We start from the raw sequence: 230,686 nt of genomic DNA, 5'->3' as shown, positions 1-230,686 counted from the left end.
AAGATCAAGGGAATGTCGTTGCAGAAGATATCCCGCAGGATGCCGCCAAACACCCCGGTGATCACGCCACTGACCACAGCCACCAGCATGCCGTGGCCCATTTCCAGGGCGGTCATGCAGCCGATCAAGGTAAACGCCACCAGCCCCACGGCGTCCAGCGCCAGGAACAGCGAGCGCAGATGGCGCATCAGCGGTGCGATAAAGATCGTCACCAGTGCGGCAACCGACGTCAGCACCAGGTATTCCGGGTGCTTGACCCACGTCAGCGGGTAATGCCCCAGCAACACATCGCGCACCGAACCACCGCCCAGGGCGGTGACGCAGGCGATCAGCACCACGCCAAACCAGTCCATGCCACGGCGCCCGGCGGACAGCGCGCCGGTCATGGCTTCGGCCGTGATGGCGATGAGGTAAAGCATAAGCAGCATGAAGCAGTCCTTATCATCAAGCCTTGATGAAATGCTTGCGGTAGTGCTGCAACTCGGCAATCGACTCGCGAATATCATCCAGTGCCAAGTGCGTGCTGCCTTTGTGGAAGCTGTCTTTGACTTCCGGCGCCCAGCGTGCGGCCAGCTCTTTCAAGGTGGACACATCCAGGTTGCGGTAATGGAAGTAGCTTTCCAGCGCCTTCATGTGGGTATAAAGGAAGCGGCGGTCCTGGCAGATACTGTTGCCGCAGATCGGTGACTTGCCCTTGGGCACCCACTTCTCCAGGAAGGCGATGGTCTGGGCCTCGGCTTCGGCCATACTGATACGGCTGTCGCGCACCCGCTGGGTCAGGCCGGAGTTACCGTGGGTGCGGGTATTCCACTCGTCCATGGTGGCCAACACTGCATCACTGTGATGGATGGCAATCACCGGACCTTCGGCCAGGGTGTTGAGGTTGCTGTCGGTGACAATGGTCGCCATCTCGATGATGACGTCGGTGTCGGGGTTCAGACCGGTCATTTCCAGATCGATCCAAATCAGGTTCTGTGGGTTTTGCATGGCTTGATTCTCTTGGCACCTTGGCGTGGCTGCGCAGTTTAGCAGGCGGGGGCATGCTAGACTCGCGACCGTTTCACCTATCCTTTGCATTATCGACACGGAACACCAATGGCCAAACGCCAGCTCAATCGCCGCCAAAACTGGCGCATCGAAAAGATTCAGGGTGAACGCGCCGCTCGCGCCGCCAAACGTGAATCCTCCGCCGTGGAAGCGCTCGAAGGCGGCGACCTGGGCCCCGAACAAACGGGCCTGGTGATCGCGCACTTCGGTGTGCAGGTCGAGGTCGAGGCGCTGGAAGGCGAACTCGCCGGCCAGGTTTTCCGCTGCCACTTGCGCGCCAACCTGCCTGCGCTGGTCACCGGCGACCAGGTTGTGTGGCGTGCCGCCAACCAGGGCATCGGCGTAATCGTCGCCCAGTTGCCACGCACCACCGAACTGCGCCGCCCGGACAGCCGTGGCCAGCTCAAGCCGGTAGCCGCCAACGTCGACATGATCGTGATTGTGTTCGCGCCGCTGCCCGAGCCCCATGCCAACCTGATCGACCGCTATCTGGTGGCCGCCGAACATGCCGGCATTCGCCCGCTGTTGCTGCTGAACAAATTCGACCTGATCGACGAGCAAAACGCGCCGGCGCTCAACGCATTGCTGGCGGTCTACCGCACCTTGGGTTACCCGGTGCTGGAAGTCTCGGCGCATCACGGCAATGGCATGGAACAGTTGCAACAGCAGCTGGACGGGCGCATCAGCGTGTTCGTCGGCCAGTCGGGCGTAGGCAAGTCATCACTGGTCAACAGCCTGCTGCCTGAAGTCGAGACCCGCGTGGGGCCGCTGTCGGAGCTGTCCGGCCAGGGCACCCACACCACCACCACCGCGCGACTGTTCCACTTCCCCGGTGGCGGTGAGCTGATCGACTCCCCGGGCATCCGGGAATTCGGCCTCGGCCATGTCAGCCGCAGCGATGTGGAAGCAGGCTTCATCGAATTCAACGACCTGATCGGCACCTGCCGCTTCCGCGACTGCAAACACGACCGTGAGCCGGGCTGTGCGTTGCTCAAGGCCCTGGAAGATGGTCGTGTGCAGCAGCAACGGATGAACAGCTATCGGTCGATCATTGCGAGTTTGCCGGAGAACAGTTACTAACCTGCACCAACGAAAAGGCCGCGATCATCGCGGCCTTTTTGCATGGTGATTACGACTTGGGTGCAGGCACCGTAGGATCCTTCACTCCACCATCATCAAACAGGTTCAGCTTCTGCCGTAGCTCATGGGCCGGCAATGGCTCCTGCCCGGGAGGAATGGCGTTCGGGTCAGCCGGGACTTCCCCTGGCGCGCCTTCGCCAGGTTTCGGTACCGCAGGCGCCGCACTGTGATCACCCTCGATCGCGCGCTGGGCCTTTTTGGTCAGCACCACGATATCGATCCGGCGGTTGACCGGGTTGAACGGGTCTGCGGGATCAAACAATTGCGACGAAGCAAAACCCACCACTCGCGCGACTTGCGGGTCCGGATAGCTGCCCGCCACCAGCGCACGACGAGCAGCGTTGGCGCGGTTGGCCGAGAGTTCCCAGTTGCCGAAGTCGCCCTGGCCTGCATAGGGCTTGGCGTCGGTGTGGCCGCTGATGCTGATCTTGTTCGGCACCGCCTTGATGGTGTCGGCCATGGCCAGCAGGATATCTTCGAAGTACGGCTTCAAGCGGGCACTGCCGGAGTCGAACATCGGCCGGTTAGCGGCGTCGGTGATCTGGATACGCAGGCCCTCGGGCGTGATCTCGAAGGAGATCTGATCCTTGAACTTCAACAGTTGCGGGTTTTCTTCGACCTTGGTCTGCAACTCCTTGAGCAACAGTTCCAGGCGCTCCTGCTCGACTTGCTCAGCCATGGCCTCGACCGTGTCGCGCTCGACGGGGATTTTTTCCTGGGGGGCCTCGGTCTTGACCTCGGGGTTGATCGTGCGCTCAGGCGCCAACTGCGGCGAACCGCCGAGGTCGATCACAAAAGGCGTACCGCTTTCCGAGAAGCCAATGGGGTCTTTGAAGTAACCGGCAATGGCGATCTTCTGTTCCGGCGTGGCGGTAGACATCAGCCACAGAACCAGGAAGAACGCCATCATCGCCGTCGCAAAGTCGGCGAAGGCGATTTTCCAGGCGCCGCCGTGGTGCCCCGCAGCGAAGCGCTTGACGCGCTTGATGATTATCGGCTGGTTGTTTTCCATGGCTTAGCGACCGCGAACCGCTTGTTCCAGCTCGGCGAAGCTTGGGCGATGTTTCGGGTACAGCACCTTGCGACCGAACTCCACCGCCAACGATGGCGGCATGCCGGAGGCCGAAGCGACCAGGCACGCCTTGATCGCTTCATAGAGGTTGATCTCTTCCTTGGCATCATGCGCCAGGGAAGTCGCCAGCGGGCCAAAGAAACCGTAGGCCGCGAGAATACCGAAGAATGTCCCCACCAACGCCGCACCCACGTGCATGCCGATGGCCTTCTGGTCGCCATCGCCCAGGGACGCCATGGTCACCACGATACCGAGTACCGCCGCAACAATACCGAAGCCCGGCATGCCGTCGGCAATGCCGGTGACAGCGTGGGAGGGGTGTTCCAGTTCTTCCTTGAGGCTGAACAGCTCCATGTCGAACAGGCCTTCCAACTCGTGGGGGGCCATGTTGCCGGAAGACATGATGCGCAGGTAATCGCAGATATAGGCGGTCATACGCTCGTCTTTGAGCACGGCCGGGTACTTGGCGAAAATCGGGCTGGCCGCCGCATCTTCGATGTCGGCCTCGATGGCCATCATCCCCTCGCGGCGACTCTTGTTGAGGATCTCGTAGACCAGGCCCAGCACTTCCAGATAGAAGGTGTGGGAAAAGCGTGAACCGAACATGCTCAGGGATTTTTTGACCACATGCATGGTCATGTACCCAGGGTTGGCTTGCAGGAATGCACCGAATGCCGCCCCGCCGATGATCATCACTTCGAAAGGCTGGATCAACGCGGCAATTTTACCGTGGGAAAGGACGTAACCGCCGAGCACGCTCGCGAGGACGACGATGATGCCGATAATTTTAGCCATAGGAGATGGGTACTTGCGCCGTCGGGTTCATGGACATAGTGGGTGTAGCAGAAAAACTCTTGTTCTACTTATCGGCAAAACTGCGCCAGACTATAGCCCGTTAAGGCGAAAAGCCAATTCGGCCCATTCCGGGCGTGTTGAATGCATGTGATGACCGCGCCCCAACCATGGCTAATGAAACGACAGTCCCAACTGCAAAACCGACCACCCTCGCCGCTTGGATCAAGCGCCTGGATGATGTGCTGCTGCCCATTCCCCAAGCCAGCCACGAGCGCGTGTGCAAAGCCATTCGCGATAGCCGCAGTTCATTGCGAGATATTGCCGAGCTGATGCAAGACAGCCCGGCGTTGGTACTCAGCGTGATGCGCGAGGCCAACAGCCACACCCACGGCAGCCTCGCGGCCCCTGCGGAAAACCTCGAAGTGGCGCTCAACCGCCTCGGCCTCAAGCGTGCCGAAGAATTACTGGCGCGCCTACCCTCGGTGCCGGCCAATGAAATCCCCGTGGCCTTGCGCCAACTGCTGCTGGTGAGCCTGCACGCATCGCAGCAAGCCAACGGTTTATTCGGCAGTCGCCTGGCGCGCTTGTGGCAAGACATTCACTGGGGCAGCCTGCTGTTTTTATCGCCGCTTTGGCCGATGGCCGTCACCTACCCCAAGCTCCTGGAAGAATGGGAATTGCGGGTGATCCACAAGGGCCAGCCGGCACGCCAGGTCGAGCAGGAATTGTTCGGCGTGCGGCTGCTGGATTTGTGCCTTGGCTTGACCGAAGCGTGGCACTTGCCGATCTGGGTGTCCCAGGGCTACAACCTGCTGCTGAGCGAACAACGCTTGCTGGTCAAGGCGCTGCATATCGCCCGCGAGGAAGATGAACTGCGCCACCAGCAGTTGCTCGACGCCGAACCCAACCTGCGCCGTTGGTTGAACCAGCCGGCCAATACGGTGCTGCTGGCTAACGGCCTGGCAATGTCGGCCCAGGAGTCCTGGACCTGCCCGCATACCGAACGCTGGCAATATCTGACTGCGCTCTACCTGCAAGCCCCCCTGGGCGACGTGCAGCAGCAAGCCCACCAGCAAGCGGTGACCAGCGCCCGCCATACCCTGATGCCCGACCTCTGGCACCCGGCCTTGTCGCTGATCTGGCCGTGGCATGTACAGAAGGTCCATCGCGGCTTGCTGCCCGCACCACCGCCCACCGCCGAAGCCTTGGCCGTATGGCGCAAGCGCTGTACCGAGTTGCTGGTTGAACCGAGCCGGTTTGCCAACGCCATGCACCTGACCACTTGCGCCAAAGAAGCATTGGTGGCAAGCGGCATGCAACGGGTGCTGCTGTTCATGGCCGACCGCGCCTTGAGTACCTTGCGCGTGCATCAAGCCGAAGGTTTGCCCAAAGACGCCGCGAACCTGAGCCTGGACGTGGTCAACAGCACGCTGCTGCAACGGCTTTTGGAAAAGTCCGCGCAGGTGCGTCTCACACCCGACAACCACGCACAGTTCTCTGCGCTGCTGCCGCCAGTGCTGCGTCGCCTGTTTACCGGCGAACACCTGTTGTTGCGCTCCCTGAGCTGCAACGGCCGAGTGGTCATGCTGATGGTCGCCGACCAGGGCGGCGGACCGTTCTCGGAAACCACGGTGCAGGCCTTCGGCAAAACAGCGCAATGCGTCGAGAAAGCACTGCACAGCTTTACCAACCGCAGCACTTGATGCTTGCGCTACAATCGCCGTCCTTTATCGCCAACATTTGTGCCCAGGAGACCTCACATGCCTGACTTCTCTGGCTTGCCGCTGGTGATCGAACCCGGCGACCTGCTCGGTCGACTGGATGCCGAACACCTGATTCTGGTGGACCTCACCAGCGCCGCCCGCTACGCCGAGGGTCATATCCCAGGCGCGCATTTCGTTGACCCCAAGCGCACCCAGTTGGGCCAGCCACCGGCTCCCGGCTTGCTGCCGAGCAAAGCCGACCTGCAAAAGCTGTTCGGCGAACTGGGCCACACCCCGAACGCAACCTACGTGGTCTACGACGACGAAGGCGGTGGCTGGGCCGGACGTTTTATCTGGATGCTCGACGTGATCGGCCACCAGAAATACCACTACCTGGACGGTGGCCTGCTCGCATGGCTGGAAGGCCAGCACCCGCTTTCCACCGAGGTACCCGCCCCCGTCGGTGGCCCGGTCAGCCTGACCTTGCACGACGGCCCTACCGCCACCCGCGAATACCTGCAAAGCCGTCTCGGCGCGGCTGACCTGGGCATCTGGGACGCACGCGGACCGCTGGAATATTCCGGCGAGAAAGTCCTCGCCGCCAAGGGCGGTCACATTCCCGGCGCGGTGAACTTCGAATGGACTGCCGGCATGGACAAGGCACGCAACCTGCGCATCCGTCGTGACATGCCGCAGATCCTCGAAGACCTCGGGCTGACCCGCGACAAAGAAATCATCACCCACTGCCAGACTCACCATCGCTCTGGCTTCACCTACCTGGTGGCCAAGGCGCTCGGTTATCCGCGAGTCAAAGGTTATGCCGGTTCCTGGGGCGAATGGGGCAACCACCCCGACACCCCCGTTGAGATTTAAGGTTTAAGGACAGTCAATGAAAAAGCAGTTATTCATCCTCAGCCAGTACCTGTTGCCGCACCACTTGCTGTCGCGCCTGGCCGGGTGCATTGCCGAGTGTCGCGTGCGCTGGTTCAAGAATGCCTTCACCCGCTGGTTTGCCAAGCGCTATCAAGTGGACATGTCCCAGGCCCTGGTTGAAGACCTGACCGCCTACGAGCACTTCAATGCCTTCTTCACCCGCGCGCTGAAAGACGGTGCTCGCCCGCTGGATCAAACCCCAGGCGCAGTGCTCAGCCCTGCCGATGGCGCGGTCAGCCAGCTTGGCCCTATCGAACACGGCCGCGTGTTCCAGGCCAAGGGCCACAGCTTCAGCGTGGTGGAACTGTTGGGTGGTGATACAGCGGTTGCTGCGCCGTTCATGGGCGGCGATTTCGCCACGATCTACCTGTCGCCCAAAGACTACCACCGCGTGCACATGCCCCTGGCCGGTACGTTGCGTGAGATGGTGTATGTGCCCGGGCGGATTTTCTCGGTGAACCAGACCACGGCTGAAAACGTGCCGGAGCTGTTTGCGCGTAACGAGCGTGTTGTCTGCCTGTTCGACACCGAACGCGGCCCGATGGCGGTAGTGCTGGTGGGTGCAATGATCGTGGCGTCGATTGAAACCGTGTGGGCAGGCCTGGTGACACCACCGAAACGCGAGCTGAAAACCTTCCGCTACGACGAAGCCGCGCGTGCGCCGATTCACTTGGAGAAAGGTGCGGAGCTGGGCCGCTTCAAGCTGGGTTCGACCGCCATCGTGCTGTTCGGGCCGGATCAGGTGAAGTGGGCTGAAGAACTGGTGGCAGGTTCGCCGGTGCAGATGGGCCAGGGTATTGGTTCACCTAAAGCCTGACCTGAAGCCGACGAAAATCAAATGTGAGAGGGGGCTTGCTCCCGATAGCATCAGTCAGTACATCTGTTGACTGAATCACCGCTATCGGGAGCAAGCCCCCTCCCACATTTTTGCTTGTATTCCTACAGTGAGAGCCGCTTAGAGCTGACCATCGCGGTCGCGAAAGCCCAGTAGATACAACACGCCATCCAACCCCAGGGTCGAAATCGCCTGCTTGGCCGATTGCTTGACCAGCGGCTTGGCGCGGAACGCCACACCCAACCCGGCAATCGCCAGCATCGGCAAGTCATTGGCGCCGTCGCCGACCGCAATGGTCTGCTCCAGGCGCAAACCTTCCTTATGGGCCAATTCCTTCAGCAGGTCGGCCTTGCGCTGCGCATCGACAATCGGCTCTACCGCCACGCCGGTCACCTTGCCATCCACCACTTCCAATTCGTTGGCGAACACATAGTCGATACCCAGCTTGGCCTGCAGTTGCTTGGCAAAGTAGGTGAAGCCGCCGGACAGGATCGCGGTTTTGTAACCCAGGCGCTTGAGTTCAGCGAACAGGGTTTCAGCGCCTTCGGTCAATCGCAGCGAAGCACCGATCGAATCCAGCACGCTCACGTCCAGCCCCTTGAGCAGCGCCAGACGCTCCTTGAAACTGGCACGGAAATCCAGCTCGCCGGCCATGGCGCGCTCGGTAATCTCGGAGACCTGCTCGCCCACACCGGCGGCCTTGGCCAACTCGTCAATCACTTCGGCCTCGATCAGCGTGGAGTCCATGTCGAACACCGCCAGGCGACGATTGCGGCGGAACAGCGAATCTTCCTGGAAGGCGATGTCGACATTCAGCGCCTGGGCCACGCTCAGGAATTCGGCGCGTAATGCCTGCGGGTCAGCCGGCTCGCCGCGCACAGAGAACTCGATGCAGCCCTTGCCTTTGTCGGCTGGCGTGTCCAGGGGCATACGACCCGACAGACGGTCGATGTGGTCGATATTCAAACCATACTGGGCAGTGATCGAACTGACGCGCTGCAATTGTTCAGCCGTCACCTTGCGGGTCAACAGGGTCACGATGTGGCGTTTTTTGCCCTGACCGTCGACCCAATGCTGGTAGTCCTCTTCGGACACGGGGGTGAATCGCACCTGTTGATCGAGCTTGTATGCCGTAAACAGGATGTCCTTGAGTACCGAGGACGCCTGCTCGGTGCTCGGGATTTCGACAAGGATGCCGAAGGACAAGGTGTCGTGGATCACCGCCTGACCGATGTCGAGAATGTTCACACCACCCTGGGCCAGCACGCCGGTAATGGCTGCGGTGAGACCCGGGCGGTCTTCACCGGTGATGTTTATCAGGACAATTTCGCGCAAAGCGCACCCCCAGGCTGGAAAAAAACCGCATTCTACCCACTTTCAGTGACCATCGGGCACAGCCAGCGCTTTGCCGGCCCTAGGGCTATCGCTATACTGCGCGTCAACTTCACGGACCAAGAGCCGAGCGCAAGTGAACCGGCCCACGCCAGTAAAAACCGATAACTTCTTCCTGCTGATCTTCCGGGCACTGCGCCACCGCCGTGTGCCGATCGCATTACGCATCGCCAGCCATAACGTGATCCTGGTCGCCCTGGCCTTGGTGATCTACGCCTGTGTGATGGGTTTGCAGTTCAAGCAGGCCATGCACGAACAAGCTGACGCGCTGGGCGCGAGCCTGACAACCCAGACCGCCACGTCGGCGACTGAGTTGCTGGTGTCCAACGACATCCTCAGCCTGAACGTGCTGCTCAATAACCTGACCAAGAACCCGCTGGTGGCTCACGCCGCTATCTACAGCGTGGATAACCGGATCATGGCCGAAGCCGGGCAGCGCCCGAAAAACGGCCTGCTGGGTGAGGCCGAGGGTCTGTACCAGAGCAACATCACGTTCCAGGACGTGAAGGCCGGCCAGTTGCGTATCAGCCTGGATATGCAGCAATTCCAGCAGCCGATGACCATCAGCCTGCAAAGCATGGGCATTCTCAGCGCGATCCTGTTGGCACTGGCCCTGGCCTTGAGCTTGCGCCTGGGTCGGCATATCTCCACGCCGCTGATGCAGTTGCGCATCTGGCTGCGGGATATCGACGAACATACCCCGGCCACCGACCGCCAGGACGAAATCGGCGATCTCGCCCGCCAGCTTCACGCCAGCTTCGCCCCGGAGCCGGTGGTGCGCGAACCTGAGCCGGAACCCGAGCCCGAATACAACGAGGCCGATGAGCCCGAGTTTGAAGTACGCGACCTGCGCGACCCAGGCTTTGATGACAGCGCCCCGGTAGCCGGGCTGAAGGCAACGGCGCGCCACGTGGTCAAGGCTGAAGAAGACGAACTGGACGACGAAGACCCGTTCGCCGACTTGCGCGACACGTCGGCCGCTGCGCCAGTCATGGCCCCCAAGCCGGTCCCCGTGAAGAACGCCGAGCCCCAGCACAGCGCGGTATTGGCGGTACAACTGGGTGCCCAGGACCAACTGCGTCGCCTGCCCCGCGCCCGCCTGACGGAATTGCTCGAACGCTACCGTGACTGCCTCGACCAGGCCGCCTCGCTGTATCAAAGCGAGTTGCACACCCTGAACGATGGCAGCACCTTGATGCTGTTCCACAGCGAAGACAGTGGCGAAGACTATCTGACCAACGCCATCTGCTGCGGTGAGCTGCTGCGCGCCCTGGGCCATGCCCTGCAAATCGAAGTGGCGGACAGCGGCATTACCTTGCAACTGCAACTGGGCCTGACCGTCGGCGACGACCTGTTCGGCATGAGCCAGATCGACTTGCTGTTGACCGAGATCGCCCAGGATGCGCTGGCCTTGTCCCAACACAGCCGCAATTTGCTGCTGGTGGAGCGCAAGATCAGCGAAGACGCCTTGATTCGCCAGCGCGCACGTATCCGTCCAATCGCCAGCCCCGAAGGTGCAAGCTGCGTGGAACGCCTGATGGAGCCATACCCGTCGATGCTCGAACGGCAGTTGGCGCGGATGCATGAGACCCGCACCAAGCCTTGAAACACGGCGGTGCGGGCTTGTGTGGGAGGGGGCTTGCTCCCGATAGCGGTGGGTCAGCAGCCAATTTGTAGCTGAACCACCGCTATCGGGAGCAAGCCCCCTCCCACAGTTGATCTTCAGCGCCACTCAAATCCGGCGCACACAAAAAGGCCCGCTGAATCAGCGGGCCTTTTTTGTATCTGCGGTTCGGCTTAGAACCTGAACACTTCCATGTCCGTACGAATCGGCGTGGCCATCGGCATCTTCGGCTTTTCCGGGGCCGCCGGCTTGGCATGTACCGGCGCTGGTTTGCGCGGCGCTTCGGCGACCGCCGGCTGATTGGCCAATGGCTTGATCGCTACCGACAACTGCTGCGCCAAATGCTGCAACAACACGCCTTGGGCCTGGACCTGGGACGCGGTGGTGCCGGCGTGTTCTTCCTGCAGGTGCACGATGCGGTTATCACGCACCTGGCCACGGCGATCGATCAAGCGCCACTGGGCATCCAGGATTGCCGGCTGCGAAGCCCCGGAATCGAGCCGGGTGATGGTCAGCAACACCTGCACATCCGGCGTAAACCCGGTTGGCGCAGGTGCCAGCACTACACGCTGGCTATCCAATTGACCGGCTACCTGACGCAGCATCAACTGATTGATATCGGACGACAAACTGCCCGCCCAACGCCCATCGGTGGAACCTTGCAGGCTGCCGTCGTTCTGACGTTGTAGCAGGGTCTCGCGTTGCAGGTAATCGGCAACGACCACCGGGCCCAGCAATACGGCCATGCCGGCCGCTTGGGCAGGCTGAGCCGGACTTCCGCTGTCCAGCTGGTACAGCGACACCGGTTGGTGCGTGCTGCAACCCGCCAACCCCAGGAGGCCAGCGAGCATTAAAAATAGAGGAAGGCGTGGAGCAGTCATCATCCCATCCAGGTGGCTGCCACAAGGCGAACCACAACGTAATACAAAAAATACCTAAACACGCTCGGCCACGCCGGCGCTGGAAAGGCCATATCATCCGTGAATATGCGCCATGACTCCAGCGCCAAAGCGTCGATCTACGGGTTAAATCGTAGATCGAGCGTCTTAGTACGCCTTAAAGCGGCGCTTCCACCAACAAAGCATCCACTCGCTGGAAGCCTCGCGGCAGTTTGTTGCCTCGTCGACCGCGCTCACCCTTATAGTGTTCAAGGTCGTCAGGGCGCAGCGACAATGTGCGCTTACCGGCCTGAAGCACCAGGGTCGCGCCTTCCGGGATCACGGCGATGTCGGTCACGTACTCCTCACGACTGGCCACCCGCTCCCCGGGAATCCCGATAATCTTGTTGCCCTTGCCTTTGCCCAACTGCGGCAGGTCGCTGATCTTGAACACCAGCAAACGGCCTTCAGTGGTCACCGAGGCCAGCCAGTTGCTCTCACGATCATCCACCGGGCGCGGCAATATCACTTTGGCATTATTCGGCAGGCTCAACAGAGCCTTGCCCGCCTTGTTCTTGGCCTGCAGGTCTTCACCCTTGACCACGAAGCCGTAACCAGCGTCGGAGGCGATCACGTACAGCGCATCATCATCCGGCAGCAGCACACACTCGAAATTCGCACCCGGCGGCGGCGTAAGGCGGCCTGTCAGCGGCTCGCCCTGGCCCCGCGCCGAAGGCAAGGTGTGGGCCGGCACCGAATAGCTACGCCCGGTGGAGTCAATGAACACCGCAAACTGGTTGGAACGGCCGGCCGCAGCGGTCTTGAAGCCATCACCGGCTTTGTAGGAGAGCCCGGTAGCGTCAATATCATGCCCCTTGGCGGAACGAACCCAACCCTTTTCCGACAGAACGACGGTAATTTTCTCGTTCGGCAGCAGTTCGGTTTCCGTCAGCGCCTTGGCTTCCGCACGCTCGACGATTGGCGAACGACGTTCATCACCGTAGGTTTCCGCGTCTTTGATCAGCTCGCTGCGCACCAGCTTCTTGAGCTTGGCCTCACTGCCCAGCAGCGCTTGCAGCTTGGCTTGCTCCTTGAGCAGTGCGTCCTGCTCATCACGCAGCTTCATTTCTTCCAGCCGCGCCAGCTGACGCAAGCGGGTATCGAGGATGTAGTCCGCCTGGATCTCACTCAGCTCGAAACGCGCGATCAGTTCGGCTTTCGGGTGCTCAGCGGTGCGGATGATGTGGATCACTTCATCCAGGTTGAGGTAGGCAATCAGCAAACCGTCCAACAGGTGCAGGCGGCGCTCGACCTTGTCGAGGCGAAACTGCAGGCGGCGGCGCACGGTCTGCACGCGGAACTCCAGCCACTCCACCAGCAGGTTGCGCAGGTTCTTCAACTGCGGCTTGCCGTCCAGGCCGATAATGTTGACGTTGACGCGGTAGCTGGACTCCAGATCGGTGCTGGCGAACAGATGCTGCATCAGTACCTCGTGATCGACCCGGCTGTTGGTCGGGATGATCACGATGCGGCAGGGGTTCTCGTGGTCGGACTCGTCACGCAGGTCGGCGACTTGCGGCAATTTCGACGGTTTGGCCTGCATCAGCGCAGCGATCTGCTCCAACACCTTGGCGCCGGACACCTGATGCGGCAGCGCGGTGACGATAATGTCGCCATCTTCGATGTGGTACACGGCGCGCATGCGCACCGAGCCCTTGCCGGTTTCATACATCTTCAGCAGGTCGGCGCGCGGCGTGATGATTTCCGCTTCGGTCGGATAGTCCGGGCCCTGGATATGCTCGCAGAGCTGCTCGACCGTCGCTTTGGGCTCATCCAGCAAACGTACGCACGCCGTGGCGACTTCGCGCAAGTTGTGGGGTGGCACGTCGGTGGCCATGCCGACCGCGATGCCGGTGGTGCCATTGAGCAAAATATTCGGCAAACGTGCAGGCAACACCAAGGGTTCGTCGAGGGTGCCGTCAAAGTTCGGCCCCCAGTCCGCCGTGCCCTGGCCCAGCTCGCTGAGCAGGACTTCCGAGTAACGCGACAGACGCGCCTCGGTATAACGCATGGCGGCAAAGGACTTCGGATCATCCGGCGCACCCCAGTTACCCTGCCCGTCCACCAAGGTGTAGCGGTAGCTGAACGGCTGCGCCATCAGCACCATGGCTTCGTAGCAGGCCGAGTCGCCGTGGGGGTGGAACTTACCGAGCACGTCACCGACGGTACGCGCCGATTTCTTGTGCTTGGAGTCGGCGTCCAGGCCCAGCTCACTCATGGCGTAGACGATACGCCGCTGCACGGGTTTCAGGCCGTCGCCGATATGCGGCAAAGCACGGTCCATGATCACGTACATGGAGTAGTTGAGGTAGGCCTTTTCGGTGAAGTCAGCCAGCGACCGGCGTTCTACGCCATCTAAGCTGTCTGCGAGGATGTCACTCATGCGGGCCTCATCAATATCAGGTAAGGCGCAGCGGAATTGCCGCCGCGCTGAGTCAATTCAAAAAAACAGTGGTTCATGGCTGGGCGCTCCAGCCACCGGCCGGGGCGGCGAAACGATAGACCATTGGGCGTTTCTCACCATCGGCCCGTGGGCCGAAATTATTGTCGATGCCCACCCAGGCACCGTCTGCATCCACTATCAGGGCTTCAGCCAGGCCGTAGGGCTGGGCATAACGTCGGTTGGGCGTCAGCGCCTCGTCGGCAAATGACCAGCACAGCTCGACCTTGGCGGTGAGGGTATCGCGCCGGCAAATCTGGAACGCATTGCGCTCCAGGGTAAACAGCTTGCCGTTGTACAGCGCCAGATCGGCGAAGTCCTTGGACACCGCCTTGGCATTTTCAAACTGCGCCGGCTGCACTTCCTGGCCCGCTTCGCTGAGCAATACGCAGGGGCCGTCGCAGTCCCATACGCTTTGCCCGCGCTTGATGGCGATCAGGCCACGTCGCTCGCGTTCGGCCGCCAGCCAGATCTGATTGCCCTCGGCATTCACCGCCAGGCCCTCAAACAAGGCATTGAAGTGCAGCAACATGCCACTGGCCCGGGCTTCACGCACCATGCCAGGGGCGATTTTCAACCACTCGGCCGTCCCCGTTGCCGGCACCTGCAGCACCGCCGCATGGGCTTCGCTGACAATGTAACGATTGCCTGCGGCATCGCAGGTGATGCCTTCAAAATCCAGGTCGCCCCCGCGAATGAAGGACGCGGCCTTGGTCCGCGAACGCAAGCCCCACGGCAACCCGGAGTCAGGCACCGGTGGCACGTCGATCTTTACCGTTTCGGCCTTCCAGGTCGGCGCACTGATATCCAGGCGATAGATCTGGTCGTCGTCACGGTCCGACACCGTCCACAGCTCCTTGCCGCACAAGGCCAGGCCCGACAGGTTACCGCCGCGCATACCGTCCACCGGGTGTTCGCCTACCAGCTTGAGCTCAGCCACGGGCGCGGCGACCCCTTCGGTGGCCGCCAACCCGCTCAACATCAGGATCGCCAAGGCGAAACCTGTGCGCATCAGCCCAAAACCTCGGCCAGGTTGCCGTTGGATTCCAGCCAGGATTTACGGTCGCCGGCGCGTTTCTTGGCCAGCAGCATGTCCATCATTTCGGCGGTGGCGACGAAATCGTCCAGGGTCAGTTGCACCAGACGCCGAGTGTTCGGGTCCATGGTGGTTTCGCGCAGCTGCGGCGGGTTCATCTCACCCAACCCCTTGAATCGCGTGACCTGCGGCTTGCCACGCTTCTTCTCGGCCACCAGGCGATCGAGAATGCCATCGCGCTCGGCTTCGTCCAGGGCGTAGAAGATATCCTTGCCCAGATCGATACGGTACAGCGGCGGCATGGCGACATAAACGTGGCCGGCCTCCACCAACGGGCGGAAGTGCTGGACGAACAGCGCGCAGAGCAAGGTGGCGATGTGCAGGCCGTCGGAGTCGGCGTCGGCGAGGATGCAGATTTTGCCGTAGCGCAGCTGGCTCATGTCCTCTGCGCCCGGGTCCACGCCAATAGCTACGGCAATGTTGTGCACTTCCTGGCTGGCGAGGACCTCGCTGCCGTCGACTTCCCAGGTGTTGAGGATCTTGCCGCGTAACGGCAGGATCGCCTGGAATTCCTTGTCCCGCGCCTGCTTGGCGGAACCACCGGCGGAGTCACCCTCCACCAGGAACAGTTCGGAACGCATCGGGTCCTGCCCCGCGCAATCGGCCAGTTTGCCTGGCAGTGCCGGGCCTTGGGTGATGCGCTTGCGCTCGACTTTCTTGCTCGCCTTCAGGCGTCGGCCGGCGTTGCTGATCGCCAGTTCCGCCAGGGCCAGGCCCAGCTCAGGGTGCTCGTTGAGCCACAGGCTGAAGGCATCCTTGACCACTCCGGAAACAAACGCCGCCGCTTCACGGGACGACAGGCGCTCCTTGGTCTGGCCGGAAAATTGCGGTTCCTGCATCTTCATCGACAGCACGAACGCGATGCGCTCCCACACGTCTTCCGGCGCCAGCTTCACGCCGCGCGGCAACAGACTGCGGTATTCGCAGAACTCGCGCATGGCGTCCAGCAAACCCTGGCGCAAACCGTTGACGTGAGTGCCGCCCTGAGCGGTGGGGATCAGGTTGACGTAGCTTTCCTGCACGCTGTCGCCACCTTCGGGCAACCACAGCAGAGCCCAGTCGACGGCCTCTTTATTACCCGCCAGGCTGCCGCAGAACGGCTCGTTGGGCAGGCGTTCGAAATCGCTGACCGAGTCTTCCAGATAGGAGCGCAGGCCGTCTTCGTAGTGCCACTCGACCTTCTCGCCGGTGCCTTTGTCTTCAAAGGTGACGAGCAGGCCCGGACACAACACGGCCTTGGCCTTGAGCACATGCTTGAGGCGGCTGATGGAGAATTTCGGTGAATCGAAGTATTTCGGGTCCGGCGCAAAGTACACGCTGGTGCCGGTGTTGCGCTTGCCAACGGTGCCGATCACTTCCAGGTCGGTGGCCTTGTAGCCATCGGCGAACGTCATCTGGTACTCGTTGCCGTCACGCTTGACCTTGACCCGCACCAGCGTGGACAGGGCGTTGACCACGGAAATGCCTACACCGTGCAGGCCGCCGGAGAACTGGTAGTTCTTGTTGGAAAACTTGCCACCGGCATGCAGCTTGGTGAGGATCAGCTCGACGCCCGGCACACCCTCTTCCGGGTGGATGTCCACCGGCATGCCGCGACCATCGTCGGACACTTCAAGGGAGTGGTCGGCGTGAAGAATGACATGCACCGACTTGGCATGCCCGGCCAAGGCTTCGTCGACGCTGTTGTCGATGACTTCCTGGGCAAGGTGGTTCGGCCGACTGGTGTCGGTGTACATGCCGGGGCGTTTGCGCACCGGGTCGAGGCCCGAGAGGACTTCGATGGCGTCGGCGTTATAAGAGCTAGCGCTGGGAGTGGCCATGGGGTCTCGTCGTGAGTCGTTCGATTAAAAAATGACCTGCGACTTTACAGTGCCGCAAAGTCGAAGGATTGATACTGATCTGCGCCGATGCCGGCAAAACTCAACATCGCCGGCAATTGCTGGGCGAACCCTTGGTAACCATGGTCGCCACCGGCCTGGATACGCAAGGCACAGGCCCGGTAATACTGTTGGGCGAGGCGATAATCCAGGGTTTCATCCCCGGTCTGCAACCACACCTGGTAACGCCCGGCGTCCAGCGGCGCCGGCACTTCCAGCTCGGCCAGGGCCGCGACGTGATCGTGGGTCAATTCCCAGGCCTCACCGGTGTAAAGATTGGTCTGAGTGCCCAGGTAACCATCGAACATCCGATGGGGGCTGACCGCCGGGTTGACCAGCAGCGCCTTGAGGCCATGGCGCTCGGCAAGATGGGTTGCATAGTAGCCGCCGAGTGAGCTGCCGACCAGCAGCGGCCGCCCCAACTGCGCAATGGCCTCCTCCAATTGAGGAATCGCCTGACGCGGGTGGTGATGCAGCGCCGGCACGCGCAACTGGTCGGCCAAGCCGAGGCTATCCATCACAGCAGTCAACTGGCTGGCCTTGTTGGACGCAGGCGCGCTGTTGAAACCGTGGATATACAAGATCGAAGCGGACATGCCGGGCTCTCCGTGCTGCAGCCAAAGAGGCGCAGTTTACAGGCATCAAGGTGGTTGTAGTGAGCGGGCTTGCCCCGCGCCGGGTGGCGCAGCCACCCTGATAAGATCGCCGCGGTGTTCCAGTGAGGCCGAGGGGCCTGGGTTTGGGGCGGCTGCACCACCCGGCGCGGGGCAAGCCCGCTCACTACTAGTAGCCGTTACTGCCGTAATCTATGGTGAACACAAAATTTTTTACCCGCTCAACACCGGTTTCCAACCGTCCGTCGGCATGCAGGCGCAGCCAGCGGTAGCCCGGCGCCTGCTCGCTGACCTGGAAGTCTTCACTGCCCGGGGCGAACTGGATGCACGTGGACGGCGAGGCCAGCAGGCGCACGCCGTTGCGTTCGCCATCAATCTCTTGATGCACATGCCCCCAGAGCACAGCCCTGACCTGCGGGAAACGGTCGAGCACGGCAAACAAGGCTTCCGGGTTGCGCAGGCCGATCGGCTCCATCCACGCACACCCGATGGGCACCGGGTGATGGTGAAAGCACACCAGGTGGTGCCGGTTCGGCGCTTCGCTCAGGGCCTGGGCGAGCAATTGCAATTGCTGGTCTTGCAGGTAGCCAGGCACCGAGCCGGGCACGGCGGAATCCAGCAAGGTGACCCGCCAGTGGCCAATGTCGAGCACCGGCTCCAGCAAATCGCTGTGCACAGCAGCGTGGGCCATGATGTGCGGTTCGTCATGGTTGCCGGGGATCCAGCGCGCCGGCGCGTCGATCTGACGGGTCATGTCACGAAACTGCTGATACGACTCAAGCGTACCGTCCTGGGACAAATCGCCCGTCGCCAGCACCAGATCGATCTGCGGCTGCTGCGCGCGCACCAACTCGATCACCCGCTGAAGGCTTTCGCGGGTGTTCATGCCCAGCAACGTGCCGCTTGCCTCGGCAAACAGGTGGCTGTCAGACAGTTGCACCAGCAATGCGGGTGCGTCAGGGTTCACGGTGGATACGCTCGGCAAGGCGATCTCCCAAGACAATCACAGGAAAATGGACGACTGGCGCGATTATGCTGGGCAGGACACAAAGAGGAAACCTGGGGAAGCAGACGCAGTTCACATCTACCGCACGACTTCGAACTCGTGGCCCAGGGCCAGGCAGTGGCTCAACCACTCACCGAGGAACACATTGAGCTGTGCTTTCTCATCGGGCTGGTGCATGAACACATTCGGGTACGGATAGATGCTGCGAAAACGCCGCGCATGTTCGGCGCTGATCACTTCGGCCATCCGTGCATCGTGGTACACCTGCACTTCCAGCTGCGGCACCGGCAACCATGGCAGGCTGTGTTCCTGACGCACGCGCAGGGTGGTGGTGTAGGGGCAGTTGATGATGACTTCAAGCGTCAACACGCCGAGCATCTGGTCGCCATGGGTCACGGCAATGCGCCGTGCCTCGGGCGCATGGCGCATGTCGGGAAGCAGGCGCATCAGCCGCGCATAGTTGGCCTCGCAGGCGGCTTGAAGCCCGATCAGGTCAACTCGATATCGTTCCCGTGCCTTTACTGCCATAACCCCCTCACTTCCGCGCGATTAAGCGCAAGCCATTGCAGGGCAATGATGCTGGCTGCATTGGAAATCTTACCGTCACGCACCGCCTGCAGAGCATCTTCGAACGCCCAGCGGGTGACGCGGATATCTTCGGCCTCTTCTTCCAGTCCATGGACGCCGCCGGCGCCTGTGCTGTCGCAACGGCCCAGGTACAGGTGGACGAATTCGGTACTGCCGCCGGGCGAAGGGAAATACTTCGTGATCGGCCATAAAGCGGAGAAGGTCAGCCCAGCTTCCTCCTCGGCTTCGCGGTGTGCAACCTCCTCCGGTTGCTCGTCCTTGTCAATCAGCCCCGCAACCATTTCCACCAGCCAGGGGTTGTCGGTACGGCCCATGGCGCCTACGCGAAACTGCTCGATCAACACCACTTCATCACGCTGCGGGTCGTAAGGCAGCACGCAGACTGCGTCATGCCGAACGAAGACTTCGCGGTTGATCACCCGGCTCATGCCGCCATCGAACTTTTCATGGCGCAACTGCACGCGATCAAGCTTGTAGAAGCCCTGGTAGGCATTGTCGTGCTGAACGATTTCGATCTTGCTCGGCGTCGACTTCGCAATGTCCGTCATATCCATTCCCGTTGTACCCATACAATTGGCGCCATCCTAACGCGCTCACGCCCCCGGATGCAGCCCCTTTCCAGTTGCCGGGATAGACGGCGGGCGTCAAACTCACTCTCATCAGTCTAGTGGCGAACTGACTGCCTTGTGGGCAGTCCAAGCGCTACTCTTTTCGCTTTCCATCGATTTACGAAGGACGCACATGTCGCTTTTAAAAATCGCCTCCGTGGCTTGCATTGCCTTGACTCTGGGTGCCTGCCAGAGTCTGTTCCAACCCAGCTATCTCAAACCGCTGGACACCCAGCCGGACGCCTCAGAACAGATCAAGCCCGGCTGCAACAGCCCGGATTGCCCGCTGGTCAACATCGATACCGTGCATTTCCCCACCGAGCCGCAACTCGACACCCTGGTGGAACAGCGCCTGCTGCAGATGACCCGGACCACGCCGGGGGCAAGCGTGCCGCCGACCTTGAACGCTTACCGGGACAAGTTCCTGCGCGAGTCCGCCGACCGCAACAGCATGTATCTGCAAGCCAAGGTACGCGAGCAGCATGACGGACTGGTGATCATCGAAGTGTCCAGCTACCTGGATACCGGCGCAGCCCACGGTGAGCCGGGCCGTGGTTTCATCAACTATTCGCGCCTGCTGCACAAGGAGCTGAGCCTCGCCGACATGTTGCTGCCAGGCCAGGAACAGGCGTTCTGGAACACTGCGAAAGTCGCTCACAACAGTTGGCTGATCAACTCGCAGATGGACCGTGACCCGGAGTTCGTGAAGAACTGGCCATTCCAGAAGACCCCGAACGTGGCCTTGACCAGCAACGGCGTGGTGCTCAAGTACAACGTGGCCACCATCGGCCCGTACGCATTGGGGCTGATCGAAATGACCATCCCCTACGCACGTCTCACCGGCGTACTCAAGCCTGAGCTGATGCCTGCACGCCACTGAAGGCCCGGCCCAGGATGAACTGCAGCAGCCCTGCCAGCACCAGCGCCGGCAGGGTCGCGCCGATATTCGGATACAGGTTGGCCAGCAGGTGATAGGCAGCGATGCCGCCCATCCAGGCCACCAGCGCCGGCCAGTGCAGATGAGTGACGGCGCCGCGGCCACGGCGGCGCAGGATGAAGTGGTCCACCAGCACCACGCCGAACAACGGCGCAAACACTGAGCCGATCAGCAGCAGGAAGTTCTGGTATTGCGCCAGCGGCGCAAGGCAGGCGATCAAGGTGCAGACCACCCCGATGACCAAGGCCAGGTGCTCGACCTTCCAGCGCAGTAGCATCCCGCTGGACACCGCCGCCGAGTGAATATCGGCAAAGGCGTTTTCCGTTTCATCCAGCAGGATCAGCAACAGCGGAATCCCCAGGCCCGCACCGGCCAGCGCGAGCAATAGCGCATTCACTTCGCCGCTGGGCGCAAACGCCAGGGTGTAGGCCACACCCAGGCTCATCAGCCAGAAATTACCGATAAAGAAGCCCAGCGCGGTACCGCCGAACACGCTTTTTGCGCGTTTGCCGAAACGCGAGTAGTCGGCAATCAGCGGCAGCCACGACAGCGGCATGGCGATCGCGATATCAAAACCCACCGCGAACGGCATCGTACCGTCACCGGCCTGGGACCACAGCGCAGCGAGGTCGGCCTTGGCGAACAGGTTCCAGGTCAGCCACAGGCAAGCGGCGAGCAGCAGCCAGATGCCCCATTTGCGCAGGATCTGGCGTACAAAAGTCAACGGACCGCTGACCGCCAGCAGGGTCGCCAAACCACCGAACACCAACGTCCACAACAGAGGGCTCGCCAACAGGCTGCCTTCGCTGAACGCCCGCGTGCCCAACAAGCTGGCGGCGTCGCGCATGACGATAATTTCGAACGAGCCCCAGCCGACCAACTGCAGCAGGTTCAGCAACGCCGGCAGGCTCGCGCCCCGGGTGCCGAGGCTGAGTTTGAGGGCCGCCATGGCGGACAGGCCGGTATCGCTGCCGATTACGCCGACGGCGGCCAGCAACAGCACCCCTGCCAGGGTGCCGAGGAAGATCGCCAGCAAAGAGCCGGACAAGCCCAGCCCCGGCGCGAGCAAGGCACCGGTCTGCAGGACCATCAGGCCGATGCCGAGGGAGAACCACAGGGAAAACAGATCGCGGGCGCCGAATACGCGCTTGTCACTTGGCACTGCTATCTCAGGAGAGTAGGTACTCGGTTGAATGCTCAAGGTGGGTATCTCTGAGGGGCATTGGTTGTTTGTTGGAGTGCTATCGGGGGCAAGCCCCTCCCACTGTTTGAACTGCGAACACATTCAAACGTGTGGGAGGGGGCTTGCCCCCGATGACGCCCGTACAGGCGCCCAGCATCTGCGATCAGACTTTTTTGTAGAGCTGGCTGCCTTCCTGCTTGAACCGCTGCGCCTGCTCGGCCAAGCCCTTGGCCACGTCCACATCCACCGCATCGATCCGCTGGTTGGCCGCGTAGTCACGCACTTCCTGGGTGATCTTCATCGAGCAGAATTTCGGCCCGCACATCGAACAGAAATGCGCGACTTTGGCCGAGTCTTTCGGCAGGGTTTCGTCGTGATAGGAACGCGCGGTGTCCGGATCCAGGCCCAGGTTGAACTGGTCTTCCCAACGGAACTCGAAGCGCGCCTTACTCAAGGCGTTATCGCGGATCTGCGCGCCCGGATGCCCTTTGGCCAAGTCGGCGGCGTGGGCTGCGATCTTGTAGGTAATGATCCCGGTCTTCACATCATCCTTGTTCGGCAAACCCAGGTGTTCCTTGGGCGTGACGTAGCAGAGCATGGCGCAACCGAACCAGCCGATCATCGCGGCACCGATACCGGAGGTGATGTGGTCGTAGCCCGGTGCAATGTCGGTGGTCAGCGGGCCGAGGGTATAGAACGGCGCCTCGTCGCAGCACTCCAACTGCTTGTCCATGTTCTCCTTGATCAACTGCATCGGCACGTGGCCGGGGCCTTCGATCATGGTTTGCACGTCGTGCTTCCAGGCCGTCTTGGTCAGTTCACCGAGGGTTTCCAGCTCACCGAATTGCGCGGCGTCGTTGGCGTCGGCAATCGAGCCCGGGCGCAGGCCGTCGCCGAGGGAGAAACTGACGTCATAGGCCTTCATGATTTCGCAGATTTCGTCGAAATGCGTGTAGGTGAAGTTCTCTTTGTGGTGCGCCAGGCACCACTTGGCCATGATCGAACCGCCACGGGACACGATGCCAGTGACGCGTTTGGCGGTCAGCGGCACGTAGCGCAGCAGGACGCCGGCGTGGATGGTGAAGTAGTCGACGCCCTGCTCGGCCTGTTCGATCAGGGTGTCACGGAACAATTCCCAGGTCAGGTCTTCGGCGACGCCACCCACTTTTTCCAGTGCCTGGTAGATCGGCACGGTGCCGATCGGCACCGGCGAGTTGCGGATGATCCACTCGCGGGTTTCATGGATGTGCTTGCCGGTGGACAGGTCCATCACCGTGTCCGAACCCCAGCGAATGCCCCATGTCAGTTTCGCCACTTCTTCTTCAATGGACGAACCCAGGGCGCTGTTGCCGATGTTGCCGTTGATCTTCACCAGGAAGTTACGGCCGATGATCATCGGTTCCAGCTCGGTGTGGTTGATGTTCGCCGGGATGATCGCGCGGCCGCGTGCGATTTCCTCGCGCACAAATTCCGGGGTGATGATTTTCGGCACGCTGGCGCCGAAGCTGTGGCCGGCGTGTTGCTGGTCGAGCAGGCCACTGGCGCGGGCCTCTTCGAGCTTCATGTTTTCGCGGATGGCGACGTATTCCATCTCGGCGGTGATGATGCCTTTGCGGGCGTAGTGCATCTGCGTGACGTTGGCACCGGCCTTGGCGCGGCGTGGGTTCTTTACATGGGCGAAACGCAGCGCAGTCAGTTCGGCGTCGTTGAGGCGCTGCTGGCCGAAGTGCGAGCTCAGGCCGGGCAGGCGCTCGGTGTCGCCGCGCGATTCGATCCATGGCGAACGCACATCGCCCAGGCCTTTGCGCACGTCGATGATCACATTCGGGTCGGTGTAGGGGCCGGACGTGTCGTAAACGGTGACCGGCGCGTTGATTTCGCCGCCGAAGTCGGTGGGGGTGACGTCCAGGCTGATTTCGCGCATCGGCACGCGGATATCCGGGCGAGTGCCCTGCACGTAGATTTTTTGCGAGCGGGTAAAGGGTTGCACGGAGCCGGTGTCGACCTTGGCCGATTCACTCAGGTGCACGGTATTTTTCAGTTTTGTACTTTTTATTTCTGTGCTCATCACGGGCTCTCCAACTATCCAGGCGGTGGATTTTTGTCGGAGCGAACCTGAGACGGATGGACGCACTGAAAACAGTGCTGTGCTTGGCGCACGGAGTGTTCGATTGTCGAACATTCATCCCGGACGAAGCACAAGAGGACTCGCCGGGTGACGAGAAATCTTGTTCCCTACGCAGGCGCTAACCTGATCAGGTTCAACGGGATCCGGTATTTACCGATCTCAGCCTTCCAACAAGGCACCCCGACAAGAACGCAGGCAGTCTAGACCATGGCATGGGCAAATTGCCAATAGCGCTGCATTCAGCGTGATGAATGGCATGATTGCGGGATTGTTGCGCCGGGTCAGCGCCACTACACTCGGTTGCCGCCACAATGCTTGACGCCAGGAACGGCCAGCCTTAGCCTTGGGCGCCAAATTATCACCGTAATATTCAATCTAGGGATCGCCTCATGCTGCGCAAACTTTCACTGGCGCTTGCCGTGTCTTGTGCAACCAACGGAATGGTCTGGGCAGCTGAAGCGCCCCTGACGACCAAAACCGACCTGGTCAGCGTTTACCAGGAAGCGGTGGACAACAACGCCGACCTGGCAGCCGCACGCGCCCAATATGGCGCACAAAAGGAAGTGGTGCCCCAGGCCCGCGCCGGCTTGTTGCCCAACCTGTCGGGCGGTGCCGATATCAACACCGTGCGCACCCAGATCGACACGCCGGCCGCCACCGCCAACCGCGACGCTCACTCCTGGCGCGCGACCTTGAGCCAGCCGCTGTTCCGCGCCGATCGCTGGTTCCAGCTACAGGCTGCCGAGGCCACCAACGAGCAGGCCGCGCTGCAACTGTCGGCCACCGAGCAGAACCTGATCCTGCAAAGCGCCGAAAGCTACTTTGCCGTGCTGCGCGCCCAGGACAACCTGGCCTCGACCAAGGCCGAAGAAAACGCCTTCAAGCGCCAACTGGACCAGTCCAGCGAGCGCTTCGACGTGGGCCTGTCGGACAAGACCGACGTACTGCAATCCCAGGCCAGCTACGACACCGCGCGCGCCAACCGGATCCTTGCCCAGCGTCAGGTGGAAGACGCCTTTGAAGCGTTGATCACCCTGACCAATCGTCAATACAACTCGATCCAGGGCATCGTCCACACACTGCCGGTGTTGCCACCGCTGCCGAACGACGCCAAGGCCTGGGTTGAAACCGCCGGCCGCCAGAACCTGAACCTGCTCGCCAGCAACTACGCCGTCACCGCCGCCGAGGAAACCCTCAAGCAACGCAAGGCCGGGCATGCCCCGACACTCGATGCGGTGGCGCAATATGAGAAAGGCGACAACGACGCCCTCGGGTTCAGCAACCCGAATGCCTTTGGCACGCCCTATCGCGGCGATGTGGAACAACGCACCATTGGCCTGCGCCTGAACATTCCGATCTACAGCGGCGGGCTGACCAGTTCCCAAGTGCGTGAATCCTACTCGCGCCTGGGCCAGACCGAGCAGCAACGCGAAGGCCTGCGGCGCCAGGTGGTGGAAAATACGCGCAACCTGCACCGCGCAGTGAACACCGACGTGGAACAGGTACAGGCACGCCGCCAGTCGATCATTTCCAACCAGAGCGCGGTGGAAGCCACGGAGATCGGCTACCAGGTGGGTACGCGCAACATCGTCGACGTGCTCGATTCACAGCGCCAGCTCTATGCGTCAGTGCGCAACTACAACAACAGCCGCTACGACTACATCCTCGACAACCTGCGCTTGAAGCAGGCGGCGGGCACCTTGAACCCGGGGGACTTGCAGGACCTGGCGCGCTACCTCAAGGCTGACTACAACCCGGACAAGGACTTCCTGCCGCCGGACCTGGCCAAGGCCGCCGCCGAACAGCTCAAGGCCCGCCCGGGTAATTAAGCACAGCGCCTACAATCGAATCAGTGCTGATCCAATAGCCTGTCCAGGCCATCCAGCAAGCGCTTGAGCGCGCCCTGGTTGGCCTGCATCACCTTGAGCCCAGCCTGCGCCATCTTGCGCGCATCCTGTGGCAGCTCGAACAGCTGGCGCACAGCTTCGGCCAGACCTTGGGCATCGTCGACTTCGCGCAACGCCCCCGCCTCATGCATCATCGCGCTGATTTCGAGGAAGTTGAACCGGTGCGGCCCCATGATCACAGGCAGGGCCAGCGCCGCCGGCTCCAACGGGTTGTGGCCGCCGGTCGGCACCAGGCTGCCGCCGACGAAAGCACTGTCGGCCAGGGCATACAGAAACAGCAACTCGCCCATGGTGTCGCCCAGCAACACGGAGGTCTGCGCGGTCACGGAGTCACCGCTGGAGCGACGCACCGTGGCGAATCCTCGTTGCCGGCACAACTCAAACATCGGACCGAAACGCTCCTGATGGCGCGGCACCAGAATCAGCAACGCATTGGGATAGCTCTCGAGCAACTGGCGGTGGGCCGCCAGCACCACTTCATCTTCGCCTTCATGGGTACTGGCGGCGATCCACACCGGGCGCTCGCGCGCGCCCCATTGCTCCCGCAGGGCGGCGGCGCGCAGCGGCAGCTCGGGGTCGACAGTCAGGTCGAACTTGATCGAACCCGTGACTTCAACGGTTTCCGGGCGCGCACCCAGGCTCAGGAAACGCTCAGCCTCGGTACGCGTCTGCACGGCGAACAGGCTCATCTCAGCCAGCATCGGCGCGGTCAGTTTGGCGAAACGCCCATAACCCTTGGCCGAGCGCGCCGACAGTCGCGCATTGGCCAGTGCCACCGGAATGCCACGCTGGTAGCAGGCATGGATGTGATTGGGCCACAGCTCCGTCTCCATGATCACCGCGAGTTTCGGCTGCACCTGATCCAGAAAACGCTTGGCGGCGCACGGCACGTCATAGGGCAGGTAACAATGCTGAATGCGCGGCTCATTGGCGAACAACGCCTGGATACGCTCGGAACCGGTGGGCGTCATGCAGGTGACGGTGATCGGCAGCGTCGGGTGGCGCGCCATCAGCCCGCGTATCATCGGCGCGGCAGCGATGCTTTCGCCGACCGACACCGCATGCACCCAGATCCCGCCCGGCCGCATCATCGGCAGGCCATAGGAAAACCGCTCGCCCACGCGCTTGGCATACGCCGGCGCCTTGCGCGCGCGCAGCCACAGACGTAAAGCCACCAACGGCAGCGCCAGGTAAAACAGACAGCTGTAGAGAGTTCTATTCATGGCGGCGGAGTTTATCGGCTTTTTCAGTCGATCGCCTGCAAGCACTCGGCAAATCGTTCAGCCAGGAAGCGTGCGGCAGGCCCGAGGTGTTCATCCCGACGCCAGACCAGTTCCACCACCAGGGCCGGTGGCGTCCATTCGCTGTCCAACTCGACCATTTGTTGCTGATAGGTGGGGTACTGCACGATATGCCGCGGCAGCCAGGCCCAGCCCAAGCCACTCATCAACCATTCGGCCAGCACATAGAAACTGTCGGCGCGCCACACCAGAGGGCTGGCAGCCTCACTGCCGGGGTACACACTGGTCTGGGTCGACATCAACAGTTGGCGAAACTGTGCCAGGCGCTGGCAATCCACATATCGCTCCTTGGCGAGCGGGTGGTTCACGCCGCACACCGTGACCATTTCCACACTGCCCACCACCCGCCGCTCAAGCGCCTCGGGGATTTGGTCGTGATAGAACAGCAGGCCCAGGTCGGCTTTGCGCTCCACCAACTTACGCGCTACGTCGCCTTGGGCAGCGCTGGACAATTGCACTTCCAGCAACGGGTATTGCGCGGCCAGCGCTTCAAGGCTGTCGAGTACCGGCTGGAACAACATGGCTTCGTCCTGGGCCAGGCGCAGACAGGCTTCTTCACCCCGGGTCAAGGACAGCGCCCGACCATTGAGCCGCTCACACTGGCGCAACACCTCACGCGCCTCCTCCAGCAACACACTGCCCGCCTCGGTCAGGCGTGGCTGGCGGCCACTGCTACGATCAAACAGGCTCAGCCCCAGGTCCGCCTCAAGCAAGGCAATCCCATTGCTCACCGCCGATTGAGCCTTGCGCTGGTCACGGGCCACCGCGGAAAACGAACGCTGCTCGGCGACACTGACAAACAGGCGCATCTGCTCAAGGTTCCACTGCACGCTCATGGCCTAACCCATCTTTAATTCGGATAGGTAATGACTTTACCGCATCTTGGCAGTCGCTAGAATGCCGACCTTATCTAGCACGCAACACACCGAGGATTACCCCATGAATGTCGCCTACCTCTACCTGGCCATTGCCATTTGCTCGGAAGTGATCGCGACCGTTTCCATGAAAGCGGTCAAGGGCCTGAGCACACCCATCCCGCTGATGCTGATGATTGTGGGTTATGGCGTAGCGTTCTGGATGCTCACCCTGGTGGTGCGCAGCGTACCGGTGGGCGTGGCCTATGCGGTATGGGCAGGGCTGGGGATCGTGATGGTCAGTGTCGCGGCATTGTTCATCTACGGGCAGAAGCTGGATGTCCCGGCGATGCTGGGGATGGGCCTGATCGTACTGGGCGTGGTAGTGATTCAGTTGTTCTCGAAAACCGCCGGGCACTGACCGCTACTCAACAGGCTGTATACTGCGTCCCTTGTCTTGAACACTGAGGTCGCCGATGCCATCCGTTATTTCCACCGACGTACTGATTGTCGGCGCCGGGGTTGCCGGCCTCTGGCTGAATGCGCGCCTGCGCCGCCAGGGGTTTTCCACGGTACTGGTGGAAAGCGCCACCCTGGGCGGCGGGCAAAGCGTGAAGTCGCAGGGAATCATTCACGGTGGGGCGAAATATGCCCTGCACGGCGCGCTCACCGGCGCGTCCGAAGCCATTGCCGACATGCCGCGCCGCTGGCGTGAAGCCCTGGCAGGAACGGGCGAGCTGGATTTGTCCGGCGTACGCTTGCTGTCCGAAGCCCACTATCTATGGTCCCCCGGCACGCTCGCCGGCAACCTCACCAGCTTCTTTGCCAGCAAGGCCGTGCGCGGGCGTGTGGACCAGGTCAAAGGCGACGAATTGCCCCCCGCCCTGCAGGATCGCCGCTTCAAGGGCAAGGTCTATCGCTTGGCCGAACTCGTGGTGGACGTGCCGAGTGTGATTCAACGCCTGGCGCAACTGGGCGGTGATAGCCTGCTCGCCGCAAAGCAGATCGAACCGCTGCGCGAAGACGACCACTTGGTGGGCTTGAAGGTCGATGGCCGCGAGATCCGCGCGCAACGCATCGTGTTGAGTGCCGGCGCCGGCACGGCTGACTTGCTCGGCGCCCTGGGCCTCAGCCAACCGGCCATGCAGAAACGCCCCCTGCATATGATCATCGCCAAGGGCCCAGGCCTGAAGCCGCTGTATGCCCATTGCCTGGGTGGCGGCACCAAGCCGCGCCTCACCGTTACCACCCACCCGGCAGCGGATGGCAATTGGGTGTGGTACATCGGCGGAGATATCGCCGAAGCCGACGGTGTGGCACGTACCCCTGAAGAACAGATCGCCACGGCACAAAAAGAACTGGCGCAACTGCTGCCGTGGATCGACATGAGCCAGACCCAGTGGGCCACCTTGCGGGTCGACCGCGCCGAGCCGCTGCAATCGGGTCTGAGCCGCCCCGACAATGCATTCCTCGCCGAACAGGGCCGCCTACTGGTGGGCTGGCCGACCAAGCTGGCCCTGGCGCCGGACTTCGCCGATCGCGTGCTCGACAGCCTGGAACGCGACGGTATCCGACCCGGCGCCGGCGAGCCTCTGCCCGACCTGCCGAAACCCGCGATCGGCGTGCCTGCCTGGGAGCAACTGTTGCCATGAGCCTGCCTACCTTGCACGACCTGCATCGCCCCCTGGGCAGCACGGGCCTGATCGTCTCGCCACTGGGCCTGGGCACCGTCAAACTGGGCCGCGACCAGGGCGTGAAATACCCCAGCGGCTTTCAGATCCCCGACGATGACGAAGCGCGAATGTTGTTGCGCCAGGCCCGACAGCTGGGCATCAACCTGATCGACACCGCCCCCGCCTACGGTCGCAGCGAAGAACGCCTGGGGCCGCTGCTACGTGGCCAGCGCAAGGATTGGGTGATTGTCAGCAAGGTTGGCGAAGAGTTTGCCGACGGCGTATCCCGTCATGACTTCAGTGAGGCCCACACCCGCCTGTCGATCGAGCGCAGCTTGAAAAGACTTGAAACGGATTTTATCGATCTGGTGCTGGTGCACTCCGACGGCAATGATCTGCACATCCTCAACGATTGTGAGGTTTACCAAACCCTGGCGGCACTGAAAAAAGAGGGCAAGATTCGCGGCTTCGGCTTCTCCGGCAAAACCGTTGAAGGCGGTATGAAGGCTCTGGAACAAGGCGATTGCGCGATGGTCACCTACAATCTGAACGAGCAGGCCGAGAAGGCCGTGATTGATTACGCCGCGACCCATGGCAAAGGCATCCTGGTGAAAAAAGCCTTGGCCAGCGGCCACGTTTGCCTTGAGCCCGGAATGGATCCAATTCATGCCAGTTTCATGTTGTTGTTTGCGCAAACGGGCGTCGCCAGTGCTATTGTCGGGACCATCAACCCGCTGCACCTGGCCCATAACGTGGCGACCGCTGCCCAGGTCATTCGTCAACTCTGATGCCGCCGACGCGGCCGACCCCGTCGCAAGAAGGAGCCGACATGCCGCGAACGCTCATAAGAAAAAACCCCAGCAACTTCAAAACACTGCCGCTACACGTCGAAGCCACCCCCGAGGGCCTGAGCTACCAGAGCGTCGGCATGCCGCTCAACTTCGCCCAGACCCTGCAACGGCGCAAACCGGTAGACGTACCGAACGCCGAGCGCTTTGCCCTGGAACTGGCCAACCTTGGCGTGTCGGTGCGACTGACGCTGCATTGGCAAAACAAGGACTACTGGGTGCTCGTGCGCCAACGCCGCCAGGACCGTGGCGATGTGGTGCTCAAGCTGATCTCCGGCTACGTCCCGGCCCATGAATTGAACCTGCCGCTGCACACCGCCATCCAGGAAATTGCCGAAGAGTGCCTGCTCGAAACCCCCGAAGGCTGGCTCGGCGGGCGCTTCAACGACACCTGGCTACCGGCGCCCTACTCCGCAGCCCTGCACTACCGTGAAGCCTTGCCCTTTCGCCTCAGCCCACTGTCTGGCGCGGCGCGACCGGTGCGTTGCGCAACCACTCAATTGATCGAGCGCCCACGGGCTTATGTGCACCTGCCCACCGCATCGCTGCAGCTGATTTATGACTTGAGGCTGGAAGTACCGAAGGAAGCCAAGTCCCTGAGCCTGTTCCATGTCGATGAGCGCCTGGAAGGTGACCAGTTGGTCGCCCGCCTGGACCGCCAGCGCCCCGACCTGTACCTGATGCCTCTGAAAGACGGCCAGCCACTGGCCGAGCTTTACACCGTCAAGAAAGACCAACTGTACCCGGCGAGCACACGGGGTTTGTACCTGGCGGAAAGCTTCGCCCAACAGGAAGGCTGGTTGGTGCGTGATGAGCGGATTCGCTGGAAAGACTGGCTCAGGCAGCAAGGCCTGGCAGAGCCGGAGAAAGAGTCGAGATTGAAGCATCTGGCACAGCGGATGCTGCGCAAAATCGTGCCAAAGAAAAAAGCCAGCCGATAAAGGCTGGCCTCTTTACCGTCAGCCTCTGAGCAAACGCTCCAGGCCCACCTTCAACGGCGTGGGCTCGGGCAGCGTAAAACTCGCCAGCAGCCGTTGGTTATTCGCCCGCGAATGTCGGATATCCCCAGAGCGTGCAGGCCCGTAAGTCACAGCCGGCAACTTGCCGACGATGTCTTGCAAGGCTTGCAGTACGTCCTTGAGCGTAGTGGTGCGGTTCCAACCGACATTGATTGCACCCAGCGGTGCAGCGGGCGCTTCAATGGCCTGTACCAGCACGTCCACCAGATCTTCCACGTACATGAAGTCACGGGTTTGCTCGCCATCGCCAAACACGGCGATCGGCACGCCTTGCTGCGCGCGCTCGCTGAAGATACTGATCACACCGGAATACGGCGATGACGGATCCTGGCGCGGCCCGAAGATATTGAAGAAACGGAAGATCACCGGCTCCAGGCCATGCTGGCGGCGGTAGAAATCGAAGTAATGCTCACTGGCCAATTTATCGGACGCGTAAGGCGTCAATGGCGCCTTGGTGGTTTCTTCGGCAATCGAAGCCCCCTCGCCATTGTTGCCATAGACCGCGGCGCTGGAGGCATACACCACACGCCTGACGCCAGCCTTGCGCATGGCCTCACAGACATTCAAGGTACCCACAAAATTGCTCTGGTGCGTGCTGACCGGGTCATCCACCGAGGCCTGCACCGAGGCCACTGCAGCCAAGTGCACCACGGCAGCCGCGCCGACGGCGGCCTTCGCCACCAGGTCCGCATCGGCGACATTACCTTCAATCAGCTCCAAACGCGGGTTATCCATCGGCAAGTTGCTGCGTTTGCCGGTGGACAGGTTATCCAGCACCCGCACGCCATAGCCTTTGGCAAGCAACGCGTCCACCAGGTGCGAGCCAATGAAGCCCGCACCGCCGGTAATCAGGACCCACTTATCAGAGTTACTCATTGTTGCGGATCTTCTCGACAATCGCGGTGGTCGAGCTGTTCTCAACCAAGCCCAGCACTTTGACCTTGCCGCCGTAGGCGCTGACGATGTCGGCACCGACCACCTGGTCGACGGAGTAGTCACCGCCCTTGACCAGCACGTCCGGCTTGACCTGGGCCAGCAAGTTTTCCGGGGTGCCTTCGGGGAAGCTGATCACCCAATCCACCGCGCCCAACCCCGCCAGCACCGCCATGCGACGGTCAACGCTGTTGATCGGACGGCCCGGACCTTTCAAGCGACTGACCGAAGCATCGTCATTGACCGCAACGATCAGGCGATCGCCTTGGGCACGCGCCTGCTCCAGGTAAGTCACATGGCCGGCATGCAGGATGTCGAAGCAGCCATTGGTGAACACAATGCTTTCGTTGTGGGCACGCGCATCGTCAATCGCCAGCAGCAACTGCTCGATACTCAGTACGCCACGCTCGGAACCTTCGGAACGCTGGATCGCCCGGCGCAGCTCAGGAGCGCTGATGGCCGCCGTACCCAGTTTGCCAACCACAATGCCTGCCGCCAAATTGGCCAGGGCCACGGCGTGAGGCAATTCTTCACCTGCCGCGATAGACGCGGCCAAGGTAGAAATGACGGTGTCACCGGCACCAGTGACATCGAACACTTCACGGGCACGCGCCGGCAGGTGCATCGCCGGGTGGCCTGGGCGCAACAGGGTCATGCCGTGCTCGCCACGGGTCACCAGCAAGGCGCCCAGGTCGAGGTCGGCCATCAGCGCCGCACCCTTGCTCACCAATTCATGCTCATCGGCGCAACCACCGACGATGGCTTCGAACTCACTGAGGTTCGGCGTGATCAGGCTGGCGCCCCGATAAATCGAGAAGTCCTTGCCCTTGGGATCGGCCAGCACCGGAATGCCCTTGGCCTTGGCGGCCTGAATCAGCACCTGATGGTTCCTCAAGGCACCTTTCCCGTAGTCGGACAACACCAGTACCTTGATGCCTTCGAGCAACTCGTCAACCTGGCTGCCGAGAGCCAAGGCGTCGGTAGCGAAGGGTTCTTCGAAATCGATACGCAGCAACTGTTGGTGCCGGCTCATGACCCGCAGCTTGACGATGGTCGGCTGATGGGCGATACGCTGGAACACCGCGCGCACGCCGGCCCCGCGCAGGCTGTTGGCCAGGCTGTCGGCGGCTTCGTCGTCGCCGGTCACCCCCACCAGGGAGGCTGGAGCGCCGAGCGCGGCAATATTGAGGGCAACGTTGGCAGCACCACCTGGACGGTCTTCGATTTGCTCGACCTTGACTACCGGTACCGGTGCCTCAGGGGAAATCCGTGAGGTACCACCATGCCAGTAACGGTCGAGCATGACATCGCCGACCACCAAGACAGGGGCTTGATCGAATCGCGGCATGGACAACTTCATGGTGCAACCCACATACAAAATGAACAGGGGCGCGATATTAGCACAGGGTTTGCGATGGCTTGTGACTAGCGCGACGCCGAATCCACTACGGGGCGAATGCTGGAGGGGGCGTGCCCGCCGATAGGGAAATATCAGCCGGCATTTCTGCAAGCTGACACTTCGCTATCGGGGGCAAGCCCCCTCCCACATTGCCCTGTGTACCTGTCGAATCAGGTGATATCGGCCGATACCGGCGTATCCAGGCCCATGGAGTGCAGGCGAGCATAGTAGCCATTTTGCGCGAGCAACTCGCCGTGGGTACCGCGCTCCACGATACGGCCATCGTCCATCACCAAGATCAGGTCAGCCTTCTCGATAGTCGACAGGCGGTGCGCGATCACCAGGGTCGTGCGACCTTGCATGACGTTGTCCAACGCCGCCTGAATGTGGCGCTCGGACTCGGTGTCGAGCGCCGAGGTGGCCTCGTCGAGAATCAGCAGCGGTGCATTCTTGAGCAGTGCACGGGCAATCGCCAGGCGCTGGCGCTGGCCACCGGACAACAACACGCCGTTTTCACCGACCTGGGTATCGAAGCCCTTGGGCAACTGGTCGATGAAGTCCTTGGCATTGGCATCCGCCGCCGCGGCTTCAACCGCCTCCCGTGGTGCTCCGGCCAGGTCGCCGTAGGCGATGTTGTTGGTCACGGTGTCACTGAACAGGGTGACATGCTGGGTTACCTGGGCGATATGCTTGCGCAGGTTGAGCAGCTTGTAGTCTTCGATTTCGACGCCATCGAGCAGAATCTCCCCACTCTCGTGGTGGTAAAAACGCGGGATGAGGCTGGCCAGGGTCGACTTGCCGCTGCCTGAACGCCCAACCAGCGCAATCATCTGCCCCGGCTCGGCGATGAAACTGATGTCCTTGAGCACATGACGCTCAGTGCCGGGGTAAGTGAAGTTCAACTGGCGTACTTCCAGGCGCCCGCTGACCTTGTCGCGCTCGATAGTGCCGTGGTCGACTTCAACCGCCTCGTCCAACTGCTCGAAAATGCTTTCAGCACCGGCGACACCTTTCTGGATGGTCGAGCTGACTTCCGACAGTTGGCGGATCGGCTTGGGCAACAAACCGGCCAACGTGATGTAGGCGACCATGTCACCGGCGGACGCATCGCCACGAAGATACAGAACCAGGAACATCAATACCGCCATGGCGGTGTAGATCACCAGTTGCAACGCCGGCGTGTAGATCGCGCCCGTACGGGTCATGCGCAGTTGCTTGTCAGTATTGCTCTGGCTGGCCTTGAGGAAACGCTTCTCCTCGTAGACTTCACCGCCGAAGCTGCGCACCACGCGATAGCCCTGGATGGTTTCCGAAGCCACGTGGGTCACGTCCCCCATCGCCACCTGGATCTTTTTGCTCTGCTTGCGAAATTTCTTGCTGGCCGTGCTGACCATCACCGCAATCAACGGCAGGATGGCGATCATGACCAGCGTCAGGCGCCAGTTCATGAACAGCAGGGAGGCGAACAGGAAGATCACCGTCATGCCTTCACGGATGACCACCTTGATCGCATCGGTTGCCGCACCTGTGACCATGGTCACGTTGAAGGTGATGCGGGAAATCAGGTGTCCCGAGTTGTGGTTGTCGAAGTACCGGTTAGGCAGCGTCAGCAGGTTGTTGAACAACTGCACCCGCAAATCGTGGACCAGGCCCAGGGAGACCTTGGCCAGCAGGTAGTTGCCCAGGAAAGACCCCAGGCCCTGCCAGGCGGCGATCAAGATGATCAGCAGCGGCACGGCCTGCAGCAGTTGCAGGTCCCGCAGGAACGGCACGGTGGGGAACAACACGGCTTGCGGGTTGGACAGGCCATCGACAAAGTACTTGAGGATGTAACCCAGCATCGGCTGGGTTGACGCGAAAATCAGAAATCCGACGATACTCAACGCGAACAAGCCCATGTAAGGCTTAACGTAGCTGAGCAGGCGGAAGTATATTTTCAAGCTCGAAGGGCTTGCGCTCGGACTGGAGTCGGTCATATCACGCGGCGTTTTGAAAAAGGAGGCTGACTTTAGCACAGCTTCTCTGTTGTACTTGCACCCGGCTTGCCCCTCGGCCCGGCTGGATCCGACCGAAGACATTATATAGCCACTATCTTAAGATGGTCGGTTTTCTCTCTCTGGAATGGCTTTACTGTATGCACTCCAAGCGCCTTACTTACGGCTCAAATCGCGTTTTCGACTTCCTGGTCCTTTGGATTTTGCCCATTGGTTTGTTGCTGCTCCTGAGTTCGCTGTTCTTCGTGTCCAACCGCAATGTATTGCACCGAATCGTCTACGTCCTGTTTACCGTACCGACCTTGTTGATGTTTTTGCAGCGCCCCCGAGAGCTCAGGGAACTGCTGCGTGAACCCTTGGCAATCGCGTTCCTGGCCTTCGCAGGTTGGGCTATGACCAGCCTGCTGTGGAGCGTTGAACCTACCCTCGACAGCGACCTGCTCAAGCGCCCATTGAACACCTTCCTCCTGTTTGGCGGCTGCGCGCTGCTGCTGCATTACCGCGCCGAACTGTTCAAACCGATTTTCTTCGGCGCTGCGGTGATCGCCCTGGTGGTGTGCCTATGTAATCTCGTGGCGTTCGTCAAAGGGTTCCAACCGGGCATGCGTATGATCGGGGGACGTGGTGCCCTCGATAACCCGCTGCTCAGCTCGCATTTGTTCGGTTTCTTCTGCGTTTACTGGCTGTATATCTGCATGACCACCAAGCGCTTCCAGGTGCTGTGGCTCAGCGTGCCGGCCATGATGATCATGGCAGCAGCCTTGCTGGCTACCGGCTCACGGACACCTTTGGTAGCCATGGCTCTCGCCGTCCTGTGGCTGAGCTTCCTCAGCCGTAACCGCCGCGCCGCGCTGCTGATTACCAGCTTGGTAATAGCTCTGGTCGGGTTACTGATCCTATATCCAGAAGCCATTACTGAACGCGGCAGTTCGTTCCGCTTTGAGATATGGAGCCTTGCGCTGCAACGCATTGCCGAGCATCCATGGATCGGCCACAGCTATAACTCCGAGCTGTACCTCACCCTCTCGGATGGCTATCAACTGTACGAACCTCACAGTTTTGCCTTGGGCGTTCTCTACTATGTCGGCATCATCGGCTTCATCCCGTGGGCATTCATGCTCGGATGGGGGCTGTATAAGGGACTTAAACAACGTGCCCAGCCGTTGTTTATCCTGGCATCGACGCTGTTGGCGTACGGCATCGGCGCGGGCCTCACCGAAGGTGGCGGCATCCTTTCGCGGCCCAAGGAGCACTGGTTCCTGTTGTGGATTCCGCTGGCACTGCTGGCCGGGCTGAGCATCGCCCAGCGTCGTCGCAGCCTGCTGGACACACCGGTCAAAACCCTCACACCGCAGGCATTTGACCAGCTATGCTGCAACGCCCACGTAATCGAGGCCGACGGCCTGGGCCCGAAGGTCCTGCGCCTGGAGGACGGCAGCTTCCTCAAACTCTTCAGAGCCCGCCGCTGGTATACCTCCGGCTGGTTCAACCCTTATTCGGAACGCTTTGCCAGCAACGCTGCGCAGCTTCGTGCACTCGGCATCGTCGCGCCGACCATCCTCGACCTCTACAGCCTGCGCGACGGCAGCACCGCCGTGCGTTACCAGCCGCTGCCGGGGCTGACCGTGCGCCAGACCCTGCAAAGCCTGGACAGCAGCCTGCGCGGCGCTCTTGTGGAGCGTCTAGGTCGGTACATAGCCCTGCTTCACGAACGAGGCGTGTACTTCCGCTCTCTGCACCTGGGCAATGTACTGTTCATGGAAGACGGCGAGTTCGGGCTGATTGACGTGGCGGATATGCGCCTGTATCCGTCGGCACTGCGCAACGCCCTGCGTCAACGCAACCTCAAGCACATGCAGCGCTATTCGCAAGACCGCAACTGGTTGTTCGAGAGCCATTTTGAACAACTGATGCAAGGCTATGCCGCCGTCGCGTCGGCACAAGCCACGCTGAAGATCCGCGAAAAGGCACAGACGCTGCGTCCGACAGAACAGGATACAAGCCCCGCCAGCAGGTGACAGGGCCCGTAGGGGGGTCAGTCTTTTTCCAGCGGGGAAAAATACAGGCGGGCCAGTCCTCGCCAGGTCTTCTTGTTCCAGGCGCGAAACGGAATCTGCGCCAACAACTCCCGGGCCAGCTCGCGGTTGCGATTGGACGTCTTGAGGAACATGGAACTGAGGAATTTGTAACGCACCTCGTCGTACAGCGGGTGATCGCTGAACAGGGCGTAGGTGCGCAGGATGCTGTCGATCATGAAGCGGTGGTTTTTGTAGGAGTTGGTAGCGTGCTTGCGATAGCGCGCCATCACCACGTTCAAACCGTCGATGAAGTAACCCGCGTGAGTGATCTTCAATTCGATGAACAAGTCTTCCAGACGAATCTGCGGGTCGAACCCCCCGACCGCCTCCAGCGCCTCGCGCCGAATCATCAGCGTCGGTGCTGGCGGATAAGGCTTGCGCTCCAGGAACATGTCATCGAAATCGAGGCGCCGAAAGGGTACATCGCGGCGCTGGCGGCTTTCCGGATACAGCGCCCCCTCGGAGTCAATCAGTTCGATATTACCTGCGCAAATCCCCACCTCAGGCTTGCCGTCCATATAGGCAACCTGGGTCGCAATACGCTCGGGCAACATAATGTCATCGGAACCGAACGGCACAATCAACGAGCCCCTGGCGCGTGCGATGGCGTCATTGAGAGTGTTGGTCAGCCCCTGGTTCTGCTGTACGCGAAAATCAAAGGCGTGATGTTCCAGCAAGCCGCGAATGCGCTCGACGCTGTCATCGGTGGAGCCGTCATCGATCACCAGCAGCTCGATGTTGGCATACGTCTGGTTCAGCACGCTCAGGATGCTCTCTTCTATATAGGGAGCGTGGTTGTACGACGCGATGATCACAGTGACCAACGGTTGATTCTGGTTCATACATTCTCTCTGCGTGCTTGAGCCAGTCCCGACTCGATGAGCTCGAGATATTCGCGACGGAACACCTCGATGTCATGATTGGCCTGGAGGTACTGATAAGCCTGTTCACCCTTGCGCGCCAAGGCGTCATCGGGCAGAGCCAAGTAGCTGTCCAGCGCCTGCGCCAGCGCCGCAACGTTGGCCGGTTCGACCGCCAGGCCACCCGCCCCCTCGATCAATGGCAGCATGGCCGGCACGCTCGACGCGATGATCGGCAGGCGCCCACTCATGCCTTCCAGCAGCGCCAGGCCCAAGCCCTCGGCCAGGGACGGCATCGCCCAGATGTCAAAAGCGCGTACATAACGCAAAGCGTTCTCGCGAAAACCGAGCAAGTGGACACGCCCGCTCAAGCCCAGGCGCTCGATTTCAGCCGACAGGTTGGCCTCCTCCCGTCCGGCGCCGATGATAGCCATCTGCGCCGAGGGATAGCGCTCCTTGAGCTGCGCAAAAGCCTGCAGTAAATAAGTATGCCCCTTGACCGGCACCAGCCGGCCCAACGCTCCGACCAAGCGCACCGAAGGGTCGAGCCCCAGCAGCTCACGCGCCTGCTCCCGGGAATACTGCAATGCATCGGTCTGTTCGATATCGATGGCATTGGTAATCGCGTAGGTGTTGCTGTCGGTGAATCCGCACTGACAGTCCAGCAGGTACTGCTTGACCGCCGGTGACACGCCGACAAACCGCCAATGGCCGTCAATCAGTCGCTGGGCCTGTTTGCGGCGGTATAAGCGGTCGTACTCGCCAAACCCGTGGGAGATCCCGATACACAGGGGGATCTTCAACCAGCGGTTGAGCTGCAGCAGCATGTTGACGGGCTTGAAGCGGTTGCACACCACTACGTCGAAGCGTTCCTTGCGGCAGAACTGATACAGGCGCCACATGGCAAGCAGGCGCATACCTTTGAGGGCCTTGTCGGAAAACTCGAAATACACCGATGCGTGCGCACGGCTTACCGGCTCGCCCGGCCCCGGTCGACCGCGCAGGAAAGCTGCGGTGACCTCATAGCGATCCGTCGGCAGTGCCTTGACGATCTGCTCGGCCAAGTCAGCGAAATCATGGGATTTGACATTGTAGTCAGGCTGCAACTGCAAGACTTTGAACCGCCGGCTCATAACGCTCCTCGATGGAAACCCGTAGCATCAATAATCCAGGACGGTGCAGCCGCCAGCGCCTGGATCTGATCAGGACACGGTGTTTCCACCAATGGCCACTGATTACGCTTCCAACAGACAAAATGAAAATAGGGAAATTCCCGCTCGCCGTCCCGGTCATTGGTCAGGTGTCCCTTGTTCCAATACCACTGGTGCGGGAAGCGGTCCGTGCCGTCGTGCCATTTGATTACGCCGCCGGGCGTGCTGAATGCCTCGACGAACTCACTCTGCCGGCGCCACGGGTTGAGCTTACCGACCAGCTCGAACAATGGCTTAGGAAAGTTCTTGCGCCACAGGAAGATCCTGCTGAAGGCGCCCTCGTCCAGTGCATGGTGTTCCTGATCAGTGAAACGTTGCTGCCAATTCTTCATCTGCATGAACACTTCACGCTTGCTGGCGGTGTTGCGCATCAGGCACAAGTGGCCCGCCACGCGGCGCTCATGGGTGGAGAACAAGTTGTAGCCGCCAAGACGCTCTGCGGTGAAATAGTTGCGCAGGTTGCCGTAGATCAGGTCCAGATCGCCAAAGGCCCAGAAATCATACCCTTCAAGCCGGTCGGCGTGGATATACCCAAGCGCTGGCTTGATGTCGCACAGTTTGTAAGCAGCCTGAGGGGCAAACGGGATATTCAGGCGCTGTGATACCAGGGTGCAGTAATCGGCAAACGTGATGTGCTCGATGCGCACATTGGTCGGGACGTTGGCCGGCATTGGACAATCACTGAACAACAGCCAGTCGATATCCGGATTGTGACGGCAGCTTTCCAGGAAAAACGGCATCCAGAACGGCCAGCAGCCGAAGTAGGGGATGATAAAAATAATACGAGGGCATGGGTTGATCAAAACGGGGACTCACTGCCATTTACAGAGAGCACTCAGTGCTCTCTCACATTGCCGAACGCTTGGGGACACCGGATCACCCAGTACAGCTCATGACGACGAACGGCCTTGCGGAAAAACTCGTTTTCTCCCCAAGGTGAAATCGTCCGGCGCGCCAGAACCCGCTGGATAACCCGCCGCAGTCGCCGCTTGAACGGCATCCGCGGTTGCAAGTCATGCATCATTCCAAGCGACATTGCCTTGTCACACTGCTGCTCATCAGTCAGCGATATGCAATAAGGGTGCAAAGTGTACGTTGAATCAAAGAAAGGTGGCAAAGCGACACCACTGCCGGCATCCCCCATCGGCCAGCGATCATTGTCGTGCAAGTGATTGGCGTATCCGAGCAACATGGACGGTTGCCATTCCAACCCCTGCAGCGCTTCCAGCACCGCTTGCTGCGCGCAGATATGGTCAGGATGCGGGTCGATGACCGGATGCGGTAACACGATGACTTCGGGGCGCGCCGTCAGTAACAAGTGACGCAGGTCAGCCAGCAGGTTGTTCCAGGTCGGCAAACCGTCACCATCGGTCGGCAGCGGGAATGGGTTGAATTGGCGAAACAGACGGGTATCCGCAAGGTCCGCTTCCCGCGAGGTAACCGGCACGTCCGGCGCGGCCTGCATGGCTTGCAGTTGCAGGCAAAAATAGCCCAGCTGCACGCAATGGGATTCGGGCACACCGGCCCAGCGCGGTACGGCGATACTGTCCCAGGCACGCAGCCGACCCTTGACGCGCGACGCCTCGACAGCCCCCAGGCCCATCTGCCGGTAATGTTCAGCTTCGATTTCACCGGCGGTCAGGGTCACGATCCACGGTTCTTCGGCCTGGCTGTAAAGGCCGAACGCCGCCAACTCAGCGTCATCGGCATGGGGCGCGACCACCATCACTCGCCGCGTACTCAGGTCAGGGTTGCTCCAGGCCCACAGCTTGGGCGCGCCTTTGAACCGGCAATGACGCGCACGTACCCGCAACTCCCCGGCGAGCAGGGCCGGCGCCAGCCCCGTCAGATTGATATAGCGCGTACCGTTTACACCGCGCTCGAATGCTTGACGGTCGACCTGCCCGCCGCCTGTCAGCTCGACGGCAGGGTCAAGAAAACGCCCCAGCCAACGGCTCTCCAACCCAATGGCCAGTATCAACGTGGCGTCCGCCTTCAATTCGTCAGGCCGATCAAGTAGCAGCCGATCGCCCTCCAGCCGCACTCCGGCCAATTGAGCGTCTTCTGCAAACGGGTATTGATAGTCTTGCGACGGCGAGTAGAACAAATGGTCGGCAAACCAGGCTTCGTGGGCGACCCATGCCAACACGGCCAGCACTATCGGTAGCCACCAGGCCACCAGCACGCCAATGACCACCAACAGCAACAAACCGATCAACAGACCGATGCGCTTGTTACGCCGGTGACGCTTGAGCAACTGCTGCTTGCGACTCATACGCTGAATACCTGCACCGGGTTGCACCAGCGGTCCTTATACTCGCGATCGGCCCGACCGAAAGAAAACCGCAGCGGTTTGCCGACCTCTCGCGCCTGCTCCCAGGCGGCTTGGGTATTGAGAAAGCTCAGGACGCTGCCTGGACTGAATGAGCGAGTCTCAGGGTCGACACCACCATTGACATATTCCACGCTGATCCAGTCGGACGACTCGACCCGGTACACCAACTGCACAGCAATCGGCGCATCGTTAAGAAAAATCACCGAGCCGATCAGCCATTCACGCAGCAACTCGATCACCTCGGCCATCCGCTCGGCACCCGTGGCGACAAAACCCCAGCGACGCAGGAACAAATCGCAGTAGATCGCAGCCAGTTCCTGGCTGGAAAATTCGCTCACCGACCGCACGACACCACCAGCCTCCTCCAACAAGCGCAATTCACGGCGCTGGTTGTAGCGAAACTTCTTCGACAACTCTTCCGGCGTACGCGCCATGGCTAACTGCTCGGGCTGAGGCTTTAGCCCGCTGAAACGCCCCTCATTGAGGGTCGACAAGTAACGGGCCCGGTGACGCAGCGGTGCTTGGGCGTCGACGGCGGCCGGCAGGATCAATTCGGCATTGCCCAGGTCGAAGAGGCCCTTCTTGCCTTGACGCTTGAGCACATCCTTGGACAACGCCAGGTCGCGCCCCCACGTGGCAATGCACGCCTTGAGTTCGTCGCCTTGCTCCCACGCCAGATAGCGCACGGGAATACCCGCCAGTGCGGCCAGGCGTTCGATGATCTGCGGATGGGTGGCGACACTGCCGCCGAAACGCTTCCACGCGGCGCTGTAGGCAGTCGCGTCGACAACGGACCAGCCACGCTCACGCCAGCCTTGAAATCGATTGAGCATCAAGCCCCCGCGGTCAGTTCAATTACGTGGGGCAACTGCCAGAAAGCCGTGTGTACTGCCTGATCCGAGAACTGTGCATGCAGACGCTCCAGCATCATTTCGGCGCACTGGCGCTTCTGCTGCGGGCCCATTGCAGCCAGATGGACCAGGCCCTGTGCCAGGTGCTCGGCATCACCGAAGGGAAATAATATGCCAACGCCTTCGACCACTTCCCGCGCACCGCCGCAAGCCGTGGCCAGCAACGGTACACCGGCAGCCATGGCTTCAAGCAGCACCATGCCGAAGGGCTCATGGTCGGAACTCAGGGCAAAGGCATCGAACGCACGGAAATACAGGCGCGCATTCGGCACCTGGCCGAGGAACAACACCCGATCGGCAATCCCCAATTCGCGAGCCTGGCTCTTGAGGTCTTGCTCCAGGCGCCCGCTGCCGAGGATCGCCAACTTGCTTTCAGCCGGCAACTGCGCCAATGCCAGGGCAAAGCCCTTGAGCAGCGTGGCCTGGTCTTTGTCCGGGTGCAGGCGACCGACGTTGCCAACCACCCACTCGTCGGGTGACAACCCCAGGGCGTCGCGCGCCTCATCCTTCGACACCTGCTGCGCCTGCAGGGCCTCGACATCGATGCGGTTATACAAAGTCTGAATACGTGCCGCCGGCCATTTCGGCAAACAACGACGGATGTCATCACGCACCGCGTCTGAAACTGCCAGCAGGCTCAGGCGTTTCTGGAAGATCGAGGCAAACAGGCGACGACCTCGACGCTGATAGTCACCAAAGGCGTGATGCACGCCGATGACCTGCAACCCCGTGCCCAGCAGGGCGATGTAAATGGGTTTGGCGCGGTGGGCAATGCAGAAGCTGAAGTTGCGTGACGCGGCAATCTTGCGCATCTGGGCGATGGCCGACAGCTTCAGGCCACGGATGGCCTTGGAGCTGTATTCCATGAACAACACTTCATCACTGGCACAGGCTGCCGCCACGCCAGGGTCGGCGACCCCGGTGAGGAACACCGTGGTCACCTTGTATCCCGAGCCCGCGAACAGGCTGGCGTATTGCCGCGCGCAGTCCAGGAACGGCCCGTCGTAGCCGTGGCAAAACTGCAGGACCCGCCGATCAGCCGAGCGCGTCATAAGGGTCCACGCCGTCTTTGACGACCAGGATGTCTTCCATGATCAGGTACTGCAGGTCGGAGCCGAAGAACATGTTCAACGCATCGGTCGGCGAGCAGATCATCGCTTCGCCACGACGGTTGAGCGAGGTGTTCAGGGACACGCCGTTGCCGGTCAGTACTTCCAGCTCTTTCATCATGTCGTAGTAGCGCGGGTTGTATTCGCGCTTGAGCACCTGGGCACGGGAGGTGCCATCTTCATGGACCACTTCCGGCACGCGGGTTTTCCACTCTTCCGCCACTTCAAAGGTGAAGGTCATGAACGGCGCCGGGTGGTCGACCTTGATCATCTGCGGGGCCACAGTGTCGAGCATCGACGGGCAGAAAGGCCTCCAGCGCTCGCGGAACTTGATCTGGTGGTTGATGCGGTCAGCCACGCCGGTGGCGCTTGGGCAACCGATGATCGAACGGCCGCCCAACGCACGCGGACCGAATTCCATGCGGCCCTGGAACCAGGCTACCGGGTTGCCGTCGACCATGATCTTGGCGATGCGCTGAGGCATGTTCTCGATCTTGCGCCAGTTCGGCTTGCTCTCGTGCCTGGCGCACGCGGCGATCACGTCTTCGTTGCTGTAGGACGGGCCGAGGTAGACGTGTTCCATCTTCTCTACCGGTACACCACGAGCGTGCGACACATAGGCCGCCGCGCCAACCGCAGTGCCGGCATCGCCGGACGCCGGTTGCACGAATAGCTCTTTCACGTCGTCACGCGCGATGATCTTCTGGTTCAGCTTGACGTTCAGCGCACAGCCGCCGGCAAAGGCCAGTTTGCCGGTGTCCTTGAGGATGTCGCCCAGGTAATGGTCGATCATCTGCAGGGCCAGCTTCTCGAACAGCGCCTGCATGCTGGCGGCATAGTGGATGTACGGCTCGTCGGCGATGTCACCCTCGCGTTTCGGGCCCAGCCACTCGATCAGTTTCGGCGAGAAGTAGAAGCCCTTGCCCTTCTCTTTGTAACGGCGCAGGCCGATGACGTTGGCATAGTCAGTGTTGATCACCAACTCGCCATTCTCAAACGAGGCCAGGCGGGAGAAGTCGTACTTGCTGGCATCGCCATACGGCGCCATGCCCATGACCTTGAACTCACCGTCGAGCATCTCGAAACCGAGGAACTCGGTGATTGCACCGTACAGGCCGCCCAGGGAGTCCGGATCGTAGAATTCCTTGATCTTGTGGATCTTGCCGTTTTCGCCGTAGCCGAAAAACGTGGTGGCGTATTCGCCCTTGCCGTCGATGCCCAGGATCGCGGTTTTTTCCTGGAAGCCCGAGCAGTGGTAGGCGCTGGAAGCGTGAGCCAGGTGGTGTTCAACCGGTTCGATCTTGATCTTCTTCGGATCGAAGCCCAGTTGCTCCAGGCACCAGACGATCTTGTTGCGATAGCGCTTGTAGCGACGGTTGCCCATCAGGATCGCGTCAAGGGCGCGGTCCGGGGCGTACCAGTAACGCTTGGCGTAGTGCCAGCGCGCCTCACCGAACAGGCTGATCGGGGCGAACGGGATCGCCACTACGTCAACGTCAGAAGGCTTGATGCCGGCCTGTTCCAGGCAGAACTTCGCCGACTCGTAAGGCATGCGGTTCTTTGCATGTTTGTCGCGTACGAAGCGCTCTTCTTCGGCGGCCGCGATCAGCTTGCCGTCGATATACAAGGCTGCGGAAGGATCATGGCTAAGGGCGCCGGACAGGCCAAGAATCGTCAATGCCACAGGGGTCTAGCCTCTTTTAGTCTGCATGCAGGCGGGTTGCGCCTGAAAAAAGTGTGCCTCCCACCTCGGCGGGAAACAGCTAAAGGGCGGGATTATAGCTTAAAAGCAGCACAAGACTGTTAGCGGCAAGAGGATCGGCGCGGCTTAACGGTAGACATAGAGGTAGCCGTACTCGACTTGCCGATACAGGGTGTAGGGCAGAACGACCGTGTCCAATGCACCCGACAAGGCGATATCAGCCAACACAAACGGTACGAGCACGCCCGTCGGGTCTGGCGCAGCGTGCAGCAGGCAGAAATCAAACGCCACGCCGCTGTAGATACGAGGAATGGCCGCACAATAGGTTTTTTGCTTGCGCAGTTCCCGGGTCGCTGCGACATCTTCACGCAGCACCGTATTGAGTGTGCCGCAGCCACTGATCGTCATTGAAACCAAACCGACTGCCAGCGCAGTTTTTACGTTCATGGCGAGCCCTCAGAGATGGTTCGCCACGCTAGCACCTGACTTGAGCGGGGTTCAGCCCAGCCCCACCGCTACAACGCGTAGGATGCTTCCGAAATGCGCAAAACCTGCCAAACCACTAAACTCGCGCCCTTTTGCGCGTTTACACACAAAGCGCCTCGCATTTCGGCTGACTCATGAAAACCCTCGCCCGCATCACCTTGCTATTACCTGGCCTGTTCGCCCTATGCGATACCGCCACGGCCGACGACGCCCTGATCCTCGACCCCAGCGTGGTCACCGGCTCGCGCAGCGCCAGCCCGACGTTCGACCTGCCGTACTCGGTGGACAGTATCAGCCGCGAGCAGATCAGCGACGGCCAACTGGGCATCAACGCCTCCGAAGCCCTGTCCCGCGTGCCGGGCCTGGTGGTGCAGAACCGTCAGAACTATGCGCAGGACCTGCAGATTTCTTCCCGTGGCTTCGGCGCACGCTCGGCATTTGGCGTGCGCGGCATCAAATTGATTGCCGACGGCATTCCCGCCAGCACCCCGGACGGCCAGGGCCAGGCGGCCACGTTCAACCTCGACACCGCCGAGCGCATTGAAGTGCTGCGCGGCCCGGCAGCCACGCTGTACGGCAGCAACGCCGGCGGGGTGATCCAGATGTTCTCGCGTGACGGCGAAGGCCCACCGCGCATCGGCGCCGAAACCCTGGTGGGTAGCGATGGCCTGAATAAAAACCACCTGAGCGCCGAAGGCGCGGCCAACGGTGCCGGCTTCGTGCTCGACGCCTCACGCATGGACACCGACGGCTACCGCGACCACAGCAGCGCCCGCCGCGACCAGACCTTCGCCAAGCTCAACGTCCAGCCGGATGACGACAGCAAACTGGCGCTGATCTACAGCAGCCTGGAGCAGAACAATACGCAGGATCCACTGGGCCAGACATGGCAAGCCTACAAGGCCGACCCGCGCTCGGTGAGCACCAGTGCGTTGACATACAACACGCGCAAAAGTATCGACCACCAACAGTTGGGGCTCAATTATGAGCGCTACTTCGGCGATGCCACCTTGCAGGTGAATGCGTACACGGGCCGCCGCAGCGTGATTCAATATTTATCGATTCCAGGTGGCACACCACCCGACAAGCGCGGCGGCGTGGTGGACTTCGAGCGTAAATTCTACGGCGGCTCCCTGCGCTGGCTGCAACCCATCACCAGCGCGCCTGGAGACCTCACGCTGATCACCGGCCTCGACTACGACCGCAGTCAGGATGATCGCCAGGGCTATTCCAATACGCTCGACGGCGTGCATGGCGTCAAAGGCGCCCTGGGCCGCGATGAAATCGACACCGCCACCAGCCTCGACCCGTTCGTGCAAGCCAACTGGCTGCTGGGCGACTGGACGCTGCAAGCCGGCCTGCGCCACAGCACCATGAAGATGGACGTCGACGATCACTTCCTCAGCGACGGTAACGACAGCGGCAACAAGACCTACCAGAAGAACACGCCGTCGGTGAGCGTCATGTACGCCTTTACGCCGGACCTGCATGGCTATGTGAGTGCGGGCAAAGGCTTCGAAACACCGACCCAGGCCGAATCGGCCTATTCCGGCACCTCGAACGGCTTTAACTTCGCGCTCAAGCCGTCAGTCAGCACCCAGTATGAAATGGGGCTCAAAGCCCGCCTCGGGCAGGACACGCGACTCAACGCAGCCGTGTTCCAGATCACCACCGAAGACGAGCTGGTGGTGCAACAATCCAGCGGTGGCCGCACCACCTATCAGAACGCCGGCCGCACTCTGCGCCGAGGCTTTGAATTGGGTATCGAAAGCCAACTGACGGAACAGTGGAGCACCCAACTTGCCTACACCCGCCTGCAAGCCACCTATGACAGCGATTTTGTTGGCGGTGGCAAACCCGTGGACAAGGGCAACTACCTGCCAGGCGTACCACAAACCACCCTGTTCGCCGAGCTGAACTGGAAGCCCCGCGACTGGGTCAGTAGCGCTATCGAAGGCATGTACCGCAGCAAGGTCTACGTAGAAGACACCAACCAGCAACACGCGGCGCCGGGCTACAGCGTCTTCAACTGGCGTGCACGGTTCGAGCAGAAGGTGGAACACTGGACCTTTCACCAGACGTTGCGCCTGGATAACTTGCTGGATCGCCAGTATGTCGGCTCGGTCATTGTCGGTGACGGCAACGGCCGCTATTACGAAGCGGCCCCCGGGCGATCGTGGTATGCGGGCGCAGGGGCTGAGTACCAGTTCTAGATTCACCCCAAATCAACCTGTGGGAGGGGACTTGCTCCCGATGGACTGCGTAGCAGGCCCATTTTTGAGGCCGCCGCACGGCCTATCGGGAGCAAGCCCCCTCCCACAGATCAACCATCGTCCGTTCTATCGCTTAACTGATCAGGCATTAGGTCTCGCCCGAATCAGACCTGCTTGGGCAAACGCTGGTCAATCAACTTGTAGAGCGCACTGTCCGACGGCCAATTACGCATAAACCGCGCACGATCCCTGGCAAACGCCGGGGCAAAGCTGGCGACTGAGCGGTGCTGGCACATGGCATCCAGATCGATCATTGCCCAGCGGCCTTCGTTCCAGAACAGGTTGTGCCCTTTTAAGTCGCCATGGCTGATGCGCTCGCGGATCAGTTCGGCGAACAACTGGTCCAGGGCCAACAGTTCGTTCTCAGGCGCATCGCCGTGTTCAACGTAGGGCGCGAAGCGCTCGATGATGTCCGGTCCCGGCAAGAACTCGGTCACCAGGTAAGCCCGGCCGCGCAGCCAGAGAAAACGCTTCTCCAGTACAGCCAGCGGCTTGGGTGTAGCGATCCCCAGGAACGCCAGGCGGTTGCCTTCGCGCCAGGAGTGCCAGGCGCGGCTGGGGCGCCAGAAGCGCTTGAGCCAATGCACAAAACCTTTGATGTTGTATCGCTTGATCACCAACGGTCTATCAGCGACCTCTACCTTGGCGACAGTCGCCGCGCCACCGGTTTTATAGAGATGGCCCTGATCGAGCAACACGTCAGCCTGCGCCAGCACCCGCAGCATCGCCGGTTCTTCCTCACGACGAATGGCGCGCAAGGCAAAAGCCCCTCTTACGACGCTGAACAGCGTGCATTCACGGCCGACCTTGCTCAAAAAGTCCCGCAGGCGCCAGGCACTGACCTTGCGCACCTGTTTTTCCAGGGCTTCCAGCGGCAAGGCATGTTCGCCGTTGCCCAGCAGGTAATACACCAGCAGCTCCTCGGTGAACGGCTCAAGGTGTTTGGGTAGCTGGGCGAAGAACACACCGAGGTTTTCCAGCACCCGGCTGCGCGACAGCGGCTTGCCCGCTTCTTCGACACGAATCCCGGCACCATCGATCAGGTACAGCTTGCCATCCTGGCGCAACAGGTTGTCCAGATGCAGGTCTTCCTGCCACAGGCCTTTGGCATGCATCTGGGCAATCGCGCCCAGGGCTTCGGCGAGTACGGCGGTTTGTTCATCTGCCAGCGGCGGCAAACCTTCGACCGCCTGCCAGGCATCGGCGAGGCTTTGCGCACCTTCGATGAACTCGAACAGCAGCCAGCCGCCCTCGCCGTCCTTCAAACCATCAGCCAGCAACAACGGCGTGGTCAGGCCGTGCTCGGCAAGCAGGCGCACACCCGAGAGTTCACGCTGAAAATGCCGTGCCGCCTTGCTGCCCACCAACAACTTGGCCAACACCGGGCGGCCACGCCACACCGCGGCACCGACGTAACGCTCACCCGGCAATACCCGCAACAGGCTCAACAGTTGCAGTTGGCCAGGGCCCGCCGCATCCGCAAGCTCAATGGTCAGGGGCAGGTCGGGAGTACGGCCGGCCATTTTCAGCTCGGACAAACGCATCAACGGTTTTCCTTTTGGCTGCGGCGGGCGGTCAATTTCTGCAGCCATGTAGAGACCAGCGCACTGTCTTGCGGCTCGCCGAGATAGGCGGCCAGCAATTGGCGTACCTGGTCGTCCGACCATTGCGGCGCGCGTCGCAACAACGGCTCCAGATCCTTGACGCGGTCACGCCAACCGAACAACAGCGGCCGGGTTTTCTCCAGGTCAATCAGCTGCGCGGCGTAGCCTTCATCACTGGCCCGCAGGAAAATATGCTTGGGGTAAAAACAACCATGCACCTGGCCTGCGCGATGCAGGCGCCGTGCAAGCTGACCGCACGCCAGCAGGATCGCGGCACGCTGAGCATCGCTCAATTGCGACCATTGCTCCAGCAATGTGTCCAGGTCGCTCCAGCCGTCCAATGCACGGGTCAGCAAGATGGCACGGCGCTCGCCCTGCACCTTGCGCTCGCCAAAAAACGCAGCCTGCAATGCAGGAATACCCAGCTGCCGGTAGCGGCTGATATTGCGGAATTCGCGGGCGAAGCTAGGCTCGCCGAACGGGCTATGCAAGGTACGCGTCAGATAGTTGCTTTGGCGTTTGAGGTAATAACCCTGCCCCTCCAGCTCCAGACGGAATACGCTGCTCCACCCACCACGGCTGGTGTTCGGTTCGTCGACCGCGTCCAATTGCTTGGTCCACAATGCCTCGAAGGTTGCAAGGCCATTGCGCTCAAGCAGGGCTCGGTCTTCGGCCGCCAGAAAGTCACTCATTCGCGTCCCTCGAAAAACTTCACCACATGGCGAATTCGCTGTTTGTCCGACGCCGTCAGGTGCGTACGTTGGCGGTATTGCATGTAGAACCGCAGGCGCTGGGTGGCCGACAAATGATATTTGGCAACCTTGTCCAGGCATGCCAGGTCTTTGGTAATGCGGTACTTGAGCCAGAAGCCGCGCCAGAAATCACCGTTGGGGCAGTCGATCAGGTACAGCGTCTGCTGGTCGTCGATCAACAGGTTGCGCCACTTCAAATCGTTATGGGTAAAACGGTGCTCGTGCATGGTACGGGTATATTCGGCGAGCTGGCGGCTGACCACATCCACCCATTTGCGGTTCTTGAGACGCGCATCGTTGCGGTCGGCCAGCACCGACAGGTCTTCGGTCTTGGGCAGCTCGCGGGTGATCATCGCACCACGGTCGTAGGCCAGGCCATTGCGCTCCAACCCCCAAGCCACCACATCCGCAGTGGGAATGCCCCACTTGTTGAAGCGCTTGAGGTTCTGCCATTCGGACTTGACCCGCGGCTTGCCCAGATAACGCCGCAGGCCCTTGCCGGCGCCGGTGTAGCGCTTGACGTAGTAATTGACCCCGCCCCGCTCCACCCGGATCACTTCCGACAATGGGTCGCGGGTCAGTTGCTGGCCTTGCAGGGCGAAAACCGCCTCGAGGCTTCCGAAGTCATCTTTCAGGGCCGCGTAGGCAGGTTCCAGGTTCCAACCCGCCATCAGATTGCATCCCCCAAACGTTGCTTGCGCGCATATAGCTTGTCGGCCTTGCGCTGCAGCAGGCTCAAGGATGCCGCTTGTTCGGCCAGGATCTGACGCAGCGGCTGACGGAAGTACCCCTTCAGGAAACGCAGCTTGTCGCGACGGGTAAGACCGATATCCAGCGCCGAGTAGTACAACGCAGACAGATCTTTATCACGCCAGCGCAACGGCAATTGAGCGCGCAATTGGGCACGGTGCAGGTCGATCACCGAGAGCTTGATATTGCGTGCGTCAATCGGTTGCGAGGTGTCCAGCAGGAAGTGGCACAGGTAGCAGTCGCGGTGATTGACGCCACCCCGGTGCATGTCTCCGACCATGCGCGCCAATTCGGCCGTGAGGGCGTGGCGTAACGCGGGCGCAGGGGGTTCAGCGGCCCAGTTCACGGTAACGTCTTCGAGACTGAGAGTCGGCGCCAGCTCTTCGGTGATGATGAACGAGTGCTGGTCTGCCGGATTACTGCCTTTTTCGCCGAAGGCTACGCCGGTCATGGTCGGCACGCCGAGTTCCTGCAAGCGATGAATCGCCGCCCACTCAAGGCCGGCGCCCAGCACCGGCAACTTGGCGGTAATCAGGTTCTTGAAGATTTCGCCCCAGCCAATGCCACGGTGGATCTTCACGAAATACGGACGGCCACCCACCTCGGTGCGCAAAGTACGACGTGCCGCCAGTTCGCGAAACACTTCGCCTTGCAGTTTCTCGACTTCGGCAAAGGCATCAAGCCCAGCCCATAATGTCTTGAAGGGTTCGGCAAGGATCAACTTCATCGTTTGGGCTCCGCCAGAATCACATCCGCAGCGTGTTGCGGCATGCTGTAGAGGTCGGCCGTCTCGGCAAAGGCCAACCCATTGCGGCTCCAGGCCGCGCGCTGTGCAGTGTCGGTGAGCATGTGCGTCAGGTAATGGTTGAGCTGGTTCTGCTCGAACGGCTCATCCAGTACCAGGCCACTGTCGGCTTCAGCAATGTAGTGGGCATAACCACACACGGCCGAGACCAGCACCGGCAAACCCGCCACCAAGGCTTCGAGCAACACCGTACCGGTATTTTCGTTGTACGCCGGATGAATCAACAGGTCGGCGCCCAGCAGAAAACGCGGGATATCGCTGCGGCCCTTGAGGAACTGCACGTTATCCCCCAGCCCCAACGCCGCGCTTTGCAGTTGGAATACTTTGGGGTCGTCCTGGCCGATTACAAATAACCGGACGCGTTTTTTCAGCTCGGGCGACAACGCGGCCACAGCCTTGAGGCTGCGATCGACACCTTTGGTCTTGAAGCCCGAGCCGATTTGCACCAGCAGCAAATCGTCGTCGCCCAAGTTGAATTCCTTGCGGAACCCCTCGCGAATCTCGGCGGCATTCGGCGGCGCACGGCGGTCCTGGGCAATGCCTGGCGGCAGCAGATGGAAGCGTTCAAGCGGCGTGTCGTAATGCTTGATGAACAACGGCTGCTGCACTTCGGAAATCATCAGGACTTCGGTCTTGGCCTCCCTGGCGAACACCGCACGCTCGTACTCGGCAAAGTGCTTGTAGCGACCGAAATAGCGGTACAACGAGTGACGCAGGTTTTGCGCCTTGTCTTCAAAGCAGCCGTCGGCGGCATAGTAAACATCCAGGCCGGGCATTTTATTGAAGCCGATCAAACGGTCCACCGGGCGCTTGGCCAGGTCCGCTGCCATCCAGGCGCTGAGTTTCTCGTTGCGACGATGGTTGAAGAACGCCTTGACCGGCGCCACCAGCACTTCAAAACCTGGCGGGATATCTCCTTCCCAGATCAACGTGTACACGCGAATCTGATGCCCACGCTGCTGGCACTCCAGGGCGATACGCATGAAGTCGCGCTGCAAGCCACCGAAGGGAAAGTATTTGTAGAGAACAAAAGCCAGTTGCATCAGTGCAGGTCCTCGGCCAGTAACAGCGTGGTCAGTCGGCTTGCCACACGCTCAGGATTCAGGCGTGTAAAGCACAATGGCGATTCACGCCGGATGTCGAATCGACGCAAGTCGTCGGCCGTGGGCTGATAGGTGCATTGCTTTTGCAGGCAGGGTGCACATGGGAAGTCACTGGCCATGTGGATCTGGCCTTTGCCATAGGCACCGGTGAGGCCGGGGTTGGTGGGGCCGAACAGTGAGATGGTCGGCACATCCAGCGCTGCGGCCAAGTGACCAAGGCCAGTGTCCACCGCCACGCAGGCGCGGGCACCGGCCAACACACGGGCGACGCCGGCCAAGTTTAATTTGGGCAGTACTTCGGCGTTGGGCAGCCCCTGGGCCAGGCGTTCGGCCCGGGCCTTTTCGGCAGCGTTGCCCCACGGCAGCTTCACGTCTACGCCCAGGCGGCCCATCCGCTCAGCCAGCTCGCGCCAATAGGCCTCGGGCCAGTGCTTGGTGTCCCAGGTGGTACCGTGCAGCAACAGTACAAAGGGCTTTTGCGGCGGCAGGCCAAGCAACTTGTCGACGCTCAGGCCGTAATCGCCCAGGGCCTTGGGCAGGTCATAGCCCAACGCCACGGCGAACAGCTGACGCAAGCGCTCCACCGCATGTTGCCCACGGGCCACGGCCAGGCGCCGGGAATAAAAGCGCGCCGCGATGGGTTCACGTGCGGAGTTCTTATCGAAACCAGCCACCGGCGCACGCACGTAGCGCGTCAGCCAGGCGCTTTTGAGCAGGCCCTGAGCGTCGATCACCAGGTCGTACCTGGTCGACTGGATGCGTTGTTTGAAACGCCGCCACTCACCGCTCTTGAAGGTCTGCCAGAGGTTCTTGCGCCAGCGACGAATCGCCACCGGGATCACTTTGTCCACCGCCGGGTGCCAGGTGGGGATTTCGGCAAAGCCTTCTTCAACCACCCAATCGAAGCGGATACCGGGAATGGCCCGCGCCGCATCGGTCAGTGCCGGCAACGCATGGATCACGTCACCCAGGGATGAGGTCTTGATTACCAATACGCGCAAACTAACGGACCTCGACCACTGAGCCCTGCAACCGCTGCAAAGCCTCGTTGACCGGCTGCGGCAGCAATTGGCGCAGGCAGTTGTAGTGGCCGAACCGGCAGGTGCGGTCAAAACACGGGCTGCAGTCCAGACCCAGGCGCACCACTTCGACCTGGTCGGCCAACGGCGGCGTGAAACCGGGTGAGGTGGAACCGTAAACGGCCACCAGCGGGCGGTTCAGCGCGGCCGCTACGTGCATCAGGCCCGAGTCATTGGACACCACCGAATCCGCGCAGGACAGCAGGTCGATCGCCTCGGCCAGCGAGGTATCGCCACTGAGGTTCACCGCTTCTTCGCGCAGGCCGGGGATCAGGCGCTGACGGATGTCTTCGCCTACCGAGTGATCGTTTTTCGATCCGAAGAGCCACACCTGCCAACCCTCGCGGATCTTGGTCTCGGCGACTTTGGCGTAGTGCTCCGACGGCCAGCGTTTGGACTCGCCAAACTCGGCACCCGGGCACAGCGCCAACACCGGGCGGTCCAGGGTCAGGCCGAACTTGGCCAGTGCCGCGTCGCGGGTCAGCGGGTCGATCTGCAGGCTGGGGCGCGGGTAAGGCTTGGGCAACTCGGCACCCGGCTCGTAAGCCAGGGCCATGAACCGCTCGATCATCAGCGGGTAGCGCGCCTTGTCGAGGGTGCGCACGTCGTTGAGCAACACATAACGGAACTCGCCGCGCCAGCCGGTACGCTTGGGGATGCCGGCAAAATACGGCACCAGCGCCGACTTCAGCGAGTTGGGCAGCAGGATGGCCTGGTCGTACTGGCCGGCCAGGGATTTGCCGATGCGCCGACGGGTCGCCAGTTCAAGGGCGCCGTGGCCGAGCGGGAAGCTCAAGGCCTTGCGCACCTCGGGCATGCGCTCGAGGATCGGCCGGCTCCACTCGGGGGCGAGCACGTCGATTTGGCAGTCGGGATGACGCTGTTTCAGGCACTGGAACAGTGTCTGCGCCATCACCATGTCACCGACCCAACTGGGCCCAACGATCAGAATATTCATGTAGTTTCCACAAACGATGCGGGGAGGCTTATGCCTCCCCGCCCTAATAGTGTTTCAGCTCAACCCCAGCTCCTGCCAGATTCGCATCACCTGCCGCCGTTCGTCGGCGAACTGATCCCCGGCGACCGTGCCGGACTCGTTTTGCAGAGCCTGGCGATGCGCAGCGGAACGGTAGGCCTTATACACCTCGCGCAGCAGGTGGGCATCGGCGGCGGGCATCAGCCCTACCTGCTCCAAGCCTTCCAGAATGCGGATATTGTCGGTATAGCGCAGCAACGATGGATGTTGCGCAGACCACGCCAAAGCCGCGTATTGCACCATAAATTCAATATCGACGATACCTCCGGCGTCCTGCTTGAGATCGAACACCGCCGTCGCCTCGAACGCATTGGCGCCGGTGCCGGCCGCCGTGGTCTTGGTACCCAGGTTATCGCGCATCTTGGCGCGCATCTCGCTGACCTCCTGGCGCAGCTTGACCGGGTCCCGCTCACGGCCCAGCACACGGGCCCTCACCTGCTCGAAGGCCTGCCCGACGTCCTGGCTGCCCACCAACACCCGGGCGCGGATCAGGGCCTGATGCTCCCAGGTCCAGGCTTCATTTTGTTGATAGCGATCAAACGCGCCCAGTGAACTGACCAATAACCCGGAGGCGCCGGAAGGTCGCAGGCGCATATCCACCTCATACAGCTGGCCCGAGTTGGTCTGGGTGGTCAGCAGGTGAATGATCCGCTGGCCCAGGCGCGTGAAGAACTGCGCCCCGTCGATCGGTTTGGCCCCATCGGTTTCCGCCTGCGGGTCGCCATCATGGATAAAGACCAGGTCCAGGTCCGAACCATGCCCCAGTTCGATCCCGCCGACTTTGCCATAACCGACAATGATGAACCCAGGATCGCACAAGGTGCCGTCCACGCGCTGCGGCGAACCATGGCGGGCCACGGTCTGGCGCCAGGCCAGGGCCAAGACTTGTTCGAGGATGGCTTCGGCAAGCCAGGTGAGGTAATCGCTGACCTTCATCAACGGCAAGCTGCCGGCGATCTCCGAAGCGGCCACGCGCAGGCGGTGAGCCAGCTTGAAATGGCGTAGCGCCTCCATCTGCTGCTCAAGGTCGTCCTCGGGGATGCGCGTCAGGCGCTCGCGCAACTCGGCCGCCAGCTCAGGTGCCAACGGCGGTTTGAACAGGCGACCTTCGTTGAGCAACTCGTCGAGCAGCAACGGAAACCGCGTGATCTGCTCGGCGATCCAGGGACTGGCGGCGCACAACGTCAGCAAACGGCGCAGCGCATCGGGGTTCTCGGTCAGCAGCACCAGGTAAGCGGAGCGCCGCGCGACGGCCTCCACCAGCGGCAGTACGCGCTCCAAGACCAGGTCGGGGTTGGCGTGTTCCACCGCCTGGGCCAGCAGGCGCGGGATAAACGCATCCAGCCGCTCACGCCCCAGGCGCTGCATCGCGCGCAATTGCGGGCTACCACGCAGGCTGGCCAGGGCCTTTAGCGCCTTGGGTGCGTCGCTGAAGCCGCCCTCGGCCAACTGACGGCACGCCGCGTCTTCATCCTGGGACTCTTCCCACAGCGGCAACCACTCACCGCCCACCATCAGCTCGCTTTCGTCGCCTTCCTCTTCATCCGGGTCAGCGATCACTTGGCGAAAATGCCAATCCACCCGACCGCGCCAATACATCAATCGCTCATGAAAAGCCGCCCAATCGGCAAAGCCCAGCATAAAGGCAATACGTGCCTGATCCTGCGGGTTGTCCGGAAGCATCTGGGTCTGCCGGTCGGCGATGGCCTGGATGGCATGTTCGGTGTAGCGCAGGAATTCATAGCCTTCGCGCAACTCGGCAATCACCGCCGGCGGCAGGTAGGCCTGACCTTCCAGAGTGCCCAACACCTTGAGCAGCGGGCGCTGTTGCAGGCTGAGGTCACGACCACCGTGAATCAGCTGGAACGCCTGGGCGATAAACTCGACTTCACGGATCCCCCCCGAGCCCAGCTTGATATTGTCGGCCATGCCTTTGCGCCGCACTTCCTGCTGGATCAACTGCTTCATGGTGCGCAGCGCTTCGATGGCGGAAAAATCCAGATAACGGCGGTAGACGAACGGTCGCAGCATATCGAGCAGTTGCGCGCCGGCCACCTGATCGCCCGCCACGACGCGTGCCTTGATCATGGCGTAGCGTTCCCAGTCGCGCCCCTGATCCTGGTAGTACTGCTCCAGTGCGTTGAAACTGAGCACCAGGGCACCGGCCGAACCATAGGGACGCAGGCGCATGTCGACACGGAACACAAAACCGTCGACGGTCATCGGGTCCAGGGCCTTGATCAGTTTTTGACCAAGACGAATAAAGAACTCCTGATTATCCAGGGCGCGCTTCACGCCCACCGTCTCGCCGCCTTCGGGATAGGCGAAGATCAGGTCGATATCGGATGACAGGTTCAGCTCCACCGCACCGAGCTTGCCCATGCCGAGGATGACCATGTGCTGCGGTTCGCCGCTACGGCGGCCGGTCGGCGTGCCGAATTGCACGCAATGGCGCTGATACAGCCACTGGTACGCTTGGTCGATACAGGCGTCCGCCATGTCGGAGAGGTCACGGCAGGTTTGCACCAGGTCCGCCTGCCGAGTCAGGTCGCGCCAGATAATCCGCACCTGCTGACGGGTACGCTGACGACGCAATACACGCCCCAGCTCGTCTTCTGTTTCAGCCTGTTGCACCGCGCCGGCCACCTGCCCGCACAGTTCGCCTGGTGCAAAGCCGCGATCCAGCTCGCCCCAGGCCACCAGTTCCAGCAACATCAAAGGGTCACGAAGACTCTGTTCAATGACAAAATCACTGGCGGCGCATACCCGGGCGAAGTCGGCCCACCGTTGCGGCGTCCACTCAGAAAGGCCATGATCGTCATCCAGCGCGGCCACCGCGTCACGAAATGACTGCTCGGCCCGCTGGGCAAAAGGCAAGAGAATGGCCGGCAGTTCGGCCAGCGTTGGAAGGCTCATGGTCTATCCTTGATCGGCGCGTGAATGGCTTGTAGCTGTGAACGCAGGAACCACGCTCGGTGAAGGACTGTCGAACAAAGGTTAGAAATAGCTGAAATTAATTTCATTTTGGCAGCCAACATCAAACATTCACCTTTTCTTGTTCGCAAAAGATCAACAATAACGATTATGCTCACCAGCCAGACCGAGCCATACGCTCAGTCTTGTGTAGTTTTACTACTCGTATATACATTCGAAAGGCTGAAATGGCTGACGATTTGTAGTAAAACTACAGGACGCCGAAGCAACCTTCGGCCATCCAAGAATTTATGTCGTCTGCCCACAAGGCCAGTCGCAAACTCAGGCAACCGATTCTGGTAGCCTTTCCGCCCTGGAGCAAGCCATGCAAGACCTCGATCCCGTCGAAACCCAGGAATGGCTGGACGCCCTGGAATCGGTTCTCGACAAAGAAGGCGAAGACCGTGCTCACTACCTGATGACCCGTATGGGCGAACTCGCGACCCGCAGCGGCTCGCAACTGCCTTACGCCATCACCACGCCATACCGCAACACCATCCCCGTTACCCACGAAGCACGCATGCCTGGCGACCTGTTCATGGAACGCCGCATTCGCTCGCTGGTACGTTGGAACGCCATGGCGATGGTAATGCGCACGAACTTGAAAGATTCGGACCTGGGCGGTCACATCTCCAGCTTCGCTTCCAGCGCGACCCTGTATGACATCGGCTTCAACTACTTCTTCCAGGCCCCGACCGACGAGCACGGCGGCGACCTGATCTACTTCCAGGGCCACACCTCCCCAGGCGTCTACGCCCGTGCGTTCATGGAAGGCCGCATCACCGAAGAACACATGAACAACTTCCGCCAGGAAGTGGACGGTAACGGCCTGTCGTCGTACCCGCACCCATGGCTGATGCCTGATTTCTGGCAGTTCCCGACGGTATCCATGGGCCTGGGCCCGATCCAGGCGATCTACCAGGCACGTTTCATGAAGTACCTGGAAGCCCGTGGCTTCATCCCTGAAGGCAAGCAGAAAGTCTGGTGCTTCCTGGGTGACGGCGAGTGTGACGAGCCGGAATCCCTGGGTGCCATCTCCCTGGCCGGCCGCGAGAAGCTGGACAACCTGATCTTCGTCATCAACTGCAACCTGCAGCGCCTCGACGGCCCGGTTCGCGGCAACGGCAAGATCATCCAGGAACTCGAAGGCGTGTTCCGCGGTGCTCAGTGGAACGTGACCAAGGTCATCTGGGGCCGTTTCTGGGACCCACTGCTGGCCAAGGACGTCGACGGCATCCTGCAGCGTCGCATGGACGAAGTCATCGACGGCGAGTACCAGAACTACAAAGCCAAAGACGGCGCGTTCGTGCGTGAACACTTCTTCAACACGCCTGAACTCAAGGCGATGGTTGCCGACCTGTCCGACGACGAGATCTGGAAACTCAACCGTGGCGGCCACGACCCGTACAAGGTCTACGCGGCGTACCACGAAGCGGTCAACCACAAAGAACAACCGACCGTCATCCTGGCCAAGACCATCAAGGGTTATGGCACCGGTGCCGGCGAAGCGAAAAACACCGCGCACAACACCAAGAAAGTCGATGTCGACAGCCTGAAGCTGTTCCGCGACCGCTTCGACATTCCAGTAAAAGACGAAGAGCTGGAAAACCTGCCGTTCTTCAAGCCGGAGCCGAACAGCGCCGAAGCCCGTTACCTGAGCGAGCGCCGCGCCGCATTGGGTGGTTTCGTGCCACAGCGCCGCGCCAACAGCTTCAGCGTACCGACGCCAGACCTCAGCACCCTCAAGGCTATCCTTGACGGTTCGGGCGACCGTGAAATCTCCACCACCATGGCCTTCGTGCGTATTCTGGCGCAGCTGGTCAAGGACAAGGACATCGGCCCGCGCATCGTCCCGATCATTCCGGACGAAGCCCGTACCTTCGGTATGGAAGGCATGTTCCGTCAGTTGGGCATCTACTCCTCCGTCGGCCAGCTCTACGAGCCAGTCGATAAAGACCAGGTGATGTTCTACAAGGAAGACAAGAAGGGCCAGATCCTCGAAGAAGGCATCAACGAAGCGGGCGCCATGAGCTCCTTCATCGCTGCCGGTACTTCGTACTCCAGCCACAACCAACCAATGCTGCCGTTCTACATCTTCTACTCGATGTTCGGCTTCCAGCGTATCGGCGACCTGGCCTGGGCGGCCGGCGACAGCCGTACCCGTGGTTTCCTGATCGGCGGCACTGCCGGCCGGACCACGCTGAACGGCGAAGGCCTGCAACACGAAGACGGTCACAGCCACATCCTGGCTGCCACCATCCCGAACTGCCGCACCTTTGATCCAACCTACGGCTATGAGCTGGCGGTGATCATCCAGGACGGCATGAAGAAGATGACCGAAGAGCAGCAGGACGTTTTCTACTACATCACCGTGATGAACGAGTCCTACCAGCAGCCAGCCATGCCGGCCGGCGTGGAGGAAGGCATCATCAAGGGCATGTACCTGCTCGAAGAAGATACCAAGGAAGCAGCGCACCACGTACAACTGATGGGCTCCGGCACCATCCTGCGTGAAGTGCGTGAAGCGGCGAAGATTCTGCGTGAAGAGTTCAACGTCGGCGCCGACGTGTGGAGCGTTACCAGCTTCAACGAACTGCGTCGAGATGGCCTGGCCGTAGAACGTCACAACCGCCTGCACCCTGGCCAGAAGCCACAGCGCACCTTCGTTGAAGAGTGCCTGACCGGCCGTAAAGGCCCGGTGATCGCTTCGACCGACTACATGAAACTGTACGCTGAACAAATTCGCCAATGGGTCCCGTCCAAGGAATTCAAAGTCCTGGGCACCGACGGTTTCGGCCGCAGTGACAGCCGCAAGAAGCTGCGTCACTTCTTCGAAGTCGACCGTCACTTCGTGGTGTTGGCAGCCCTGGAAGCCTTGGCTGACCGTGGTGAGATCGAACCCAAGGTAGTGGCTGACGCTATCGTCAAGTTCGGGATCAACCCGGAAAAACGCAACCCACTGGACTGCTGAGGAGATTTTTTGTGAGCGAACTCATTCGCGTACCTGACATCGGCAGCGGTGAAGGTGAAGTAATCGAGCTGTTTGTGAAGGTCGGCGACAAGGTTGAAGCCGACCAGAGCATCCTGACCCTGGAATCGGACAAGGCGAGCATGGAAATCCCTGCTCCCAAGGCCGGCGTGGTCAAGAGCCTGAAAGTGAAGCTGGGCGACCGCCTGAAAGAAGGCGACGAACTGCTGGAGCTGGAAATCGAAGGTGCCGCTGATGCGGCCCCGGCGGCGGCTCCTGCTGCCGCTGCCGCGCCAGCGCCTGCTGCTGAAAAACCTGCTGTCGAGGCCGCCCCGGCCCCGGCTGCTGCACCCGCCGCCGCCAGCGTCCAGGACATTCATGTGCCGGACATCGGCTCGTCGGGCAAGGCCAAGATCATCGAGCTGCTGGTCAAGGTCGGCGATACCGTCGAAGCCGACCAGTCGCTGATCACCCTGGAGTCCGACAAGGCCTCCATGGAAATCCCTTCGCCGGCTGCCGGCGTCGTGGAAAGCATCGCGGTCAAGCTGGAAGACGAAGTCGGCACCGGTGACTTCATCCTCAAGCTGAAAGTACAAGGCGCGGCGCCGGCTGCCGCACCAGCACCGGCTGCCGCTCCGGCCGCCAAGGCTGAAGCGGCTCCGGCCGCCGCCGCCCCTGCGCCTGCGGCAAAAGCCGAGGCCGCTGCGGCCCCTGCTGCTGTCGCACCCGCGCCAAGCGGTGCCAAGGTTCATGCTGGCCCTGCGGTACGTCAGCTGGCTCGTGAGTTCGGCGTTGAGCTGAGTGCTGTGTCGGCCAGCGGCCCTCACGGCCGTGTGCTGAAGGAAGACGTGCAGGCTTACGTCAAAGCCATGATGCAAAAAGCCAAGGAAGCTCCGGCCGCAGGCGGCGCTACCGGTGGTTCGGGCATTCCGCCGATCCGCACCGTGGACTTCAGCCGCTTCGGCGAAATCGAAGAAGTGCCGATGACCCGCCTGATGCAGATCGGCGCGGCAGGTCTGCACGCCAGCTGGCTGAACATTCCGCACGTGACTCAGTTCGACCAGGCCGATATCACCGACCTGGAAGCTTTCCGCGTTGCGCAGAAAGCCGTGGCCGAAAAAGCCGGCGTGAAACTGACCGTGCTGCCGCTGCTGCTCAAGGCTTGCGCGCACCTGCTCAAGGAACTGCCGGACTTCAACAGTTCGCTGGCCCCGAGCGGTAAAGCGATCATCCGCAAGAAATACGTACACATTGGCTTTGCCGTCGATACTCCGGATGGCCTGCTGGTACCGGTCATCAAGAACGTCGACCAGAAGAGCCTGCTGCAGCTTGCTGCTGAAGCGGCTGCGCTGGCGGCCAAGGCCCGCGACAAGAAGCTCACCCCAGACGATATGCAAGGTGCGTGCTTCACCATCTCCAGCCTCGGTCACATTGGCGGCACTGGCTTCACGCCAATCGTCAACGCGCCGGAAGTGGCGATCCTGGGCGTGTCCAAGGCGACTATCCAGCCTGTGTGGGACGGTAAAGCGTTCCAGCCGAAGCTGATGCTGCCTCTGTCGTTGTCCTACGATCACCGCGTGATCAACGGCGCCGCGGCTGCACGCTTCACTCAGCGCCTGAGCCAGTTGCTGAACGACATCCGCACCATCCTGCTGTAAGCCTCACGGGCCTCCCTGTTACCAGGGAGGCCTGGCTGCACCGATTTCCGAGCGCCACGCTCGTACCTCAACCCCGCCACTTGGCGGGGCTTTTTTTGGGCTCTTGTTGCACAGCCAGAACAGGTTTGTACACCTTCTATCAGCCCGATTGCAGAAATCCCCCGTGCGGCCGATAACAGCCATATAGCACTTAGCCTTCATCCTCTCTTGTCAGTGCGTGCTGCATGATGCAACCTTGCCGCAGGCGACAGTAAAGAGGGCGTGAGCCCGGTGCAGTGCGCATTTTCCCAAGCGAGTTTCCCCCATGAAAAGCCAACCCGATGTCGCCCGAATGGCGGCCGAGGTAGTGACGCAATTACCGGTGCCTTCGCGCCTCGGCATGCTGCGTTTCGAGCGGCTTAATGAGGCAAGCTGGGCCATGCTTTACCTCGACCCCAATTGCGAACGCCAATTCGGCCTGCCGGCGGTCGAGTTGTGCGCCCTGCTCGGCACCCCCTACGCCAGCCTGATGGAACCCCAGGCGCGCTATCAGTTGCACGATGCGATCCAGCAGCAACTGAGCCAGAGCCCCCATTACCTGGTGCGCTACACCTTGCACACCCACGATGGGCCGCTGAGCCTGCTGGAAATGGGCGAGGCCTACAAGCAACACAATCGTCACTTGCTGCGTGGCTACCTGATGGTGGTCGACGGCCTGTTCAGTGAAGTACCGACTTTTGCCCCGACTGCCGACCTGGAAAACCAGAACAGCCGCCTGCAAATCGCCCTGGAACTCAACCAGCGTGCGCAACAGGAACAATTGCAGCACCTGGAGCGGGTACGCGCCCAGCAGGAACTGATCCTGCTGCTGGCGCGCCAGCGCTACAGCACGCCTAACTCGCTGCAGGAAGCCGCCGAGCTGATCACTCGCAGTGCCTGCGATATCTACCAGGTCGATTGCGCCAGTATCTGGAACCTCGAAGGGCAGCGCCTGGTGCCGATCTCGGCGTATCACCGCATTGACCAACAACACCACCTGCCCGAGGCGATCGACGCCAGCGGTTTCCCGGACTACCTGGAAGCCCTGCACAGCAGCCGTGCCATCGACGCCACCCACGCGATGCGCGATCCGCGCACGCGTGAAATGGCCGACCATCTGCGCGCCAAGGACATCTACGCGATGCTTGACGCGAGCATCCGCGTCGATGGCCATGTCGTCGGCGTGTTGTGCCTGGAACAGAGCGGTCGAGCACGCGACTGGCAGTCCGATGAGATCGCCTTTGCCGGCGAACTGGCCGACCAGTTCGCCCACGTGATCAACAACCACAACCGTCGCGCCGCCACCAGCGCGCTGCATTTATTCCAGCGGGCAGTGGAGCAAAGTGCCAACGCCTTCTTGCTGGTCAATTGCGATGGTGTGGTGGAGTACGTCAACCCCAGCTTTACCGCGATTACCCAGTACAGCGCCGAAGAAGTCCACGGCCATCGCCTGGCGCAACTGCCGGCCCTGGAGAACCTCAGCGAGTTGCTGTTCGACGCACCGTCAAGCCTGGCCAAGAGCAACAGCTGGCAAGGCGAATTCAAGAGCCGACGCAAGAACCTGGAACCCTACTGGGGCCAACTGTCGATATCCAAGGTGTATGGCGACAACCGCGAACTGACCCACTACATCGGCATCTACGAAGACATCACCCAGACCAAGCTGGCCCAGCAGCGTATCGAGCGCCTGGCCTACACCGATAACCTGACCAACTTGGGCAACCGCCCGGCGTTTATCCGCAACCTGGATGAGCGCTTCGCCCGGGACAGCGACAGCCCTATCAGCCTGTTGCTGGTGGACATCGACAACTTCAAGCGGATCAACGACAGCCTCGGCCACCAGACCGGCGACAAACTGCTGATCAGCCTCGCCCGGCGCCTGCGTAACAGCTTGAGTGCCGGCGGCAGCCTGGCGCGCTTTGCCAGTAACGAGTTTGCGGTGCTGCTGGACGATGCCGACCTGGAGACGGGCCAGCAGGTCGCCAGCCAACTGCTGACGACCCTCGACAAGCCCATGTTCGTCGACAACCAATTGATCAGTATCACCGGCTCGGTGGGGCTGGCCTGTGCGCCACTGCATGGCCGCGACCCACAGACCCTGATGCGCAACGCCGGCCTGGCCTTGCACAAAGCCAAGGCCAACGGCAAACACCAGGTGCAAGTGTTTACCGAGGCGCTGAACGCCGAGGCCAGCTACAAGCTGTTCGTGGAAAACAACCTGCGCCGCGCCCTGACTCAGAACGAGCTGGATGTGTTCTACCAGCCCAAGCTGTGCCTGCGCAGCGGCCGCCTGCTGGGCATGGAAGCGCTGCTGCGCTGGAACCATCCGGAAAAGGGCATGATCCGTCCCGACCAGTTCATCAGCGTGGCCGAAGAGACCGGGCTGATCATCCCCATCGGCAAATGGATCGCCCGCCAGGCCTGCCGCATGAGCAAGCAATTGAGCGCCGCCGGCATGGGCAACTTGCAGGTGGCGATCAACCTGTCGCCCAAACAGTTTTCCGACCCGGACCTGGTCGCGTCGATCGCCACGATCCTCAAGGAAGAACAGCTGCCGGCGAATCTGCTGGAGCTTGAACTGACCGAAGGCCTGCTGCTGGAGGCTACTGAAGACACGCGCCTGCAACTGGACCAGTTGAAGAGCTTCGGCCTGACCCTGGCCATGGACGACTTCGGCACCGGTTACTCGTCGCTGAGCTACTTGAAAAAATTCCCCATCGACATCATTAAGATCGATCGCAGCTTTATCCACGAAATCCCGGACAACCAGGACGACATGGAAATCACCTCGGCGGTGATCGCCATGGCCCACAACCTCAAGCTCAAGGTGGTGGCCGAAGGTATCGAGACCGCCGAACAACTGGCGTTCCTGCGTCGGCATCGCTGCGATGTGGGCCAGGGCTACCTGTTCGACCGGCCGATCCCTGGCTCAGAGCTGATGAAGATGCTTAAACGCTACCCGCGCGGGCCAATCGCCTGACAGCGATGTAACACTCGGGCACACTGACTGTCTGAATTCTTACCTAACTCAATCTGACTGAGAGGACTGATCATGGTCTTGCGCTCGGAAATTCTGGTGAACAAAAACGTGCTGCCTACTCAAGAACAAGCTTTGCCCGGCCGTGAAACCCCAATGGCGCTGCCGGACACCCACTTCGTCAACGGCAACCCGCTGCTAGGCCCATTCCTCGACGACGTCGGGTTCGCCATCTTCGGCCTGGGTTGCTTCTGGGGCGCCGAGCGCAAGTTCTGGCAGCGCGATGGCGTGGTCAGTACGGTGGTCGGGTATGCCGGTGGCTACACGCCGAACCCGACCTATGAAGAAGTCTGCTCTGGCCTGACCGGCCACAGCGAAGTGGTGTTGGTGGTGTATGACCAAGCCAAGGTGAAATACGAAGACTTGCTGAAGATGTTCTGGGAGCTGCACAACCCGACCCAGGGCATGCGCCAGGGCAACGACATCGGCAGCCAGTACCGCTCGGTAATCTACGCCACCACGCCTGAGCAACTGGCAGCGGCCAAAGCCAGTGCGCAAGCCTATCAGGCCGAACTGACCAAGGCCGGCCTGGGTGAAATCACCACGGAGATCGAGGAAGCGCCGACGGTGTACTTCGCCGAGGCGTATCACCAGCAGTATCTGGCAAAAAACCCGCAGGGGTATTGCGGCATCGGCGGCACCGGCGTGACCTGCCCGATCTGACCCTAACCCTGAACTTGTAGTGAGTGGGCTTGCCCTAATGCCAGTCAGTTAAGGCTTAACGCGGTCATTGTGGGAGGGGCGGTGCGACGATTCGACTTGCTCCCGATAGGCCGCGCAGCGGCCTCAAAAATGGGCCTGCTACGCAGTCCATCGGGAGCAAGCCCCCTCCCACAGGTTATCCATCGTCCGCTCTATCGCTTAACTGACAGGCATTAGGGTTTGCCCCGCTCATTACAATCAGCAGTTACTCGGCAATAAGCCAATCCATCTGCCACCCGCCCTGGGTCTGGCCAAGCTTCTTGGACAGCCATGGCAGCAGCTCACGCAATTCCTCCTCCAAGCCCCACGGCGGGTTGGCGATCGCCAGGCCCGAGCCGGTCAAGGTGTTGGGCGTGTCCAGCGGATGCACCAGCAATTCCACACGCAGCAACTTCGGCGCACCGGTGCCGGCCAGGTCCTGGTAGAAACGGCGCAACATGCGCTGGTCTTTCACCGGATACCAGATGGCCGCAACGGTCTGACGCATGCGGCCCACCGCCTCTTTGAGGGAAGCCGCGCAGCGTTGCATCTCGTCGAGTTTTTCGAACGGCGGGTCGATCAGCATCAGCGCACGCTTTTCCGGCACGGGCAGCAAGGCACGCGGAACATGCCAGCCCTCGCCCAGGTGCACCTTCACACGACGATCACCCTTCATGTTGTCCTTGAGCAACACGCCATCGTCCGGGTGCTTTTCATTGAGCAGCACACGATCCTGCGGGCGCGTGAGACGCCGCGCCAGCTCCGGTGAACCCGGGTAGTAACGCAATTGGCCGTCCGGGTTCATCTCGTGCAATACGCGCATGTAATCGGCGGTCAGTGGCGGCAGGTCGCTTTCACCCCACAGGCGGGCGATGCCTTCCAGGTATTCACCGGTGCGGTTGGCCTGGTCGCCTTGCAGGTCGTACAGACCAATGCCGGCGTGAGTGTCGAGGTAGGCGAACGGCTGTTCCTTGCGCGACATCAGGGCGATGAGGCGGGTCAAGGTCAGGTGTTTGAAGACATCGGCATGGTTGCCGGCGTGAAAGGCGTGACGATAATTCATGGTTGCTCCTGCGCAGGGGGCGAAGTTTACCTTCTACGTGAGCAAAGGTGCAGGGCTGCGTGTCGGGCGACGCTTATGCCGCAAACACAGGAGGCCGGCTGAAAAAAATCTAAATGGCGTGGCCAGGGTGGATTTATTGTGGCGATCCGTTCTCCAGGGAGGTCAATGACAATCATGAAAGACGCCACCATCGCGCTGCATCACGGCTTCAAGTCCGACCCGACCACCAAGGCCGTCGCCGTGCCGATCTATCAGAATGTCGCTTTCGAATTCGACAACGCCCAGCACGGCGCCGACCTCTTCAACCTCGACGTGCCCGGCAATATCTACACGCGCATCATGAACCCCACCAACGATGTGTTGGAGCAACGTATCGCCGCCCTCGAAGGCGGTATCGCGGCGTTGGCGGTGTCGGCCGGCAGTGCCGCCATCCACTATGCAATCCAGACCCTCACCCGCGCCGGCGACAATATTGTCACCACCCCGCAGCTCTACGGCGGCACCTATACCCTGTTCGCCCACTTGCTGCCGAGTTTTGGGGTCGAGGTCCGTTTTGCCCGCGATGACAGCGCCGCGGCCATCGCCGAACTGATCGACGCCAATACAAAACTGGTTTACTGCGAAAGTATCGGCAACCCGGCGGGCAACATCGTCGACCTCGAAGCCCTGGCAGCGGTGGCCCACGCCCGTGGCGTACCGCTGATGGTGGATAACACAGTGGCTACGCCGATCCTGTGCAAGCCGATCCAGTTCGGCGCCGACATCGTCGTGCATTCAGTGACCAAATACATCGGCGGCCATGGCAATTCCCTGGGTGGCGTAATCGTCGACAGCGGCACCTTCCCCTGGACCCGATACCCCGAAAAATTCCCCGGGCTCAACAACCCTGAGCCGGCCTATCACGGCGTGGTCTACACCGAAAAATTCGGCCCGGCCGCCTTCATTGCCCGCGCCCGCACCGTGCCCCTGCGCAACACCGGCGCAGCGCTGGCGCCGATGAATGCGTTCCTGCTGCTGCAAGGCCTGGAAACCCTGGCCCTGCGCATGGAGCGCCACACTGAGAATGCCCTCAAGGTCGCGCAATTCCTTCAAGGCCATGCTGCGGTGGAATGGGTCAGTTACGCCGGGCTGCCGGACCACCCGCATTTCGCTTTGGCGCAAAAATACCTGCAAGGCAAACCCTCGGCGATCCTCTCCTTCGGCTTGAAGGGTGGCTTTGATGCCGGTGTACGCTTCTACGACGCCCTGCAGATCTTCAAGCGCCTGGTGAATATCGGCGACGCGAAGTCCCTGGCCTGTCATCCGGCATCCACCACCCATCGGCAGATGAATGAACACGAGCAAGCCAAGGCCGGAGTAAAGCCCGAGATGATCCGCCTGTCGGTGGGTATCGAGGCGATTGATGACCTGATTGACGATCTGCAGCAGGCGCTGGGTTCAACTCAACTCTGAGGCGAGGTAATCGGCCAGCGCTGCGGGGCTGATCGTCGGCCTGCGCGCCCAGTAGGCGACCTTGTGCTGCAAGGTCGCCGGCGTGAACCCTGCATACAGGTCAGGGCGCTGTTCTTCGAGCCATTGCAGCAGGTTGTCGATCAGGGTTTGCGGGGTTTGTTCTGCCACATGCGCCAATAGAGGTGCAGGCACTCGCCACCAGGGGCTGGTCTTGGCAACCGTGACCGCACCAGGCGCAACCGCCAGCGGCCGGCCATTGATCAGATACCGCTGGAACACCGGCAATACCCTCCCCGCGTCATCGCCCAGGCCCTGCACAACCGGCAGAAACTGAGCGCCATCCCAAAAACGCAAGAACACCACCTGGCCGTCGGGCAGATAGACCTTGGTCAGGCTTTGCAGATGGGCAATCACGATGTCGAGCGAGCTGGACGACACCGCCAACCAGCCCCAATCCATAGCGTCAGTGGTTGCGACCCAATCGAGAAAGGCACTGCCCGGCTCGACGATACCGACATGAGGCATGACCTCATCCCACTCGGCATAGGCGGTGCCTGCCCAGATCGATTGGGGCAGCATCCCGCCGCCCATGGCTTGCCAGTGGCCAAAAGGTCTGGCACCGCTGGTACCACTCAAGATGGCGAAGATCCGCTCATCAGCCTGCAGAGGGTGTTGTGTGATCCAGGCATTGGGGGTCAGCAGCTTGTTCATCGCGGTAAATTCCTTTCAGGTTAGGCTCAGCCACTGTGTCGAGGGATATCACACTGGCCATGCTTGCAGCGCTCACACTCCTCGCAGAACGGCGCGCTGCGTTTCAGGCTGGCCACTTGAGCGCGACTCAACGGAGCGGGTATTACCGCCAGCAGCGTTGCCTTTATGCCCGGTAGCAACGGCGCAACAGCGGGAACCGGCGCACCGCCAAGCTGGATCGGCACACTGCTGAATATGCCGCCCGCTGAAACCGTGATCGATTGGCCGCCCGCCTGAATCGTCACGCTGGCACCGGCATCGATCACGACACTCTGCCCGGCGCCGATCTGAACGGTCCGACCAGCCCGTATTTGCTGTGAACCACCGACCACCAGATGATCATCCTGCTTGAGTTCAGTCAGACGGTTACCGTGGGTGATGCGCTGCTCTTCGCCCTGCAATTCATGGTGCGACTCGCCGCCCACCGTTATCCGGCGCAGGTTATCCACCTGCACCTGCTGATCATGCAGCACATGCTCAGTCCAGTCCCGCTGGGCGCGCAGGTAGATCTCCTCGGCCCCCTTGCGGTCTTCGATACGCAGTTCGTTGTAGCCACCCCCGCCTGGGCTGCTTTGGCTGCGCAAGATACTGCGGGTCTTGTCCGCCGGCAGTTCGAGGGGCACCGGTGTCGCCGCGTTGGGCAGGCAACCAATGACCACCGGCATATCCAGGTCGCCATTGACGAAGCCCACCAGCACCTCCATACCGACCCGCGGAATCAGCACCGAGCCATAACGATCATGCGCCCAGGCACTGGCCACCCTCAGCCAGCAGCTGGAGTGGTCGTTGTGCTCTCCCGTACGATCCCAGGCCATTTGCACTTTGACCCGGCCATACTCGTCGCAATGGATTTCGCTGTCGTCAGGCCCGGTGACCACCGCATGCTGATACCCGGAAATACTCGGGCGTGGCTGCTCCGGCAGCGGCGGCCGGAAAATCACGTCCCAGGGTGCCGCCCTGAATTCATTGCGATACCCCTGGCGCAAATCCCCGCCGGCGACCTCGACCACCGCTTCCTCAAGCACCTGGGGCTGCCTGCCTTCGTGCGTGACCCGCGTCACCAGCCACAGGTCGTTCCAGTCGTCACGAGGGTGCCCGCTCAATTTGAGGAAACGGCCACTGACCAACGCCGGCTCATCGCCTTGGCCATGGGCGACGCGGTAGTCGCTGCGATGCCGCTCCAGCCTCTGCTGCGTCAGGAATTTGCCATGGGAACGGTCGGAAAATTGGCCGGGAAAACCCTGCTCCAGCAGCCGAGGAAGCTGCTCGCCAGCCACTTCACTCTCCAGCGTCAGGCGTGGTTTACGGAAGTCGTAGTCGCGCAGGCTTACCGCCGTGGTGCGGGTTTCCAATTGCACGGTCACGCGCTTGATCACCGGCGTATCCGCCACCATTCCCGAACCGGGCATGTAAGCGGTGGACTGTTCGGCCTGGGTAAACACCGTCTGGTCATCACCGAACACCAGCAGGTGCCCTGCGGGCGAATGCTGGAAGTGATAGTGAATGCCCAACTCGGCGCACAACCGCTGGATGAATGCCAGGTCGGTCTCACCAAACTGCACGCAGTACTCACGCGCAGGGTAGGTACCGCTGAGCTGGAATTTGAACCGGTCACTCTGGATGCCCTGCACCTCCAGCACTTGCGCAACGATCTGCGGCACTGTCAGGTGCTGGAAGATGCGCTGATGACTGCTGTGTTTCAGGTACGCCAGTTGCGGCACCAGGCTGACCTGATAACGCGTGAGACGCCGCCCGGAGTCACCCTGTGCCACCCGATAAACCAGGCCGTGGACGCCATGCCCCTGGTCATCAAACCCGAGATACACCTGACGATGCAGCAGACTTTCCAGGTCGAGATCAGGTTGCTCGCTGACCAGTTCAAGGTTGAAACGGTAGGGCTGGCTGATGGCTTCGGTCCCCTTGAACTCCAAGACCTTGAGCTCACTGGGCTCCCCATCAAGGGTGAGGGTAAAAGTGCTTTGATTAGCAGGAGCGAACATCCGGTGTTTCTCTGCGGGAAGTAGGCGGACGATTCTGCACCACTGTTCTACCCCGCTGAGCACAGCCTGGATAAATCAGTAAAGCCCTACATGTACACGCCCGAATTTTCTTCGGCCCTGCGAAAATCACGCGCAAAAAAAGGCCCGCCATCCGTAGGACGCGGGCCTCTTTTTCAACTCAGCGCAGGCTCAACACCTGACGAATCACTTGTTGAGGTTGTAGTCTTTTTCCGCAGCATTAAAACGCTCGACCATACCTGCGGTCGGTGCGCCTAGCTTGCTCACGAAGTAGATCGCGAGGCTGGCGAAGATAAAGCCCGGGATGATTTCGTACAGGCCGAGCAGGCTGAAGTGTTTCCATACGATGACGGTGATCGCACCAACCAGGATACCGGCCAGTGCGCCGTTGCGGGTCATGCCTTTCCAGATCACCGAGATCAGTACCACAGGCCCGAATGCTGCGCCGAAACCGGCCCAGGCATAGCTCACCAGGCCCAGCACGCGGTTGTCCGGGTTGGCGGCCATGGCGATGGCGATCAGGGCCACCAGCAGCACCATGGCACGGCCGACCCAAACCAGTTCCAGCTGGGACGCATTTTTACGCAGGAAGGTCTTGTAGAAATCTTCGGTCAAGGCGCTGGAGCACACCAGCAACTGGCAGCTCAGGGTACTCATCACCGCCGCGAGGATGGCCGACAGCAATACACCGGCAATCCATGGGTTGAACAGCAGCTTGGCCAACTCGATGAACACACGTTCGTGGTTCTCGGTCACTGGACCTGCCACCTCCGGATGCGCCGAGAAGTACGCGATACCGAAAAAGCCCACCGCCACGGTGCCACCCAGGCACAGGATCATCCAGGTCATGGAGATGCGACGCGCCTTGGCGATCGACTTCACCGAATCGGCCGCCATGAAACGCGCGAGGATATGCGGCTGGCCGAAGTAGCCCAGGCCCCAACCCATCAGCGAAATGATGCCAATGAAGGTGGTGTTTTTCAGCATATTGAAGTTGTCGGGATTCTTGGCTTCGATGGCCAGGAAGGTGGTGTCGACGCCACCGGTGGCCAGCAGCACGATGATCGGCGTGAGGATCAGCGCAAAAATCATCAACGTGGCTTGCACGGTGTCAGTCCAACTGACGGCCAGAAAACCACCGACAAAGGTGTAGGCAATGGTCGCTGCAGCGCCAGCCCACAGGGCGGTTTCGTAGGACATGCCAAAGGTGCTTTCGAACAGGCGGGCACCGGCCACAATGCCGGACGCGCAATAGATGGTGAAGAACACCAGGATCACTACCGCAGAGATGATCCGCAGCAAGCCGCTTTTATCTTCGAAACGGCTGGAGAAATAATCCGGCAGGGTCAGGGCATCGCCGTTGTGTTCGGTTTGTACGCGCAGGCGACCGGCCACGAACAGCCAGTTCAGGTAAGCACCGACGATCAGGCCGATGGCGATCCAGCTTTCCGAGAGGCCCGACATGTAGATCGCGCCCGGCAAACCCATCAACAACCAGCCGCTCATGTCGGAAGCGCCGGCCGACAGAGCCGTCACCACGCTACCGAGGCTGCGACCGCCAAGGATGTAATCGGAAAGGTTGTTGGTGGAGCGATAGGCCATGAAGCCGATCAGTACCATTGCTGCGATGTAGATCACGAACGTGATCAGGGTTGGATTGCTAACGCTCATAAGAGTGACGCCCTGGCTTTGTTTTTATGTAGCGGCGGTCTGTCAGACGGCTACCCAGTGTTAACCGGGTAGACGAAACTGCGTGCCGCGCATTTATGACTGGCGTTTCCCCAGGAAAGCCGCCAGCCGATGAACCGAACCTTGGAGGTGGTTGCACCTTGGTCGCGAATGCTATGCAACAAAGCAAATAAGGTGCAACCAGTTTCGCGAGAATAAGTTGCACCCAGACATGTATTACGCCAAACACCGCGTTTTTGCTCCCTTTCGGAGCAAAAACAGCCGACATCATAATAAAACGCACCAAGAAGAAGCGGATTCCGCTGAGGGCCGATTTTTTTCTCAAGAACCTTCAAAAATTTCCTGAACAAAAGGGTTGCACCCGGTTGCACCTCCTCATGGGCAAAGCTAATCTTGGCGCCAGCAGATGCCACTCGGTAGTGGCACCCATGAGGATAAAAAGATGGCAACGACCACCCTTGGGGTCAAACTCGACGACCCGACCCGCGAACGCCTGAAGGCTGCCGCGACCTCCATTGATCGCACGCCGCACTGGCTGATCAAGCAGGCGATTTTCAATTACCTGGAGAAACTCGAGGGTGGTGCAACCCTGACCGAGCTCAATGGCTTGGGCAGCAAGGACGTTGAAGAGGCCGGCGAGATCCAGACCGATCACGCCCACCAGTGCTTCCTGGAGTTCGCCGAAAGTATCCTGCCGCAGTCGGTACTGCGTGCGTCGATCACCGCTGCTTACCGCCGCCCGGAACCGGAAGTGGTGCCCATGCTGATCGAGCAGGCACGCCTGCCGGCGCCGATGGCCGAAGCCACCAACAAACTGGCCGCCTCGATTGCCGAAAAACTGCGCAATCAGAAGAGTGCCGGCGGCCGTGCCGGTATTGTTCAGGGCCTGCTGCAAGAATTTTCCCTGTCGTCCCAGGAAGGCGTGGCCCTGATGTGCCTGGCCGAAGCGTTGTTGCGCATCCCGGACAAGGGCACCCGTGACGCGCTGATCCGCGACAAGATCAGCACCGGCAACTGGCAGCCGCACCTGGGCAACAGCCCGTCGCTGTTCGTCAACGCCGCCACCTGGGGCCTGCTGCTGACCGGCAAACTGGTCTCCACCCACAATGAAGCCGGCCTGACTTCATCCCTGAGCCGCATCATCGGCAAGAGCGGCGAACCGATGATCCGCAAGGGCGTCGACATGGCCATGCGCCTGATGGGCGAGCAGTTCGTCACCGGCGAGACCATCGCCGAAGCCCTGGCCAATGCGAGCAAGTTCGAAGCCAAGGGCTTCCGTTACTCCTACGACATGCTCGGCGAAGCCGCACTCACCGAGCATGACGCCCAGAAGTACTTGGCCTCGTACGAACAAGCTATCCATTCCATCGGCAAGGCGTCTCACGGCCGTGGGATTTATGAAGGGCCAGGCATCTCCATCAAGCTTTCGGCCCTGCACCCGCGTTACAGCCGCGCTCAGTACGAGCGTGTGATGGACGAGCTGTACCCGCGCCTGCTGTCGCTGACCCTGCTCGCCAAGCAATACGATATCGGCCTGAATATCGACGCCGAAGAAGCCGACCGCCTCGAGCTGTCCCTGGACCTGCTGGAACGCCTGTGTTTCGAGCCGCAACTGACCGGCTGGAACGGTATCGGTTTTGTGATCCAGGCCTACCAAAAGCGTTGCCCGTATGTGATCGACTACGTTATCGACCTGGCGCGCCGCAGCCGCCATCGCCTGATGATCCGCCTGGTGAAAGGCGCGTACTGGGACAGCGAGATCAAGCGCGCCCAGGTCGAAGGCCTGGAAGGCTACCCGGTGTACACCCGCAAGGTGTACACCGACGTTTCCTACATTGCCTGCGCACGCAAACTGCTGTCGGTACCGGAAGTCATCTACCCGCAGTTCGCTACGCACAACGCTCATACACTGTCGGCCATCTACCATATCGCCGGTCAGAACTATTACCCTGGCCAGTACGAGTTCCAATGCCTGCACGGCATGGGCGAGCCGCTGTACGAACAGGTTGTGGGCAAGGTTGCCGATGGCAAGCTGAACCGTCCGTGCCGCGTGTACGCACCGGTCGGCACCCATGAAACGCTGCTGGCTTACCTGGTACGTCGCCTGCTGGAAAACGGCGCCAATACCTCCTTCGTCAACCGCATTGCCGATCAGTCGATCTCGATTCAGGAGCTGGTGGCTGATCCCGTGGCCAGCATCGAGCAAATGGCCACGCTGGAAGGCGGTTTCGGCCTGCCGCACCCGCGTATTCCGTTGCCACGCGACCTGTATGGCAGCGACCGCGCCAACTCCGCCGGTATCGACTTGGCCAACGAACATCGCCTGGCGTCGCTGTCCTGCGCCCTGCTGGCCACGGCCCACAACGACTGGAAAGCCGCGCCGATGCTCGGTTGCGCGTCCAGCGAGCAAGCGACGACGCCGGTGCTGAACCCCGCCGACCTGCGCGACGTCGTCGGCCAGGTCCAGGAAGCCACCGTTGCAGATGTCGATAACGCCATCCAGTGCGCGATCAACGCCGGTCCGATCTGGCAGGCCACTCCGCCCGCCGAACGTGCCGCGATCCTGGAGCGTGCCGCCGACCTGATGGAAAGCGAGATCCAGCCGCTGATGGGGCTGCTGGCCCGCGAAGCCGGCAAGACCTTCGCCAACGCCATCGCCGAAGTGCGCGAGGCCGTGGATTTCCTGCGGTATTACGCGGTGCAGGCACGCAACGATTTCACCAACGACGCCCACCGCCCATTGGGCCCGGTGGTGTGTATCAGCCCGTGGAACTTCCCGCTGGCCATCTTCAGTGGCCAAGTTGCCGCCGCACTGGCGGCGGGTAACCCGGTACTGGCCAAGCCTGCCGAGCAAACCCCGCTGGTGGCCGCACAAGCCGTGCGCATCCTGCTGGAAGCCGGTATTCCGGAAGGTGTGCTGCAACTGCTGCCCGGTCAGGGCGAAAGCGTGGGCGCCCGCCTGGTGGGTGATGATCGCGTCAAAGGCGTGATGTTCACCGGTTCCACCGAAGTGGCGCGCCTGCTGCAACGCAATGTCGCCGGCCGCCTGGACACCCAGGGCCGCCCGATCCCGCTGATCGCCGAAACCGGTGGCCAGAACGCGATGATCGTCGACTCCTCAGCCTTGACCGAACAAGTGGTCATCGACGTGGTGTCCTCGGCCTTCGACAGTGCCGGTCAACGTTGCTCGGCCCTGCGCGTACTGTGCCTGCAGGAAGACTCGGCAGACCGCGTCATCGAAATGCTCAAAGGTGCCATGGCTGAATGCCGTCTGGGCAACCCGGAGCGTCTGTCGGTGGATATCGGCCCGGTGATCGACGCCGAAGCCAAGGCCGGCATCGAGAAACACATCCAGGCCATGCGCGACAAAGGCCGCAACGTGTACCAAGTGGCCATCGCCGACGGCGAAGAGATCAAGCGCGGCACCTTCGTGATGCCGACCCTGATCGAGCTGGAAAGCTTCGACGAGCTGCAACGCGAGATCTTCGGCCCGGTGCTGCACGTGGTGCGCTACAAGCGCAAGGAAATCGACCAGCTCATCGGCCAGATCAACGCTTCGGGCTACGGCCTGACCCTGGGCGTGCATACCCGTATCGACGAGACCATCGCCAAGGTGATCGACAACGTCAATGCCGGTAACGTCTACGTCAACCGCAATATCGTCGGCGCCGTGGTCGGCGTGCAACCGTTCGGCGGCGAAGGCCTGTCGGGCACCGGCCCGAAAGCCGGTGGCCCGCTATACCTGTACCGCCTGCTGTCGACACGTCCGACCGATGCGATCGAACAATCCTTCGTGCGTGGCGATGCACTGGCCGCACCGGACGTGCGCCTGCGCGATGCCATGAGCCAACCGCTGACCGCCCTGAAAACCTGGGCCGACAGCAATAAGTTCAGCGAACTGAGCGCCCTGTGCACTCAATTCGCCGCGCAGTCGCAAAGCGGTATCACCCGCCAACTGGCCGGCCCGACCGGCGAGCGCAACAGCTACGCCATCCTGCCTCGCGAACACGTGCTGTCGCTGGCGGAAGTGGAAGGTGATTTGCTTACTCAACTGGCGGCGGTATTGGCGGTAGGCGGTTCGGCGGTATGGCCGGAAACTGGCCTGACCAAGGCCTTGTTCCCACGCCTGCCGAGGGAGATTCAGGCGAAGATCAAGCGCGTGGCCGACTGGACCAAGGACGAAGTCGTATTCGACGCCGTTCTGCACCACGGCGACTCCGACCAACTGCGTGCGGTGTGCCAGCAAGTGGCCCAGCGTGGCGGTGCAATTGTCGGGGTGCAGGGTTTGTCGCAGGGTGAGACGGCGATTGCGCTGGAGCGCCTGGTGATCGAACGTGCCTTGAGCGTCAACACTGCGGCGGCAGGCGGTAACGCCAGCCTGATGACCATTGGTTAACTGACCCAACAGGGTCAGAACTGTGGGAGCGGGCTTGCTCACGAATGCGCAATGTCAGTCGACCTCTCATCGACTGACAAGCTGCTATCGCGAGCAAGCCCGCTCCCACATTGGCTCCGCGCTTCTCTCACCCTTGCGCGTTCTGCCCCTCCATCACCCAAATCAATCTTGCTATCCAGCCTCCATTCGCGCACTTAGACTCAGGCCAATTCCTCTAAAGGTAAGCCGCCATGTCCGAGTCGCTGCTCAGTTCCCGCAACCTGGCTTTCGAGCTGTATGAAGTCCTCGATGCCGAGGGCCTGACCCAGCGCGAGCGGTTTGCCGAACACAACCGCGAGACGTTCGATGCCGCCATCGACACGGCGCGAAACATCGCTGAAAAGTACTTTGCCCCCCATAACCGCAAGAACGATGAAAACGAGCCGCGCTATGCAGACGGCGCGGCAGTTCTGATTCCGGAAGTGAAGCCCGCCGTGGATGCCTTCCTCGAAGCCGGCTTTCTCAATGCCGCCCGTAGCTTCGAAGCCGGCGGCATGCAACTGCCCACCCTGCTGTCTCAAGCCTGTTTCGCGCATTTTCAGTCAGCCAACGCGGCATCGACGTCCTATCCCTTCCTGACCATGGGCGCCGCCAACCTGATCGAAAGCTTCGGCACCGAAGAACAGAAACAGCGCTTTCTGCAGCCGATGATCGACGGCCGCTTCTTCGGCACCATGGCCCTCACCGAGCCCCACGCCGGCTCGTCGCTGTCGGATATCCGTACACGTGCGGAACCTGCCGCCGACGGCACTTATCGACTCAAGGGCAATAAGATTTTCATCTCCGGCGGCGACCACCCGCTGTCGGAAAACATTGTGCACATGGTGCTGGCCAAGCTGCCGGATGCGCCGCCAGGGGTGAAAGGCATTTCGCTGTTTATCGTGCCCAAGTTCCTGGTCAACGACGATGGCAGCCTCGGCGCGCGCAACGATGTGCTGCTGGCCGGGCTGTTTCACAAAATGGGCTGGCGCGGCACCACTTCCACTGCGCTCAACTTCGGCGATAACGGCAACTGTGTCGGTTATCTGGTGGGCAAACCGCACCAGGGCCTGAGCTGTATGTTTCAGATGATGAATGAGGCACGCATCGGTGTCGGCATGGGCGCCGTGATGCTCGGGTACGCCGGTTACCTGTACTCACTGGAATATGCGCGTGAGCGCCCGCAGGGTCGCCTGCCCGATAGCAAAGATCCTACGACAGCACCGGTCTCGATCATTCAGCACGCCGACGTCAAGCGCATGCTGCTGACCCAAAAGTCCTACGTGGAAGGCGCTTTCGACCTAGGCCTCTACGCCGCACGGCTATTTGACGACACCACCACTCTGGAGACCGAGGCCGAGCGCAAGCAAGCCCACGAGCTGCTGGACCTGCTCACGCCCATCGTCAAATCCTGGCCGTCGGAGTTTTGCCTCAAGGCCAATGAACTGGCGATCCAGATTCTCGGGGGCCACGGCTACACCCGTGAATACCCGGTTGAGCAGTATTACCGCGACAACCGTCTGAACCCGATCCACGAAGGGACCCATGGCATTCAGTCCCTGGACTTGCTCGGGCGTAAATTGGCGCAGAACGGTGGTGCGGGTCTCAAGCAGTTGATTCGATTGATCGCCGAGACGGGCGCACGGGCACAGGCCTATCCGTCACTGAACGCATTGCGTGAGCCACTGGAACACCTGGTCAACCGCTTGCAAAGCGTGACGATCGGCTTGCTGACGGATCTGGCCCAAGGCAAGGTCAACAGCAGCCTGGCGAACTCGGCGCTGTACTTGAAAGTGTTCGGGCATACGGTGATTGGCTGGCGCTGGCTGGAACAGGCGATACGTGCCGAGGAAGGGCTGGCCAGGGGGAATGCGGCCGACGTCGCCTTCTATAAAGGCAAGCTCCAGGCTGCCCGGTACTTCCTGACCTGGGAAGTGCCGAGCTGCCATCATGAACTGGCGATTCTGGAGGCACGCGACGATACGTGCCTGGGGATGCAGGATGACTGGTTCTAGGGCTGGATGGCCTTGGAAATCACTTCGACCGTGGCGCTGACTTGCTCTTGGTAACGGTCGAGCTCCTGCTGGTGACGCTGTTGCATTTCGATCTGCTCGGCGCACAGGTTCAGCGCGGCCAGTACCAATAACTTGTCACCGATCAGGGTCGGGTACTTTTTCTTGGTGGTGGCCAACGAGGCCTTGAGCAGGGTCACGGCGTGCATCAGGGTTTGGTCTTCCCCGGCCGGAGCCTTGATCGAGTAATCCTCTCCGAGAATCGAAACGACCTTTATCCCTTCATTCATGCGCTGACAGGCCCTGCGCTCACACGCTCAACCAGCGCCTGGATGCGAGCGGCGGTGGCGCCGTGCTTTTCTTCCTGTTCCATCAGGCTCAGTTGCAGGCTGTCGTTTTCATCCTTGGCGCGGGCCAGTTCCGCCTTGAGGGACTCGTTGCTGCCCAGCAGGTCCTGGTTCTGCTGTACAAGGTCGCTGACCAATTGTTCCAATTGACTGAGAGATGCTTCTAACATTTTGATTTCTCGGGCTTTTAAAAGGGCGGTGACGATAAAGAAAATTCACCTCGGATGCCAGGCTTATCCCCGGCGCGCAGCCCGTTTTTTAAGGGCCGGGCCGCACTTTCGGAGCCTTAGTGACTGCAATTCCCCCATCTGGTTCCTGAATCGGTTTAACCCCTCGTCCGATGCGACAAAAGCGCGCACGCCCTTAAGACTTTAGTCGCATGGCCGATAGCCGATGCATACCCGTCTCAAGACCGCATGGATCGCGCTTCTTCCCAGGATTCCCGCATGTCTATCCGTAATATGAATATCGCTCCGAGGGCCTTCCTCGGCTTCGCGTTTATTGGCGCACTGATGTTGTGTCTGGGCGTGTTCGCCTTGAACCAGATGAGCAAGATCCGCGCAGCCACCGAAGCCATCACCCTGAGCAGCGTGCCGAGCATCCGCGCCCTGGACGAGTTCACCCAACTGACCCTGCGCCTGCGAGTGCTGTCGTACCGCCTGCTGACTAACCGCGAGCCGGACGTGCAGCAAAAGACCCTGGATGCCTTCGACCTGCGCAATCAGCAGATCCGCACAGCCCAGGCCGTCTACGAAAAGCTGATCAGCAGCCCTGAAGAACGCAATGCCTACGAGGAGTACGTACGCCTGCTGGGCCAGTACCACCAGATTGAAGAACGCATGAAGAGCCTGTCGCGCGCCAATCAGATCGAAGCCCTGCGCGACCTGCTGAACACGCAATTGTTGGACAACTCCGAGCAGGTCAATGCCGTGTTGACCCGCCTGCTGGACATCAATAACAACGATGCCAATGCCGCCAACCTGCAAGCCAAAAACCAGTACGACATGGCCTTTGACCTGGTAGTGGGCCTGCTGATCATCGCCACGGGGCTGACGCTGTTGTTCGCCTGGTTGCTGACCCGCAGCATCACCGTGCCGATTTTCCAGGCTCTGGAAGCGGCCGAAGAAGTGGCTGAAGGCAACCTGACCCGCCCGATCAAGGTCGACGGCAACGACGAAGCCGGCCGCCTGCTGGCCGCCATGGCCAAGATGCAGGACAAGCTGCGCGACACTCTGCAACGCATCGCCGGCTCCGCCACCCAGCTGGCGTCCGCCGCCGAAGAACTGAACGCCGTCACCGACGAAAGCGCTCGCGGCCTGACCCAGCAGAACAACGAAATCGAACAGGCTGCCACTGCCGTCAACGAGATGACCAGCGCCGTCGAAGAAGTCGCACGTAATGCGGTCAGCACCTCGGAGGCCTCGCGCAACGCCACCACGTCGGCCGGCGACGGACGTGATCTGGTACAGGAAACCGTCAGTGCCATCGAACGCATGAGCAGCGACGTGCAAGCCACCGCCACCCTGATTGGCGAGCTGGCCAACGAATCGCGTGACATCGGCAAGGTGCTGGACGTGATTCGCGGCCTGGCCGACCAGACCAACCTGCTGGCCTTGAACGCGGCGATTGAAGCGGCGCGTGCCGGTGAAGCCGGTCGTGGCTTCGCCGTGGTCGCCGATGAAGTGCGGGCGCTGGCCCACCGCACTCAGCAATCGACCAGTGAGATCGAACGGATGATCGGCAGCATTCAGACCGGCACCGGGCATGCGGTGGATTCGATGCGTAACAGCACCGAACGCGCAGAATCCACGCTGAACATCGCCAAAGGGGCAGGCATGTCCCTGGACACTATCAACACCGCGATCATCGAGATCAACGAGCGCAACCTGGTGATCGCCAGCGCAGCGGAAGAACAGGCACAGGTGGCGCGTGAAGTGGACCGTAACCTGGTGAACATTCGTGATCTATCGGTGCAGTCGGCAACCGGTGCCAGCCAGACCAGTACGGCGAGCAGTGAGTTGTCGCGCCTGGCAGTGGATTTGAACGGGATGGTGAGCCGTTTCCGCCTCTGACTAAACCTTTGTAGTGAGCGGGCTTGCCCCGCGCTGGGCGGCGCAGCCGCCCCAAACCCAGGCACCTCGGTCCTTCTGAAATACCGCGGTGTATTTGTTGGGGCGGCGTTGCCACCCAGCGCGGGGCAAGCCCGCTCACTACAGGGAAATTGTTTGTATCGGAGCCTGCCGAAAAGCTTTTGACAGCGCAGCAATTCAACAGGTTAGAATCGCTGGCACGCAGACTGCATGGTCAGTTTGCGCCCGTCTTCCCAGCCCTGGAGTACTGCCTTTGAATGCAACGACCATCAACAGCCTGTTCTTGATCGGCGCGTTGCTGGTGGGTGCGAGCATTCTGGTGAGTTCCCTTTCGTCCCGCTTAGGGATTCCGATCCTGGTGATCATCCTGGCCGTGGGCATGGTCGCCGGCGTGGATGGCGGCGGCATCATCTTCGACAACTACCCGACCGCCTACCTGGTCGGCAACCTCGCCCTGGCCGTGATCCTGCTCGACGGCGGCTTGCGCACACGGGTGGCGAGTTTCCGCGTGGCACTCTGGCCAGCGTTATCGCTGGCCACGGTGGGGGTGTTGATTACCACCGGCCTGACGGGCATGGCGGCGGCCTGGCTATTTGACCTGAATCTCATCCAGGGCTTGCTGATCGGCGCAATCGTCGGCTCCACGGACGCCGCCGCGGTGTTTTCGCTGTTGGGCGGCAAGGGCCTGAACGAACGGGTTACCGCCAGCCTGGAAATCGAGTCCGGCAGCAACGACCCGATGGCGGTGTTCCTCACCGTGACCCTGATCGACATGCTCGCCAGCGGCCAGACCGGCCTGCACTGGAGCCTGCTGACGCACCTGATCCGCGAGTTCGGCATCGGCGGCATCATCGGCCTGGGCGGCGGCTGGCTGATGCTGCAGATGGTCAACCGCATCAACCTGGCCACCGGCCTGTACCCGATCCTGGTGATCGCCGGCGGCCTGGTGGTATTCGCCCTGACCAACGCCCTGCATGGCAGCGGCTTCCTCGCCGTGTACCTGTGCGGCCTGGTCATCGGTAACCGGCCGGTGCGCAGCCGTCATGGCATTTTGCATATGCTCGACGGCATGGCGTGGCTGGCACAGATCGGCATGTTCCTGGTGCTGGGCCTGCTGGTCACGCCCCATGACTTGCTGCCGATTGCCCTGCCGGCCCTGGGCCTGGCGCTGTGGATGATTCTGTTTGCGCGACCGCTGTCCGTGATCGTCGGCCTGTTACCGTTCAAGGCGTTTCACGGTCGCGAAAAAGCCTTTATCGCCTGGGTCGGCCTGCGCGGCGCGGTGCCGATCATCCTCGCGGTATTCCCGCTGATGGCCGGGCTGCCCCATGCGCAGCTGTACTTCAACCTGGCGTTCTTTATCGTGCTGGTCTCGTTGCTGGTGCAAGGCACCAGCCTGCCGTGGGTGGCCAAACTGCTCAAGGTCACCGTACCGCCGGAACCCGCACCGATCTCCCGTGCAGCGCTGGAAGTACATGTCACCAGTGAGTGGGAGTTGTTCGTCTACCGCCTGGGCGCGGAGAAGTGGTGCATCGGCGCCGCCCTGCGCGAACTGAAAATGCCCGAGGGCACGCGGATCGCCGCCCTGTTCCGGGGCCAGCAACTGCTCCATCCGTCGGGTAGTACGGTGCTTGAAGTCGACGATCTGCTCTGCGTGATCGGTCACGAACACAACCTGCCGGCCCTGGGCAAACTGTTCAGCCAGGCGCCGCAACGCGGCCTGGATCTGCGTTTCTTCGGCGACTTCGTCCTGGAAGGCGACGCCCAACTGGGCGCGGTTTCGGCCCTGTACGGCCTCAAGCTCGAAGGCATCGACCCGGACATGCCGCTGAGCAGCTTCATCACCCAGAAAGTCGGCGGCGCACCTATCGTCGGCGACCAGGTGGAGTGGAACAACACCATCTGGACCGTCGCTGTCATGGACGGGAACAAGATTGGTAAAGTCGGCGTCAGATTTCCCGAAGGAAGTCGCCCGGGCCCCGGACTCTTCCTCTAAACTGCGGGGCCACAATGCCCCGATTCTTCACCTTGCTCGACCGGTCTCTATGCCAACCTTGCGCACTTATCTCGCCACTGCCCTGCTGAGCCTGACCCTGTGTGTCGGCATCGTCCATGCCGCCGAGCCGCCCAGCGCCGACGCCATCCAGCAAAGCCTGGACAAGCTGCCCGACCGCAAGCTGCCCGACGCCGATATGAAGGCGCTGCAGACCATCCTGCAACAGACCCTGACCTTTTTGGGCAACAAGCAGGATTACGAGCAGCGCCTCATCGACCTCAAGCGCCAACTGGAAGACGCTCCGCGCCAGACCAGCGAAAACCAGCGCGAACTGGTGCGGCTCAAGGCCACCAAAATCATCCCGGTGGCGCAGCGCTACGCGAGCCTGCCGGTGCCGCAGCTTGAACAACTGCTGGTGCAACGCTCCACCCAGCAAGGCGACCTGCAAAAAGAGCTGGCCGACGCCAACAGCCTGACCATCGCCGCTCAAACCCGCCCCGAGCGCGCCCAGACCGAAATCAGCAACAGCCAGACGCGTATCCAGCAGATCAACGCGACCCTCAAGCTCGGTAAAGACAACGGCAAGACCCTCAGCGGCGACCAGCGCAACCAGCTGAATGCCGAGCTCGCCTCCCTGAATGCGCTGATCCCGCTGCGCCGCCAGGAACTGGCCGGCAACAGCCAACTGCAAGACCTGGGCAACAGCCAGCATGATCTGGTGGTCGAAAAAACCGCGCGCCTGGAACAAGAGATCCAGGACCTGCAAACCCTGATCAACCAGAAGCGCCTGGCCCAGTCCCAACAGACGGTGACCCAACAGTCCATCGAAGCGCAAAAAGCCGGCAGCAGCAGCCTGCTGGCCTCCGAGAGCGCAGCCAACCTCAAGCTCTCCGACTACCTGCTCAAAAGCACCGACCGCCTCAACGACCTGACCCAGAAGAACCTGGAGACCAAACAGCAACTGGACACCGTGACCCAGAGCGACTCGGCCCTGGACGAGCAAATCAACGTGCTCAAGGGCAGCCTGCTGCTGTCCAAGATCCTCTACAAACAAAAACAGGCGTTGCCGCGCCTCACCGTCGACCGCAACCTGGCAGACGACATCGCCAACATTCGCTTGTACCAGTTCGAGGTCAACCAGCAACGCGAGCTGATCAGCACCCCCAGCAGCTATGTCGATAACCTGCTGGCCAACCAGCCGCCGGATGAAGTCACCCCACAACTGCGCCGTACCCTGCTGGAACTGGCGATCACGCGCAGCGACCTGCTGGAGCGCCTGAGCCGGGAACTGAGCGCACTGCTCAATGAATCCATCACCCTGCAACTGAACCAGAAACAACTGCTCAGCACCGCCAGCAACCTGCGCGCGACCCTGGATGAGCAAATGTTCTGGATCCCCAGCAACAAGCCGCTGGATACCGAATGGCTGGAAACCGTACCGGATCACCTGAGCAAGCAGATCACCACGTTGCCCTGGGCCTCCAGCGTCAGCGAACTGTATGACGGCCTGACTCAACGCCCGCTGCTGTTCCTGCCATTGCTGCTGTTGATCGGTGCCTTGCTGTGGCGACGCAAAGCCCTGTACCAGCGCCTGAACAAGGTCCACCTGGACATCGGCCACTTCAAGCGCGACAGCCAGTGGCACACACCGCAGGCGATCCTGATCAATATCCTGCTGGCATTGCCGGTCTCCCTGGGCCTGGCGTTGTGCGGCTATGCCCTGCAGATCGACGCTCGCGGGCAAAACGCCAACCTGGGCGTCGCACTGCTGCTGATTGCCCAAGCGTGGCTGGTGTTCTACACCGCCTACAGAATTCTCGCGCCGGGCGGTGTGGCTGAACTGCATTTCCGCTGGGAGCGGCCTCAGGTGGCCTTTCTCCAGGGTTGGATACGCAAACTCGGGCTGGTCGTATTGGCGCTGGTTGCCGTGGTGGCCATCGCCGAACATCAACCGGCGGCGCTGGCCGACGACGTGCTCGGCATCGGCGTGGTACTGACCTGTTACGCATTGATGGCCTGGCTGCTCGGTCGCCTGCTGCTGAACAGCCCAACCCACGAAAAAGCCTCGCTGTTCCGAAAAGTCGTAGGGCTGGTGTTTACCGCCCTGCCCATCGCGCTGTTTATCGCGGTGTGCTTCGGCTACTACTATACCGCGCTCAAACTCAGCGACCGTCTGATCAACACCCTGTACCTGCTGATGCTCTGGCTGGTCATCGAGGCCACTTTCGCACGCGGCCTGGGCGTTGCCGCACGACGCCTGGCCTATGCCCGGGCCCTGGCCAAACGCCAGGCCGCCAAGGAAGCCGGCGATGGCGAAGCCGTGATCGAAGAACCGACCCTGGATATCGAGCAGGTCAACGAACAATCCATGCGCCTGATCCGCCTGGCGTTGCTGGGCGGCTTCATTGCGGCGCTGTACTGGGTGTGGAAAGACCTGATCACCGTGTTCTCCTACCTGGACAACGTGACCCTCTACGAATACACCAGCGGCACCGGTGCCAACATCAGCATGGTGCCGATCAGCATCGGCGACCTGCTCGGTGCTTCGATCATCGTCGGCATCACCTTCGCCCTGGCGCGCAACCTGCCCGGTTTGCTGGAAGTCTTGGTGCTGTCCAAGCTGGACCTGGCCCAGGGCAGCGCTTACGCCACCACCACCTTGCTGTCGTATGTGATTGCCGGCGTCGGCTTCGTCTCTACCCTGTCCACCCTCGGTGTGAGCTGGGACAAGTTGCAATGGCTGGTGGCGGCGCTGTCGGTGGGGTTGGGGTTCGGGATGCAGGAGATTTTCGCCAACTTCATCTCCGGCATCATGATCCTGTTCGAACGCCCCGTGCGCATCGGCGACACCATTACCATCGGCAACCTGTCGGGCACGGTGAGCAAGATCCGCATCCGCGCCACCACCATTACCGACTTCGACCGCAAAGACATCATTGTCCCGAACAAGACATTCATCACCGGGCAACTGATCAACTGGTCGCTGACCGACACCATCACCCGCGTCACCCTGAAACTGGGCGTGGACTACGGCTCCGACCTGGACCGCGTGAAAGAGCTGCTGCTTAAGGCTGCCCGCGAAAACCCGCGGGTGCTCAAGGAGCCGGAGCCGCATGTGTACTTCCTCAACTTCGGCGAAAGCACCCTCGACCACGAACTGCGCATGCACGTGCGTGACCTGGGCGACCGCAACCCGGTGATCGACGAAGTGAACCGCTTTATCAACCGCGAGTTCAAGAAAGAGCACATCAACATTTCGTTCCGCCAGATGGAGGTTTACCTGAAAAACCTGCACGGCCAGGAATACAAACTGGTGGAAGTCGACCCGCCGACCCAGCCCGCCAACGACGGCGGTGTGCAAGAACCGCCGCCCAGCAAACTCGACTAACGGCGTTATCCCCAGCAGAATGCTCGGACATTCTGCTGGAGATGGCCGGTGAAAGCCCTCGACGAACTGACCTTCGACAACCGTTTCGCACGCCTGGGCGACGCGTTCTCGACCCACGTACTGCCTGAACCCCTCGACGAACCGCGCCTGGTCGTAGCCAGCGACGCCGCCATGGCCCTGCTCGACCTTGACCCCGCCGTGGCCGACACACCGGTGTTCGCCGAGCTGTTTGGCGGCCACAAGCTGTGGGCCGAGGCGCAACCACGGGCGATGGTCTATTCCGGGCATCAGTTCGGCGGCTATACCCCGCAACTGGGTGACGGCCGTGGGCTGTTACTGGGCGAGGTGTACAACGACGCGGGCGAACACTGGGACCTGCACCTCAAGGGCGCCGGCATGACGCCTTACTCACGGATGGGTGATGGACGCGCCGTGTTGCGCTCATCGATCCGCGAGTTCCTGGCCTCTGAAGCCCTGCATGCGTTGGGCATCCCCAGCAGCCGCGCCTTATGCGTGATCGGCTCCAGCACACCGGTATGGCGTGAAAAACAGGAGCGCGGCGCGATGGTGCTGCGCCTGGCGCCCAGCCATATCCGCTTCGGGCATTTCGAGTATTTCTACTACACCCAGAAGCCCGAGCAGCAGGCGCAGTTGGCCGAACATGTGCTGAACCTGCATTACCCCGAGTGCCGGGAACAGCCCGAACCGTACCTGGCAATGTTCCGCGAAATCGTCGAGCGCAACGCCGAGATGATCGCCAAATGGCAGGCTTACGGCTTCTGCCATGGGGTGATGAACACCGACAACATGTCGATCCTGGGCATCACCTTCGACTTCGGGCCGTTTGCGTTTCTCGATGATTTCGACGCGCACTTCATCTGCAACCACTCCGATCATGAAGGGCGTTACTCATTCAGCAACCAGGTGCCGATCGGGCAGTGGAACCTCAGCGCATTGGCCCAGGCGCTCACCCCGTTTATCAGCGTCGACGCGTTGAAAGAAGCCCTTGGCCTGTACCTGCCGCTGTATCAGGCGCACTACCTGGACCTGATGCGTCGCCGGCTGGGGCTGACCACCGCCGAAGATGATGACCAGAAATTGGTCGAACGCCTGCTGAAGCTGATGCAGAACAGCGGCGTGGACTACACGCTGTTCTTCCGCCGCCTGGGGGATGAGCCGGCGGCGCTGGCAGTGGCACGTCTGCGCGATGACTTTGTCGACCTGGCCGGGTTTGACGCCTGGGCCGAGCTGTACAAGGCCCGTGTTGAACGCGACGGCGACGGCAGCGAAGCACAGCGCCGTGCGCGGATGCATGCGGTGAACCCGCTGTATATCTTGCGCAACTACCTTGCGCAAAACGCGATTGCCGCCGCCGAGTCCGGGGATTACAGCGAAGTGCGGCGGCTGCATGAGGTGCTTTCCAAGCCGTTCGAGGCGCAAGCGGGAATGGAGCAATACGCGCAGCGGCCACCGGATTGGGGTAAGCATCTGGAGATCAGTTGTTCGTCTTGAAGCCCTTAGATAAAGGTCTCCACTGAAACGCCAAAACGCTCAGCCAGCCAACGAATTTGCCGCACGTTGAGCTGGCGCTTTCCGCTCAGTATTTCAGAAACCACGGACTGGGCGCCGACGCCCGGCAAGTCGCTCTGGGTAAGGTTATGCTCGCGCATCATGTATCGCAGGACATCGACGCCACTGGCGACGGGCATTGGGCGATGCTTTTGATCGTAGGCTTCGATCCAGTCGCTGAGAATGTCCACCAAGCTCATCAGAGGGCTGTCTTCAACCTCACCGATCAGGCTCAATAACTCGTCCAAACCGCACACCAGCGCATCATAGTCCGCCTCGCTTTCTGGTTTGCGCAGCACCGGCGAAACGAACTGCCAGTGTTCAGCCGCTACTCGCATGAGTGCGCTCATCTGATTTTTTCCTTCCATTTATCTTTCTCATAATCGCGGTGATCAAGCAGATGCTTGATGTAAACGCGCTGCACCTGATACGCCACGCAAGCAATCAACCTCAGCTTGTTACCCCCGATATCAAACACGTGAAACTCTCCGACCTTGTCAGTGGCGGGGAACATGGTTTTCATCGACGCAAAGTCTTTGGGGGAGTTGCGTTTGATTACGCGATACCACTGATCCAACGCCATCGCTGAGCGCGGCCACTTTTCCTTGGCTTCCCAGATCCTTTTTTCACTGATGACTCGCATGCAACATCCTTATCGCATCTTGCTATGAAGGCTAAGCTCGAATTGCGACTATCGCAATTTGCTATAGCCACAAACAGACCAACGGCTCAGAACAAAACCGGCTTTAGCAGCCTAGGCAGCCGAACTCAGATCGACACAGGCAAAACTGTGAGCGGATAAGTCTCCTCTTCCAACCTTGATAACCCCCAGACTTGGCTCCAAATACACTCCACTGGCCACACCCAAGGAGCGCATCCATGTCCGAACCTCTCGTCATTCCCTGCCCACATTGCAACGGCCTCAACCGCATCCCCGGCGAACGCCTGGGTGATGCGCCCAAATGCGGGCGTTGCAAGCAAGCGGTTTTGTTGAACAAGCCTTTCGAGCTGAAGCAAGGCGACTACGCCAGCCAGATCAAGGGGGATTTACCGTTACTGGTCGATGTATGGGCCGACTGGTGCGGGCCGTGCAAGTCGTTTGCACCGGTGTTCGAACAGGCGGCAGGGCAACTGCAGGGCAAGTGCCGGCTGGCCAAGCTGGACAGCGAGGCCAACCAGCAGTTGTCGGCGCAGTTGGGCATTCGCTCGATCCCGAGTCTGATTCTGTTCAAGAACGGCCGCGAAGTGGCGCGTCAGAGTGGGGCGTTTCCATTGCCGCAGTTGATGAGCTGGTTACGCAGCCAGGGCATCTGACCCAACCTCAAAAACAACACAAATCAAGTGTGGGAGGGGGCTTGCTCCCGATAGCAGGCTATCAGCAGCACCTGTGCTGACTGACCCACCGCCATCGGGAGCAAGCCCCCTCCCACATTTGACCGCGTTTTACCTAAAGATTTAGAGCGGTGAGGTTATTGCTCGTCCAGGCGTATAAGCCAGGGGATCTGCCCCCTCCCACATAAGTTTTGTGTTGCGCCTCAGGTCACGCGTTTTCCAGCAGGTTATGCAATTCCACAAACTGCTGGGTCAGCTTATGCCGTGGGTCCAAGTGGATCAGCGGCTTGCTCTCCTGGTGTGACTCGCGCATACGCACGGAACTGGCCAGGTACACCGGCAACACCGGCAAGCCTTCGGCGATCAACTCGTCGAGCATCTGCTGCGGCAGGCTCGCCCGGGCCTGGAACTGGTTGACCACAATGCCCTCCACTTCAAGGCCTTCATTATGGTCTTCCTTCAACTCTTCGATTTCCGCCAGCAGGCCATAAAGGGCCTGACGCGAGAAGCTGTCGCAATCGAACGGAATCAACACTCGATCAGCGGCAATCAGCGCCGAAACCGCATAAAAATTCAAGGCCGGAGGGGTATCCAGGTAGATCCGATCGTAATCTTCACCCAGCTCATCCAGCAGTTTTCGCAGCTTGTTGATCTTGTGCTTGGCCTCAAGCTTGGGCTGCAAATCCGCCAATTCCGCGGTGGCGGTGACCACATGGAGGTTATCGAACGGCGTTTCGTAGATATCCACCTGGTTTTTCTTGGAAAACGGCCCCGAAGACAGGGTTTGCTTGAAAAAATCGGCGATACCCATAGGGATATCGTCGCCGGTCAGCCCGGTGAGGTACTGGGTTGAGTTGGCTTGTGCATCGAGGTCCACCAACAGGGTTCGATAGCCTTCGCTGGCGCTGACCGCCGCCAGGTTGCAGGCAATGCTGGACTTGCCCACACCGCCTTTCTGATTGAACACCACGCGCCGCATGGAAAAACCTCCGTGTATCAATGAATGTCCCGAGTGTAGAGGGCAAAAGCGCCTGTTAGCTACCTCGTTCATCCGTTCAGCCCTGCATGACACGCCGATACCAGGACCTCGCATACAAATGAAAGGGACGCGTCCGACGCCCCAACGAGCACCGCGTAAAGGACAATCGGCAAATCTCCACGACTGATTTGTAATCGACGTGCACAAATTTTTACCAAAATTTGCTAGAACCCCACGCCACCGGGATAATGCGCGCCATTCGGCCGTTGCTCCCTGTCCCGGTATTCGGGGCCAACAGCCGCACATGGAAGCCCGCAGGGGCGGGATAACGTCTCAGTGATCAACTTCAACATCGCCCAATGGCGCGCATGGGCTCCTGGCCTCGAGAGCGCGGATGCCTGGCGCACATGGTGCCTGGCCCCGGTGTTGCTGCCTGCCAGCGAAGCCTCCCCCGACGTGTCATTCCTCCCGGCCATGCAGCGCCGGCGCCTGAGCCGCTTGGCGCGCATGGCGTTCAGCGTGGGGTGGCCGCTGGCCGAGGGCCTGCAGGACCTGCCTTTGGTCTTTATCTCCCGCCACGGCGAAACCCCGCGCACCCTCGATATCCTCAGCGACCTGGCCAACGACCAGCCGTTGTCGCCCACCCAGTTCAGCCTGTCGGTGCATAACGCGGTGATTGGCCTGTGGTCGATCCTGCGCAATGAAACCAGCGAAATGACCGCCCTCGCCGCCGCCGGCGATGGCCTGGAGCATGGCCTGCTGGAAGCCGCCGCACTGCTCGACGAAGGGGCGCCGGCCGTGCTGCTGGTGATCACCGAAGAACAGCCGCCCGAAGCCTATGCCAGCTGGATCCACGACGTACCCTTCCCCTACGCTCTGGGCCTGTTGCTGACGCCGGGCGACGAGTGGCAGCTGGAACTCAGCACCGGCACTGTCCAACCCAGCACCGCCCAACCGTGGCCCCACGCCCTGAACCTGCTGCGCACCCTGCTGAACGGACAGGACGCCTGCCAACATGCCTGGAAGAACCGTGTATGGAACTGGCAACGCAAGCCCTGACCCGCAAACCGCGGGACGCCTACTACTGGCGCCTGTTCGCCACCGCCGCCAGCTTCGCGCTGTTCGGCCTCGGCGGGCTGTGCCTGCGGTTGCTGGTATTTCCGTTGCTCAGTTGTCTGCCGGGCAGCGCCGACACACATCAGCGCCGTGCGCGCCTGACCATCAGCAGGTTGTTCTGGCTGTTTATCCGCCTGATGCAACGCGCCGGCGTGCTGACCTACAGCGTCGAAGGTGCTGAAAACCTCGGCCGCCCGGGCCAGATGATCATCGCCAACCATCCGTCGCTGATCGACGTGGTGTTCCTGATCGGCCTGGTGCGCCAGGCCAACTGCGTAGTCAAGCAGAGCCTGTGGCAAAACCCCTTCACCCGTGGGCCTGTGCGTGAGGCCGGCTATATCAGCAATGATGGCAGCGCCGAAATGCTCGATGCCGCTGCCGATGCCCTGCGCGAAGGCCAGACCCTGATCATCTTTCCCGAAGGCACCCGCACCCCACCCGGCGCGGCACCCGCCTTTCATCGCGGCGGCGCCGCCATTGCACTGCGCGGTGCGACAATCATTACCCCCGTGGTGATCAAGGTCAACCCGACCACCCTGACCAAGGCCGAACCCTGGTACCGCATCCCCAAATGCCGCGTGCACTTCAGTTTGCGGGTGGGTGCCGATATAGAACCACAAGCGTTTGCCGCTCTTGGGCCTGCGCCCCAGGCTTCACGCAAGCTCAACGATTACCTGCACCACTATTTCATTAAGGAGCTCGCCGAAGATGAGCGACCAACAACGCCTTGAGCACGACATAAAAACGTTGATCATCGAGGCCCTGGGCCTGGAAGACATCAGCGCCGACGACATCGGCAGCGAACAAACCCTGTTCGGCGAAGGCCTGGGCCTGGACTCGGTCGACGCCCTGGAATTGGGCCTGGCGATCCAGAAAAAGTACGGTATCAAGATCGACGCCGACGCCAAGGACACCCGCAATCACTTCACCAACGTGGCCAGCCTTGCGGCGTTCGTCACAGCCAGACAGGCAGCTTGAGACCGTACCATGCAAACTCGTGACGATATTTTCAACACCCTGCGCGATGCCTTGGTGGAACTGTTTGAACTGCCCGCGGAACGCATCACCCTCGAGGCCAACCTGTATCAGGACCTGGAAATCGACAGCATCGATGCCGTGGACCTGATCGACCATATCAAACGCCAGACCGGCAAGAAGATCGCCGCCGAAGAGTTCAAGGCGGTGCGTACCGTGAACGACGTGGTAGAGGCGGTGTACCGTCTGGTCACGCCTGCCGCATGAGCCGGTTGATCGGCCTTGGCCTGTTGCTGGCAGGGCTGCTGTACCCCTTTGCGGTGTATTACGGCACCGAGCACTTCGCGCCATGGCAGTTCGGCCTGTTGCTGGGTAGCCTGTGGCTGCTGCGTGCACTCACTGCGGCTCGGCGCCCCGGCAGTCGCTGGATGGCCGTGACGGTGATTGTGTTCTGCCTGTTGCTGGCCTGGTTCGACAACCCGCAGTGGCTGCGCTGGTACCCTAGCCTGGTCAGCGCATTCATGCTGGCGCTGTTCGGCCTGAGCCTGAAGTATGGCCCGCCGGTGGTCGAGCGCCTGGCGCGCATGACCGAGCCGCAGTTGCCGCCCAAAGCGGTGGTCTATACGCGCCAGGTCACCGTGGTCTGGAGCGTGTTTTTTCTGTGTAATGGCCTGCTGGCCGCCGCCCTCACGCTGTGGGCGCCGCTGAGCTGGTGGACGTTGTACAACGGCTTGATCGCCTACGGGCTGATGGGGCTGTTGTTTGCCGTGGAATGGCTGGTACGACAAAGGGTTCGAGGCCGCGTATGAAAGGTTTGAAACTTGAGCACTTGCTGCTTGAGCCGCTGGAACAGCGCTGGGTGACCAGCGAGCCGCTGATGAATCATGCCCAGCTGTGGGCACACGCCCTGAGCCTCGCGGCGGGCCTGCAAGCGCGTGGCATCCAGCGTCTGGCTGTACATCTGGAAGACGCAGGCTTACTGGCGATTGCCCTGCTGGGCGCCTGGCGTGCCGGGGTCAGTGTGCTGCTGCCTGCCGACCTGCAACCCCAGACCCGCCAACGCTGGGACGACTCAGTGGATGCCTGGCTGGTTGAGCCGACTGATCTCGATACGTTGTACCAGGCGCCATTGAGCCCCGCCGCGCTCGACCTGGACACCTGCCGACTGAGCCTGTGCACCTCCGGCTCCAGCGGTGAGCCCAAGCGTATCGACAAAACCCTGCGCCAACTGGCCAACGAAGTCGAGGCCCTGGAGGCCCTGTGGGGCGCGGACCTCAAAGACGCCTGCATCATCGGCAGTGTCGCCACGCAACACATCTACGGCCTGCTGTTCCGCGTGTTATGGCCGTTGTATGCCGGGCGCCGCTTCGTGCGCCAGCAACTGGCCTTTCCCGAAGACCTGCAGCGCGCCAGCCGCGAACACCCGCAATTTGCCTGGGTGGCCAGCCCGGCGCTGCTCAAGCGCATGGGCGACAACCTCGACTGGCCCGCGTTGCGCCAGGTATCACGGGTGTTTTCGTCCGGCGGCGCCTTGCCCATCGAGGCGGCCGGCGAGCTTTACGATCGCCTGCAGCAATGGCCGACGGAAATCCTCGGCAGTTCGGAAACCGGTGGCATCGCCTGGCGCCAAGGCGCACAGCCGTGGGACCCCTTTGCCGATGTGCAACTGAGCCAGGATGCCGAGGGCGCCCTGCGCATTGCTTCGCCCTATCTGCCGGCCGGTCATATCGAACAGACCGCCGACGCGGCGCGGATCCACGCCGATGGCCGCTTTGAATTGCTCGGCCGCCTGGACCGCATCGTCAAGCTGGAAGAAAAACGCATCTCCCTGCCCATGCTGGAACAGGCACTGATGACCCACCCGTGGGTTGCCGAAACCCGCCTGGGCGTGGTGCAGGAAAACCGCGCATCCCTCGGCGCGCTGGTGGTGCTCAGTGCCGACGGCCTGCACGCCCTGCGCAACCAGGGACGTCGCACGCTGACCCAAACCCTGCGCCAGCACTTGAGCCAACATTGCGAGGCGCTGGCCCTGCCCCGCCGTTGGCGCTTGCTGCGCCAGTTGCCGCTGAACGCCCAGGGCAAGCTGCCCCAGGCCGACGTCACGGCCCTGTTGCTCGCCCCACGGCCAAAAACGCCGCACGTGTTGGAGCAAGTCGAAACCGACGGCGAATGGACCCTGCAACTGAGCGTCCCACCGGACCTGGCCTATTTCAGCGGCCACTTCCCCGCGACGCCCGTACTGCCGGGCGTGGTGCAGGTGGAATGGGCGTTCAACCTGGGCCAACAGCTGATGGACCTGCCCACGACGTTCGCCGGCATGGAAGTGCTCAAGTTCCAGCAACTGGTGCGCCCCGGTGACCAGATCGAGCTGCACCTGCGCTTCGACCCGGAACGCGGCAAACTGTATTTCGCCTACCGCAACGGCGTTGCCGCTTGCTCCAGCGGGCGCATCCAGCTGGTCACCGCCCATGCATAAGCCGTGCGCCCTGATCCCGGTCTACAACCATGAAGCCGCCGTGCCGGCCGTGGTCCATAGCCTGCTGGACAGTGGCCTGCCGTGCCTGCTGGTGGATGACGGCAGCAGCCCGGCCTGCGCGGCCGTATTGGCGCAACTGGCGACGCTGGAGTCGGTCACCCTGCTGACCTTGCCGAGCAACCAGGGCAAAGGCGGCGCGGTCATGGCCGGTTTTCGCGAGGCTGCACGCCTGGGCTTCAGCCACGCCCTGCAGGTGGATGCCGACGGCCAGCACGACCTGCGTGAAGTCGAGGCCTTCCTTGACGCGTCGCGCGCCCACCCAACGGCCGTGATCTGTGGCTATCCCGAATACGATGAAAGCGTGCCCAAGGGCCGCCTGTACGCACGCTACCTGACTCACGTCTGGGTGTGGATCAACACCCTGTCGCTGCAGATTCGCGACTCGATGTGTGGCTTTCGCGTGTACCCGCTGGCACCCACATTGGCCCTGATGGACTCGGCCTACATCGGCACGCGCATGGATTTCGACTCGGACATCCTGGTGCGCCTGGCCTGGCGCAACCAGCCGATGCGCTGGCTGCCGACCCAGGTGCATTACCCCGCCGACGGCCTGTCGCACTTCCGCCTGTTCCGCGACAACGTGCGTATCTCGGCCATGCATACCCGGCTGTTCTTCGGCATGTTGGTACGGGCACCGATCATCCTGTGGCGGCGGTGGCAGGCATGAACGACAGCCACAAACATTGGGCCGACCGCGAGGAGCGCGGCAGTTTCTGGTTGATGAAACTCACCGCTGTCGCCGCCAGGGTCCTGGGCCGTCGCCTGCTGAGCCCCCTGCTGTACGGCATCGTGTTGTACTTCTTCCTCTTCGGCCGCACGGCCCGCCAGAGTGCCTGGGAGTACCAGCAGCGCCTGGCGTACTGGAGCGGCCGCAACGAATTGCAACCCACCCATAAAAGCGTGTTCGGTCAGTTCATGGCCTTCGCCGACGCCTTGCTCGACAAGCTCGATGTGTGGAACGGCAAGCTGCGCATCGAACAGATCGAAATCGACGACCCGGCACAATTGCGTGGGCAACTGCGCGGCGAGCGCGGGCAGATGCTGGTGGGCGCACACTTGGGCAACCTTGAAGTGTGCCGCGCCCTGGCGGAGATCGGCGAGCAAGTCACCATGAACGTGCTGGTGCACACCAAGCATGCCGAGCGTTTCAATCGCCTGCTGGGTGAAGCCGGGGCGACCCATTTGCGTCTGATCCAGGTCAGCGAACTCGACCCGGCCACCATGCTGTTGCTCAGCCAGCGCCTGGACGAGGGCGAGTGGCTGGCGATTGCCGGCGACCGCGTGCCGCTGCACGGCGGGCGCAAGGTGCGGGTGGATTTCCTCGGCCAGGATGCCGCCTTCCCCCAAGGTCCGTGGTTGCTGGCCGGCCTGCTCAAATGCCCGGTCAACCTGCTGATGTGCCTCAAGCACGACGGCCGCTATCGCCTGACCATCGAGCCCTTCACCCAATTGATCGAATGGAAGCGCAGTACCCGCGAGCAGGTCATTGCCCAGTGGACTGCGCGCTACGCCGCACGCCTGGGCGAGTTCTGCCTGCAAGCGCCCCGACAATGGTTCAACTTTTACCCTTTCTGGAAGACCGATGACGACGCATCTTGAGCCGGTAACCTTTGGCGAACGCGCTCTGCGCATTGAAGACGTGCGAGCCCTGGCCAACCGCCAGGCGTCCACGCAGTTGCAGAACGACGCCGCGTATCGCCAGCGTATCGCCAAGGGCGCGCAGTTCCTCGACTCGCTGCTGGACAAGGAAGGCGTGATCTACGGCGTGACCACCGGCTACGGCGACTCGTGCGTGGTGGCGGTGCCGCTGCAACACGTCGAGGCGCTGCCCCGTCACCTGTATACCTTTCATGGCTGCGGGCTGGGCAAGCTGCTCGACGCCCAGGCCACCCGCGCAGTACTGGCTGCGCGGTTGCAGTCGCTGTGCCATGGGGTGTCCGGCGTGCGCGTCGAACTGCTGGAGCGCCTGCAGGCCTTTCTCGAACACGACGTACTGCCGCTGATCCCGGAGGAAGGCTCGGTGGGTGCCAGCGGCGATCTGACCCCGCTGTCTTATGTGGCGGCGACCTTGTCCGGCGAACGTGAGGTGATGTTCCGTGGCGAGCGCCGCCAGGCTGCCGACTTACACCGCGAACTGGGTTGGACCCCGCTGGTATTGCGCCCCAAGGAAGCCCTGGCGCTGATGAACGGCACCGCCGTAATGACCGGCCTGGCCTGCCTGGCCTTCGCCCGCGCCGACTACCTGCTGCAATTGGCCACACGCATTACCGCGCTGAACGTGGTGGCGCTGCAAGGCAACCCGGAGCACTTCGACGAGCGTCTGTTCGCCGCCAAACCGCACCCGGGGCAGATGCAAGTGGCCGCCTGGCTGCGCAAGGATCTGGCAATCGATGCGCCGACCGCGCCGCTGCACCGCCTGCAAGACCGCTATTCGCTGCGTTGTGCACCCCACGTACTCGGCGTGCTGGCCGACAGCCTGAGCTGGCTGCGCGCGTTTATCGAGACCGAGCTGAACAGCGCCAACGACAACCCGATCATCGACGCGCAAGAAGAACGTGTACTGCACGGTGGGCACTTCTACGGCGGGCATATCGCCTTTGCCATGGACAGCCTCAAGACCCTGGTGGCCAATGTCGCCGACCTGCTTGACCGCCAGCTCGCACTGCTGGTGGACGTGCGCTACAACCATGGCCTGCCGAGCAACCTGTCCGGCGCGCCGGCCGACCGCGCCATGCTCAACCACGGCTTCAAGGCCGTGCAGATCGGCAGCAGCGCCTGGACCGCCGAAGCGCTGAAAAACACCATGCCGGCCAGCGTGTTCTCGCGCTCCACCGAGTGCCATAACCAGGACAAAGTGAGCATGGGCACCATCGCCGCCCGCGACGCGATCCGCGTGCTGGAGCTGACCGAACAAGTCGCCGCCGCGACCTTGCTCGCCGCCAACCAAGGCGTATGGCTGCGCGCCCAGGCAGAGGAGGCACGGCCGCTGCCGCCGGCCCTGGCCGCCATGCACGAGGAACTGGGCAAAGACTTCCCGCCGGTCATCGAGGATCGAGCCTTGGAAGGCGAGTTGCGCCTGTGCCTCAAACGTATCGCCGAGCAACACTGGAGGCTGCATGCGTAGCCAGGGCGTGTTGCATTGCGACACTGAAATCCTCGTACCGTTTTTCGACATCGACACCATGCATGTGGTCTGGCATGGGCATTACGTGAAGTACCTGGAAGTGGCGCGTTGTGCGTTGCTGGACAAACTCGGGCACAACTACACCCAGATGCAGGCATCGGGCTACGCCTGGCCGGTGATCGATATGCAACTACGCTACGTGCGCGGCGCCACCTTTGGCCAGACCCTCAATGTGCGCGCCAGCCTGGTGGAATGGGAGAACCGCTTGAAGGTCAACTACCTGATTACCGACCTGGCCAGCGGCGAGCGCATGACCCGCGCCAGCACCGTGCAAGTGGCCGTGGAAATCGCCAGCCGCGAGATGCAGCTGGCCTCGCCCAAAGTCTTCACCGACGCCGTCGAGAGGGCCCTGCAATGAGATCCCCTGTAGGAGCCAGCTTGCCGGCGAAAATCGTCAACGTGAATACGGGCTGCCTGACACTGCGCCGCGCCCTCAGGTTTTTCGCGAGCAAGCTCGCTCCTACAGGGGTTGGGTTGCTGCTAAGCCTGAGTGCTCATGCTTTTGACCTGCAGCAGCTAAGCGAGCAGTTGGCAAAACCATCGGTGATCCACGGCAGCTTCACCCAGGAAAAACACCTGCGCGCCCTGCCCCAGCCGCTGATCAGCAAAGGCACCTTCGTGCTGGCCAAAGACCACGGCCTGCTGTGGCTGCTCAAAACCCCGTTGCAACAGGACTACCGCATCAGCGCCCAGGGCATTGCCCGCCGTGACGCCGGTGGCTGGCAACTGCTGCCGAACAAGAGCGCCGGGGCCGAGCAGAACCGGTTGTTCCTTGCGGTGCTGCAGGGCGACAGCAGCGGCTTGCAGCGCGACTTTGAACTGCAACTGCAAGGCGAAGCCAAGCAGTGGAAGCTGACGCTGGTTCCACGCTCGTTGTTGCTCAAGCAAGTGTTCACCCAGATCAACATTGACGGCGGCGAACTGGTGCAGACCATCCAGTTGCTCGAAACCCAGGGTGACAGCACCGTGCTGCGCATGCAGGACAGCACTGCAAGCCTGCCCCTGACTGACGCGGAGCAACACGACTTTGCCCAGTGAGCGCCTGCTGCCGCGCCTGTTCCTGATCCTGCTGGTGGCCGTGCTGGCCGTGGCCGGCTGGCAGTGGCGCCACGGTGCGCCGCTGTCGGCCAACCTGATGGAACTGGTGCCGGGCAACACGCCGGATGCCCTCGAACTGCAAGCCGAGCAGCGCATGCAGGAACCGTTGAACCGCGAGATGCTGGTGCTGGTGGGGCATACCGACCGCCAGCAAGCGGTGAACGTAGCGCAGCAACTGGGCGAACGCTGGCAGGCCAGCGGCTTGTTTGAAAAGGTGCAATGGAACCTGCAAGCCGACTTGCCGGCACTGCGCGAACAGCTGCTGCGCGGGCGGCTGGCGATGCTCGCGGCCAAGGATCGCGAGCAACTGATCGACCATCCCGACGCGTTTATCCAGCAGCGCGTGCAGGCCCTGTTCGACCCCTTCACCGGGTTCAGCCTGGTGCCGAGCCAGGACGATTGGCTGGGCCTGACCGGGCGCATCCAGAGCAGCCAGCCGCAACATGGCTCGGTGCAACTGGATATCGGCAGCGGCGCGCTGATCGCCGATGCCGACGGCAAAAGCTGGGTGTTGCTGCGTGCGCGCACCACCGGCAATGCCTTCGATATGAAACTACCGCTGCAAGTGGCGGATCTGCTCAAGGCCAGCCGCCTACAGGCAGGCGAACACGGCGCGCAACTGCTCGCCGCCAGCGGCCTGCTCTACGCGGCCAATGGGCAGCAGCAAGCCACACGGGAGATCACCTGGGTCGGCGGCGGCGCCACCTTGGGCATCCTGTTGTTGCTGTTGTTGGCATTCCGCCGCTGGCGCGTACTGCTGGCGTTTGTCCCGGTGCTGGCAGGCATGCTGTTTGGCGCGGTGGCCTGTGTCGCGCTGTTCGGCCACATGCATGTGATAACCCTGGTGCTGGGCTCCAGCCTGATCGGCGTGGCGGTGGATTACCCGCTGCACTACCTGTCGAAAAGCTGGAGCATGCGCCCGTGGCGCAGTTGGCCGGCGTTACGCATCACCCTGCCCGGGCTGAGCCTGAGCCTGGCCACCAGTTGCATCGGTTACCTGGCGCTGGCCTGGACGCCCTTTCCCGCCTTGACACAAATCGCAGTGTTTTCCGCCGCCGGGCTGGTGGGGGCGTATCTGTCGGCCGTGTGCCTGCTGCCGGCGCTGCTCAAGAACGTGGAACTGCGCCCCGCGCAGTGGCCGCTGCGTATTGCCGAGGTGTTGTGGCAAGCGCGTACAGCGCTGCTCAAACACGTACCGAGCCCGGTGTTGTTGGTACTGCTGTTGCTGTTTTGCGCCGGCGGCCTGTGGCACCTGAGCAGCAAGAACGACATCCGCCAGTGGATCGGCGCACCGCCGCAACTGCTACAGGAAGCCCAGGCCGTGGCGCGCATCACCGGTTTTCAGCCAACCAGCCAGTTCTTCCTGGTGCGGGCAGAGAACCAGCAGCAGTTGCTGGAACGCCAGGCCGCATTGGGCCAGCGCCTGGATCAACTGGTAAACATGAATAAGCTCCAGGGCTACCTGGCGCTCAACCAACTGGTCAATCTGCCCGCCGAACAGCAAAAACTGCGCGAGGGACTGAACAACCTGGCGCAGCATTGGCAACCGCTGCTGGACCTCGGCATCCCGGCGAGCGCCCTGCAGGCCGAAGTCACGCAGTTGCAGGCGTTGCCTACCGAAGACATCGATGCGGCGCTCAAGGGCCCGCTGGCCGAACCCTGGCGCACCCTTTGGCTGGGCCCGGTGGACGGCGGCGTCGCGGCGATGGTCAGCCTGCAAGGCTTGAACAACGCGGCGTTGCTGCGCGTACAAGCACAGGATTTGCCCGGCGTGCAGTTGGTCGACCGCCTGGGCGACCTGAACCGAGTGTTTGCCGACACGCAGGTCAGCGCCGCCGAATTGAAACTGATGTCCTGCGTGCTGATCGTGTTGCTGCTGATCCTGCCGTTCGGTTTCGGCGGTGCCTTGCGCATTGTCGCCCTGCCGTTGCTGGCGGCCCTGTGCAGCCTGGCCAGCCTCGGTTGGCTGGGCCAGCCGCTGACCCTGTTCAGCCTGTTCGGCCTGCTGCTGGTCACGGCCATCAGCGTCGACTACGCCATCCTGATGCGCGAGCAGATCGGCGGCGCGGCCGTGAGTCTTCTGGGGACGCTGCTGGCCGCGCTGACGACATGGTTGTCGTTCGGCCTGCTGGCGGTGTCCAGTACACCGGCCGTGAGCAATTTCGGCCTGTCGGTCAGCCTGGGCCTGGCGTTCAGCTTTATGCTGGCGCCCTGGGCCGGGCAACACAAACATGCCTTATGAATACCGTTATCGCCAAAGTGGCAAGGAGCCCTCGTGCCAATAGTTGAAATGGAACGTCGCCAGGTGGTCGTGATCGGCGCCGGACCATCCGGGGCTATCGCCGCCGCGCTGTTAAAGCGCAACGGGCATGACGTATTGATCATCGAGCGCCAGCATTTCCCACGGTTCTCGATTGGCGAAAGCCTGCTGTCCCACTGCATCGATTTTATCGAAGAAGCCGGCATGCTCGACGCCGTGCAAGCAGCGGGTTTCCAGGTGAAAACCGGTGCGGCGTTCGCCTGGGGCGAGCGCTACAGCGCGTTTGATTTCGGCGACACCTTCAGCAACGGCAAGCCGACCACCTTCCAGGTGCAGCGCGGCGAGTTCGACAAGTTGCTGGCCGATCAGGCCGCACTGCAAGGCGTGGACATTCGCTACGGCGAAACCGTCGCGGGTGTGGACTTGAGTGGCGAGTGCCGCTACCTGCATATCCGCCGGGAGAACGGCAGCGAGTACCACGTCAAGGCCAGATTCGTGCTGGATGCCAGTGGTTATGGCCGCGTGTTGCCGCGCCTGCTGGAACTGGAAGCCCCTTCGAACTTTCCCTTGCGCCAGGCGGTATTCACTCACGTCGAGGACCGCATCACGCACCCAGGTTTCGACCGCAGCAAAATCCTCGTGACCACCCACCCGACGAAGCGCGATATCTGGTTCTGGACCATCCCCTTCAGCAACGGGCGTTGTTCAGTCGGCGTAGTGGCGGCCAAACAACACTTTGACGGCCGTGACAGCGACCTCGACGCGTGCCTGCGGGGCTTCATCGATGAAACCCCGAGCCTGCGCGGCGTACTGCAAAACGCCGTCTGGGACACGCCGGCACGGACCATCGGCGGTTACGCGGCCAACGTCACAACCCTGCACGGGCCGGGCTTTGCGCTGTTGGGCAATGCGGCGGAGTTCCTCGACCCGGTATTCTCCTCCGGCGTAACCATTGCCATGCGTTCGGCGAGCATGGCGGCGGGTGTGCTGCATCGCCAATTGAAGGGCGAAACCGTCGACTGGCAAACCGAGTTTGCCGAGCCGCTCAAGCGCGGTGTCGATACCTTCCGTTGCTACGTCGAAGGCTGGTATGCCGGAACGTTCCAGGACGTGATCTTTCATCCGGGCAGCTCACCGGAGATCCGTCGGATGATCAGCTCGATTCTCGCCGGTTATGCCTGGGATGAACGTAACCCGTTTGTCAGCGAACCCAAGCGGCGCCTGCGGATGTTGTCGGAAATTTGTGCGAGTGAAACGGTATGACCACCCAGTACCTGAGTAAGAACTACGTCGAAGAAACCCGGTTCGGTTTCTGGTTCCTGCGCAGCCACACCTGGCAACACCATGTGTTGCGCGTGGCGATCAATGACCTGCGCAGCTTGTTCAGCGAACCGTTGCCGGTGGCGCCGGTGTTGCTGGACGCCGGTTGCGGCCAGGGCAAGTCGTTTCGCTATTTGCAGCAGGTCTTTGCGCCCGAGCGCCTGATCGGCCTGGATGCCGACCCTCACAGCCTGGCGCTGAGCCAGGCCGAAGCCGCCCGCCAAGGCCTGGCGGTGGAACTGATCGGCAGCGACTGCGCGACCCTGCAGGTGCCGGACGAAAGCGTCGACATCCTGTTCTGCCACCAGACCTTTCATCATCTGGTCGAACAGCATCGCGCACTCAAAGAGTTCTACCGAGTGCTCAAGCCCGGTGGTTACTTGCTGTTTGCCGAGTCGACCGAAGCCTACATCGATACCTGGGTGATCCGCTGGCTGTTCCGTCACCCGATGCACGTGCAGAAGAGCGCCGAAGAGTACCTGCAGATGCTCCGCGAACAGGGCTTTGAATTTGGCCCGCAGAACGTCTCATACCCCTATCTGTGGTGGAGCCGTGCCAGCGATTTCGGCCTGCTCGAACGCTGGGGCCTGCGCAATCCGCCGCCGGTGGGCCAACGTGAGGAAACGCTGGTCAACTGCGTAGCGCGTAAACCTCTGGCGAGTGCCACCCCATGATCCGCCTGTTGCTGATCGGCTGCCTGTTGCTGCTGAGTGCCTGCGCCAGCCAGCCGCCGCTGCCGGCGAAAACCCCGGCGTTGAGCTTGCCGATGCAACTGCATGTACAGCGCCGCACGGGCGGCCAGACCCAGGACTGGTTGCTGGTCATCCAGCGTGAAGGCAGCGCGATTCGCTGGTCGATGATGGACCCGCTGGGCATTCCCCAGGCCCGCCAAAAACTGGTCGATGGCCAGTGGCAGGCCGATGGTTTGCTGCCGCCCAACCCTCAGGCGCGGGAGCTGTTCGCTGCGCTGCTGTTTGCCCTGACGTCGGCCGATGACGTGCCTGCGCTGTACCCGAGCGCCCAGGCGAGGGACCTGACGCGTACGCTGCCGGGGCACTGGCAAATCGTGTATCAGTCTTCCGAGGTGTTCAGTGTGAACATGAATGGGCAGCCGTTGAGCTATCGCATCACACCGCTTGGGGTAGGCCGATGACGGCCTATCTGAATGCGCTCGGCGTGATCTGCGCGCTGGGGCGCGGCCAAGCCGAAGTCAGCCGCAGCCTGTTTGCCGGCGACTGCTCGGGCATGCGCGCCGAGAGCGGCTGGGTGCCGGATCGCGTGCTGCCGGTAGGCGGCGTGCGGGGTGAGCTGGCAGACATTCCCGCAGCGCTGGGCGCACAAAATAGCCGTAACAACCAACTGTTGCTGGAAGCGGCGCTGCAGATTGAAGACGAGATTCGTCAGGCGATCCACACCCACGGTGCAGCACGCGTGGGTGTCGTGTTGGGCACCAGCACGTCGGGCATCGATGAGGCCAGCCGCGGTATCGCCCATTACCTGCGCAATCAGCAATTCCCCGGCGACTATGACTACCAGCAGCAGGAGCTCAGCGCGCCGGCGAATTTCCTCGCCGACTGGCTGCACTTGAGCGGCCCGGCCTATGTGATTTCCACAGCCTGCACGTCCAGTGCCCGTGCGCTGGTCAGTGCCCAGCGACTGCTGGACCTGGGCGTATGCGATGCGGTGATCTGCGGCGGCGTCGACAGTCTGTGCAAGTTGACGCTTAACGGCTTCACCGCGCTGGAAGCGGTGTCGAGCGAACGTTGCAATCCATTTTCGGTAAACCGTAACGGCATCAACATCGGCGAAGCGGCGGTGCTGTTCCTGATGAGTCGCCAGCCTGCGCCCATCGCGTTGATCGGCAGCGGCGCCAGCTGTGATGCCCACCACATTTCCGCCCCCGAACCCTCCGGCAAAGGTGCGTTGCACGCCATGCGCAAGGCCCTGGCCAGTGCGAAACTGGCGCCGGAACAGATCGGCTACCTGAACCTGCACGGCACCGCCACTCTGCACAATGACGCCATGGAGAGCCTGGCCGTGGCCAGCCTGTTCCCCCAGGGTGTGGCCTGCTCGTCGACCAAACCCATGAGCGGCCATACCCTCGGCGCAGCCGGTGCATTGGAAGCGGCCTTCTGCTGGCTGAGCCTGGCTCACGGTGCAGTGCCGCCGCATGTGTGGGATGGCCAGGCCGACCCGGCATTGCCGGCCTTGCAATGGGCCGCAGCAGGCGACACTTTGAAAAAACGCTGCCTGATGAGCAACTCGTTTGCCTTCGGCGGCAATAACATCAGCCTGATAATCGCAGAGGCCCCATGATCGATTGGCCACTCGCCGAACTGCTGCCCCATGCGGGCGACATGATCCTGATCGACCAGGTGCTGTCGTTCGATGAAGAGCAGGTCCACACCCGTGTCACCGTCAAGCCCGGCGGTTTGTTCAGCCGCCCGGACGGCAGCCTGCCGGCCTGGGTCGGCATCGAGCTGATGGCGCAGAGTGTCGCCGCCTATGCCGGTTGCCGGGCACGCCGGAAAGGCGAAGCCGTGGAACTGGGCTTCCTGTTGGGCACGCGTAAGTTCGAGTGCAACGTGGAGCACTTCCCCGCAGGCGCAGAGCTGCGCATCCACGGCCTGCGTTCCCTGGAAGACGATAACGGCATGGGGGTGTTCGAATGCCACCTGACCGGCGACGGTATCCAGGCCAGCGCCCGCTTGAACGTATTTCGACCGCCCCAGGCGGCCAACTATTTAGATGAATCTAAGGACGAAACGCCATGACTGAATCCGTACTGGTCACCGGCTCCAGCCGTGGCATCGGCCGCGCCATTGCCTTGCGCCTGGCCCAGGCCGGGCATGACATCGTGCTGCATTGCCGCAGCGGCCGGGCCGAAGCCGATGCGGTGCAGGTCGAAATCCAGGCCCTGGGGCGCCAGGCGCGGGTGCTGCAGTTCGATGTGGCGGACCGCGCGCGCTGCAAGCAAATCCTGGAGGCGGACGTGGAGCAGCATGGCGCCTATTACGGCGTGGTACTCAACGCCGGCCTGACCCGTGACGGCGCGTTCCCGGCCTTGTCCGAAGACGATTGGGACGTGGTGATGCGCACCAACCTCGACGGTTTCTACAACGTATTGCATCCGGTGATGATGCCGATGATCCGCCGTCGTGCGGCCGGGCGTATCGTGTGCATCACCTCGGTATCGGGGCTGATCGGCAACCGTGGCCAGGTCAACTACAGCGCCTCGAAAGCCGGCCTGATCGGCGCAGCCAAGGCACTGGCCATCGAGCTGGGCAAACGCAAGATCACCGTCAACTGTGTGGCTCCCGGCCTGATCGACACCGCGATGCTCGATGAAAACGTGCCGGTTGAAGAGCTGATGAAGATGATCCCGGCGCAGCGCATGGGCACCCCGGAAGAAGTCGCCGGTGCGGTGAATTTCCTGATGTCGGCCGAAGCCGGCTACATCACTCGCCAGGTGCTGGCGGTGAACGGAGGCCTGTGCTGATGAAGCGTGTCGTCGTCACCGGCATGGCCGGCATGACCTCCCTGGGCAGCGATTGGGCCACCATCTCGGCCAACTTCCGCGCCAACCGCAGCGGCATCCGGCGTATGGATGAGTGGGACCGCTTCAGCGAATTGAATACGCGCCTGGCCGGGCCGATTGACGATTTCGTCGTGCCCGCCCACTGGACGCGTAAACAACTGCGCAGCATGGGTCGCGTCTCGCGCCTGGCGGTGTGGGCCGCCGAGCAGGCGTTGAAAGACGCCGGTCTGCTGGGCTACGAGTCGATCAAGGACGGGCGCATGGGCGTGGCCTGCGGCTCGTCCACCGGCAGCACCGATGAGATCAAGGCGTTTGGCAATATGCTGCTCAATTCGGTGGCCGAAGGGCTGAATGCCAACTCCTATGTGCGCATGATGCCCCACACCACTGCGGCGAATATCAGTATCTTCTTTGGTCTCACCGGGCGGTTGATCCCCACGTCCAGCGCCTGCACCAGCGGCAGCCAGGGCATTGGGTATGCCTATGAAGCGATCAAGTTCGGCCGCCTGCCGATGATGCTTGCCGGCGGCGCCGAAGAACTGTGCCCCACCGAAGCCATGGTATTCGACGCACTCTATGCCACCAGCCTGAAAAACGATGCCCCGCAGACCAGCCCAAGGCCTTACGACAGTGGCCGCGACGGCCTGGTGATCGGTGAGGGCAGCGGCATGCTGGTGCTGGAAGAATTGGAGCACGCCCTGGCGCGGGGGGCACACATCCACGCAGAGATCGTCGGCTTCGGCAGCAATGCCGACGGCCAGCACACCACCCGCCCCGAACAGAAAACCATGCGCCGCGCCATGGAGCTGGCCCTGGAAGATGCCGGTCTCACCCCGGATGCCATCGGCTACGTCAACGGCCACGGCACTGCCACCGACCAAGGCGACATTGCCGAAACCCTGGCCACCAGCAGCCTGTTCGGCAGCCGCATGCCCATCAGCTCACAGAAAAGCTTCCTGGGCCACACCCTGGGCGCCTGCGGTGCGTTGGAGTCGTGGTTCAGCATCGAGATGATGAATCGCGACCAGTACGTACATACCTTCAACCTGGACGTCGTCGACCCGCAATGCGGCGAGCTGGATTACCTGCAAGGCGGTCTGCGTGAGATGCACCACGACTACGTGATGAACAACAACTTTGCCTTTGGCGGCGTTAACACATCGCTGATTTTCCGCCGCTGGTCCTGACTTTTTAATCGATTGGAGAAAACGGAATGTCCTCCCTGCTACGCGCCACCCTGATCACCCTGGCCCTGCTGAGCACTGCCGGTTGCACCAGTAAACCGGTACTCAACACCCAGCACGATTTGGTAGCCGGCCCCCAGGTCAGTGAAGAGCAAGTCAAACAGGTCATCGTCAACGCCCTGCAAAAGCGCGAATGGACAGTGCAGCGCCTGAGCCCGCAGTTGGTGCAGGCCGAGATCACCGTGCGCAACCAGTTCTACGCACAAATCGATATCCGCTACACCCGCAACAGCTACGCCATCACCTACCGCGACAGCCGCGACCTGGGCTACAAGGACGGCAAGATCCATCGCAACTACAACCGTTGGGTGAGCATGCTGGATCGCGACATTCTGGCGGGGTTGCGGGGTGCGGGGCTGCAATAAACCCAATAACGACAAAGGGCGCCTTACGGCGCCCTTTTCACAAACAGGTTGGCTTGTCATCGCCGCTTCCTGCCTGGCTCTGCGATGGCTGGTTGCCCAGGATCCACAGAGTCTCACAAGCCCCTTTCGGGAACTTGATCAGTATGCCTGAAAACCGCCTTACGGCAACTCGTGGCAGAGTGCCGTTCATCCCTCAGAGCAACCCCAGCGCACTGCGTACCGCCGCTTTTATCGCTAGAAACTGATCAGACGTGAGTTCGGCGATTTTGTAAGTCCGTTTGCCATGGCGGTCCTTACCTTTGATGCGATCGAGCCTGCCCAAGCTGACGGTCGCCACAATGTCACATTTTGCCCAACAGATAGGACTTGCGCCTTGAAGATGACTATCAAGCTGCAGGTGGTGATCCAGAATCGTCTGAGGTGCAGTGGTGCTCAATGGCACCACTGTCACCAACAACTTATTGGTTCGGTGCTTGCGTATCACAATGACCGGGCGGATTTTTATGATTTCCGGGACCTCATAGCCTCGAAAATCACAAATCAACACGCTGCCCTCCTTGGGCTGATAGAGAAGTGCCATCCATACCACTCGCTAGAGAAAAAGCGATTCTGCGTAACTTCCCCGCGAATAACTAAGCCCCTTGCGTTACCTGATATGTGAAAGCGCCTACGCGGTCCCCTTACGCGTCAACAACTCCACAAACGCTTTCGCCATCGGGCTCTGCGCGCCTTTGCGCTGCACCAGCCATACTGCCGTCACCGCCTCTTGATCCAGCAAGGTGCGATACACCACGCCATCAATGCGGATGCGCTGGTAAGAGGCCGGCAGCACCGACACGCCGAGCCCCGCCGCTACCAGGCCGATGATGGTCATCGCCTCCCCCGCCTCCTGGGCGAAGTGCGGGCTGAAACCGGCGTCACGCGCCAGATTGAGCAGTTGAGCGTAGAGACCGCTGCCGTAGGTCCGCGGGAAAAACACAAACGGCTCCTGCGCCAACTGTGCCAGGTGCAAGCCGCGCTCACTGCCGTCCACCAGGGGATGCCCGGCATTCAGCACGGCCACCAGCGGCTCGCGCATCAATTCAATGACCCCCAGCGAGTCGGGCAACGGCAGCGGGCGCATCAACCCCACCTGGATCGACTCATCCACCAGCGACTCGGCCACTTCGGTGCTGCTCATTTCCTGCAAATTCAGGTGCACCGCCGGGAACGCCTGGCGAAACGCAAAGATCGCCTGGGGAATGCTGGAGTTGAACGGCGCCGATGAGGTAAAGCCGATCTTCAGTTCTCCCAGCTCACCTGATTGCGCGCGCCGCGCTACATCGGCGGCTTTGTCGACCTGAGCCAGTACCAGCCGCGCCTCTTGCAGGAACAACCGTCCGGCCTCGCTCAACTCAACCCGACGATTAGTGCGCTCGAACAAACGCGCCCCCACTTCCTGTTCCAGCGCCTGGATCTGCTGGCTCAGCGGCGGCTGCGAGATGCCCAGTACCTGTGCGGCGCGGCCAAAATGCAGTTCTTCGGCGACGGCAATGAAGTAGCGCAAATGACGTAATTCCATGCAAGCCTCATTAGGTCGTAAAAGCTCTCAAACAGGTCGAACAATATATTGGAAAGAATCATTAGCCAGCTATATTCTTTTTTGCATTGCCAGTCCTGGCAGGCTTTCGCTTCCCGAGGTCCCTGTGAAATCTGCTGTCGCGCCATTCGCTCAAGAACGCCCACCCACCGCCCTGGATGAGGTGGTCGCCCAGCTCAACGACGAGTACATCGAAAAAGGCACGCCGATGTTCATGCGCACCGTGCTGGCGCTGTTCTCCGGTGGTTTCGCGACCTTTGCCCTGCTGTATTGCGTGCAGCCGATGATGCCGGCGTTGTCCCATGAGTTTTCCATCAATGCGGCGCAAAGCAGCCTGATTCTGTCGGTGTCCACGGCGATGCTGGCATTCGGCTTGCTGATCACCGGGCCGATCTCCGATAGGCTGGGGCGCAAGCCCGTGATGGTTTCAGCGCTGTTCTGCGCCGCACTGGCAACCATCGCCAGCGGCTTGATGCCGACGTGGGAAGGCATCCTCCTGATGCGTGCGCTGGTGGGGTTGTCATTGAGCGGCCTGGCGGCGGTGGCGATGACCTACCTGAGCGAAGAGATCCATCCGCAGCACATTGGCCTAGCCATGGGCCTGTACATCGGCGGCAACGCGATTGGCGGCATGAGCGGCCGCCTGATCATCGGCGTCCTGATTGACTTCGTCAGTTGGCATACCGCGATGCTGATCATTGGCGCCCTGGCGCTGATGGCGGCCACGGTGTTCTGGAAAATCCTTCCCGAGTCGCGCAACTTCCGCGCCACCAGCCTCAAGCCCCGCAGCCTGCTGGATGGTTTTGTCATGCACTTCAAGGACGCGGGCTTGCCGTGGTTGTTTCTCGAAGCCTTCCTGCTGATGGGCGCATTCGTGACGATGTTCAACTACATAGGCTATCGCTTGCTCGACGACCCGTATGACTTGAGCCAGGCCGTGGTCGGCCTGCTGTCGCTGGTGTACCTCTCGGGCATCTACAGCTCGGCCAAAATCGGCTCCCTGGCCGACCGCCTCGGCCGCCGCCGCGTGTTATGGGGCACTATCGTATTGATGCTCGCCGGCATGCTCCTGACGCTCTTCACCCCGCTGTGGCTGGTGGTGCCCGGCATGCTGGTCTTCACCTTCGGCTTCTTCGGCGCCCACTCGGTGGCCAGCAGCTGGATCGGTCGCCGTGCGGTAAAAGCCAAGGGGCAGGCGTCTTCGCTGTACTTGTTCTGCTATTACGTGGGATCGAGTGTTGCGGGGACTGCGGGAGGGTTCTTCTGGCACTTTGCGGGCTGGAATGGGATTGGCGGGTTTATTGTGGCGCTGCTGATCGGTGCGTTGCTGGTGGCGTTGAAGCTGGCGAAATTGCCGCCGCTGGGGAATGTGAAGGTCTGACACGATAAGGTGGAAAGTGGGAGGGGGCTTGCTCCCGATAGCGGTGTGTCAGTTTCAGTATTTGTAACTGAACCACCGCTATCGGGAGCAAGCCCCCTCCCACATTTTTTGCATGTTACTCGTGGTACTGCGCCGACAACTCGTGCACCGCACGCAGGAACGCGCCGGCATGCTCCGGGTTCACTTCCGGCGTGATGCCGTGGCCGAGGTTGAACACGTGGCCGGTGCCCTTGCCATAGCTGGCCAGGATGCGCCCGACTTCGGTGCGGATCGCTTCCGGCTTGGCGTAGAGCACGGTCGGGTCCATGTTGCCTTGCAGCGCAACGCGGTTGCCCACGCGCTGCCGGGCTTCGCCCAGGTCGCAGGTCCAGTCCAGGCCCAACGCATCGGCGCCTGCATCGGCGATGCTTTCCAGCCACAGGCCGCCGTTCTTGGTGAACAGGATGACCGGCACCTTGCGACCCTCATGCTCACGGATCAGGCCGCTGACGATCTTGCGCATGTAGGCCAGGGAGAACTCCTGGTACGCCGCCGCAGACAGGTTGCCGCCCCAGGTGTCGAAGATCTGCACCGCTTGCGCACCGGCCATGATCTGGCCGTTGAGGTAGGAGGTGACCGACTGCGCCAGCTTGTCCAGCAGCAGGTGCATGGCCTGCGGGTTGTCGTAGAGCATGGCCTTGGTCTTGCGGAAGTCTTTCGACGAGCCACCTTCGACCATGTAGGTAGCCAGGGTCCACGGGCTGCCGGAGAAGCCGATCAGCGGCACGCGGCCATTGAGCTCGCGGCGGATGGTGCTGACGGCGTCCATCACATAACCGAGGTCTTTGTGCGGATCAGGAATCGGCAGGGCTTCGATGTCGGCCAGGGTGCTGACGACTTTCTTGAAACGCGGACCTTCACCGGTCTCGAAGTACAGGCCTTGGCCCATGGCGTCGGGGATGGTGAGGATATCGGAGAAGAGGATGGCCGCGTCCAGTTCCGGGTAGCGGTCCAGAGGCTGCATCGTGACTTCGCAGGCGAACGCGGGGTTCATGCACAGACTCATGAAGTCGCCGGCATTGGCGCGACTGGCGCGGTATTCCGGCAGGTAGCGACCGGCTTGACGCATCATCCAGACAGGCGTGACGTCTACGGGTTGCTTGAGCAGGGCACGAAGGAAACGGTCGTTCTTGAGGGCAGTCATGTCGGCATCCGCAAAAAAAGTGCGGGCATTTTCTCAGAGCGCAACGCAAAAGGCACGGAATGCGCCGTGCCTTTTATCTATCGGGTCAATTTGTCGCGGATATGATCGTTCCCACGCTCCGCGTGGGAATGCATCCTGTGACGCTCCGCGTCACGCTTCAAGCAGACGCGGAGCGTCCTGGGCGGCATTCCCACGCAGAGCGTGGGAACGATCATTAGACCTGCAGGTAGTCCAGGATCCCTTCGGCGGCATTGCGGCCTTCGAAGATCGCGGTGACCACCAGGTCAGACCCACGCACCATGTCGCCGCCGGCAAAGATTTTCGGGTTTCGATCGTTCCCACGCTCCGCGTGGGAATGCATCCTGTGACGCTCCGCGTCACGCTTCAGAGCAGACGCGGAGCGTCCCTGACGGCATTCCCACGCAGAGCGTGGGAACGATCATTAGACCTGCAGGTAGTCCAGGATCCCTTCGGCGGCGTTGCGGCCTTCGAAGATCGCGGTGACCACCAGGTCGGAGCCCCGCACCATGTCGCCGCCAGCAAAGATTTTCGGGTTGCTGGTCTGGTGCTTGTACTGGCCCTGCTCCGGGGCTACGACGCGGCCCTGGCTGTCGGTCTGGATCTGGAACTGCTCGAACCACGGCGCCGGGCTTGGACGGAAACCAAAAGCGATGACCACGGCGTCGGCCGGGATGATCTCTTCGGAACCCGGGATCGGCTCGGGACTGCGACGGCCACGGGCGTCAGGCTCGCCAAGACGCGTCTCGACCACCTTCACGCCTTCGACGCGATCTTCACCGACAATCGCAATCGGCTGGCGGTTGTAGAGGAACTTCACGCCTTCTTCCTTGGCGTTCTTCACCTCTTTGCGCGAGCCCGGCATGTTGGCTTCGTCACGGCGATAGGCACAGGTCACCGACTTGGCGCCCTGGCGGATCGACGTACGGTTGCAGTCCATCGCAGTGTCGCCACCGCCCAGCACTACGACCTTCTTGCCTTTCATGTCGACGAAATCTTCCGGTGACTTTTCAAAGCCCAGGTTGCGGTTGACGTTGGCGATCAGGAAGTCCAGAGCGTCGTAAACGCCTGGCAGGTCCTCACCGGCAAAGCCGCCCTTCATGTAGGTGTAGGTGCCCATGCCCATGAACACGGCATCGTACTCTTCGAGCAGTTGCTCCATGGTCACGTCTTTGCCGACTTCGGTATTGAGACGGAACTCAATGCCCATGCCGGTGAACACTTCGCGACGGTTGCTCAGTACGGTTTTTTCCAGCTTGAACTCGGGAATGCCGAAGGTCAGCAGGCCGCCAATTTCCGGGTTCTTGTCGAACACCACCGGGGTCACGCCGCCACGCACCAGCACGTCGGCGCAACCCAGGCCAGCAGGACCGGCACCGATGATGGCGACGCGCTTGCCGGTCGGTTTGACCTTGGACATATCCGGACGCCAGCCCATGGCGAACGCGGTATCGGTGATGTACTTCTCCACCGAACCGATGGTCACTGCGCCGAAGCCATCGTTAAGGGTGCACGCGCCCTCGCACAGACGGTCTTGCGGGCACACCCGGCCACACACTTCCGGCAGGGTGTTGGTCTGGTGCGACAACTCGGCGGCGGCGAGGATGTTGCCCTCGGCCACCAACTTGAGCCAGTTGGGAATGAAGTTGTGCACCGGGCACTTCCATTCGCAATACGGGTTACCGCAACCCAGGCAGCGGTGGGCCTGGTCGGCCGAGTGCTGGGGTTTGAAGGGCTCGTAGATTTCCACGAACTCTTTCTTGCGTTGACGCAACAGTTTCTTCTTCGGATCTTTGCGCCCGACATCGATGAACTGGAAGTCGTTATTCAGACGTTCAGCCATGTTAAAACCTCATCAAACTCTTCAGGCGCATATCACTGCGGGTTGGCACGGATGCTGGAAAGCAACGATTTCAGGTTGGCAGCCTTGGGCTTGACCAGCCAGAAACGTCGCAGGTAATCATCGAGGTTCTCGGCGAGGTTACGACCCCATTCGCTGCCGGTTTCCTCAACGTACTCGTCCAGCACGTGTTGCAAGTGGTTCCGGTAGGACTCCATGGCTTCGCCGCTGATCCGCTGGATCTCGACCAACTCGTGGTTGACCTTGTCGACGAAGGTGTTGTCCTGGTCGAGCACGTAGGCGAAGCCGCCGGTCATGCCCGAACCGAAGTTGTAACCGGTCTTGCCCAATACCGCGACGAAGCCCCCGGTCATGTACTCGCAGCAGTGATCGCCAGTGCCTTCCACCACAGTGTGGGCACCCGAGTTACGCACGGCAAAACGCTCGCCGGCAGTACCGGCGGCAAACAGCTTGCCACCCGTGGCACCGTACAAGCAGGTGTTGCCGACAATGGCACTGTCCTGGGTCTTGTAGACGCTGCCTTTGGGCGGAACGATCACCAGCTTGCCGCCGGTCATGCCCTTGCCCACGTAGTCGTTGGCGTCGCCTTCCAGGTACATATGCAGGCCGCCGGCGTTCCACACGCCAAAGCTCTGGCCTGCCGTGCCCTTGAAGCGGAAGGTGATCGGCGCTTTCGCCATACCCTGGTTGCCGTGCTTGCGCGCGATTTCGCCGGAGATGCGTGCGCCGATGGAACGGTCGCAGTTGCAGATATCCAGCGCGAACTCACCACCGCTGGCGTCATTGATCGACGAAGCGGCCAGTTCGACCATCTTCTCGGCCAGCAGGCCCTTGTCGAACGGCGGGTTGCGGTCCACACCGCAGAACTGCGGCTTGTCGGCCGGGATGTGATCGCTGCCCAACAGCGGCGTCAGGTCCAGGTGATGCTGCTTGGCGGTCTGGCCTTCGAGGATTTCCAGCAGGTCGGTACGCCCGATCAGCTCCTCCAGCGAACGCACGCTCAGCTTGGCCAGCCACTCACGGGTCTCTTCGGCCACATAGGTGAAGAAATTCACCACCATGTCGACGGTGCCGATGTAGTGATCCTTGCGCAGCTTCTCGTTCTGCGTCGCCACGCCGGTGGCGCAGTTGTTCAGGTGGCAGATGCGCAGGTATTTGCAGCCAAGGGCAATCATCGGCGCGGTACCGAAGCCGAAGCTTTCGGCGCCGAGGATCGCGGCCTTGATCACGTCAAGGCCGGTCTTCAGGCCACCGTCGGTCTGTACCCGCACCTTGCCGCGCAGGTCGTTGCCGCGCAGGGTCTGGTGGGTTTCAGCCAGGCCGAGTTCCCATGGAGCGCCCGCATACTTGATGGAAGTCAACGGCGAAGCACCGGTACCGCCGTCGTAGCCGGAGATGGTGATCAGGTCGGCATAGGCCTTGGCCACACCGGCAGCGATGGTGCCCACGCCGGCTTCTGCCACCAGTTTCACCGAGACCAGGGCCTGCGGGTTGACTTGTTTCAGGTCGAAAATCAGCTGCGACAAGTCTTCGATTGAATAAATGTCATGGTGCGGCGGAGGCGAAATCAGCGTGACGCCCGGCACCGCATAACGCAGCTTGGCAATCAGACCGTTGACCTTGCCGCCCGGCAGCTGGCCGCCCTCACCGGGCTTGGCGCCCTGGGCTACCTTGATCTGCAGCACTTCGGCGTTGACCAGGTATTCCGGGGTTACGCCGAAACGGCCGGTCGCCACCTGCTTGATTTTCGAGCTCTTGATCGTGCCGTAGCGCGCCGGGTCTTCACCGCCTTCGCCGGAGTTGGAACGCGCACCCAGGCGGTTCATGGCTTCGGCCAGGGCTTCGTGAGCCTCAGGCGACAAGGCGCCCAGGGAAATACCGGCGGAGTCGAAGCGCTTGAGGATCGATTCCAGTGGCTCGACTTCGTTGATGTCCATCGCCGTGTCCAGGGTTTTCACCTTGAACAGGTCGCGGATCATCGACACCGGGCGGTTGTCCACCAGCGCGGTGTATTCCTTGAACTTGGCGTAGTCGCCCTGCTGCACGGCGGCTTGCAGGGTGTTGACCACATCCGGGTTGTAGGCGTGGTATTCGCCACCGTGCACGAACTTGAGCAGGCCGCCTTGCTGGATCGGCTTGCGCGCACTCCAGGCTTCGGTGGCCAGGGCTTTCTGTTCAGCCTCGATGTCGACGAAGCGCGCGCCCTTGATACGACTTGGCACGCCACGGAAGCTCAGTTCGCAGACTTCTTCGGACAAACCGATGGCTTCGAACAATTGAGCGCCGCGGTACGAGGTGACGGTGGAGATGCCCATCTTCGACAGGATCTTCAGCAGGCCCTTGGTGATGCCCTTACGGTAATTCTTGAACACCTCATAGAGGTCGCCCAGTACTTCACCGGTGCGGATCAGGTCGCCCAGCACTTCGTAGGCCAGGAACGGATACACCGCCGAGGCGCCGAAACCGATCAGCACCGCGAAGTGATGCGGGTCGCGGGCGGTGGCGGTTTCCACGAGGATGTTGGAGTCGCAGCGCAGGCCTTTTTCGGTCAGGCGGTGGTGTACCGCACCGGTAGCCAGCGAAGCGTGGATCGGCAGTTTGCCCGGCGCAATGTGGCGGTCGGTCAGTACGATCTGGGTGCGACCGGCGCGCACAGCCTCTTCGGCCTGGTCGGCAACGTTGCGCACGGCGGCTTCAAGGCCGAGGCTCTCGTCGTAGTTCAGGTCGATGATCTGGCGGTCGAAACCCGGACGGTCCAGGGTCATCAACGAGCGCCACTTGGCCGGGGACACCACTGGCGAACTGAGGATGACGCGGGAGGCGTGCTCCGGCGATTCCTGGAAGATATTGCGCTCGGCCCCGAGGCACACTTCCAGGGACATCACGATGGCTTCGCGCAGCGGGTCGATCGGTGGGTTGGTCACCTGGGCGAACTGCTGGCGGAAATAGTCGTACGGCGTGCGCACACGCTGCGACAGCACGGCCATCGGCGTGTCGTCGCCCATGGAGCCAACGGCCTCGTAGCCTTGCTCACCGAGCGGGCGCAGCACCTGGTCACGCTCTTCGAACGTGACCTGGTACATCTTCATGTACTGCTTGAGCTGGTCGATGTCGTAGAAAGCCGAACCGTGGTCGTTGTCTTCCATGGTCGCCTGGATGCGCAGGGCGTTCTTGCGCAGCCATTGCTTGTACGGGTGACGAGACTTCAAGCGGTTATCGATGGCATCGGTGTCGAGGATCTGCCCGGTTTCGGTGTCAACGGCCAGGATCTGGCCAGGGCCTACTCGACCCTTGGCGATAACGTCTTCCGGCTTGTAGTCCCACACGCCGATTTCCGACGCCAGGGTGATGAAACCGTTGGTGGTGGTGACCCAGCGCGCCGGGCGCAGACCGTTACGGTCGAGCAGGCACACCGCGTAGCGACCGTCGGTCATGACCACGCCGGCCGGGCCGTCCCACGGTTCCATGTGCATCGAGTTGTACTCGTAGAACGCACGCAGGTCCGGGTCCATGGTCTCGACGTTCTGCCACGCAGGCGGAATGATCATGCGCACGCCACGGAACAGGTCGATGCCGCCGGTGACCATCAGTTCGAGCATGTTGTCCATGCTCGAGGAGTCGGAGCCCACGCGGTTGACCAGCGGGCCGAGCTCTTCCAGGTCCATCAGATCGTTGGCGAACTTGGTGCGACGGGCCACGGCCCAGTTGCGGTTGCCGGTGATGGTGTTGATCTCGCCGTTGTGGGCGAGGAAGCGGAATGGCTGGGCCAGCGGCCATTTCGGCAGGGTGTTGGTAGAGAAGCGCTGGTGGAACACGCAGATTGCGGTTTGCAGGCGCTCATCACTCAGGTCAGGATAGAAGGCGGTCAAGTCCGCCGGCATCATCAGGCCTTTATAAATAATGGTCTTGTGGGAAAAGCTGCAGATGTAGTGATCGGTGTCGGCGGCGTTGGCCACCGACGAGCGACGACGCGAGGTAAACAGCTTGATCGCCATGTCCTGGTCGCTCAGGCCATCGCCTGCGATGAACACTTGTTCGATCTGTGGCAGGCGCTCCAGGGCCAGTCGGCCGAGTACGCTGGTGTCGATCGGCACCTTGCGCCAGCCGACGAGTTGCAGGCCGGCAGCCAGGATCTCGCGGTTCATGTTCTCGCGAGCGGCTTCGGCTTTGACCGGGTCCTGGTTGAAGAACACCATGCCCACGGCGTATTGCTTGGGCAGGTCGACTGCAAATTGCTCTTTGGCGACGGCGCGCAGGAACTGGTCGGGCTTTTGAATCAGCAGGCCGCAACCGTCACCGGTTTTACCGTCGGCGTTGATCCCACCGCGGTGGGTCATGCAGGTCAGGGCCTCGATGGCCGTTTGCAGAAGGGTATGACTGGGCTCGCCCTGCATATGGGCTATCAGGCCGAAACCGCAGTTATCCTTGAATTCATCGGGTTGGTACAGACCTGCTTTCATAGACACTTTCTCACCAGGCTGCCTCTTATATCGAGGCAAATTTCTTTTCAATTCAACCGGTTACCTTCCACGTCGAACGTACGCCGACTTAGCGGGGGCAAAAGGGAGGTCATTGTACACACCGACACAGACGCTCACAAATTTAGCGACGAAATGTCGCAAATCTATGTCGCATTTATGAAAGGTTTAAAGCGATATGCTGTGCTAGTCAAAACTTTTTTAATTCTGACCGCTACGACTCAAAAGCTACTGTGACGCAGACACCACAAAGCGCGCGGTCCCGGGAGGAACTGCACGCACTTGCGGTTATTTTTTGAGGTGCCGGGAGGGCGGCCTGGGTAAGGCCACCGGATCTTCAGCGAGTTGCCGCCAGTTCCTGTTGGACGCTGGCAACAGTGCGAGGCCAAGGTTTACCAGCCTGAACCTTCGCTGGCAAGGCTTTGATAGCAGAATCAGCTGCGGCGCGGCTTGGGAAGCTGCCGTAGGTGATCACATAGAGAGGCTTGCCGTTGAGCACTTTCTTGAAATAACGGTACTCGCCGCCCTGCTCCTTCACGAACGCCTGGGCGTTGGCTTCGGAACTGGTGCCCAGGATCTGTACCACGAAGTGGCCAGCAGGCTGGCTGGTGTACCAACTGCTGCCGGCTGCGGCCGGGGCTGCCTTGGCAACGGTGGCGGCAGGCTTCTCGACCGGCTTGGCCACTGGCGCAGGCTTGGCAGCCGGAGCGGGTGCTACAGGCTTGGCCACGGGGGCTGGTTTGGCCGTGGCCACGGTCGGAGCCGGGGTCGGTGTCGGCTTGGCAACCGCAGCCGGCTGGCCCGCTGGCACGCCCGCCGGCGGTGCAGTAGTGGTCACGGTCGGAGGTGTGGCGCTGGAACCTTCCACCGGCACGCCGTCGTCGCCTTCGGAGATACCACCGGCCTCTTCGGCAAGTGGCCCGCGCATCACTGGCTGGCCAACCATCGGCAGATTGGTCGGTTGGCCAGAGTTGGCGAACTCGACGTTTGGCGTGGGCTTGCCCAGTGGCAGTTGCGCCTGCTCAGTTGGCGCGCCGGCAGTGGCGGGGGCCTTGCTACGGCCTGGAATCAACCAGGCGGCGGCTACGGCGACCACCACAACGGCGGAAATAGCCAATACGTGCTTCTTAGGCATAGTGAACCCCATCTTTGGACGCTTAACCGCAGAGCGGCTGGCAATCATGGCTTCGATCATGGCATCCCGGGCGACCTGGTTGATGGTGCCTGGCCAGCCGTCGGAGCTTTCGTGAATATCAGAGATCTGTTGAGCGGAGAAAAGTTCGATACCGGCCCCGGCGCCTTCGAGACGTTGAGCCAGGTATTCGCGGGTTTCCTCTTCCTCGTAGGGCTGCAATTCGATGACGTGGAACAGTTCCTGATCGCCACTGATCTGCTCCAGATCGGCGATCAACGACGACTCACCAAACAGGAACACATGGGGACGACCTTCGGGTGTCCCCGCGGCCAGCGCCAGCAGCGCTTCCAGGGCGGACTCGTCGAGCTGCTCGGCGTCATCCACCAACAGGTAGACTTCCTGACCGGTCAGGCCCAGTTGCACCACCTGCTTGAGGATCGCGTTCGGCTCGGCGGTGGGCACGTCCAGCGCCTGGGCCACCTGGCGCAGCACGCCCGCCGCATCACCGGCGCCACGGGCCGACACCACCACGCTCTGCACCGTCTGCTTGTTGGTGCTGGCTACCAGCGCCTGGCGCAGCAAGGTCTTGCCGCTGCCCAACGGGCCCGTCACTACCAGCAACAGCTGGCTGTAGCGTGCCAGGTGATGCAACTGACCAAGCACCGGCTTGCGCTGCGCCGGGAAGAATTTGAAACCAGGCACCCGTGGAGCAAAAGGGTCATGGCTTAGATGGTAATGGCCGAGGAACGCCTCGTCGGCATGCAAACTAGTCATCGGGATCTTATTAACCTTTCAGCTGGGCCAGGGCGCGGTAATCCGCTCCCAGCGTGGCCTGTAAAATCTCTTTCGGATAATCGTCGGTCACTACCGCTTCGCCCATATGGCGCAGCAACACCAGTCGCAGTCGACCGTCGATCACTTTCTTGTCTATAGCCATATGTTCGAGGAAGTCCGCCTCGGTCATCTCCTCAGGCGGGATGACCGGCAAACCCGCACGCTGGAACAGGCGGATGCCACGATCACGCTCCTGGGCACTGATCCAGCCCAGGCGTTGCGACATTTCCAACGCCATCACTGTGCCAGCCGCTACGGCTTCCCCATGCAACCACACACCATAGCCCATGTGTGTCTCGATCGCATGGCCGAAGGTGTGACCCAGGTTCAACGTGGCACGCACACCGGACTCGCGCTCATCGGCATTGACTACCAGCGCCTTGGCGGCGCAGGAGCGGGATATCACTTCGGTCAATGCCACCTGGTCAAGATTGCGCAAGGCATCGACGTGTTCTTCCAGCCAGGTGAGGAACGGTTCGTCGCAGATCAGCCCGTATTTGATGACCTCCGCCAGGCCGGCCGACAGCTCTCGCGGCGGCAAGGTGTTCAGCGTCGCCGTGTCGATCAGCACGGCATTCGGCTGGTAGAACGCGCCGACCATGTTCTTGCCCAGCGGATGATTGATGCCGGTCTTGCCACCCACCGACGAATCGACCTGGGACAGCAAGGTGGTCGGCACCTGGATAAAATCCACGCCACGCTGGTAGCAGGCAGCTGCAAAGCCGGCCATGTCGCCGATGACGCCGCCACCCAGGGCGATAACAGTGGTGCGCCGATCATGGCGTGCAGTGAGCAGGCCATCGAAGATCAACTGCAGGGTTTCCCAGTTCTTGTGGGCTTCGCCGTCAGGCAAAATCACGGAGATCACCGAGTACGCCGCCAGGCTGCGGCTCAGACGCTCAAGATACAACGGCGCGACCGTTTCATTGGAGATGATCGCCACTTGCCGCCCGGCAATATGCGGTGCAAGCAACTCCGGCTGGTCCAACAGACCTTCGCCAATATGGATCGGGTAGCTGCGCTCGCCTAGATCGACCTTAAGTGTCTGCATGTGTCCCCGCGTTGAAGATGTATTGACGTCCGCTGATGTCAAGATCCGACGTCGACTGATGGCTCTACGCCACACCTTGGAAGGGAATGACGCGCCGCCGAGAATAGCGCATTTCGGGCCTGGCTTTAACGGGGTGGCAGCCGTTGCAAGCGCTCAAGAATGTCGAGCACCACCATCCGGGGCGGCCGTTCATCGGTTTCCACCACCAGATCGGCGATTTCCCGATACAGCGGATCGCGCAACGCCAGCAAATCCCGCAGGGTCTTTGCCGGGTCGGCTGTGCGCAGCAACGGGCGATTGCGGTCGCGAGCGGTGCGGCCTACTTGCTGCTCCACCGAGGCATGCAGGTAGACCACCCGGCCACCGGCATGCAGCGCACGGCGGTTTTCATCGCGCATCACGGCGCCACCACCGGTGGCCAATACTACGCCGTCGCAGCCGCACAGTTCGGCAATCATCGCCTGCTCGCGGTCGCGAAAGCCCAGCTCGCCTTCCTTATCGAAGATCCATGGGATATTGGCACCCGTGCGCAATTCAATTTCCTTGTCGGAATCTTTGAATGGCAGGCGCAGCTCTTTGGCCAGCAAACGGCCGATGGTGCTTTTTCCAGCCCCCATCGGTCCTACAAGAATCAAATTTCGCACAGAATCAACGACTCACAGCAATCGCCTGGTTATTCATAATACGCGGAGTCAGGAATACCAGCAGCTCGGATTTTTTCTCCGCCAGCACATCGCGCCGGAAAAGGCGGCCAAGATACGGCACATCGCCCAAAAATGGCACTTTATCTACCACTTTGCTTTGGGTATTGGAGAAAACCCCGCCAATCACGATGGTCTCGCCATCCTTGACCAACACCTTGGCATTGACCTCGTTTTTCTTGATAGGCGGCACATCGTTGAGTTTGTTCAGATAGTCCGGCTCATCCTTGGTGACCTTGACCTCCATGATGACCCGGTCATCCGGAGTGATTTGCGGGGTCACTTCCAGGGACAACGAAGCCTCCTTGAACGACACCGAGGTGGCGCCGCTGGAGCTGGATTCCTGATAGGGAATCTCGGTGCCTTTGAGGATGCGCGCAGTTTCCTTGTCGGCGGTCACCACTTTGGGCTGAGAGACGATTTCACCGTTGCCGGTTTTCTCCATGGCCGTCAGCTCAAGATCCAGCAACAGGTTGTCGGTGATGTAAGCGATACCCAAGCCTGACGTCCCCGTCAGCGAGCCCAGGTCGACAAAGGGCGACGTGGGTGGCTCTTGCGGCGGCTCGGTACCTTCAGGCAGCGGTTTGCGAATACCGCCGGCGCCCCAGTTCCCCCGGCTGAGCCCACCGCCCCAACGCGCGCCCAGGCTTTTGTCATAATCGACATTGGCCTCGACGATCCGCGCCTCGATCATGACCTGCCGCACCGGAACATCGAGTTGCGCCACAATGCGCCGCAACTCCTCCAGCCGCTCCCCGGTCTGGTAGGCAATGATGTTGTTGGTGCGGTCATCCACCGCAACCGAACCACGCTCATCGGTAGTGCCTTCGAGCCCGTTGACGGATTGGAACAGCTTGGCCAGGTCTGCCGCCTTGGCGTAGTTGACCTGCAACAACTCTCGACGCAACGGTGCCAGTTCAGCCATCTGCCTGCGCGACTCCAGCGTCAGCAGCTCGCGAGCAGCCAACTCATCGGCAGGAGCGACCAGCAATACGCCGGCCTTCAGCCGTTTATCCAAGCCTTTGCTGTGCAATACCAGGTCGAGTGCCTGATCCCAGGGCACGTCCTTGAGCCGCAAGGTGATCGAGCCTTGCACTTCGTCGCTGGCCACAAGATTGAGGCCGGCAATGTCGGCAATTTGTTGCAGCACTGCGCGCAGTTCGATGTTCTGGAAATTGAGGTTCAGTTTTTCGCCGGAATACGCATCCGAAGCGATCTCCCCGGGAGGGGGCAGCTGGATCAAGTCCAGGCGATTGGGCACAGCAGCAGCCATCGGTGTCGTGAACGCTATCCATAGCGCCACACCGAAGGACAAGAAAGTCCTTTTCATTGATTGATTCCGTTATGAGTTGACGTTCAGCTTCAAGGTTTTTGGACGCTCCAGCCATGCGCCGTGTCCATCGGGAAATAGCTCGACAAGTTCGATGTGCCCCTCATGAATAGCCCTGACCCGGCCATGGTTCTGCCCCAGGTAGTCGCCCACCGCCAGTCGATAGACCTCTGACGCGGCCCGTAGCAAGGCAAAGACCTGTCCGCCACGGGACAGCGTGCCGACCATTTCGAACTGATCGGTGGCCAACCCTTCCAGCTTCCCCCTGCTACGAGCGGGATCCGGCGCGAGCGCCGGCTGACCGGAGATCCAATCGTTCTGCGAGGCGGGAGGCAGGAACGGATCGCGCCGGGCTGATGAGTCGTAGGCAAGGCGCGCCTCAGAATCGAGCGACAGCTTGCCGAGCGATTCGCCGCGATAGGCTCTGGCCAGCAGCTCGAGATGCAGCAAGGCGCCATCCGGGCGAAGCGCTACATCATGCACAGTCACGATCCTCGACAGCCCACCCAAGGCCGCCACGAACATCGCCAGGTCGTGGTAAGCCCCACTGGCGCCGATCTGCACGGGTTGTTCAATGAGAAACGCGCGCGGTTGCTCATCCAGGACCGTGATGCCCTCCACCACCAAGCCATTGCTCGCCGCCAGGCGAGTGATGTCTTCAAGCAAGCCAGGCACCTCGGGCTGGCCGGGAATCGCCCCCAGTACCGCCGCTGCCTTGTGCTCCATCGCGCTGAATTGTTGGGCACGTACCTCCAGGCCCGCAGCCAGGTCCGCCCGTTGCGCCAGCTGTTGTTGCAGCGCCGTTTCCCGCGTTTCAAGTACGCGCAATCGCTCCCGCGAGGGGCTCAGGAGCCAGGCGTCTCCCACCACCAGCAGCAGGCCAGCCAATGCGCAGGCGAGCAGGGCTTTGCCAGGCCAGGGCCATGTTGCAACGTTGTGAGTGAGTGCGTAAAAGTCGAGCCTGGGCAGGCTCATGGTTGCGCCTCGGTGGTTTCCCCCTGACGCACCATCAATTGGAACTCATTGTCGCCGCTCCCGGCATCCGCACGTACCCGCTGGAGCCGCGTGGCATGAGTACCCTGGGAGGCTTCCAGGCGACGCATCAACTGGGCGATGTCTTCACTGGTTTCTGCGCTGCCGCTGACGCTGATGGTATCGCCGTTCGCCAGCACTTCATGCAGCCGGACGCCATCCGGCACTGCACGGGCCAACTGGTCAAACAGCTGGGCACTGGAAGATCGAGCGTCATGCAGATCCTGCACAACCTTCATGCGTTCCGCCAATTGCTGGCTTCGCTCCTGCAACTCGTCGATGGTCTTGATACGCGCGTCCTGAGCGGCGATTTCCCTGCCCAAATGTTGATTGCGCGTCACTTGCCGGTCTATCGCCCGGTCGATCACCTGATCGGCCAACCACACCGCAGCGAATGCCACACAGGCGAACGCCAGCAGCAGCATCAGCAAATACTTGCGCCGCCGCTGTGCCAGCGCCTGGCGCCAAGGCAAAAGATTGATTCGTGTCATTCAGCGAAACTCCTCAGGGCCAATCCGCAAGCCACTCCCAGCGCCTGGGCATCCACGGCCCATTGTGCACCATCGACTCGATGACCCGGCATGAAGCTGGCGAAATCCTGACGGCTCGCACGCTCCAATGCAAATCCCTCGATATCCACCACCCGCGGCACAAGCCCGGCAAGGGCCAGGACCTCCTCGCGCGCCTTGACCTGTTCCTTGAGACAGGCCGCCAACAACACCTCGACCCTGTGCGGGTCTTGCGCCGAAGGGCCACGCACCTGAAAGTCGATAGCCACGTCGTCCAATGGGTAAGGAATGTATTGGTCGGCCTCCATCTGGATCATCCAGACCATCTCCTCATCACTGAGCCCCGCGTCCATTTCGATCACCCGCGTGATCACCGAAGGTCCAACCACGGCGACCGCAGCCTGGCGCACCGATGTCCGCAACCGCACCAGAGCCTGGCGCAGCGCCTGCCCTATACCCTCAAGGTCAAGCAATGTGCCGTCGACCACCGCATGCGCCGGCAGTGCCTGCGTGGCGTAGCCCTCGACGGTATAGCCGGCGCTTGAACGGCCCAGCTCGACCAGCTTGATGCCGCTGTCATGAATATCGACGCCGAGGACGGTGTCGACTTTTCGCCTGAAAAATCCCTTTTTCATAAAACTCCCCAAAACTTTGCCGGTCATACCGGCAGTCATACCCTCTGGTTACCGCCGGCGTTCATGCATTCGGTCGACTTGTTTGAGTGGCGCGAATGACGCCCCAAGCCGAAAATGCTTTAATGCCCAGCGTTTTTTCCCGCTTTTTATCTGCAGCTCGGGTCGATCCATCGTTTGCCATGCATGCCCCGACGCGTAACCCATTCTTTTCTCTGGAAATCCAAAAGCCTTGATTCGTCTGCTGAAGTTTTTCGGGTACTCCATTGTCGCGATCGTCTGCGGGCTGCTGCTCGTACTCAGCGGTGCCTACCTCTACCTTAGTCCGGGTTTGCCCTCCGTAGAGGCGCTCAGAAGTATCCAGTTGCAGATTCCTTTGCGGGTCTACAGCAGCGATGAAAAACTGATCGCGGAGTTCGGCGAAATGCGCCGCACCCCCATCCGTTTCGCCGACATTCCACCCAATTTCATCAGCGCGCTGCTGTCGGCGGAAGACGATAATTTCGCCAACCACTACGGTGTCGACCCCAGCAGCCTGGTACGTGCGGCCACACAGCTGGTCAAAAGCGGACACATTCAATCCGGTGGCAGCACCATCACCATGCAGGTGGCGAAGAACTTCTTCCTTACCAGCGAGCGCAGTTTTTCGCGCAAGGCCACCGAGATCCTGCTGGCCCTGCAAATCGAACGTCAGTTGACCAAGGACGAGATCCTCGAGCTGTACGTCAACAAGATCTACCTGGGCAACCGTGCCTACGGGATCGAGGCGGCTTCCCAGGTCTACTACGGCAAGTCGATTCGTGACGCCAGCCTGGCGCAGATGGCCATGATTGCCGGCCTGCCGAAGGCCCCGTCGCGCTTCAACCCGCTGGCCAACCCGGCGCGCAGCAAAGAGCGTCGCGACTGGATCCTGGGCCGCATGTACAAGCTGGGCAAGATCGACCAGGCCGCTTACGAAAGTGCCGTGGCCGAGCCGCTGAACGCCAGTTACCACGTGCCGACGCCGGAAGTGAACGCTCCGTACATCGCCGAAATGGCCCGTGCCGAAATGGTCGGCCGTTATGGCAGCGACGCGTATACCGAAGGTTTCCGCGTCACCACGACCGTGCCGAGCAACCTGCAGGAAATCGCCAACCAGTCGGTACATGAGGGCCTGATCACCTACGATCAACGTCACGGCTACCGTGGCCCCGAGTCGCGCCTGCCCGGCAAGACCCTGAGCGCCTGGACCGCAGAATTGGGCAAGCAACGCACGATCAGCGGCCTGGAGCCGGCCATCGTCACTCAGGTGAAGAAAGATGGCGTGCAAGTCCTGACGCGCACCGGCGAAGCACATGTGGCGTGGGACAGCATGAAGTGGGCGCGCCCGTTCCTGAACACCAACAGCATGGGCCCGATGCCCAAGCAACCGTCGGACGTGGCTCAGGTGGGTGACTTGATCCGCGTGCAACGCCAGAAGGATGACAGCCTCAAGTTCAGCCAGGTGCCGGTGGCGCAAGGCGCGCTGGTGTCCCTGGACCCGCAGAACGGTGCAATCCGCGCCCTGGTCGGCGGCTTTGCCTTCGAGCAGAGCAACTACAACCGTGCCACTCAGGCCAAGCGCCAGCCAGGTTCGAGCTTCAAGCCATTTATCTACAGCGCCGCGCTGGACAACGGCTACACCGCCGCCAGCCTGGTCAACGATGCACCGATCGTGTTCGTCGACGAGTACCTGGACAAGGTCTGGCGCCCGAAGAACGACACCAATACCTTCCTCGGCCCGATCCGCGTGCGCGAGGCGTTGTACAAGTCGCGTAACCTGGTGTCGATCCGCCTGCTGCAGGCAATGGGCGTCGGCAAGACGATCGACTACATCACGCGCTTTGGCTTCAACAAATCGGACCTGCCACCTAACCTGTCCCTGGCCCTGGGCACCGCCACGCTCACGCCAATGGAGATCGCTACCGGCTGGAGCACCTTTGCCAACGGTGGCTACAAGATCACGCCGTACCTGATCGACAAGGTCGAAAGCCGCAATGGCGACACCCTTTTCACTGCCAACCCACCACGCGTGCCGGGTGATGTCGTCAATGGCGTGGCCGCCCCGGACGGCATCGCGGCCCCCGGCAATGGCGGTATCACCATCGAGCCAACCCCAGGTGCTGCGCCCGTCGCCAGCACTGCGGCACCGGCCGAACCTCAGGCACCTGCCGTTGCGCCGCGCGTGGTGGATGGCCGCACCACCTACATCCTCAACAGCATCCTTGAGGACGTGATCAAGAAGGGCACCGGCCGTCGTGCACTGGCCTTGGGCCGTGCGGATCTTGCGGGCAAGACCGGTACCACCAACGAATCCAAGGACGCCTGGTTCTCAGGCTACAACGCTGATTACGTGACCACCGTGTGGACGGGCTATGACCAGCCGGAAAGCCTGGGCCGCCGTGAGTTCGGCGGTACCGTGGCGCTGCCGATCTGGATGAGCTACATGGGCGCCGCCTTGAAGGACAAGCCGTTGCACACTCAAGCCGAACCGGAAGGCATCCTCAGCCTGCGGATCGATCCGATCAGCGGCCGTGCGGCCTCGCCTAGCACGCCGAATGCGTACTTCGAACTGTTCAAGAGCGAAGACACGCCGCCGTCGGTCAACGAGCTGGGTAATGGCGTCGCCCCAGGCAGCCCACTGCCGGCGGATGAAGGCGCGCCGATCGATCTGTTCTGACCCATGAGGGGCTGAGCATGAAGACTTTGTAGGAGCGAGCAAGCTCGCTCCTACAAACGGCGACTTACACCTCCACCTTTGAGCCACAAAAAAGCCCCGACTCGCGAGAGCCGGGGCTTTTTGTTGGTGCGCTACAACGGCTTAGCCGTTGAACACATCATCCACGCTTTTGAGCGGGTAGTGCTTCGGATACGGCAGGGTTGCCACGCCAGTCTCGATGGCGGCCTTGGCCACGGCATCGGAGATCAGGGTGATCAGGCGCTTATCCATTGGCTTGGGAATGATGTACTCACGGCCGAATTCCAACTTGATGCCGCCGTAGGCGTCACACACTTCCTGAGGTACCGGCAGCTTGGCCAGTTCACGCAGGGCGTTGGCAGCAGCCACTTTCATCTCTTCGTTGATGCGCTTGGCGCGAACGTCCAGGGCACCACGGAAGATGAACGGGAAGCCCAGTACGTTGTTGACCTGGTTCGGGTAGTCCGAACGACCGGTAGCCATGATCACGTCGTCACGGGTGGCGTGCGCCAGTTCCGGGGAGATTTCCGGGTCCGGGTTGGAGCAGGCGAACACGATCGGGTTGGCCGCCATGGACTTCAGGCCTTCGGCGCTCAGCAGGTTCGGGCCGGACAGGCCAACGAACACGTCTGCACCGTTCAGGGCGTCAGCCAGGGTACGTTTGTCGGTAGCGTGGGCAAACATCGCCTTGTACTGGTTCAGGTCGGTACGCTCGGACTGAACCACGCCCTTGCTGTCGACCATGAAGATGTTTTCCAGCTTGGCGCCCATGCTCACCAGCAACTTCATGCAGGAGATGGCCGCAGCGCCGGCGCCCAGGCAAACGATCTTGGCATCAGCCAGGGTCTTGCCGGCGATTTCCAGGGCGTTGATCATGCCGGCCGCGGTAACGATCGCGGTGCCGTGCTGGTCATCGTGGAATACCGGGATGTCACATTGCTCGATCAGGGCCTTTTCGATCTCAAAGCACTCAGGTGCCTTGATGTCTTCCAGGTTGATGCCACCGAACGTGATGGAAATGCGCTTAACGGTGTCGATGAAAGCCTGTGGGCTTTCGGAATCGACTTCGATGTCGAAAACGTCGATGCCGGCGAAGCGCTTGAACAGCACGCCCTTACCTTCCATGACTGGCTTGGAAGCCAATGGGCCGAGGTTACCCAGGCCAAGAATCGCGGTGCCATCGGAAATCACTGCAACCAGGTTGCCTTTGCCGGTGTACTTGTACGCCAGTTCGGGATCGCGGGCGATTTCACGTACGGGCTCGGCAACACCTGGGCTGTAGGCCAGCGAAAGGTCGCGGGCGGTGGCAGTGGCTTTGGTGAGCTCTACACTCAGCTTTCCTGGACGAGGATGGGCATGATATTCGAGAGCGGCAGTTTTCAAATCAGACATATCGGCATTCCGCTTTTACTGTTGGTCGACGGACCGCCGAGGATACTCGTGTCGTAAAGCCCCTACAAGACTGGGCAGTCACAGGTGTCAAGGGCCGTACGCTACGACTTTCGGCCAAGAGCCACGGGATACAAGGGCTTAACTGTTCACAATCGACATTAAAAATGTCTACAATTTTTTCTCAAGATGCCAATTTGAACATGCTGGGGTCAGTCAAGGGTAGAAGCCAGCGCGCCTGGCTGCCTTTCACTGCACCGCGCCTGGAGCGATCCTGCACCCAACCCCGCGCCTCGATGCTCCGGCCTTGCAGACCATTGAGCAGGGCACTATCGAACTGATGGGCTTGATCAGGTGCAATGCGTAATACCAGTGCGCCCTGTAATTCAATCCAGATTCCGCCGCGATTGCGCTCAATCTTGCTCACCCGGCCGCTGACCAGGGCAAAGCCGGATCGCCTGAGTTGCGTTACCGATTGCACGGGTGATTGCCGCCATAGGCCCAGCCGCGCCCGTCGGGCGGCGTCTTCGGCGGCTTGCTGGCAAGCGACCAGATCGGTGTTGGGCGCCACACCGACTTGAAACCCAAGCCCCTCGGCCAGTAACTGCGCCTCCAGGTTCTCACCGTCGGCACCATAGAGGTGAGCCAGGGCCCGCCCATAACGGTCTTTGCTATCGCGCCCCGCCACCAGACCGACTCGCCCGCCACTGGCCGTCACCAATGCCTGCAAGCGCTGGCGCGCGGCGACGGCAAGAGGTTCGTCGGTGCGGCCTCGCTTGCCGGTCTCCGGCGTATTGAGGCCGATCATGCGTACACGGCGACCATCCTTGAGGTGCACCGTATCGCCATCCACCACGCGCTGCACTTCGACTTGGGCCAGCGACGTCGGCGCCGGGCAGTGGGCCTCGGCCTGCGCGGCCGAAAGCCAAATCCCGGGCACAAAAAAGGCGCCCACAAGGGACGCCTTTTTCATCAGCATGGAAAAACCGTAACGGCTTCCCAAGTTGATCGGCCTTAGGCCTTTTTGGCACCGAAAGCACCAAAGCGATCTGCGAAGCGCTGTACACGGCCGCCGGTGTCCAGAGTCTTCTGCTTACCGGTGTAGAACGGGTGGCACTCGTTGCATACGTCAGTACCCAGTGGCTTGCACAGGTTCGAACGGGTTTCGAACTTGTTGCCGCAGCTGCAGGTAACTTCGATGGTTTCGTACGCTGGATGGATATCGGCTTTCATGGCACTTCCTCGGGCTAGCGTGCCGCCACTCGACACTATTGTCGAATACCGCACGTAATTAGGCCGCGGATTGTACCAGACCTTTTTAATCGCGCAAGCGGTGCCGGTGGCGCAAGCCGCCCTTTCATCAGAAAACCATCGGCTACCCCAAGCCCTCGCCTGTCTGCTAGGCTCCCGCACCTGCGCCACCGCCTGCCTTTATATGAGACTCCCCGCGTGCCCGACGCCATTTTGCGCCTAGCCCTGCCCTCGCCCCTGCGCCGCCTGTTCGACTACCGGGCCCCGGCCGGCGTCTCACGTGCGCAGTTGCAGCCAGGCATGCGCGTGCGCGTACCGTTCGGGCGGCGGGAAATGATCGGGATCCTGGTGGAAATCGCCGACCACAGTGAAGTCCCCGCCGAAAAGCTCAAGCCGGCGCTGGCCATCCTCGACGCCACTGCCCCACTGCCGCCCGCGCTGTTCAAGCTGTGCCTGTGGACCGCCCAGTACTACCAACACAGCCTCGGCGATACCTTGAGCTGGGCGCTGCCGGTGTTGCTGCGCCAAGGCGAACTGGCGGAGGCTCGCCAGGAACGCTTCTGGTCGATAGTCCCCGGCGCACGCCTCGACGACCCGCGCATCGCCCGCGCGCCGCGTCAGCGTGAGGCCCTGGCCACGCTGGCCCAGCATCCCCATGGGGTGGCGCATCCGTTACTGAGCAAGCTGATGCTCAGCAAAGACAGCCTCGACCTGCTGCTGGCCAAGGGCCTGGTGCAAGTGGAAATCCGCAAGCACGCCCCCGACCCACGCCATGAGCACTGGCTGGCCCAGCCCGAACTGCCGCTGAACACTGAACAACGGGCGGCTTATGAAGCCATTCGTGCAGGCTTCGACAGTTTCCACGCATTCCTGCTGGCCGGCGTCACCGGCAGCGGCAAGACCGAAGTCTATTTGCAGTTGATCCGCGAAACCCTGCAAGCCGGCAAACAGGCCCTGGTGTTGATCCCCGAGATCAACCTCGGCCCGCAAACCCTGGCGCGTTTCGAACAGCGCTTCAACGCCCGTATCGCCCTGGTGCACTCGGCAGTCAATGACCGTGAGCGCCTGGAGTCCTGGCTGGCTGCGCGCGACGGCGAGGCCGACATCATTATCGGCACCCGCTCGGCGCTGTTCACGCCGATGAAAAACCCCGGGTTGATCATCATCGACGAGGAGCATGACGGTTCCTATAAACAGCAGGAAGGCTTGCGCTATCACGCCCGCGACCTCGCGCTGGTGCGAGCACGCCAGGAAGACATTCCTATCGTGCTGGGTTCCGCCACGCCCTCACTGGAGAGCCTGCACAACGCTTACACCGGCCGTTATGGCCTGCTGCGCCTCAACGAGCGCGCCGGTGGCGCCAAACAACCGCGCTTCCTGCGCCTGGACGTAAAAAGCCGGCCGCTGGACAGCGGCATTTCCGGGCCGATGCAACAAGCCATCGGCCAGACACTCGCCGCCGGCCAGCAAGTTCTGGTATTTCTCAACCGGCGGGGCTTTGCGCCGACCCTGCTGTGCCACGATTGCGGCTGGATGTCCGAGTGCGAGCGCTGCGATGCACGCATGACAGTGCACCAGCGCTACGGCGAGCTGCGCTGTCACCACTGCGGCCACGTGGAACGGGTGCCGCGTCACTGCCCCCAGTGCGGCAAGGTGGACCTGCGCCCGGTGGGCGCCGGCACCGAGCGCGCCGAGGAACGCCTGGGGATTCTGTTCCCGGATTACCCGGTGCTGCGGGTCGACCGCGACAGCACCTCGCGTAAAGACGCCATGAACCAGCTGTTCGCCACCATCCAGAAGGGCCAGCCGTGCATCCTGATCGGCACTCAGATGCTCGCCAAGGGGCATCACTTTCCACGGGTGACGCTGGTGTCGATCCTGGATGCCGATGGCGGGCTGTTCTCCGGCGACTTCCGCGCCAGTGAGCGCATGGCGCAGTTGATCGTACAAGTCGCAGGCCGGGCCGGGCGCGCCGAAGAGCCAGGCAAGGTGATTATCCAGACCCACTTGGCCGACCATCCACTGCTGATCCAGCTGACGGAAGAAGGTTACTTTGCCTTCGCCGAACAGGCGCTCAGCGAACGCCGCGCCGCCGGCCTGCCGCCGTTCGCCCACCTGGCCTTGCTGCGGGCTGAAGCACACAAGCCGGGCCAGGCCGAAGGTTTTCTCGATGAGGCGTGCAGCCTCGCCGAACGTTTATTGGGCGAGCTGGGTCTGACCGGCATCGAATTGCTCGGCCCGGTGCCAGCCCCCATGGAACGCCGCGCCGGGCGCTATCGCGCCCAGCTACTCTTGCAGGCGACGTCCCGCGCGCCCCTGCATCGGCTATTAAGTAGCTGGTTGCTTGCCCTGGAGCAAATGCCCAGTGGCCGGCAAGTGCGATGGTCGTTGGATGTGGACCCGGTAGATTTGTATTGAAGCCCCTGCCACAGGTTAATCGTCCGTGAAGGACCTTCGAAGGTTGGCAAGCCCGCCCTCGCCACGGATAATGCCCAGTTTTTCCACCTGCGCTTCGCGCGCCGCCGCTTGCGGTCGAAAGAGAACACCATGAAAGACACCATTCGCCAGCTGATCCAACAAGCCCTCACCCAACTCGTCGACGAAGGTGTGTTGCCTGAAGGCTTGACGCCGGCGATCCAGGTGGAGAACACCCGCGACAAGACCCACGGCGACTTCGCCAGCAACATCGCGATGATGCTGTCCAAGCCTGCGGGCATGAAACCACGCGACCTGGCAGAAAAGATCATCGCCGCGCTGCCTGCCGACGAGAGTGTCACCAAGGCCGAAATCGCAGGCCCTGGCTTCATCAACTTCTTCCAGAACACCCAGGCCCTGGCCTATCGTCTCGACGCGGCACTGGCCGATGCTCACGTGGGCGCACGCAAGGCCGGCCCGGCGCAGCGCACCGTGGTCGATCTGTCGGCCCCCAACCTGGCCAAAGAGATGCATGTCGGCCACCTGCGCTCGACCATCATCGGCGACGGCGTAGCCCGGGTCCTGGAGTTTCTCGGTGATGAAGTGATTCGCCAGAACCACGTCGGCGACTGGGGCACCCAGTTCGGCATGCTGATGGCCTACCTGCAGGAAAACCCGATCACCAGCGACGAACTGTCGGACCTGGAAAACTTTTACCGCGCCGCCAAGAAGCGCTTCGACGAATCCGAAGAGTTCGCCGACCGCGCCCGCGGCCTGGTAGTCAAGCTGCAAGCCGGCGACGCCGAGTGCCTGGCACTGTGGACCCGGTTCAAGGACATCTCGCTGTCCCACTGCCAGAAGATCTACGAACTGCTCAACGTCAAGTTGACGATGGCCGACGTGATGGGCGAAAGCGCCTACAACGATGACCTGATCAACGTGGTCAACGACTTGAAGGCCGCAGGCATGCTGGTCGAAAGCAACGGTGCCCAATGCGTGTTCCTCGACGAATTCAAAAACGCCGAAGGCGAGCCGCTGCCGGTGATCATCGTCAAGGCCGATGGCGGCTACCTCTACGCCACCACCGACCTGGCTGCCGTACGCTACCGCAGCGGCAAGCTCAAGGCTGACCGTGCGCTGTACTTCGTCGACCAGCGCCAGGCCCTGCACTTCCAGCAGGTCTTCGCGGTGGCGCGCAAGGCCGGGTTCGTGACGCACCCGATGGAAATGGAACACATGGGCTTCGGCACCATGAACGGCGCCGATGGCCGCCCGTTCAAGACCCGCGACGGCGGCACCGTGAAGCTGATTGACCTGCTGACCGAAGCCCAGGAGCGTGCCTACAACCTGGTGAAAGAAAAGAACCCGGAACTGGCCGAAGCCGACCTGCGCAACATCGCCCGCGTGGTGGGCATTGGCGCGGTGAAGTACGCCGACCTGTCCAAGCACCGCACCAGCGACTACAGCTTCAACTTCGACCTGATGCTCAACTTCGAAGGCAACACCGCCCCTTACCTGTTGTATGCCTACACTCGCGTAGCCGGCGTATTCCGCAAGCTGGGCAAGGACTTCAGCGAAGTCGAAGGCCGGATCGTGCTCGCCGCGCCGCAGGAACAAGAGCTGGCGGCCAAGCTCGCGCAATTCGGTGAAGTGCTCAACAGCGTTGGTGAAAAAGGCACGCCCCACATCCTCTGCACTTACCTGTACGAAGTGGCCGGCCTGTTCTCCAGCTTCTACGAGAATTGCCCGATCCTGAGCGCCGAGGACGAAGCTCAAAAGCAAAGCCGCCTGCGCCTCGCCGCACTGGCTGGACGGACCCTCAAGCAAGGCCTGGAACTCTTGGGCCTGGAAACTCTGGAGCGTATGTAAGTTGGCTGCCAAGAAAAAACCCGCCCCCAAGCGCGGCGCCAGCCGCTACCAGGCTCCGGCGAAGAAACCTATTCCGGGTTGGCTGTGGATGGCCATCGGCCTGGCGGTCGGTGCGTTTGTCGTGATCCTGATGAAGCTGGAGCCGGGCAAAGGCGATGACGTCAAACGCGTCAAGCAAGAGCAGCAGAAGGCCACGAAAATAGCCGAAGCCAACAAGACGGCGCCGAGCCCGACCGCACCGGTGAAGCCAAAGTACGACTTCTACACGCTGCTGCCGGAATCGGAAGTGATCGTGCCGCCCGACGCCGTGCCGGAGAAAACCCTGCCGACGCCACAAGTGCCGACCACCCCGGTAACGCCGGCGGAAGCGGCGAAGATCGACACCGCACGCGCCCAGGCCGCGCTGGCCGGCATCACCCCGCCACCGCCGCCACCGGTCGCCACCACCAAGGCCGCGCCGGTGACCAAGTTCTTCCTGCAGGCGGGCTCGTTCCCGAAACAGGCGGATGCCGATCGCGTGCGTGCACAGATCATTCTGTTGGGCCAGGCGGTGACGGTAGAGTCCGGCACGGTGAAGGATGCGACCTGGTATCGCGTGCTGGTAGGCCCGTTCAGTAACCGTGAGCAACTGACCGTGGCACAGAAGCAATTGGCTGGCGCCGGGTTTAGTAACCTGTTGTTACAACAACGCCAGAGCCGCTGATCAAAAATGTGGGAGGGGGCTTACTCCCGATAGCGGTGTATCAGTACCAGATGAGCTGGCTGATCCATTGCCATCGGGAGCAAGCCCCCTCCCACATTTGCTTTTGCGGTGTTCTCGAGTGTGTGTCAGACCAATAAACACCACTCGTCCGCCACACCCCCCTACGGTTGAAATCCTCCTCGTCACCCCCATATGAGTTTCCATCAGGGCATTTTCGCCCCGCTGCGTGGAGACTCTCCCCTTGACCACCATCGTTTCAGTACGTCGCCACGGCAAAGTCGTCATGGGCGGCGACGGCCAGGTTTCCCTGGGTAATACCGTGATGAAAGGCAACGCGAAGAAGGTGCGCCGCCTGTACCACGGCCAGGTTCTCGCAGGCTTTGCCGGCGCTACCGCCGATGCCTTCACCCTCTTCGAGCGCTTCGAAGGCCAGCTGGAAAAACACCAGGGCCATCTCGTTCGCGCCGCCGTCGAACTCGCCAAAGAATGGCGCACCGACCGCTCCCTCAGCCGCCTGGAAGCCATGCTGGCCGTTGCTAACAAAGACGCGTCCCTGATCATCACCGGTAACGGCGACGTGGTTGAGCCAGAACATGGCCTGATCGCCATGGGTTCCGGTGGCGGCTACGCCCAGGCGGCAGCCAGCGCACTGTTGAAGAAAACCGACCTGTCGGCCCGGGAAATCGTCGAAACCGCCCTGGGTATCGCCGGCGATATCTGCGTGTTCACCAACCACAACCAGACCATTGAGGAGCAGGACCTCGCCGAGTAAGCCGCAGGCTTACTTGCGCTTGAGGCCGCCAAAAACTATGTCCATGACTCCCCGCGAAATCGTCCATGAACTTAACCGCCATATCATCGGCCAGGACGATGCCAAGCGTGCCGTTGCCATTGCGCTGCGTAACCGCTGGCGCCGGATGCAACTGCCCGAAGAACTGCGCGTTGAAGTAACGCCGAAGAACATCCTGATGATCGGCCCGACCGGCGTCGGTAAAACCGAGATCGCCCGTCGCCTGGCCAAGTTGGCCAACGCTCCCTTCATCAAGGTCGAAGCCACCAAGTTCACCGAAGTGGGCTATGTAGGCCGCGACGTCGAGTCGATCATTCGTGACCTGGCCGACGCGGCCTTGAAGCTGCTGCGCGAGCAGGAGATGAGCAAGGTCAGCCATCGTGCCGAAGACGCCGCCGAAGAGCGCATCCTCGACGCGCTGCTGCCGCCGGCACGCATGGGTTTCAACGAAGACGCCGCACCGGCCTCGGACTCCAACACGCGCCAGCTGTTTCGCAAGCGCCTGCGTGAAGGCCAACTGGACGACAAGGAAATCGAGATCGAAGTCGCCGAAATCTCCGGCGTCGACATCTCGGCCCCGCCTGGCATGGAAGAAATGACCAGCCAGTTGCAGAACCTGTTCGCCAATATGGGCAAGGGCAAGAAGAAAAGCCGCAAGCTCAAGGTGAAGGAAGCACTGAAACTGGTGCGCGACGAAGAAGCCGGTCGCCTGGTGAACGAGGAAGAACTCAAGGCCAAGGCCCTGGAAGCCGTCGAGCAGCACGGTATCGTGTTTATCGATGAGATCGACAAGGTGGCCAAGCGCGGTAACGCCGGCGGTGTCGATGTATCCCGCGAAGGTGTACAGCGCGACCTGCTGCCGCTGATCGAAGGCTGCACCGTGAACACCAAGCTGGGGATGGTCAAGACCGACCACATCCTGTTTATCGCTTCCGGTGCTTTCCACCTGAGCAAGCCCAGCGACCTGGTGCCGGAACTGCAAGGCCGCCTGCCGATTCGCGTGGAACTCAAGGCACTGACGCCGGGCGACTTCGAACGCATTCTCAGCGAGCCGCATGCCTCGCTCACCGAGCAGTACCGTGAGTTGCTGAAAACCGAGGGCCTGGGGATCGAGTTCCAGCCGGACGGCATCAAGCGCCTGGCCGAAATCGCCTGGCAGGTCAACGAGAAGACCGAGAACATCGGTGCGCGCCGCCTGCATACGCTGCTGGAGCGTTTGCTGGAAGAAGTGTCCTTCAGTGCGGGTGACCTGGCCGGTGCGCAGAACGGCGAGCTGATCAAGATCGACGCCGACTACGTCAACAGCCACTTGGGCGAACTGGCGCAGAACGAAGACTTGTCGCGCTACATCCTGTAGACCCAGCTCAGGACTGCTTTGCTTTATTGTGGGAGGGGGCTTGCTCCCGATAGCGGTGTATCAGTATCAGATAAACTGACTGAGGCACCGCTATCGGGAGCAAGCCCCCTCCCACATTTTGAGGCCGGTTCATTCAGGATCATCTTCCATGTCCAAATTCCCGACTGCTGTAAACCTGCACAAAACCTCCAACACCCTCGGCCTCACCTACGGGCCCGATGAGGTCTATCAGTTGCCCGCCGAACTGCTGCGTACTCACTCGCCTTCCGCAGAGGTCCAGGGCCACGGCAAACCCATCCTGCAATTCGGCAAACTCAACGTGCGCCTGATCAAGGTAGAGCCGGCCGGGCAGTACGCACTGAAATTGACCTTCGATGACGGCCATGACAGCGGATTGTTCACTTGGGACTACCTCTACCAACTGGCTGTACGCCAGGAAGCCCTGTGGGCCGATTATCTGGCGGAACTCAAAGCCGCCGGGAAAACCCGCGACCCGAGTGAGTCGGTCGTGCGGCTGATGCTCTAGCTCAGGCCTGCGGCTCTTTAGAGAGCATTTTCTAATTCCATCTGCTTGAATGCCCTGTCTCGTGGCCAACGATTGGCCCGCTTGCGAAAAAAATTAAACTCGGGTAACCAATGGAACTGGCAAGTTCCCTGCATTTGACGATGCGGTATCAACGGTCACCCGAGTCGCGTACCTGGCTTGTGTTGTGTATCGAAACCTGGTGCACAGCGGTACCCGGTACTCGTCTTTCGGACAATGGAGCGTCGTAGATGAGTAACAAGAACAACGATGACTTGAAACGCCAGGCCTCGGAAAACACCTTGGGGCTGAACCCGATCATCGCGTTACGCAAAAAGGATTTATTGGCCTCGGCGAAGATGGTGTTGACCCAAGCCATCAAGCAACCGTTGCACAGCGTCAAACACGTCGCCCATTTCGGCGTTGAATTGAAAAACGTGATGTTCGGCAAATCCCAACTGGCGCCCGAGAGCGACGACCGTCGCTTCAACGACCCGGCCTGGAGCCAGAACCCACTCTATAAACGCTACCTGCAAACCTACCTGGCGTGGCGCAAGGAACTGCACGACTGGATCGGCGACAGCAACCTGTCCGAACAGGACATCAGCCGCGGCCACTTCGTGATCAACCTGATGACCGAAGCCATGGCCCCCACCAACAGCGCGGCCAACCCGGCGGCGGTCAAACGCTTCTTTGAAACCGGCGGCAAAAGCCTGCTCGACGGGCTTTCCCATCTCGCCAAAGACCTGGTGCACAACGGCGGCATGCCGAGCCAGGTCAACATGGGCGCTTTCGAAGTGGGCAAGACCCTGGGCACCAGTGAAGGCGCGGTGGTGTTTCGCAACGATGTGCTGGAGCTGATCCAGTACAAGCCGATCACCGAGCAAGTGCACGAGCGCCCTCTGTTGGTGGTGCCGCCGCAGATCAACAAATTCTATGTCTTCGACTTGAGCCCGGATAAGAGCCTGGCGCGCTTTTGCCTGCGCAATGGCCAGCAGACGTTCATCGTCAGTTGGCGCAATCCGACCAAGGCCCAGCGCGAATGGGGCCTGTCCACCTACATCGAGGCGCTCAAGGAAGCGGTGGATGTGGTCACGGCGATCACCGGCAGCAAGGACGTCAACATGCTGGGCGCCTGCTCCGGCGGCATCACCTGCACGGCCCTGCTCGGCCATTACGCGGCGCTGGGGGAGAAGAAGGTCAACGCCCTGACCCTGTTGGTGAGCGTGCTGGACACCGCCCTGGACACCCAGGTGGCGCTGTTCGTCGACGAACAGACCCTGGAAGCGGCCAAGCGCCACTCCTACCAGGCCGGCGTGCTGGAAGGCCGCGACATGGCCAAGGTGTTCGCCTGGATGCGCCCCAATGACCTGATCTGGAATTACTGGGTCAACAACTACCTGCTGGGCAACGAGCCTCCCGTGTTCGACATCCTGTTCTGGAACAACGACACCACGCGCTTGCCCGCCGCGTTCCACGGCGACTTGATCGAACTGTTCAAGAACAACCCACTGGTGCGCGCCAACGCACTGGAAGTGTGCGGCACGCCGATTGACCTCAAGCAGGTCACCGCGGATATCTACGCACTGGCCGGCACCAACGACCACATCACACCGTGGCAGTCGTGCTACAAGTCGGCGCAGCTGTTTGGTGGCAAGGTCGAATTTGTACTGTCCAGCAGCGGGCATATCCAGAGCATCCTCAACCCGCCGGGCAACCCCAAGGCGCGCTACCAGACCAGTGACAGCCTGACCGGCAAGGCTCAGGACTGGCAGGAGAATGCCACCAAGCACACCGACTCCTGGTGGCTGCATTGGCAGGGTTGGCTGGCAGACCGGGCAGGCAAACTGAAGAAGGCTCCTACAGCGCTCGGAAATAAAACCTACTCCGCGGCGGAAGCGGCGCCGGGCACCTACGTACATGAACGCTAGATTGAAATGAGATCAAATGTGGGAGGGCGCTTGCCCCCCACATTGGCTGCACTCCAGAGACACCACTTCACAGGGCTTGAGCATGCCGCAACCGTTCATCTTCCGTACCATCGACCTGGACGGCCAGACCATCCGCACGGCGGTACGCCCGGGCAAGCCTCACTTGACGCCGCTGCTGATCTTCAATGGCATCGGCGCCAACCTCGAGCTGGTGTTTCCGTTCGCCCAGGCGCTGGACCCGGACCTGGAAGTGATCGCCTTCGACGTGCCTGGAGTGGGAGGGTCTTCGACGCCCAGCGTGCCCTATCGCTTTCCCGGCCTGGCCAAGCTCACCGCACGAATGCTCGATTACCTCGACTATGGCCAGGTCAATGTGGTGGGTGTGTCCTGGGGTGGGGCGCTGGCGCAGCAATTTGCCTACGACTACCCGGAGCGCTGCAAGAAACTGATCCTGGCGGCCACGGCGGCGGGTGCGGTCATGGTACCGGGTAAGCCAAAAGTGTTGTGGCTGATGGCCAGCCCGCGCCGTTACATCCAGCCATCCCACGTAGTACGCATCGCGCCAATGATTTATGGCGGTTCATTCCGTCGCGACGCCAAACTCGCCGCCGAACATGCCAGCAAAGTGCGCTCGGCCGGCAAACTGGGTTACTACTGGCAGCTGTTCGCCGGCCTGGGTTGGACCAGCATCCATTGGCTGCACAAGATCCGCCAACCGACCCTGGTACTGGCGGGGGACGACGACCCGCTGATCCCGCTGGTCAATATGCGCCTGCTGGCCTGGCGCATCCCCAACGCACAGTTGCACATCATCGATGACGGCCACCTGTTCCTGATCACTCGGGCCGAAGCCGTGGCGCCCATCATCATGAAGTTTCTCGAGGAGGAGCGCCTGCGCGCGGTGATTCACCCGCGCCCCGCGGTGTAAGGACCACACCGCCGCGCAACTTCCCAGGAACCGACTATGGTTCTGAATTGGCGTGCCTGCTTGATGACTTGACCAAGGAGTGTTGGCTCATGCGAGAAAGACCCGTGTCGAACCCGGCGCCCACCCCCGCTGCGTTCATTAACGCGCAAAATGCGATCACCGGTCTCAGGGGACGAGACCTGCTGTCGACCTTGCGCAGCGTGGCGGCCCACAGCTTGCGCAACCCGCTGCATACCGCCCGTCATGCCCTGGCATTGGGTGGCCAGTTGGGGCGCGTGCTGCTGGGCGAAACCGTGCACGAGCCCAACCCCAACGACAGCCGCTTCATCGACCCCACCTGGAAGCTCAACCCGCTCTACCGGCGCAGCCTGCAAGCCTACCTGAGCTGGCAACAGCAGACGCGCCACTGGATCGATGACAGCCACCTGAGTGCCGATGACCGCGCCCGCGCGCACTTTGCCTTTTCCTTGATCAATGACGCCGTTTCACCCTCCAACACCCTGCTCAACCCACTGGCCGTCAAGGAACTGCTGAACTCCGGAGGCAACAGTGTGGTGCGCGGTGTGAGCAACCTGTTCGAAGACCTGCTGCACAACAATGGCCTGCCGCGCCAGGTGAGCAAGCACGCCTTCGAAGTGGGCAAGACGGTGGCCACTACGCCGGGCTCGGTGGTGTTTCGCAACGAGCTGCTGGAACTGATCCAGTACAAGCCCTTGAGCGAAAAACAGTACGCCAGGCCGCTGTTGATCGTGCCGCCGCAAATCAACAAGTACTACATCTTCGACTTGAGCCCCGGCAACAGCTTTGTGCAGTACGCCCTGAAGAACGGTTTGCAGACGTTCATGATCAGCTGGCGCAACCCGGATGTGCGCCATCGCGAATGGGGCCTGTCGACCTACGTGGCGGCCCTGGAGGAAGCACTCAATGTGTGCCGGGCAATCACCGGGGCCCGAGAGGTCAACCTGATGGGTGCCTGCGCCGGCGGCCTGACCATTGCCGCCCTGCAAGGCCACTTGCAGGCCAAGCGCCAGCTACGGCGCATCTCCAGCGCCACTTACCTGGTCAGCCTGCTCGACAGCCAGATCGATAGCCCCGCTACCCTGTTTGTCGATGAGCAAACCCTGGAGGCCGCCAAACGCCACTCCTATCAACAGGGCGTGCTGGACGGTCGTGACATGGCCAAGGTGTTCGCCTGGATGCGCCCCAACGATCTGATCTGGAACTACTGGATCAACAACTACCTGCTGGGCAAGGAACCACCGGCCTTCGACATCCTGTACTGGAACAACGACAACACGCGCCTGCCTGCCGCGCTGCACGGCGACCTGCTGGATTTCTTCAAGCACAACCCGTTGAGCCACCCCGGCGGCCTGGAAGTATGTGGCACGCCGATCGATTTACAGAAGGTCACGGTGGACAGCTTCAGCGTGGCCGGGATCAACGACCACATCACCCCCTGGGACGCGGTGTATCGCTCGACTCAATTGCTGGGCGGCGAGCGACGCTTCGTGCTGTCCAACAGCGGGCATATCCAGAGCATCCTCAACCCGCCGGGCAACCCCAAGGCCAACTACGTCGAGAACGCCAAGCTGAGCAGCGACCCACGCGCCTGGTATTACGACGCCAACCACGTCGAAGGCAGTTGGTGGCCGCAATGGCTGGAGTGGATTACGCAGCGTTCGGGCGTGCAACGCGAAACCCTCACGGCCCTGGGCAACCAGAACTACCCACCGATGGAAGCGGCGCCGGGCACTTATGTGCGGGTGCGCTGAGCTCTACGAACTCATTAAGAAGACTGGATGAAGACCCGCGACCGTATCCTTGAATGTGCCCTGCAATTGTTCAACCGCAAGGGCGAGCCCAACGTGTCGACCATGGAGGTGGCCAATGAAATGGGGATCAGCCCCGGCAACCTCTACTACCACTTCCACGGCAAGGAGCCGCTGGTGCTCGGGCTGTTCGAGCGCTTTCAGTGTGAGCTGGCGCCGCTGCTCGACCCACCCGCGAATGCGCAACTGGAGGCCGAAGATTACTGGTTGTTCCTGCACCTGATCGTCGAGCGCATGGCGCACTACCGCTTTCTGTTCCAGGACCTGTCGAACCTCGCCGGGCGCCTGCCGAAACTGGCCAAGGGCATTCGCAGCCTGCTTACGGCACTCAAGCGCACCCTGGCTTCACTGCTGGCACGGTTGAAAGCGGCGGGACAGTTGGTCAGCAGTACCCAGGCGCTGGGCCAGTTGGTGGAACAAATCACCCTGACCCTGTTGTTTTCCCTGGATTACCAGCGAGTTCTCGATCGCGAAGGTGAAGTGCAGGTGGTGGTCTACCAGATCATGATGCTGGTGGCGCCACACTTGTTGGCACCGGCCCGCCAGGCGACGGAACAGTTCGCTCTGCGCTATCTGGACAACCCGGGTTAAGGCTGGGCAGCCACGGCCTATCCTGGCTTGCCAAACTGTTGAGTGAACTTGAAAAGTTCGCTATCGGTCTTGATGCCCAATTTCCGATAGGCCGATTGTTTTTGCGTACTGATAGTACTGGCGCTGCGCGAAAACTTTGCCGCAATTGAACTCACCGACATGCCATCGAGAAAGCAACGCAGCACCTCCTGTTCTTTGGGTGTGAGGCTGGCGTTAGTCGGGAGCGAACCGCCCCCGCCCAGCGTTGATGGTATATCGCCCCCCTCAAGGATAAGTTGGGCGCCTTGCTGTTCCGGCAACATACAGGGCTGCAGGTAAATTCGCCCTTGGGCGACTGTTCGAATCGCTGCAATCAACTCCGTCAACTTCTGGGTTTTGCCCAATACTCCCCAACTTCCGGCCTTCAACGTCATTAACACCGTTGCCGGTGTGTAGTGGGATGACAAGACGATGGGTTTGCACTGCTTGAAACGTCGGCTCAGGGTCTGGATCAGGCTGAGGCCATCGATGTCTGAAGGCCCCAGGATAAAATCCATCACCACCACATCAGCAGGCAGCCGGGCAAGCGCCTCCAATAATTCCTTGCCTGTGCCGAAGGAACCGATGACCTCAAGGTCGACTTCCTTGCTCAGGCCCAGCTCGATCCCCTGCCTAACCATCTCATGATCATCAAGCAACATGATGGTGTACGTACTGGAAGTTGATGTAGGCATCGAAAAACCCGATCTTGTGAGTACTGCTCATTACAAAAACTCGCCGGTCATTATGATTACGGTATATCCCAGCCGCACCGCAGGTTCAATCAATAACAATAATAAGGATTTCTCTTACATTTCCAACTTACAGCGCAATCTTACAAGTTACCGTCAATGCAACTATTTGGATTCTAAATACAAAATTTCGAACAATCACGAGGCCAATATCGTTACTTCTCTATAGGCAGCATCGACGCTTCCGGCCGATTATTTGTAGGCCTCGCCAACTTGGAGCGTTTTTAAACAAAGCCCAAGTGTGCGAGGCAAATCCCAGATAATTCATGCTTGGAAATACTATGAAATTCAACGCTCTCTCTTCCGCTGCAACTGCCCTTGCATTGGCTGCCGCCGTATCGCAAACCGCCTACGCCGCCAATGACGGCACCATCAATTTCACCGGACTGGTGAACGACACGACGTGCACCATCGAAGGCGCGGCGCCGGGTACCGGTGCCGTGGTCAAGGACGTGAACCTGGGGGGTGTTTCCGCTGCACGCCTGGCGCGACCGGGTGATCGCGCCAACCTGACCGGCTTCACCATCCGTATTGGCGCCCCCGGCGAAGGCAGTTGCACCAACGGCCGCACCGCCATGGTTGCGTTCGACCCCACCAGCCCGGCCATTGACGTGGCGACCGGGCGCTTGAACATCGATGGCTACGACAACCCTGAAGACTCCGCCAACGCCAAGAACGTACAGGTTGAAGTGACCAACCGTAATGGCACGCCCATTAACGTTTACACCGAAAAATCGGAGGGCGTCGTCATCGCGGATAACCAGGCCGTCATCCCGCTGGCCGCGCAAATGTACGCCACCGCCCCGGCCACCGAAGGTACGGTCAAGACGCGCGTCGGCTTTATGGTCGTTTACGCCGATTAAGGAGCCGGCAGGCCAAGTAGGTAACGGACTTGCAGCGCCCCTGCAGGTCCCTCCCTGGATTCGAAGAGACGTTGGACACTATGAAAACAATGGCTCGCCTCGCGCTGGCCACCTGTGCTGTTGGATGGTTATCGCTCCAAGCGACTCCCGCCCATGCAGGGGTGATTATTTATGGCACTCGCGTGATCTTCCCCGCCGAACAGCAGGAGGTCGTCGTGCGCCTGGAGAACAAAGGCGATCGTCCGGCGCTGGTGCAAACCTGGCTGGACACGGGCGATCTGCGCTCGACACCGGCGACGGCACAAACACCGTTTACCCTGTCACCACCGATCTTCCGCATTGAGCCTCATCAACAGCAGGCATTGCGCCTGCGCTACTCCGGCGAAACACCGCCCACCGACCGCGAAAGCCTGTACTGGCTGAACGTGCTGGAAGTGCCCCCGGTGAACGCCGGTGCCGAACAAAACAACCAGATCGAACTGGCCTTCCGTACTCGCCTGCGCGTGTTCCTGCGCCCCCAATCATTACCCTATCCGGTGGGCAGTGCCCCGGCAAAACTGCAGTGGAAGCTGGTAGCCCGGGACCAGGGCTATGCGCTGCAAGCGACCAACCCGACGCCGTACCATATTTCCCTGACCACCGTTGACTTGCTCAGCGAGGGTAAACGCTTCAGCAAAGCGCCGAACCAGGCAGCCAACGATGGCCTGCTGCTGCCGGCCGGAGACGTGAAACTGTTTGCGCTGCCGCAACTGCATGAGCGTCCCCGTGGCGCCTCCAAGGTCGAGTTCACCACCGTCAGCGACTTCGGTGCCCGAGTACGTCACTCGGCAAACCTTGCCCCTTCAACTACCCGATGACTCACCCCATGAACCTAACCTCTATTTCACAGCGGCTCTTGCAGCTCATGGTATTGGCATTCGCACTGCTGGGCACCGCCCTCGCGCACGCCAGCGTTGTCATCAACAACACGCGGATTATCTACCCGCAGAACGACAAAGAGGTGACGGTCAGGCTTGAAAGCAAAAACCAGGCACCGGTGTTGATTCAGGCCTGGCTGGACAGCGGCGACGAACACTCCACGCCGGATCTTGCCGGCATCCCCTTTATCGCCACGCCGCCGATCTTCCGCATGGAACCCGGAAAGCAACAGGTTCTGCGCCTGGCCTACACCGGCGAAAGCTTGTCGGCGAAACAGGAAAGCCTGTTCTGGTTCAACCTGCTGGAAGTACCCGCACAAACGCGGGACGCCCAGCAGGGCAACCAGCTGCAGCTCGCCTTCCGGTCGCGGATCAAGCTGTTTTTCCGCCCGCCGAACCTGCCTTATGGCGTCGACGCTGCGCCGGGCAAACTGCAATGGCGGCGCGAATCCACCGAGCATGGCCAGGTTCTGGAAGTCTACAACCCCACCCCTTATCACGTGACGTTCGAGGAGATTGAAGTGCTGGAGTCAAACCTGCGTCATGCACGCAAGGCCTCGACATCCGGCGCCGAGAACATGGTGGCCCCTGGCGCTCGCAACCGCTTTGAAGTGCCCAGTCTCAAGTCAGCACCGGGCCACGCAACAACCGTGGAATTCCAGACGCTCGACGACTTTGGGGTAAAGACCTCTCATCGCGCCAAGCTCCTGATGTGAGCGACGAAGCCTGCCGAGCACCGTAGCCGCCCGACCCGCTCCTCACCTCACTGAACACACCCGTTTGATGCCCATTTTTCAGGGCAGGGCTTCCCCTTGCCCGAATTCGGACAGCACCTTTTTTTGGAAATGGTAAAGATGAGTTTGAACACGCCTGTCAGCGCAAGACCCAGGTCCCTGACACGTCATTGGTTGACGCACACGGCGCGTTGCCTGTTACTGCTGAGCGGTGCCCAAGCCCTCAACGCCCACGCGGTCGAGAATGTCGAGTTCAACCCGGCCTTCTTTCCGGATGGCGTGGGCGGCCAGCAAGTTGATATTTCAAAATTCAGCCAGGGCAACGTTGTACTCCCCGGCAGCTACCGCAGCGACGTCTACCTCAACGGCCAGTGGATAGGCCGTGAAACCCTGGCCTTCATCGCGGTCAAGGGCCAGGACTCTGCGCATATGTGCCTGGAGCGAGACGCGCTGCTCAGGTTTGGCATCGACCTGGACGCGCCGCAGAAGCAACCGGCCGAGGCCGGTCAGGCGCCCACCCCGACATTTGCTCGCTGTGCCGACATTTCCGCCTACCTGCCAGGCAGCACCAGCCAATTCGATTCGGGCGAAAACCGCCTGACGCTGCAGGTGCCACAGATCTACCTGGCGCGTAAGGCGCGTGGCTATGTTGACCCCAAGCATTGGGACAGTGGAGTCGATGCGGCCTTTGCGCGCTACAACACCAACACCTTTGCCACCCGCACCAATGGCCGCTCGCTCAACTCCCATTACCTGGGCTTGAACACCGGGCTCAACCTGGGTGACTGGCACTGGCGTCACAACGGCAGCTTCAGCCAGACCGACACCGCCTCGGGCTATCAAAGCAGCAGCACCTATGTGCAACGCGAACTCAACCCACTGCGTTCACAGCTGATGCTGGGCGAGATCTACACCCCAGGCGAGCTGTTCGACAGCGTACGCCTGCGCGGTGCCAGCCTGTTCAGCGATGACCGCATGCTGCCGGACTCCATGACCGGTTTTGCGCCGGTGGTACGCGGCATCGCCCAGACCAACGCCCGGGTCACGGTGCGCCAGCGCGGCGTGCTGCTCGATGAGGTGTCTGTCGCTCCCGGCCCATTCGTCCTCAACGACCTGTTCCCCACCGGTTATGGCGGCGACCTGACCGTCACGGTGACCGAAGCCGACGGCCGTCAGCGCGAATTCATCGTGCCCTTTGCCGCCAATGCCAACCTGCTGCGCGCGGGCCACACTCGCTACTCGCTGAGTGTCGGCGTGCTGGATGAAATCGGCCTGCGCCATCCACCGACCCTGGCCCAGGCCACCTACCAGAACGGGCTCAACAACCTGCTCACCGCCTACATGGGCGCGGTCGTCAGCGAGGACTATCTGTCGCAGTTGTTGGGCGCAGCGTTCAACACGCCGGTTGGCGCACTGTCACTTGACCTGACCACATCGAGAGCCGCCCTGCCGGGCCATGAACCGCGTGGCGGACAAAGCTTGCAGTTACGCTACAGCAAGAATTTCACCGACACCGGAACGCACTTTGCCCTCGGCGCCTACCGTTACTCCACCGAAGGCTTCCTGAGCATCGCCGACGCGGCACGGGTGCGTGACCTCGCCATCGACGGGCGCAGCCTGGACAACCTGTCGCGCCTGCGCGACAGGATGGACATCAGCCTTAACCAGAGCCTGGGCAACGGCTCGGTGTACCTCACCGGTTCCTCGCAAAACTACTGGAACCGCGCCAGCGGCAACCTGACCTTTACCGCCGGTTACACCAATAGCTGGAAGGGCCTGCACTACACCGTCAGTGCCCAGCGCACCAAGGATTTGCTGAGTGACAGGGTCGACAAGCAACTGGAACTGACCGTGAGCCTGCCACTGGGCAGCGACCCTCGCTCACCGACCTTGACCACGACGGCCTTTCGCGGCAATCAAAGCAGCGGCGAACGCGTGAACCTTGGCGGCACACTGGGCGAGCGTAGCGAATTCACCTACGGCGTGGGAGGCAGCCGCACCCAAGGCAGCGGTAACTCCGTGACCGCCGACGTGAAGTACCAGGCCAGCCACGGCGTGCTGTCCGCAGGCTATGGCCAGAGCAACACCTACCGCGCCATGTCACTGGGCATGACTGGTGGCGTCGTCGCCCACGCAGACGGCGTGACCTTCGCTCCGGAGCTGGGCGACACCATCGGCATCGTCCAGGCACCGGACGCCCAGGGAGCGCGGATCAACGGCAACCATGGCGCCCAGGTCGGCAAGCAGGGTTTTGCCGTGGTGCCCCACCTCACGCCCTATCGCCAGAACGTGGTCGAGCTGGACCCCAAGGACCTGTCGGTCGACGTGGAACTCAAGACCGCCGCGCAAAACGTAGCGCCCCGTGCAGGCTCGGTGGTGAAGCTGCAGTTCGACACAGTCAGCGGCCAAGCCGTGCTGATCACAGCGTTGCGAGAGGATGGCAGCCTGCTGCCGTTCGGCTCGGATGTGTTCGATGAAGACGGTGCCAGCGTGGGGATCGTCGGCCAGGGCGGCAAGGCGTTTGTACGCGTAGCGCGTGACCAGGGGCGGTTGACCGTCAAGTGGGGTAGCCGTGACGACGCGTCTTGCCGGCTGCAATACGGCCTGGACAAGGCTACGGGAGGGAGCGCCACCCAGCGGTTGCGCCATCTGGATGCCGGCACTTGCACGGCCAATACAAGCGGTTGATCCGGCGAGCGCGCATATCGCGCCCAAACGCTCTATTTCCGAGGACGGGACTGACGATGAAACACCCTACCCTGCTGGTTTCGACACTGCTGGCCCTTGGCATACCGGTCGCCGCCCAGGCGAGGTGTGACCGATTCCAGAACGATACGTTTACCTTGAACCTGCCGGCGACCATCACCGTGCCGGACAGCCTGCCGGTTGGCAGCGTCATCACTCGCGTGGCTTTCAACGGTACGGCACCCGACTACTTTGCCGAGTGCAGCGTTGCCACCCATAGCGGGGTCTGGGGTCGATATACCCGGCTGCAACACCCGGGGACTGACGCTTACCACACCGAAGTTGCAGGGGTAGGCCTGCGTATCACGATGACCTGGGCCGGCGGCGGAGGCCCGGCAGCCTTTGCACTTTATGACCAAGGCTACCAACAGGTGTACGGGAAGATCCCCAGCTTCACCTCAGCGGAGGCCACCTTCTACAAAATCGGCGCGGTGACCACCGGGACGATCCCCAGCGGAAGGTTCTGGGAAAAACACTGGGTCATCACTCCAGAGCGGTTTCAACTGCAACTCGCCAGCCCGGTCCGCTTCGTCAGGCCTGCGGCCACTTGCGACCTGGCAGCCGGCGACGTCAACCGCACCATCACGCTCCCGTCCATCCAAGTCAGTGCCTTGAAAGACGAGGTCTACGCCGGCGCACAGAACTTCGACCTGACAGCCAACTGCACCGATGCAGGCAACGTCACGTTCAGTATCACCGGCACTCCCGCCCCCGGGAACGACTTGCTGTTCGCCAACACCGGCACCGCCGCGGGTATAGCGCTGTGGCTGTACTCACGCATCAACGGCGTCCCACAGACCCTTAGCAACCATGGCACGCGCACGCTGGTGGTTACCGGCAATCGCGCAATCCTGCCGCTCGGTGCGGCTTACCACAAAAACGGCACGGTCAGTTCGGGCACGCTCGCCAGTACTGCCACCGTCAACATCACCTACAACTGAAATAACAAGGACTACCTGATGAGCTTTCGAACCCTGCCCATAGCACTGGCAATCACCGCAAGCCTGGCTGCCAATGCCGCACACGCCGCGACCACGGGCACCCTCAACTTCCGGGGCCAGGTCAACGCCGGTACCTGCAACCTCGCCGCTGGCGATGTGAACCGCAACATTACCCTGCCAACGGTCAAAATATCTGACTTTGATTCGGTCAATTTCACAGGAGCGCACAACTTTGAAATTTCCGCCGACTGCGAATCGGATATTCGCAACGTAGTTTTCCTGTTTGCCGGCACTGTTTCCGCCGGCAACGGGCTGTTGTTTGCCAACACCGGCACTTCAGCCGGGACGGCGTTGTGGCTTGCACACCGCGCCGCCCCCCACACCACAATCCCCGCCAACGGCACTCCCGCCCAACGCAGCCGAACGATACCGACCAGCGGCAACAAGGCAGTGTTGCCACTTCAGGTCGCCTATCACAAAACCGGTGTGCCGATTACCCAAGGCACCCTGGTCAGCGCCGTGACGGTGTCCATCACTTACAACTGACGAAGGTCTGGCATCCCTCCAACCTTGATCACGGCACTGCGTGAACTGTGGACCACCAGTGCCGACGCCTATTTCGTCACGAGAACAGAAGATGAAGCACGGTTTCAAATCTCTTTGCGCATTGTTGGGCCTCGGTTTGCCAGTCGCCGCCCAGGCGGCCTGCGATCGCTACCCCAACATGCAACACAGTGTGACCTTTCCCAGCACCATTACCGTGCCGGAAAGCCTTGGCATCGGCCAACTGATCACCAGCCAGACATTTGCAGGGCCCTACCCGACGTTTTATATGAATTGCCACTCCCCTACCCCGACGTTTCTCACAGGGCGGTTCACGTCCGCAATCTCGGCGCCGGGAGGGCTCATTTATCACACGAATGTTCCTGGCATCGGCATGCGCGTCATGGTCACGCTGACCTCCGGCGCGCCCTATTCCGCAAAGCTCATGACCGAAAGCCTTGTCTCGGCTCCTGGAAGGATTCTATGGGGGGCTACCCGGCTGGTTGCGCAGTTTTACAAGCTGGGGCCGGTGACAACCGGCACTTTGCCTAGCGGTGAAATCCAGCATAACAACTGGGATGGAGGCAGAGGCCATTACCGGATGATCCTCAATACCTCCATACGCTTCGTCAATCCCGCGTCTACCTGCGACCTGGCCGTTGGCGATGTGAATCGCACGATAATCTTGCCCACCGTCAGGGTTTCCGACTTCAACCACGCCAACTCCACCGGAGTGCATCCCTTCGAACTGACCGCCCACTGCGAACCTGGGATCAGGAATGTGAGCTTCCTGTTCTCGGGTACGCCGTCAACCGGGAACGGCGCGCTGTTCGCCAATACGGGAACTTCAAGAGGAACGGCGCTCTCGCTGTCCCACCGCAACGTCGCGTACATTCCCGCCAATGGGTCTGCGGCCCAACGCACCCGCCAAATCCCGACAAGCGGCGCGAGAGCGGTGTTACCCATGAACGCGGAGTATCACAAAACCGGGGCCGCGATCACTCCAGGAACCCTGGTCAGTACCGCGATCGTTTCCATCGCTTACGACTGATGAAGTTTGAGCGCGCATAAAAAATGCCCGACCTTTTCAGGCCGGGCATTTTCAGGTCCCGGTAAAATCAGGACTGACTGGATGGCGCCGGCGTGGCCGGCGTTGCAGTCGTAGTTGTAGCAGCAGACGCCGGCGCGGAAACCGAGTTGGCGGTGGAGGCGGTTGACGCAGGTGCCGTGGCAGGCTTGGCCGCGACTGCCGGCTTGGGCGCTGCTGGTTTCTTCGCTACGGCCGGTTTTTTAGCGGCGGCGGGTTTGGCCGCCGGCTTGGCAGCGGGTTTGACGGCTGCCGGTTTGGCGGCAGGTTTGGCGGCAGCGGTTTTAGTCGCGGGCTTTGCAGCCGGTTTTGCGGCGGCCTTGGCGGCGGGTTTAGCGGCAGGTTTGGCAGCGGCTTTAGCGGCCACGGGCTTGGCGGCAGGCTTGGCGGCCGGTTTTGCCGCGGCGGTTTTGGCGGCGGGTTTGGCCGCTGCTTTTACCGGGGCCTTGGCGGCAGGTTTGGCGGCGGCTTTTGCCAGAGGCTTGGCGGCCGTTTTCGCCGCAGGCTTGGCCGCTGCAGTTTTAGCGACAGGCTTGGCAGCCGGTTTGGCGGCTGCGGTTTTCGCCGGAGCCACTTTCGCGCCGGTGAGTTTTTCGATTTGCTTGGTCAGGGTATCGACCTTGCTGTGCAGCGTCTTCAGTTCTGCTTTGCTGGGTACGCCCAGCCGAGAAATGGCACTGTTCAGACGCTTGTCGAACGTTTCTTCCAACTTGCCCCAAGTATCAGAAATACTGGACTTGGCGGAACCGGCAGTGGCCTTGGCCGCCTCGACTTTCTTACCTACGGTGGTCTTGGTCAACTTCTCGGCCTTCTCGCCGTCTTTAACCAGGGTCTCGAAGTATTTACCGCCGTCACTGCTAACCTTCGAGTACACGCCTAAACCAGCAAGCCAGATCTTACGGGAATATTTTTCAACCTCCCCGATCCACGAGCTGCCTTCTTTCTGAGTTTTCTTTTGAACAGCCATCCCGTTGTCTCCTTAATGTTTACGCGCGACACGTTCGAGCAATGCCGTCAGCTCTTCGAGCTTAGCAGAGAGTGTCTCAACGTCATGTTTAGACGCAATGCCAATCCGATTCAAGGCACTTGCAACACGCGTGTCAAAGGCTTTTTCAACTTTATCCAGTTGAACTTCGACCAGGCCTTTGACGCTCGAGACATTACTCTTTACTTGGTCAATCTGACTGTTGGCAGCATCAAGTTGTTCAACCACAACTTTTTTGCCTTTACTTTCAACATGTTGACCGGTCTTAACCAGCTCTTTGAAGTACTCGCTGCCCTCGCTGCCGACCTTGGCATACGCACCAAGACCCGCCAGCCAGATCTTGCGGGCATAGCTTTTAACGTCACTCAGGGCAGTGGACTGTACGTCGTTTTTTTTCTTCAAAATAACTTTGGCCATGGTGCACCTCACGCAAAATAGGGTGGAGGAACAGCCCACAGGAGTTGAGGGCCTGGGCACAAAGTAGGGAGAAAAATTAGAATCGGCACCCTAAGCGCGGTGAATCAAGCCAGCGCCTTATCCAGCGCCTTCTCGATTTCGGACTTGATAGTGCCACTCATGGCCGACATCAACAGGCCCAGTTCCACATCAATGCGCAGCGATTCATCAGCCACTAATACAGTGCCTTTAACCCCCGAGCGCTTGAGGTTCAAGGTATCGCCGGACCATGAAGGTTCCAGGCCATATTGCTCCTTGAGCTTGTGCGCCAACTTCTCGGCCTTCGCCCGCGCGCCCTCTTTACCCAAGGTGTGTGCACGTTCAACGGTAATACGGGCCATTGCAATGACTCCTCTTTATAGCGAGTGGAACACCTGCCATGCGGCAAAAGGTCTCGGTGACCGCCTATCTTACCTTCAGCCTTGCCAAGACAAAGCAGGTCATGGGGATTATCATGTCCCGCATTCTCTTTTGGTGACAGCGATATGACTGATCAGCGCAAAGGCAGCGATGCCGAACCCACCACTCACTTCGGTTTCAAGAACGTCCCGGAAAGCCAGAAAGCGGAAAAAGTCGCTGAGGTGTTCCACTCCGTGGCCGCCAAGTACGACCTGATGAACGACGTGCTGTCGGGCGGCATGCACCGCCTGTGGAAACGCTTCACCATCGAACTGTCGGGCGTACGCGCCGGCAACCGTGTGCTGGACATCGCCGGCGGCACGGGCGACCTGGCGGCCAAGTTCTCCAAGCTCGTCGGCCCCACCGGCCAGGTGGTACTGGCGGACATCAACGGTTCGATGCTCAAGGTCGGTCGCGATCGCCTGCTGGATAAAGGCGTGGCCGGCAATATCGAATTCGTCCAGGCCGACGCCGAAAAACTGCCGTTCCCGGATAACCATTTCGACTGCGTGACCATCGCCTTCGGCCTGCGCAACGTCACCCACAAAGAGGACGCGATCCGCTCCATGCTGCGCGTGCTCAAGCCGGGTGGTCGCCTGTTGGTGCTGGAGTTCTCCAAGCCGACCAACGCGCTGATGTCCAAGGTTTACGACACCTACTCCTTCGCCTTCATGCCGTTGATGGGCAAGCTGATCACCAATGACGCCGAGAGTTATCGTTACCTGGCCGAATCGATCCGCATGCACCCCGACCAGGAAACCCTGAAGTCGATGATGGTGGAGGCCGGTTTCGACCGCGTGACCTACCACAACATGACCTCGGGTATCGTCGCCCTGCACCGCGGCATCAAGCCCTGATGTTGTTCGCCGGTCTTCTCGCCAGCGTGGAACACGGCATCAACCGTGTCTTGCGCCTGGACAGCACCGCCCTGGCGCGGCTCGCGCACCTCAACGGCAAGATCATTGCCGTCGACTGCCGCAGCCCCGCCTTGCAGTTGTTTATCCTGCCCGGCGATGAAGGCTTGCTGCTCGCCAGCCAATGGGCCGCCGAGGCCGACTGCACCCTGCGGGCGCCGGCGTCGAGCCTGTTGCACCTGGCCTTGAGCCGCAACAAGACCGCCATCCTCCACAGTGCCGAAGTGGAACTGGAAGGCGACAGTGCGGTGCTGATGGACTTGGCCGCCGTGCTGCAAGACCTGGAACTGGACTGGGAATACGAGCTGTCGCGCTGGATCGGCCCCGTCGCCACCCAGTTGATCAGCGGGCACCTGCGCAGCCGCTCGCGCTGGTACCAGCAAGGGTTCGCCAGCCTCAACCAGAACCTTGCCGAATACCTGAGCGAAGAATCGCGCACCCTGGTCGGGCAACGGGAAGCGCAAGCGCGCTTTCGTGAACTCGACAAGGCCAAAATCGACCTGGAACGCCTCGAGGCCCGCTTCGAGCGCCTGAGCCGTTCCCTTGATCCAAGCGATAACGCATGAAGCTGCTCGCCGTCCGCCGTCTGTTTCGTATCCAGCGCGTCGTAGCCCGCTACCGCCTCGATGACCTGCTGTTTGCCCTGCCCCTGCCGTGGTTTCTTCTGGCAGTACGCTATGTGCTGCCGTGGCGCTGGTTGCCGCGCAAGCAGCTGGAACTGAGCCGTGGTGCGCGCCTGCGCCTGGCGTTGCAGGACCTGGGGCCGATCTTCATCAAGTTCGGGCAGATCCTCTCCACCCGCCGCGACCTGCTGCCGGAAGACATCGCCGACGAACTGATGCTGCTGCAGGACCGCGTGCCGCCGTTCGACTCGCAGCAATCGGTCAAGCTGATCGAAGAACAGCTCGGCAAAAAGATCAGCGAAGTGTTCAGGCGCTTCGACATCGAGCCGCTGGCATCGGCCTCGGTGGCGCAGGTACACGCCGCACAGCTCAAGACCGGTGAAGAAGTGGTGGTGAAGGTGATTCGCCCCGGCCTCAAGCCGATCATCGGCCAGGACCTGGCATGGCTGTTCATCCTCGCCCGCGCCGCCGAGCGTTTCTCCGCCGATGCTCGCCTGCTGCACCCGGTCGACGTGGTCGCCGATTACGAAAAAACCATCTACGACGAACTCGACCTGCTGCGTGAAGCCGCCAACGCCAGTCAACTCAAGCGCAACTTCGAAGGCTCGCCCTTGCTGTATGTGCCGCAAGTGTATTGGGACTGGTGCCGTCCCAAAGTACTGGTGATGGAGCGTATCTACGGTGTGCAGGTCACCGACCTCGCGACCCTGGCGGACCAGCGCACCGACATGAAGATGCTCGCTGAGCGCGGTGTGGAGATCTTCTTCACCCAGGTGTTCCGTGACAGCTTCTTTCACGCCGACATGCACCCGGGCAACATCTTCGTCAGCACCGTGAACCCGTGGAACCCACAGTACATTGCGATCGACTGCGGCATCGTCGGCAGCCTGACCCCGGAAGACCAGGACTACCTGGCGCGCAACCTGTTTGCCTTCTTCAAGCGTGACTACCGCCGCGTGGCGCAACTGCACATCGATTCGGGCTGGGTACCGGCGGAAACCAAGCTCAACGAATTCGAAGCGGCGATCCGTACCGTCTGCGAACCGATCTTTGAAAAACCGCTGAAAGATATCTCTTTCGGCCAGGTGCTGATGCGCCTGTTCCAGACCGCACGGCGCTTCAACATGGAAGTGCAGCCGCAGTTGGTGTTGCTGCAAAAAACCCTGCTGAACATTGAAGGGCTGGGGCGCCAGCTGTACCCGGACCTTGACCTGTGGAACACCGCCCAACCGTTCCTGGAACGCTGGATGCGTGAGCGCGTCAGCCCGAAAACCCTGATCGGCAACCTGCACAGCCAGTTCGAACAACTGCCGCACCTGGCCAACATGACCCGTGACCTGCTGGAGCGCATGTCCCAGCCCCACGCCCATGACCCGGCGCCACCCTGGCAGAAGCGCAAGGACGACTGGTTCCTGCGCCTGTTGGGCGCCGCGCACCTGGTGGGTGGCGTGATACTGGCCATTGGCGGGCCACTGAATGAGTTGGGCCACTGGCCAGCCGGCATCATGGTCGCCGTGGGTGTGTATCTGATCGTGCGTCGATAGCCGATCCGGTTATACACTGTCGCAAATTGCCGGAGCCGAACATGAAAGACTGGTTGGACGAAATCAAGTGGGACAATGACGGCCTGGTACCGGCCATCGCCCAGGACTACAAGACCGGGCGCGTGCTGATGATGGCCTGGATGAACCGCGAGGCCCTGAGCCTCACCGCCGCTGAGCAGCGCGCTATTTACTGGTCACGTTCGCGTGGCAAACTGTGGCGTAAGGGCGAAGAGTCCGGCCATGTGCAAACCCTGCACGAGATACGCCTCGACTGTGACGCCGACGTGGTGATCCTGATGGTCGAGCAGATCGGCAACATCGCCTGCCACACCGGTCGTCACAGTTGCTTCTATCGCGTGTTCGAAGACGGCGAATGGAAAATTGTCGAGCCGGTGCTCAAAGACCCGCACGCCATTTATTCCCCAGGACACTGAACATGAGCGATACCCTGAACCGCGTGGCCCAGGTACTGGAAGACCGCAAGGGCGCGGATGCCGACAGCTCCTATGTCGCAAGCCTGTACCACAAGGGATTGAACAAGATCCTGGAAAAGCTCGGCGAGGAGTCCATCGAAACGATCATCGCCGCCAAGGACGCGCAGATCAGCGGTGATTACAGCGATGTAATCTATGAAACCGCCGACTTGTGGTTCCATAGCCTGGTCATGCTCGCCCAACTGGGGCAGCATCCGCAGGCCGTACTGGATGAACTGGACCGTCGCTTCGGCTTGTCCGGGCACGTCGAAAAGGCCTCGCGCCCGTCCGCCTGAATAACTTTCACAGAGGAATTGCAGCATGGGCATTTTTGACTGGAAACACTGGATCGTCATTCTGGTGGTGGTGGTACTGGTGTTCGGCACCAAGAAACTCAAGAACCTAGGCACCGATGTGGGCGAGTCGATCAAGGGCTTTCGCAAGGCCATGAACGACGACGAAAAACCGGCCGACCCGGTCGCCACTCCGGTGCCGCCAGCCCAGCCGGTACATCCGCAGGCCACCCAGCCGATCACCGAGCGTCGGACCTTCGACGTGCAGGCTGAAAAAGTCGAAGAGCCGACCCGCAAAGACTCGTGAGCACTGACTAATGTTTGGTATCAGCTTCTCTGAACTGCTACTCGTCGGCCTCGTGGCGTTACTGGTGTTGGGGCCTGAACGCCTGCCCGGTGCCGCACGCACGGCCGGCCTGTGGATCGGGCGCCTGAAACGCAGTTTCAACGCCATCAAACAGGAAGTTGAACGGGAAATCGGCGCCGACGAGATCCGCCGCCAACTGCACAACGAACACATTCTGTCGTTGGAGCAGGAAGCCCGGAAAATCCTGTCGCCGGTACAGGAGCCGGCTAAGCCGGAGGAGCCTGCGGCCCCGAACAGCATCGCGCCCGCACCCGTTGCACAAGCCACGCCCGCCGCGCCAACCGAGCCTGCGCCGACGCCCGTTGCGTCGCCCGCGCCCCATGACCCTACATTGCCGCCGCGAGCCCCATGAGCGCTGATAAACCGGAAAACGACCAGCACATGCCGCTGGTCTCGCACCTCACCGAGTTGCGCACCCGCCTGCTGCGTTGTGTAGCGGCCATCTTCATCATCTTTGCCGGGCTGTTCGCCTTTACCCAGCAAATCTACACCTTCGTCTCCACGCCTCTGCGCCAGTACCTGCCGGCTGGGGCAACGATGATCGCCACCGATGTGTCGTCGCCGTTCCTCACGCCATTGAAGCTGACCATGATGGTGTCGTTGTTCCTTGCGATCCCGGTGATCCTGCACCAGATCTGGGGCTTCATCGCGCCGGGCCTGTACAAGCATGAGAAGCGCATCGCCGTTCCGTTGCTGGTGTCGAGCATCCTGTTGTTCTACACCGGCATGGCGTTCGCGTATTTCCTGGTGTTCCCGCTGATCTTCAAATTCTTCGCCGCAGCCACGCCGGCCGGCGTGGAGATGATGACCGACATCACCAGCTACCTTGATTTCGTGATGACGCTGTTCTTCGCCTTTGGTGTGGCCTTCGAAATTCCGGTGGCCGTGGTGCTGCTGGTATGGATCGGCGTGGTCGACGTCAAATACCTGAAGAAGATCCGCCCGTACGTGATCATCGGTTGCTTCGTGGTCGGCATGATTCTCACCCCGCCGGACATCTTCTCCCAGACCTTGCTGGCCGTGCCCATGTGGATGCTGTTCGAGATCGGCATCCTGTTCGGCAGCCTGATCAGCAAGCGCGAAGACCAGCCGGATGACCCGCCCGTCGACAACGACCAGCCGCCAGCCACCCAGCCATGAACCTGCTGTTGCTGGAAGAGGCCGACTTTATCGCGGCCGACCGGGTGGTGCTGCGTGATCGGCGCCTGGTGCATATGCAGGAAGTCCACCGCGCTGCGGTGGGCGACAGCCTGCGCGTGGGGCGCATCGGCGGCCTGATGGGCAACGCCCAGCTGTTGCGCCTGGAAACCCGCGAGGCCGAGCTGCAAGTCAGCTTCGACCAGCCCCCGCCGGCCAAACTGCCCCTGACCCTGCTGCTGGCCCTGCCGCGCCCGAAAATGCTGCGCAGGGTCCTGCAAACCGTGGCTGCCATGGGCGTGCCCAAGGTCGTGCTGGTCAACAGCTACCGTGTAGAGAAAAGCTTCTGGCAGACGCCGTTCCTGGAACCTGAAGCGATCCGTGAGCAATTGATCCTGGGCCTGGAACAGGCGCGGGATACGGTGTTGCCCGAGATCATTATCGAAAAGCGCTTCAAGCCGTTCGTTGAAGACCGTTTGCCCGCCATGACCGCAGGCACCCTGGGCCTGATCGGCCACCCCGGCAATTACCCGGCCTGCCCGCGCGGGCTGGATGAGCCGGTGACACTGGCCATCGGCCCCGAGGGCGGCTGGATTCCCTACGAAGTGGACCTGCTGACCCAGGCCGGATTGCAACCGGTGCAACTCGGCGCACGTATCCTGCGCGTCGAAACGGCGGTCACCGCCCTGCTCGCCCGCCTGTTCTAACAACACCCTGTAGTGAGCGGGCTGGCCCCGCGCTGGGGGGCGAAGCCGCCCTAACCAAGGACGCCGCGGTGATTCAGAAAGACCGCAGCGCCTGAGTTTGGGGCGGCGTTGCCCCCAAGCGCGGGGCAAGCCCGCTCACTACAAACTCCAGTTTTCCTACAGGTATAGCCCGGCCGGCCGATAGCCTTTGAATAAGTCCAAGCCTTGTTCCAAAGGAGATCGCAGCATGTATCGTTGGTTAGCCGAAAAATTGGGGAATGTGAGCGTCAATCGCAAGCTGGGCGTAGGCTTCGGCTTGGTGTTGATCCTGACGCTACTGATCACCTTCACCGGCTGGACCGGCCTGAGCAACGTGACCAGTCGTGGCGACAAACTTGGCTTTATTTCCAGCCTCAACAGCCTGACCAAAGACCTGCGGCTGGCACGCCTGGACTTCGAGATGCGTCGTGGTGAACAAGGTACAGATGCGGTCAATGGCTTGCTCACGCAGTTGGACAGCGGCCTGAAAACCGCCCTGGATCTGATCGAACAGCCTAACGACAAGGCGCTGGTCGAGCAGCAACTGGAGGCTCTGAATCAATACAAAAAAGCCTTCGCCGCCATGGTCCAGGCCGGTCTGAAGCGTGAAGGCGCCCGCAGCCAATTGGGCGACACCGCTGACAACGCCGTGGCCAAGATCAATGAAATCGAAAAAGCCCTGCTGCAAGGCGACAGCGTCGCCCAGTTCAATAGCGTGGTGGACTTGAGCAAGCTGATCCAGCAATCGCGCTTTCAGGTTCGCGGCTACACCTACAGCGGCAAGACGGAGGCCGAACAGCCGGCCCTGGATGCCATCGACAACGCCCTGAAAAAAATCAACCAACTGCAAGGCCAATTGCCGGAGCCGTATCAGGCCAACCTGCAAGAAGCCGGCGTGTCGCTGCAAGCCTATCGCGCTGCCGTCAGCCAGTATCGCGACGCCCAGGTTGCCAGCGCGGCGGCCATGGCGACCATGAAGGCCCAAGGCGATATCCTGTTGGGCCATAGCGAAAAGCTCACCACCTCGCAAACGGCAGTGCGTGATGCTGACGTCGTACAGGCCAAACAGCTGTTACTGCTGGCCACCGTGCTGGCACTGATCTTCGGCATCATCGCCGCCATGGCCATCACCCGCCAAATTGTCATCCCACTGAACCAGACGCTTAAAGTCGCAGAGCGCGTAGCCTCGGGCGACCTGAGCCACAACCTGGACTCGATGCGCCAGGATGAACTGGGCCAGTTGCAACGCGCCATGCAAAGCATGACCGTGGGCCTGCGTGAACTGATCGGCGGCATCAGCGACGGCGTCACGCAAATCGCCAGCGCCGCCGAACAACTGTCGGCCGTGACCGAACAAACCAGCGCCGGGGTCAACAGCCAGAAGGTCGAAACCGACCAGGTGGCCACCGCCATGAACGAAATGGCTGCCACCGTGCAGGAGGTGGCGCGCAACGCCGAGGAAGCGTCCGAAGCCGCCGTGGCCGCCGACCAACAGGCGCGTGAAGGTGACAAGGTGGTCAGTGAAGCCATCGACCAGATCGAGCGCCTGGCCACCGAAGTCGGCCACTCCACTACCGCCATGGGCGATCTGAAACGCGAAAGCGACAAGATCGGCAGCGTGCTCGACGTGATCAAGTCGGTCGCCCAGCAAACCAACCTGTTGGCGCTGAACGCGGCAATTGAAGCGGCGCGCGCCGGTGAAGCCGGACGCGGTTTCGCGGTGGTGGCCGATGAGGTGCGCAGCCTGGCCCAACGCACCCAGAAATCCACCGAAGAGATCGAAGAACTGATCGTCGGCCTGCAAAGCGGCACCCAGCAGGTGGCCAGCATCCTGGACAACAGCCGTGGCCTGACCGACAGCAGCGTCGAATTGACCCGTCGCGCCGGCAGTGCGTTGGCGAGCATCACCCGCACGGTCTCAACCATCCAGGCGATGAACTCGCAGATCGCTACCGCCGCCGAGCAACAGAGCGCCGTCGCCGAAGAGATCAACCGTAGTGTGCTGAATGTGCGCGACGTGTCGGAGCAAACGTCGTCGGCCAGTGAAGAGACCGCCACCTCCAGCGCAGAACTGGCGCGCCTTGGGATCTACTTGCAGACCTTGGTCGGGCGCTTCCGCGTCTGACCCTTTGCTGCGGCGGTCGATCAAGGCCGCCGCAATTTGTGAAACGTCCTACGCAGTTATCAGCCCGCCAACACCTCGAATCGTTTTAGCGTTTTAACCGAACGCTTTTTCTGATTGGAGGCTCATCATGTTTTCTCGGCTGACCCACTTGCTGGTCAATGCCAGCGTCCGTCTCAAGCTCATCCTGGGATTCGGCCAAGTGCTGATCCTCAGTCTCCTGATCGCCATGACCGGCTGGCAAGCCTTGAACACCGCGCTGTATCACACCAGCAGCCTGACGGTGCTAGGACGATTGGCCGTCGACACAGAAGCCATGCGCGCTGATCGTATCGTTTACCGCACCCTGACGGACGCCGACAGCCTGGCCAAGATGGCCACCAGCATCGAACAAATCGACGCACACCTGGCCGACCTTTCAAGCCGCTTGAAAGACCCCGCCGACCTGCAGCGCTTGCAGGAGGCAACGCGCTGGGTCGCGGATTTCAAGGCCGCCCTGGTGCAACTGCCGCCCTTGATCGAGCAACGCGAGAGCATTCGCCCCGCGCTCAAAAGAACGGCGCTGCAAGCCAGTGAGACGCTCGTCCAGCTCGCCGGCGCATTACCCGACCCGGAAGACGGCAACGCCCATGGCGCCATCGAGCAGTTGCGCCAGGCCATGGAGCAGGCCGAGGAGCGTGTGCAAAGCCCGGCATGGGCCGCGCAATCATTGCAAGCCTACGCCGAGGCCATTGCCAAGACGCTCGACGCGCTGGAAGTCGCCCAAGCCGTAGTCACCACCTTGCCTGTCGACTCGGCGCAGCTCAAAACCGACCTGGCCACCTATCGCGAGCAACTCACCCGGCTCAAGGACGCGCAGCTCAACACAGAAACCGTGCAAAACCGCTTTGAACAACAACTCAACCAGCTACGCGAGCAAAACCTTGCGCTGATTGAAGGCCAGAACGCCCAGGGGGATGACGCCGCGAGCCACACACGTTTCCTGCTGATCAGCGTCACCGTGACAGCCTTGCTGCTCGGCGGCCTGGCCGCATGGTGGATCGCCCGGCAGATTGCCGTACCGCTACGCGCAATCCTCACCGCTGCCCATCGCGTCGCCGACGGCGACCTGAGCCACGACACCCAGGCCGACCGCCGTGATGAGCTGGGCCAATTGCAACAGAGCATCGGGCAAATGACCCGCAACCTGCGCAACCTGATCAGCCGCATCGGCGACAGTGCCCGGCAGATCGCCAGTGCGGCCACCCAATTGTCCGCCGTCACCTTGCAAACCCGCACGGGCGTGAACAACCAGAAAGACGAAACCGACCAGGTGGCCACGGCCATGAATGAAATGCTCGCGACCGCCCATGAAGTCTCGCGACACGCCGAACAGGCGTCGGCCGCCGCCCAGGAAGCAGACCAACAGGCCAGCGCCGGAGAACAGGTGGTCGCGCAGGCGGTGGAGCAAATTGGTCACCTGGCGAGTGAAATGGCATTGTCCAGTCGCGCCATGCTCGCCTTGCAGCAGGAGAGCCAGAAGATCGGCAGCGTGCTGGATGTGATCAAATCCGTGTCCCAGCAAACCAACCTGCTGGCGTTGAACGCCGCCATCGAAGCGGCGCGCGCCGGGAGTGCCGGAGAAGGGTTTGCCGTGGTGGCCGATGAAGTACGCAGCCTGGCGCAACGCACCCAGGAATCAGCGGAAGAAATCGAAGGGCTGATCCTGGACCTGAACAAGGGCACCGAGCAGGTGGCGCAGATTCTGGACAGCAGCCGAAACCTGACCGACACCAGCGTCGGCCTGACCCGCGATGCCGGTCAAGCGTTGGCGGCGATTGCGCGCACGGTGTCGATCATCCAGGACATGAACCCGCAGATTGCCGCCGCCGCCGAGCAGCAAAGCGCGGTGGCCGAGGAGATCAATCGCAGTGTGTTGAAGGTGCGGGATGTGTCGGAACAGACGGCGACCGCCAGCGAAGAAACGGCGGCCGCCAGTGTTCAGTTGACGCGGCTGAGCCTGGATTTGCAGACGCTGATCGGCAAATTCAGGCTCTGACGCTTACAGGACCTGGCGTAAAAACGCTTGGGCCCGCGGGTCTTTGGGGGCATCGAAGAACTCGGCCGGGGACGCGTCTTCGAGTAACTTGCCGTGATCGAAGAACAGCACGCGGTCGGCGACTTCGCGGGCAAACCCCATCTCGTGGGTGACGCAGACCATGGTCATGCCTTCCAGGGCCAGGGTCTTCATCACGTCGAGCACTTCACCGACCATTTCCGGGTCAAGCGCCGAGGTGGGTTCATCGAACAACATCACCTTGGGCTCCATCGCCAGGGCGCGAGCAATTGCGACGCGCTGCTGCTGGCCGCCGGATAACCGTGATGGAAACTCGTTGGCCTTTTGCGCAATACCGACTTTTTCCAGCAGCGCCAGGGCCTTGGCCTCGCGCTCTTTCTTGGCGCGCTTGCGCACGACCTTTTGCGCCAGGCACAGGTTTTCCAGCACGGTCATGTGAGGGAACAGGTTGAAGTGCTGGAACACCATGCCGACTTCACGCCGATAGGCGTTCACATCGGTTTTCGGATCAGCCAGCTGCAGGCCGTCGATGCTCACCGAGCCCGAATCGAACGTTTCCAGGCCATTGAGACAGCGCAGAAAGGTGGACTTGCCGGAGCCCGACGGGCCGATCACCACCAGCACTTCGCCCTTGGCCACTTGGGTGGTCACGTGGTCCACCGCGCGCACGACCTGGCCACGGGTATCGAAGACTTTTACCAGATCGCGGACTTCAATCACTTTGCGCGAGCCTCCGCTCAAGCCGGCTGGCCATTTTCGACAGCGGCAGGTTGATCAGCAGGTACAAGCCTGCCACACAGAACAGGATTTCAAATGGCGAGAACGAGGTGGTGATCACCTCCCGGCCGCTTTTGAGCAATTCGGTAATCGCAATCACCGACACCAGCGAGGTGTCCTTCACCAGGCTGATAAACTGCCCGGCCAAGGGCGGCAACACGCGCTTGAAGGCTTGCGGCAATACCACATGCCGCATCGACTGGCTGACACTCAACCCCAGGGAGCGCGCAGCTTCGTTCTGACCACGGGCGATGGACTGCACACCCGCACGAACGATTTCCGCCACATAGGCGCCGGTAAACAGTGACAACGCAGCCACCCCGGCGAACTCCCGGGACAGGTTGAGCACGGTGCCGATGAAGAAATAGAAAATGAAGATCTGCACCAACAACGGCGTTCCGCGCACCAGTTCGACGTAGATCGTCGACAGATCGCGCAACGTCGGGTTGCTGGAGAGACGGCACAAGCCGGTCGCCAAGCCGATCGCCAACCCGAGCACTCCGGAGACCACCGATAACCACAAGGTGGTCCACAAGCCCCACATCAGCGGGCCCAACGCCCAGTGGCGGGTCACGCCGACCACATCGCCCTCGGCTACGTCATCGCCACGTGCCACTTGCAGGCTGTTGTCGGCCACGCTCAGCTTCTGCTCTACACCGGCGTCGTTGCGCAGGGTGACTTCAGCCACATCGCCCTTGCGCACCAGTTCAACGACGGTGGAGATATCGGCGGCACGCTGGGAGGTCTCGGCCTGGTAGGCGAAGTACTGCGGTACGCGGTTCCAGCGCCACTCGTAGGACATCAGCGAAGTGGCGTAGTACAAGGCGCCAGCCAGGCCGACCAGCACGACCACGGTCAGCAGGTGCCAGGGCCATTGGGCTTTTTTCTGTTTCATTTCACTTTCCGGGATATGTGTCGCCTGTGAGACCGCCTTCGCGAGCAAGCCCGCTCCCACACTCGACCGCATGCTCATGCTGGAACTCGGTCAAATGTGGGAGCGGGCTTGCTCGCGAAGGACGCGACTCGGTCTTAAGCCTTATTCCATGTCCTTGAGCCACTCGGAGCTCTTGAACCACTTGTCATGGATACGATCGTAGGTGCCGTCGTTGCGGATCTGGTGCAGGAAGTTGTTGATGTAGTTGAGGCTGTCGTAATCGCCTTTCTTCAAACCGAACGCCAAAGGTTCGAACGTGAACGGTTCTTCCAGGAACACCAGCTTGCCGTTACCGACTTTTTTCTCGGCGACCACGTTGTAAGGCGCGTCATACACAAAGGCATCGGCCTTGCCGTTGACCACGTCCAGTACGCCTTCCTGCTCATTGTCATAGCCATGGTATTTGGCTTTGGAGATCAGTTTTTTGGCGACCATCTCACCGGTGGTGCCGAGCTTGGAGGTCAGGCGGAACTTCTCGTCGTTCAGGTCTTTATAGGACTTGATGGTGCCTTCCAGGTCTTTACGTATCAGCAGGGTCTGGCCGACGACGATGAAGGGTTCGCTGAAGTTCAGGCGCAGGTTACGTTCCTGGGTCAGGGTCATGCCGCTGCCGATCATGTCGAATTTACCGGTCAGGAACGCCGGGATGATCCCGTCATAACCGGTGGAGACCAGCTCCAGCTTGACGCCCATGGACTTGGCCAGCGCCTTGAGGATGTCGACTTCGAAGCCGATGATTTCACCGCGCTTGTCTGTCATTTCGAACGGCATGTAGGTCGGGTCCATGCCGACTTTGAGCGTGCCGCGCTTGACCGCATCATCGATGGCACCGGCCTGGGCCGCAGTGGCGGCGACCCACGCCGTGACGCCGAGCATCAGCATCGAAAGATACTTTTTCATCATCAAGTCCCCTGGACGGTTCTTATAAGAGCGGCGCGCAAAAGGGCTGCACCATTTCGGGGTGCGATCCTAACCCACTCGTTGCCCGTCACAAAGGTTTCACGGGTAAATGTTATCGGCGTATGTCGGAAATGCCCCACATGGGTGCAGCGAAGCATGGGCGTAGACACATTGCCCTCGTCACTCATCCATTGGGTTATGTGTAAACAGTTATGACTTTCAGTCGATTTCCGCCATCCAGGCAGTGTCCTTGAACCACTTGTCGTGCAGGCGATCGTAGGTCCCGTCCTGGGCCACCTGATTGAGGAAGTGGTTGATCCAGTTGAGGCTATCGTAGTCGCCCTTCTTCAGGCCGAAGGCCAGCGGTTCGAAGGTGAAGGGTTGTTCGAGCACCAGCAACGCACTGTTCTCGGGGCGGGTCATTGCAATCAGGTTGTAGGGTGCATCGTGCACAAAGGCATCCGCCTTGCCCTCCACGACCTGACGCACACCTTCTTCAGGGGTTGCGAAACTGCTCAGGCGCGCCGCGCCCAGGAAGCGCTGCGCCGCCGCCAGCCCGGTGGTGCCTGCAATGGCGGCGACGCGGTACTCGGCACTGTCCAGGTCTTCAATACTGGAAACCCTACCGGCCAGGCTTGGGTGCAGCAGGATGGTTTGGCCGACCACGATAAAGGAGTCGCTGAAATTCAGTTTCAGGTTGCGCTCCTGGGTCACCGTCATGCCACTGCCGATCAGGTCAAACTGCTTGGTCATCAGGCCAGGCAGCAACTCGGTATAGGGCACCGCCACCAACTCGAGCTCGACCCCCAATGCACGGCTCATGGTCTGCAGCAGGTCGATCTCGAAGCCGACGATGCGCCCCTGCTTATCCGTCATTTCAAAGGGGATGTAGGTGGGCGTCGTGCCGACCTTCAGCACTCCCCGTCGAACCGCATCATCGAGGGCACCGGCATTCAACCAACCTGCGTAGATGCCTGCGACAACGCCGATCAGCCATGCTGAACCGTACCTCTTGAACATGAATACCCCCGTGGCAAGTCAAATCTGGGGGGCGATGCTACCCCAGCCACAGGCACGGCAATACGCCTCGAATCGAGGTCTTTTGTTTCGAAATAACAAGGAGTTAGAACAAAAAGGAAGAGACGCGAAACGCCGTAGGACCAGCGTTTCAAGCGCCCCCGAAGTGAGCCTTCGGGGGCGTCTGAATCAGGCCGGCTGGGCCTGGGACGACAGCGGTTGCAGCGGCAGCAACGGCGCGTGCGGATCAGCCTTGATCGAGGCACGCCAGGCGCCCAGCCATTCGGCGTGACCTTCACTCCAGACCTGCTGGTGCAGGCGGGCCAGGGCTACCGGATCGCTGAGCAGGGCCAGGCGTTCAGCGTTGTTAAGTGCGGCCGGGCCGACTTTCAACGCATGACGCACCCGCTCGGCACGCAGGTGCTCGATCGGCTCCGCCTGACGGTGGCGCGAAGTCGCCAGGGCGCAGGCCAGGGCGTTCTGCTGCGGGTCGACCACCGAGCGTACAAACCCGTCATGCAGGGCGTGCCAACGGTTTTCGTGGGTGTACTGCTCGGTCGACAACAGCGCTTGCGGCGGGTTGTACTCCTCGGGGATCAGGAACAGGCTCTCGTCGCGGGACTTGAGGCCCAACTTGACCCGGCTGGAGATCACCGACACCGGGATCGACAACATCAGCGAGCCGACGATCGGGATCAGCCACCACAGGAAGCTTGGGTTCAACCACACCACCAACAAGGCCCACAAAAAGCCCAGCACGGTTTGCGGACCGTGGCGCTTGACGGCCTCGCTCCATGGCGTGGAATCGTCGTCACGTTGCGGCGAATTCCAGGTCGCAGCCCAACCGAGGAACGCGGCCAGTACGAAGCGGGTGTGGAAGATCATCCGCACCGGCGCCAGCAGCATGGAGAACAGCATCTCCAGCAGCATCGACAGCGTCACCTTGAACTTGCCACCGAACTCTTTCGCGCCCTTGGCCCAGATCAGGATGATGCTCAGCAGTTTAGGCAGGAACAGCAGCACGATGGTGGTGGAGAACAGCGCCACCGCCTTGTCCGGATGCCACTGTGGCCACAGCGGGTACAACTGGCGCGGCGCCATGAAGTACTGCGGCTCCATCAGGGTATTGACCGCCAGCAGCGCGGTCGACAACACCAGGAAGAAGAACCACAACGGCGCCGACAGGTAGGACATCACGCCGGTGAGGAACACCGCACGGTGCACCGGGTGCATGCCCTTGACCAGGAACAGGCGGAAGTTCATCAGGTTGCCGTGGCACCAGCGGCGGTCACGCTTGAGTTCATCCAGCAGGTTGGGCGGCAGTTCTTCGTAGCTGCCCGGCAAATCATAGGCGATCCACACGCCCCAGCCTGCACGGCGCATCAGCGCAGCTTCGACGAAGTCGTGGGACAGAATCGCACCGGCGAACGCGCCTTTGCCTGGCAACGGCGCCAAGGCGCAGTGCTCGATGAACGGCTTCATGCGGATAATTGCGTTGTGGCCCCAGTAGTGGGATTCACCCAACTGCCAGAAGTGCAGGCCGGCAGTAAACAACGGGCCGTACACGCGGGTGGCGAACTGCTGCATGCGCGCATACAGCGTGTCCATGCCCGACGCACGCGGCGCGGTCTGGATAATCCCCGCGTCCGGCGTGGCTTCCATCAGGCGTACCAGGCTGGTCAGGCATTCGCCGCTCATCACGCTGTCGGCGTCGAGCACCACCATGTACTTGTAGTCACCGCCCCAGCGACGGCAGAAGTCGTCGAGGTTACCGCTTTTACGCTTAACGCGGCGGCGACGGCGGCGGTAGAAGATCTTGCCGAAGCCACCGGCTTCGCGGCACACGTCCAGCCAGGCCTGTTGTTCGGCGATGCAGATATCGGCGTCGTTACTGTCGCTGAGCACGAAGAAATCGAAGCGGTCCAGGTCGCCCGTGGCGGCCACCGACTCGAAGGTAGCGCGCAAACCGGCAAATACCCGGGGCACGTCTTCGTTGCAGATGGGCATGACCAGCGCGGTACGGGCGTCCTTCGGAATCGGCTCGTCACCGGCACTTTTACCGGAGATGCGGTATTTATCGTGACCCGTAAGCAGTTCCAGGAAGCCCATCAGCGCGGTCCAGAAACCGGCCGAGACCCAGCAGAACAAGATCCCGAACATGATCAGGATGCTGGTCTGCAGAGCGTAAGGCAGTACCTGCGTGGCGGTTTGCAGCAGCGTCTGGTTGCGGATCTCGTCGAAGTCGACCAGCGACCAGCCCTGGTACGGCATGATGCCTTTCATGTACCAGCCGGCCACGATGGTCTGGCCAAGCATCAATATCAGCAGGATATAGCGGCGGATCGAACCCACGGTCCGCCAGCGCGCGGCCGGCAGTACACGCTCGTCTTTCGGCGGCTTGGGGGGGTTGGTGCGGCCGGTCAAGCGGCGCCAGCCACGTACCAGGATGTTGGTACGCCATGGCTCGGGCACCACCTTGGTCCGACGGATCGGTGGCGTGGCCTTCAGGCTGACCCGGCCGCTGGCGTCGAGCACAAGCATTTCGGCGTCTTGCAGCTCCTCGGCGGTACTGAGGGTCAAGCGCGTGCCAACCGACGCCTGGGCAGCGTCGGTCGGTGCGTCGAACGTCTTCGACGACAGGCGTTCGTGCAATTCGCTGAAGGAGGTGCAACCCGCCAGTTCGGCGCGCTGCTCGGCAGTCAACGGGAGATGCGCCAGGTACTCGGACAGCGTCTCTGGCTTGGCTTGTGAATTACTCATCGGCAGGCAACTGGTAGCTCCAGGTCTCGGTCAGGACTTGTTCGGTCTTGGCCGGCTCTGGGGTGGCAGGGGCAGCTTCGGGCTGTTTGGCTTCCTTGTCTTTCGCGTCCTTGGCGTCTTTCTTGGCCTGTTTCTCGTGCTGCTTGGCCAGGACCTTGTCGGCCTTGAGCACATGGCTCGAGTCCTGCTCAGGCGCCGGCGGAGGAACATCTTGCACCAGCGCTGCACGCATTTCGGTCGGTTTGCTTGCGTCCTTGATCTTCATTCGCAGGGTCAGGCGCCAGCCTTTGGTGTGCTCGTTGTAACGCACGCTGTTTTCAACCAGTTCGGCGTTGTCGCCGACACTCACCTGGCTGCGCACCGGGGCGTCCGCAGGCAGTGCCTTGAGGGACGGGCCTTCGAAGTCCACCAGGTAGGCCACGCTGCCGTCAGGCTGGCGAATCAGGTTCGACTGCTTCACGTCACCCGTGGAACGCAGGGTCTGCTTGACCCAGGCGCTATCGCTCGGGTGCAGGGATTTCTCGTCCATGGTCCAGTGCAGGCGGTAGGAAACGTCCAGCGGCTGGCCGACTTCAGGCAGCTTTTCCGGGCTCCAGAAGGCAACGATGTTGTCGTTGGTCTCATCGGCGGTCGGGATTTCCACCAGGTTGACGGTGCCTTTGCCCCAGTCGCCTTCGGGCTCGATCCAGGCGCTTGGGCGCTTGTCGTAGTTGTCGTCCAAATCTTCGTAGTGGCTGAAGTCGCGACCGCGCTGCAGCAGGCCGAAACCTTTCGGGTTTTCCACGGCGAAGCTGCTGACCGACAGGTGTTTAGGGTTGTTCAGCGGGCGCCAGATCCACTCGCCATTACCGGCGTGGATCGACAGCCCGCTGGAGTCGTGCAGCTCACGACGGTAGTTGAGCACCTTGGACGGCTGGTTGGCGCCGAACAGGTACATGCTGGTCAGCGGGGCAATGCCCAGCTTGCTGACCTTGTCGCGCAGGAACATCTGGGACTTGACGTCGACAATGGTGTCGGCACCCGGACGCAGCGTCAGGCGATACGCACCGGTGGCCCGTGGAGAGTCCAGCAAGGCATAGATCACCAGTTGTTTCTCGCCCGGTTTCGGACGCTCGATCCAGAACTCGGTGAAACGCGGGAACTCCTCGCCGGACGGCAAGGCAGTGTCGATCGCCATGCCACGGGCGGATAAACCATAAGTCTGACCCTTGCCGACAACGCGGAAATAGCTCGCGCCCAGCATGGTCATGATTTCGTCTTGCTTGTCAGCCTTGTTGATCGGGTACAGCACACGGAAACCGGCATAACCCAGCTGTTCGGTGGCTTTAGGGTCAAACTTCACGTCGCCGAAATCGAAACGAGTCGGGTCGTACTTGATTTCCTGGACGCTGTCGGCGGTCACTTCGTTGATTTTCACCGGTGTATCGAAATGCATACCCTGGTGATAGAAGGACAGCTTGAACGGGGTGTTCTGATCGGCCCACTCGGCTTTTTCGTTGCGGAAACGAATCTTCTGGTAGTCAGCGAATTTCATTTCGCGGAATTCGTTTGGCAAATTGCTGCGCGGAGCTTCGTATTTTTGCCCGGCCAGCTCTTTTGCCTTGGCCGACACATCATCCAGACTGAATGCCCACAGTTGACCCGCGCCGAACAGGCAAAACAGGGCAGAGCCCGTCACCAGTGCGTTTCGTAACCGTTTGGCAGACAATTTTGGTGCATTACAGGGACTAACAATCACGAGCAACCCTCGCCGAAAACAGATCAAAAAACCAACGGCCAGCTATCTATATGCCAGGTTGGCGAGCATTGTTCCGACTCCCCTGGGTCAAAATGATTCCCCAAAAGGCTATCGGACAAGTCTCTACCTAAGTCAAAAATGGACCAAACAACGCTGATCCCCGTAGCGCGCGATTATCTAGTAGCCCGCGAAACAACGCATCAGGGACAACGAAGTATTTGTAGTGAAACCCTGCGTTTTTAGGCATTAAAGTCGTTTTTAATACATTCATGTCTGTAAGAGGAAGGTCACAGGGCCATCATTGACCAAATGCACCTGCATATCCGCGCCAAAACGCCCTGACGCCACCTTGCCATGCAATTGTTGCGCTTGTAACAGCAAGTGTTCAAAAAGCGCCGCTCCCAGGGCCGGAGGGGCCGCCGTGGAGAAGCTCGGCCGCAGCCCGCTCTTGGTATCCGCTGCCAGGGTGAACTGCGACACCAGCAGCAAACCACCGTCGATGTCCTTCAAAGACAAGTTCATCTTGCCCTCATCATCGCTGAACACTCGATAGTTAAGCAGCTTGTGCAAAAGTTTGTCGGCGCTCTCGGGCGTATCTGCAGGTTCGACGGCGACCAGCACCAATAAACCCTGGTCGATCGCCCCTACGACATCGCCCGCTACCTCGACCCGGGCGCCGCGCACCCGTTGCAACAAGCCCTTCATGCTTCCTCAGGCGGCAGGTCAAGCAGGCTGCGCGCCATTTCGCCGGTTGCACGCACCAACGCATCGGTGATGCCGGGTTCAGATGCGGCATGGCCAGCTTCGCGAATAACCTGCAGTTCACTGTTGGGCCACGCCTGATGCAGCGCCCAGGCGTTATCCAGTGGGCAGATCATATCGTAGCGGCCATGGATGATTACGCCAGGCAGATGGGCGATCTTGTGCATATCGCGAATCAGTTGGTCGGGTTCAAGGAAAGAGTTGTTAGTGAAGTAATGGCACTCGATGCGGGCGATGGACAGCGCACGCTGCGGCTCGGCAAACCGCTCCACCTGCGCAGGGTTCGGGCACAGGCCCAGCATGCGCCCTTCCCAGGTCGACCACGCCTTGGCCGCGTGCATCTGGGCAATCTGGTCGTTGCCGGTCAGGCGCTTGTGGTAGGCGCCGAGCAGATCGTGGCGTTCATCCTGCGGGATCGGCGCGAGGTAGTCCTGCCAGTAATCCGGGAACATGCGGCTGGCGCCCTCCTGGTAGAACCAGTGGATGTCCTGGGGGCGAGCCAGGAAAATGCCGCGTACGATCAGGCCGTGCACGCGCTCCGGGTGGGTTTGCGCGTAGGCCAGTGCCAGGGTCGAGCCCCAGGAGCCACCGAACAGCACCCATTTATCGATACCCAGGTGTTCGCGGATGCGCTCCATGTCGGCGACCAGATCCCAGGTGGTGTTGTTTTCCAGGTTGGCGCGAGGGGTGGAGCGCCCGCAGCCGCGCTGGTCGAAGGTGACGATGCGGTACAGGTTCGGATCGAAGTAGCAGCGGCTGTTGGCGTCGCAGCCGGCACCGGGGCCACCATGGATGAAGATAACCGGCAAGCCTTCGGGAGAGCCACTTTCATCGACGTATAGGGTGTGGATGTCATCGACAGCCAGATCGTGCCGGGCGTAGGGTTTGATCTGCGGGTACCAAGTCTGCATTGCGCGCTCCGTAGGGTGTCGGGGTCATCCCTGGGGGGACGTCTATTATTTTGCCGTCTGGCATCATAAACCCGAATTGTGCAATGAGCATGTCCTTGAGCAATTAGACCTGTGTCAGCACTTCGCGCCTCAGGAACTGCAGCAGGTAGTCATACAATCGATCCACCTCCGGCACTTGACCGCGTGCGCGCAAACAGCCATGGATCAAACCTTTGCCCGGGTACAGCACGGCGTTGACACCCGCCGCTTGCAAGCGCTCGGCATACAACATGCCGTCGTCGCGTAGCGGGTCGAATTGGGCCACCACGACCAGGGCGTTGGGCAAACGGCGCAAATCCTCGGCCAACAGCGGCATGGCATAAGCCGATGGCTTGCCTGCACCTTGCAGGTACAGCCCCGAGTAATAATCGGCGTCGTCGGTGCTGAGCAACGGCGCGTCCCTGCAATCACGACGCGACGGCAAATCGGCCGGGCTACCCAGCCCCGGGTAGATCAGCACTTGGACACACGGCAGCGGCTGGCCGTCATCGCGCAAGCCCAGGCACAAGGCCGCCGCCAGGTTGCCGCCGGCACTGTCACCAACCACCGCCAGGCGCTGCAGGCTAATGCGGTATGGCGCCTCCCCTGACTGGATTGCTTGCCACACGGCCCGGCAATCCTCATAAGCCGCCGGAAACGGATGCTCAGGCGCCAGCCGGTAATCGATGGCGATCACCAGCACATGCAGGGCTGTGGCCAGTTCGAAGCAGATGAAATCGTGGGAATCCAGGCCGCCGACGGCCCAGCCGCCACCGTGCATATAAAGGAGGCAGGGCCATTCTTCGGCCGGCGCGGGACCAGCAGGCTGGTAGCTGCGTACGCCAACACCGCCAATGCAGAAGTCTTCAATAAGCAGGCCTTCTGGCCGAGGCGGGGTGAACGCACGGCACATGCGGTCGTAGTTCTGGCGCAAACTGGCCAGGGATGAGTCGTCGCTGATGAAAGATTCGGTTTTGGCGATGAAAGCAGCAAGTTGCGGAGAAATTGGATACATGCGCGCCTATCCTTAGCAATGAAGATCAAACTGTGGGAGCAAGCCCCCTCCCACATTTGGATTTGTGATTGCCTCAGGGCTTGAGGCTGGCCTGAACCGCCGCCGTGCCATCACTGCCGTCAAACGCTTGAACGCCGGCCAGCCAGCGCTGCAAATCCTCGGGGTGATCGCGCAGCCACTGCCTGGCCACCTCCTGGGGCGACTGGCGTTCCATGATCGGCACCATCAACTGGCTTTCCTGGGCGGCAGTGAAGGTCAGGTTTTCCAGCAGCCGGTTCGCGTTGGGGCAGCGCTCGGCGAAGTCCGGCGCGGTGACGGTGGAGACCGTGGCGCGGCCTTCGTCAGGGCCAAACACATCGTCACTGCCGGTAAGGTAGGTCATCTTCATATTGATATTCATCGGGTGCGGGGTCCAACCTACAAACACCACGAACTCCTTGCGATTCACTGCGCGCTGCACCGCCGCCAGCATGCCGGCCTCCCCCGAAGCGACCAGCTTGAAACCGCCGAGGCCGAAGTGGTCGGTGTCGATCATTTTCTGGATATCGGTGTTGGCCCCGCTGCCGGGCTCGATGCCATAGATCTTGCCGCCCAGCTTGTCCTTGAAGCGGGTGATATCGGCGAAGGTTTTCAGGCCCGCATCCGCAACGTATTGCGGCACGGCCAGGGTCGCCTGGGCGTCGGCGAGGCTGGGTTTGTCGAAGACCTTGACCTGCTTGGCCGCCAGGAACGGCGCGATGTTGTTGTCCATCGCCGGCTTCCAGTAACCCAGGAAGATATCCAGGCGCTTGTCGCGAATTCCGGCAAAGATGATCTGCTGCACGGCGCTGGTCTGCTTGCTGTCGTAGCCCAGCCCGTTGAGCAATACGTCGGCCATGCCGGAGGTGGCGATCACATCGGTCCAGCTGACCACGCCCATACGGATGTTTTTGCAGGAACTTGGCTCGGCGGCCATGGCATTCGCGCTGAGCAGCACGGCACCAGTGAGGGACAACAACAGTTTTTTCATGGATGCGGGCTCACTCGGCTGTTTTTATTCAACAACCTTACCCAGCAGGGATGCGCTCAACACGAACGGTGGCGACCGACAGTTGCACTGTGGCGACTGTACACGCGTCATCGGGGGCAAGCCCCCTCCGACCTTTGATCGGGTTCACACAGCTAGGGGCATTGCTCCCGATGACAGTTCAGCCGTAGCGCTTTTGCCCCCAGGCCAAAAACGCCTCCAGCAACTGCTTCAACACCACGCGTGTCGGCTCGGCCAGGTCCGCGCGATAACGGAACGGTTCGAACTCTTCCATATAAGTGCACTGCCCCAATTCCAGCTGCACGGCATGGATGTCCTGGGCCGGGTTACCGTAGTGCCGGGTGATATGCCCACCCTTGAAGCGCCCGTTCAGCACATGGGTGTACTGCGGATGGCTGGCGCAGATAGCCTCAAGCTGACTGGCCAACTCCGGGTCACAGGCGGCACCGTTGAACGTACCGAGGTTGAAGTCCGGCAATTTCCCCTCGAACAGGTGCGGGATGACCGAACGGATCGAGTGCGCATCGAACAGCAAGGCATAGCCGAACTCGGCCTTGAGCCGGGCCAGTTCCTCTTGCAGCGTGCGGTGATACGGCCCCCAGACCTTTTGCAGGTAGCTGGCGCGTTCGCTCTCGTCGGGTTCCAGCCCTTCACGGAACAACGGCACGCCGTCGAACAAGGTCGCCGGGTACAGGCCGGTGGTTGCACCGACATACAACGGCTTATCGTCAGACGGGCGGTTAAGGTCGATCACAAACCGCGAGTACTCGGCCGCCAGGATGCTGGCGCCCAGTTCTTCGGCAAAGTCATACAACGTAGGGATGTGCCAGTCGGTGTCCGGCAGGCTTTGCGCCTCGGGGATCAAGCCGGCTTCGACAGCTGGCGTCAGGCGCACACCGGCGTGGGGCATGCTGATCAACAGGGGTACACGGCCTTGTTTGAATGTCAGAACCTTATCCACAACAACACTCCTCAAACAGTGACGTCGACGCCATGGCGCACAACGCGTTTATCCAGCTCGCCACCCAGCCAGTAGGCCAGGTCGGCGGGACGATCGATCTGCCATGCGACAAAATCCGCAACCTTGCCCACTTCCAGCGAACCATGGCTGTCCCCCATCCCCAGGGCGGTGGCCGCATGTTGGGTGGCGCCAGCCAGGGCTTCTTCCGGGGTCATGCGGAACAGGGTGCAGGCCATGTTCAGCATCAGGCGCACCGACAGCGCCGGCGAAGTGCCGGGGTTTAGGTCGCTGGCGATGGCGATCTTCACCCCGTGTTTGCGCAGGGCGTCCATCGGCGGCAGTTGGGTTTCGCGCAGGAAGTAGAACGCGCCCGGCAGCAAGACGGCGACGGTGCCGGAGGCGGCCATGGCGATGGCGTCGGCTTCGGTCATGAATTCCAGATGGTCCGCCGACAACGCGTGATAGCGCGCCGCCAGGCTGGAGCCATGCAACGATGACAGTTGCTCGGCGTGCAGCTTCACCGGCAGGCCCAGTTGCTGGGCGACTTGGAAGACACGCTCCACCTGCTCCGGGGAAAACGCCAGGTATTCGCAGAAGGCATCCACCGCATCCACCAGCCCTTCGGCTGCCAGGGCGGGCAGCATCTCGGTACAGATGTGTTCGATGTAAGCGTCGGCGCGATCCTTGTATTCCGGCGGCAATGCGTGGGCAGCCAGGCATGTCGCACGCACGCTGACCGGGAGAGCTTCGCCGAGGCGCCGCGCAACCCGCAGCATCTTGCGTTCGTTGGCCAGGTCCAGGCCGTAACCGGACTTGATCTCGACCGTGGTCACGCCGTCACGCAACAAACTGCGCAGGCGCTTGCGGCTGCTTTCGAACAGTTCGTCTTCGGTGGCGGCACGGGTGGCGCGCACGGTGCTGGCAATACCGCCACCCTTGGCCGCGATTTCGGCATAGCTGACGCCTTCCAGGCGCTGCTCGAATTCGCCGCTGCGATTGCCGCCGAACACCGTGTGGGTGTGGCAGTCGATCAGCCCGGGGGTAACCCACGCGCCTTGCAGGTCATGCACCTGGGCGTAGTCCGCCGTCGGCGCCTGGCTGCGGGGGCCGATCCACTCGATGAGCGAACCTGCGGTGACCATGGCGGCATCCTCGATGATCGAGTACTTGCCATGAGCCATGGTTGCGACGTGGCAGTGTTGCCAAAGCGTTTTCATCAACGCCTCCCTAAGTTAACGATGAGACAGAACCGACTCGTAATGGACCTTGGCCGCTTGTCCGGCAGCAGGCTTGACCCACAGCAGGTAAGCCACCACCAACAACACGATCCATACAGCCCCGACCAGCAAAGCGGCCTGGGTGTCCGGGAAGTACCCCAGCACACCAAACACGAACAGCATGAAGACGATGGCCGCAGCCGGCGCATAGGGCCAGAACGGCACCGGGAATTTCAACTCGGCCACTTGCTCCCGGGTCATGGAACGGCGCATGGCCACCTGGGTGAACAGGATCATCAGCCACACCCACACGGTGGCAAACGTGGCAATCGAGGCGATCAGCAGGAACACGTTTTCCGGGATCAGGTAGTTGAGCACCACGCCGCCGAGCAACGCCGCGCCCATCACCACCACGGTCATCCACGGCACGCCCTGCCGGGACAACCGGGCAAACCCCTTTGGCGCCTGCCCTTGCTGGGCCAGGCCGTACATCATGCGACCGGCGCCGAAGATGTCACTGTTGATGGCCGACACCGCCGCCGAAATCACCACAATATTGAGCAGGGTCGCTGCCGAGCCGATGCCGAGGTTGCTGAAGATCTGCACAAACGGACTGCCCTGACTGCCGATCTGCGGCCAAGGGTAGATCGCCATCAACACCAACAAGGTCAGCACGTAGAACAACAGGATGCGCAACGGCACGGCGTTGATCGCCTTGGGGATCACGCGTTGCGGGTCTTTGGCTTCACCGGCGGTGATGCCGATGATTTCAATGCCACCGAAGGCGAACATCACCACCGCGAACGAGGCGATCAAGCCACCGACGCCGTTGGGCATAAAACCGCCATGGGCCCAGAGGTTGCTCAGGCCACTGGCCTGGGTTTCACCGGCCGAGTGAATGCCCAAGAGCATGATGCCCAAGCCGCCGAGGATCATCGCGACAATGGCGCCGACCTTGAGCAGCGACAGCCAGAACTCCATTTCGCCAAAGACTTTGACGTTGCACAGGTTCAGGCCGCCGATCAGAAACACGATGCCCAGCACCCAGACCCAGCGCGCAACTTCCGGAAACCAGAAGCCCATATAGATGCCGAAGGCGGTGACGTCGGCGAGGCAGACGATGATCATTTCAAACGCGTAGGTCCAACCGAGGATGAAGCCGGCCATAGGCCCCAGGTAAGTACTGGCGTATTGGCCAAAAGAGCCGGCCACCGGGTTGTGCACCGCCATCTCGCCGAGGGCGCGCATTACCATGAACACGGCGGCGCCGCCGATCAGGTAGGCCAGGAGCACGGCAGGACCGGCCATCTGGATGGCGGAGGCGGAACCGTAGAACAACCCGGTGCCGATGGCCGAGCCGAGTGCCATGAAGCGAATATGTCGAGCTGAAAGCCCGCGTTTCAAACCCTTTTCTTGCTGGTGCATTTCTCTTCCCTAATTATTCTTATCCCGAGAAAAACCGAGCCTGTAGTGAGCGGGCTTGCCCCGCGCTGGGCGGCGAAGCCGCCCCGATACCAGGCACCTCGGTCTATCTGAAGAACCGCGGCGCCCTTGTTGGGGCGGCTTCGCCACCCAGCGCGGGGCAAGCCCGCTCACTACAAGTTTGCGGTTAGAGGCTTGGCAACAACTTGGCCGGCACCAGTTCATTCAGGCAGCGGCTGGCGAGCAGTTCGCTGGCGGCATTGATATCCGGGGCGAAGAAGCGGTCCTTGTCGTAGAAACCGACTTTAGCGCGCAACAGGCCGCGGGCTTTTTCCAGTTTCGTCGAGGTTTTCAAGCCATCGCGCAGATCCAGGCCCTGGCAGGCAGCCAGCCATTCCACTGCCAGGATGCCACGGGTGTTTTCAGCCATTTCCCACAAACGCTTGCCGGCGGCTGGAGCCATCGACACATGGTCTTCCTGGTTGGCGGACGTCGGCAGGCTGTCGACACTATGGGGATGGGCCAACGCCTTGTTCTCACTGGCAAGCGCCGCCGCCGTCACCTGGGCGATCATGAAGCCGGAGTTCACCCCGCCATTGCCCACCAGGAACGGCGGCAGTTGCGACATGTGCTTGTCCATCATCAACGAGATACGACGCTCGCTCAGGGAGCCGATTTCGGCGATGGCCAAGGCGATATTGTCGGCGGCCATGGCCACCGGTTCGGCGTGGAAGTTACCGCCGGAGATCACGTCGCCTTCGGCAGCAAATACCAATGGGTTGTCCGACACGGCATTGGCTTCCACCACCAGCACTTCGGCAGCCTGGCGGAACTGGGTCAGGCAGGCGCCCATGACTTGCGGCTGGCAGCGCAGGGAGTACGGGTCTTGCACTTTGTCGCAGTTCTGGTGCGACTTGGACACTTCGCTGCTGTCGCCCAGCAGGTCACGATAAGCCGCTGCCGAATCGATCTGCCCACGCTGGCCGCGTGCCGCGTGAATGCGTGCATCGAACGGCGAGCGCGAACCGAGCACGGCTTCCACGGTAAGGCCACCGCACGCCAGGGCGCCGGCGAACAGGTCTTCGCCTTCGAACAGGCCACGCAGGGCATAGGCCGTGGACACCTGGGTACCGTTGAGCAGCGCCAGGCCTTCTTTGGCGGCCAGGGTCAGTGGCGTCAGGCCGGCGACTTTCAGCGCTTCGGTGGCTTCCAGCCATTGGCCCTTGTAACGCGCCTTGCCTTCGCCGAGCAGCACCAGCGACATATGGGCCAATGGCGCCAAGTCACCGGAGGCACCCACCGAGCCTTTAAGCGGAATGTGCGGGTACACCTCGGCGTTGATCAGCGCGATAAGCGCGTTGATCACCTGGCGGCGAATCCCGGAGAAGCCACGGCTCAGACTGTTGACCTTGAGCACCATGATCAGCCGCACCAGCGCATCGCTGATCGGCTCGCCGACGCCGGCGGCGTGCGACAGCACCAGGGAGCGCTGCAGGTTTTCCAGGTCTTCGCTGGCGATACGGGTCGAGGCCAGCAAGCCGAACCCGGTGTTGATGCCGTAGGCGGTGCGGTTCTCGGCGAGAATCTGCTCCACGCAGGCGACGCTGGCATCGATCTGCGCCGTGGCGCTGTCATCCAGGCTGAGGGTTACCGGCTGTTGGTAGATGGCCCGCAGTTGAGCAAGACTCAGTTGGCCTGGAATCAGATTTAGCGCAGTCACATTCATACTCCTTGTGAATTATTCTTTTGAATACGGGATAGGGGTTCAGTGCAAATTCGGTAGTGCAGTGTCTTTGAGCAACTGGGCGGCGGCTGCAATATCCGGCGCCAGCCAGCGGTCCTGCTCGTACGCGGGGACCACTTCACGCAGCAAACGCCAGGCTTTGTCGGTGCCTGCGCCGAAGCGCTGATCTTTGAGGAATTCAAATGCCTGGGCCGCCAGCAGGTACTCGATGGCCAGGATCTGGGTGACGTTGGCCAATAGCTGATGCAGTTTGAGCGCAGCGTTGGTGCCCATGCTCAGGTGGTCTTCCTGCAGGCCCGAAGTGACGAAATTGTCGAGCACCGCCGGTTGCGCCAACTGACGGTTCTGCCCGCACAGGGAAGCGGCCACGTACTGCACGATCATCATCCCGGAGTTGACGCCGGGGTTGCTGACCAGGAATGCCGGCAACCCGCTGACATGAGGGTTGATCAGGCGGTCCAGGCGACGTTCGGCCACCGAGCCGATTTCGGCCATGGCAATCGCCAGCAGGTCGGCCGCCAAGGCGACGGACTGGCCGTGAGGATTGGCCTGGGACACCACGCGGTAGTGGTCCGGCGTGCCGAGCAGCAACGGGTTGTCAGTGGCACTGTTGAGTTCGGTCTCGATCTGGCGGGTAGCGTGTTCCACTTGATCACGCGCCGCACCGTGGATCTGCGGGATCGAACGGATGCTCAGCGCGTCCTGGGTGCGGAGGCCTTTGCTGCTGGCGATCACCTCGCTGCCGTCGAGCAAGGCGCGCAGGTTGATGCCGACCTGTTGCATGCCGGGGTGCGGTTTAAGCGCGATGATTGCTTCGTCGAACGCATCCATTTGCCCGCGCTGGGCCTCGAAGCTCATGGCCCCGATCACATCGGCCCATTGCAGCAGGTGATGGGTATCGGCCAGGGCCAGGCAGCTCAGGCCGGTCATGCACGGCGTGCCGTTGACCAGGCACAAGCCGTCCTTGGCGCCAAGCGCCACCGGCTGCAGACCTTCCGCGTCCAGGGCCTGTTGCGCCGTGACGATCCGACCGCGATAGCTCACGTTGCCAACCCCCAGCAAGGCCACGCCGACATGGGCCATGTGGGTCAGGTAGCCCACCGAGCCCTGGGACGGTACTTGCGGCGTGATGCCGTGGTTGAGCAGCGCCAGCAGCGAATGCACCACCTGCGGGTGCAGGCCGGATTTGCCATGGCTGTAATTGATCACGGCCGCGCAAATGATTGCGCGGGTCTGTTCGTCACTCAGCACCGGGCCCACGCCACAGGCATGGCTCAACAGCGTATTGCGCGACAGTTGGCTGAGTTGCTCACCCTTGAGCGACACATTGCACAGCGCGCCCAGGCCGGTGTTCACGCCATAGGCGCGCTCACCGCTGGTGACGATGCGCTGCACGATGGCCTGGGCATTGTCGATCCGCGCCCAGGCCTGCCCCGAAAGTTCGAGTACCGCGCCGTGCCGGGCCACGGCGACCAAGTCCTGCCAACGCAGCGGGGCGTCGGCGATGATGATTTTTGCAGGCTGGGACATCTTCATACCTTCTTGAATTTTTATACAGCTTTGCCGGCCCTATCGGGGGCAAGCCCCCTCCCACATTTGTCTGCATTCACACAGCTAAACTTGTGAGCACAGTAAGTGTGGGAGGGGGCTTGCTCCCGATGGCGCCCTTCAGACCACCGCCGCCCGCCGCTGAACAAACCGGTCCACATACTCGTCCGCCGGTGCATGCAGGATCTCCCGTGGCGTTCCGACCTGGATCAGCTTGCCGTCCTTGAGGATCGCAATGCGGTTGCCGATGCGCACGGCCTCATCGAGATCATGGGTGATGAACACGATGGTTTTGTGCAGGGTCTTCTGCAGTTCCAGCAATTGGTCCTGCATTTCGGCGCGGATCAGCGGGTCGAGGGCGCTGAAGGCTTCGTCCATCAGGATGATGTCGGTGTCGGCCGCCAACGCACGCGCCAGGCCCACGCGCTGGCGCATGCCACCGGAGAGCTGGTGCGGATATTTTTTTTCGTAGCCTTTGAGGCCCACGGTTTCGACCCAGTGTTGGGCACGTTCAGCGCAGACCTGCTTGCTTTCGCCGCGCACTTTCAGGCCGTAGGCGACATTGTCGAGCACACTCTTGTGGGGCAGCAGGCCGAAGCTTTGGAAGACCATGCTGATCTTGTGTCGACGGAATTGGCGCAGGGCCTCCATGTCCAGTTGCAGTATGTCTTCGCCGTCCACCAGGATCGCGCCGCTGGTAGGGTCGATCAGGCGGTTGAAGTGGCGTACCAGCGTGGACTTGCCGGAGCCGGACAGGCCCATGATCACGAAGATCTCGCCGGTGCCGATGCTCAGGGACAAATCGTTCACGCCGACCACACAACCGGTCTCGGCCAGCACCTGGTCCTTGGTCTTGCCCTGGCCCACCAGCGCCAGGGCTTCCTGGGCGCGGTTGCCGAAAATCTTGAAGACGTTTTTAACTTCGATTTTGCTGACGGTAGTCATTTGCTCGCCTCATGCCGTGGACGACCATAGGCCTGGGTAATGCGGTCAATGACCACTGCAAGAATCACGATCGCGAGGCCCGCTTCAAGGCCACGGCCGACGTTGAGAGTCTGGATGCCGACCAGCACATCTTCACCCAAGCCACGGGCGCCGATCATCGAAGCGATCACCACCATGGACAACGCCATCATGGTGGTCTGGTTGATCCCGGCCATGATGCTCGGCAGGGCCAGCGGCAGTTGCACACCGAACAGTTGTTGCCAGCGGTTGGCACCAAACGCGTTGATGGCCTCCATGACTTCGCCGTCGACCTGGCGAATCCCCAGGTCGGTGAGACGAATCAGCGGCGGTGCGGCGTAGATCACCGTGGCGAAGATCGCCGGCACCTTGCCCAGGCCGAACAACATCAGCACCGGGATCAGGTACACGAAGCTGGGCATGGTCTGCATGATGTCCAGCAACGGCATCAATACCGAACGCAAGCGGTTGCTGCGCGCCGACAGAATGCCCAAGGGAATGCCAATCAGCACCGAAATCACCGTGGCGACCATCATCAGCGCCAGGGTTTGCATCAGTTTGTCCCACAGGCCAACCGCGCCCACCAGGAACAGCAGGCCAACGATGACGGCAGTGGTGACCACTTTGCGGGTGGCGTGCCAGGCGACGCCTCCGACGATGACCAGCATCAGCCACCAGGGGGCTGCGCGCAGCAAGCCTTCCAGGTTGACGATGGCCCATAGCAGGGTGTCGGAAATGTGCCGGAACACATCGCCGTAGTTGGTGACGAGCGAGTCCACCCAACCGTTGACCCAGTCGGCAATGGAAAACGTAAAACTCTCAGGAAACATAGCGTGCTCTCGGTCCAGTGGGTTGCGGGCAGGCGCCCGGCTTGCCCCTCAGGGTAGCCGGGTGCGCTTGACCTACAAGGCCGCGTCGATTTTCTTGGCTGCGTCGTCGCTCACCCATGCGTGCCAGACTTCAGGATGTTCCTTGAGGAACAGTTTCGCCAGTTTTGGCGAGTCAATTCGCTCTTTGGCCATGCGGCCCAGGTTCTGGTTCAGCAAGTCGATCGGCAGGTTGACCTTCTCCAGCACGGCCACCAGTTCCGGCGCCTGCTCGTGGAAGGTCTTGGACAAGCCGACCTTGATGCTCACGCTTTTATCCACACCCGGTTTTTCTTCCAGCTTGACCAGGTCGACCTGGCCCATCAGCGGCGTCGGCGACCAGTAGTAGAACAGGATCGGCTCGCCACGCTTGTAGCTCGACAGCACCGCCGCATCCAGCGCGGGGCCAGTGCCCGGACGGAAGTTGGTGTAGGTGCTTTCCAGGCCGTAGCTTTTGAGCATTTCGCTGTTGTCCAGCTCACAGGTCCAACCGGCCGGGCAGTTATAGAAACGGCCTTTGGACGGCTCTTCCGGGTCCTTGAAGACCGAGGCGTATTGGGCGAGGTCGGCGATGTTCTTCAGGCCCGGCGCCTTGGGTTCCAGCTTGCGCTTGGCGTCGCCTTCGATCACGTAGCGCGGCACGTACCAGCCTTCGATAGCGCCGACCACAGGCGCACCGACGCCGACGACTTTGCCGGCCTTCTCGGCTTTGTTCCAGACTTCGCTGCGGCCGACCCACTCTTCGGCAAACACTTGGATGTCATTGCTGCTCAGGGCGTTTTCCATGGTGATGGAGTTGCCCGGCAGGCTGTCGGTTTTGCAGCCGTAGCCTTTTTCAAGCACGGTTTGCAGGATGTCGGTGAGCAACATGCCGCTTTCCCAGTTCAGGCCGGCAAACTTCACCGGTTTACCGGATTCGCACCAACCTGCTGCCTGGGCACCAGCGCTGGCGAGTAAACCGGCACAGAGCACGCTGGCCAGCAGGGTCTTATTCATTTTCATTGTTGTAACGCTCCCAAACTTGAAATGGATTACGGCAGTCAGTAGGCATCCTGCCCTGTCCACGTCCCATCAGGCTTGTGCAGCCAGCCCGTTTGTCGTTGTTGGTGTAGCGCCCTGCTCTACCGGCAGGATCAGGTGGTCGGGTACCGTGCCGTGCCATTTTTTCGCACACACGTAATACAGGGCCGCCGGCAGTACCAAGCCGATGATCCAGGAAATGTCCACGTCACCCAGGGCGGCGACCAGGGGACCGGTGTAGAACTTGGTGGAGATAAACGGCAACTGCACCAGCACGCCGAAGACATAGACGCTGATACCGAGCAGGTTCCAGCGACCGTAACGACCGTTCGGGTCGGCCAGCGCCGGCACGTCATAGCGCTCGCGGGTAATGCAGTAGTAGTCCACCAGGTTGATCGCACTCCAGGGCGTAAAGAACGCCAGCAGGAACAGGATGAAAGACTTGAACGCACCGAGGAACGAATGCTGGCCGAGCAACGCGATCAGGGTTGCGGTGCCGACAATGATCAGCACGAACACCAGGCGCTGCAGGCGCGTGACCTCCAGGCGACCGCGAAAGCCGCTGATGATGGTCGCAATGCACATGAAACTGCCGTAGGAGTTCAGCGTAGAAATGGTGACCTTGCCGAACGCGATGCTGAAATACAGCAACGCAGCGGTGGCCCCCGTACCGCTCAAGCCAACGATGTAGGCCACTTCGTGACCGGCGAACTGCCCATTGGACATGGCTGCCGCGAACACGCCGAGGATCATCGCCACCTGTGCGCCGACGACAGAACCTGCGCCGGCGGCGAAAAAGGTTTTCACCGATGACGTCTTGCTCGGCAGATAACGCGAGTAGTCCGCCACGTAAGGGCCGAAGGCGATCTGCCAGGAGGCCGCGAGCGACACCGCCAGCAGAAAACTGCTCCAGCTGAAGTGGCGGATCTGCAGCAGAGCGCCAATGTCGGTCTGGCTCATCAGGCGACTGAACAGGTACACAAAGGCGATCACCCCAATCACGCTGGCGACACGGCCGATGAAGTGGATCACGCGGTAACCCAGGACCGTGACCAGCACGATGACACTGGCAAAGAGCAGGATGCCGACGCTGTCGCTGACCCCGAACAACTGACCCAGCGCCTGACCGGACAACACCGTCCCGGTGGCGGTGAAGCCGAGGTACATCAGACAGACCAGCACGATCGGGATGGCTGCGCCATACACGCCGAACTGCACCCGGCTGGAGATCATCTGCGGCAGGCCAAGCTTGGGCCCCTGCGCCGCATGCAACGCCATGACGCCCCCGCCGATCAGTTGGCCGATCAACAGACCGATCAACGACCAGAACACATCACCGCCCAGCACCACGGCCAGGGCCCCGGTGACAATCGCGGTGATTTGCAGGTTGGCACCCATCCACAGGGTGAACTGGCTAAATAGACGACCGTGTCTTTCCGCTTCCGGGATGTAGTCGATCGAACGCCTTTCGATCAACGGGGTGGTGCTTGCACGTGCGTCATTTGCAGCCATGTGTGTTCAACCTCTGATGGATTGTTTTCTGGTTCATTGCCCGTCAAATGGGGTTATTTGATCATCGGGAGATTGAGGCCCTGTTCCTTGGCGCAGTCGATCGCGATCTGGTAACCGGCATCCGCGTGACGCATCACGCCGGTTGCCGGGTCGTTGTGCAGCACGCGAGCAATGCGCTCGGCCGCTTCATCGGTACCGTCGCAGACGATCACCATGCCGGAGTGCTGGGAGAAGCCCATGCCCACGCCGCCGCCGTGGTGCAGCGAAACCCACGTCGCGCCGCTGGCGGTGTTGAGCAAGGCGTTGAGCAGCGGCCAGTCGGAAACGGCGTCGGACCCATCCTGCATCGATTCGGTCTCGCGGTTCGGGCTGGATACCGAGCCGGAGTCCAGATGGTCACGGCCGATCACCACCGGGGCCGACAGCTCGCCGCGGCGCACCATTTCGTTGAACGCCAGGCCCAGCTTGGCGCGCTGGCCCAGGCCAACCCAGCAGATACGTGCCGGCAAGCCCTGGAAGCTGATGCGCTCGCGGGCCATGTCCAGCCAGTTGTGCAGGTGGGAATCGTCCGGGATCAGCTCTTTGACTTTGGCGTCGGTCTTGTAAATGTCTTGCGGGTCGCCGGACAGCGCCGCCCAACGGAACGGGCCGATACCACGGCAGAACAATGGGCGAATGTAGGCCGGTACGAAACCTGGGAAGTCGAATGCGTTTTCCACGCCTTCTTCCTGGGCCATCTGGCGGATGTTGTTACCGTAGTCGAACGTCGGGATGCCTTGCTTCTGGAATTCCAGCATGGCTTTGACATGCACGGCCATCGACTGCTTGGCGGCCTTGATCACGGCAGCCGGTTCGGTCTTGGCGCGGGCGCGGTATTCGTCCCAGGTCCAGCCGGCCGGCAGGTAGCCGTTGAGTGGGTCGTGGGCGCTGGTCTGGTCGGTGACCATATCCGGGCGCACGCCACGCTTGACCAGCTCCGGCAGGATTTCCGCAGCGTTACCCAGCAAGGCGATAGAGATGGCCTTGCCTTCCTTGGTGTATTTGGCGATGCGGGCCAGGGCGTCGTCGAGGTCGGTGGCCTGCTCGTCGACATAACGGCTGTTGAGGCGGAAGTCGATGCTGACCTGCTGGCATTCAATGTTCAGCGAGCATGCGCCGGCCAAGGTGGCAGCCAGGGGTTGCGCGCCGCCCATGCCGCCAAGGCCGGCGGTGAGAACCCAGCGGCCGGTAAGGTCGCTGTTGTAGTGCTGGCGACCGGCTTCGACGAAGGTTTCGTAGGTGCCCTGGACGATGCCCTGGCTGCCGATGTAGATCCAGCTGCCGGCGGTCATCTGGCCATACATGGCCAGGCCCTTGGCATCCAGTTCGTTGAAGTGTTCCCAACTGGCCCAGTGCGGCACCAGGTTGGAGTTGGCGATCAGCACACGCGGGGCATTGCTGTGGGTCTTGAACACGCCGACCGGCTTGCCGGATTGCACCAGCAGGGTCTCATCGTCATTGAGTTGAGTAAGGCTCTCGACGATCTGGTCGTAGCATTCCCAGTTGCGCGCCGCACGACCGATGCCGCCGTACACCACCAATTCTTTCGGGTTTTCGGCCACTTGTGGGTCGAGGTTGTTCATCAGCATGCGCAGTGGCGCTTCTGTCAGCCAGCTTTTGGCGGTGAGTGTGTTACCGCGGGCCGCGCGGATTTCGACGTCACGGTATTTTGTAGGCTTGGCTTTAGAAAAATCGGTCACGACTGGACTCCTCGGCATGATGCGCGAACTGGGATGGTGCGAAGGAGAGTCTTACGCACACATCTTTACTTGTACATACAAGCATATGCAATCAAGCGGCCAACTTTTTGAAGATGCGCTGCAGGTTTTTTTGAAGGCGTGCGCAAGCCTTGAAAATCAAGGCTTCGAGACATGGTGAAATTTCTTACGACGACGTTTTACAGGGAGGGGGGTTTGTCACGACGGCGTGGCTTTGCGCCACGCTGGGGCGTTCGGTAACAAACTGGTGCGCGGGTTGGAAACAGATCTTGAGAGCAATGGGAAACAAATGTGGGAGGGGGCTTGCCCCCGATTGCAGTGGGTCAGCTACAGATGAACTGACTGATCCACCGCTATCGGGAGCAAGCCCCCTCCCACAGTTTTAACCGAGTGGCGTCAGTTCGATCAGACAGCAGCGGCCTGTTACAGCGATATCCAGCAGGCCGGTGTTACCGTCGATTTGCAGGCAATCGTGATGGCCCAGCGTCTGGTCCAGCACCTTCACCTCATCGGCGACGCTGAACACCAACACCGTCTGCGCCGTACTGAAAAAACGTTGCACGCCATCCACCCACTGCAACCGTGCGTGGTAACGCTGCGGCGAATAGATCAGGTTGAAATCACGGATGGGCCCGGTGATCAGGCGGCATGACACCTCGCTTTCACCCTTGAACGCGAACGGCTGCAACGGCAACAACCCGCGCTGCTCTTCACCATCCACCGTCAGCACCATGCCTGCACCTTTGATCACCGTGATCACGCGCTGGTAGCCGGCGAAGGTTGAGAAGCCACCGGATTCGCCGATATCGGCAATCGACAGGCGCCAGCCAAAACCCTCCAGGCCAATGCCTGAGTCGCGGGTGATTTCTTCGGTGCTGCCACCGCCGTTTTTCCACGGCATGCGCACGTAATCGGTGGCGCGCCAGACTTTCACTGCACTCATTTGCTGAAACGTCCTTCCAGGCTGTGACGGGAACCGGGGTGGATCAACCGCGCCGCCGTTACCGGCTGACGGCCCGACCAGGTACGCCTGCGAATCAACAGGCACGGCTCGCTCGGTTCGATCTGCAACAGCTTGCACTCCTCGGCGTCAGCGAGGATCGCCTCGACCACGTGCTCGCCCTCGGTGAGCGGCGCGACCTGGTTCAAATACGCGTAGGGCGTTTGCAGGGTGAAATCCTGTTGCAGGTATTCCGGTGCGACCAGGGCGTTGACGAAACGGTCTTCGATTTGCACGGGAATATCGTTTTCGAAATGCACGATCAGCGAGTGGAACACCCGCCCGCCTTCGCGCATTTCCAGGGCGACGGCGCGTTCGGAGCCGGCCGCTTCTTCGCCCAGGTGGATGACCTTGCACGTGTGCCGATGACCACGCGAGGCGATTTCATCGGCAATGTTGTGCACTTCAAACAGCGCCGACTGGCTCTTGGGCTCGGCAACGAAAGTGCCGACGCCTTGCATGCGTACCAGCAAACCTTCGGCGGTCAGTTCACGCAGGGCGCGGTTGATGGTCATGCGGCTGAAGCCCAGCTCGCTGACCAGTTCACTCTCCGAGGGCACACGGTAATGCGGCGGCCAGTTGCCGGTGAGGATTTGCTGGCTGATCATCTGTTTGACGCGGGCATACAAGGGCGCCGGACTTTCGTCCATGTGGGCAGCCAGCGAAGAGTTGGCGGGCGGAGTCGGCACAGGGAATCCTTGCAGGGGGAAAAGATGCATAGATTGCCGGAGTTTACCGAGCAGGCAAACGTCTGTATATGTATATACAAATAAACACACGACCGGGGTGCCTTGATCATGTCCGCTTTCTTTGCCGAACGCGCGCTGCTGCCTAATGGATGGGCCAATGATGTACGTCTTGAAGTCGGCGCCGATGGGCTGCTGACGAAAGTTGAGGTCAATGCCAGTGCGGACGCTGCCGAACGGCTGAGAGGCCCGATGCTGGCCGGTATGCCGAATCTGCACTCCCATGCGTTTCAGCGCGCGATGGCCGGCTTGGCGGAAGTGGCAGGCAACCCGAATGACAGTTTCTGGACCTGGCGTGACTTGATGTACCGCATGGTCGGCAAGATCAACCCGGACCAACTGCACGTTATCGCCCGCCAGCTGTACATCGAAATGCTCAAGGCCGGTTACACCTCGGTGGCCGAGTTTCATTATGTGCACCATGACGCCAGCGGCCAGCCATACGCCGACCGCACGGAGCTTTCGCGGCAGATCAGCCAGGCGGCAGCGAGCAGCGGCATCGGCCTGACGTTGCTGCCGGTGCTGTACACACACGCAGGCTTTGGCGGCCAGGCACCGAATGACGGCCAGCGACGCTTTATCAACAGCACCGAAAATTACCTCGACCTGCAGGCGCGGCTCAAACCGATTCTTGCAACGCAACCGGCGCAGGCGCTGGGCCTATGCTTTCACTCCCTGCGTGCCGTCACACCACAGCAGATCAGTGCTGTCCTGGCCGCCAGCGACAAGACCTGCCCGGTGCATATTCATATCGCCGAACAGCAGAAAGAAGTCGACGACTGCCTGGCCTGGAGCGGCAAGCGCCCACTCCAGTGGCTGTATGACAACGTCGAGGTCGATGAGCGCTGGTGCCTGGTGCACGCCACTCATGCGGATGCCGACGAAGTGAAACGCATGGCACAGAGCCGCGCAATTGCCGGTTTGTGCCTGACGACTGAAGCCAACCTGGGTGACGGCATTTTCCCAGCCGTAGATTTCCTCGCCCAGGGCGGGCGCATGGGCATCGGTTCCGACAGCCATGTCTCGCTGAGCGTGGTGGAAGAGTTGCGTTGGCTGGAATATGGTCAACGCCTGCGTGACCAGCGGCGTAACCGCTTGTACCGCAGTGATCAGCCGATGGTTGGCCGCACCCTGTTTGATGCGGCATTGGATGGCGGCACCCAGGCGCTGGGGCAGCCGATTGGTCGCCTGGAAGTGAGCAAGCGTGCGGATTGGATTGTGCTGGACGGCAGTGATCCGTATCTGGCGACTGCGGTAGACGACGGCATTCTCAACCGCTGGTTGTTTGCCGGTGGTGATCGACAGGTGCGGGATGTGCTGGTGAACGGCAAGTGGGTAGTGCGCGATGGTCATCATGCCGGCGAGGAAGAAAGCAGCCGGGCGTTCACGCAAGTCTTGAAGGATTTACTGAGCTAACTGGCAACATATGACAAATGTGGGAGCGGGCTTGCTCGCGAATGCTGTGGTTCAGTCAGAACATCTGATACTGATACACCGTATTCGCGAGCAAGCCCGCTCCCACATTTTGTTTAGCGACACTCTCAGGTTTATTGCGAGGTCTTGGCCATCTGTTTGTCTGACGTACGCCAGATCAACCGCGTGGTGTCATACCCCTGCTGGCGCGCCCTGCTCAGCAAGTCTTCGCGGGTGTCGGCACTCACCGTCGGCGTGCGTGACAAGATCCACATGTAACGCCGGCTCGGGCTGCCGACGATGGCCGTCTTGTAGTCATCGCTGACGTACAGCACCCAATAGTCGCCCTTGGCGACGCCCGGCAGCAGCGACGTGAACCAGTTATTGAATTCGACCCAGAGCTTGTCGGTCTTGCCCGGCACTTGCGGCGTGGCCGTGCCCTTGGCTTCTTCCCACTTCCACTCGCTCGTCAGGCAGCGGTTGAACACCGACATGTCACCATCCGGCAGCAGGGTGTAGCGGGCTTCGGACTGTGCGCAGTTGCGCTGGAAGTACATCGGCAATCGGGCCAACTCATACCAGGTGCCCTGGTAACGCTTGAGATTGACGTTGCTCGCGGTCTTGGGTTGCAGATCGTCGCCAGAATGGCTGGCACAGCCCGCCAAAAACAGGCTGGCGCAAAGGCATAAAACAAAACGCATCATTCTTCTTCTCCCGCAGGCTCGCGCCCCGGTTTACTTCAGGCCTTGCCCGGAAAACATCAGAACTTTGTCACCGGCGTACTGCACGCTGATAAAGCTGTTTTTATCACCCCACGTGCAACTGGACATACCCAGCGCACCGGAGCAATCGGTCGGCTTGCCCAGCAACGACTCAACCTCGGCCTTGGCCATGCCGGCCGACAGCTTCGCGTAGTTTTCTTGAGTGACCTTGCTGCAAGCGGCTAAGAGCACGCAAAAAGCCAACAAGGCGAGACGGCGTAGAAACATGGAAAAGCTCCTGGAGAGACAAAGCAGCTGGGGTATCTGCCAGAAGCTTAGAAGGGAAAACAGGTGTCTGGTTCCCGATAGGCAAAAACAAAAAAAGCCCCGAAACGCTGAAACGTTTCGGGGCTTCTTCAAGGGTGATCCGGCTCACAACAACGCGGATAACCGGTCGCTGCAACTTACTGCTTGTGGTAAGCCGTCACACGCTCAACTTCTTCCTTCGAACCCAGGAATACCGCCACGCGCTGATGCAGGCCTTCAGGCTGGATGTCGAGGATACGCTGGTGGCCGTCGGTAGACGCACCGCCCGCCTGCTCAACCAGGAAGGACATCGGGTTGGCCTCGTACATCAGGCGCAGTTTGCCCGGCTTGGAGGGTTCGCGGCTGTCACGTGGGTACATGAACAGGCCACCACGGGTCAGGATACGGTGCACGTCTGCCACCATCGCAGCGACCCAACGCATGTTGAAGTTCTTCTTCAACGGGCCTTCTTCGCCTTCCATCAACTCGTTCACATAACGCTGCACCGGAGCTTCCCAGTGGCGCTGGTTGGACATGTTGATGGCGAATTCCTGGGTGGACGCAGGGATGGAGATGTCTTCGTGGGTCAGTACGAAGCTGCCCATTTCGCGGTCCAGGGTGAAACCTTTGACGCCGTCGCCCAAGGTCAGCACCAGCATGGTCTGCGGGCCATAGATCGCGTAGCCGGCAGCGACCTGCTCGGTGCCTGGCTGCAGGAAAGCCTTTTCGTTCAGGGCTTCGTTCTGGCTCAGGTATTCATTCGGGCAACGCAGTACCGAGAAGATGGTGCCGACCGGAGCGTTGATGTCGATGTTGGACGAACCGTCCAGTGGGTCGAATACCAACAGGTACGCGCCTTTCGGGTATTTGCCCGGGATCTGGTAGGCATTGTCCATTTCTTCGGACGCCATGCCGGCCAGGTGACCGCCCCATTCGTTGGCTTCGAGCAGGATCTCGTTGGACAGTACGTCGAGTTTCTTCTGCACTTCGCCCTGGACGTTTTCAGTGCCCATGCTGCCCAGGACACCACCCAGTGCGCCCTTGGAAACGGCGTGGCTGATCTCCTTGCAAGCACGCGCCACCACTTCGATAAGGAAGCGCAGATCGGCAGGCGTGTTGTTGCTGCGGGTCTGCTCGATCAAATAGCGACTCAAGGTAACGCGGGACATGGAAGGCTCCGAAGAATGGGGGGCTTAAAAACCCGCGCAGTTTAACGCGAGTCGAGGCTTAAATCCTCTAATCAGAGGATTTAAAGCCAATAGAGTTCAGGGGGTACCCTGAGGCTTGCGCAACAAACTGTAGGCCATGGCGCCCAGTGCCGCCACGCCCAACAGGAGCACAGCCCACAGGCCGAACTTCTTCCAGTCGCTACCTACCTCAGGCGAAACGGCCACGGCGGCGGGCTTGACCACAACCTCTCCCGTGACGCTGGCCTGGCCCAATGCCTTGAGCCGTTCGGCACTGTAGTCGGGAATCAACGTGGATAACGGCAAATTCGCCGCCTTCACCGAAGCATTGCCGAGCGCCAGAGTAAACGGCGGCTCACCCCGCGCCAGGAACACCAATTGCGTGGAGCGCACGGCAAACCGCAGGGCCGGTGCTTCGACCCCCAGACCGCCGCCCCGCTCATCCACCTGCAACTTGAGCTGCGCAACGGCCACGCCCGGCAATTGCAACTCATCCTGCACCACGTCCTGGCCATTGCGGGTCAGGCGATACAACAAACCATTACTCAGCGGCTGCCACGCTTGATTGGCCTCAAGGCGCCCGGCCAAGGTCACAGGGGCCAACGTGTTGGGTTGCTTCAACTCGACGCGCAAGCGCTCGACATGCAGGCCCGTCGGCAACTGCCAGCTGTATTCGCCGGCGTTGAGCCGCGTGCCCGACAACGGCTGCGACCACACCAACGGCAGCGGCAGGCTGCTGCTGGTCGCGCTGACCAGCTTGGCCGAGGTCAACTGCGGCGCGGCTTGGCCCTGCCAGACCAGACGCAGATAGCGTGCCGACTGCCCCGGCAGGCTCACGTCATGCTGCTCGACCCGCTCGTCGGCAAACGACAAGCGCGCTACTTGGCCATCACCCCAGGCTTGCCAGTGTTGCAGGTCATCACTGGCTTCAATGCTGAAACGCTGGAAACCATCCTGCTCGCGGCTCCAGTCAAGGCTCAGTTGCTGCAACGGCGCCTTGATCGCACTGGCGTCCAGCACCCAGCCGCGCAGCACCTGTTTCTCTGTCTTGATGGCCGGGCGCACCTCCAGCAAGGTGCCCTCGGTGGTGGATTTCATCACCACGCCGGGCAACGCTTGCTGCGCATCAGCGGCGTACAGCGGAAACCACTTCACATCGGCAACGTCGCGGCTTTCAGTACGCTGCGCCGATTGGCGCGACAACGCATAAGCCTGTGGCTCCCCTGCGGCGTTGAACACCCGCACATCACTGAGATCGGCCTGCCGCGCACTCAACTGCACCGCCAGCGGCAGCTCCAGGCGATACCAGGGGCCATTGCCGCTCACGGCCAGCGGCACCTGCGTGGTGAAGTCAGCCGGCCCTTCCTGCGCGTAAACCGCCGAACACAGCAGCCCTACCATCCACCCAGCCAGACTCAGCTTGCCCATCAAGAAGACGCTCCTTCGGTTTGAATCACAGGTTCCGCACGTTTGGGCGGCAGCGGTGCAAAGTAGCCCACCACCAGCAACAGCCCGCCGACGCCGATAAACGACACGATCCGCGCCAGACCGCCGCGGTTACTCAGTTCGACAAAGAACAGCTTGGCCACCACCACCGCAATCAGCGCCGCGCCGATCAGCCACACTTCGCGACGATGGCGCAGGTGACCGCCGATCATCAGGCCGAGGGCGATCAGGGTCCAGACGATCGACAGTCCGGCCTGCACCAGCATCGACTCCAACAGCGCATCCCAGTGAAACGGCACGCCGCCCCAATGGTGGGCGGTGCGCATCACCAATGCCGTCAAGAACGCAAACAGCGAAACACCCGCGACACCCTGGGCGATCAGCTCAGCCTGCGGCCCGCGTTGCGGCGCCACGCTGCGCGACCACAGGTACACTCCCAGCAGCGCGAACAGCAAGCCTAGATCCAACGGGTTGAGCAGCGGCACATAAGGCAGAGGCCTGGCCGTGCCGTCGCTGAAGATATTCGCCAGCCAGAACCAGCCGAGCATCAACACCGCCAACGGCAATGCCGCCAGCACGCGATACTCACGCGGATAAGCCGCCACCGGCCACGGCCAACCGCGTGGCGCGGCCGCCAGCACCAGATACAGGCTCGGCAGAACGGCCCAACCCAGCCAGCGCCAGGCGTTGTACTCGCTCGACAGCAACAACAAGCCGTAGCGCAATTCCAGGGCCAGCACGCCGATCAACATCCAGCAGCCAACCACATGAGCGATGCTCAACACCTTGCCTGGCACCACCGCAGCCAAGCGGCGCAGCGCAATGAAATGCACCGCGAACACCGCCAGCCAGGCCAGCCAACCGTAGTGGGCCGCCGGGTGGTAATAGGCATGGGCAGACACCAGCAACACCAGGCCCGCCGCCGGCATCAGCAAGGTGCACAGCATGCCCAGCGAGGCCCAGCGCAGGCGTTCGGCCAACAGCGCCCAAATCGCCACGCTCACCGCGGCAATCGCCAGCAGGAACGGGCCTTGCAGTTCCTCGGGGATAAACCGCAACACTTCACCGATCAATGCCAGCGCCCACCAGGCGGCACCCCACACCAGCAACAAGTCGGACAGGCGTTGCAGCTTCAACACGGTAAATACCGGCGCCTGGGGTTCGCGCTGCAAGCGCCAGGCGCCGACCAGAGCAGCAAGGCCCAGCACCATCGGTGTCCAGAACCCACTGTGGGCCAACGGCCGCAAGCCGTCGCCGGTCATGGGCCCGAGCAGCTCCGGCACCGCCAGCAGGAAGGAGGCGCCGCCGACCAGTTGCAACAGCAAGCCAAACACGAAGCTGACGCGCTGTTGCAGGTGCAGGCTCAACCAGATGATCAACAAACCACTGGCCGCCCACACACCGCTGGCACTTTCCCAGGGCAGTACAAACAGCACCGCCAGGTTGATCAGCACCAGCCCCGCCAGCAATACCACCGACAATCCACGCAGCAGCCGCACATCGCTGCGCACCTGGTCATCGCGCGCAGCCAGCAACATGCCGCCCACCAAGGCCAGGCCAATCAGCGACGCGCTCATCAGGCCGCTCCAGCCCGCATTGAATACCGCCGCCCCATCACCCCCCTGCAGACGCAACAGGAACAACGCGCCGCCCAGCAACTGCACGGCGAAGGCGGTGAACAGGAAAGTACGCGAGCCGATGCGCAACCCAATCCACAACGTGACCAGACCGGCCATTGCCCAACTGATGGCCGTGCCTTGGGTCAGCAAAAACAACGGTGCAAGCAGGTACAAAGCACTCAGGCCCAGGCTCGCCAGCACCGGCAAGCCTTTGCGCTCCCACACCGCCGTCTGCTCGGCCGATGCCTTGCGCAATTGATCAAAGCTGAACAGTAACGCGGCGCCCAGTAGCAATGCCCCCAGCGGCGCGCCCTCAAGCAAGGTCAGGTCGCCCACCCGTAGTTCACTGAGGAACGCCAGCGCCGATCCCAACTGCAGCAACAGGCCAAACGCCCGCGCCAACGGTCGCTGCTGACGCAGGCCAAGCCAGACGATCCCGGCGCCTTCCACCGCCCAGGCTGCGGCTGTCCAGCGCGCATCCAGGCCCAAGGGTATCGCCAGGCTGGCGAAGATTACCCCCAGCGCCAGACAGGTTTCCGACAGTAACAACGCACGCCCGCCACTGAGCCACCGGGCCAGGCCCATGTAGATGATGCCCAGGCCCAATGCGCTGAAAGCCGCGGCAAACTCCAGATGCTGCACCAGCGCGAACTGCAAGCCAAACCCCACCAGCGGCGGGCCGAACAACAGGCTGCCATCAACGTAGTTGCCCTTGGCCGCCGACCAGCGCAACAAGGCACCCCGACTGTCGTCCTCGGGGGCGTCGCTCATCTCCAGCAATTTGCGGCGGGCGAACAACAGGCCGATCACCAGGTACATCAGGAAGAACAGAATCAGGAACGGCTCGGTGCTCCATAGCAGCTCCGGCGTATACGAGCGCATGCCCCAGGCAAAACCGATACCGAAGGTGCCGACAAACCCGATCAGATCCAGCAAGCGCCAAGCCTTGAACCAGGCGATGGCGAGGATGCCGGCATTCAGCAAGGCGAAATAGCTGAACAGCGCCACATGGTTACCGGCGCCGGTAGAGGTGAGGATCGGCGCGGCAAAACCACCCAACGCCGCCGCGCAAGCCAAGCCGAGGGCGTCCTGGGTAACCGCCAGGATCGCCGAGAACACCGTGACCGCCACCAGCAGGCCCAAGGCCGCACCCGGGTCAATCAGCGGGTGCAGACGCATCGCCGCAAAGACGGTCAGGTACAGCACCGCGATCCCGGTGCCTTGCAGCATCAAACCGTAATTGCTATTGCGCAGCCGCAGCCACCAGCCCAGGCCCAGCAGGCCGACGGCGGCAGCGGCAACACCGGCGTAACGCAGCTCGATCGGCACCACCATGCCTTCTGTGGCGTAGCGCAGCAGGAACGCCAGGCCGAGAAACAGCAGCACCACGCCGACGCGCAATACGGTATTACCGCCGAACAGCCAATTGCGCGCACCGCTGAGGGCGCGTTCGATCAGGTTGGGGCCACGGGGGATGGCAGGCTCTGCTGGGCGAGGCGCCGGCGTTGATGCCCAGACGTCATCCGGCAACGGTTGGCTCGCTTCGGCGACCACGACCATAGGGGCGATTTCGGCAGGCAGTTCCCAGACCAGCTCGGGCGCCTTTATAACCGGTGCCGGCTCAGGCGCGAGCGGTTCGATGCTCACATTGTTCGTCGGCGCAGGGACTTCCAGTTGCCGCAGGCGCTCACCCAGTGCGATCAGCGCCTTCTGCGTGGTTTCCAACTGACCCGCCTGCTGTTGCGCCTGGGCCGCCAGCTGCGACAGGCGAATCGCCTGGCCAATGCCCAAGCCCAGCAGCGCACCGATGCCGGCATCACTGAACGACTCGTCGAGTGTCCAGCCGAGCACCAGGCCAATCAGCATGAAAATCCATTGCATGGTCGATATCCCTAAGCAGCCCGAGGCGGGCAAACCGGCGCTCAGTATATCGACCAGGATCTAATGTGGGAGGGGGCTTGCCCCCGATAGCGGTGTATCAGTCCATATATTTGCTAACTGAATACCGTCACCGGGAGCAAGCCCCCCCACATTTTGGACAGTTGTGTTTAGTCGAGAGCTTTCCAGATCTCGGTGGCGTATTCCCTGATGGTGCGATCCGAGGAGAACCAGCCCATCCGCGCCGTATTCAGCACCGCCGAACGCCACCATGCCTTGGAGTCATGCCAATGCGCCTCGACCCGCGCCTGGGCGTCCCAGTAGGAGTCGAAGTCGGCACACACCAGGAAGCGGTCGTAACTGACCAAGCCGTCGATCAACCCCACATAACGCCCCGGATCATCCGGAGAGAACACCCCGCCGCGAATCGCCTGCAGCACGTCATTGAGGCGATGGGACGCCGCAATATCGGGGCCTGCGTGGAACTCACCGGCATGCTTGCGCGCCTCCACCTGCTGCGCACTGAGGCCGAAGATAAACATGTGTTCGGCACCGACGCGCTCGTGCATCTCCACGTTGGCGCCGTCCATGGTGCCGATGGTCAACGCACCGTTGAGGCCGAACTTCATGTTGCTGGTGCCTGAGGCTTCGAAGCCGGCGGTGGAAATCTGCTCCGACAAGTCCGCCGCCGGAATGATGCTTTCCGCCAGGCTGACGTTGTAGTTGGGCAGGAACACCACTTTGAGCAAGCCCCGTACGGTCGGGTCGTTGTTGACGGTGCGGGCGATGTCGTTGGTCAGTTTGATGATCAGCTTGGCCTGGTGATAACTAGCCGCCGCCTTGCCCGAGAAAATTTTCACACGGGGCACCCAGTCGGTTTCCGGCTCAGCGCGGATCGCCTGGTACAGCGCGACGGTGTGCAACAGGTTGAGCAGTTGGCGCTTGTACTCGTGGATGCGCTTGACCTGCACGTCGAACATCGCCGCAGGGTTGACGGCGATGCCCAACCGCTCGTGAATGATCTCGGCCAGTGCGCGCTTGCTGTGCAGGCGTTGTTCGGCGAAGGCTTTGCGGAACGTCTGCTTCTCGGCAAACGGCTCCAGCTCGACCAGGCGCTCTTCAGGCTTGTCGAGGATATCGGGCCCCAGCGCCTCCACCAGCATCGCGGTCAGCTTGGGGTTGGCCTGGTACAACCAGCGGCGGAAGGTGATGCCGTTGGTTTTATTGTTGATGCGCTCCGGGTACAGCTTGTGCAGCTCGGAAAACACCGTGCTGCGCATCAGTTGAGTGTGCAGGCCGGACACGCCGTTGACGCTATGGGAGCCGAGGAACGCCAGGTTGCCCATGCGCACGCGGCGGCCGTTGTCTTCTTCGATCAGCGACACCGAACGCAGCACATCGAAATCGTGGATGCCTTTGGCGCGCAGCGAGTCAATGTGCTGTGCGTTGATCAGGTAGATGATCTGCATGTGCCGGGGCAACATGCGCTCCATCAGGCCGACCGGCCAGGTTTCCAGGGCTTCGGGCAACAGGGTGTGGTTGGTGTACGAAAGCGTTTCCACGGTGACGTCCCACGCCGCGTCCCAGGGAATATCGTGCAGGTCGACCAGTTGGCGCATCAATTCGGCCACGGCGATGGAGGGGTGGGTGTCGTTGAGTTGGATGGAGGCGTGCTCCCCCAGGCTCAACACCGAGCCATGCATGTTTTTGTGGCGGCGCAGCAGGTCTTGCAACGAAGCCGCGACGAAGAAGTACTCCTGGCGCAGGCGCAGTTCCTGCCCCGCTTCGGTGCTGTCGGCCGGGTAAAGCACGCGCGAGATGCTCTCCGCACGGGCGACTTCGGCCACGGCGCCCAGGTGGTCGCCGGCGTTGAAGCGCTCCAGGTGCAGGTCTTCCACCGCACGGGCACGCCACAGGCGCAAGGTGTTGACGCTCGCGCCACGCCAGCCGACCACCGGCGTGTCATAGGCCACCGCGCGCACAGTTTCGTTGGGTGTCCACACCTGGATCATCTTTCCGGAGGGGTCGGCCAGGGTTTCGACGCTGCCGCCAAAGCCAATCGGGTAAATCACTTCGGCCCGCTCGAATTCCCACGGGTTACCGAAATCCAGCCAGCGCTCGGTCTGCTCCTGCTGCCAGCCATCCACAATCGCCTGGCGGAACAAGCCGTGCTCGTAGCGAATGCCATAACCGTGGCCGGCGATGCCCAAGGTCGACATGCTTTCCATGAAGCACGCCGCCAGGCGCCCCAGGCCCCCGTTGCCCAGCGCCGCGTCGGGCTCCAGCAGGCGGATGCGCTCCAGGTCCACGCCCAGCTCCGCCAGGGCTTCGCGGGCAATTTCCAGCACGCCAAGATTGCTCAGGCTGTCGTAGAGCAAGCGCCCGATAAGAAATTCCAGAGAGAGGTAATACACCCGCTTCTGGCCTTTGCGATAAATGCGCCGGGTGTGGTCCATCCAGTGATCGACCATCTGGTCGCGGGCGGCCAGGGCAATGGCTTCGAACCAGTCATGGTCGAAGGCGTGATCCGGGTCCTTGCCCACCGCGTAGGTGAGTTTGGTCAAGACGGCATCGCGAAATGCGGCTACCTCTGCTTCTCGTGCAAGCGGTTCCTGAGACATCGGTGCGACCTCGGGCGAGATTGAAGGAGTTGCTAGAGCCTAGTCGGTCTGACAGACGGTAGACGTGCTGGTTCGGCAGTTTTTTTACTCATTCACCTATGCGCGAATTTAATGCAGGGGTCGTGCCGATCAGCCTTTGAGCTGAAACCCGCAAAATATTGTTCAAAAAACCACCAATCCCGGTATGATCGCGCGCCCGGATACAGCCCCACCTTTTGGAACCCTGATGAAGCCTCAACTGATCGCCGCCGCGGAACTCGACCGTCTTGAGACCTGGCAGAAATATTCCGCCCACATGTGCGGCGGCTGTGTGTCCAGCTGCTGCACGCTGCCGGTCGAAGTGAAGATCAAGGACCTGATCCGCATTGGTATCGTCGATGAATTCGAGCGCGGCGACCCGCCGAAGAACATCGCCAAGCGGTTGCAGAAGGAAGGCATTGTCGAGCGCTTCAATTCCAAGTCGGAAATTTTTACCCTGCAGCGTATGAGCAACAACGACTGCCTGTACCTGGATCGTAAGACGCGCTTCTGCACTATTTATGACAAGCGCCCGGATACCTGCCGCAACCACCCGAAGATCGGGCCGCGGCCGGGTTATTGCGCATACAAGCCGAAAGAAGTGGTGCGCGAGACCAAATTCAAGACCCTCGACAAGTTCTGATGATCGTTCCCACGCTCTGCGTGGGAACGCAGCCCTGGACGCTCTGCGTCCGCTCTTGATGGGACGCAGAGCGTCCCAAGAGGCATTCCCACGCAGAGCGTGGGAACGATCAGGCATAAAAAAACGCCCCCGGCCTTTCGACCGGGGGCGTTTTTATTCAGCCTGAGCTAACTCAGCTCTTGGCTTTCTTGGCAGCGCGGGTACGCTCGCCTTCGTCCAGGATCTTCTTGCGCAGACGGATCGACTTAGGTGTAACTTCGCACAGCTCGTCGTCCTGGATGAATTCCAGAGCCTGTTCCAGGGTGAAGCGAACAGGCGGAACCAGGGCGATGGTTTCGTCTTTACCCGAAGCACGCATGTTGTCGAGCTTCTTGCCTTTGGTTGGGTTGACGCCCATGTCGTTGTCACGGCTGTTCAAACCAACGATCTGGCCGTTGTAGATCTCTTGACCGTGTTCAACGAACAGCTTGCCACGTGCCTGGAGGGTTTCCAGGGAGTAGGTCAGCGCCTTGCCGGTTTCTACCGATACCAGAACACCGTTCTGACGGCCGGACATGTCGCCGGACTTCATGGTGTCGTAGCGATCGAAGATCGAGGTCAGAATGCCAGCACCGTTGGTCAGGGTCAGGAACTGGTTACGGAAACCGATCAGACCACGAGCAGGGATGTTGTATTCCAGACGCACACGGCCTTTGCCATCCGGCACCATGTTGGTCAGGTCGCCCTTACGCAGGCCCATCTCTTCCATGACCTTGCCCTGGGATTCTTCAGGGGTGTCGATGGTGACGTTTTCGAACGGTTCCTGCTTCACGCCGTCAACCTGACGGATGATCACTTCAGGACGGCCCACGGCCATTTCGAAGCCTTCGCGACGCATGGTTTCGATCAGTACCGAGAGGTGCAGCTCACCACGGCCGGAAACCTTGAACTTGTCAGCCGAGTCGCCTTCTTCAACGCGCAGTGCAACGTTGTACAGCAGCTCCTTGTCCAGACGTTCCTTGATGTTACGGGAGGTCACGAACTTGCCTTCTTTACCGCAGAAAGGCGAGTCGTTTACCTGGAAGGTCATGGAAACGGTTGGCTCGTCAACGGTCAGAGGCTTCATCGCCTCTGGGGTGTCCGGGTGGCACAGGGTGTCGGAGATGAACAGCTCGTCCATACCGCTGATGCACACGATGTCACCGGCTGCCGCTTCGTCAACGTCGATGCGGTGCAGGCCGTGGTGACCCATCAGCTTCAGGATACGACCGTTGCGCTTCTTGCCGTCGGCGCTGATAGCCACAACCGGGGTGTTCGGCTTGACGCGACCACGAGCGATACGGCCAACGCCGATAACACCCAGGAAGCTGTTGTAGTCCAGTGCGGAGATCTGCATCTGGAACGGACCGTCACGGTCAACAGCCGGCGCTGGTACGTTGTCGACGATCGACTGGTACAGCGGGGTCATGTCTTCAGCCATGTCGGTGTGGTCCAGACCGGCAATACCGTTCAGGGCCGAGGCGTAGACGACTTTGAAGTCCAGCTGTTCTTCGGTGGCACCCAGGTTGTCGAACAGGTCGAAGATCTGGTCCAGAACCCAGTCCGGACGCGCGCCTGGACGGTCAACCTTGTTGATGCACACGATCGGACGCAGGCCGGCTTCGAACGCCTTCTTGGTCACGAAACGGGTTTGCGGCATAGGGCCGTCTTGAGCGTCAACCAGCAGCAGAACGGAGTCGACCATCGACATTACGCGTTCTACTTCGCCGCCGAAGTCGGCGTGGCCCGGGGTGTCCACGATGTTGATGTGGTAGCCGTTCCAGTTGATGGCGGTGTTTTTTGCCAGGATGGTAATACCGCGCTCTTTTTCCTGGTCGTTGGAGTCCATCACGCGCTCGTCGTTGAGCTCGTTGCGCTCCAGGGTGCCGGATTGACGCAGGAGTTTGTCTACCAGGGTGGTTTTACCATGGTCAACGTGAGCAATGATGGCGATGTTACGTAGATTTTCGATCACTTGTGTATCTCGATCAGAGGATTCGGTGTGCTGACAGGTCGTGGCAGCGATTAACAATAGAGTCAGGCCTTGCCGTTACAGCTTGACGGCAGAGTCGGGGGGCCGGTGACGCAGGCCACAGGCAAACAGCCCCGGGCTCTTAGCTCGGTCGATAAACGCGCACATTGGCATGCCCCTCACTGAGCAAATGGTGGGCATGCAGGCGACTCATCACGCCTTTGTCGCAATACAGCAGGTACTGACGGCTGTCATCCAGTTCCTTGAAACGCGCGTTCAGTGCGTAGAACGGCAGCGTTTGCACGTCGATGCCAGCAATTTCCAGCGGTTCATCTTCAGCGGCATCCGGGTGACGGATGTCGATGACGATCTGGCCGGCCAGAGCCTCGCTGACTTCTTCGATCTGTACATCCTGGCCCAATTCATCGATTACGCGATCGATCGGCACCAGCTTGGCGTTCTCGAGCGCACGCTCCAGAACGGCCATATCGAATTCTTTCTCTTCATGCTCCACGCGATGGCGCTTGGCATGGGTCTTGGGGTTCACCGAGATGACCCCGCAGTACTCGGGCATGTGCCTGGCAAAGTCGGCGGTGCCGATTTCTTGTGCCAGGTCGATGATGTCCTGCTTGTGGCTGGCGATCAGCGGGCGCAATACCAGCTTTTCGGTCACGCAATCGATCAGCGAAAGGTTCGGCAGCGTCTGGCTCGAAACCTGGGAGATCGCCTCGCCGGTCACCAGCGCGTCGATGTGCAGGCGGTCGGCGATGCTCGACGCGGCGCGCAACATCATACGCTTCAATACCACGCCCATATGACTGTTATCGACTTTGCCGAGAATTTCGCCCAGCACTTCCTCGAACGGTACGCTCACAAATAGCACGCGTTGGGAGCTGCCGTATTTCTTCCAGATAAAGTGCGCAACTTCCATCACGCCCAATTCGTGTGCACGCCCGCCCAGGTTAAAGAAGCAGAAGTGGCTCATCAGGCCACGGCGCATGATCTGATAGGCCGCCACCGTGGAATCGAAACCGCCGGACATCAATACCAGGGTCTGCTCCAGGGCGCCCAGCGGGTAGCCGCCGATGCTGTTGTGCTGGCTGTGGATGACAAACAACCGTTGGTCGCGAATTTCGATTCGGACTTCGATTTCCGGCGTTTTCAGCGAAATTCCCGCTGCGCCGCATTCACGACGCAGCTTGCTGCCGACATATTTCTCGACATCCATGGAGCTGAACGAATGCTTGCCGGCACGCTTGCACCGTACAGAAAAGATCTTGCCTTCAAGCGAACTGCCGTAGTGCTGCTTGCACTTTTCGGTGATGTCGTCGAAGTCGCCCAGCGGGTATTCATCCACCTGCAGGAAATGCGCGATGCCCGGCATGCAGCTCAGGCGCTCGGTCATGTCCTTCAAGGCCTTGGCGTCGGTGACACGGGTTTCCAGCTCGAGATTGTCCCACACGCCATTCACCACCACAGCCGGGTCCAGGTCACGGAGCACGGCACGGATGTTCTTGGCCAATTGACGGATGAAACGCGTCCGTACCGGTCGGCTTTTAATGGTGATCTCGGGGAAGACTTTAACGATTAATTTCATGGAAACAGCGCGCGCCGGGCCTGCTGAAAAAGGGGGGCGCGGATTATAGCGGAAATCGCTCAAGGTTTAACCAGTTAATATGCACAGCACACGCAATGCACTAATAGGGTGCATTTTCACTCCGCTGCGCTACATTGAGGTGCGCTATTTCTGGGCTTTTGTCGCAATGCACCTTTATAGGGGCGTTTTTGGAGCAGAAAACCCATGTTGGCGCACTGGCATGCAATTTGCTCTCTTGTGAGGCAGGTTGCCTTGGCGGACTATCCGCGCCGGCATCACCCACATTCTAAGGGCTAACTCCACTACCCAGCCCGAAGCCACCCGGAGGACACTATGTCGAAGTCGGTTCAACTCATCAAAGATCATGACGTTAAATGGATTGATCTGCGCTTCACGGACACCAAAGGTACTCAGCACCACGTGACCATGCCGGCGCGTGATGCGCTGGATGATGCTTTCTTCGAAGAAGGCAAAATGTTCGACGGTTCCTCCATCGCCGGCTGGAAAGGCATCGAAGCCTCCGACATGATCCTGATGCCGGACGACAGCACTGCCGTTCTCGACCCGTTCACCGAAGACCCAACCCTGATCCTCGTTTGCGATGTGATCGAGCCTTCGACCATGCAAGGCTACGACCGCGACCCACGTGCGATCGCCAAGCGTGCCGAGGAATACCTGAAGTCGACCGGTATCGGCGACACCGTATTCGTAGGCCCTGAGCCAGAATTCTTCATCTTTGATTCGGTCAAGTTCAAGTCCGACATCTCCGGCTCCATGTTCAAGATCTTCTCCGAGCAAGGCTCGTGGATGTCCGACCAGGACGTGGAAGGCGGCAACAAAGGCCACCGTCCAGGTATCAAAGGTGGCTACTTCCCAGTTCCGCCGTTCGACCACGACCACGAAATCCGTACCTCCATGTGCAACGCCATGGAAGAAATGGGCCTGGTCATCGAAGTTCACCACCACGAAGTGGCGACTGCCGGCCAGAACGAAATCGGTGTGAAGTTCAACACCCTGGTTGCCAAGGCTGACGAAGTTCAGACCCTGAAGTACTGCGTACACAACGTGGCTGATGCCTACGGCCGTACCGCAACCTTCATGCCTAAGCCACTGTACGGCGATAACGGTTCGGGTATGCACGTTCACCTGTCCATCGCCAAAGAAGGCAAGAACACCTTCGCCGGCGAAGGTTATGCCGGCCTGTCCGACACTGCCCTGTACTTCATCGGCGGTATCATCAAGCACGGTAAGGCCCTGAACGGCTTCACCAACCCGTCGACCAACTCCTACAAGCGTCTGGTCCCAGGCTTCGAAGCTCCGGTGATGCTGGCCTACTCGGCGCGCAACCGTTCCGCTTCGATCCGTATTCCTTACGTGTCCAGCCCACGCGCTCGCCGTATCGAAGCCCGCTTCCCGGATCCGGCAGCCAACCCATACCTGGCCTTCGCTGCCCTGGTAATGGCTGGCCTGGACGGTATCCAGAACAAGATCCACCCTGGCGATGCCGCCGACAAAAACTTGTACGACCTGCCGCCTGAAGAGGCCAAAGAGATCCCACAAGTATGCGGCAGCCTGAAAGAAGCCCTGGAAGAGCTGGACAAAGGTCGTGCGTTCCTGACCAAAGGCGGCGTATTCAGCGACGACTTCATCGATGCCTACATCGAGCTGAAAAGCGAAGAAGAAATCAAAGTACGCACCTTCGTACACCCACTGGAATACGAGCTGTACTACAGCTGCTGATCCAGTAGCGCTGCTTGAAGTAGCGTGATGACGAAAAGACCTCCTTCGGGAGGTCTTTTTTTGCCCCGGTTTTATTAAAAATGTGGGAGGGGGCCTGCTCCCGATGGCAGAGTGTCAGCCAGCACCTGTATTCACAGGCCCCATCGGGAGCAAGCCCCCTCCCACAAGGAGATCTGCGTTGAAACATAGACTTTTGTCAGCCCTGTTATTCGTCAGTGTCAGTGCGAGCGCCGCGCCGCCCACCCTGGAACCACTGCTCAACAGCATCGCCGAACGCCTGGAGATCGCCGATCAGGTCGCCCTGAGCAAATGGGACAGCCACAAGCCGGTGGAAGACAAGAAGCGCGAACAAGAGGTGATCGCCAGCGTCGCCGCCCAGGCGCCGGCCTACAAACTGGCACCTGACGCGGCGGAGCAATTCTTCTCAGCGCAGATCGAAGCCAACAAACTGGTGCAATACACCCTGCTGTCCGACTGGCAGTTCCAGGGCAAGGCGCCCGACGAGCCACGCCCGGATCTGGTAAAGCAGATTCGCCCACGACTGGACGAACTGCAAAAGCGCATGCTCCAGCAGCTGGCGGATTTCACCCCGCAACGCACCGACCCGCAGTGCCCGCAATGGCTGGCACAGGCCGTCCATGAACCACTGAACGACCCAATGCGGCAACTGGCGATGATTCGCGCCACGGCCGAGCTGTGCATCTTCAAAGGCTGACCGCCAGGAAAGCCGCCTGGCTTTCCTGAACGGACCTTTCAAAACAGCACTATATTGGTGCGTCAGGTTGCACTCTTCCCATCTGCCCAGCCCATTTTGGTTCGAAACTTCACGATCAAGCTGGCAGAACGCCACAGTTTCGCGCCTTAACCCCCCATTCCAGAGGTTTCGCGCTTCTTTTCGGAGCCTTGGTTTGGTTTTTGCATTTTCCTGGTATCAGCGTGTGCCTCAAGCCCGCGCCTTGCTCCAAAAGAGGTCCTGATGACCATCAGCGATGCACTGCACCGTTTGCTACTCGACAACCTGACCACCGCAACCATTCTGCTCAATGACGACCTGCGCCTTGAGTACATGAACCCGGCGGCGGAGATGCTCCTGGCTATCAGTGGCCAGCGCAGCCATGGACAGTTCATCAGCGAATTGTTCACCGAGTCGGCCGAGGCCCTGAGCTCGTTGCGCCAGGCAGTGGAGCAGGCACACCCGTTCACCAAGCGCGAGGCGATGCTGACCGCCCTCACCGGCCAGACGCTGACCGTCGACTACGCCGTGACCCCGATCCTGAGCAACGGCGCCACCTTGCTGCTGCTGGAAGTGCACCCCCGCGATCGACTGCTGCGCATCACCAAGGAAGAGGCTCAGTTGTCCAAGCAGGAAACCAGCAAAATGCTGGTGCGCGGCCTCGCCCATGAGATCAAGAACCCGCTGGGCGGCATTCGCGGCGCGGCGCAGTTGCTGGCCCGCGAGCTGCCGGAGGAGCATCTCAAGGACTACACCAACGTCATTATCGAAGAAGCCGACCGCCTGCGTAACCTTGTGGACCGCATGCTCGGCTCCAACAAGCTGCCGTCGCTGGCGCTGACCAACGTGCATGAAGTCCTGGAGCGCGTCTGCCAGCTCGTGGAAGCCGAAAGCCAAGGCTGCATCACCCTGGTACGCGACTACGACCCGAGCATTCCCGACGTATTGATCGACCGCGAACAGATGATCCAGGCGGTGCTCAATATCGTGCGCAACGCCATGCAGGCCATCAGCAGCCAGAACGAACTGCGCCTGGGCCGCATCAGCCTGCGCACCCGTGCCCTGCGTCAGTTCACCATCGGGCATGTGCGCCATCGCCTGGTGACCAAAGTCGAAATCATCGACAACGGCCCCGGAATTCCGGCGGAACTTCAGGAAACCATCTTCTTTCCCATGGTCAGCGGCCGCCCGGACGGTACCGGGCTGGGCCTGGCCATTACCCAGAACATCATCAGCCAGCACCAGGGTCTGATCGAATGTGAGAGCCATCCTGGCCACACCACCTTCTCGATCTTTCTACCACTGGAACAAGGAGCCCCATCGACATGAGCCGTAGTGAAACTGTGTGGATCGTCGATGACGACCGTTCTATCCGCTGGGTCCTCGAAAAAGCCTTGCAACAGGAAGGCATGGCCACCCAGAGCTTCGACAGCGCCGACGGCGTGATGAGCCGCCTGGCCCGCCAACAGCCGGACGTGATCATCTCCGACATCCGCATGCCCGGCGCCAGTGGCCTGGACTTGCTGGCACGCATCCGCGAGCAGCACCCGCGCTTGCCGGTGATCATCATGACGGCGCACTCCGACCTGGACAGCGCTGTCGCGTCCTATCAGGGCGGCGCCTTTGAATACCTGCCCAAGCCGTTCGACGTGGACGAAGCGGTGGCGCTGGTCAAGCGCGCCAACCAGCACGCCCAGGAACAGCAAAACCAGGAAGCCCCGCCGACCCTGACCCGCACTCCGGAAATCATCGGTGAAGCGCCGGCGATGCAGGAAGTCTTTCGTGCCATCGGGCGCTTGAGCCATTCCAACATCACCGTGCTGATCAACGGCGAATCGGGCACCGGTAAAGAACTGGTGGCCCATGCCCTGCATCGTCACAGCCCACGGGCAGCCTCGCCGTTCATCGCCCTGAACATGGCGGCGATCCCGAAGGACTTGATGGAGTCCGAGCTGTTCGGCCATGAAAAAGGTGCCTTCACCGGTGCCGCCAACCTGCGCCGGGGCCGCTTTGAACAAGCCGATGGCGGCACGTTGTTCCTCGACGAAATCGGCGACATGCCGGCCGACACCCAGACGCGCTTGCTGCGCGTGCTGGCCGATGGTGAGTTCTACCGTGTCGGCGGGCATACCCCCGTCAAAGTGGACGTGCGCATCATCGCCGCGACCCACCAGAACCTGGAAACCCTGGTGCACGCGGGCAAATTCCGTGAGGACTTGTTCCACCGCCTGAACGTCATCCGCATCCACATCCCCCGCATGTCGGATCGCCGTGAAGACATCCCGACCCTCGCCCGCCACTTCCTCAGCCGTGCAGCCCAGGAACTGGCCGTCGAACCGAAGCTGCTCAAGAGCGAGACCGAGGAATACCTGAAGAACCTGCCGTGGCCCGGCAACGTGCGCCAGCTGGAGAACACCTGCCGCTGGATCACCGTGATGGCGTCCGGACGCGAAGTGCATATCAGCGATCTGCCGCCGGAGCTGTTGAGCCTGCCGCAAGATTCGGCCCCCGTGACCAACTGGGAGCAGGCGCTGCGCCAATGGGCTGATCAGGCCCTGGCACGTGGCCAGTCGAACCTGCTGGACAGCGCTGTGCCGGCCTTCGAGCGAATCATGATCGAAACCGCCCTGAAGCACACCGCCGGCCGCCGCCGCGACGCCGCCGTGCTGCTGGGCTGGGGCCGCAATACCCTGACTCGCAAGATCAAGGAGCTGGGGATGAAGGTCGATGGCGGGGATGATGATGAGGGTGATGAAGGCTGAGTATCAGGTCTCTGATCGTTCCCACGCTCTGCGTGGGAATGCCGCCCTGGACGCTCTGCGTCCGCTTTTAGAGTCATGACGCGGAGCGTCACAGGATGCATTCCCACGCGGAGCGTGGGAACGATCAAACCCGATCTTCGTGCACCGCTTCAATGCACCACGAACCGTCATCGCGCACAGATGCAATGCTTAAAATCTCAGCCAAGCTGAGAAAAATCTGAAAACCAAAAACATCAAAGCCCCGTATTTCGGGGCTTTTCGCTTTCTGGAGACTTTTTTCGGTACAAACTACAAGTTCTGGCACGCGCCCTGCATTAACCCTTTACAACCCAGTTTCGGGGACCTTGGTACAGGCAGGCCGAGAATCCCCTCTTTACACTGGGGCGCTTGATGCTAACAGCGTCGTGCCCCACACCCGTTTTGGGAGCCCTGGTACAGGCAGGCCGGGAACTCCCTCTTTTATTCCTCCCGGAGATGGATCTCCAGCCGCCAGCGGCCGTCGGTTTTTCCCCCGCTCCACTCTCCACGCAACGGTCGCGCGGCCACCAGGTTGAGCAGCAAGCCGCGATCGGTCTTGCGCACGCGCCAGTTCACATCCTTGTCGTTGACCTTGAGTTGCCCACCGCCAGCCTTGCCCTGGGCGTCGAACAGCAACGCCACCGCGCCGTCGATATGCTCGCCGTGCAGCTTGGGTTCGCTGTTGAACCACACCACCATGCCATCCGCGCGGGTCTCGACCTGCTGCAACTCGACCGGGTCGGGTGTGGTCAGGCGGCCGATCATCAAGCCGATCATCAGGCCGACAATCGCCAAAGAGCCCATGACCCGTGGCAATAGCTTCGGCCTTGGGTCGTCTTCAGGGGTAGAATGCAACGCATCTTTGCCTTCGGAGCCGTGCATGTTTCACGTCATCCTTTTTCAACCAGAAATTCCGCCGAATACCGGCAACGTTATCAGGCTGTGCGCCAATAGTGGCTGCCACCTGCATTTGATCGAGCCGCTGGGCTTCGACATGGACGACAAGCGCCTGCGTCGCGCCGGGTTGGACTACCACGAGTACGCCACCCTCAAGCGCCACGCCGACCTTGCCAGCTGCCTGGAAAGCCTGGGCCACCCGCGCCTGTTCGCGTTCACCACCAAAGGCTCGCGGCCGTTTCATGATGCCAGCTTTGCCGAAGGCGACGCCTTCCTCTTCGGCCCGGAAAGCCGTGGCCTGCCGGCCGAGGTGCTCGACGCCCTGCCCGACGGCCACCGCCTGCGCCTGCCGATGCGTGAGGGCTGCCGCAGCCTGAACCTGTCCAACACCGTAGCCGTTGCCGTCTACGAAGGCTGGCGCCAGCTGGGCTTCAAGTAACACCCATAACAAATGTGAGAGGGGGCTTGCTCCCGATGGCGGAGTGTCAGTCGACATCTATGTGACTGATCCACCGCCATCGGGGGCAAGCCCCCTCCCACATTGGGTACCGCGTCGGGTTCGAGATTACTGAACCGTCGACGAACCTTCCTGTTGCATGCGCTGCAGCTCTTGAGCGTACAGGGCATCGAAGTTCACCGGAGCCAGCATCAGCGCCGGGAACGAGCCGCGGGTGACCAGGCTGTCCAGGGTCTCGCGGGCATACGGGAACAGGATGTTCGGGCAGAACGCGCCCAGGGTGTGGCTCATGGACGCTTCGTCCAGGCCCTGGATCAGGAAAATACCGGCCTGTTGCACTTCAGCGATGAAGGCCACTTCCTCGCCATTCTTGACGGTTACCGACAGGGTCAGTACCACTTCGTGGAAGTCGCCTTCCAGGGATTTCTGGCGGGTGTTCAGGTCCAGGGCAACGCTTGGGGTCCACTCCTGGCGGAAGATGGCCGGGCTTTTCGGCGCTTCGAACGACAGGTCGCGAACGTAGATGCGCTGCAGCGAAAATTGTGGGCCTTGGGCTTCTGCTGCTTCGGTGTTCTGTTGGTCAGTCATCACAGATCCTTCTTAATCTTGGGGTCTTTAGGGTTTAGGAGTCAGACGAGCAGCAGCGCATCGAGTTTACCGGCGCGCTCCAGGGCGAACAGGTCATCGCAGCCACCGACGTGCCGGGTGCCGATCCAGATCTGCGGCACGGACGTGCGCCCCGCTTTCTGAGCCATTTCGGCACGCACCTGGGGTTTGCCGTCGACCTTGATCTCTTCGAAGGCAATGCCCTTTTTCTCCAGCAAGGCCTTGGCCCGCATGCAGTAAGGGCACCAATCGCTGGAATACACGACAACCTGGCTCATATCACTTCACCAGCGGCAGGTTATCGGCCTTCCAGCTGCCGATACCGCCGGACAGTTTGGCGGCGGTGAAACCGGTCTTGAGCATTTCGCGAGCGTGGGTGCCGGCGTGCTGGCCTTGGGCGTCGACCAGGATGATGGTCTTGGCTTTGTATTTTTCCAGCTCGGCCAGGCGTGCGATCAGCTTGTCCTGCGGAATGTTCAGGGCGCCAACAATGTGGCCGCCGGCAAATTCCTTGGCCGGGCGAATATCCACGACAACGGCTTCATCCTTGTTGACCAGCGCGGTCAGCTCCGACGTGCTCAGGCTGCGGCCACCGCGGCTCATTTCATGAGCGATCAGCAGCGCCAGCAGGATGACAAAGGCACCCGCGAGCAGGTAGTGGGCAGTGGCAAATGCAATCAGGTGATCAACCATCAAGGAGGTTCCAGGGCGTTAAAATGGCGGTAAGTATACACAGCCGTCCGGGGGGGCCAACCCCCGTAAAGCGGTGACGTGGTGGGAACTTCGCTTTAAACTGCCACTCACTTTTCAATTCTCTTCCTTATTAGCGCCGCGAGAGGATCTATGACTACCACGCCTAAACCTTTGGTCCTGATAATTCTCGATGGCTTCGGACACAGTGAAAGCCACCACGACAACGCCGTGTATTCGGCCAACAAGCCCGTGCTGGACCGCCTGACCGCTACCGTTCCCAATGGCCTGATCTCCGGTTCCGGCATGGACGTGGGTTTGCCGGACGGCCAGATGGGCAACTCGGAAGTCGGCCACATGAACCTCGGCGCCGGACGAGTGGTATACCAAGACTTCACACGTGTGACCAAAGCGATCCGCGACGGCGAGTTCTTCGAGAACCCGACTATCTGCGCGGCGGTGGATAAAGCAGTCGCAGCCGGCAAGGCCGTGCACTTCATGGGCCTGCTCTCCGACGGCGGCGTTCACAGCCACCAGGATCACCTGGTCGCCATGGCCGAACTGGCCTTCAAGCGCGGCGCCGACAAGATCTACCTGCACGCCTTCCTCGACGGCCGCGACACTCCGCCGAAAAGCGCGCAATCGTCCATCGAACTGCTGGACGCCACCTTCGCCGCCCTCGGCAAGGGCCGCATCGCCAGCCTGGTGGGTCGTTACTTCGCCATGGACCGCGACAACCGTTGGGACCGCGTATCCCAGGCTTACAACCTGATCGTCAACGGCCAGGCCGACTTCAACGCTGCCACCGCACAGGACGGCCTGCAAGCTGCCTACGAGCGCGGCGAGAGCGATGAGTTCGTCAAAGCCACCACCATCGGTGAGCCGGTGAAAGTGGAAGACGGCGACGCCGTGGTGTTCATGAACTTCCGCGCCGACCGCGCCCGCGAGCTGAGCCACGTGTTCGTCGACGACGGCTTCAAGGATTTCGAGCGCTCGCGCCAGCCGAAAGTCGAGTTCGTGATGCTGACCCAATACGCCGCCAACATCCCGGCCCCTTCGGCATTTGCCCCGGGCAGCCTGGACAACGTGCTGGGCGATTATCTGGCGAAAAACGGCAAGACCCAGCTGCGCATCGCCGAAACCGAGAAATACGCCCACGTGACGTTCTTCTTCTCCGGTGGCCGCGAAGAGCCGTTCCCGGGCGAAGAACGCATCCTGATCCCGTCGCCGAAAGTCGCCACCTACGACCTGCAGCCGGAAATGAGCGCACCGGAAGTGACCGACAAGATCGTCGATGCCATCGACCACCAGCGTTACGACGTGATCGTGGTCAACTACGCCAATGGCGACATGGTTGGCCACAGCGGCAACCTGGAAGCGGCGATCAAGGCCGTGGAATGCCTGGACACCTGTGTCGGCCGCATCGTCGACGCCCTGGAAAAAGTCGGCGGCGAAGCACTGATCACCGCCGACCACGGCAACTGCGAGCAGATGTCCGACGAATCGACCGGCCAGGCCCACACTGCCCACACCACCGAGCCGGTACCGTTCATCTATGTTGGCAAGCGCGACCTGAAAGTGCGTGAAGGCGGCGTATTGGCGGATGTGGCGCCCACCATGCTCAAGCTGATGGGCCTGGAGAAGCCGAAAGAGATGACCGGCACCTCGATTCTGGTCTGACTCCCCCTGATCATTCCCACGCTCCGCGTGGGAATGCCGCCGGGGACGCTCCGCGTCCCACTATTCTGCGTATGGGTGACGCGGAGCGTCACGGGATGCATTCCCACGCGGAGCGTGGGAACGATCGAAGTACGTGTGGCTGCGTATTCGCCTGTTGAAACTGACCGGCCTGGAGAAACCAGTGGAAATGACAGCCACCTCAATCCGGGTCTGACTCACCACGATCGTTCCCACGCTCTGCGTGGGAATGCCGCCAGGGACGCTCCGCGTCCCACCACTATTCTGCGTATTGGTGACGCTCTGCGTGGGAAGAAGGTAATGTCTTTATGCCATACCGCTGCCACTCGGCACCTATCTTGGCATCCCGCCCCAATTGGGCGTTTTTTTTGCAGCGCTTGGCGGGCATACTAGGCCGTCCCTTTCCCTGGTGTCGCCCGCCTCTATGCTTCGCGCCTTGATTACCCTCGCTCTCGTCTGCCTGCTCCAACCGGCTTTTGCCGATGAGCGCGCACAAACCCAACAACAGTTGGACGCAACGCGTCAGGACATTACCGAGCTGAAAAAACTGCTCGGCAAGCTCCAGGAAGAAAAATCCGGCGTGCAGAAAGACCTGCGCAGCACGGAAACCGAGATGGGCAAGCTGGAGAAGCAGGTCCAGGAGCTGCAAAAAGAACTAAAGAAGAGCGAGTCGGAACTGGAGCGACTCGACGCTGAGAAAAAAAAACTCCAGGGCGCCCGCGTTGAGCAACAACGCCTGATCGCGATCCAGGCCCGCGCCGCCTACCAGAGCGGCCGCCAGGAGTATCTCAAGCTGCTGCTCAACCAGCAGAACCCGGAGAAATTCGCGCGCACCCTCACCTATTACGACTACCTGAGCAAGGCCCGCCTGGAGCAATTGAAGGGTTTCAACGAAACCTTGCGCCAATTGGCCAACGTGGAACAGGAAATCGCCGACCAACAGTCGCAGTTGCTCGACCAGAAAAGCGCCCTCGACACCCAGCGCGACCAGTTGGACAAGGTCCGCAAGGAACGCCAGCTGGCGCTGGCCAAGCTCAACGACGATGTCAAAGCCCGCGACGCCAAGCTCCAGGCCCGTGAGCAAGACCAGGCCGACCTGGCCAAAGTGCTCAAGACCATCGAGGAAACCCTGGCCCGCCAGGCTCGCGAGGCAGAAGAAGCGCGGCAAAAAGCGCTGATCGCCCAGCAGGAAGCGGAAAAAAAGCGCCAGCGTGAGGCCGAACTGGCTGCCACGACGGATGCCCCGGCGCCCCGCAAACCTGCGCATTCCGCACCTGGCCCGCTGGTTTCCAGTGCGGGAGAATCGTTCGGTGGCCCTTTTGCTTCAGCTCGCGGAAAACTTCCATGGCCTGTTGATGGTCGATTGTTGGCTCGTTTTGGGGAAACCCGTGGCGATGACACCCGCGCCAAGTGGGATGGCGTGATGATCAGCGCCGCTGCCGGCAGCCAGGTCCACGCCGTCCACGGCGGGCGTGTGGTGTTCGCCGACTGGCTGCGCGGTGCCGGCTTGCTGGTGATTCTTGACCACGGTAATGGCTATTTGAGCCTTTACGGCCACAATCAGACTTTACTCAAGTCGGCAGGTGATGTTGTAAAAGCCGGTGAATCCATCTCCACTGTCGGTAACAGTGGTGGCCAGGACACTCCGGCGCTGTATTTCGCTATTCGTCAGCAGGGTCGCCCGAGCGATCCCGCACAATGGTGCAGAACCCAAGGATAAGGGTCGCGCCTACATTAGGAGTTCGTTCGACATGCTGCATTTGTCCCGCCTCACTTCGCTGGCCCTGACGATCGCCCTGGTGATCGGCGCGCCTCTGGCTTTTGCCGACCAGGCCGCACCGGCTGCACCCGCCGCGACCTCCGCAGTGACCACCAAGGCGCCGTTGCCGCTGGAAGAGCTGCGTACCTTTGCCGAGGTGATGGACCGGATCAAGGCGGCCTATGTCGAACCCGTAGACGACAAGACCCTGCTGGAAAATGCCATCAAGGGCATGCTCAGCAACCTCGACCCGCACTCCGCCTACCTCGGCCCGGAAGATTTCGCTGAGCTACAGGAAAGCACCAGCGGCGAATTCGGTGGCCTGGGCATCGAAGTGGGCTCCGAAGATGGCCAGATCAAAGTGGTGTCGCCGATCGACGACACCCCGGCGTCCAAAGCCGGTATCCAGGCCGGCGACCTGATCGTGAAGATCAACGGCCAGCCCACTCGCGGCCAGACCATGACCGAAGCCGTCGACAAGATGCGCGGCAAGCTCGGCCAGAAAATCACCCTGACCCTGGTACGCGACGGCGGTGCTCCGTTTGACGTGACACTGGCCCGCGCGACCATCACGGTCAAGAGCGTGAAGAGCCAGTTGCTGGAGTCGGGCTACGGTTACATCCGTATCACCCAGTTCCAGGTCAAGACCGGCGACGAAGTGGCCAAGGCCCTGGCCAAGCTGCGCAAAGACAACGGCAAGAAGCTCAACGGCATCGTGCTCGACCTGCGCAACAACCCGGGCGGCGTGCTGCAGGCGGCGGTGGAGGTGGTCGACCACTTCATCACCAAAGGCCTGATCGTCTACACCAAAGGCCGGATCGCCAACTCCGAGTTGCGCTTCTCGGCCACCGGCAATGACCTGAGCGAAGGTGTGCCGCTGGCGGTATTGATCAACGGCGGCAGCGCCTCGGCCTCGGAAATCGTCGCCGGTGCCCTGCAGGACCAGAAGCGTGGCGTGCTGATGGGCACTACCAGCTTCGGCAAAGGCTCGGTGCAAACCGTGTTACCGCTGAACAACGAACGAGCCCTGAAGATCACCACGGCGCTGTATTACACGCCCAATGGCCGGTCGATCCAGGCCCAGGGCATCGTCCCGGACATCGAGGTGCGCCGCGCCAAGATCACCAACGAGACCGATGGCGAGTTCTACAAGGAAGCTGACCTGCAGGGTCACCTGGGCAATGGCAACGGCGGTGCCGACCAGCCTACAGGTAGTGGCGCGAAAGCCAAGCCGATGCCGCAGGACGACGACTATCAACTCGCCCAGGCGCTGAGCCTGCTCAAGGGCTTGAGCATCACCCGCAGCCGTTGATATGCGTTTTGCCTTGATCATCGCTGTACTGTGCAGCCTGGCAGGGGTCGCCCACGCGACCCCTGCCGGCGAGCCACACAAAGCCTACCTGACCCTGATCATCGACGACCTTGGGCAAAACCTGCCGAGGGATCGCCGCGTGCTGGCCCTGCCTGGGCCGGTGACCACGGCGATCATGCCCGACACGCCCCACGCCGCCGAATTCGCCCGCGAGGCCCACAAGGCCGGCAAGATCGTGATCCTGCACATGCCCATGGACCCGGCCACCGGCCCGTTCGCCTGGCACCCCGACCTGCCGATCGAAGAACTGGGCAAACGCCTGGATGCCGCCTTCCAGGCGGTGCCCTACACCGCCGGCATCAACAACCACATGGGCAGCCGCATGACCGCGCAACCGGCCGCGATGGCCTGGTTGATGGCTGAGTTGCAACGGCGCAACAAGTTCTTTGTCGACAGCCGCACCAGCGCGCAAACCGTCGCCGCTGCCGAAGCGCAAAAGATCGGCCTGGCCAGCGTCTCGCGGGACGTGTTTCTCGATGACGAACGCACCGAAGGCGCAATCACCACGCAACTGCAAACCGCGATCAAGCTGGCCCACAAGCAGGGCTCGGCGGTGATGATCGGCCATCCCTACCCGCAAACCCTGGCGGTGCTGGAGCGGGAGTTGCCCAAGCTCAAGGCGCAGGGTGTGGAGTGGATCGATATCAAGTTGATGATCAGCGTGCGCAGCAATCAAGCGATGGCCGGCCACGGAAAAAACGGCACCTATTCACCCGCGCGTAGATAAGTACTGCCCCGCCCTTGCGGCATTCTTCGATAGTCGCTCCTCCCATTCATCGGAGAGCTTTCGAATGCCCCATCTACAGTTCAAAGACCTGCTCATCAGCTTCACCAGCGAATTCCTGCCGCTCTGGAATGACCTGGGGTCCGGCGCTCACAAAGCGGTCAGCCTGTGGCGCCCCAGCACCTCCGCCGACGCCCTGGGCCAGTTTTTCCCCGTGGGCGATATCGCCACCGACAGCTATCGCAATATCAACCAGCGCAAGATCGTCGCGGTGGTCAGTGACGCGAATAAAGTCGACGGCACCGCCCTGCGTTCGCCGGAAGATTACCAACTGGTCTGGAAAGACACGGATTCAGGCGCACGCACCGACTTTTCCATATGGCGGCCGCTGGCGCCCGAAGGCTATGTCGCCATGGGCCTGGTGTGCGGCGTGGGCTATGAAAAGCCTTCGCGCAACGCCGTACGCTGTGTCCGCGCCGACTTGGTCGTCAATGCAAAACCCGGTGACTTGATATGGAATGACTACGGCAGTGGCGCCTCCAAGGACTTCAGCGCCTGGTCGATCACGCCTCCGGACGCAGAGCCTGGAGAGATCTACCTGGCACCTGGCACCTTTATCGGCAATGCACGCTACGCCAAACCTGATCTGCCGACCTATGCATTGCGCCTGGACCTGACCGCGCAACCGGGTGAACCATTATCCCCGCCGGCACTGACGGGTTATGAGCCGCCTGCAACAGAAGAAACTCCTGCTCCGCCGCAGGTCTGTGAACTGCCCTGGTTCTGCGTGAAGGACCCGGAACTGAGCACAAACGAGCAGTTGCTATCGTCGCCGACCTACCGACTGGAGCGCACTGACCGCCATCAGTTTGCCGGTTTCGGGCACAACACCAGCGTCACCAGCCAACCGTTCATGTGGACAGCGACCAAGGGTGAGATCGGCGATTACTCGCTCGCTCTGTCAGCCATCTCTCGCGTTTCGATGTGGCGCAAATGGTCGGCGAGCCTGCGTCCGTTCCAGTTGAGCTTCTCGGCGAACCTGGAGCCGGCCTTCACTCATACCCAGCGGTCCGCCAAAGGCTGGAACTATGCCTCGCCCCTGGAAATCATCACCTACATTCCGGCCCAAAAAGCCGTGGCGGCTTACCTGATCCAGAGCGAATACCGCTTGCTGCGCCAGGACGGCAGCCAGGTGGCGGCGACCGTCACTTACCTCAACGGCGATCACATTTACATGAGTGAGTATCCCAAGGATCAGCCGGTACCCGACGTCAGCGAGAATGAGTTGCCCGAGCCCCTACCCACCACCGAGGTGGCACTGGAGCACGCCGCTGCACAGACAGAACCGGCGCTAGAGATAGCGGGCCATGATCTCGTCAATGAAACCATCGCCCCGTAACTGATCGAGCGCGGCCTGGAGCTTGGCTACCACGTCGTCGGGCACATCCTTGTTCAGCGCCAGGTACAGCTGCGCACTGTTAAAGCGCAGTACCGTCTTGAGCCCGGTCACGCCGACCTGGCGCGCCAGGTAACGCCCGGCGGGATCACCGGTGGCCCACAGGTCGATCTGGCCATCCAGCAGCTTTTGCGCATTGTCCTGGTCGCGCAGTACGACTAACGGCTTGAGGCCCTGTTTTTCCAGGGTCTCGGCAATCGCGTCGCCCTTGTAGGCGCCAACCTTGTAATGCCGGGCGTGCTCCAGGTCCGGCAGCTGGATAGTGCTGTCAGCCTTGGCCAGCATCACCCAGTCGTCCGGGCCGATGGGGCCGACCCATTTGAACAAGCCTTCACGGTCCGGCAGGCGCGCCATCACGAATACGCCGTAGCCGGGTTTCTCCAGGGCGAGTTTGTAGATTCGTTCCCAAGGGAAACGCAGGGTGAGGTTGTAGGAAATGCCGGCACGCTTGAAGGTTTCACGCACGATGTCCACGGCGATGCCTTCGATGTTCTCGTCCTTGGCGAAGTTCTTGCCGTTTTTCGCCATGTTGTAGGGCGGGAAGTTTTCCGTCAGCAACACCAGGGAGGCGTCGGACGGCGCTTCGGCATTCGCCGAGCCGGCCAGCACGGCGCAAGAACTGGCGAGGGCGAGCAGCAGGTGTCTGAACATGAAGGTTACCGGAATCCATGGCAAGCGCAGAGAGTGCCCCGCGCCTGCCAGGGTGTCCAGCAGCGTTTAGCGAACGACGATACCGCGCGCCGCCATGTACGCCTTGGCTTCGGGAACGGTGTATTCGCCAAAGTGGAAAATACTCGCCGCCAGCACGGCGCTGGCGTGGCCTTCGATCACGCCGTCGGCCAGGTGCTGCAGGTTGCCGACACCACCGGAGGCGATCACCGGAATGCCCAACGCATCACTGATGGCACGGGTAACGCCCAGGTCGAAGCCGTTTTTCATGCCGTCCTGGTCCATGCTGGTCAGCAGGATTTCACCAGCCCCCAGGCCCTCCATCTTCATCGCCCACTCTACTGCGTCCAGGCCGGTGGGCTTGCGACCACCGTGGGTGAAGATCTCCCAACGCGGGGTCTCACCCGGGCCGGAAACCTTCTTGGCGTCGATTGCGACGACGATGCACTGCGAACCGAAGTGTTGCGCCGCTTCACCGACGAACTCCGGGTTGAATACGGCAGCGGTATTGATCGAGACCTTGTCCGCCCCCGCGTTGAGCAGGTTGCGGATGTCTTGCACGGTGCGCACGCCACCGCCCACGGTCAGCGGGATAAATACCTGGCTGGCCATGCGCTCCACGGTATGCAACGTGGTGTCGCGGCCGTCGACGCTGGCGGTGATGTCGAGAAAGGTAATCTCGTCGGCACCTTGCTCATCGTAGCGACGGGCGATTTCCACCGGGTCGCCGGCGTCACGGATGTTCTCGAACTTGACGCCCTTGACCACGCGACCATTGTCGACGTCCAGGCAAGGGATGATGCGTTTGGCCAGCGCCATGGTCAGTCCTCAGCCGTTGTAGGCATCGCAGTAAGCCTGGGCTTCGGCGACGTCCAGGGTACCTTCGTAGATCGCGCGGCCGGTAATGGCGCCGATGATGCCAGGCGCCTTGGCGTCCAGCAGCGACTTGATGTCACCCAGGTTGTGAATGCCGCCGGATGCGATCACCGGAATTCGGGTTGCCGCCGCCAGCGCTGCGGTAAACGGTACGTTGCAGCCCTGCATCATGCCGTCTTTGGCGATGTCGGTATAAACGATGGCAGACACGCCGTCGGCTTCGAACTGCTTGGCCAGGTCGATCACCTGCACGGTGCTGATCTCAGCCCAACCGTCGGTGGCGACGAAACCGTCCTTGGCGTCCAGGCCCACGATCACTTTGCCTGGAAATGCACGGCAGGCTTCAGCCACGAACGCCGGGTCTTTCACGGCCTTGGTGCCGATGATCACGTAGCTCACGCCAGCCTTGACGTAGTGCTCGATGGTTTCCAGGGAGCGGATGCCGCCGCCGATCTGGATCGGCAGGTTCGGGTAGCGCTTGGCAATGGCGGTCACCACCTCGCCGTTGACCGGCTGGCCTTCGAAGGCGCCGTTCAGGTCCACCAGATGCAGGCGACGGCAACCCCCTTCCACCCATTTGGCGGCCATGCTCACCGGGTCATCGGAGAACACGGTGGAGTCTTCCATGCGGCCTTGGCGCAGACGTACGCAGGCGCCGTCCTTGAGATCGATAGCGGGGATAATCAGCATCTGGCAAACCTTATTCGATATTCAGCAATGCTTGGGAAGTCAGGGCTTCTCAAGCGACCACAGGTCGCTTTCGATGCTTTCGAACCTTTCTTTAAGGAGCGTCTGCGTGTCGAAAATCGCCCGGTTGTAATAGTGCGGCGCTACTTCGGTGGTGAACAGCTCAAGAATCTCGGCCACCTCAAACGAGCCCAGCGTGAGCTCGAAGCGGTCCTCCATGAAGACCTTGATCTTGTGGGTAGCCTCACGCTCCTGTTCGGGCGTGAGGTTCAGGATCGGCGGCCTGGGCTTCTTGGCCATTTACCAGCGACCATCCCACGCGGCGAAGTTCTGCAGCAATTGCAGGCCATGGGTGTGGCTCTTCTCCGGGTGGAACTGCACGGCAAAGCGCGAACCTTCGGCCAGCGCTGCGGCGAAGTCGACGCCGTAATGCCCGCCACCCACCACCTGGCGCGGGTCACCGGCGGCAATGTAGTAGCTGTGCACAAAGTAGAAGCGCGCCAGATCCGGAATGTTGTGCCACAGCGGGTGTTCCACTGTCTGGCTGACTTCATTCCAGCCCATGTGCGGGACTTTCAGGTGGGCGCCGTCTTCGTGCAGGTCCTTGCCGAAGAACTTTACCTGGCCGGGGAACAAGCCGATGCAGTCAACGCCATCGTTCTCTTCACTGCGATCGAGCAAGGCTTGCATGCCCACGCAGATGCCGAGGAACGGGCGATCCTGGCTGACTTCACGCACCAGGCTGTCAAAGCCCAGGCGGCGGATCTCAGCCATGCAATCGCGGATCGCGCCCACACCAGGGAACACCACCCGGTCAGCTTCGCGAATCACCTTGGCATCGCTGGTGATCAGTACCTTGCCGGCGCCTACATGTTCGAGGGCCTTGGCCACCGAGTGCAGGTTACCCATGCCGTAATCGATAACCGCGACCGTCTGCATTACAGGACGCCCTTGGTCGAGGGCATTTGCCCGGCCATACGCTCATCCAGCTCCACGGCCATGCGCAGGGCGCGGCCGAAAGCCTTGAACACGGTTTCGATCTGGTGGTGGGTGTTGGTGCCGCGCAGGTTGTCGATGTGCAGGCTGACCAATGCGTGGTTGACGAAGCCCTGGAAGAATTCCTGGAACAGGTCGACATCGAAGCCGCCCACGGTGGCGCGGGTGTAGGGCACGTGCATCTGCAGGCCTGGGCGACCGGAGAAGTCGATGACCACGCGCGACAGCGCTTCATCCAGCGGCACATAGGCGTGACCGTAGCGACGGATGCCTTTTTTGTCGCCGATGGCTTTGGCAAAAGCCTGGCCCAGCGTGATGCCCACGTCTTCCACTGTGTGGTGGTCGTCGATATGCAGGTCGCCCTTGCTGACGATATCCAGGTCGATCAACCCATGACGGGCGATCTGGTCCAGCATGTGCTCAAGAAAAGGGACGCCGATATCAAATCGGGCCTTTCCGGTGCCATCCAGGTTGATCGAGGCTTTGATCTGGGTTTCCAGAGTATCGCGCTCGACGGACGCCTTACGTTCGGCCATCACCAACTCCGCAAAATCATTGGGCGAAAAAGGCAGCCATTATAGGGGTGCGGGCGCTAAACAGAAACATCGAAGGGGACAAGACTGACGAGTTGAAGCGAGGATAGACATGTGCATACATGTGAAAGCCTGTAGTGAGCGGGCTTGCCCCGCTCACTACAAGGCTGTATCAGTGGAACAGGACTGCGGTTTTCTGCAGGGTCACCCACACACCCCACGCCAACGGAATGCCCACTACCAGCCACGCGGCGATGGCCAACGGCACGCTACCGGACGCTGCCTTCCACTCCAGGGAAGTGGTGGCATCCGCGCCCTTGTCATGGCCCAGCGCCTGTTCGGCGGCCAATTCGGCGTCGGTCATGAAGTACTTGTCGGCCACCGGACGTACCAGCATGTTGCAGATAAAGCCCAGCACCAACAGCCCGGCGAGGATGTACAGGGTGATGTCGTAGGCCGCAGCGCGCTCAACACCGATGCTCAACTGATACTCACGCAGGTAGTTCACCAGCACCGGACCCAACACGCCCGCCGCGGCCCAGGCGGTCAGCAGGCGACCGTGGATCGCGCCGACCATCTGGGTGCCGAACAGGTCGGCCAGGTAAGCCGGAACCGTCGCGAAACCACCGCCGTACATCGACAGGATGATGCAGAACGCCGCCACGAACAGCGCCACGTTACCCAGGTGCCCCAGGTTCGGAATCAGCGCATACAGGGCAAAGCCCAGGGCGAAGAACACAAAGTAGGTGTTCTTGCGGCCCAGGTAGTCGGAGAACGACGCCCAGAAGAACCGGCCACCAATGTTGAACAAGCTCAACAGCCCCGTGAAACCGGCCGCGATCGCCGCAATGGAAGCCAACTGCCCCGCATCCAACTGACCGAACGGCACATCGACACCCAGCAACTTGCCGCCAAACACTTCCTGCAACAGCGGCGAAGCCATGCCGAGGATGCCGATACCGGCGGAAACGTTCAGGCACAGCACCAGCCATACCAGGCGGAACTGCGGGGTTTTCCAGGCCACGTTCACATGGACATGACGGTGAGTGATCATCGCATTGCTGGCTTTTTTCGCCGGAGCGGTCCAGCCCTCAGGCTTCCAGCCGGTCGGTGGGACGCGGTACGACAAGGCGCCACCAATCATGAACACGAAGTAAATCGCCGCCATCACCAGGAAGCTCTGCCAGACGCCTACGCTGGTTGGCGACGCAAAGTGGCCCATCAGCGCCGCAGCCAACGGTGCACCGACCATCGCGCCGCCGCCGAAGCCCATGATTGCCATGCCGGTCGCCATGCCGCGTTTGTCCGGGAACCACTTGATCAGGGTCGATACCGGCGAGATGTAGCCCAGGCCCAGGCCGATGCCGCCAATGACCCCGGAGCCGATCCACATCAGCCAGATCTGGTGGGTATAGATACCCAACGCCGAGATCAACAGGCCGCCGCACCAGCACAGAGCCGATACAACGCCCGCCTTGCGTGGCCCGGCGTGTTCCAGCCAGCCACCCCAGATCGCTGCCGAGCAACCCAGGAAGATGAAGAACAGCGTGTAGATCCAGCCCAGCATGGAGATGGGCCAGTCACATTGGGATGAGAAAACTTGGGCAATAAAGCTCATGTCCGGCGCGCAGGCGACCGGCGCGGTGATGCCCAGCGCCTTGGACAGCGGCAGCCAGAACACCGAGAAACCGTAGGCCATGCCGATGCACAAGTGAATGGCCAGGGCGGCCGGCGGAACCAGCCAGCGGTTGAACCCTGGCTTGGCGATGATGCGTTCCTTGGACAGGAACGCAGGCTGCGCGACAGTACTACTCGTCGCAGTGCTAGTGCTCATTGGTGTTTCCCCCAGTTATTGATTGTTGTTCGTCGGGCGCTCTCTCACTCGGCCTTACACGCAAAGCGATGGCCGTTTTTGTTGAGGAGAAGCTCCTTAAGGGCGCGACGCAGTGTCGCAGAAGGCAGACGAACCCGCGCAGATTAGCACCTGCGGATGACAGAAAAACCAAACTGATATCACCTTTTTCGCAATAACTGTATTTTTTGGCGCCAAAATCCCGTTTCACAGGGTCTAGATACAATGTAACGATCCGTGAACTGACGAGAGCCTGCGGGCGTTATACTCTTCGGCTAAATTTTGAATTCGACATACAAGGACTCGCCCATGAAAGCGTTCGGCAAAATCCTGGGTCTGGTACTTCTCGGGCTGTTGCTGATCATTGTGGCCCTGGGCTTCGCCCTGACCCACCTCTTCGATCCCAACGACTACAAAGACGAGATTCGCCAGATTGCCCGCGACAAGGCCCACATCGAGCTGACGCTCAATGGCGACATCGGCTGGAGCCTGTTCCCCTGGCTGGGCCTGGAACTGCACGAAGCCAGCGTCGCCACCCTGACCAACCCGACCAATCCATTCGCCGACCTGCAGATGCTCGGCCTGTCGGTGCGTGTGTTGCCGCTGCTGCGTCGTGAAGTGCAGATGAGCGACGTGCGCGTCGAGGGCCTCAACCTGCGCCTGAACCGCGACAAGCAAGGCCACGGTGACTGGGAAGACATCGGCAAGAACGTGCCTGTGACGAGCGCCGACGCCCCGGTTCCCGCTCCCGTGCAAGCACCTGCCGAGCCGGAGCCTGAAAAACCGCCGAAGCCGATCCGCCTGGACATCGACAGCCTGACCATCAACAACGCCCGCGTTGAATACAACGACGAGCAGACCGGCAAGCAGTTCAGCGCCGAAAGCATCCAACTGAGTGCCGGCGCCGTCCACGAAGGCGCCAGCATCCCGCTGAAACTCACCGCATTCCTGGGCACCAGCCAACCGCTGATGCGCGTCAAGACCGAGCTCACCGGCAACCTGCGCATCCAGAACGCCCTCAAACGCTATCAGCTCGAAGACATGCGATTGAGCGGCGAGGCCACCGGCGAGCCGTTGCAGGGCAAGACCATGACCTATTCCACCCAGGGTCAGGTGCTGGTGGACCTGGCGGCCAATATCGCCGAATGGACCAACCTTAAACTGTCCGCCAACCAGTTACGCGCGCTGGGTGAACTCAAGGTCAACGACCTGAACAAAACCCCGCAGCTCAACGGTGCCCTGTCCATTGCCCAATTTGACCTGGCCAAGTTTCTCGAAAGCGTCGGCCACCCACTGCCGGCGATGGCCGAGGGCAGCCTGAGCAAGGTCGAACTGGTCAGCCGCCTCAAGGGCACGCCTACCAGCGTGG

The 230,686-nt window shown here is 61.2% G+C and carries 192 protein-coding genes, 4 pseudogenes and 1 riboswitch (2 of these 197 running past the window's edge); of the genes and pseudogenes, 90 read left to right on the top strand and 106 right to left on the bottom strand.

Features of this window, described 5'->3' with window-relative positions; all coding sequences use genetic code 11:
- Positions 1-428, bottom strand: the 5' portion of a protein-coding gene (locus tag JBE38_RS09255; RefSeq protein WP_060755111.1) for a trimeric intracellular cation channel family protein. It extends 187 nt beyond the left edge of the window; 428 of the gene's 615 nt are visible here — the first part of the coding sequence; it begins with the start codon at positions 426-428; the stop codon falls past the left edge of the window.
- Positions 429-444: 16 nt separating this feature from the next.
- The gene (gene orn, locus JBE38_RS09250; RefSeq protein ID WP_034105723.1) at positions 445-987 is read right to left on the bottom strand and encodes an oligoribonuclease; all 543 of its coding nucleotides are present in this window, start codon (positions 985-987) and stop codon (positions 445-447) included.
- A 108-nt stretch (positions 988-1,095) separates the two neighbouring features.
- Between orn and rsgA the strand changes: the two genes are divergently transcribed.
- Positions 1,096-2,127 (top strand): small ribosomal subunit biogenesis GTPase RsgA, encoded by a 1,032-nt coding sequence (rsgA, locus tag JBE38_RS09245; RefSeq protein WP_205344173.1) that lies wholly within the window; start codon positions 1,096-1,098, stop codon positions 2,125-2,127.
- A 49-nt stretch (positions 2,128-2,176) separates the two neighbouring features.
- On the opposite strand, the gene motB is transcribed toward rsgA, so the two are convergent.
- Positions 2,177-3,199 carry a flagellar motor protein MotB gene (gene motB / locus JBE38_RS09240; protein ID WP_090367151.1) on the bottom strand — a complete coding sequence of 341 codons (1,023 nt, stop codon included), beginning with the start codon at positions 3,197-3,199 and terminating at the stop codon, positions 2,177-2,179.
- Between the two features lie 3 nt (positions 3,200-3,202).
- A complete protein-coding gene (motA, locus tag JBE38_RS09235; RefSeq protein WP_060755115.1) occupies positions 3,203-4,054 on the bottom strand; it encodes a flagellar motor stator protein MotA in 852 nt (283 codons plus the stop codon).
- A gap of 167 nt (positions 4,055-4,221) precedes the next feature.
- Between motA and JBE38_RS09230 the strand changes: the two genes are divergently transcribed.
- Genes JBE38_RS09230 through asd form a run of 3 tightly spaced genes read left to right on the top strand, consistent with a single transcriptional unit; the run spans position 4,222 to position 7,507 of the window.
- Positions 4,222-5,757, top strand: a complete 1,536-nt coding sequence (locus JBE38_RS09230; protein WP_205344172.1) for an HDOD domain-containing protein — start codon at positions 4,222-4,224, stop codon at positions 5,755-5,757.
- Between the two features lie 57 nt (positions 5,758-5,814).
- Complete coding sequence (gene rhdA / locus JBE38_RS09225) at positions 5,815-6,630, top strand: thiosulfate sulfurtransferase (RefSeq protein ID WP_090367155.1); 816 nt, start codon at positions 5,815-5,817, stop codon at positions 6,628-6,630.
- Between the two features lie 16 nt (positions 6,631-6,646).
- Positions 6,647-7,507, top strand: a complete 861-nt coding sequence (asd, locus tag JBE38_RS09220) for an archaetidylserine decarboxylase (RefSeq protein ID WP_205344171.1) — start codon at positions 6,647-6,649, stop codon at positions 7,505-7,507.
- Between the two features lie 138 nt (positions 7,508-7,645).
- On the opposite strand, the gene serB is transcribed toward asd, so the two are convergent.
- Positions 7,646-8,860 carry a phosphoserine phosphatase SerB gene (gene serB / locus JBE38_RS09215; RefSeq protein WP_090367158.1) on the bottom strand — a complete coding sequence of 405 codons (1,215 nt, stop codon included), beginning with the start codon at positions 8,858-8,860 and terminating at the stop codon, positions 7,646-7,648.
- A gap of 133 nt (positions 8,861-8,993) precedes the next feature.
- Between serB and JBE38_RS09210 the strand changes: the two genes are divergently transcribed.
- Entirely contained in the window at positions 8,994-10,523 is a 1,530-nt protein-coding gene (locus JBE38_RS09210) for a HAMP domain-containing protein (protein ID WP_060755120.1), read from the top strand.
- 191 nt (positions 10,524-10,714) lie between these two features.
- On the opposite strand, the gene JBE38_RS09205 is transcribed toward JBE38_RS09210, so the two are convergent.
- From JBE38_RS09205 to JBE38_RS09170, 8 genes are all read right to left on the bottom strand, one after another.
- Positions 10,715-11,425 (bottom strand): PqiC family protein, encoded by a 711-nt coding sequence (locus JBE38_RS09205; protein ID WP_205344170.1) that lies wholly within the window; start codon positions 11,423-11,425, stop codon positions 10,715-10,717.
- 172 nt (positions 11,426-11,597) lie between these two features.
- Positions 11,598-13,862, bottom strand: a complete 2,265-nt coding sequence (gene parC / locus JBE38_RS09200; protein WP_060755122.1) for a DNA topoisomerase IV subunit A — start codon at positions 13,860-13,862, stop codon at positions 11,598-11,600.
- Between the two features lie 73 nt (positions 13,863-13,935).
- Positions 13,936-14,931, bottom strand: a complete 996-nt coding sequence (locus JBE38_RS09195) for an esterase-like activity of phytase family protein (RefSeq protein ID WP_060755123.1) — start codon at positions 14,929-14,931, stop codon at positions 13,936-13,938.
- A complete protein-coding gene (gene parE, locus JBE38_RS09190; RefSeq protein WP_060755124.1) occupies positions 14,931-16,835 on the bottom strand; it encodes a DNA topoisomerase IV subunit B in 1,905 nt (634 codons plus the stop codon). Before parE ends, JBE38_RS09195 begins: the two co-directional genes overlap by 1 nt.
- A 44-nt stretch (positions 16,836-16,879) precedes the next feature.
- Entirely contained in the window at positions 16,880-17,488 is a 609-nt protein-coding gene (locus JBE38_RS09185) for a YqiA/YcfP family alpha/beta fold hydrolase (protein ID WP_060755125.1), read from the bottom strand.
- Positions 17,489-17,675: 187 nt separating this feature from the next.
- A complete protein-coding gene (cpdA, locus tag JBE38_RS09180) occupies positions 17,676-18,491 on the bottom strand; it encodes a 3',5'-cyclic-AMP phosphodiesterase (protein ID WP_205344169.1) in 816 nt (271 codons plus the stop codon).
- A 99-nt stretch (positions 18,492-18,590) separates the two neighbouring features.
- Positions 18,591-19,040, bottom strand: coding sequence for a DUF1249 domain-containing protein (locus JBE38_RS09175; RefSeq protein WP_060755127.1), 450 nt, complete (start codon positions 19,038-19,040; stop codon positions 18,591-18,593).
- Entirely contained in the window at positions 19,031-19,648 is a 618-nt protein-coding gene (locus JBE38_RS09170) for an NUDIX domain-containing protein (protein ID WP_060755128.1), read from the bottom strand. Before JBE38_RS09170 ends, JBE38_RS09175 begins: the two co-directional genes overlap by 10 nt.
- Positions 19,649-19,841: 193 nt before the next feature.
- Here JBE38_RS09170 and JBE38_RS09165 point away from each other — a divergent pair, with 193 nt between their 5' ends.
- Positions 19,842-20,588: an RsiV family protein gene (locus JBE38_RS09165; RefSeq protein WP_104995353.1), complete on the top strand. Its 747-nt coding sequence runs from the start codon at positions 19,842-19,844 to the stop codon at positions 20,586-20,588.
- Here the strand turns inward: JBE38_RS09165 and cytX are convergent.
- Both cytX and thiC read right to left on the bottom strand, forming a co-directional pair.
- A complete protein-coding gene (cytX, locus tag JBE38_RS09160; RefSeq protein ID WP_205344168.1) occupies positions 20,557-21,846 on the bottom strand; it encodes a putative hydroxymethylpyrimidine transporter CytX in 1,290 nt (429 codons plus the stop codon). The two genes, JBE38_RS09165 and cytX, sit on opposite strands and share 32 nt — an antisense overlap.
- 145 nt (positions 21,847-21,991) lie before the next feature.
- Positions 21,992-23,896 (bottom strand): phosphomethylpyrimidine synthase ThiC, encoded by a 1,905-nt coding sequence (gene thiC, locus JBE38_RS09155; RefSeq protein WP_240202464.1) that lies wholly within the window; start codon positions 23,894-23,896, stop codon positions 21,992-21,994.
- Between the two features lie 147 nt (positions 23,897-24,043).
- A riboswitch (TPP riboswitch) is annotated at positions 24,044-24,149 on the bottom strand.
- A 196-nt stretch (positions 24,150-24,345) separates the two neighbouring features.
- On the opposite strand from thiC, the gene JBE38_RS09150 reads away from it, so the two are divergent.
- Positions 24,346-25,785, top strand: coding sequence for a TolC family outer membrane protein (locus JBE38_RS09150; protein WP_060755132.1), 1,440 nt, complete (start codon positions 24,346-24,348; stop codon positions 25,783-25,785).
- A gap of 20 nt (positions 25,786-25,805) precedes the next feature.
- Here JBE38_RS09150 and waaA read toward each other — a convergent pair whose 3' ends face one another.
- Together waaA and JBE38_RS09140 are read right to left on the bottom strand one after the other, a co-directional pair.
- Entirely contained in the window at positions 25,806-27,086 is a 1,281-nt protein-coding gene (gene waaA, locus JBE38_RS09145) for a lipid IV(A) 3-deoxy-D-manno-octulosonic acid transferase (RefSeq protein WP_104995351.1), read from the bottom strand.
- A gap of 23 nt (positions 27,087-27,109) precedes the next feature.
- The gene (locus tag JBE38_RS09140; protein ID WP_060755134.1) at positions 27,110-28,000 is read right to left on the bottom strand and encodes a LysR family transcriptional regulator; all 891 of its coding nucleotides are present in this window, start codon (positions 27,998-28,000) and stop codon (positions 27,110-27,112) included.
- A 103-nt stretch (positions 28,001-28,103) separates the two neighbouring features.
- Between JBE38_RS09140 and JBE38_RS09135 the strand changes: the two genes are divergently transcribed.
- The 4 genes from JBE38_RS09135 to JBE38_RS09120 are packed head-to-tail and all read left to right on the top strand — an operon-like array spanning position 28,104 to position 31,480.
- Positions 28,104-28,439, top strand: a complete 336-nt coding sequence (locus JBE38_RS09135; protein ID WP_060755135.1) for a DMT family transporter — start codon at positions 28,104-28,106, stop codon at positions 28,437-28,439.
- Positions 28,440-28,494: 55 nt separating this feature from the next.
- Positions 28,495-29,670, top strand: coding sequence for an NAD(P)/FAD-dependent oxidoreductase (locus JBE38_RS09130; RefSeq protein ID WP_104995350.1), 1,176 nt, complete (start codon positions 28,495-28,497; stop codon positions 29,668-29,670).
- Positions 29,667-30,479 carry an aldo/keto reductase gene (locus JBE38_RS09125; protein WP_104995349.1) on the top strand — a complete coding sequence of 271 codons (813 nt, stop codon included), beginning with the start codon at positions 29,667-29,669 and terminating at the stop codon, positions 30,477-30,479. Before JBE38_RS09130 ends, JBE38_RS09125 begins: the two co-directional genes overlap by 4 nt.
- A gap of 41 nt (positions 30,480-30,520) precedes the next feature.
- On the top strand, positions 30,521-31,480 hold the full coding sequence (locus JBE38_RS09120) for a metal ABC transporter ATPase (RefSeq protein WP_090367178.1): 960 nt from the start codon (positions 30,521-30,523) through the stop codon (positions 31,478-31,480).
- An 18-nt stretch (positions 31,481-31,498) separates the two neighbouring features.
- Here the strand turns inward: JBE38_RS09120 and JBE38_RS09115 are convergent, their stop codons facing one another.
- From JBE38_RS09115 to msbA, 3 genes are all read right to left on the bottom strand, one after another.
- Positions 31,499-32,434, bottom strand: a complete 936-nt coding sequence (locus JBE38_RS09115; RefSeq protein WP_205344167.1) for an NAD-dependent epimerase/dehydratase family protein — start codon at positions 32,432-32,434, stop codon at positions 31,499-31,501.
- Complete coding sequence (hldE, locus tag JBE38_RS09110; protein ID WP_205344166.1) at positions 32,427-33,851, bottom strand: bifunctional D-glycero-beta-D-manno-heptose-7-phosphate kinase/D-glycero-beta-D-manno-heptose 1-phosphate adenylyltransferase HldE; 1,425 nt, start codon at positions 33,849-33,851, stop codon at positions 32,427-32,429. The genes JBE38_RS09115 and hldE overlap by 8 nt, the downstream gene beginning before the upstream one ends.
- A 209-nt stretch (positions 33,852-34,060) precedes the next feature.
- Positions 34,061-35,866, bottom strand: coding sequence for a lipid A export permease/ATP-binding protein MsbA (gene msbA, locus JBE38_RS09105; RefSeq protein WP_198760880.1), 1,806 nt, complete (start codon positions 35,864-35,866; stop codon positions 34,061-34,063).
- Positions 35,867-36,024: 158 nt separating this feature from the next.
- On the opposite strand from msbA, the gene JBE38_RS09100 reads away from it, so the two are divergent.
- Positions 36,025-37,902: a bifunctional O-antigen ligase/aminoglycoside phosphotransferase family protein gene (locus JBE38_RS09100; protein ID WP_090367182.1), complete on the top strand. Its 1,878-nt coding sequence runs from the start codon at positions 36,025-36,027 to the stop codon at positions 37,900-37,902.
- 17 nt (positions 37,903-37,919) lie between these two features.
- On the opposite strand, the gene JBE38_RS09095 is transcribed toward JBE38_RS09100, so the two are convergent.
- The 8 genes from JBE38_RS09095 to JBE38_RS09060 all read right to left on the bottom strand — a co-directional run bounded on the left by JBE38_RS09095 (position 37,920) and on the right by JBE38_RS09060 (position 46,537).
- The gene (locus JBE38_RS09095) at positions 37,920-38,804 is read right to left on the bottom strand and encodes a glycosyltransferase (RefSeq protein ID WP_090367185.1); all 885 of its coding nucleotides are present in this window, start codon (positions 38,802-38,804) and stop codon (positions 37,920-37,922) included.
- Positions 38,801-39,955, bottom strand: a complete 1,155-nt coding sequence (locus JBE38_RS09090; protein WP_090367187.1) for a glycosyltransferase — start codon at positions 39,953-39,955, stop codon at positions 38,801-38,803. Before JBE38_RS09090 ends, JBE38_RS09095 begins: the two co-directional genes overlap by 4 nt.
- Positions 39,952-40,836, bottom strand: a complete 885-nt coding sequence (locus tag JBE38_RS09085) for a DUF6625 family protein (protein ID WP_205344165.1) — start codon at positions 40,834-40,836, stop codon at positions 39,952-39,954. The genes JBE38_RS09090 and JBE38_RS09085 overlap by 4 nt, the downstream gene beginning before the upstream one ends.
- Positions 40,837-40,868: 32 nt before the next feature.
- The gene (locus JBE38_RS09080) at positions 40,869-42,308 is read right to left on the bottom strand and encodes a PIG-L deacetylase family protein (RefSeq protein ID WP_205344164.1); all 1,440 of its coding nucleotides are present in this window, start codon (positions 42,306-42,308) and stop codon (positions 40,869-40,871) included.
- Positions 42,305-43,201, bottom strand: coding sequence for an antimicrobial resistance protein Mig-14 (locus JBE38_RS09075; RefSeq protein WP_090367193.1), 897 nt, complete (start codon positions 43,199-43,201; stop codon positions 42,305-42,307). The genes JBE38_RS09080 and JBE38_RS09075 overlap by 4 nt, the downstream gene beginning before the upstream one ends.
- A complete protein-coding gene (locus JBE38_RS09070) occupies positions 43,201-44,331 on the bottom strand; it encodes a glycosyltransferase (protein WP_090367195.1) in 1,131 nt (376 codons plus the stop codon). The genes JBE38_RS09075 and JBE38_RS09070 overlap by 1 nt, the downstream gene beginning before the upstream one ends.
- Entirely contained in the window at positions 44,315-46,072 is a 1,758-nt protein-coding gene (locus JBE38_RS09065) for a carbamoyltransferase family protein (protein ID WP_065900046.1), read from the bottom strand. Before JBE38_RS09065 ends, JBE38_RS09070 begins: the two co-directional genes overlap by 17 nt.
- Positions 46,073-46,216: 144 nt before the next feature.
- Positions 46,217-46,537: a YceK/YidQ family lipoprotein gene (locus tag JBE38_RS09060; protein ID WP_205344163.1), complete on the bottom strand. Its 321-nt coding sequence runs from the start codon at positions 46,535-46,537 to the stop codon at positions 46,217-46,219.
- A 173-nt stretch (positions 46,538-46,710) separates the two neighbouring features.
- On the opposite strand from JBE38_RS09060, the gene JBE38_RS09055 reads away from it, so the two are divergent.
- Positions 46,711-48,789 carry a TonB-dependent receptor family protein gene (locus tag JBE38_RS09055; RefSeq protein WP_205344162.1) on the top strand — a complete coding sequence of 693 codons (2,079 nt, stop codon included), beginning with the start codon at positions 46,711-46,713 and terminating at the stop codon, positions 48,787-48,789.
- A gap of 164 nt (positions 48,790-48,953) precedes the next feature.
- On the opposite strand, the gene JBE38_RS09050 is transcribed toward JBE38_RS09055, so the two are convergent.
- From JBE38_RS09050 to glnE, 8 genes are read right to left on the bottom strand one after another with little or no spacing between them, the layout of a single operon-like run.
- Entirely contained in the window at positions 48,954-50,393 is a 1,440-nt protein-coding gene (locus tag JBE38_RS09050) for a lipopolysaccharide kinase InaA family protein (protein WP_205344161.1), read from the bottom strand.
- Entirely contained in the window at positions 50,393-51,145 is a 753-nt protein-coding gene (locus tag JBE38_RS09045; protein WP_090367205.1) for a lipopolysaccharide kinase InaA family protein, read from the bottom strand. The genes JBE38_RS09050 and JBE38_RS09045 overlap by 1 nt, the downstream gene beginning before the upstream one ends.
- A complete protein-coding gene (locus JBE38_RS09040; RefSeq protein WP_090367206.1) occupies positions 51,142-51,876 on the bottom strand; it encodes a lipopolysaccharide kinase InaA family protein in 735 nt (244 codons plus the stop codon). Before JBE38_RS09040 ends, JBE38_RS09045 begins: the two co-directional genes overlap by 4 nt.
- Positions 51,876-52,682: a lipopolysaccharide core heptose(I) kinase RfaP gene (gene rfaP / locus JBE38_RS09035; protein WP_090367208.1), complete on the bottom strand. Its 807-nt coding sequence runs from the start codon at positions 52,680-52,682 to the stop codon at positions 51,876-51,878. The genes JBE38_RS09040 and rfaP overlap by 1 nt, the downstream gene beginning before the upstream one ends.
- Positions 52,679-53,803 (bottom strand): glycosyltransferase family 4 protein, encoded by a 1,125-nt coding sequence (locus tag JBE38_RS09030; protein ID WP_090367210.1) that lies wholly within the window; start codon positions 53,801-53,803, stop codon positions 52,679-52,681. Before JBE38_RS09030 ends, rfaP begins: the two co-directional genes overlap by 4 nt.
- A complete protein-coding gene (waaC, locus tag JBE38_RS09025; protein WP_205344160.1) occupies positions 53,803-54,864 on the bottom strand; it encodes a lipopolysaccharide heptosyltransferase I in 1,062 nt (353 codons plus the stop codon). The genes JBE38_RS09030 and waaC overlap by 1 nt, the downstream gene beginning before the upstream one ends.
- Before the next feature lies 1 nt (position 54,865).
- Entirely contained in the window at positions 54,866-55,900 is a 1,035-nt protein-coding gene (gene waaF / locus JBE38_RS09020) for a lipopolysaccharide heptosyltransferase II (protein ID WP_060755154.1), read from the bottom strand.
- 54 nt (positions 55,901-55,954) lie between these two features.
- Positions 55,955-58,894 carry a bifunctional [glutamate--ammonia ligase]-adenylyl-L-tyrosine phosphorylase/[glutamate--ammonia-ligase] adenylyltransferase gene (glnE, locus tag JBE38_RS09015; protein ID WP_205344159.1) on the bottom strand — a complete coding sequence of 980 codons (2,940 nt, stop codon included), beginning with the start codon at positions 58,892-58,894 and terminating at the stop codon, positions 55,955-55,957.
- Between the two features lie 382 nt (positions 58,895-59,276).
- Between glnE and aceE the strand changes: the two genes are divergently transcribed.
- From aceE to msrA, 4 genes are all read left to right on the top strand, one after another.
- Positions 59,277-61,922: a pyruvate dehydrogenase (acetyl-transferring), homodimeric type gene (gene aceE / locus JBE38_RS09010; RefSeq protein ID WP_090367216.1), complete on the top strand. Its 2,646-nt coding sequence runs from the start codon at positions 59,277-59,279 to the stop codon at positions 61,920-61,922.
- A gap of 11 nt (positions 61,923-61,933) precedes the next feature.
- The gene (gene aceF, locus JBE38_RS09005; RefSeq protein WP_090367218.1) at positions 61,934-63,577 is read left to right on the top strand and encodes a dihydrolipoyllysine-residue acetyltransferase; all 1,644 of its coding nucleotides are present in this window, start codon (positions 61,934-61,936) and stop codon (positions 63,575-63,577) included.
- A gap of 304 nt (positions 63,578-63,881) precedes the next feature.
- Positions 63,882-66,575, top strand: coding sequence for a putative bifunctional diguanylate cyclase/phosphodiesterase (locus JBE38_RS09000; RefSeq protein WP_104995336.1), 2,694 nt, complete (start codon positions 63,882-63,884; stop codon positions 66,573-66,575).
- A gap of 72 nt (positions 66,576-66,647) precedes the next feature.
- Complete coding sequence (gene msrA, locus JBE38_RS08995; RefSeq protein ID WP_090367222.1) at positions 66,648-67,295, top strand: peptide-methionine (S)-S-oxide reductase MsrA; 648 nt, start codon at positions 66,648-66,650, stop codon at positions 67,293-67,295.
- A gap of 244 nt (positions 67,296-67,539) precedes the next feature.
- Here the strand turns inward: msrA and JBE38_RS08990 are convergent, their stop codons facing one another.
- Positions 67,540-68,376 (bottom strand): 23S rRNA (adenine(2030)-N(6))-methyltransferase RlmJ, encoded by an 837-nt coding sequence (locus JBE38_RS08990; RefSeq protein WP_060755160.1) that lies wholly within the window; start codon positions 68,374-68,376, stop codon positions 67,540-67,542.
- 174 nt (positions 68,377-68,550) lie between these two features.
- On the opposite strand from JBE38_RS08990, the gene JBE38_RS08985 reads away from it, so the two are divergent.
- Entirely contained in the window at positions 68,551-69,828 is a 1,278-nt protein-coding gene (locus JBE38_RS08985; protein ID WP_060755161.1) for an O-acetylhomoserine aminocarboxypropyltransferase/cysteine synthase family protein, read from the top strand.
- Here JBE38_RS08985 and JBE38_RS08980 read toward each other — a convergent pair.
- From JBE38_RS08980 to putP, 3 genes are all read right to left on the bottom strand, one after another.
- Positions 69,814-70,539, bottom strand: a complete 726-nt coding sequence (locus JBE38_RS08980; RefSeq protein WP_205344158.1) for a DUF4123 domain-containing protein — start codon at positions 70,537-70,539, stop codon at positions 69,814-69,816. The genes JBE38_RS08985 and JBE38_RS08980 overlap by 15 nt on opposite strands.
- 26 nt (positions 70,540-70,565) lie before the next feature.
- A complete protein-coding gene (locus JBE38_RS08975; protein ID WP_205344157.1) occupies positions 70,566-72,578 on the bottom strand; it encodes a type VI secretion system Vgr family protein in 2,013 nt (670 codons plus the stop codon).
- A gap of 204 nt (positions 72,579-72,782) precedes the next feature.
- A complete protein-coding gene (gene putP, locus JBE38_RS08970; protein WP_060755164.1) occupies positions 72,783-74,267 on the bottom strand; it encodes a sodium/proline symporter PutP in 1,485 nt (494 codons plus the stop codon).
- 460 nt (positions 74,268-74,727) lie between these two features.
- Here putP and putA point away from each other — a divergent pair, with 460 nt between their 5' ends.
- Complete coding sequence (gene putA / locus JBE38_RS08965; protein WP_205344156.1) at positions 74,728-78,681, top strand: trifunctional transcriptional regulator/proline dehydrogenase/L-glutamate gamma-semialdehyde dehydrogenase; 3,954 nt, start codon at positions 74,728-74,730, stop codon at positions 78,679-78,681.
- Positions 78,682-78,911: 230 nt separating this feature from the next.
- A complete protein-coding gene (locus JBE38_RS08960) occupies positions 78,912-80,714 on the top strand; it encodes an acyl-CoA dehydrogenase (protein ID WP_205344155.1) in 1,803 nt (600 codons plus the stop codon).
- Here JBE38_RS08960 and JBE38_RS08955 read toward each other — a convergent pair.
- Entirely contained in the window at positions 80,711-81,001 is a 291-nt protein-coding gene (locus JBE38_RS08955; RefSeq protein ID WP_060755167.1) for a cell division protein ZapA, read from the bottom strand. The two genes, JBE38_RS08960 and JBE38_RS08955, sit on opposite strands and share 4 nt — an antisense overlap.
- Complete coding sequence (locus JBE38_RS08950; RefSeq protein ID WP_058423524.1) at positions 80,998-81,228, bottom strand: hypothetical protein; 231 nt, start codon at positions 81,226-81,228, stop codon at positions 80,998-81,000. The genes JBE38_RS08955 and JBE38_RS08950 overlap by 4 nt, the downstream gene beginning before the upstream one ends.
- 246 nt (positions 81,229-81,474) lie before the next feature.
- Between JBE38_RS08950 and JBE38_RS27990 the strand changes: the two are divergent.
- The 5 genes and pseudogenes from JBE38_RS27990 to selO all read left to right on the top strand — a co-directional run.
- Positions 81,475-82,227: pseudogene (locus JBE38_RS27990) on the top strand (MCP four helix bundle domain-containing protein); the annotation flags it as partial.
- Positions 82,228-82,257: 30 nt separating this feature from the next.
- Positions 82,258-83,130 carry a methyl-accepting chemotaxis protein gene (locus tag JBE38_RS27985; protein ID WP_411985128.1) on the top strand — a complete coding sequence of 291 codons (873 nt, stop codon included), beginning with the start codon at positions 82,258-82,260 and terminating at the stop codon, positions 83,128-83,130.
- Between the two features lie 271 nt (positions 83,131-83,401).
- Complete coding sequence (locus JBE38_RS08940) at positions 83,402-85,144, top strand: potassium/proton antiporter (RefSeq protein WP_060755169.1); 1,743 nt, start codon at positions 83,402-83,404, stop codon at positions 85,142-85,144.
- Positions 85,145-85,193: 49 nt separating this feature from the next.
- The gene (gene mscK, locus JBE38_RS08935; RefSeq protein ID WP_090367235.1) at positions 85,194-88,532 is read left to right on the top strand and encodes a mechanosensitive channel MscK; all 3,339 of its coding nucleotides are present in this window, start codon (positions 85,194-85,196) and stop codon (positions 88,530-88,532) included.
- 48 nt (positions 88,533-88,580) lie between these two features.
- On the top strand, positions 88,581-90,044 hold the full coding sequence (selO, locus tag JBE38_RS08930) for a protein adenylyltransferase SelO (protein WP_205344153.1): 1,464 nt from the start codon (positions 88,581-88,583) through the stop codon (positions 90,042-90,044).
- Positions 90,045-90,049: 5 nt separating this feature from the next.
- Here the strand turns inward: selO and JBE38_RS08925 are convergent, their stop codons facing one another.
- Both JBE38_RS08925 and JBE38_RS08920 read right to left on the bottom strand, forming a co-directional pair.
- Positions 90,050-90,451: a helix-turn-helix domain-containing protein gene (locus tag JBE38_RS08925; protein WP_060755172.1), complete on the bottom strand. Its 402-nt coding sequence runs from the start codon at positions 90,449-90,451 to the stop codon at positions 90,050-90,052.
- Positions 90,448-90,744: a type II toxin-antitoxin system HigB family toxin gene (locus tag JBE38_RS08920; protein WP_060755173.1), complete on the bottom strand. Its 297-nt coding sequence runs from the start codon at positions 90,742-90,744 to the stop codon at positions 90,448-90,450. The genes JBE38_RS08925 and JBE38_RS08920 overlap by 4 nt, the downstream gene beginning before the upstream one ends.
- Before the next feature lie 236 nt (positions 90,745-90,980).
- Here JBE38_RS08920 and trxC point away from each other — a divergent pair, with 236 nt between their 5' ends.
- Positions 90,981-91,415 (top strand): thioredoxin TrxC, encoded by a 435-nt coding sequence (gene trxC / locus JBE38_RS08915; RefSeq protein WP_126851488.1) that lies wholly within the window; start codon positions 90,981-90,983, stop codon positions 91,413-91,415.
- 226 nt (positions 91,416-91,641) lie between these two features.
- On the opposite strand, the gene JBE38_RS08910 is transcribed toward trxC, so the two are convergent.
- Positions 91,642-92,412, bottom strand: coding sequence for a ParA family protein (locus JBE38_RS08910; protein WP_060755175.1), 771 nt, complete (start codon positions 92,410-92,412; stop codon positions 91,642-91,644).
- Positions 92,413-92,748: 336 nt separating this feature from the next.
- Here JBE38_RS08910 and JBE38_RS08905 point away from each other — a divergent pair, with 336 nt between their 5' ends.
- The 20 genes from JBE38_RS08905 to JBE38_RS08810 are packed head-to-tail and all read left to right on the top strand — an operon-like array spanning position 92,749 to position 110,048.
- Positions 92,749-93,471 (top strand): beta-ketoacyl synthase chain length factor, encoded by a 723-nt coding sequence (locus JBE38_RS08905; RefSeq protein WP_205344152.1) that lies wholly within the window; start codon positions 92,749-92,751, stop codon positions 93,469-93,471.
- Positions 93,447-94,259, top strand: coding sequence for a lysophospholipid acyltransferase family protein (locus tag JBE38_RS08900; protein ID WP_205344151.1), 813 nt, complete (start codon positions 93,447-93,449; stop codon positions 94,257-94,259). The genes JBE38_RS08905 and JBE38_RS08900 overlap by 25 nt, the downstream gene beginning before the upstream one ends.
- Complete coding sequence (locus JBE38_RS08895) at positions 94,237-94,506, top strand: phosphopantetheine-binding protein (RefSeq protein WP_060755178.1); 270 nt, start codon at positions 94,237-94,239, stop codon at positions 94,504-94,506. Before JBE38_RS08900 ends, JBE38_RS08895 begins: the two co-directional genes overlap by 23 nt.
- A 9-nt stretch (positions 94,507-94,515) precedes the next feature.
- Positions 94,516-94,770: an acyl carrier protein gene (locus JBE38_RS08890; RefSeq protein WP_060755179.1), complete on the top strand. Its 255-nt coding sequence runs from the start codon at positions 94,516-94,518 to the stop codon at positions 94,768-94,770.
- Entirely contained in the window at positions 94,767-95,312 is a 546-nt protein-coding gene (locus tag JBE38_RS08885) for a COG4648 family protein (protein ID WP_090367243.1), read from the top strand. The genes JBE38_RS08890 and JBE38_RS08885 overlap by 4 nt, the downstream gene beginning before the upstream one ends.
- Positions 95,309-96,979 (top strand): acyl-CoA synthetase family protein, encoded by a 1,671-nt coding sequence (locus JBE38_RS08880; protein WP_205344150.1) that lies wholly within the window; start codon positions 95,309-95,311, stop codon positions 96,977-96,979. Before JBE38_RS08885 ends, JBE38_RS08880 begins: the two co-directional genes overlap by 4 nt.
- Positions 96,972-97,706, top strand: coding sequence for a glycosyltransferase family 2 protein (locus JBE38_RS08875; protein WP_060755182.1), 735 nt, complete (start codon positions 96,972-96,974; stop codon positions 97,704-97,706). The genes JBE38_RS08880 and JBE38_RS08875 overlap by 8 nt, the downstream gene beginning before the upstream one ends.
- Positions 97,703-98,638, top strand: a complete 936-nt coding sequence (locus JBE38_RS08870; protein WP_060755214.1) for an LpxL/LpxP family acyltransferase — start codon at positions 97,703-97,705, stop codon at positions 98,636-98,638. Before JBE38_RS08875 ends, JBE38_RS08870 begins: the two co-directional genes overlap by 4 nt.
- Positions 98,622-100,163: an HAL/PAL/TAL family ammonia-lyase gene (locus JBE38_RS08865; protein ID WP_205344149.1), complete on the top strand. Its 1,542-nt coding sequence runs from the start codon at positions 98,622-98,624 to the stop codon at positions 100,161-100,163. Before JBE38_RS08870 ends, JBE38_RS08865 begins: the two co-directional genes overlap by 17 nt.
- Positions 100,156-100,581 carry an acyl-CoA thioesterase gene (locus tag JBE38_RS08860; RefSeq protein WP_060755184.1) on the top strand — a complete coding sequence of 142 codons (426 nt, stop codon included), beginning with the start codon at positions 100,156-100,158 and terminating at the stop codon, positions 100,579-100,581. Before JBE38_RS08865 ends, JBE38_RS08860 begins: the two co-directional genes overlap by 8 nt.
- Positions 100,578-101,261 (top strand): outer membrane lipoprotein carrier protein LolA, encoded by a 684-nt coding sequence (locus tag JBE38_RS08855; protein ID WP_090367250.1) that lies wholly within the window; start codon positions 100,578-100,580, stop codon positions 101,259-101,261. Before JBE38_RS08860 ends, JBE38_RS08855 begins: the two co-directional genes overlap by 4 nt.
- Positions 101,251-103,563 carry an MMPL family transporter gene (locus JBE38_RS08850; protein ID WP_205344148.1) on the top strand — a complete coding sequence of 771 codons (2,313 nt, stop codon included), beginning with the start codon at positions 101,251-101,253 and terminating at the stop codon, positions 103,561-103,563. The genes JBE38_RS08855 and JBE38_RS08850 overlap by 11 nt, the downstream gene beginning before the upstream one ends.
- Positions 103,564-103,596: 33 nt before the next feature.
- Entirely contained in the window at positions 103,597-104,844 is a 1,248-nt protein-coding gene (locus JBE38_RS08845; RefSeq protein WP_104995319.1) for an NAD(P)/FAD-dependent oxidoreductase, read from the top strand.
- Positions 104,841-105,575 carry a class I SAM-dependent methyltransferase gene (locus JBE38_RS08840; RefSeq protein WP_205344147.1) on the top strand — a complete coding sequence of 245 codons (735 nt, stop codon included), beginning with the start codon at positions 104,841-104,843 and terminating at the stop codon, positions 105,573-105,575. Before JBE38_RS08845 ends, JBE38_RS08840 begins: the two co-directional genes overlap by 4 nt.
- On the top strand, positions 105,572-106,054 hold the full coding sequence (locus JBE38_RS08835; protein WP_205344146.1) for a hypothetical protein: 483 nt from the start codon (positions 105,572-105,574) through the stop codon (positions 106,052-106,054). Before JBE38_RS08840 ends, JBE38_RS08835 begins: the two co-directional genes overlap by 4 nt.
- The gene (locus JBE38_RS08830) at positions 106,051-107,217 is read left to right on the top strand and encodes a beta-ketoacyl-[acyl-carrier-protein] synthase family protein (protein WP_161547726.1); all 1,167 of its coding nucleotides are present in this window, start codon (positions 106,051-106,053) and stop codon (positions 107,215-107,217) included. Before JBE38_RS08835 ends, JBE38_RS08830 begins: the two co-directional genes overlap by 4 nt.
- Positions 107,214-107,675, top strand: a complete 462-nt coding sequence (locus tag JBE38_RS08825) for an ApeP family dehydratase (protein WP_205344145.1) — start codon at positions 107,214-107,216, stop codon at positions 107,673-107,675. Before JBE38_RS08830 ends, JBE38_RS08825 begins: the two co-directional genes overlap by 4 nt.
- The gene (fabG, locus tag JBE38_RS08820; RefSeq protein WP_090367259.1) at positions 107,672-108,400 is read left to right on the top strand and encodes a 3-oxoacyl-ACP reductase FabG; all 729 of its coding nucleotides are present in this window, start codon (positions 107,672-107,674) and stop codon (positions 108,398-108,400) included. Before JBE38_RS08825 ends, fabG begins: the two co-directional genes overlap by 4 nt.
- Positions 108,400-109,626 carry a beta-ketoacyl-ACP synthase gene (locus tag JBE38_RS08815; RefSeq protein ID WP_205344144.1) on the top strand — a complete coding sequence of 409 codons (1,227 nt, stop codon included), beginning with the start codon at positions 108,400-108,402 and terminating at the stop codon, positions 109,624-109,626. The genes fabG and JBE38_RS08815 overlap by 1 nt, the downstream gene beginning before the upstream one ends.
- 26 nt (positions 109,627-109,652) lie before the next feature.
- Positions 109,653-110,048 carry a hypothetical protein gene (locus JBE38_RS08810; protein ID WP_090367264.1) on the top strand — a complete coding sequence of 132 codons (396 nt, stop codon included), beginning with the start codon at positions 109,653-109,655 and terminating at the stop codon, positions 110,046-110,048.
- 193 nt (positions 110,049-110,241) lie between these two features.
- Here JBE38_RS08810 and JBE38_RS08805 read toward each other — a convergent pair whose 3' ends face one another.
- Complete coding sequence (locus tag JBE38_RS08805) at positions 110,242-110,628, bottom strand: type II toxin-antitoxin system PemK/MazF family toxin (RefSeq protein ID WP_205344143.1); 387 nt, start codon at positions 110,626-110,628, stop codon at positions 110,242-110,244.
- Between the two features lie 87 nt (positions 110,629-110,715).
- Positions 110,716-111,609, bottom strand: coding sequence for a LysR family transcriptional regulator (locus tag JBE38_RS08800; RefSeq protein WP_205344142.1), 894 nt, complete (start codon positions 111,607-111,609; stop codon positions 110,716-110,718).
- 172 nt (positions 111,610-111,781) lie between these two features.
- Here JBE38_RS08800 and JBE38_RS08795 point away from each other — a divergent pair, with 172 nt between their 5' ends.
- The gene (locus JBE38_RS08795) at positions 111,782-113,008 is read left to right on the top strand and encodes an MFS transporter (RefSeq protein ID WP_240202475.1); all 1,227 of its coding nucleotides are present in this window, start codon (positions 111,782-111,784) and stop codon (positions 113,006-113,008) included.
- A gap of 115 nt (positions 113,009-113,123) precedes the next feature.
- Here the strand turns inward: JBE38_RS08795 and hemE are convergent, their stop codons facing one another.
- From hemE to pilM, 11 genes and pseudogenes are all read right to left on the bottom strand, one after another.
- A complete protein-coding gene (hemE, locus tag JBE38_RS08790) occupies positions 113,124-114,191 on the bottom strand; it encodes a uroporphyrinogen decarboxylase (protein WP_060755197.1) in 1,068 nt (355 codons plus the stop codon).
- A gap of 214 nt (positions 114,192-114,405) precedes the next feature.
- Positions 114,406-114,552 (bottom strand): hypothetical protein, encoded by a 147-nt coding sequence (locus JBE38_RS08785; protein ID WP_159438927.1) that lies wholly within the window; start codon positions 114,550-114,552, stop codon positions 114,406-114,408.
- Between the two features lie 81 nt (positions 114,553-114,633).
- On the bottom strand, positions 114,634-116,052 hold the full coding sequence (locus tag JBE38_RS08780) for an FAD-dependent oxidoreductase (protein ID WP_060755199.1): 1,419 nt from the start codon (positions 116,050-116,052) through the stop codon (positions 114,634-114,636).
- Positions 116,053-116,084: 32 nt separating this feature from the next.
- Positions 116,085-120,530, bottom strand: coding sequence for a glutamate synthase large subunit (gltB, locus tag JBE38_RS08775; protein ID WP_205344141.1), 4,446 nt, complete (start codon positions 120,528-120,530; stop codon positions 116,085-116,087).
- 355 nt (positions 120,531-120,885) lie between these two features.
- Positions 120,886-122,457 (bottom strand): SPOR domain-containing protein, encoded by a 1,572-nt coding sequence (locus JBE38_RS08770; protein ID WP_090367268.1) that lies wholly within the window; start codon positions 122,455-122,457, stop codon positions 120,886-120,888.
- Between the two features lie 10 nt (positions 122,458-122,467).
- Complete coding sequence (aroB, locus tag JBE38_RS08765) at positions 122,468-123,568, bottom strand: 3-dehydroquinate synthase (protein ID WP_205344140.1); 1,101 nt, start codon at positions 123,566-123,568, stop codon at positions 122,468-122,470.
- Positions 123,569-123,693: 125 nt separating this feature from the next.
- Positions 123,694-124,212 carry a shikimate kinase AroK gene (aroK, locus tag JBE38_RS08760; protein ID WP_003187914.1) on the bottom strand — a complete coding sequence of 173 codons (519 nt, stop codon included), beginning with the start codon at positions 124,210-124,212 and terminating at the stop codon, positions 123,694-123,696.
- Positions 124,213-124,216: 4 nt separating this feature from the next.
- Positions 124,217-125,473 (bottom strand): annotated as a pseudogene (locus JBE38_RS08755) (type IV pilus secretin PilQ); the annotation flags it as partial.
- Between the two features lie 138 nt (positions 125,474-125,611).
- A complete protein-coding gene (locus JBE38_RS08750; RefSeq protein WP_090367272.1) occupies positions 125,612-126,574 on the bottom strand; it encodes a pilus assembly protein PilP in 963 nt (320 codons plus the stop codon).
- Positions 126,571-127,122: a PilN domain-containing protein gene (locus JBE38_RS08745; RefSeq protein ID WP_090367273.1), complete on the bottom strand. Its 552-nt coding sequence runs from the start codon at positions 127,120-127,122 to the stop codon at positions 126,571-126,573. The genes JBE38_RS08750 and JBE38_RS08745 overlap by 4 nt, the downstream gene beginning before the upstream one ends.
- Complete coding sequence (gene pilM, locus JBE38_RS08740) at positions 127,119-127,775, bottom strand: type IV pilus assembly protein PilM (protein ID WP_090372261.1); 657 nt, start codon at positions 127,773-127,775, stop codon at positions 127,119-127,121. The genes JBE38_RS08745 and pilM overlap by 4 nt, the downstream gene beginning before the upstream one ends.
- Positions 127,776-128,007: 232 nt before the next feature.
- Between pilM and JBE38_RS08735 the strand changes: the two genes are divergently transcribed.
- On the top strand, positions 128,008-130,470 hold the full coding sequence (locus tag JBE38_RS08735; protein WP_411985341.1) for a penicillin-binding protein 1A: 2,463 nt from the start codon (positions 128,008-128,010) through the stop codon (positions 130,468-130,470).
- 141 nt (positions 130,471-130,611) lie between these two features.
- Here JBE38_RS08735 and JBE38_RS08730 read toward each other — a convergent pair whose 3' ends face one another.
- The 3 genes from JBE38_RS08730 to rpmE all read right to left on the bottom strand — a co-directional run bounded on the left by JBE38_RS08730 (position 130,612) and on the right by rpmE (position 133,110).
- Positions 130,612-131,880 (bottom strand): malic enzyme-like NAD(P)-binding protein, encoded by a 1,269-nt coding sequence (locus tag JBE38_RS08730; RefSeq protein ID WP_205344139.1) that lies wholly within the window; start codon positions 131,878-131,880, stop codon positions 130,612-130,614.
- Between the two features lie 181 nt (positions 131,881-132,061).
- Positions 132,062-132,856, bottom strand: a complete 795-nt coding sequence (locus JBE38_RS08725) for a thermonuclease family protein (RefSeq protein ID WP_090367277.1) — start codon at positions 132,854-132,856, stop codon at positions 132,062-132,064.
- 35 nt (positions 132,857-132,891) lie between these two features.
- Complete coding sequence (rpmE, locus tag JBE38_RS08720) at positions 132,892-133,110, bottom strand: 50S ribosomal protein L31 (protein WP_010213765.1); 219 nt, start codon at positions 133,108-133,110, stop codon at positions 132,892-132,894.
- A gap of 216 nt (positions 133,111-133,326) precedes the next feature.
- Here rpmE and JBE38_RS08715 point away from each other — a divergent pair, with 216 nt between their 5' ends.
- The 10 genes from JBE38_RS08715 to JBE38_RS08670 all read left to right on the top strand — a co-directional run bounded on the left by JBE38_RS08715 (position 133,327) and on the right by JBE38_RS08670 (position 146,064).
- A complete protein-coding gene (locus JBE38_RS08715; RefSeq protein WP_060755210.1) occupies positions 133,327-135,546 on the top strand; it encodes a primosomal protein N' in 2,220 nt (739 codons plus the stop codon).
- Positions 135,547-135,675: 129 nt separating this feature from the next.
- Complete coding sequence (gene argS / locus JBE38_RS08710; protein ID WP_205344138.1) at positions 135,676-137,412, top strand: arginine--tRNA ligase; 1,737 nt, start codon at positions 135,676-135,678, stop codon at positions 137,410-137,412.
- A gap of 1 nt (position 137,413) precedes the next feature.
- Positions 137,414-138,115: an SPOR domain-containing protein gene (locus JBE38_RS08705; protein ID WP_016972721.1), complete on the top strand. Its 702-nt coding sequence runs from the start codon at positions 137,414-137,416 to the stop codon at positions 138,113-138,115.
- Between the two features lie 241 nt (positions 138,116-138,356).
- Positions 138,357-138,887, top strand: coding sequence for an ATP-dependent protease subunit HslV (gene hslV / locus JBE38_RS08700; RefSeq protein WP_003171209.1), 531 nt, complete (start codon positions 138,357-138,359; stop codon positions 138,885-138,887).
- 37 nt (positions 138,888-138,924) lie between these two features.
- On the top strand, positions 138,925-140,262 hold the full coding sequence (gene hslU, locus JBE38_RS08695; protein WP_090367283.1) for an ATP-dependent protease ATPase subunit HslU: 1,338 nt from the start codon (positions 138,925-138,927) through the stop codon (positions 140,260-140,262).
- A 148-nt stretch (positions 140,263-140,410) separates the two neighbouring features.
- Positions 140,411-140,788, top strand: a complete 378-nt coding sequence (locus JBE38_RS08690; RefSeq protein ID WP_053253945.1) for a gamma-butyrobetaine hydroxylase-like domain-containing protein — start codon at positions 140,411-140,413, stop codon at positions 140,786-140,788.
- 248 nt (positions 140,789-141,036) lie between these two features.
- Positions 141,037-142,716, top strand: coding sequence for a class II poly(R)-hydroxyalkanoic acid synthase (gene phaC / locus JBE38_RS08685; RefSeq protein ID WP_205344137.1), 1,680 nt, complete (start codon positions 141,037-141,039; stop codon positions 142,714-142,716).
- Positions 142,717-142,798: 82 nt separating this feature from the next.
- Complete coding sequence (phaZ, locus tag JBE38_RS08680; RefSeq protein WP_060754547.1) at positions 142,799-143,644, top strand: poly(3-hydroxyalkanoate) depolymerase; 846 nt, start codon at positions 142,799-142,801, stop codon at positions 143,642-143,644.
- 89 nt (positions 143,645-143,733) lie between these two features.
- Positions 143,734-145,416, top strand: coding sequence for a class II poly(R)-hydroxyalkanoic acid synthase (gene phaC, locus JBE38_RS08675; RefSeq protein ID WP_161547716.1), 1,683 nt, complete (start codon positions 143,734-143,736; stop codon positions 145,414-145,416).
- 27 nt (positions 145,417-145,443) lie between these two features.
- Positions 145,444-146,064, top strand: coding sequence for a TetR/AcrR family transcriptional regulator (locus JBE38_RS08670; protein WP_060754549.1), 621 nt, complete (start codon positions 145,444-145,446; stop codon positions 146,062-146,064).
- A gap of 17 nt (positions 146,065-146,081) precedes the next feature.
- Here JBE38_RS08670 and JBE38_RS08665 read toward each other — a convergent pair whose 3' ends face one another.
- On the bottom strand, positions 146,082-146,744 hold the full coding sequence (locus JBE38_RS08665) for a response regulator transcription factor (RefSeq protein ID WP_205344136.1): 663 nt from the start codon (positions 146,742-146,744) through the stop codon (positions 146,082-146,084).
- A gap of 371 nt (positions 146,745-147,115) precedes the next feature.
- Between JBE38_RS08665 and JBE38_RS08660 the strand changes: the two genes are divergently transcribed.
- From JBE38_RS08660 to JBE38_RS08630, 7 genes are all read left to right on the top strand, one after another.
- Positions 147,116-147,697, top strand: a complete 582-nt coding sequence (locus tag JBE38_RS08660) for a fimbrial protein (protein WP_090367290.1) — start codon at positions 147,116-147,118, stop codon at positions 147,695-147,697.
- Positions 147,698-147,777: 80 nt separating this feature from the next.
- The gene (locus JBE38_RS08655) at positions 147,778-148,554 is read left to right on the top strand and encodes a fimbrial biogenesis chaperone (RefSeq protein WP_205344135.1); all 777 of its coding nucleotides are present in this window, start codon (positions 147,778-147,780) and stop codon (positions 148,552-148,554) included.
- A gap of 8 nt (positions 148,555-148,562) precedes the next feature.
- Positions 148,563-149,330 (top strand): fimbrial biogenesis chaperone, encoded by a 768-nt coding sequence (locus tag JBE38_RS08650; RefSeq protein ID WP_205344134.1) that lies wholly within the window; start codon positions 148,563-148,565, stop codon positions 149,328-149,330.
- 138 nt (positions 149,331-149,468) lie between these two features.
- Positions 149,469-152,036 (top strand): fimbria/pilus outer membrane usher protein, encoded by a 2,568-nt coding sequence (locus JBE38_RS08645; protein WP_205344133.1) that lies wholly within the window; start codon positions 149,469-149,471, stop codon positions 152,034-152,036.
- A 56-nt stretch (positions 152,037-152,092) separates the two neighbouring features.
- Positions 152,093-153,034 (top strand): fimbrial protein, encoded by a 942-nt coding sequence (locus tag JBE38_RS08640; RefSeq protein WP_161547713.1) that lies wholly within the window; start codon positions 152,093-152,095, stop codon positions 153,032-153,034.
- An 18-nt stretch (positions 153,035-153,052) separates the two neighbouring features.
- Positions 153,053-153,580: a fimbrial protein gene (locus JBE38_RS08635; RefSeq protein WP_205344132.1), complete on the top strand. Its 528-nt coding sequence runs from the start codon at positions 153,053-153,055 to the stop codon at positions 153,578-153,580.
- Positions 153,581-153,671: 91 nt separating this feature from the next.
- Entirely contained in the window at positions 153,672-154,628 is a 957-nt protein-coding gene (locus JBE38_RS08630; protein WP_205344131.1) for a fimbrial protein, read from the top strand.
- Between the two features lie 67 nt (positions 154,629-154,695).
- On the opposite strand, the gene JBE38_RS08625 is transcribed toward JBE38_RS08630, so the two are convergent.
- The 3 genes from JBE38_RS08625 to JBE38_RS08615 all read right to left on the bottom strand — a co-directional run bounded on the left by JBE38_RS08625 (position 154,696) and on the right by JBE38_RS08615 (position 156,446).
- Entirely contained in the window at positions 154,696-155,631 is a 936-nt protein-coding gene (locus JBE38_RS08625) for a phasin family protein (protein ID WP_205344130.1), read from the bottom strand.
- Positions 155,632-155,643: 12 nt separating this feature from the next.
- Entirely contained in the window at positions 155,644-156,066 is a 423-nt protein-coding gene (locus tag JBE38_RS08620) for a phasin family protein (RefSeq protein ID WP_060754558.1), read from the bottom strand.
- Between the two features lie 104 nt (positions 156,067-156,170).
- Positions 156,171-156,446, bottom strand: coding sequence for a polyhydroxyalkanoic acid system family protein (locus tag JBE38_RS08615; protein ID WP_060754559.1), 276 nt, complete (start codon positions 156,444-156,446; stop codon positions 156,171-156,173).
- A gap of 144 nt (positions 156,447-156,590) precedes the next feature.
- On the opposite strand from JBE38_RS08615, the gene ubiE reads away from it, so the two are divergent.
- From ubiE to JBE38_RS08560, 12 genes and pseudogenes are all read left to right on the top strand, one after another.
- Positions 156,591-157,361 carry a bifunctional demethylmenaquinone methyltransferase/2-methoxy-6-polyprenyl-1,4-benzoquinol methylase UbiE gene (gene ubiE / locus JBE38_RS08610; RefSeq protein ID WP_060754560.1) on the top strand — a complete coding sequence of 257 codons (771 nt, stop codon included), beginning with the start codon at positions 156,591-156,593 and terminating at the stop codon, positions 157,359-157,361.
- Entirely contained in the window at positions 157,361-157,984 is a 624-nt protein-coding gene (locus tag JBE38_RS08605; protein ID WP_090367308.1) for a ubiquinone biosynthesis accessory factor UbiJ, read from the top strand. The genes ubiE and JBE38_RS08605 overlap by 1 nt, the downstream gene beginning before the upstream one ends.
- Positions 157,981-159,585, top strand: coding sequence for a ubiquinone biosynthesis regulatory protein kinase UbiB (ubiB, locus tag JBE38_RS08600; protein WP_090367310.1), 1,605 nt, complete (start codon positions 157,981-157,983; stop codon positions 159,583-159,585). The genes JBE38_RS08605 and ubiB overlap by 4 nt, the downstream gene beginning before the upstream one ends.
- A gap of 41 nt (positions 159,586-159,626) precedes the next feature.
- Positions 159,627-160,019 (top strand): phosphoribosyl-AMP cyclohydrolase, encoded by a 393-nt coding sequence (gene hisI / locus JBE38_RS08595; protein WP_090367312.1) that lies wholly within the window; start codon positions 159,627-159,629, stop codon positions 160,017-160,019.
- A gap of 2 nt (positions 160,020-160,021) precedes the next feature.
- Entirely contained in the window at positions 160,022-160,354 is a 333-nt protein-coding gene (locus tag JBE38_RS08590; RefSeq protein WP_090367314.1) for a phosphoribosyl-ATP diphosphatase, read from the top strand.
- A gap of 25 nt (positions 160,355-160,379) precedes the next feature.
- Positions 160,380-160,658 (top strand): twin-arginine translocase TatA/TatE family subunit, encoded by a 279-nt coding sequence (locus JBE38_RS08585; RefSeq protein WP_060754564.1) that lies wholly within the window; start codon positions 160,380-160,382, stop codon positions 160,656-160,658.
- 10 nt (positions 160,659-160,668) lie between these two features.
- Positions 160,669-161,070 (top strand): Sec-independent protein translocase protein TatB, encoded by a 402-nt coding sequence (gene tatB / locus JBE38_RS08580; protein ID WP_060754565.1) that lies wholly within the window; start codon positions 160,669-160,671, stop codon positions 161,068-161,070.
- A complete protein-coding gene (tatC, locus tag JBE38_RS08575; protein WP_060754566.1) occupies positions 161,067-161,858 on the top strand; it encodes a twin-arginine translocase subunit TatC in 792 nt (263 codons plus the stop codon). The genes tatB and tatC overlap by 4 nt, the downstream gene beginning before the upstream one ends.
- Complete coding sequence (locus tag JBE38_RS08570; protein WP_205344129.1) at positions 161,855-162,562, top strand: 16S rRNA (uracil(1498)-N(3))-methyltransferase; 708 nt, start codon at positions 161,855-161,857, stop codon at positions 162,560-162,562. Before tatC ends, JBE38_RS08570 begins: the two co-directional genes overlap by 4 nt.
- Before the next feature lie 226 nt (positions 162,563-162,788).
- Positions 162,789-163,847: pseudogene (locus JBE38_RS27980) on the top strand (methyl-accepting chemotaxis protein); the annotation flags it as partial.
- Positions 163,833-164,705 (top strand): methyl-accepting chemotaxis protein, encoded by an 873-nt coding sequence (locus tag JBE38_RS27975; protein WP_425312350.1) that lies wholly within the window; start codon positions 163,833-163,835, stop codon positions 164,703-164,705. The pseudogene JBE38_RS27980 and the gene JBE38_RS27975, both read left to right, overlap by 15 nt.
- Positions 164,706-164,832: 127 nt before the next feature.
- A complete protein-coding gene (locus JBE38_RS08560; protein ID WP_205344128.1) occupies positions 164,833-166,740 on the top strand; it encodes a methyl-accepting chemotaxis protein in 1,908 nt (635 codons plus the stop codon).
- A gap of 3 nt (positions 166,741-166,743) precedes the next feature.
- Here JBE38_RS08560 and JBE38_RS08555 read toward each other — a convergent pair whose 3' ends face one another.
- The 22 genes and pseudogenes from JBE38_RS08555 to hutC all read right to left on the bottom strand — a co-directional run bounded on the left by JBE38_RS08555 (position 166,744) and on the right by hutC (position 193,277).
- Positions 166,744-167,478: an amino acid ABC transporter ATP-binding protein gene (locus JBE38_RS08555; protein ID WP_060754570.1), complete on the bottom strand. Its 735-nt coding sequence runs from the start codon at positions 167,476-167,478 to the stop codon at positions 166,744-166,746.
- The gene (locus JBE38_RS08550; protein ID WP_060754571.1) at positions 167,471-168,430 is read right to left on the bottom strand and encodes an amino acid ABC transporter permease; all 960 of its coding nucleotides are present in this window, start codon (positions 168,428-168,430) and stop codon (positions 167,471-167,473) included. The genes JBE38_RS08555 and JBE38_RS08550 overlap by 8 nt, the downstream gene beginning before the upstream one ends.
- A 141-nt stretch (positions 168,431-168,571) precedes the next feature.
- A complete protein-coding gene (locus JBE38_RS08545; protein ID WP_060754572.1) occupies positions 168,572-169,369 on the bottom strand; it encodes a transporter substrate-binding domain-containing protein in 798 nt (265 codons plus the stop codon).
- A gap of 219 nt (positions 169,370-169,588) precedes the next feature.
- Positions 169,589-170,389 carry a transporter substrate-binding domain-containing protein gene (locus tag JBE38_RS08540; RefSeq protein WP_090367325.1) on the bottom strand — a complete coding sequence of 267 codons (801 nt, stop codon included), beginning with the start codon at positions 170,387-170,389 and terminating at the stop codon, positions 169,589-169,591.
- Between the two features lie 148 nt (positions 170,390-170,537).
- A pseudogene (gene mdoH / locus JBE38_RS08535) lies at positions 170,538-173,146 on the bottom strand (glucans biosynthesis glucosyltransferase MdoH).
- The gene (locus tag JBE38_RS08530) at positions 173,139-174,884 is read right to left on the bottom strand and encodes a glucan biosynthesis protein (protein WP_205344126.1); all 1,746 of its coding nucleotides are present in this window, start codon (positions 174,882-174,884) and stop codon (positions 173,139-173,141) included. The pseudogene mdoH and the gene JBE38_RS08530 overlap by 8 nt, the downstream one beginning before the upstream one ends.
- A 267-nt stretch (positions 174,885-175,151) precedes the next feature.
- Complete coding sequence (gene dtd, locus JBE38_RS08525) at positions 175,152-175,589, bottom strand: D-aminoacyl-tRNA deacylase (RefSeq protein ID WP_205344125.1); 438 nt, start codon at positions 175,587-175,589, stop codon at positions 175,152-175,154.
- Positions 175,586-176,557: a prolyl aminopeptidase gene (gene pip, locus JBE38_RS08520; RefSeq protein ID WP_205344124.1), complete on the bottom strand. Its 972-nt coding sequence runs from the start codon at positions 176,555-176,557 to the stop codon at positions 175,586-175,588. The genes dtd and pip overlap by 4 nt, the downstream gene beginning before the upstream one ends.
- A gap of 103 nt (positions 176,558-176,660) precedes the next feature.
- Positions 176,661-177,590 carry an alpha/beta hydrolase gene (locus JBE38_RS08515; RefSeq protein ID WP_205344123.1) on the bottom strand — a complete coding sequence of 310 codons (930 nt, stop codon included), beginning with the start codon at positions 177,588-177,590 and terminating at the stop codon, positions 176,661-176,663.
- Between the two features lie 73 nt (positions 177,591-177,663).
- Positions 177,664-178,599 (bottom strand): choline ABC transporter substrate-binding protein, encoded by a 936-nt coding sequence (locus JBE38_RS08510; protein WP_205344122.1) that lies wholly within the window; start codon positions 178,597-178,599, stop codon positions 177,664-177,666.
- A gap of 178 nt (positions 178,600-178,777) precedes the next feature.
- Positions 178,778-179,578 carry an N-formylglutamate deformylase gene (gene hutG / locus JBE38_RS08505; RefSeq protein ID WP_090367335.1) on the bottom strand — a complete coding sequence of 267 codons (801 nt, stop codon included), beginning with the start codon at positions 179,576-179,578 and terminating at the stop codon, positions 178,778-178,780.
- A gap of 11 nt (positions 179,579-179,589) precedes the next feature.
- Positions 179,590-180,795: an imidazolonepropionase gene (hutI, locus tag JBE38_RS08500; protein ID WP_090367337.1), complete on the bottom strand. Its 1,206-nt coding sequence runs from the start codon at positions 180,793-180,795 to the stop codon at positions 179,590-179,592.
- 15 nt (positions 180,796-180,810) lie between these two features.
- Positions 180,811-182,220 carry an amino acid permease gene (locus JBE38_RS08495; protein WP_060754581.1) on the bottom strand — a complete coding sequence of 470 codons (1,410 nt, stop codon included), beginning with the start codon at positions 182,218-182,220 and terminating at the stop codon, positions 180,811-180,813.
- 184 nt (positions 182,221-182,404) lie between these two features.
- On the bottom strand, positions 182,405-183,943 hold the full coding sequence (gene hutH, locus JBE38_RS08490; protein WP_145977739.1) for a histidine ammonia-lyase: 1,539 nt from the start codon (positions 183,941-183,943) through the stop codon (positions 182,405-182,407).
- A gap of 39 nt (positions 183,944-183,982) precedes the next feature.
- Positions 183,983-185,491: an HAL/PAL/TAL family ammonia-lyase gene (locus tag JBE38_RS08485; RefSeq protein ID WP_205344121.1), complete on the bottom strand. Its 1,509-nt coding sequence runs from the start codon at positions 185,489-185,491 to the stop codon at positions 183,983-183,985.
- A 138-nt stretch (positions 185,492-185,629) separates the two neighbouring features.
- Positions 185,630-186,454 carry a quaternary amine ABC transporter ATP-binding protein gene (locus JBE38_RS08480; protein WP_205344120.1) on the bottom strand — a complete coding sequence of 275 codons (825 nt, stop codon included), beginning with the start codon at positions 186,452-186,454 and terminating at the stop codon, positions 185,630-185,632.
- Complete coding sequence (locus tag JBE38_RS08475) at positions 186,451-187,302, bottom strand: ABC transporter permease (protein ID WP_060754583.1); 852 nt, start codon at positions 187,300-187,302, stop codon at positions 186,451-186,453. Before JBE38_RS08475 ends, JBE38_RS08480 begins: the two co-directional genes overlap by 4 nt.
- A gap of 72 nt (positions 187,303-187,374) precedes the next feature.
- On the bottom strand, positions 187,375-188,340 hold the full coding sequence (locus tag JBE38_RS08470) for an ABC transporter substrate-binding protein (RefSeq protein ID WP_060754584.1): 966 nt from the start codon (positions 188,338-188,340) through the stop codon (positions 187,375-187,377).
- A gap of 69 nt (positions 188,341-188,409) precedes the next feature.
- The gene (locus JBE38_RS08465) at positions 188,410-189,870 is read right to left on the bottom strand and encodes a purine-cytosine permease family protein (RefSeq protein ID WP_205344119.1); all 1,461 of its coding nucleotides are present in this window, start codon (positions 189,868-189,870) and stop codon (positions 188,410-188,412) included.
- A 53-nt stretch (positions 189,871-189,923) separates the two neighbouring features.
- Positions 189,924-191,627 (bottom strand): urocanate hydratase, encoded by a 1,704-nt coding sequence (hutU, locus tag JBE38_RS08460; RefSeq protein WP_205344118.1) that lies wholly within the window; start codon positions 191,625-191,627, stop codon positions 189,924-189,926.
- Between the two features lie 382 nt (positions 191,628-192,009).
- The gene (locus JBE38_RS08455; RefSeq protein ID WP_090367346.1) at positions 192,010-192,570 is read right to left on the bottom strand and encodes a HutD/Ves family protein; all 561 of its coding nucleotides are present in this window, start codon (positions 192,568-192,570) and stop codon (positions 192,010-192,012) included.
- Positions 192,567-193,277, bottom strand: coding sequence for a histidine utilization repressor (gene hutC / locus JBE38_RS08450; RefSeq protein ID WP_235594029.1), 711 nt, complete (start codon positions 193,275-193,277; stop codon positions 192,567-192,569). Before hutC ends, JBE38_RS08455 begins: the two co-directional genes overlap by 4 nt.
- A gap of 147 nt (positions 193,278-193,424) precedes the next feature.
- Between hutC and JBE38_RS08445 the strand changes: the two genes are divergently transcribed.
- Positions 193,425-194,789, top strand: coding sequence for a formimidoylglutamate deiminase (locus JBE38_RS08445; RefSeq protein ID WP_205344117.1), 1,365 nt, complete (start codon positions 193,425-193,427; stop codon positions 194,787-194,789).
- Between the two features lie 131 nt (positions 194,790-194,920).
- Here JBE38_RS08445 and JBE38_RS08440 read toward each other — a convergent pair whose 3' ends face one another.
- The 6 genes from JBE38_RS08440 to JBE38_RS08415 all read right to left on the bottom strand — a co-directional run bounded on the left by JBE38_RS08440 (position 194,921) and on the right by JBE38_RS08415 (position 204,544).
- Positions 194,921-195,490 (bottom strand): lipocalin family protein, encoded by a 570-nt coding sequence (locus JBE38_RS08440; RefSeq protein ID WP_060754590.1) that lies wholly within the window; start codon positions 195,488-195,490, stop codon positions 194,921-194,923.
- 30 nt (positions 195,491-195,520) lie between these two features.
- Positions 195,521-195,775, bottom strand: a complete 255-nt coding sequence (locus JBE38_RS08435; protein ID WP_126870644.1) for a hypothetical protein — start codon at positions 195,773-195,775, stop codon at positions 195,521-195,523.
- A 176-nt stretch (positions 195,776-195,951) separates the two neighbouring features.
- Complete coding sequence (locus JBE38_RS08430; RefSeq protein WP_060754592.1) at positions 195,952-196,962, bottom strand: class 1 fructose-bisphosphatase; 1,011 nt, start codon at positions 196,960-196,962, stop codon at positions 195,952-195,954.
- A 96-nt stretch (positions 196,963-197,058) separates the two neighbouring features.
- Positions 197,059-198,408 (bottom strand): DUF3999 domain-containing protein, encoded by a 1,350-nt coding sequence (locus JBE38_RS08425; RefSeq protein WP_205344116.1) that lies wholly within the window; start codon positions 198,406-198,408, stop codon positions 197,059-197,061.
- Positions 198,408-201,926, bottom strand: coding sequence for a DUF2339 domain-containing protein (locus tag JBE38_RS08420; RefSeq protein ID WP_205344115.1), 3,519 nt, complete (start codon positions 201,924-201,926; stop codon positions 198,408-198,410). Before JBE38_RS08420 ends, JBE38_RS08425 begins: the two co-directional genes overlap by 1 nt.
- Before the next feature lie 167 nt (positions 201,927-202,093).
- Entirely contained in the window at positions 202,094-204,544 is a 2,451-nt protein-coding gene (locus JBE38_RS08415) for a glycogen/starch/alpha-glucan phosphorylase (protein WP_090367352.1), read from the bottom strand.
- 226 nt (positions 204,545-204,770) lie between these two features.
- Between JBE38_RS08415 and JBE38_RS08410 the strand changes: the two genes are divergently transcribed.
- A complete protein-coding gene (locus JBE38_RS08410; RefSeq protein WP_017529542.1) occupies positions 204,771-205,205 on the top strand; it encodes a YkgJ family cysteine cluster protein in 435 nt (144 codons plus the stop codon).
- A 172-nt stretch (positions 205,206-205,377) separates the two neighbouring features.
- On the opposite strand, the gene typA is transcribed toward JBE38_RS08410, so the two are convergent.
- Both typA and thiI read right to left on the bottom strand, forming a co-directional pair.
- On the bottom strand, positions 205,378-207,198 hold the full coding sequence (gene typA, locus JBE38_RS08405) for a translational GTPase TypA (RefSeq protein ID WP_205344114.1): 1,821 nt from the start codon (positions 207,196-207,198) through the stop codon (positions 205,378-205,380).
- A gap of 139 nt (positions 207,199-207,337) precedes the next feature.
- Positions 207,338-208,792: a tRNA uracil 4-sulfurtransferase ThiI gene (gene thiI / locus JBE38_RS08400; RefSeq protein ID WP_205344113.1), complete on the bottom strand. Its 1,455-nt coding sequence runs from the start codon at positions 208,790-208,792 to the stop codon at positions 207,338-207,340.
- 333 nt (positions 208,793-209,125) lie between these two features.
- Here thiI and glnA point away from each other — a divergent pair, with 333 nt between their 5' ends.
- The 4 genes from glnA to ntrC all read left to right on the top strand — a co-directional run bounded on the left by glnA (position 209,126) and on the right by ntrC (position 214,027).
- Positions 209,126-210,532, top strand: a complete 1,407-nt coding sequence (gene glnA, locus JBE38_RS08395) for a glutamate--ammonia ligase (RefSeq protein ID WP_060754598.1) — start codon at positions 209,126-209,128, stop codon at positions 210,530-210,532.
- 178 nt (positions 210,533-210,710) lie between these two features.
- The gene (locus JBE38_RS08390) at positions 210,711-211,247 is read left to right on the top strand and encodes a chorismate mutase (RefSeq protein ID WP_060754599.1); all 537 of its coding nucleotides are present in this window, start codon (positions 210,711-210,713) and stop codon (positions 211,245-211,247) included.
- A gap of 261 nt (positions 211,248-211,508) precedes the next feature.
- Positions 211,509-212,594, top strand: coding sequence for a nitrogen regulation protein NR(II) (gene glnL, locus JBE38_RS08385; RefSeq protein ID WP_060754600.1), 1,086 nt, complete (start codon positions 211,509-211,511; stop codon positions 212,592-212,594).
- Positions 212,591-214,027 carry a nitrogen regulation protein NR(I) gene (gene ntrC, locus JBE38_RS08380; protein WP_060754601.1) on the top strand — a complete coding sequence of 479 codons (1,437 nt, stop codon included), beginning with the start codon at positions 212,591-212,593 and terminating at the stop codon, positions 214,025-214,027. The genes glnL and ntrC overlap by 4 nt, the downstream gene beginning before the upstream one ends.
- A 459-nt stretch (positions 214,028-214,486) precedes the next feature.
- Here ntrC and JBE38_RS08375 read toward each other — a convergent pair whose 3' ends face one another.
- Positions 214,487-214,927 (bottom strand): hypothetical protein, encoded by a 441-nt coding sequence (locus tag JBE38_RS08375; RefSeq protein WP_205344112.1) that lies wholly within the window; start codon positions 214,925-214,927, stop codon positions 214,487-214,489.
- Here JBE38_RS08375 and JBE38_RS08370 point away from each other — a divergent pair.
- Positions 214,926-215,381 (top strand): tRNA (cytidine(34)-2'-O)-methyltransferase, encoded by a 456-nt coding sequence (locus tag JBE38_RS08370; protein WP_003171120.1) that lies wholly within the window; start codon positions 214,926-214,928, stop codon positions 215,379-215,381. The genes JBE38_RS08375 and JBE38_RS08370 overlap by 2 nt on opposite strands.
- Before the next feature lie 126 nt (positions 215,382-215,507).
- On the opposite strand, the gene secB is transcribed toward JBE38_RS08370, so the two are convergent.
- The 3 genes from secB to JBE38_RS08355 are packed head-to-tail and all read right to left on the bottom strand — an operon-like array spanning position 215,508 to position 216,698.
- Entirely contained in the window at positions 215,508-215,987 is a 480-nt protein-coding gene (gene secB / locus JBE38_RS08365) for a protein-export chaperone SecB (RefSeq protein WP_090367361.1), read from the bottom strand.
- Positions 215,988-216,028: 41 nt separating this feature from the next.
- Positions 216,029-216,283 (bottom strand): glutaredoxin 3, encoded by a 255-nt coding sequence (gene grxC / locus JBE38_RS08360; RefSeq protein ID WP_060754604.1) that lies wholly within the window; start codon positions 216,281-216,283, stop codon positions 216,029-216,031.
- Between the two features lies 1 nt (position 216,284).
- On the bottom strand, positions 216,285-216,698 hold the full coding sequence (locus JBE38_RS08355) for a rhodanese-like domain-containing protein (protein WP_060754605.1): 414 nt from the start codon (positions 216,696-216,698) through the stop codon (positions 216,285-216,287).
- A gap of 150 nt (positions 216,699-216,848) precedes the next feature.
- Here JBE38_RS08355 and gpmI point away from each other — a divergent pair, with 150 nt between their 5' ends.
- The 5 genes from gpmI (at position 216,849) to JBE38_RS08330 (ending at position 223,647) form a co-directional block, all read left to right on the top strand.
- Positions 216,849-218,375, top strand: a complete 1,527-nt coding sequence (gpmI, locus tag JBE38_RS08350) for a 2,3-bisphosphoglycerate-independent phosphoglycerate mutase (RefSeq protein WP_060754606.1) — start codon at positions 216,849-216,851, stop codon at positions 218,373-218,375.
- A 442-nt stretch (positions 218,376-218,817) separates the two neighbouring features.
- On the top strand, positions 218,818-220,113 hold the full coding sequence (locus JBE38_RS08345; RefSeq protein ID WP_090367365.1) for a murein hydrolase activator EnvC family protein: 1,296 nt from the start codon (positions 218,818-218,820) through the stop codon (positions 220,111-220,113).
- 31 nt (positions 220,114-220,144) lie between these two features.
- Positions 220,145-221,464 (top strand): S41 family peptidase, encoded by a 1,320-nt coding sequence (locus JBE38_RS08340; RefSeq protein WP_060754608.1) that lies wholly within the window; start codon positions 220,145-220,147, stop codon positions 221,462-221,464.
- 1 nt (position 221,465) lies between these two features.
- Entirely contained in the window at positions 221,466-222,251 is a 786-nt protein-coding gene (locus tag JBE38_RS08335) for a divergent polysaccharide deacetylase family protein (protein WP_060754609.1), read from the top strand.
- Positions 222,196-223,647: a Vps62-related protein gene (locus JBE38_RS08330; protein ID WP_342592908.1), complete on the top strand. Its 1,452-nt coding sequence runs from the start codon at positions 222,196-222,198 to the stop codon at positions 223,645-223,647. Before JBE38_RS08335 ends, JBE38_RS08330 begins: the two co-directional genes overlap by 56 nt.
- Here the strand turns inward: JBE38_RS08330 and JBE38_RS08325 are convergent.
- The 7 genes from JBE38_RS08325 to JBE38_RS08295 all read right to left on the bottom strand — a co-directional run bounded on the left by JBE38_RS08325 (position 223,600) and on the right by JBE38_RS08295 (position 229,299).
- On the bottom strand, positions 223,600-224,355 hold the full coding sequence (locus JBE38_RS08325; protein ID WP_161547690.1) for a substrate-binding periplasmic protein: 756 nt from the start codon (positions 224,353-224,355) through the stop codon (positions 223,600-223,602). The two genes, JBE38_RS08330 and JBE38_RS08325, sit on opposite strands and share 48 nt — an antisense overlap.
- 66 nt (positions 224,356-224,421) lie before the next feature.
- Positions 224,422-225,192: an imidazole glycerol phosphate synthase subunit HisF gene (gene hisF, locus JBE38_RS08320; protein ID WP_003171107.1), complete on the bottom strand. Its 771-nt coding sequence runs from the start codon at positions 225,190-225,192 to the stop codon at positions 224,422-224,424.
- Between the two features lie 9 nt (positions 225,193-225,201).
- Positions 225,202-225,939, bottom strand: a complete 738-nt coding sequence (gene hisA / locus JBE38_RS08315) for a 1-(5-phosphoribosyl)-5-[(5-phosphoribosylamino)methylideneamino]imidazole-4-carboxamide isomerase (RefSeq protein WP_008435688.1) — start codon at positions 225,937-225,939, stop codon at positions 225,202-225,204.
- Between the two features lie 39 nt (positions 225,940-225,978).
- Positions 225,979-226,236, bottom strand: coding sequence for a DUF2164 domain-containing protein (locus tag JBE38_RS08310; protein ID WP_060754613.1), 258 nt, complete (start codon positions 226,234-226,236; stop codon positions 225,979-225,981).
- Positions 226,237-226,875 (bottom strand): imidazole glycerol phosphate synthase subunit HisH, encoded by a 639-nt coding sequence (gene hisH, locus JBE38_RS08305; protein WP_060754614.1) that lies wholly within the window; start codon positions 226,873-226,875, stop codon positions 226,237-226,239.
- Positions 226,875-227,468 (bottom strand): imidazoleglycerol-phosphate dehydratase HisB, encoded by a 594-nt coding sequence (gene hisB, locus JBE38_RS08300; RefSeq protein ID WP_017849940.1) that lies wholly within the window; start codon positions 227,466-227,468, stop codon positions 226,875-226,877. Before hisB ends, hisH begins: the two co-directional genes overlap by 1 nt.
- 169 nt (positions 227,469-227,637) lie before the next feature.
- Entirely contained in the window at positions 227,638-229,299 is a 1,662-nt protein-coding gene (locus JBE38_RS08295; RefSeq protein WP_060754615.1) for an OFA family MFS transporter, read from the bottom strand.
- 327 nt (positions 229,300-229,626) lie between these two features.
- Here JBE38_RS08295 and JBE38_RS08290 point away from each other — a divergent pair, with 327 nt between their 5' ends.
- On the top strand, positions 229,627-230,686 hold the 5' end (the start) of the coding sequence (locus JBE38_RS08290) for an AsmA family protein (RefSeq protein ID WP_205344110.1). It continues 1,157 nt past the right edge of the window; the window shows 1,060 of its 2,217 coding nt (coding positions 1-1,060); it begins with the start codon at positions 229,627-229,629; its stop codon lies off the right edge, out of view.

The organism is Pseudomonas sp. ICBG1301, from assembly GCF_016918385.1.
GTDB lineage: Bacteria > Pseudomonadota > Gammaproteobacteria > Pseudomonadales > Pseudomonadaceae > Aquipseudomonas > Aquipseudomonas palleroniana.
Note: the sequence above shows the minus strand (reverse complement) of the source record. Positions and strands in the feature narration are given on the sequence as shown.

Bases quoted from the DNA above. Each gene is read 5' to 3' on its own strand.
- orn (WP_034105723.1), bottom strand. From the start codon at position 987: ATGCAAAACCCACAGAACCTGATTTGGATCGATCTGGAAATGACCGGT.
- rsgA (WP_205344173.1), top strand. From the start codon at position 1,096: ATGGCCAAACGCCAGCTCAATCGCCGCCAAAACTGGCGCATCGAAAAG.
- motB (WP_090367151.1), bottom strand. From the start codon at position 3,199: ATGGAAAACAACCAGCCGATAATCATCAAGCGCGTCAAGCGCTTCGCT.
- motA (WP_060755115.1), bottom strand. From the start codon at position 4,054: ATGGCTAAAATTATCGGCATCATCGTCGTCCTCGCGAGCGTGCTCGGC.
- JBE38_RS09230 (WP_205344172.1), top strand. From the start codon at position 4,222: ATGGCTAATGAAACGACAGTCCCAACTGCAAAACCGACCACCCTCGCC.
- rhdA (WP_090367155.1), top strand. From the start codon at position 5,815: ATGCCTGACTTCTCTGGCTTGCCGCTGGTGATCGAACCCGGCGACCTG.
- asd (WP_205344171.1), top strand. From the start codon at position 6,647: ATGAAAAAGCAGTTATTCATCCTCAGCCAGTACCTGTTGCCGCACCAC.
- JBE38_RS09205 (WP_205344170.1), bottom strand. From the start codon at position 11,425: ATGATGACTGCTCCACGCCTTCCTCTATTTTTAATGCTCGCTGGCCTC.
- parC (WP_060755122.1), bottom strand. From the start codon at position 13,862: ATGAGTGACATCCTCGCAGACAGCTTAGATGGCGTAGAACGCCGGTCG.
- JBE38_RS09195 (WP_060755123.1), bottom strand. From the start codon at position 14,931: ATGCGCACAGGTTTCGCCTTGGCGATCCTGATGTTGAGCGGGTTGGCG.
- parE (WP_060755124.1), bottom strand. From the start codon at position 16,835: ATGGCCACTCCCAGCGCTAGCTCTTATAACGCCGACGCCATCGAAGTC.
- JBE38_RS09185 (WP_060755125.1), bottom strand. From the start codon at position 17,488: ATGTCCGCTTCGATCTTGTATATCCACGGTTTCAACAGCGCGCCTGCG.
- JBE38_RS09175 (WP_060755127.1), bottom strand. From the start codon at position 19,040: ATGGCAGTAAAGGCACGGGAACGATATCGAGTTGACCTGATCGGGCTT.
- JBE38_RS09170 (WP_060755128.1), bottom strand. From the start codon at position 19,648: ATGACGGACATTGCGAAGTCGACGCCGAGCAAGATCGAAATCGTTCAG.
- JBE38_RS09165 (WP_104995353.1), top strand. From the start codon at position 19,842: ATGTCGCTTTTAAAAATCGCCTCCGTGGCTTGCATTGCCTTGACTCTG.
- thiC (WP_240202464.1), bottom strand. From the start codon at position 23,896: ATGAGCACAGAAATAAAAAGTACAAAACTGAAAAATACCGTGCACCTG.
- JBE38_RS09150 (WP_060755132.1), top strand. From the start codon at position 24,346: ATGCTGCGCAAACTTTCACTGGCGCTTGCCGTGTCTTGTGCAACCAAC.
- waaA (WP_104995351.1), bottom strand. From the start codon at position 27,086: ATGAATAGAACTCTCTACAGCTGTCTGTTTTACCTGGCGCTGCCGTTG.
- JBE38_RS09140 (WP_060755134.1), bottom strand. From the start codon at position 28,000: ATGAGCGTGCAGTGGAACCTTGAGCAGATGCGCCTGTTTGTCAGTGTC.
- JBE38_RS09135 (WP_060755135.1), top strand. From the start codon at position 28,104: ATGAATGTCGCCTACCTCTACCTGGCCATTGCCATTTGCTCGGAAGTG.
- JBE38_RS09130 (WP_104995350.1), top strand. From the start codon at position 28,495: ATGCCATCCGTTATTTCCACCGACGTACTGATTGTCGGCGCCGGGGTT.
- JBE38_RS09125 (WP_104995349.1), top strand. From the start codon at position 29,667: ATGAGCCTGCCTACCTTGCACGACCTGCATCGCCCCCTGGGCAGCACG.
- JBE38_RS09120 (WP_090367178.1), top strand. From the start codon at position 30,521: ATGCCGCGAACGCTCATAAGAAAAAACCCCAGCAACTTCAAAACACTG.
- JBE38_RS09115 (WP_205344167.1), bottom strand. From the start codon at position 32,434: ATGAGTAACTCTGATAAGTGGGTCCTGATTACCGGCGGTGCGGGCTTC.
- hldE (WP_205344166.1), bottom strand. From the start codon at position 33,851: ATGAAGTTGTCCATGCCGCGATTCGATCAAGCCCCTGTCTTGGTGGTC.
- msbA (WP_198760880.1), bottom strand. From the start codon at position 35,866: ATGACCGACTCCAGTCCGAGCGCAAGCCCTTCGAGCTTGAAAATATAC.
- JBE38_RS09100 (WP_090367182.1), top strand. From the start codon at position 36,025: ATGCACTCCAAGCGCCTTACTTACGGCTCAAATCGCGTTTTCGACTTC.
- JBE38_RS09095 (WP_090367185.1), bottom strand. From the start codon at position 38,804: ATGAACCAGAATCAACCGTTGGTCACTGTGATCATCGCGTCGTACAAC.
- JBE38_RS09090 (WP_090367187.1), bottom strand. From the start codon at position 39,955: ATGAGCCGGCGGTTCAAAGTCTTGCAGTTGCAGCCTGACTACAATGTC.
- JBE38_RS09080 (WP_205344164.1), bottom strand. From the start codon at position 42,308: ATGAGTCGCAAGCAGCAGTTGCTCAAGCGTCACCGGCGTAACAAGCGC.
- JBE38_RS09075 (WP_090367193.1), bottom strand. From the start codon at position 43,201: ATGCTCAATCGATTTCAAGGCTGGCGTGAGCGTGGCTGGTCCGTTGTC.
- JBE38_RS09070 (WP_090367195.1), bottom strand. From the start codon at position 44,331: ATGACGCGCTCGGCTGATCGGCGGGTCCTGCAGTTTTGCCACGGCTAC.
- JBE38_RS09060 (WP_205344163.1), bottom strand. From the start codon at position 46,537: ATGAACGTAAAAACTGCGCTGGCAGTCGGTTTGGTTTCAATGACGATC.
- JBE38_RS09055 (WP_205344162.1), top strand. From the start codon at position 46,711: ATGAAAACCCTCGCCCGCATCACCTTGCTATTACCTGGCCTGTTCGCC.
- JBE38_RS09050 (WP_205344161.1), bottom strand. From the start codon at position 50,393: ATGCGTTTGTCCGAGCTGAAAATGGCCGGCCGTACTCCCGACCTGCCC.
- JBE38_RS09045 (WP_090367205.1), bottom strand. From the start codon at position 51,145: ATGAGTGACTTTCTGGCGGCCGAAGACCGAGCCCTGCTTGAGCGCAAT.
- JBE38_RS09040 (WP_090367206.1), bottom strand. From the start codon at position 51,876: ATGGCGGGTTGGAACCTGGAACCTGCCTACGCGGCCCTGAAAGATGAC.
- rfaP (WP_090367208.1), bottom strand. From the start codon at position 52,682: ATGAAGTTGATCCTTGCCGAACCCTTCAAGACATTATGGGCTGGGCTT.
- JBE38_RS09030 (WP_090367210.1), bottom strand. From the start codon at position 53,803: ATGCAACTGGCTTTTGTTCTCTACAAATACTTTCCCTTCGGTGGCTTG.
- waaF (WP_060755154.1), bottom strand. From the start codon at position 55,900: ATGAATATTCTGATCGTTGGGCCCAGTTGGGTCGGTGACATGGTGATG.
- glnE (WP_205344159.1), bottom strand. From the start codon at position 58,894: ATGAGCCTTCCAACGCTGGCCGAACTGCCGGCCATTCTCTTGCCTTTT.
- aceE (WP_090367216.1), top strand. From the start codon at position 59,277: ATGCAAGACCTCGATCCCGTCGAAACCCAGGAATGGCTGGACGCCCTG.
- JBE38_RS09000 (WP_104995336.1), top strand. From the start codon at position 63,882: ATGAAAAGCCAACCCGATGTCGCCCGAATGGCGGCCGAGGTAGTGACG.
- msrA (WP_090367222.1), top strand. From the start codon at position 66,648: ATGGTCTTGCGCTCGGAAATTCTGGTGAACAAAAACGTGCTGCCTACT.
- JBE38_RS08990 (WP_060755160.1), bottom strand. From the start codon at position 68,376: ATGAATTATCGTCACGCCTTTCACGCCGGCAACCATGCCGATGTCTTC.
- JBE38_RS08985 (WP_060755161.1), top strand. From the start codon at position 68,551: ATGAAAGACGCCACCATCGCGCTGCATCACGGCTTCAAGTCCGACCCG.
- JBE38_RS08980 (WP_205344158.1), bottom strand. From the start codon at position 70,539: ATGAACAAGCTGCTGACCCCCAATGCCTGGATCACACAACACCCTCTG.
- JBE38_RS08975 (WP_205344157.1), bottom strand. From the start codon at position 72,578: ATGTTCGCTCCTGCTAATCAAAGCACTTTTACCCTCACCCTTGATGGG.
- putP (WP_060755164.1), bottom strand. From the start codon at position 74,267: ATGAGCGTTAGCAATCCAACCCTGATCACGTTCGTGATCTACATCGCA.
- putA (WP_205344156.1), top strand. From the start codon at position 74,728: ATGGCAACGACCACCCTTGGGGTCAAACTCGACGACCCGACCCGCGAA.
- JBE38_RS08960 (WP_205344155.1), top strand. From the start codon at position 78,912: ATGTCCGAGTCGCTGCTCAGTTCCCGCAACCTGGCTTTCGAGCTGTAT.
- JBE38_RS08955 (WP_060755167.1), bottom strand. From the start codon at position 81,001: ATGAATGAAGGGATAAAGGTCGTTTCGATTCTCGGAGAGGATTACTCG.
- JBE38_RS08950 (WP_058423524.1), bottom strand. From the start codon at position 81,228: ATGTTAGAAGCATCTCTCAGTCAATTGGAACAATTGGTCAGCGACCTT.
- JBE38_RS27985 (WP_411985128.1), top strand. From the start codon at position 82,258: ATGGCCAAGATGCAGGACAAGCTGCGCGACACTCTGCAACGCATCGCC.
- mscK (WP_090367235.1), top strand. From the start codon at position 85,194: ATGCCAACCTTGCGCACTTATCTCGCCACTGCCCTGCTGAGCCTGACC.
- JBE38_RS08925 (WP_060755172.1), bottom strand. From the start codon at position 90,451: ATGAGCGCACTCATGCGAGTAGCGGCTGAACACTGGCAGTTCGTTTCG.
- JBE38_RS08920 (WP_060755173.1), bottom strand. From the start codon at position 90,744: ATGCGAGTCATCAGTGAAAAAAGGATCTGGGAAGCCAAGGAAAAGTGG.
- trxC (WP_126851488.1), top strand. From the start codon at position 90,981: ATGTCCGAACCTCTCGTCATTCCCTGCCCACATTGCAACGGCCTCAAC.
- JBE38_RS08910 (WP_060755175.1), bottom strand. From the start codon at position 92,412: ATGCGGCGCGTGGTGTTCAATCAGAAAGGCGGTGTGGGCAAGTCCAGC.
- JBE38_RS08900 (WP_205344151.1), top strand. From the start codon at position 93,447: ATGGAACTGGCAACGCAAGCCCTGACCCGCAAACCGCGGGACGCCTAC.
- JBE38_RS08895 (WP_060755178.1), top strand. From the start codon at position 94,237: ATGAGCGACCAACAACGCCTTGAGCACGACATAAAAACGTTGATCATC.
- JBE38_RS08890 (WP_060755179.1), top strand. From the start codon at position 94,516: ATGCAAACTCGTGACGATATTTTCAACACCCTGCGCGATGCCTTGGTG.
- JBE38_RS08885 (WP_090367243.1), top strand. From the start codon at position 94,767: ATGAGCCGGTTGATCGGCCTTGGCCTGTTGCTGGCAGGGCTGCTGTAC.
- JBE38_RS08880 (WP_205344150.1), top strand. From the start codon at position 95,309: ATGAAAGGTTTGAAACTTGAGCACTTGCTGCTTGAGCCGCTGGAACAG.
- JBE38_RS08875 (WP_060755182.1), top strand. From the start codon at position 96,972: ATGCATAAGCCGTGCGCCCTGATCCCGGTCTACAACCATGAAGCCGCC.
- JBE38_RS08870 (WP_060755214.1), top strand. From the start codon at position 97,703: ATGAACGACAGCCACAAACATTGGGCCGACCGCGAGGAGCGCGGCAGT.
- JBE38_RS08865 (WP_205344149.1), top strand. From the start codon at position 98,622: ATGACGACGCATCTTGAGCCGGTAACCTTTGGCGAACGCGCTCTGCGC.
- JBE38_RS08860 (WP_060755184.1), top strand. From the start codon at position 100,156: ATGCGTAGCCAGGGCGTGTTGCATTGCGACACTGAAATCCTCGTACCG.
- JBE38_RS08855 (WP_090367250.1), top strand. From the start codon at position 100,578: ATGAGATCCCCTGTAGGAGCCAGCTTGCCGGCGAAAATCGTCAACGTG.
- JBE38_RS08840 (WP_205344147.1), top strand. From the start codon at position 104,841: ATGACCACCCAGTACCTGAGTAAGAACTACGTCGAAGAAACCCGGTTC.
- JBE38_RS08835 (WP_205344146.1), top strand. From the start codon at position 105,572: ATGATCCGCCTGTTGCTGATCGGCTGCCTGTTGCTGCTGAGTGCCTGC.
- JBE38_RS08830 (WP_161547726.1), top strand. From the start codon at position 106,051: ATGACGGCCTATCTGAATGCGCTCGGCGTGATCTGCGCGCTGGGGCGC.
- JBE38_RS08825 (WP_205344145.1), top strand. From the start codon at position 107,214: ATGATCGATTGGCCACTCGCCGAACTGCTGCCCCATGCGGGCGACATG.
- fabG (WP_090367259.1), top strand. From the start codon at position 107,672: ATGACTGAATCCGTACTGGTCACCGGCTCCAGCCGTGGCATCGGCCGC.
- JBE38_RS08815 (WP_205344144.1), top strand. From the start codon at position 108,400: ATGAAGCGTGTCGTCGTCACCGGCATGGCCGGCATGACCTCCCTGGGC.
- JBE38_RS08810 (WP_090367264.1), top strand. From the start codon at position 109,653: ATGTCCTCCCTGCTACGCGCCACCCTGATCACCCTGGCCCTGCTGAGC.
- JBE38_RS08805 (WP_205344143.1), bottom strand. From the start codon at position 110,628: ATGGCACTTCTCTATCAGCCCAAGGAGGGCAGCGTGTTGATTTGTGAT.
- JBE38_RS08800 (WP_205344142.1), bottom strand. From the start codon at position 111,609: ATGGAATTACGTCATTTGCGCTACTTCATTGCCGTCGCCGAAGAACTG.
- hemE (WP_060755197.1), bottom strand. From the start codon at position 114,191: ATGACTGCCCTCAAGAACGACCGTTTCCTTCGTGCCCTGCTCAAGCAA.
- JBE38_RS08785 (WP_159438927.1), bottom strand. From the start codon at position 114,552: ATGCATTCCCACGCGGAGCGTGGGAACGATCGAAACCCGAAAATCTTT.
- JBE38_RS08780 (WP_060755199.1), bottom strand. From the start codon at position 116,052: ATGGCTGAACGTCTGAATAACGACTTCCAGTTCATCGATGTCGGGCGC.
- gltB (WP_205344141.1), bottom strand. From the start codon at position 120,530: ATGAAAGCAGGTCTGTACCAACCCGATGAATTCAAGGATAACTGCGGT.
- JBE38_RS08770 (WP_090367268.1), bottom strand. From the start codon at position 122,457: ATGACTAGTTTGCATGCCGACGAGGCGTTCCTCGGCCATTACCATCTA.
- aroB (WP_205344140.1), bottom strand. From the start codon at position 123,568: ATGCAGACACTTAAGGTCGATCTAGGCGAGCGCAGCTACCCGATCCAT.
- JBE38_RS08750 (WP_090367272.1), bottom strand. From the start codon at position 126,574: ATGAGCCTGCCCAGGCTCGACTTTTACGCACTCACTCACAACGTTGCA.
- JBE38_RS08745 (WP_090367273.1), bottom strand. From the start codon at position 127,122: ATGACACGAATCAATCTTTTGCCTTGGCGCCAGGCGCTGGCACAGCGG.
- pilM (WP_090372261.1), bottom strand. From the start codon at position 127,775: ATGAAAAAGGGATTTTTCAGGCGAAAAGTCGACACCGTCCTCGGCGTC.
- JBE38_RS08730 (WP_205344139.1), bottom strand. From the start codon at position 131,880: ATGTCTGATTTGAAAACTGCCGCTCTCGAATATCATGCCCATCCTCGT.
- JBE38_RS08725 (WP_090367277.1), bottom strand. From the start codon at position 132,856: ATGCTGATGAAAAAGGCGTCCCTTGTGGGCGCCTTTTTTGTGCCCGGG.
- rpmE (WP_010213765.1), bottom strand. From the start codon at position 133,110: ATGAAAGCCGATATCCATCCAGCGTACGAAACCATCGAAGTTACCTGC.
- argS (WP_205344138.1), top strand. From the start codon at position 135,676: ATGAAAGACACCATTCGCCAGCTGATCCAACAAGCCCTCACCCAACTC.
- hslU (WP_090367283.1), top strand. From the start codon at position 138,925: ATGTCCATGACTCCCCGCGAAATCGTCCATGAACTTAACCGCCATATC.
- JBE38_RS08690 (WP_053253945.1), top strand. From the start codon at position 140,411: ATGTCCAAATTCCCGACTGCTGTAAACCTGCACAAAACCTCCAACACC.
- phaC (WP_205344137.1), top strand. From the start codon at position 141,037: ATGAGTAACAAGAACAACGATGACTTGAAACGCCAGGCCTCGGAAAAC.
- phaZ (WP_060754547.1), top strand. From the start codon at position 142,799: ATGCCGCAACCGTTCATCTTCCGTACCATCGACCTGGACGGCCAGACC.
- phaC (WP_161547716.1), top strand. From the start codon at position 143,734: ATGCGAGAAAGACCCGTGTCGAACCCGGCGCCCACCCCCGCTGCGTTC.
- JBE38_RS08670 (WP_060754549.1), top strand. From the start codon at position 145,444: ATGAAGACCCGCGACCGTATCCTTGAATGTGCCCTGCAATTGTTCAAC.
- JBE38_RS08665 (WP_205344136.1), bottom strand. From the start codon at position 146,744: ATGTTGCTTGATGATCATGAGATGGTTAGGCAGGGGATCGAGCTGGGC.
- JBE38_RS08660 (WP_090367290.1), top strand. From the start codon at position 147,116: ATGAAATTCAACGCTCTCTCTTCCGCTGCAACTGCCCTTGCATTGGCT.
- JBE38_RS08655 (WP_205344135.1), top strand. From the start codon at position 147,778: ATGAAAACAATGGCTCGCCTCGCGCTGGCCACCTGTGCTGTTGGATGG.
- JBE38_RS08650 (WP_205344134.1), top strand. From the start codon at position 148,563: ATGAACCTAACCTCTATTTCACAGCGGCTCTTGCAGCTCATGGTATTG.
- JBE38_RS08645 (WP_205344133.1), top strand. From the start codon at position 149,469: ATGAGTTTGAACACGCCTGTCAGCGCAAGACCCAGGTCCCTGACACGT.
- JBE38_RS08640 (WP_161547713.1), top strand. From the start codon at position 152,093: ATGAAACACCCTACCCTGCTGGTTTCGACACTGCTGGCCCTTGGCATA.
- JBE38_RS08635 (WP_205344132.1), top strand. From the start codon at position 153,053: ATGAGCTTTCGAACCCTGCCCATAGCACTGGCAATCACCGCAAGCCTG.
- JBE38_RS08630 (WP_205344131.1), top strand. From the start codon at position 153,672: ATGAAGCACGGTTTCAAATCTCTTTGCGCATTGTTGGGCCTCGGTTTG.
- JBE38_RS08625 (WP_205344130.1), bottom strand. From the start codon at position 155,631: ATGGCTGTTCAAAAGAAAACTCAGAAAGAAGGCAGCTCGTGGATCGGG.
- JBE38_RS08620 (WP_060754558.1), bottom strand. From the start codon at position 156,066: ATGGCCAAAGTTATTTTGAAGAAAAAAAACGACGTACAGTCCACTGCC.
- JBE38_RS08615 (WP_060754559.1), bottom strand. From the start codon at position 156,446: ATGGCCCGTATTACCGTTGAACGTGCACACACCTTGGGTAAAGAGGGC.
- ubiE (WP_060754560.1), top strand. From the start codon at position 156,591: ATGACTGATCAGCGCAAAGGCAGCGATGCCGAACCCACCACTCACTTC.
- JBE38_RS08605 (WP_090367308.1), top strand. From the start codon at position 157,361: ATGTTGTTCGCCGGTCTTCTCGCCAGCGTGGAACACGGCATCAACCGT.
- ubiB (WP_090367310.1), top strand. From the start codon at position 157,981: ATGAAGCTGCTCGCCGTCCGCCGTCTGTTTCGTATCCAGCGCGTCGTA.
- hisI (WP_090367312.1), top strand. From the start codon at position 159,627: ATGAAAGACTGGTTGGACGAAATCAAGTGGGACAATGACGGCCTGGTA.
- JBE38_RS08590 (WP_090367314.1), top strand. From the start codon at position 160,022: ATGAGCGATACCCTGAACCGCGTGGCCCAGGTACTGGAAGACCGCAAG.
- JBE38_RS08585 (WP_060754564.1), top strand. From the start codon at position 160,380: ATGGGCATTTTTGACTGGAAACACTGGATCGTCATTCTGGTGGTGGTG.
- tatB (WP_060754565.1), top strand. From the start codon at position 160,669: ATGTTTGGTATCAGCTTCTCTGAACTGCTACTCGTCGGCCTCGTGGCG.
- tatC (WP_060754566.1), top strand. From the start codon at position 161,067: ATGAGCGCTGATAAACCGGAAAACGACCAGCACATGCCGCTGGTCTCG.
- JBE38_RS08570 (WP_205344129.1), top strand. From the start codon at position 161,855: ATGAACCTGCTGTTGCTGGAAGAGGCCGACTTTATCGCGGCCGACCGG.
- JBE38_RS27975 (WP_425312350.1), top strand. From the start codon at position 163,833: ATGCAAAGCATGACCGTGGGCCTGCGTGAACTGATCGGCGGCATCAGC.
- JBE38_RS08560 (WP_205344128.1), top strand. From the start codon at position 164,833: ATGTTTTCTCGGCTGACCCACTTGCTGGTCAATGCCAGCGTCCGTCTC.
- JBE38_RS08550 (WP_060754571.1), bottom strand. From the start codon at position 168,430: ATGAAACAGAAAAAAGCCCAATGGCCCTGGCACCTGCTGACCGTGGTC.
- JBE38_RS08545 (WP_060754572.1), bottom strand. From the start codon at position 169,369: ATGAAAAAGTATCTTTCGATGCTGATGCTCGGCGTCACGGCGTGGGTC.
- JBE38_RS08540 (WP_090367325.1), bottom strand. From the start codon at position 170,389: ATGTTCAAGAGGTACGGTTCAGCATGGCTGATCGGCGTTGTCGCAGGC.
- dtd (WP_205344125.1), bottom strand. From the start codon at position 175,589: ATGAAGGGCTTGTTGCAACGGGTGCGCGGCGCCCGGGTCGAGGTAGCG.
- pip (WP_205344124.1), bottom strand. From the start codon at position 176,557: ATGCAGACTTGGTACCCGCAGATCAAACCCTACGCCCGGCACGATCTG.
- JBE38_RS08515 (WP_205344123.1), bottom strand. From the start codon at position 177,590: ATGTATCCAATTTCTCCGCAACTTGCTGCTTTCATCGCCAAAACCGAA.
- JBE38_RS08510 (WP_205344122.1), bottom strand. From the start codon at position 178,599: ATGAAAAAACTGTTGTTGTCCCTCACTGGTGCCGTGCTGCTCAGCGCG.
- hutI (WP_090367337.1), bottom strand. From the start codon at position 180,795: ATGAAAACGCTTTGGCAACACTGCCACGTCGCAACCATGGCTCATGGC.
- JBE38_RS08495 (WP_060754581.1), bottom strand. From the start codon at position 182,220: ATGCACCAGCAAGAAAAGGGTTTGAAACGCGGGCTTTCAGCTCGACAT.
- hutH (WP_145977739.1), bottom strand. From the start codon at position 183,943: ATGAATGTGACTGCGCTAAATCTGATTCCAGGCCAACTGAGTCTTGCT.
- JBE38_RS08485 (WP_205344121.1), bottom strand. From the start codon at position 185,491: ATGTCCCAGCCTGCAAAAATCATCATCGCCGACGCCCCGCTGCGTTGG.
- JBE38_RS08480 (WP_205344120.1), bottom strand. From the start codon at position 186,454: ATGACTACCGTCAGCAAAATCGAAGTTAAAAACGTCTTCAAGATTTTC.
- JBE38_RS08475 (WP_060754583.1), bottom strand. From the start codon at position 187,302: ATGTTTCCTGAGAGTTTTACGTTTTCCATTGCCGACTGGGTCAACGGT.
- JBE38_RS08470 (WP_060754584.1), bottom strand. From the start codon at position 188,340: ATGAAAATGAATAAGACCCTGCTGGCCAGCGTGCTCTGTGCCGGTTTA.
- JBE38_RS08465 (WP_205344119.1), bottom strand. From the start codon at position 189,870: ATGGCTGCAAATGACGCACGTGCAAGCACCACCCCGTTGATCGAAAGG.
- hutU (WP_205344118.1), bottom strand. From the start codon at position 191,627: ATGCCGAGGAGTCCAGTCGTGACCGATTTTTCTAAAGCCAAGCCTACA.
- JBE38_RS08455 (WP_090367346.1), bottom strand. From the start codon at position 192,570: ATGAGTGCAGTGAAAGTCTGGCGCGCCACCGATTACGTGCGCATGCCG.
- hutC (WP_235594029.1), bottom strand. From the start codon at position 193,277: ATGGACGAAAGTCCGGCGCCCTTGTATGCCCGCGTCAAACAGATGATC.
- JBE38_RS08445 (WP_205344117.1), top strand. From the start codon at position 193,425: ATGTCCGCTTTCTTTGCCGAACGCGCGCTGCTGCCTAATGGATGGGCC.
- JBE38_RS08440 (WP_060754590.1), bottom strand. From the start codon at position 195,490: ATGATGCGTTTTGTTTTATGCCTTTGCGCCAGCCTGTTTTTGGCGGGC.
- JBE38_RS08435 (WP_126870644.1), bottom strand. From the start codon at position 195,775: ATGTTTCTACGCCGTCTCGCCTTGTTGGCTTTTTGCGTGCTCTTAGCC.
- JBE38_RS08430 (WP_060754592.1), bottom strand. From the start codon at position 196,962: ATGTCCCGCGTTACCTTGAGTCGCTATTTGATCGAGCAGACCCGCAGC.
- JBE38_RS08425 (WP_205344116.1), bottom strand. From the start codon at position 198,408: ATGGGCAAGCTGAGTCTGGCTGGGTGGATGGTAGGGCTGCTGTGTTCG.
- JBE38_RS08420 (WP_205344115.1), bottom strand. From the start codon at position 201,926: ATGCAATGGATTTTCATGCTGATTGGCCTGGTGCTCGGCTGGACACTC.
- JBE38_RS08415 (WP_090367352.1), bottom strand. From the start codon at position 204,544: ATGTCTCAGGAACCGCTTGCACGAGAAGCAGAGGTAGCCGCATTTCGC.
- JBE38_RS08410 (WP_017529542.1), top strand. From the start codon at position 204,771: ATGAAGCCTCAACTGATCGCCGCCGCGGAACTCGACCGTCTTGAGACC.
- thiI (WP_205344113.1), bottom strand. From the start codon at position 208,792: ATGAAATTAATCGTTAAAGTCTTCCCCGAGATCACCATTAAAAGCCGA.
- glnA (WP_060754598.1), top strand. From the start codon at position 209,126: ATGTCGAAGTCGGTTCAACTCATCAAAGATCATGACGTTAAATGGATT.
- glnL (WP_060754600.1), top strand. From the start codon at position 211,509: ATGACCATCAGCGATGCACTGCACCGTTTGCTACTCGACAACCTGACC.
- ntrC (WP_060754601.1), top strand. From the start codon at position 212,591: ATGAGCCGTAGTGAAACTGTGTGGATCGTCGATGACGACCGTTCTATC.
- JBE38_RS08370 (WP_003171120.1), top strand. From the start codon at position 214,926: ATGTTTCACGTCATCCTTTTTCAACCAGAAATTCCGCCGAATACCGGC.
- JBE38_RS08375 (WP_205344112.1), bottom strand. From the start codon at position 214,927: ATGCACGGCTCCGAAGGCAAAGATGCGTTGCATTCTACCCCTGAAGAC.
- secB (WP_090367361.1), bottom strand. From the start codon at position 215,987: ATGACTGACCAACAGAACACCGAAGCAGCAGAAGCCCAAGGCCCACAA.
- grxC (WP_060754604.1), bottom strand. From the start codon at position 216,283: ATGAGCCAGGTTGTCGTGTATTCCAGCGATTGGTGCCCTTACTGCATG.
- JBE38_RS08355 (WP_060754605.1), bottom strand. From the start codon at position 216,698: ATGGTTGATCACCTGATTGCATTTGCCACTGCCCACTACCTGCTCGCG.
- gpmI (WP_060754606.1), top strand. From the start codon at position 216,849: ATGACTACCACGCCTAAACCTTTGGTCCTGATAATTCTCGATGGCTTC.
- JBE38_RS08345 (WP_090367365.1), top strand. From the start codon at position 218,818: ATGCTTCGCGCCTTGATTACCCTCGCTCTCGTCTGCCTGCTCCAACCG.
- JBE38_RS08340 (WP_060754608.1), top strand. From the start codon at position 220,145: ATGCTGCATTTGTCCCGCCTCACTTCGCTGGCCCTGACGATCGCCCTG.
- JBE38_RS08335 (WP_060754609.1), top strand. From the start codon at position 221,466: ATGCGTTTTGCCTTGATCATCGCTGTACTGTGCAGCCTGGCAGGGGTC.
- JBE38_RS08325 (WP_161547690.1), bottom strand. From the start codon at position 224,355: ATGTTCAGACACCTGCTGCTCGCCCTCGCCAGTTCTTGCGCCGTGCTG.
- hisF (WP_003171107.1), bottom strand. From the start codon at position 225,192: ATGGCGCTGGCCAAACGCATCATCCCTTGCCTGGACGTCGACAATGGT.
- hisA (WP_008435688.1), bottom strand. From the start codon at position 225,939: ATGCTGATTATCCCCGCTATCGATCTCAAGGACGGCGCCTGCGTACGT.
- JBE38_RS08310 (WP_060754613.1), bottom strand. From the start codon at position 226,236: ATGGCCAAGAAGCCCAGGCCGCCGATCCTGAACCTCACGCCCGAACAG.
- hisH (WP_060754614.1), bottom strand. From the start codon at position 226,875: ATGCAGACGGTCGCGGTTATCGATTACGGCATGGGTAACCTGCACTCG.
- hisB (WP_017849940.1), bottom strand. From the start codon at position 227,468: ATGGCCGAACGTAAGGCGTCCGTCGAGCGCGATACTCTGGAAACCCAG.
- JBE38_RS08295 (WP_060754615.1), bottom strand. From the start codon at position 229,299: ATGAGCACTAGCACTGCGACGAGTAGTACTGTCGCGCAGCCTGCGTTC.